This is a genomic window from Actinoalloteichus hoggarensis (genome assembly GCF_002234535.1).
Taxonomy (GTDB): domain Bacteria; phylum Actinomycetota; class Actinomycetes; order Mycobacteriales; family Pseudonocardiaceae; genus Actinoalloteichus_A; species Actinoalloteichus_A hoggarensis.
Genome location: NZ_CP022521.1, coordinates 2,417,867 through 2,648,552, shown reverse-complemented (window position 1 = coordinate 2,648,552; position 230,686 = coordinate 2,417,867). Strand labels below are relative to the sequence as shown.

Sequence of the window (230,686 nt, the reverse complement as noted above, 5' to 3'; positions counted from 1 at the left end):
TGGGCGAGCTGCTCATGGCTGGGGACGTCGTAGGCCAGGTGCAGCGCCGACAACACGGCTCGGACGTCCGAGGTGCTCCACCGTCGTCCTCCCCGGTCCAGCCGGATCACCGTCCGGCGGATGGAGTCGTGATCCCCCGCGCAGACCATGTAGTTGCCCAGTCGTCCGCTCGCGCGGTCCTGTTTGACCTTCAGATCGGGGCCCGCCACGCAGACCAGTCCCGCGACGGCGTCGTCTCGAACACCGTGCGACCGCAGATGCTCGCGCAGCGCGAAGACCAGGCGGGTGACCCGTTCCCCCGGATTCACGTCCTGCTCGGTGGCCAGGCCGGCGTCCATCCCGTCCACCGTCCAGGAGCCGCTCGTCTCGGCGCGAAGCCTGCCGCCGCGATACCAGGGCAGGGACCGGAGCTCGACGACGATGAGCATCGCGGGCGTCAGCAGGACCGCGTGGGCCTCCTGCTGATCGCCGTTCGGCATCGGGACGGGGATCTCGAAGTAGCCCAGGCCGGCCAGGCCGCTGCCCTGGCCCGCCTCGAGGAGCCGTTGCCGAAACCACGAGCCCGCGGTGCTGGACAACTGCTTCGCACGTTGTGTTCCGACGACCTGCATGCCGCCTCCTGTGCGACTGTGCACGACCAACCGGCAACCTAGCGCAGCGAATCCTCCATGCCGAGAGAACGGCGCACACACCACCGAGACGGCAGCATCGGCTCACCCTCGCGGCGCAGCGCGTGATCGACCCGATCGCACGGTGTGGCAGGCGCTGCGCCCGAAGCGGGGATGCCACTGCGCCGATCGAGGCGCCTGATCGGCCGTTCTCCTCCCTGGCGAGGCACCGGACGGCCCGCCGCGTCGACAGTGACTCACCGTTCGTCACCCGCGATCGAGAGCGTCCGCCGCACGACCACGGAACGGGCGCAGCGAGCCGGTCAGCGCGCGTGCGGGCTGTACTCGTAGTACAGCCTGCGCAGCTCCCGTATCGCCCGGACGGCGTGCTGTCCGTCGGCGGCCTGGATGGCCATCACGGACTCGTACTCGTCCTCGGGCAGCTCCAACCGTGCCCACGGTGTGCCGTCGGGGAAGGTGACGTCCAGGATCAGCGCCCACTCCAGACGCCGGGTGCTGATGAAGTTGCGGACGGTGACGCCCTCGGCGTCGACGACCAGCCGAGGACGGGCGAACACCAGCGCGCCACAACCCAGCAGAATGCCGAGACCCGCCATCGCGATCTGATCCGCCAGACGGAAATACACCCCCGTCGGCGTGTCACGCAACAGCACCGCGACCACGCCGAACACGACCATCAGCACCGCCGCGGCGCCGATCGCCACCCAGCGGACCCTGCGCGGGCGGACGACCAGCACCGGTCGCGACTCCGCCGTGGTGATCGACTCGCTCATCCCGCACTCCCATTCGACTCACGGCGTAGCTCCCGCAGCAGCGCGGCCGTGGCCAGCGCCGCGACGGTCGCCTCGCTCCCCTTGTCCTCCGTCGAATCCGGCAGGCCGCACCTGTCCAGGGCCTGCTGTTCGTCGTCGCAGGTCAGCACACCGTTCCCCACCGGGGTCGACTCGTCGAGCGCCACCCTGGTGAGTCCCGCGGTGACCGCGTCGCAGACGTACTCGAAATGCGGTGTCCCGCCGCGGATCACGACGCCCAACGCCACGACCACATCGTGGTCCCGCGCCAACTGCTGGCAGACCACCGGCAGCTCCACCGCGCCCGCGACCCGCACGACCTTCGGAGCCGGACCGCCCGCGTCGATGGAGGCCGCCACCGCCCGCTCGACCATCGTGTCGACGATCTTCGCGTGCCAGCGGGTGGCGGCTATCGCCACCCGCAGCCCCTTCGCCGAAGGAACGTCGATGCTCGGTCGTCCCCGTCCACTCATGACGTCGCTCCCGCTTCACCGCTGTAATCGGTCCGGCCCGCGGTGTCGGCTCGCTTCGCCGACGCGTCGTGGGCGCGTCTGCCCGCCTCACCGAGGTCGCCCAGTTCGTGCCCCATCCGGTCGCGCTTGGTCCGCAGGTACCGCAGATTCTCCGGGTTCGGGCGGATCGGCAGCGCCATGCGACCGGTGACCCGCAGCCCGTAGCCCTCCAGGCCGATCCGCTTCTCCGGGTTGTTGGAGAGCAGTCGCATGGACCGCACGCCGAGATCCACCAGGATCTGTGCTCCGGTGCCGTAGTCCCTGGCGTCGGCGGGGAGTCCGAGCGCCAGGTTCGCGTCGACCGTGTCCGCGCCCGCGTCCTGAAGCTGGTAGGCCTGCAGCTTGTGGATCAGACCGATTCCCCGGCCCTCATGCCCACGCATGTAGAGCACCACTCCGCGCCCCTCCTCGGCGACCGCGGCCAGCGCCGCGTCGAGCTGCGGACCGCAGTCGCAGCGCAGCGAGCCGAAGACGTCGCCCGTGAGGCACTCGGAGTGCACCCTGACCAGGACGTCCTCCCCGTCGCCGATCTCACCGAAGACCAAGGCGATGTGCTCGATGCCGTCCAACATGCTGTCGTACCCGTAGGCACGGAAGCTGCCGTGGGGAGTGGGGATACGAGCCTCGGCGACCCGCTCCACCTGCTTCTCGAACCGGCGCCGGTACGCGACGAGGTCGGCGATGCTGATCAACGCGAGGTCGTGCTCCGCGGCGAACACCTCCAGCTCCTCCCGCCGCGCCATCTCGCCCTCGTCCTTCTGGCTGACGATCTCGCACAGCACGCCTGCCGGATGCAGGCCTGCCATCCTGGCCAGGTCGACGGCGGCCTCGGTGTGCCCCGGCCTGCGAAGCACCCCGCCCTCCTTGGCTCGCAGCGGCACCACATGCCCGGGGCGCAGCAGGTCGGCGGCCGTGGATTCGGGGTCGGCCAGCAGCCGAATGGTGTGACTGCGGTCGGCGGCGGAGATTCCGGTGGTCACGCCGTCCCTGGCGTCCACCGTCACCGCGTACGCGGTACCCCGCCGATCCTGATTGCTGTGGTACATCGGCGGCAGGTCCAACCGCACGCAGTCCTCCTCCGTGAGGGGGACGCACAGGTAGCCCGAGGTGTGTCGCACCATGAAGGCCACCAGCTCCGGGGTGGCCTTCGCCGCGGCGAAGATCAGATCGCCCTCGTTCTCCCGGTCCTCGTCGTCGACGACGACCACCGGTCTCCCTGCGGCGATGTCGGCGATCGCCCGTTCGATCAACGCCAGATCGGGCCCGGACTCCGGATGTTCCTCGCTCATCGCGTCACCTCCGTCGTGACCGGGCTCGGCGACACGGGGCGAGCGGCGTGCGCGGTCAGCTTCTCTACGTACTTGGCCAGCACGTCGACCTCCAGATTGACCCGGCCGCCCGGCGCTCGCCGGCCCAGTGTGGTGAGTTCCAGGGTGGTCGGGATCAGGCTGACCGTGAACGAGTCCGCGTCGACGGCGCTCACGGTCAAAGAGATGCCGTCGACGGCGATCGAGCCCTTCTCCACCACGTAGCGGGCCAGGGCCGAGGGCAGTGCGATCCGCACGAGTTCCCAGTGCTCGGCGGGGCTGCGCTCGAGCACGGTGCCCACGCCGTCGACATGGCCCTGCACGATGTGGCCGCCGAGCCGGGCGCTCACGGCCAGGGCCCGTTCGATGTTGACCACGTCGCCGCGTTCGACGCCGTCGAGGTTGCTGCGGAGCAGTGTCTCCGACATCACGTCGGCGGTGAAGGCGCCGTCGAGCACGTCGACCACGGTCAGGCAGACGCCGTTGACCGCGATCGAGTCGCCGTGTCGGGCGTCGGAGACCGCCGCGGCGGCGGCGACCGTCAGTCGGGCGGCGTCGGGCAGACGAGTCACCTCCCGAACCTCGCCCAGTTCCTCCACGATGCCGGTGAACACTGGTGACCTCCATGACGAGTGAACGACCGTTCGAACGCGCGTCGGCGACGACGTCGAACCAGGTGTGTGCGGCTACTGCACCCGCAGTCGGAGTCTCCCACCGTCGTGGGATCGTCTCCTACCTCGGGTGTGCTGGTCTCCTGCTGGGAGATCATGATCGTCGGGCCCGCCGAGACGTCCGCCGCAGGTCGATCGGGCGGTCCTTCGTCGCGGCCGACCCCGGAGGCTTTCGACAGTCCTGTGTCCGACGTCTCACCGCTCCACTCCTCCGACGCGGGCCTCGATCCGGCGGCGCCCGGGTGTGGCGCCGACCAGCGGGAACAGCCGCAGGCCGGACTCGGGCGGTCGCGAGTACGCCCGTCGCACCGGCCCGGGCACCGCGTCACGCCCACGGTCGGTTCGCGCGAGCCTCAGCCCGCGGTTCGGTGCACGGCGCTCGCGGCCGCGACGGCTCGGGACCGCAGATGCTCCACCGCCTCGCCCGCGTCGACGGCGGAGTACACGGCCGAACCCGCGACGAAGCAGTCGACTCCCGCCTCGGCGGCCGCCTCGATCGTCTGCGCGTTGACACCGCCGTCGATCTCCACGAGAAGCCGCAGGTGGCCGGTGTCGACCAGATGCCGTGCCTGACGCACCTTGGCGAGAGTCTCCGGGATGAAGGACTGTCCGCCGAAGCCCGGCTCCACCGACATCACCAGCAGCGTGTCGTAGTGGCGCAGCACGTCGAGATAAGGCTCCAGCGGGGTGTTCGGCTTGATCGAGAGCCCCGCGCGAGAACCGGCCGCACGCAGGTCCCGAGCGATGCCGAGCAGGTCCGCGGCGGCCTCGGCGTGCACGGTGACGTTATGCGCGCCCGCCTCGGCGTAGCCGACCGCCCAGCGGTCCGGGTCCTCGATCATGAGATGGCAGTCCAGCGGGATGTCGGTGGCCGCTCGGAGTGCCTGCACCACGGGCAGCCCGAGCGTGAGGTTCGGTACGAAGTGGTTGTCCATGACGTCGACGTGAAGCCAGTCCGCGCCGGGGCGACCGTCGGCCGGGCCGACCGAGGCGGCCTCCTCGGCCAGGCGCGCGAAGTCGGCGGACAGGATCGACGGAGCGATCATGGGTCGGCGATCGACGGAGGAGGCCTGCGCCTGCCCCGAGGTCTGGAGCTTCCCTGAGGTCTGAAGCTTTCCTGGGTTCTGGGCTGGCTCTGGTGCGACGGACACGCATCGGAGTCTAAGAGACGGCCGCGGGGTCGCCTGCCGGACACCGGACGGAGGGAGAGGCGAGGAGCGGGCTCGCCGATGCCGCTCGGCACGATCCCGTCGCGATGTGCCCCGGGGACCGACACCGCCGTGTCCGGGCGTCGTGCCTCCGGACGCGCGTCTTCGCCGGATTCCGGAGTGCTCGACACGAGCCCGTCGGACGATCGGCCCGCTCACGGCGTCGACCACGGCGTCTCGGTGTGCCCGCGCCGACGCGACTCCCCGTCGGGCCGTGGGGATCGCCGCCTTCGTGCCCCGAGGTTCGACGCCACCGGCCAGGATCTCGCGATGCGCGGTCTCCGTCGAGCGGCTGCCCGTCAACGGCTCTCGTGAGGTCCACTCGATCGATATCTTGCCGATGTCGAACAACTGTTCGATCATCTGATCATGACTTCATACGGCATCCTCCGCCACGTCGACTCCTGCTCCACGGCGGCGCTCCCGGCGTCCATCGGTGAGCGCTCCTCGCACACACGGTCGCGCCGCGCTGTTCGCCTGCCCCGCCCGGTCGGCACGGCGTTCGGAATCGCGACGCGGACCGGGCCGGACACGGCACGGCGTCTCCTCGCGCTCGTCGTCGGATGCCTCCTCGGCCTCGGGCCGCCGGGCCCCCGAGGCGGGCACGCCGGGCCGGGTGCCGTTCGCAGACGCCGCGCGACGACAGGCGACGAGGCCTCCTCCGTCGCCCGCAGCACACCGCGCGACGACCCTGCCGATGCCCGCCACCCGATGTCCTCGGGGCCCGCGCGGTCGACCGCCCATGCGCCGTCGGTCGCCGCGACACAGCCGCCGCGACGGGCGACCGCCCACAACGGGGCACGACGTGGTGCCCGGACACCGCTGAGCCCGTCGGCACGGCCTACGCCCGCTCCGTCGCACCTCGTCTCGCGTGGGCGTCTCCCTGGCACGAACGGCCCCGCGCCCGGCGCGACGGCCCGGCCACCGGCCGGAACCGGACGCCCCTCAGGCCCACGGCTCGCCGCCCTCTCCGGCCGGGCCGAGGCCGACGCGGAGACGGGCCCGCTCCGCCGGACCGCGACCGGGCGCGACACCGGATGGTGTGCGTCCTTCCCGCCGGACGGGGAACCCGCCGGATCACGTGCCCCGATCGACCTCGGCGGCGAGCGCCGCGATCTGCGAGGGTCCGACGCGACAGCATCCCCCCACCAGTCGAGCGCCCGCCGCGATCCACTCATGGACGTCGTCGGGTCGAAATCGGCCGGGCCCGGTCCAAGCCCCGGCGGAGGGGTCCCACATCTCGCCGCCGTCGGGGTAGACGACCACCGGCTTCCCGCTGCACTCGGCCGCCGACCCCACCACGTCGGCGAGGCCGACCGGACTGGAGCAGTTCACGCCCACCGCGACGACGTCATCGCGGCCTCGCACCATCGCGAACGCCTCGGCGAGGGGCTGCCCGGCCCTCGTCCGCATCCCGGTGGAGCTGAAGGTCAACCAGGCGCGAAGCCCCGATCCGTCGAGTTCGGCGAGCACGGCCGCCGCCTCGTCGACGTCGGGAATGGTCTCGATGGCGAGCAGGTCCGGCTCCGCCTCGGCCAGGATCTCCAGTCGGGGCCGGTGGAAGGCTCGAAGCCGGTCCACCGTCAGGCCGTATCGCCCTCGGTATTCCGACCCGTCGGCCAGGTACGCGCCGTAGGGGCCGATCGACGCGGCGATCAGGAGCCGTCGCCTAGCCATGGCCCCGCGAGCCGCCGGCGGGCCCGGCCGTCGCGCTTCTGCCTGCGTTCCCGCCCCCTCGACCGCCCTCGACGAGGCGCCGGTCCCGTGCCTCCTGGTGTCGGCCGCGCCGAAGGTCGAGTCCGTCCAGGACGGCTCGGGGGGACCGCCGCCTCGGCGGAACCTCTCGGTCGAGAGGGCTTCCCCCTCCGCCGACACCTCGTCACGGGCTCGACGAGCGAGCGCGACGCTGGCGGACAGCAGGCCGACCGCCTCCGATCGATCGACACCAGCCGCCGCCAGGCCGGGCAGGGTCGCCTGGTAGCTGGCCGTGACGGCGATCTCCGCACCGGCCAGGAAATAGGCCCGGTGTGCGGCGACGATCTCCTCGGGAGCGTCTCGCAGGAGGCGTGCCGACCACAGCGCACCCGAGAGGTCGTGTCCTCGGCGTTCCAGCTCGGTGGCGAGCCCGCCGTCCAGCACGACGGGCCTGCCACCACTGATCCGCAGTCTGTCGAGCGGGGGCAGCCCGCCGAGGTCGCCGTCCGTCACCCGTCCCACCGTAGGCGACCGCGACCGTCACCACTCCAAGACGAAGTCTCCCTCGTCGATCACGGCTCCCTCGGCGTCGTAGGCACGGAAGGACGCGGTGTCGCCCTCCCACGCGCTGCCCATCGGGAGACGTGCGCCGTACATGCCCGCCTCGATCACGGCATCCACCTCGGTGTCGTCGGCCAGGACGATCACCAGACGGCTCACGTCCTCGGGGACCACCCCCCAGACGGCCTGGGCCTCGCCGCCCTCGATGAACTCACCCATCACCGGAGTCGTCTCGGTCACGTCTTCCGGGACATGCCTGGTGGCCCACAGACTGCTCGTGGCGCCGGGTGCCGGAGTCGCCGCGTTGAGCCAGCAGAGGCCCATCGCGGCCCTGGTCCTGGCGACGAGCATCCTCGGGATCTCGCCGGATTCCGGATAGACGGAGAAGACCGGACCAGCTCGCCACACCTCAGGGCTCGTGGACGCGGAGTCCTCCAGACACTGGCGCAGCCACTCGTTCTCCGCCACGCCCTGTCCCGGCGCCGTGCCGGCCCATTCCTCGTCCTCGGGGCCGCCCGGTTCCTCGGGGCCGGGATCGGTCGGCTCGTTCTCCCATTCCTCCATCGCATCCGGCCGGTCCTCCACTTCCACCAGAAACGGCGTGATCGGAGGGAGGTCGCCCAGCGAGATCCGCGCATGATCGGGGGCGGGGCCCGTGCGATAGAACTCCGCCGAGGGCAGGTGGTCCTCGGCGAAGGTCCGGTCGCCGTGCCCCTGGGCGAAGAACACCCCGTCTTCGGCCAAGACGTCGACCGAGACGAACCCGCGCCCGTCCGCCACCTCGAAATAGAGACCGTAGGGGAACTCTCCGCCGTACTCCTCCGGTATCCGCCCGAGGATGCTTCCCGTTCCCGTCACCTCGAGACTGGCCACCTCGCGGCCGTCCGTGGGTTCGGCGGCCCACGCCGCAGGATCGCTCACGTGTGCCCACCGTGCGGTCACGTGACAGAAGAAGCGCTGGTCGTCGGCCTCGATCACCAGGACCTGCTCGTCGAACAGGCTCTTGGCGATCGACCACGAGCCAGTATCCGGGAACTGCCCGGCCGCCCCCGCCTCGGCGACGGCCGCACCACACCGATCGATCGGCTCGTCGCCGACGGGTTCGCCAGGCCGGTCCACGTCGGAGGACGGCGCAGGACCGGCCAGGCCGTCCCCATCGCCGACGAGCGCGTTCGTCGTCACCACCGCCGCCATCGCGAGCAGCCCCACCGAGGCCGCGACGAGGACCGGTACCCGGAGGCGGCGTGCGCCCGACTCGGTGGGACGGGGCTCGCCGATGTCTCGGCGCAGCCGAAACCTCATCCGATCACGGATCTCCTGGGGAAGTTCACGACGCGGTGGAAGATCGAATTCGTCGTTCATCGTGTCTCCAGGTCGAAGAGCGTGCGCAGCCGAGAGCGGGCACGGGAGATTCGGGAGCGGACGGAGACCTCGGCGACGCCGAGCGCCTCGGCCGCATCGGTGATCGACAGCTCGCCCAGCAGACAGAGCTGGACAGCCTCTCGTTCCGCCTGCGGCAACCGGTCGACGGCGGCCAGGACGCGCCGCAGCCGATCCTCGCCCGCCAGCTGGTCATCGAAACGCTCAGCGTGGTCGGTGACCGGTTCCCGATCGCCGCCGAGCCGACTCAGTGCCCGGCGCAGTCGGCTGCTGCTACGGAACTCGGTACGGGCGAGGTTGCCTGCGACGGTGAACAGCCACGGCAGGGCGCTCTGTCGGGTCAGGCGCATGTCGCCGCGTCGCCGCCATGCGGTGAGGAAGACCGACGAGGTCAGATCCTCGGCGGTGCTCCAGGATGCGGTCAGTCGATAGGCGTGGTTCCACACTGCCTCGGAATGGCGCTCGAACAACGCACCGAAGGCCGCATGGTCGCCCTCGGCCGCACGCTGCCACAAAGCCGGGTCGGCGAGTGTGGCGTAAGAAGCCTGCTCGTCCGGTAACGGCGCCTCTCCCGCGGCTGCGGACGGCGGGCTCTTCGCCACAGCGGTCTCCTCCGGGTTCAAGTGCAAGGTCACGGTCACTAGTCGCCGAAGACGACACGATGTTGCATGCGGTCGTGGGACTGGGGGCGTGTCGAGGGCCGCTCGCCGTCGGATTCGAGGTGCCTCTCTCGGGCCGAGACTGTTCGACGGCCGGGTGGCGTGCTGCCCGCCGGCGAATCCGATCGGCGGCTCGAGTCCCGGATGCCCGGACCTCAGTGATGCCCTCGTCCCGCATCAGGGCGCTGAGAGGGCGTCCGGCGGCGAGCGCGAGACCGTCGACGAGCACCGTGGCGCCTGCGGGCATCGCGCGGTGTCGAACCGCGGGCGCGGGCGAGCATCACGGCGATCCTGCTGAGGAGGCGAACATCATCGACGGCAGCGGTGATGCCCGACGACGGCCGTGCCGAAGCGGCGCCTGTGGGGGTCCGTTCGCCGCTCGCACCACACCGGGTGCTCGGCGGCCGCCGGCTAGACTCTCGGCGACCAACGACCCGGCGAGTGTCCCCCTGGGACGAGGAGCCTCGTGTCCGTCCAGCCCATCACGTTCTTCGGTGATCCGGTGCTCCGCGCCAGAGCTCGGGAGGTCGTCGACTTCGACAAGGCGCTCCGCGGCCTCGTCCAGGATCTCTGGGACACCATGGAGCAGCAGGGCGGTGCGGGGGTCGCCGCGCCGCAGATCGGCGTGAGCCTTCGCGTCTTCGCCTATCACTGTGCGGGACACGCCGGGCACCTGGTCAATCCCACGGTGCGGCTGCTGGGGCACGATCTCGACGAGGAGCCGGAGGGCTGCCTGTCCGTTCCCGGTATGAGCAGCCCGTGCAGGCGGGCTGATCGTGTCTTGGCGACCGGCTGGAACATGCACGGCGAGAAGATCCAGATTCAGGGCGAGGGGCTGCTGGCACGGTGCCTGCAACACGAGCTGGATCATCTCGACGGTGTCCTCTACATCGATCGACTCTCCTCGGAGAGGGCCGCCCGTGTGATGCGGGACATCCGACAGACTGCCTGGTTCGACGGTGAGGACCTCTCCGCGGAGGAGTCCTCGCCCGCACTGGCACGGAGGTACTGACCGACCATGCGACTCGTCTTCGCGGGCACCCCGGAGCCCGCGCTCCCGGCACTGCGCACCCTGATCGATTCGGCACGCCACGAGATCGTGGCGGTGGTGACCAGACCGGACGCGCCCGCGGGCCGAGGCCGTCGGCTGCTGCGCTCGCCCGTGGCCGCGCTGGCGGAGGAACACGGCATCGAGGTGTTGACGCCGACGAAGGCCGGTGATCCCGAGTTCCTGGAACGACTGACGGAGCTGGAACCGGACTGCGCCCCGGTCGTCGCCTACGGCGCCATGCTGCCGAAGGCCGCCAGGGCCGTCCCCCGGCACGGCTGGATCAACCTGCACTTCTCACTGCTGCCTGCCTGGCGCGGGGCGGCGCCGGTCCAGGCGTCGATCCGCGCGGGTGACGAGATCACCGGGGCGAGCACGTTCCGCATCGTCAAGGAGCTCGACGCGGGGCCGGTGTTCGGCGTGGTCACCGAGCGGATCGGCAGGCGCGACACGGCGGGCGACCTGCTGGGCAGGCTCGCCGAATCGGGAGCGCGGCTGCTGAGCGCGACTCTCGACGGCATCGAGGACGGCACCGTGTCGGCGCAGGAGCAGCCGTCCGACGGCGTCAGTTACGCCGCGAAGATCACCGTGGAGGACGCCCGGCTGGACTTCTCGCAGCCTGCGCTGGCGGTCGACCGTGCCGCCAGGGCGTTGACGCCCGACCCGGGCCCGTGGGCGCTGTTCCGCGGCGAGCGGCTCAAGCTCGGACCGGTGCTTCCGGTGGTGGTCGACGAGCCGCTGCCTCCGGGTCGCATCCTGGTCGAGCGCAAGCGGGTGCTGGTCGGGACGGCGACCGACCCGGTGGCGCTGGGCGATGTACAGGCGCAGGGGAAACGGCGGATGGCGGCGACCGACTGGGCACGAGGCGTACGCATGGACGAAGGCGAGGAGCTGCGATGAGCCCGTCACCCGCGAGAAGAGACCGTCGCGGAGGGCCTTCCGGGCCGCCGCGAGGCAGGCAGGGCCCTCGTCGCCCGCCCACTCAGGACGCCGCCCGGGATGCCGCGTTGGACACCCTCACGGCGGTACGGGAGAAGGACGCCTACGCGAATCTGGTCCTGCCGAGACTGCTGCGGGATCGGCGGCTGACGACCCGAGACGCGGGGCTGGCCACCGAGCTGACCTACGGTGCCTGTCGGGCCTTCGGTCTGTTGGACACGGTGCTCGGCGACTGCAGTGACCGGCCGGTCGACGAGATCGACGGTGTCGTCCTCGATGCCCTGCGGCTGGGGTGCTATCAGCTGCTGCGCACCCGGATTCCGACTCATGCGGCCGTGTCGGCCACGGTGGAGCTGGTTCGTGGTCGAGCGGGCAGCGGCGCGGCGGGCTTCGCCAACGCGGTGCTGCGTCGGGTCTCGGAACGAACCGAGGACGAGTGGGTGGAACTTCTCGCCCCCGACGCGACATCCGATCCGATCGGACATCTGGCGCTGCGTCATGCCCATCCGAGGTGGGTGGCGGAGGCCTTCGCCGCGGCGCTCGGCGATGCCCGCGACGAGCTCGCCGAGGCGCTGGCCGCCGACGACGCGAGACCTGCGGTGCACCTGGTGGCCCGCCCCGGCGAGATCAGCTCGGCTGAGCTCGCCGCCGTCACGGGCGGCGACGAGGCCCCGTATTCACCCTACGGCGTCCGGCTTGAGGCCGGTGCCGGCGATCCAGCGGATCTGGAACCGGTCCGGGAACGACTCGCGGGCGTGCAGGACGAGGGCAGTCAGCTCGCGGCCTTGGCGTTGACCCGGCCGCCGGCCGAGGGTTCGGATCTTCGATGGCTCGATCTGTGTGCCGGACCGGGGGGGAAGGCCGCCCTGCTGGGCGCGTTGGTCAGTCTCGACGGCGGCACGCTGGACGCCGTGGAGCCCGCCGCGCACCGGGCCGACCTGATCCGTTCGCTGGTGCGCGAGCTGCCGGTCACCGTGCACGTCGGCGACGGCCGAGACAGCGGGCTGCCTGCCGGCGGCTTCGATCGCGTTCTGGTCGATGCTCCGTGCACCGGGCTCGGCGCGTTGCGGCGCAGGCCGGAGGCTCGGTGGCGACGCAGGCCGTCGGACGTCGCGGAGTTGGCCCGGTTGCAGGGCGAGCTGCTTCGAGCGGCGTTCGAGCTGGTGCGTCCGGGCGGGGTGGTGGCCTACGTGGTGTGCTCGCCGCACCTGTCCGAGACGGTCGAGGTGGCGCGGCAGGCAGCACGACTTCCGGGCGTGGTTCAGCTCGATGCCAGGCCGTTCTTTCCGGACGTGCCCGCCCTGGGCGACGGACCAGGTGTCCAGCTGTGGCCTCATCGCCATGGCACCGACGCCATGTTCTGTGCGTTGTTCCGGCGGGAGGCCGCCGCGCCGACCGCGTGACGATGACGACGTGTAGTCCGGCGGGAACACGGGTCCAGGTGTGGAGGCCCTCGGTCGGTGCCTCGAAGGCCTCCGTAGGCGCGGGCTCGCCCCCGGTCCTGTCTCCCCGCCCGCGCCGGGCCCTGTGAGGAGGGCACCGTATTCCTCGGCGTCTCGGCTGCCCCGGCACGCTCGAGTCCGCGGAGCGGAGTCGCGCCGGGCGGCCCGGGACAGGACCGGCTCCCCTGCCACCACGCCCGTCCCCGCCGAGGGACCGACGCTCAGACGAGGTCGAGGGGGTCGACTCGGACACGGATGACATCCGGTTCTCTGCGAGCGGTGCGGATGGCCATCGCCTCGGCGACCGAGGCGGCCAGGGCACGTCCCTGGCCGCGGGGGGCCCGCAGCAGCAGCCGTTCTCGCCCAGACGCTCCGTCGGCGTCCACCTCGCGCAGCGGCACCGGTCCGAGCACTTCGGTCCCCTCGGGGAGTCGAAGCAGCCCCTGTACCTGTTCCACGGCCTGTGGGACGGCGTCAAGCACCGCCATCCGTGCCGCGGGTGGAAAGCCCAGTTCTCGTCGGCCCGCGAGTTCGGCGGTCGCGTGCCGGACCGGATCCCACCAGACGAGCGCCTGGACCGGCGGCAGAGCGGACTCGGCCATGACGACGACCCGGCCGCCGTCCTCGGCGGACCGCACCAGGGCGGCGGCCGACAGCCATCGGCGGAGTGCCTCCTCCTCCGCGCGCAGGTCGGGCCTGGTCAGCAGCGCCCAGCCGTCCAGCAGCAACGCGGCGCCGTACCCGCAGGGTGCCAGCGGTTCCGCTCCCGGCGTGCAGACCACGAGCGCGGGCCCTGCCGGGATCGTGTCGAGCACGGCCGCGCCGCCCGAGGTTCGGACGACGACACCGGGGAACGCCCGTCCGAGTTCTTCCGCGGTACGCCCTGCCCCCACGACGACGGCGCGCAGCCTGCGCGACCCGCAGTCCGGACACCGGAAACCCGCCTCGGTGGCCCCGCACCAGCGGCAGGCGGCCGGTCGGGGCTCCCCGTCGGACGAACCCGGCAGCGCCAGCGGACCCGCACAGCGTCGACACCGGGCTCGGGACCGGCACTGCCCGCAGGCCAGCGTCGGAACGTAGCCACGCCGAGGGACCTGGACCAGCACGGGGGCGCCCGCGGACAGCGCGGCTCTCGCCGCCTCGAAGGCGATGCCGGGCAGCCGGGCACTGCGTGCCGCGGGGTCACGTGCCTCCTGCTCGGCGCTGGCCCCGACGGCGACGACTCGCGGGGCGCTTGCACGCACCGCGGCTCTGGTGGCGATGACCTCGTGGGCCCAACGGGTCTCCACCAACAGCTGTGCCTCCGCGGTCCGGGGGAAGCCTGCGACGATCATCCCGGCATCGACGAGCTGGGCCCGCAGGCCCAGCACCTCGCGGGTGTGCGGGTAGGGCGCGTGCGGATCGGAGTGCACGTCGTCACCGTCGTCCCAGACGATGAAGAGACCGGGGTCGGCGACCGGGGCGAAGGCCGACGATCTGGTGCCGACCACGATGCGTGCCGTTCCGCGCCGCACCGCCAGCCAGCGGCGGTAGCGCTTGGCCGGGCCGAGTCCCGCCGACAGCGCGACGACCTGATCCGCTCCGCAGAGCGCCGTGCAGGCGGCGGTCACGCGGACGACGTCTCGCTGGTCGGGCACCACGATGACGGTGCCTCGACCGGTCGCGGCGACCGAGACGGCCGCCTCGGCGAGTCGGAGGGGCCAGTCCTCACCGGGCAGCGGCTGCCAGACGGCTCGTGCGGGCTTCCCGGCGTGCAGTGCGCCGATGAGCTGTTCGCCGTGCTGATACCGCCGCCAGCCCGCGGCGTCGGGGCGCGGGGGCACCTCGGGGGCGGGTGGGCTCTCCTCCTTCTCGACGGCCGCGTGCCGTGGCGGGATGGCGAGCCGGAGGACGTCGGTCAAGGTGCCCGCGTAGCGGTCCGCGACGGCTCTGGCCAGCGTCGCGACCTCGGGGCTGAGCACGGGCTCCGCCGAGATGACCTTGTCGATCCACAGCAGCTTCCCGTCGAAGTCGGACTCCTCGGTTCGATCGAGCAGGTAGCCGTCGACGACCTGTCCCGCGAAGCGCAGGCGGACCCGGACGCCGGGTCGGGCCTGCTCGTCGAGATGAGCGGGTACGCGGTAGTCGAAGGTGTGGTCGAGATGGGCGAGCGGAAGGTTCACGCACACCCTGGCGACCGAGTCGGTCGATGCTCGCTGCCATTCCCCGCGTCGCGGAGTCGTCGACCGTGCCATGGCGTCGGGTCTACCAGACCCGACGGACCATGTCCGTGCTGCCTCACTGATCTTCGTGCCGGTGCCCGTTCCCGGGCCGCCGGGCGACGGTCGCTCCGCGATCGTGGATCGAGCCGTCGGCGACGCACGCCTGCCTCGACACGATGTGCCGATGACGTACGCGGGCACGGCACCGCTGGTCGTTCTCGGCGGCCTCGACGTCGACCAGGCAGCCGGGTCAGGGCGGGTTCGGCCGTGGTATCCGAGCTGTCGGGCGTCGGCGACTCCGACGCGGTGTTGGCAGTACCGGTGCGAGGACCGCCTGCCGGCCGACCGGACTCCGGGTCCCTGCCACGCCCGTATCGCGGACGGCGCCCACCCGGGCAGAGCACATCGTGTGGGGCTTCGCGGCGCCACGATCCGGTTCCGGAACGACGGCGGGATGCCGGGGACGCCTCGCCGAGCCGAGTCTGCGAGCGGTCTCGCCGCGCCGTGCCCGATCGGTCGCGGCCGAGTGCTCGTCGACCGCCATCGACCGTGCCTGCCCGGACAGACCCGGCAAGCCGTAGCCGCCGACCGCGGCGAGGCGGTGTCGTCCGGCGCGCGGAGGCGACCGATCCGGAGACGACGGCAGACGTCGAGCGTCTCGAAGCCGCCCCACTCCTCGCGATGGTCATCGCGAGCGGTGGACCGGCTCGTGTTCGGGCGTATGGCCCGGGGAGGACGAACCTGCCGCGGTGCGTGGCCTTCGACGATGTCGGCGGCGGCTCGAGCGGCGCGGTGTGCCCGCCGACGCATCGATCGAAGTCGAATCGTCGCGTCGACGGGCAGGTGCAAGGTATCGAGGATCGCCCGTCAGCGCGCCGCCGCAGGCACGTGGATCCTCGACGGTGCGGGGTCCGCCGTCGGTCGACGGCGGACGAGATCCGGCACCGCCCTCCCGGCGAGGGTCGCGGAATGACGGATTCCGCCGAGGCACGGTCTCGGCAGCCTGCCGCGCCGCCACGACGGACGTCCGGCGCGGCACACCGTCGTCGAGGGGCGGGGCGGACGACGGGCGCGGGGCGCCGTGTCCCCGCGCCCGCCGCCGTGCCGAGCAGACCCGACGGACGGCCCACGCCCGCGGCGACCGCCTCACCGACGTGATCGCCGGGCCGGAGCCTGTCCGGGAACGGCGACCTGGGTCCGCGCGACGGATTCGGCACCGTGCGGACCTGGTTCAGCTCGCAGCGTGCGATCCCGTGCCCCGTGGCGACGCAGGCCGACCGCCGGGCAGGCCGCCTCGACCGTGGAGACCATCCGCGTCGGCGAGTCGCGGCCCGCACGGTACGACGCGGGATCGCGGCTGACGACGAGGCACTCGTCGTCAGGCCCGCCCCGGCGTGTCTGCCGGTGCCCTCGTTCCGTCGGGATGGACGGTGATCGCCCCGGACGGGCAGACCTCCGCGGCCTCCGTCACGGCGGGCCGCCGCTCCGGACCGGGAGCGGCCGCCAGCAACAGGACCCGACCCTGTTCCTCGTCCTGATCGAACACCTCGGGACAGGTCAGGACGCACATGCCTGCCCCGACGCAACGATCCCTGTCGACCTCGACCCTCATCGACGCCGTCTCCTTACCAGGTCACCGGCAGGCTGTGCACGCCGTAGATGGCCATGTCGGTGCGCAGCGGCACCTCGTGCGGCTCCACCGCGAACCGCAGGTCGGGGAACTCGCGCAGCAGCGTACCGAATCCGACTCGCATCTCCACCCTGGCAAGCTGCTGGCCAAGGCACTGGTGGATGCCGTGTCCGAAGGAGAGATGCCTGGTCGAGCTTCGGGTCACGTCGAGCCGCTCCGGGTCGTCGAACCGTTCGGGGTCGCGGTTGGCCGCCGGGATCGAGAGGATCAACGTCTGCCCCGCGGTGACGGTCTCGCCGCCGAGTTCGACGTCCTCCAACGCGGCGCGCATCGTGCCGAACTGGATGATCGACAGGTAACGCAGCAGCTCCTCGACCGCGCCGTCGATCAACGTCGGATCGGCGCGCAACAGCGCCAGCTGATCCGGGTTGCTCAGCAGCGCCATGGCGCCGAGGCCGAGCATGTTCGCGGTGGTCTCGTGTCCGGCGACCAGCAGCACGAGAGCGATGTTGCGCAGTTCCTGATCGGTGAACTCGGTGTCGCTGATCAGCCCGCCGAGGATGTCGTCGGTCGGGTCGGCGCGCTTGGCGGTGATCAGTTCCGTCAGGAAGCCCTCGATGCTCGCGAACGCGGCGGCGAAGTCCTGCGGGGTCGTGTCCAGAAGCAGCAGGTCACGGGTCGCGCCCTGGAAGACGGCCCGCCGGTCGTAGGGCACGCCGAGCAGCTCGCAGATCACCAGTGAGGGGATCGGGAGGGCGAACGAGGACACCAGGTCCGCGGGAGGCCCCGACGCACGCATCGACTCGGCGTGCGACTCGACGATCTCGATGATCCTCGGCTCCAGCGCGCGCATCCGCCGCACGGTGAACTGCGCGGTCAGTTCGCTGCGGTATCGGGTGTGCTCCGGAGCGTCCATCCGGATGAACGAGCCCGGCTCCGCGGGCGGCGGCTGCGTCTTGCCCAGTGCGTGTTCGAAGGGGACGTGTCGCAGCTCCTGGCGGGCGCTGAACCTCGGGTCCGCCAGTACGGAGCGGATCAAGGTGTAGTCGGTGACCAGCCAGCCCTGATGACCGTCGGGGAAGGCCATCGGGTGCATCGGTCGTTCGCCCCGGAGCCGCATCAGCTCGGCCGGCGGGTCGAAGGGGTGATTCCGTGCCGTGGGCAGGGTCACCGTGGCGGGTAAGGCGGCGTCTTCGGTCATCGAGAACTCCATCTCCGCGGCGACGGAGAGCGGGATCGCCCTCATCGCGTCGCCCGATGATCACACTACTCCATCTTCGCGAATTTCGTGAAGTGTTCGAACTGGATAACATCGGCGGATGAATCCCGACACCCTGCACAACACCGGACCACCGCATACACCGGAAGAGCGCGACCCCGTCAAGGTCGCCCGCCTCTTGGAACGCCTCGCCCTCGGCTTCTCCGCCAGCGGGATTCCCCGAATGGCGGCGCGGGCGTTCGCGGCGATCCTGATCGCCGACGATGGTCGACGCACGGCCGCCGAGCTGGCCGCCATGCTGAACGCGGGAGCACCCGCGATCTCGGGCGCGGTCAAGCACCTCACCGAGAGCCGCATGGTCATCCGCGAACGAGAGCCCGGACAACGCCGGGACCACTATCGGGTCGACGACGACATGTGGGCCGAGCTCCTCACCCGACGCAGCGAATGGCTGCTGACGTGGCAGGAGAACGCGCGAGACGGCATGGCGATCATGGGACCGAGCACTCCCGCCGGACGACGTCTCCGAGAGACACACGAGTTCCTGGAGTTCATTCGCGGCGAGCTGCCGAAACTTCTGCACCGCTGGGCTGAACACCAGGCTGACCTGCGCAAGGCCGAGGCGAGCTGAGGACCGAGCCCGCACCATCCTTGGTCCTTCTCCTGGCGGGCCGGAGACCGCCTCAGGCAGGCACTCCGATCGCTCTGACCTGGTTCTACGGATGGCGCGGGCCTCGGCGAGCACGCGGGGCCGCCGCAGGCAGGGAGCCGGCGGCCGGACCGGAAGGTCTACGGGCTCGGCGTCGCGGAGACTCGTGCCCGACCGATCACCTCGCCATACGACTCCAGACCTCGAACCGCCGTCGAATCCTCGTTCTCCGCGTCGCTACGCGGCCGACTCTCAGGCTTCTCACACACCGTGGCGACGCCGTCCCGGCGTGCCTCGCGACACCGGTACCGGCCAGGGTGTGCGTCACATCGAAGGACACCGCAGCTCGATGACATGTCGAGATCGGCCGACGTCAGCCCGCCGTGGGCCGGCCGCCGACGGGTTCGGCAGGTGACCACAGCTCGGCGCGGTGCTCCGATACGGCCCACGATGCTCGGCAGACGCCGCCGGAGACGACGAACGGCGCCCACCTCGTCGAGATCGAGGCGAGCGCCGTGTCGGCTTCTCGAGATCGCGTCGTGCGATCGAGCTGGAACGTGCTGCTGCGGGACGCCGTCCGGTGGGTCGTCAGGACCCCGCGATGGAGCGCAGGGCCTCAGCCCGGTCGGTGCGCTCCCAGGGCAGGTCGCAGTCGGTCCGACCGAAGTGACCGTAGGCCGACGTCTGCGCGTAGATCGGCCGCAGCAGGTCGAGGTCGCGGATGATGGCGCCGGGCCGCAGGTCGAACACCTCGGCGATCGCCGCCTGGATCTTCAGCGGATCGACCGTCTCGGTGCCGAAGGTCTCGACGAACAGGCCGACCGGCGCCGCCTTGCCGATGGCGTAGGCGACCTGCACCTCCACCCTGGACGCGAGTCCCGCCGCGACCACGTTCTTGGCGACCCACCGCATGGCGTAGGCGGCCGACCGGTCGACCTTGGACGGGTCCTTGCCGGAGAACGCGCCGCCGCCGTGACGGGACATGCCGCCGTAGGTGTCGACGATGATCTTCCGACCGGTCAGGCCCGCATCGCCCATCGGGCCGCCGATGACGAAGCGACCGGTGGGGTTGACCAGGAGCCGGACGTCGGAGACGTCGAGACCGAGGTCGGCGATCTCCGGGTCGACGACCTTGGAGCGGACGTCGACGCCGAGCATGCGGTCCAGGTCGATGTCGGCCGCGTGCTGGGTGGAGACGACGACCGTGTCGAGCCGCACCGGCTGGTCGCCCGCGTACTCGATGGTGACCTGCGTCTTGCCGTCCGGACGCAGGTAGGGCAGTTCGCCGTTCTTCCGCACGGCCGTCAACCGCCGCGACAGGCGGTGGGCCAGGGCGATGGGCAGCGGCATGAGCTCCGGAGTGTCCGAGCAGGCGTAACCGAACATCAGCCCCTGGTCGCCTGCGCCCTGCCGGGCGATCTCGTCCTCCGAGCCCTCGACCCGGCTCTCGTGTGCCGTGTCGACGCCTTGGGCGATGTCGGGTGACTGGGCGCCGATGGCGACGTTGACCCCGCACGAATGGCCGTCGAAGCCCTTCGCGGACGAGTCGTAGCCGATGTCGAGGATGACCTCGCGGACGATCGTCGGGATGTCGGCGTAGGCGTCGGTGGTCACCTCGCCCGCCACGTGCACCTGTCCGGTGGTGACCATCGTCTCGACGGCGACTCTCGAACGCGGATCCCTGCTCAACAGCGCGTCCAGGATGGAATCGCTGATCGCGTCGCAGATCTTGTCGGGGTGTCCCTCCGTCACGGATTCAGAGGTGAACAACCTGCGGGCGTGCTGACTCACGTGACTCTCCATCCGCTTCCGGCCCCGGTTCGCCAGTTCACCGGGCGCTTCGAGTTGCGATCAGCGTATCCATCGGCGTCGTAGGGATTCTCAAGCGTGAAGCAGGGCGGAGACTCCGTCCCACACCATGGACGCGAGTTCCGATTTCGCCGCCCTCGGCAACGTCTGCTCTCGCCCGTCGGCATAGAGGAGCCAGCCCTCGTTGTCCTCGGTCTCGAACGCCCGGCCCTCGCCCACCTCGTTGAGCACCAGGAGGTCACAGCCCTTGCGGCGCAGCTTCTCCCTGCCGTGATGCAGAACATCGCCGCTGACGTCGCCGGTCTCCGCGGCGAAGCCCACGACGACGACACCGGGGCGACGGCCTGCCACCAGCTCGACGAGGATGTCCGGATTGCGGGTCAGCTCGAGCGCGTCGGGGTCCGCGGCGCCCTTCTTCATCTTGTGCTCGGCCCGGTTGACCGGTCGGAAGTCCGCGACCGCGGCGGACATGACGACCACGTCCGACTCGTCGGCGAGCCGCAGCATCTGCGCGCGCAGCTCGGCGGCGCTGCCCACCCGTACGACGTGCACGCCCGCCGGGTCCGGCAGGTCGGCGTTCGCGGCCACCAGGGTCACCTCCGCGCCACGCTGGGCGGCCACCCTCGCCAGGGCGTACCCCTGTCTGCCGGAGGATCGATTGCCCAGGAAGCGCACCGGGTCCAGGGGTTCGCGGGTGCCGCCCGCCGAGATCAGCACGCGGCGACCGTCGAGATCCCGCGGCAGCGCGTCGCGTCGGGCGAGCAGCAGCCGCGCCAGCTCGACGATCTCGGCCGGATCCGGCAGTCTGCCTCGGCCGGTGTCGGCGCCGGTCAGCCTGCCGCTGGCGGGCTCGGCGACCACCACGCCTCGCGCGCGAAGCGTCGCGACGTTGGCCCTGGTGGCGGGATGCTCCCACATCTCGGTGTGCATCGCGGGAACCAGCAGCACCGGGCACCGCGCGGTGAGCAGCGTGTTGGTGAGCAGGTCGTCGGCCAGTCCGTTGGCTGCCTTGGCGATCAGATCGGCCGTGGCGGGCGCCACCACGACCAGGTCGGCGGTCTGCCCCAGTCGGACGTGCGGAACCTCGGGGACGTCGGTGAAGACGTCCGTGTGCACCGGCCGCCCGGAGAGCGCCTCGAAGGTCGCCGAGCCGACGAAGCGCAGAGCCGACGCGGTCGGCACGACCCGAACCAGGTGACCGGACTCGGTGAGGCGCCGCAGCACCTCGCACGCCTTGTAGGCGGCGATGCCGCCGCCCACCCCGAGCACGACCTCGGGCGAACGGGACTCCGCCGCCCGCGAAGACGACGGTGTGGTCACTCGCCCTCGGTGTGCTCGAGCACTCCGGCGTGGATCTCGCGCAGCGCGATCGACAGCGGCTTCTCCCTCGGGCCGGGCTCGACCAGCGGGCCGACGTACTCCAGCAGGCCCTCGCCGAGTTGGGCGTAGTAGTCGTTGATCTGCCGAGCGCGCTTCGCCGCGAAGACCACCAGGGCGTACTTGGAGCTGACCTGCTCCAGCAGATCGTCGATGGGAGGGTTGGTGATGCCCTCCAGAGCGGTGCTCGGCGGCGCGCCCAGCGCGCCCAGTTCGGCAGGGGTGATCACGTGGTTGACTCCTGGGATCTGCTTGACGGACTCGTGGCACCGTTCCGCCGTGCTGCGCGCGGATCGGGCCCGGTCAACAAGGTTAGCAACTGTTCCGCGGCATGTTCGACGTCCTCGTTCACCACGACCACGTCGAACTCGCCCTGAGCGGCGAGTTCGCGTCGCGCGGTCTCCAGCCTCCGCCGTACGACGTCGTCCGGTTCGGTGCCTCGGCCGACGAGTCGGGACACCAGCGCGTCCCAGCTCGGCGGGGCGATGAAGACGGTGAGGGCTTCGGGAAGCGCTTCCCGAAGGCTTCTGGCGCCCTGTAGATCCAGTTCGACCAGAGCCGGACGTCCGAGGGCCAGCCGCTCCTCCACGGGCTTGCGAGGGGTGCCGGATCGGTGCGTGCCGCCGTGGATCTCGGCCCACTCCAGCAGATCGCCGTCGGCGATCGCCTGGTCGAACCGCTCCGCGGCGACGAAGTGGTAGTCCCGGCCGTCGACCTCGCCAGGGCGGGGCGCCCTGGTGGTCATCGAGACGCTGAACCACAGATCGGGGATGAGCTCCCGGAGCCGGGCCACCACACTGCTCTTGCCGACACCGGAGGGGCCGGCCAGTACCACCAGCCGGCCCCTCCTTGATGAATCACTCACTCGCTGCTGAATTCGGCGAGCAGCGCCTTGCGCTGCCGATCACCCAATCCACGCAGACGACGACTGGACGCGATTTCCAAGCGTTCCATGATCTGCTGGGCCCGGACTTTGCCGACTCCCGGAAGCGCTTCCAGCAGTGCGGACACCTTCATCTTGCCCAGGACCTCGTCGGCTTCCGCGTCGGTGAGCACCTGCTTCAAAGTGGTGCCACCGCGCTTCAGGCGCTCTTTCAACTCCGCCCTGGCGCGGCGGGCAGCAGCCGCTTTCTCCAATGCTGCGGCCCGCTGCTCCTCGGTCAGCTGGGGAAGGGCCACGATCTCCTCCGTGGTGTGGGTTCCTCTGGATCGGTGCCGCGACCGTACCGACCGCGTCTGACGCGGCACAACACGGGTCCGGCCTACCCAGGCGATTCTCACCTGGGCGTTCGCCTTCGGTGGCGCGGGCGCACAAGCTACCGCCATGCGTAGAGCGCTCATTACCCAGGGTGCCGATCAAGCCGGAAGCACTCTCGATCGATGGAACCCGATCGCGCGTTAAGATGATCATGATGGACGTACCGAGAACACCGAAGTCGCTGGCCAGACCGATGCGGGCAGGCCGGGGCGTCGTCCTGTCCGCGTCGCGCCGCCCGCGACGCCCCGGGCTCGGTACCCGACCGGACGGCGTGGCGATCGGCGCGAGTCCCGGCCGTCTCCCTCCTTACGAGAATCGGGCCGCCGGGGCTGCCCGGTCACCGGCGACGGTGCTCGAAATCGCTCGGAAGGCCGGGCGCGTCCGGTCGGCACCGCCCCGTCGTCCCGACCACCGGTCGGGCGCCCGCCGCACGACGGAGCCGGAATCGCGCCGTTCCGGGCGAGTCGGCCGGGTCGGACGGACCGGCCTCACTCGGCCCGCCGCCCTCGGGTCGCGGGATGCGGGGGCGACGGTCCCGACGGCCGGCCGGGAGGCACGTCGCGTCGTCACGGAGGCGATGTGCGGACGCCGACGGTCAGCGGCTCGACCGGATCCGAGAACCACCGTGAACCCGACGTCGACCGGGCTTCGATCGGTGCGCCGAGACGGCGCGCGCAGGACGGGCCGGCGCAGGTCGATCGACGCCGGAGCCGACCGACGTCGGGACCGGTCGACGCACGGGCCCGATTCCGGGGCACGCCGACCCCGAGTCGATCGATGAGGTGCCCGCCGACGCGGTGCCTGCCGACGCGGGGACCGACCGCGAGGCGTCGGCCACGGCATCGCGACCGAGGTCGACGGGCTCCATTCACCGGACTCGCCGCCGCGGAACCCGCCACCCCCGACTCGCGAAGCGTCCTGGAACCCTCAGCCGCCGGCCGGGGCCGACGCCAGCTCCGCCCGCAGCCCCCGCACGGCCTGCCGCAGCGCGGCCACGTCCGGGCCGTGCCGCAGGACGTCTCGCGAGCTCGTCGGCAGCACGCCCGGCAGGGCTGGGCCGAACAGCCGACGCAGGTCGGCCACCGTTCCGCCCTGCGCACCGAAACCGGGTGCCAGAACCGGCCCGTTGAGGCCGCTCAGATCGAGCTTGAGGCTCGGCAGGTTGCCCCCGACCACCAGACCCACGTCGCCCAGTCGGGGAGCCCCCACGTTGAGCTGGGCCGCGGCGTCGACCACCCGTTGCGCGACGCTGCGCGTCCCCTTCTCGTCGGACACCAGGGCGTCCTGCACCGACGCACCCTCCGGGTTGGAGGTCCTGGCGAGCACGAACACCCCTCGGCCGGTGGCCCGGGCGATCTCCAGCGCGGGCTCCAGTGAGCCGAAGCCCAGATAGGGCGACAGGGTCACCGCGTCCCCGGCCAGCGGGGAGCCCTCGGTCAGATAGGCCCTGGCGTAGGCGGTCATCGTCGAGCCGATGTCGCCGCGTTTGGCGTCCACCAGCACCAGGGTGCCCGCGGCCCGCGCGTCGGCGATCAACCGCTCCAGGACGGCCACTCCCCCGGAGCCGTGTGCCTCGAAGAGGGCCGACTGCGGCTTCAGCAGGGCGACCTCGCCCGCCAGCGCCGTCACGCAGGTCGCGGCGAAGCTCCGCAGGCCCGCCAGGTCGTCGGACAGTCCCCAGGCGGTGAGCAGCGCCGGGTGCGGGTCCACACCGACGCAGAGCGGGCCTCTGGCCGCCATCGCGGCGCTCAGCCGGTCGCCGAAGGTGGTGATCATTCGCGTCCCTTCCGCAGTGCCGCCTGGAGGTCCTGGAGGCTGCGTACGCCGATGTCGTCACGGATGGAGGCCTCGATGCCCTGCACCGCCGCGGCCGCGCCCTGCACCGTGGTCACGCACGGGATGTCCCTGGCCACGGCGGCCGTGCGGATCTCGTAGCCGTCGACCCGAGGTCCCGGGTTGCCGTAGGGCGTGTTGATCACCAGCTGAACGGTGCCCGCCCTGATCTCGTCGACGATGTTGCCCGGCCCCTCGAAGTGCTTGCGGGCGACCGTGCAGCGGATGCCGTTGCGACGCAGCATCTCCGCCGTCCCCGCGGTCGCCAGCACCTCGAAACCGAGATCGGCGAGTCGTTTCACCGGGAACACCATCGACCGCTTGTCGCGGTTGGCGACCGAGACGAACACCCGTCCCGAGGTCGGCAGCGAACCGTAGGAGGCGGCCTGAGACTTGGCGAAGGCCGGGCCGAACGCGACGTCGATGCCCATCACCTCGCCCGTGGACTTCATCTCCGGGCCGAGAAGCGAGTCGACGCCCTGCCCCTCCGGCGTGCGGAAACGGTGGAAGGGCAGCACCGCCTCCTTCACCGCGACCGGCGCGTCGGCGGGCAGCTCGCCGCCGTCGCCCTCGCGCGGCAGCATGCCCTCCGCACGAAGCTCGGCGATGGTGGCGCCGAGCATGATCCTGGCGGCGGCCTTCGCCAACGGCACACCCGTCGCCTTGGACACGAAGGGCACCGTCCGCGAGGCCCTCGGGTTGGCCTCCAGCACGTAGAGCACGTCGTCCTTGAGCGCGTACTGCACGTTGAGCAGCCCGCGCACCCCGATGCCCTTGGCGATCGCCTCGGTGTGCCTGCGGACCTGCTCCAGATCGGTGCGGCCCAGCGTGATCGGCGGCAGGGTGCAGGAGGAGTCGCCGGAGTGGATGCCCGCCTCCTCGATGTGCTCCATGACACCGCCGAGGTAGACGTCGACGCCGTCGCACAGGGCGTCGACGTCGATCTCGATCGCGTCGTCCAGGAAGCGGTCGACCAGCACCGGGTGCTCCGGCGTCACCTCGGTGGCCCTGGCGATGTAGTCGGCCAGCGTCGTCTCGTCGTACACGATCTCCATGCCCCGGCCGCCCAGGACGAACGACGGCCGCACCAGGACGGGGTAGCCGATCTCCTCGGCCACGCGCCGCGCTCCCTCGAAGGAGGTGGCGGTGCCGTACCTCGGGGCGGGCAGGCCCGCCGCGTCCAGCAGCTCGCCGAAGGCGCCGCGGTCCTCGGCGAGATCGATGGCCTCGGGCGCGGTGCCGACGACCGGCACGCCCGCCTCGGCGAGCCTGCGGGCCAGCCCCAGCGGTGTCTGGCCGCCGAGCTGGACCACGACGCCCACCACGGTGCCGGAGGCCTGCTCCGCGTGCACCACCTCCAGGACGTCCTCGAAGGTGAGCGGTTCGAAGTAGAGCCGGTCGGAGGTGTCGTAGTCGGTGGAGACGGTCTCCGGGTTGCAGTTGACCATCACGGTCTCCATGCCCGCCTCGCGCAGCGCCATCGCCGCGTGCACGCACGAGTAGTCGAACTCGATGCCCTGACCGATCCGGTTCGGCCCGGAGCCCAGGATGATCACCTTGGGCCGGTCGCGCTGCTCGGTGACCTCCGACTCGGCAGCCGGATCGACCTCATAGGCCGAGTAGTGATACGGGGTGCTCGCGGCGAACTCGGCGGCGCAGGTGTCGACGGTCTTGTAGACCGGTCGGACTCCGAGGCGGTGCCGCAGCGCCCGGACACCGTCCTCACCGGCCAGTTCGGGCCGCAGTGCGGCAAGCTGACGATCCGAGAACCCCGCCCGCTTCGCGGAGCGAAGCAGGCCCTCGTCGAGCACCGGAGCGTCGAGCACCTCTCGCCGCAGCTCCACCAGCGCCAGGATCTGATCGATGAACCACGGGTCGACACCGGAGACCTCGTGCACCTGCTCGACCGTGGCGCCCAGCCGCAGCGCCCGCTCGATCGTGTAGAGGCCGCCGTCGTGCGCGGAACGCAGGGCGGCGAGCGTCGACTCCAGGGTGGCCTCCGGCGCGTCCGGCCGGGTCCAGAAGCTCAGGGACTTCGTCTCCATGGAGCGCAGCGCCTTGCCGAGGGCCTCGCTGAAGCTGCGGCCCATCGACATGCCCTCGCCGACGCTCTTCATCGTCGTGGTCAACGTGGGGTCGGCGCCCGGGAACTTCTCGAAGGCGAACCGCGGCACCTTCACCACGACGTAGTCCAGGGTCGGCTCGAAGCTGGCGGGCGTCTCGCCGGTGATGTCGTTGCGGATCTCGTCGAGGGTGTAGCCCACGGCGAGCTTGGCGGCGATCTTGGCGATCGGGAAGCCGGTCGCCTTCGACGCCAGCGCGGAGGACCTCGAGACCCTCGGGTTCATCTCGATGACGACGAGCCTGCCGGTGCGCGGGTTGACCGCGAACTGGATGTTGCAGCCGCCCGTCTCCACGCCGACGGCCCGCAGCACCGCGATGCCCAGGTCACGCAGCTCCTGGTACTCCCGGTCGGTCAGCGTCATCGCGGGCGCGACGGTCACCGAGTCGCCGGTGTGCACGCCCATCGGATCGATGTTCTCGATGGAGCAGACGACCACCACGTTGTCGCGGTGATCGCGCATCAGCTCGAGTTCGTACTCCTTCCACCCGAGCACGCTCTCCTCGATGAGGACCTCGGTGACCGGGCTCTCGGCGAGGCCGGTGGAGGCGAGCCGCTCGAGCTCCTCGGTGGTGTGGGCCATGCCGGAGCCGAGACCGCCCATGGTGAAGCTGGGGCGGATCACCACCGGCAGACCCAGCTCGCCGACCGCCTCACGCACCTCCTCCATGGAACGGCACACCCGGCTGCCGGGCACCTCACCGCCCACCGAGCGGACGATGTCCTTGAAGAGCTGGCGATCCTCACCACGCTGGATCGCGTCGATGTCGGCACCGATCAGTTCGACCCCGTACCGCTCCAGCACCCCGCGTTCATGCAGGGCGACGGCCGTGTTCAACGCCGTCTGACCGCCGAGGGTCGCCAGCAGGGCGTCCGGTCGCTCCGCGGCGATCACCTTCTCGACGAACTCCGGGGTGATCGGCTCGATGTAGGTGGCGTCGGCGAACTCGGGGTCGGTCATGATCGTCGCCGGATTGGAGTTGACGAGGCTGACCCGCAGGCCCTCCTCACGGAGCACCCGACAGGCCTGGGTGCCGGAGTAGTCGAACTCGCAGGCCTGACCGATGACGATCGGCCCGGAGCCGATCACCATCACATGTCCTATGTCAGTCCGTTTCGGCATGAATTCCCTCACTCACCAGGCGACGGAATCCGTCGCGGAAGACTTGAACGCTCTTGGACACGGTGCACGCCCGCGGCGCCCACCGCCGCGGGCCGCGATTCGTCGGCGGGCGACCGCGAACAGCGGCGGCGCACCGAGTCGGCACGGTAGGCCGACGGCACGATCGCGTCGCCGACACCGGGGGACGGCGCCGACGCCTGCCGCGTCGCAGGCTCGACATCGCGGGAAGGGGCCCGACACGCCCCCGGGAGGCACCGTGGAGCGTCCCGGGGGCCCGTGGTCAACGTCTCGACACGGAGACGGAGCGGGTGGACATCAGGTCGACGAAGTCGTCGAACAGGCCGGCGGCGTCATGCGGACCCGCGGCGGCCTCGGGGTGGTACTGCACGCTGAAGGCCGGGGCGTCCACGCACCGCAGCCCCTCCACCGACCCGTCGTTGGGGCAGTGGTGGCTCACCATGGCGGCACCGAAGTCGGTGTCGAACCGGGCGCCGGGCTCCCCCGCCACCGCGAACCCGTGGTTCTGCGCGGTGATGGCCACTCGGCCGGTGACGGCGTCGACGACCGGGATGTTGATGCCTCGGTGCCCGTACGGGAGCTTGTAGGTGCCCAGGCCCAGGGCACGGCCGAGGATCTGGTTGCCGAAGCAGATGCCGAACAGCGGCAGCTCACGTTCCAACGCCGCCCTGGTCAGCGCCACCGGATGGTCCGCGGTGGCCGGGTCGCCCGGGCCGTTGGAGAGGAACATCCCGTCGGGCTCGATCGCGAGGACGTCCTCGAAGGACGAGCTCACCGGGAGGACGTGGACCTCGACGCCGAGCCGGGCCAGCATCCTGGGCGTGTTGGACTTGATGCCCAGGTCGACGGCGGCGACGGTGAACCGCCGCTCTCCGACCGCCGGAACGACGTACGGCGCCGCGGTGCTGACGTCGCCCGCCAGGTCGGCGCCCGTCATCGGCGCGGCCGCCCGAACCCTGGCCAGCAGTTCGTCGTCGGGGGCGAGGCCGGCTCCGGAGAACACGCCCGCCCGCATGGCACCGCGCTCGCGGATGTGTCGGGTGAGCGTGCGCGTGTCGACGTCGGCGATCCCGACGACGCCCTGACTGGCCAGCTCCTCGGCCAGCGTGCGGCGCGACCGCCAGTTGGAGGGCGACCGGCTGGGATCACGCACGACGTAGCCCGCCACCCAGATGCGGCCGGACTCGTCGTCCTCGTCGTTCCAGCCCGTGTTGCCGATCTGCGGCGCCGTCTGCACCACGATCTGCCGGTGGTACGAGGGATCGGTGAGCGTCTCCTGATAGCCGGTCATCCCGGTCGAGAAGACCACCTCACCGAGGCTCTCCCCCAAGCCGCCGTAGGCGCTGCCGACGAAGACGCGCCCGTCCTCCAGCACCAGCTTCGCCGGGGACCGTCCGCTCACCTGCCCGCCTCCGTCCTGTCCGGGGCCTGGGGCGCCGTGTCCGATGCGCCGTCGACCGCCTGCTCGGCTGCCGAGGCCGCGCCCTCGGGCGCCGCCTTCTCACTCAGCCGGGCGACCCACTTCTCGTAGTCGCTCTTGTCGTCCGCACGAAACGAGGTGTCCAGGTCGAAGTCGCCGTGCTGCCAGGTCAGCACGAGCAGACCGCCGCCGGGGACGACCTTGCCCGCGGACTTGCTGTCGATCCTGGCGGACCGCAGGGCGTGGGCGGGCAGCCACAGGGTGGTCGCGCCGTCCCGCTCGATCAGCACGCCCTCGTCGACCAGCCGCAGGGCGCCGGCCGAGCGGTGACCGAAGTCACCCGCGACGATCCGAGCCTGCCAGTTCTCCGCCGAGGTGGTGCCGATGTAGACCCCGGTGAGCGCGGGGAGCACGTCGGGCGCGTCGAGCAGCTCGGGCGCGGGCTGCGGCAGCGCGGGCAGCACGCCCGCCTGGTCGGCGGCCCGTCGGTGCCAACCACGCCACATGCCCCAAGCGCAGAGTGCGAAGAACGCCACAAAGGCCAGTGTCAACAGGAGTCGATCCACCGGAGCACCTTCCCGTCCCGCGCGGTGAAACGCCCGCGCAACATAGTCGCCACCACCCGAGCGGGCAGCCGCATCCCCTCGAAGGGGGTGTTGTCGGCCAGACTGGCCGACTCCGCGCCGCGCACCGTCCAGTGCGCCGCCGGATCGATCAGGACGAGCGAGGCCGGCTCCCCCACGGCGATCGGTCTGCCGTGGTCGGGCAGGCCGACCAGTTCGGCCGGACGCTCGCTCATCACCCTGGCGACGCCGCGCCAGTCCAGCAGCCCGGTGTTCACCATGGTCTCGACCACGACGGACAGCGCGGTCTCCAGACCCAGCATGCCTGGTCGGGCCGCGGCCCACTCACAGTCCTTGTCCTGCGGGGCGTGCGGGGCGTGGTCCGTGGCGACACAGTCGATGACGCCGTCGGCGAGGGCCGCTCGCAGGGCCAGGGTGTCCGCCTCGGTACGCAGCGGCGGATTGACCTTGTTCACCGGATCGTAGGTGGTCAGCCGCTCGTCGGTGAGCAGCAGGTGATGCGGTGTCACCTCGGCGGACACCCGACCGGGACGGCCGCCGGGCGCCTGGGAGGGGAGCGCGGCCAGCGGCCCGGCCGCCCAGCGCAGCACCTCGACGGTGCCCGCCGTGGAGACATGGCACACGTGCAGGCGGCCCCCGGTGCGATGGGCCAGGAGACAGTCGCGCGCCACGATCGACTCCTCGGCAGCCGCGGGCCAGCCCGCGAGACCCAGCAACGCGGCCCGCTCCCCCTCGTGTGCCTGGGCGCCGACGGTCAGTCTGGGCTCCTCGGCATGCTGGGCGATCACCGCGCCAAGGGCCGAGGAGTACTCCAGCGCACGACGCATCAGCAGCGGATCGTCGACGCACACTCCGTCGTCGGAGAACATCCTGACTCGCGCAGCCGAACGGGCCATGCCGCCCAGCTCGGCGAGCCGCTCGCCCGCCAGGCCCACCGTGACGGCGCCGACCGGATGGACGTCGACGAGGCCGACCTCCCGGCCACGCCGCCAGACGTGCTCGACCAGTACCGCGTTGTCGGCCACCGGGTCGGTGTTGGCCATGGCGAACACGGCGGTGTAACCACCGAGGGCGGCCGAGGCCGAACCGGTGTCGATGGTCTCGGCGTCCTCGCGTCCCGGCTCTCGCAGGTGGGTGTGCAGGTCGACGAAGCCAGGCAGCGCGACGAGTCCCGTCGCGTCGACCACCTCGGCCCGCCCCGCGTCGACGGCGGTGTCGAGGGCCGCGATACGACCGTCCGCCACGAGCAGGTCGACGGGCTCGCCCTCTCCGTAAGGCCGCACGCCCCGCAGCAGCACGGACGACGACTCGCTCTCGGTCGAGGTCATCACTCGGCCTCCTCTCCGGCCAGGAGGTGGTACAGAACGGCCATACGCAGGTGAACCCCGTTGCGCACCTGATCGGTGACCAGCGCGCGTTCGGAGTCCGCGACGGTGGAGCCGATCTCCATGCCGCGCAGCATGGGCCCCGGATGCAGCACGGGAGCGTGCTCGGGGAGCAGGTCCAGTCGCCGCTGGTTCAGGCCGTAGCCCACGGCGTACTCACGGGCGGTGGGGAAGAAGCCGCCGTGCATGCGTTCCGCCTGAACACGCAGCATCATCACGGCGTCGACGCCGCCGAGCACGGCGTCGAGGTCGTGGCTGACCTCCACCGGCCACGACCCGACCCCGCTGGGCAGCAGGGTCGGCGGGGCGACCAGCACGACGCGCGCCCCCAGCAGGGTGAGGAGCAGCACGTTCGACCGTGCGACGCGGCTGTGCAGGACGTCGCCCACCACCGCGACGCGCCGACCGGCGAGGTCGCCCAGTCGTTGCCGAAGGGTCTGGGCGTCGAGCAGGGCCTGCGTGGGGTGCTCGTGCGTGCCGTCCCCGGCGTTGACCACCGCCACCCCGGTGTCGGCCAGCCACCGGGCCAGCCGGTGCGCCGCACCGGAGGCGGGGTGCCGGACGACCACGCAGTCCGCACCGGCGGCGGCCAGGGTGAGCGCGGTGTCGCGCAGCGACTCGCCCTTGCCCACCGACGAGGCACCGATGGAGACATTGATCACATCGGCGCTCATCCACTTGCCCGCGATCTCGAAGGAGACCCGGGTGCGGGTGGAGTTCTCGTAGAACACCGTGACGACGGTCCGCCCCCGCAGGGTCGGCAGTTTGCGCACCTGCCTGCCGAGCAGCGTCTGCTCCAGCCGGTCGGCGGTGTCGAGCAGGGCGTTCGCCGCCTGCGCGTCGAGGTCGGCGATGGAGAGCAGGTGTCTCATCGAGTGTCTCCGGCCGCTTCGTCGCCGGAGGGGCCGTCGCCGACCGGGTCCGCCGTGTCCGAGGAGCGCGGGTCCGGGCGACGCAGCAGCACCGCGTCCGCACCGTCGAGTTCGGCGAGTCGGACCGAGACCTCCTCGCTGCGCGCCGTCGGCACGTTCTTGCCCACGTAGTCGGCGCGGATCGGCAGCTCGCGGTGGCCTCGGTCGATGAGGACGGCCAGCTGGACGGCCGCGGGCCTGCCGTGGTCGCGCAGGGCGTCGAGTGCGGCACGCACGGTCCGACCGGAGAACAGGACGTCGTCGACGAGCACCACCAGCGCGTCGTCGAGACCGCCTGCGGGGAGGCTGGTCGGCTCCAACGGGCGGGCCGGCCGACGGCGAAGATCGTCTCGGTAGAGGGTGACGTCCACCGTTCCCGTGGGAATCGTCACACCGGTGAATTCGGCGATCTTGGCACTCAACCGCCTGGCCAGCGGGGCGCCCCGGGTCGGGATGCCCAGCAGGACGACATGCGGGGCGTCGGGCGCGTCCAACGCGGTCTTCTCGATGATCTGATGGGCCATCCTGGCGATGGTGCGTGCGACATCGGCCTCGACGAGCAGCTCACGCTCGCCGGAGCCCGCCGCACCCGCTCGTGCTGAGCGTGGCGCCACGGTCTGGACCTCCTTCCCCGCCTCGCTGGACGGGTCGTTAAAGGACGTCGGGGTCCGAGGGTCTCGGACGGCTCGGACGGTAGCAGTGTGCGATTGTCAATCTTCCGGGTGGTGTCAGAAACTCGCCCGGCTGTAGCAGTCTCACCGGCTTGACCTGGTGACGACGGCAAGCGAACATTACTCTGCGTATTGATCTGGGCATTCCCGCAGACCTGTCTAGAGGCTGACGGGGCGAACGAAACGGAGAACCGCCACATGGGCGACTACGCCAAGGCGCTGGGCGCCAAGCTCCGCGCGATCCGCCAGCAACAAGGGCTGTCGCTGCATGGGGTCGAGCAGAAGTCAGGCGGCCGGTGGAAGGCCGTCGTCGTCGGTTCGTACGAACGCGGCGACCGGGCGGTCACCGTCCAGAAGCTCGCTGAACTGGCCGACTTCTACGGCGTGCCCGTGGCGGAACTGCTTCCGGAGGGCAGGGTGCCGTCCGGTGCGGAGCCCGCCACGAAGATCGTGATCAATCTGGAACGTCTGCAACAGCTGCCAGCGGAGAAGGTCGGTCCGCTGGCTCGCTATGCGGCCACCATCCAGAGCCAACGAGGCGACTACAACGGCAAGGTGCTCTCGATCAGGACCGAAGACCTTCGGTCGCTCGCGATCATCTATGACATGTCGCCGGGGGAGCTCACCGAGCAGCTCATCGACTGGGGGGTCCTTCCTCCTGAGGCGCGACCCGCCAAGGAGGAGTGAGCTGCACGTCCGCTGAAAGGCGTCTCGGGCGCCGTCATGTGCGACATGACGGCGCCCCGAGGCGTCAGCTCGCCGCACGCAGCCGATCGGCGATCTTGGCCAGTCGGTCGAGGATGCCGTTGACGAACCGCGGCGAGTTGTCCGTGGACAACGTCTTCGCCAGTTCCACGGCCTCGTCGATGGCGACCTTGTCGTCCACCTCGTCCGACCACAGCAGCTCGAACAGGCCCAGCCGGAGGACGGCCCGGTCCACCGGGGGCATCCTGGCCAGGGTCCAGCCCTCCGCGTACTCCGAGATCAGCTCGTCGATCCGCTGCCGATGCTCGGTGACCCCCTCGACGAGGGTGACCGTGTACTCGTTGACCGGGGCCAGCTCCGGCACGCCCACCCGCTCGGCGAGCAGGGTGATCGGGTCCACAGAACGGACGTCGGCCTCATAGAGCAGGTCGACCGCGCGCTTGCGGGCTTTGCTGCGCGAACCCATTACGAGTTCACGCGGCCCAGGTAGCGCCCGTCGCGAGTGTCGACCTTGACCTTGTCGCCGCTGTTGAGGAACAGGGGGACGCTGATCTCGGCGCCGGTCTCCAGCTCGGCGGGCTTGGTGCCGCCGGTGGAGCGGTCGCCCTGCAGACCCGGGTCGGTGTGCTTCACGACGAGTTCCACCGAGGCGGGCAGCTCCACGTAGAGCGCGACGCCCTCGTGCACCGCCACGACCACGGTCTGGTTCTCCAGCATGAACTTGGCCGCGTCGCCGACGGTCTCGCCGGGCACCGGAAGCTGCTCGTAGGTCTCGCTGTCCATGAACACGTAATCGCGCCCGTCGAGATAGAGATAGGTCATCTCGCGCTTGTCGACGTTGGCCGTCTCGACCTTCACGCCCGCGTTGAAGGTCTTGTCCACGACCTTGCCGGAGAGCACGTTCTTCAGCGTGGTGCGCACGAAGGCGCCGCCCTTGCCTGGCTTGACGTGCTGGAACGACACGACGGTCCAGAGCTGGCCGTCGAGGTTGAGAACCAGTCCGTTCTTGAGGTCGTTGGTGGTCGCCACTGTGGTGGTCTCTCCTGGTGTCGAGTGGGCCCGAGGAGACGGGCCGGTGCAGGGACGGGCCGCGGCCGCTCTGCGACGGCTGCGGCGGTGCGACGCGAACTACGTCAGACGACCACGAGTTCCTTCGTAGTCAGAGTGAGGAGCTCCGGCTCGCCGTCACGAACGACGAGGGTGTCCTCGATGCGGACGCCACCCCGACCGGACAGGTACACGCCGGGCTCGACGGTGACGGCCATACCGGCGATCAGTCTACCGTCACCTGCCTTGGACAGGCTCGGAGCCTCATGGACCTCCAGGCCGACGCCGTGACCGAGACCATGCAGGAAGTCCTCGCCATGGCCTGCGGCCTCGATGACCTTACGCGCGGCGGCGTCGACCTCACGTACCTCCACGTCGACGGCCAACGCGCCCCGACCCGCCGCCTGCGAGAGCCTGACCAGCTCATACAGCTCCTGCTGCCAGTCGGCAGGCTGGCCGAGCACCATCGTGCGCGTCATGTCCGAGTGATAGCCGTCGACGAGCGCGCCGAAGTCGATCTTGATGAGGTCGCCTGCCCGAAGCGCCTTCTCGGTCGGCCGGTGATGCGGTACGGCGGAGTTCGCGCCGGCGGCGACGATCGTCTCGAACGACGGCCCGGAGGCGCCGTTGTCGCGCATCCGCGCCTCGAGGTCACGTGCCACCTCGATCTCGGTGCGCCCGGCCCGCAGCCCGTCGGCGGCCAGCAGCTCAGCCAATGCCCGGTCGGCCGCGGCGCAGGCCATCCGCAGAGCCTCGACCTCCTCGTCGTCCTTGATCAGCCGCAGCTGTTCCACCAGACCCGGGCTCCGCACCAGGTCGACGCCCTCGGCGGCGCCCGCCAGGACGTCGAGCGCGTCGACGGTCACCTTGTGACTCTCGAAGCCGGTGCGGCGATGCGCTGCGGCCTCGGAGCCCGACCGCGCGGCCAGCGCGGTGGCGGAGGCTCGCTCGATCACGCGCTCCAGGTCGGGAACCTGCGCACCGGCCTGGGTGAGGTAGCGCCCGTCGGTGCAGAACGTGGTGCGCGTCTCGGCGATCGGGGTGTCCTCGGCATGCACCAGCAGCGCGGCGTTGGACCCGGTGAACCCGGTGAGGTAACGGACGTTGAGCAGGTCGGTCACCAGCATCGCGTCCAGGTTCGCGGTGCGGAGCAGGGTACGCAGCGCCTCGCGGCGGCGAGAGTGGGTTTCGGGCATGGCAGGCAGCATAAGAGGCCTCGGGGCCGCAGGACGGCGTCTCGGCTGCCTCGACACTCGAGCGCACGCGGCGACTCGGAGCGATTACGCCGTTCGGCGCAGCGGATCGGCCGCTGAGCGGATGCCCCACCGGCGAGATCGGATCGTAACCTGGTGATGTCTGGGAGCGCTCACAGCCATCGAGATCGGGCCCGTGCACCACCGACGTGACCCGTGCACCACCGACGACGAGGAGAGAGCATGACCAGCAGGACCCTGGTCGGCGCGACACTGAGCGCGCTGTTGACCGCGGCGGCGATCGGCGGCATCGCGCCCTCGGCCGCCGCGCAGCAGGCCGACGACACCTTCTACGTCAACCCGACGACCAATGCCGCGCAGTGGGTGGCGGCGAACCCCGGCGACGGGCGCGCCGCCGTGATCGGCGAGCGCATCGCCTCCGTCCCCCAGGCCCAGTGGTTCACCCAGCACAACCCGGCTGCCGTCACCGCCCAGGTCGACGAGCTCGTCGGCGCGGCCCAGGCCGCGGGGCAGACGCCGATCATGGTCGTCTACAACATCCCCAACCGGGACTGCAGCAATCACAGCGGCGGCGGCGCGCCCGACCACGCCGCCTACCGGGCGTGGGTCGACCGCGTCGCCGAGGGGCTCGACGGCCGCCCCGCGACGATCGTCGTCGAGCCTGACGTGCTGGCGCTGATGGACTCCTGCATGAACGAGGCCGAACAGGCCGAGGTCACCGCGTCGATCCGTCACACGGTCGCCACGCTCACCTCGGGCTCCGCGCAGGCCGACGTCTATCTCGACGCCTCCCACTCGGCATGGCACCCACCCGCCGAGATGGCCGCCCGGCTCACCGCGGCGGGGATCGCCGACGGAGCGGCGGGCATCGCGACGAACGTGTCGAACTACCGCTGGACGGCCGACGAGACGGCCTACGCCAAGGCGGTGCTGGCGGCCACCGGCGTGCCCGGACTCGGCGCGGTGATCGACACCAGCCGTAACGGCAACGGACCGGCGGGCTCGGAGTGGTGCGATCCGGCAGGCCGGGCCATCGGGACGCCGAGCACCACCGACACCGGCGATGCGACCATCGACGCCTTCCTGTGGGTCAAGCTGCCCGGCGAGGCCGACGGCTGCGCGGCACCCGCGGGCCAGTTCGTGCCGCAGCTGGCCTACGACCTCGCGATGGCGGCGGGACCGGCCGGGCACTGACCCGGTGACGGCTTCGCGGCACCACGAGTGCGGGCGGGAGCATGAGCGAGCGGGCGCGAGTGGGCGGGCGCGGATCAACAGGCACGGACTGACGGACACGGTCCCACGGGCACGGACGGCCGGGGGCGGTCGAACCCGCCGGGTGCGGGCGAGCACGGTCCCCGCTGCCGCCGCTCGAACGCCGCCTCGGCTCGCGGCCGCCGCCGCGGCGGCAGGCAGGCGGTAGGCGGTCGTCGTCCGCCGCCGACCCGGCCCTACGTTCGACGGTCCTGGCGGACGAAGCCGTCGCGGACCGTCGGGCTCGGACGGTCGGATCGCGGGGTCCGGGCAGGCGAGGGCCCCGCGATCAGGCCGAGGGTCCGTGTCCCGACGAGCGTCGGAGACAGACGACGGACACGCCCGCCTGCACACCTGCGGGGACCGTCGCGAGGCGGCCTCGCCACGACGCGGCCGCGGCTCCGCCTTCCCCTCCCGGGCCCGACGAGCGGGGCCGGCGGAAGACGACCGGACTCCGCGACGCCCGCCGGGTTCGAGATCGGCATTCGCCGCGGGTTCCGCCGCGGCGCGGCGGTGCTCGGCGGGCGCGGGCGTGGACCGGCATGTCACCGCCGAGGCACATCACCGCACCGCACGTCGCCGTCCCCCACGACGTACGACGTACCGAGCGGCGATCGAGGGCGGACCCCCGGAGATCGCAGCGTGCATGCCGCCCCGACCGACGGCGCAGACCCTGCCGGCGGCGAAGGAACGCTCAGCGCTCAGCTCGTCCGCGTCGTCGACCGCGCCCGATCGGCGCGGTCGCGGAAGCCGCGTTGGGCGCGCTCCGCCGTGCCCCGGCGTGCCTGCCGCTAGGCCTGCTCGCCCCGCGTCGCAGGTCGCGCACGTGGTCGTGGGCCGCCCACTCCTGGGGAGTGATCCGCGTGATCCGAGAGCCGTTCAGCTCCGCGACCTCCTGATCGCCCACCACCCAGAGCCGGTCGCCCGTCACCAGCCCGACCGGCTCGTCCTCGGCCTGCACCGCGGGAAGGCCCGCGGTGAGTTCGGCGACGATCGGCAGCTCCTCCACGGCGGGGACCCGCTCCTCCAGGACGCCGACGGCGAGCCTCTCGGCCACCGAGCGTCGCTCGACGCGGATGCGCTCCCCGCCGAACACCAGATCCATCGTCCGATCCGACGCGGGCACCGCGAAGCCGTTCAACACGCTCGCCGCGCGCCGGGCGTCTCGGCAGCCGTCGGCGTCCACCACGTCGAGGCCGAAATGCGCGATACCGGTCGGCGCGGTGACCTCCGTGGTCGCCCGCAGCACGTCGAAGGGGACCCGACCGCAGGGGTCCGCCCGCGACACCGGAGCGTGCCCGCCGCCCTCCCGGACCAGACCCGGCCCCTCGCGCCAGGGCCCCTCCACGACGAGCCGCTCGTAGGGACTGCCCCGGAACTCGCGGTCCCAGAAGGTCAGGCTGGTCCCCGAGTCGGTCTGATGCGCGATCACGAAGCTCTGCAGGGCGTCCACCCACATCAGATCGGCGCTGAAGGCGTCCACGACCGAGAAGGAACGGGTGTCCTCGGTCGAGGCGGCGGGCACGAAGCCCGCGTCCGTGAGCGTCTGCAGCCCGTCCGTGAACAGCGGGTCCCTCGCCCGCAGCACGAACTGGCCCGCGCCGTTCCACCCCGCCGCCGCACCGGTCGTGTCGGTGAACATCAGGTAGAACCAGTCGTCCAGGTAGACCGCCGCGGGCTGGCCCGCGCCGTAGGTGTTGTCCCGCGTCACGTCGTAGGACGCGCTGACCACCGGTTTGCCGTCACCCAGCCTCGACCACGTGATCCCGTCGGAGCTGTGCGCGACGCCGACGCCGTTGCCGTCGTTGTGGTCGCCCGCCGCACCCGTGTAGTAGAGGTAGTAGGAGTCCTCGACCTTGAGCACGGACGGGTCGCAGGTGTGCATGCCGTCGAAGGCGCCCGGCAGCCCGGTGAAGACGGCCTCGGCGGGCGATCCCGTGGAGGTCGCATAAGGCCCGCCCGGCTCGGCCGCCTCGGCGTAGAGCACGTCGTCGCCGGGCGGGCCGACGCCCGGGAGCTGGCTGCACCACCAGGCTCGATACCGACCGTCGTCGAGCAGCACGGTCGGCCCGTAGTTGTAGGGGGCCCGGTGGTCGCCCGCGAGGACCGGCGTGGGGCTCCCCCTGACTCCGTCGACGGCGAGCCGCACCGGTTCGGCCGACTCGGCGGGCTCCGTCGAGTCGGCGTCCGGGTCGCCGCCGCTGAACCAGCCGTCCGACCGCTCCGCGGCACCGTCCCGATCGGCGCCCTGCGCACCGGTGCAGCCGGCGAGCACCACGAGGGCCAAGAGCAACGTCGAGACGCGCGGTACGACCGAAGCTGCTGCCGAACGCCCGCCGACCGGTGAACCACGCACCGTAGGCTGACCTCCCCGTGAGGGCATCGTGATCGATGCCGTGCAGGCCCGAGAACGGAGCGCCGGGCACCAGACAGTGTAGAGATCAACGACCGAGCGGATGCAGTCGCTCCACCGTCGGAGTGACGCCGCCGGTCGACGGCGGCAGCACCGCGGGAGGCTACCGCGCGGTGCGCCCGGGATCGACCACCAACTCGACCTCGACGCCGTCGGGGTCCTCCAGATAGGCGGCGAGGTGCATCGGGCCGCCCGCGTAGGGATGCACCTCGGGGAACAGCAGCCGCCAGCCCCGCGTCCCGGCCCGCTCGGCGAGACGATGCATCTCCTCGGCGTCCGGCACCCGCAGCGCGAGGTGATTCATTCCGGGGCGGAGACGATCGTGGCCGCCCGGCCGGACGGCGGGCGAGTGCTCGGCGATCAGGTGGGTGCCGCCGTGGCGCCAGCTGATCCCGCGCGACCAGCGCTGGTACTCGACCCAGCCCAGCTCGCCGAGCAGCCAACCCAGGCTGTGCCGCGCACGGTCGAGATCCTCGACCCACACCTCCAGGTGAGCAGGCCCGCGGGCGGCGCCCGGCACACCGCCACCGTGAGGTCGACCCCGTCGGAGAGCCTGCGTCCCACCTCGACGAAGCCCAGCCGTCGGGCCGGCCGCGCGCCCGCGAGGTCGTCCGGCACGCGCAGGGACCACACCGACGGCAGTTCCGGCCGATGGAACGCATGTCGCAGCACCGCCGACGCGGCCTCGGTCGCGATGCCTCGCCCCCGAGGCTCTCCGGCCGGCAGCCACCCGATCTCGGGCAGCCCGTCGGGCAGCGTCGATGAGGGACGCAGGCTGCTGAGCCCCGCCGGTCTGCCCGCAGACGACCCAGTCACCCATTCCCACCGGGGCCGAGCATTCGATCCGTTCTCGCAGCAGCCGGCGCACCGAATCCTCGTCGCCGGAGCTTACCTGCGGTGCCGATCGAAGCTCGGTTCCGGCGAGGAGCGGGGCGAGCATCGTCACGCCCACTCGGACAGCGGAAGCAGCGTCAGCCGCTCGGTGCGCAGTTCGACCATCGCCCGAGCCTCAGCTCGCCGCGTGCTCGGCCAGCCAGCGCAGCGCGAGCGGGTATCCGGAGACGCCGAGGCCGACGATCACGCCGTCCGCCAGCGCCGACAGGTGACTGTGCGCACGGAACGCCTCCCTGCGGTGCACGTTCGAGATGTGCACCTCCACCCACGGCGCGGCCAGTTGAGCACAGGCGTCGCGGACGGCGATGGAGTAGTGCGTCCAGGCCGCCGCGTTGAGCACCACCGGAGTGTTCGCGTCGGCGGCCTCGTGCAGCCAGCCGATCATCTCCCCCTCGTGGTCGGTCTGACGAACGGTCACCTGGAGGCCGAGTTCGGCGCCGGTCCGCTCGCACAGGGCGACGAGCTCGGCGTAGGTGGTGGAGCCGTACACCCCGGGCTCACGAAGGCCGAGCCTGCCGAGGTTGGGGCCGTTGAGGACCAGCACGTTCACAGCAGGATGCTCCCGCCCGACCGCGTCGGCTCCCCGCTGATCGCCGAGTAGGCGGCGGCGAGCAGCGAGGGGTCGGGGCCCTCAAGCCGTCCCGGCCTGCCGATGCCGTCCAAGACCACGAACCGCAGCACCCCCGACCGCGTCTTCTTGTCCCGGCGCATCGTCTCGACCAGCGTGGCGAGCGCGTCCGGGTCATAGCTGACCGGCAGGCTCAACGCGGAGAGCACGTCGCGGTGCCTGGTCACGTCGGCATCGCTGAGCCTGCCCGCCAGCCGGGCCAACTCGGCGGCGAACATCATGCCGACCGAGACCGCCGCGCCGTGGCGCCAGCGGTAGCGCTCGCGACGCTCGACGGCGTGGCCCAGGGTGTGTCCGTAGTTCAGGATCTCCCGGAGACTCGACTCGCGCAGATCGGCCGACACGACGTCGGCCTTCACCTGGATCGCCCTGCGCACCAGCTCGGCCAGGACCGGACCCGCCGGATCGGTTGCGGCGTCGGCGTCCCGCTCGACGAGGTCGAGGATCACCGGATCCGCGATGAAGCCCGCCTTGACGACCTCCGCCATTCCCGCGAGCAGTTCGTTGCGCGGCAGGCTCTCCAGTGTCGCGAGATCCACCAGGACCGCGGCGGGCTCGTGGAAGACCCCGACCAGGTTCTTGCCCGCCTCGGTGTTGATGCCGGTCTTGCCGCCGACGGCCGCGTCGACCATCGCCAGCAGCGTGGACGGCACGTGCACCACCCGGACGCCCCGCATCCACGTCGCGGCGACGAAGCCGGCGAGATCGGTCACCGCACCGCCGCCGACGGACACGACGACCCCGTTGCGGTCCATGCCGATCTTGCCGAGCACCTCCCAGCAGAACCCGGCCACCGCGAGGCTCTTGCCGTCCTCCGCGTCGGGGACCTCCACGCGATGCGCGTCGAGCCCCGCCGCGACGAGTTCGTCCCGCAGCGATTCGGCGGTGGCGGTCAGGGTCGGCTGGTGCACGATCGCCACCGACGACGCGGACCGCAGCGTCTCCACGAGTTCGCCGAGCAGGCCGGTGCCGATCACCACCTCGTAGGGACGCTCGGTGGCGACGCGAATCCGGATCGGATCTGACATTGCGCTCCTCAGCACGTGGTCTCGAACAGCGGGACCCGCGGACGACGCGAACCGAGCCGCACGAACCCGCGGGCCGGGCCGCCTCGCGGCAGGACCCCACGGGGACCCGGGTGCACAGGCTGGTGGTCTCGTCGGGCGTCTGGTGTCCCCGGGCTTCTGGGTGTCCCCGGGCTTCTGGGTGTCCCCGGACTGCGGACCAGCATCCCACCACCGACGACCGTCGGTCTCACCCCGGTCGGCCGGTGACCCGCAGGGTGTTCAACGCCAGCCGGTAGGCGGGGAGACTCGACTCGAAATCCGCCTGGTCGAGCCCGGTGAGCGTGATCACGATCGTGCCCTCCTCGGTCTCGACGGCCAGGGCGCGCTCCGTGCGATTCCATTCGCCCGCCCGCGACAGGGACATCTCGACGGCGGGCCGGCCGTCGACGAGGACCTCGGCGATCTCGGGCCTGCCCTCCACCTCTTCGGCGGCGTAGGCGTCGAGCGCCGCGGCGGCGCCGAGGCCCGGGTCCGCCGGACTGTTCACCCGGATCGAACCGAAGACGCCCGCGTGACGACCGTGAAGCTCGCAGAGCGGAACGAGCCCGTGCAACACCAGCTGGAGGTCGGTGACGTCGGTGACCTCCCAGTCCCGCGCCGCGGTGAGGGTGACCGGCAGCGGACACGGGCTGCCCGTGTCACCGACCTGGACGCCCGCGGCGGCGGTCTCCCCCGGCGACGCGGCACCGCCCGCGGGCGGCAGACTCGGTCCCTCCGTACCCGACGACGGAATCGGACCGTCGAGCTCATCGGTGTCACCGCTCGGGTCGACGGGTGACGGCGGCGAGCCGCTGGTGGGGTCGGTCGGGCCTGCTGAGGCGGTCGGGCCCGCGTCCGCGGGTGATCCGGCCGTGCAGCCCGTGACCAGCGCGGCGCCGAGAAACAGGACGATCAGCAGTGTGGACGGCGTGCCGTCTCGGTGGTTCATGGCGTCTCTTCTCGGTCAGCCCGCCCGACTGGCAGGCGTTGACCAAGTCGACGTATCGCGACCCCGCCGGGTTGTCGCCCTCGCGGACAATCCATCCGGTCGGCAGCACACGCTCGCCTGATCGGGTGACCGAGGCCCCGCCCGTCTGGTCACCCGATCAGGCGGGCGACTAGTCCGTTCGGGCAGCAGAAGCGTCCGATTGTACGGAAGCGTCGACCCGGGTGTCGTCCCCGGCGAGCGCGGCGAGCACAGCCGCCGCCACCTCGCTCGGGCCCTGCCGGTCGGTGGGGATCTCCACCGTGGCCACCTCGCGATACAGGGGCAGCCTCGCGTCCAGCAGGGCTTTGAAGGTCGCCCTCGGATTGAGGCCCGCCAACAGCGGACGCGCGGTGGACAGCCCGGTGCGCCGAACGCCCTCCGCCATCCCCACGTTCAGGAAGACCACCGTGTGGCCGCGCAGCAGTCCCCTGGTGTCGTCGGCGAGCACCGCGCCCCCACCGAGAGCCAGCACCCCGGACCGCTCCGCAAGGCAACGGCGAACCGCGTCCCGCTCCCAGGAGCGAAAGGCCGCCTCGCCCTCGCCCGTGAAGATCTCGGCCACGGTCTGCCCGGCCCGCTGCTCGATGTACTCGTCGACGTCGAGGAAGTCGACGCCGAGCCGCTCCGCCAGCAGGCGCCCGGTGGTGGACTTCCCTGCGCCGGGCGGCCCGACGAGCACGATCGGCCTGGTTCCGCTCATCGCCGCTCCTCCAGTTCCCGCAGATATCCCTCGGCGTTGCGGCGGGTCTCGGCGACGGAGTCGCCCCCGAACTTCTCCAACACCGCGTCCGCCAACACCAGGGCGACGACGGACTCGACCACCACCCCGGCCCGAGGCACCGCGCAGATGTCGGACCGCTGGTGGATGGCCACCGCCGGCTCACCGGTGGACACGTCCATCGTCGCCAGGGCCCGAGGCACCGTCGAGATCGGCTTCATGGCGACCCGCACCCGCAGCGGCTCGCCATTGGTCATGCCGCCTTCCAGGCCGCCCGCCCGATTGCTCCGGCGCCGCACCCAGGTCGGCCCGTCCGCCGGATCGATCTCGTCGTGCGCCGCGCTGCCCCGGCGACGAGCCGTGGTGAAGCCGTCGCCGATCTCCACGCCCTTCATCGCCTGCACACCCATCAACGCGCCGGCGAGCCGAGCGTCCAGGCGGCGGTCCCAGTGCACGTGCGAGCCCAGGCCGGGCGGCAGACCGTAGGCCAACACCTCGATGACCCCGCCGAGGGTGTCGCCGTCCTGCTTGGCGGACTCGACCTCGGCCATCATCGCCTCCCCCGCCGCCTGATCGAAGGACCGCACCGGATGCTCGTCGATCGCGGGCAGGTCATCGGGCAGCGGCACCGGATGCCCCTCGGAGGCCGCGGCTCCGATGGAGACGACGTGACTGATCACCCGGACACCCAGCACCTGGTCCAGGAAGCGGGCCGCCACCGTGCCGAGCACCGTCCGCGCCGCCGTCTCCCGGGCGCTGGCCCGCTCCAGCACGGGGCGGGCCTCGTCGAAGCCGTACTTCTGCATGCCCGCGAGATCCGCGTGCCCGGGCCGCGGCCTCGTCAGCGGCGCGTTACGCGCCATGCCCGCCAGCTCCGCCTCGTCGACCGGGTCGGCAGCCATCACCTGCCGCCACTTCGGCCACTCGGTGTTCCCGATCCGGACCGCGACCGGGCCGCCCTGCGTGATCCCGTGCCGCACGCCCCCGATGACCTCGAGCTCATCGACCTCGAAGGCCATCCTGGGGCTTCTGCCGAAGCCGAGCCTGCGACGCTCCAACTGCGTGGTCATGTCGGCGGTGGTCACCTCGACCCCCGCCACCATTCCCTCCATCACCGCGACCAGCGCGGGCCCGTGCGACTCACCTGCGGTCATCCAACGCAACACGCGCCGAATCCTCCCACGTCGCCGACCGCCGCACCCTGACCGGGCGAGGTCACCGTCCGGGACGGAGACGGCCGGGCCCCGCCGTGTCGCACGCCGCCCCGGGGCGCCATGGGCCCGCCCCACGAGATGTCGCGATGTCTCGGCACCAGCCGGACCGGGCACCAGCCGGACCGGGCACCAGCCGGACCGGGCACCAGCCGGACCGGGCACCAGCCGGACCGGGCACCAGCCGGACCGGGCGCCTGCGGGGACCGGGGGCCTGCCGGAACGGGGGCCTGCCGGAACGGGGGCCTGCAGGCCTGGGCGCCTGCGGAGCGGAGGCCTGCGGAGCGGGGGCCAGCTCCCGCGGGCCTGGGATCCCCACGTCTCTGCATGCCTGCCCTCTCCCCGCGGGCTTGAGCCTGGGCGCTTGGGCGTCCAGGGGGTCAGGTCTGGTGCCGGCGCCCCGGTGGGCGTGCGCGCCTGGCGGGGAGTGTCTGTGTGCGGGGTCGGCCGTCGAGAGGTGCCGGTGAGACCGGCGGGGCGATTGACGTCTCGTGGTGACGGCCGGGTGTCACCGTCACCGGCCTGGAGAACCGCCGGAGCGGGTTAAGGGGATGCGCGGTGTTCGGAGGTGTGGGTGACGGAGCGGCGGTGTGGCCTGGAGTGGTGACGCTGAGTGGAGATCTCGGGGTGTCAGGACGGTCGGGGTGGGTGGCGGGTCACAGATGTTGGCTGCGGTGGGTGAGCGGCGCCTACCTTCGCTGGTGCACGTCACGGTCTGGTCACGACGAAGAGCGACACCCCGCCCCCCTCGATTCACGAGGGATGCGTGCGGGGCGGGCCGATCCCCCGGTCGGCCGCTGGTGGCCCGTGGCCGTATCCCCCGAGACGCATCAGGAAAGGTTCGTTCATGCCCCGTTTCTCCGGGCTGTTCACCACCCCCACCACCAGCATCATCGGCGCCGACGGCGCCGCTCGCGCGGCCCGCCGTGGCCGCGGCGCGGGCAAGGCCGTGCTGGCCTCCGTGTTGACCGGCGCGTTCCTGCTGAGCGGCCAGCCCATGGCGGGCGCCCAGGACGACCCCGGCACCGGTCACGCCGAGCAGACACAGTCCTCCTCGTTGCCCGCGTTCTACGAGAACCCGGCCAGAGGGTTGACCGAGCTGGTCCACGACACCAAGGCCGAGGCCGACCGCGTCGCAGCCGAGCAGGCCGCCGCCGAGGCACCGGACTTCGTCAAGCCCGCCGAGGGCACCTTCACCTCCGGCTTCGGCTCCCGCTGGGGTACCACCCACTACGGCGTCGACATCGCCAACCCCATCGGCACGCCCGTGGTGGCCGCCACCGACGGCACCGTCATCAACGCGGGCCCGGCCACCGGCTTCGGCCAGTGGGTCCGCGTCCAGGCCCCCGACGGCACCATCACCGTCTACGGCCACGTCGACACCTTCACCGCCGAGGTCGGGCAGGAGGTGACCGCAGGCCAGCAGATCGCCACCATCGGCAACCGAGGCCAGTCCACCGGGCCTCACCTTCACTTCGAGGTCGCCGTCAACGGCCAGAAGATCGACCCCCAGCCGTGGCTCGCCGAACGCGGCATCACCCTCCAGTAACACCCGCCCCCGCACGGCACAGGCACACAGCCACCACCCGCCGACGCCCGCTGGCCACCAGCGGGCGTCGACCCATACCCCGCCCGCACTCAGCCCGCCGTATCAGCGAGCACCTCCGAGTGCTGCGCCCCCCGGGCGCCTCGCCATCGGCCGCCGTCCCTGACCGGCGTCTCCGGTCAGGAGGCATCCGCCATCGCGAGCACAGGTGACCAGCCGCCCCACACCGAGGACAGCACAGGTTCGCCGATCACCAGCGACCGGGTCGGCCGATGGGCAGGAGTCCGCCGAGCTGGTCAGGTCTTGGCGGGTACGGGCGCCGCTCCCTTCTCGACGTTCACATCCGCCAGGGATCAATGCGGTCGGTCGATCCCGATGCGTCCACGATCGAATTTCGTCGACACTGAAGTGACGATGGAGTTCGTTCCAAATTACGCAATGCTGCCGGCCCGCTGTGCAGGGCGTCCGCTGACGCCCGATCGGCGCAGGCCGACACGCGGCTTCTCGGCCGGCGCGGGCACGCCTGCGTCCCAACGCACTCCGAGACACCGGTGCCGCGAGGCCGTACCGGTGCCCACGCGAGGTGCCGGTCGCCGACACCGACGTCTGCCGCGCGCCCTCGACATCGCCCAGCGTCCACGACACTCCGCACGTGCCCTCACAGGCTTTCGGCGGCGGCCATCGTGACGGCGACCTCCTCGAGCGCGGCCGGCCCGGAACGTCGTCTCAGCGAGGGGCGACGGCCCTGGCCAGGACACCCACGCCGCTGACCGCACCGCAGGAAGCCGCCCGACGGCTCAGGGGCGGAAGGTGACGAGCAGCCACACTGGAATCACCATCCCCGGCCCGTGCGGAACGGGAGCGGTGCCACCCCGCCGGAACGCGATCACCAGGCCCGCCACGCCCGTGATCAGCGGCGCGAGGATCACCGTCAGCAGCCAGCCGGGCCAGGAGACCGCCGCCGACACCATCCCGACCGTCATCGCCAGCTTGACGTCGCCCGCACCCATGGCCTGCGGACTCAGTAAGTGAACGAAGGCGTAGCAGGCCGTCAGAACGAGACCGCCGAGAAGCGCCCGACCGACCACCGCGCCGTCGCCGGCGGCCCAGGCCGCGAGGACGATCAACGACAACAGCACCGGCGGCGCGCGCAGTGTGAGCAGATCCGGTAGTCGCCTGTGCGCGAGGTCGGCTCCCACGGCGAGCACCGTCAGCAGACCCGTCGCCCAGGACACCGCGAGCCACCACCCCGACAAGGCGCCCGCCGAGGCCCGGAGCGCCGCGATCGTCCACAGCAGACCGACCAGGCCGGCACACCAGTACACCGGCACGGGAGCGGGCGCCCGGATACTCCGCAGAGCTCGGGCGCCCGCCGCGCCCGACGACGCGCCGACGACGGCACCGACGACCGCGAGAGCACCGCCCGCCGACAGAGAAGACCAGGTCCCATCCATGAGGACCAGATTCCCGATCTTGACGCTGGAGCGCATCACTCGGCCAGGTGGCGACACCGACAGAACGGGTGATCACCCTCCGACACCTGTTCGGTGTCACGATCCGCCCCGCTAGCGCGGCTCATCGCGGTCGCGACATCCGGTGAAGCCCGGCCGCCGCGTCGGCGAACTCGGCGACGACACGACAGCCCCCATACACGGATACACGCGGGAGCGGGCGAACCGCGGGTCGGCCTCGACACCCGGCCCGAGTGTCGCTCCGACGGCGGCGGGCTGTTCGGCTCAGCCGCCGGACCAGCTGAAGAGCTCAGCGCCCACCGACACCGTGCCCGCGTCCCGCGCCATGCGCAGCGCCTCGGGCGCGGCGTCGAGCGCGATCACCGGGCACACCGCCGCGAAACCCGCGGCACGCACCGCGGGCGGGCTCCAGTCGACGAGCCGTTGTCCGGCCCGCACCGTCTCGCCCTTGACCACGTGAAGTGCGAAGCCCTCGCCCTTGAGTCGCACGGTGTCGATGCCCAGGTGGACCAGCACCGACACGCCGGTGGGCGAGGTGACCACGAACGCATGCGGATGCAACGCGGCGACGACTCCGTCGACGGGCGCCACCGCCTCCGTCGCCTCGTCGGCGGGTTCCACGGCGATGCCGGGGCCGACGATCGACTGAGCGAACACCGGGTCGCCGACCTCGGTCAACGGCACCACGCGGCCGCTGACGGGGGCGAGCACGGCGACGCTCATCGAAGGTCCTCGATGTCGCTGGCGAGGTTGTCGGCGTCCGGTCCGACGACGATCTGCACGGCGTCGCCCGATCTCAGGACTCCGTGCACCCCGATCCGGCGGAGGGCCTGCTCGTCGACGAGCTCGGGATCGGTCAGTTCGCAGCGGAGCCGGGTGATGCACGGCTCGATCTCGATGACGTTGTCCGTTCCGCCGATGGCGGCCAGAATCGCCGCGGCCTTGTCCTGGCTCACGTCGTCCTCCCTGCTCGTGCTCCGACGAAAGGTCGCCCGGTTCGCGACCAGATCCGCCCTCTGCCGAGACTTCCTCGTGACCTTGCGAATGGTTGACACCCGAGGTCGCGGCGAGCATTCTCCACGACGAGAGTGGTCTGGACCGGACAGTACCAATCCCCGATGTCGACAGGCGAGTACTTCTCGCCTTCGCGCAGTCGGACCGCGACGAGGCGGGAGGGTTCGATGCGGGAGCGTGGCGACTCCGCCGGCCCACCGGACCAGCGACACCGTCTGGCCGCGGGCCCGACGCCCAAGCATGTCCAGCTCGGCGCGATCCTGCGCGATCTGGTGGAGCACGAACTGCCGCCGGACTCGGCCGTGCCGTCCGAACGAGAGCTGGCCCAACGGTTCGGCGTCTCCCGTTTGACGGTCCGCGAGGCGATCGGCCGGCTGGTCGCGGCGGGGCTGCTCACCCGTGTTCGAGGCAGAGGCACCTTCACTGCGAGACCTCGGCTGGACACGCCGCCGCTGCTGTCGTTCACGCAGGAACTCCGCCGGCACGGCATGACGGCGTCCAGCACGCTGCTCACCTGCAGCGAAGAGGTGCCCACGACGAACACGTCGGTCACCCTCGGACTCGAACCGGGCGAACCGGCCTACCGGGTGTGTCGGCTCCGGCTGGCCGACGGGGCGCCCCTGGCGCTGGAGCACGGCTGGTTCAGCCCTCGCCTGGTGCCCGGTCTGCTCGATCACGACCTGACGGGCTCGCTGTACAGCCTGCTCGCCCAGACCTACGGAGTACTGCTCGATCGCGGGCAGCAGACCGTGTGGGCGGCCGAGGCCGACGCCTCGACCGCGCGACTGCTCAAGGTGCGGACATCCAGCCCGCTCCTCGTCTTCCGCCGTGTCTCGGCGGCGGGAGAGCATCCGGTCGAGGACACCACGTCCTGGTACCGGGGCGACAAGTACCAGTTGACGATGTCAGCGGACCAGCCGGGCGCGCCCCGAGGTCCGCACTCCGCGCAAGGAGGAGCACATGAGCGCTGACGCCACCACGGCGGCACGCGGTCGCAACAGCAGAGGTTTCGCGCTGGCCCAACGATTCGGCCGCAGTCTCATGCTGCCGATCGCGGTCCTGCCCGCCGCGGCGTTGCTGTCCCGCCTCGGTTACATCGACGGCTCCGGCGCGGGGCAGGGCGAGCTGATCGCCGCCATCCCCGGTGACTTCTTCGACCGGGCCGCACAGGTCGTCGGACAGGGTGGCGACGCGCTGTTCCAGTACCTGCCGCTGTTGTTCGCGGTAGGTGTGGCGATCGGCATGGCTCGGAAGGCCGACGGCTCCACCGCGCTGTCCGCGGTGGTGGGCTACCTCGTTCTGCACAACGTCCTGTGGGCGATGCTCGGCGAGGAGCTGACCGAGGGCCGCAACTTCAACAACGGCCCCTACGGCGTGCTCGGCGGCATCGTCGCCGGACTGATCGCCGCCTATCTCTGGCAGCGGTATCACCGGATCAAGCTGCCGACCTATCTGGGCTTCTTCGGCGGTCGACGCTTCGTGCCGATGATCACCGCGCTCGTCATGATCGTGGTCGGCATCGTGATGGCGCTGATCTTCACCGGGTTCAACGCGGGACTGACCTGGGTCGGCGACGCCGTGGCCAGCTCGACCGTCATCGGCGCGGGCGTCTACGGCACCTTGAACCGGTTCCTGCTGCCCTTCGGCCTGCACCACATTCTGAACTCGGTCGTCTGGTTCCTCTTCGGCGACTACGACGGCGTCACCGGCGACCTGAACCGCTTCTTCGCAGGCGACCCCGCCGCGGGCACGTTCATGTCCGGCTTCTTCCCCATCTTCATGTTCGCCCTGCCCGCCGCCGCGCTGGCGATCTATCACACGGCACGCCCCGAGAAGAAGAAGCTCGTCGGCGGTCTGGTGTTCGCCGGAGCGCTCGCGTCCTTCCTGACCGGCGTCACCGAGCCGCTGGAGTACGCCTTCATCTTCGTGGCATGGCCGCTGCTGGTGGTCCACGCCGTGCTCACCGGCCTGTCGTTGGCGGTCACCAACGCCCTGGGCGTCCACCACGGCTTCGGTTTCTCGGCGGGCGCCATCGACTACGTGTTGAACTGGGGGCTGGCCACCGCGCCCTGGCTGATCATCCCGATCGGCCTGGTCTTCGCGGCGATCTACTACTTCGTCTTCCGCTGGGTGATCACGAAGTGGAACCTGGCGACGCCGGGCCGGGAGGACGACGAGGACGACCAGGACGGCGGTGCAGCCCGACCGACACCGGCCGAGGCATCGGCGACCGCGGGTACGGCCACCGAGGGCGGGGCGTCCGGCTCGTCGTCGGAGCGGAAGCCGCTCGCAGAGACGAAGGAGTGATCACGAAGATGGCGGAACGACGAGTGACGGTGGCAAGCGTGGTGGGCCTGCACGCCCGTCCCGCGGCCCAGCTGGCCAAGGCCGCCGCCGCCCAGCCGGTGGCGGTGAGCATCAGGAAGGGCGAGGGCACGCCGGTGGCGGCGGCCAGCGTGCTCGGGTTGATGACGCTGGGCGCGATGCACGGCGACGAGGTGGTGCTCTCCGCCGACGGCGAGGGCGCCGAGGCGGTCTTGGAGGAACTCGCCGCGTTAGTGGCGGCGGACTCCGGACACGAGTGAGCGTCGGGCCGCCGGCCTTGTGGTCGGCGGCCCTGCCTTCCTCGAATGGACCGCGCACGGGAGCAGGAGCCTCCTCCCGTCGACACAGGGTGCGCGAAGGCTGCGCTTCACCCATTTCGCGACGAGTCCCGCTCACAACAATTCGAAACCCAAACTTGCCACCTGCCCGACTATTCATTCCCACCTTCCCGCGAGACAGCCCGATCTGCCGATCGCCAGTGATCGCGAAATGGCTGCCAGGAAATGCACTCGGGACGCACCCCGTCTGCGGTCGCGACGGATACTCGTCCTTCGCCGAGCCGCCGCAGGCAGGCGCGCCGAGGACTGCCTGGGTGTGGGACTCGGTGTGGTGTCCTGCGGATTCCAGCAGGGCCCAGGCTCGGGCCAGGTCTCCACCCACCTTCCGAAGCAGAGCCACAGCAGCGTCAAGCTCCGGACTGGTCGAACCCGCCGACGCCTCGATCAACGGCGGAAGCAGCTCACCCAGGACGAGTTCGCGGCAGGCCGCCAACTCACCGGAAGAAACCTCCTCCAACGCGGCCCGCAGAGCGGCGACGACCTCCTCGACGGAGTTCATCCCGGCGCGCCTAAAGCCTGATCATGTACTGCTGGAGCAGCTCACCCGCTTGGCGAGGCCTCTGACCGGCGGCGACGAGGTCATCACCGACCCTGGCCAGACACTCCTGGTCGTGGTGCGCATGCGGGCTGGTGCTGCCGTGCCATTCGGCGGCTGCTGCCGCGCGTGCCTGGACGAGGCGCTGTCCGATCGCGGCGAGCTCCTCGTGTGGGAGTCGATCGAACACCGCCAAGAGCTGTCCTCGGACCTGCTCGATCGACATCGCGCTCCAGAAGAAGACTCAGCGAGCCGCCTGCACCGTACGGACGAAGGCGGCTAACTGGGCGGGGGGTCAGCACCAGCGCCGGGCCGTCGGGGTTCTTCGAGTCGCGGATCGCGGCCCATCTCAGCCCGCCGGCGATCTCGACGCGAGTGCCGTTGTCGGCGCGCTGTGGCTGGACTTCGGCCAGGTCACCGAGCCGGCGATCTCGACGCAGGCACCGTTGTCGGCACTGTGGTCGGACTTTCGCCAGGCTGTCCCGGCGGCGATCTCGACGCAGACGCCGTTATTGGCGCTGCGGCTCGACTTAACCCAACGAGCGGCACTGAGATCCGGGACGAACATGACGACCTCCGAGTCAACCTCCATCGATCATCGTTCCGATGAACTCGACGGACTCTTCCGGTGACAGCGCGACCTGCTGTGCGCTCTCCGCCGCCATGGTATAGGTCCGGACCTGGTCGAAGTCCTGAATGTACATCGCGCCGTCCAGTAGTTCCGCGTAGGCGATCGAGCGCGCCAGCCCGAAATCGAAGATGTAGAACGGACCCGTCGCCGCAGCGTGCGGACCGGCCTCGGGGCACACGACCTGGATCGCGACGTCGGGCAGCTCGGCGATCTTCAGCAGATGGCGGTACTGCTCCTGCCGGACCTCCGGCGTGCCGACGGCAAGCCGCAGAGCCGCTTCACCGATGACCGCACGAAGCCCCAATGGCTCCGGGTCGGTCAATCGACGAGCCCGTGCCAATCGAAAGGAGACGAACCGCTCGTTGTGATCAGCACGGACGAAGCCTGCGGCCTCGGTGAGCGCGTGGGCGTGATCCTCGGTCTGCAACAGGCCGGGGATCACCGTCGGTTCGTAGACGAACTCGCTCGTGGCCAGGCCTTCGAGCCCCATGAAGGTCTTCACCCAGTCCGGCACGACATGCGCCCACGGCGCCCCCAGGCGCGTTCGTCCGACCGACCCGCGAGGGCGCACAGCCGGTCGATGTCGCACTGGGCGACGTCGTAGCACTCCAGCACCTTGGCCACGTCGTCCGGGTCGGCGTTTGAGAGACGTCATCGGGCTCCGCCGAACCGCACCGAGACAACCGGCGGCAGCACGACCGCGTCATTCCAGCGCAGGCGACCGGCCAGCGCAGGCACCATTCCAAGCAGGCGACAGGCCCAGCACGCGACGATCCGACGCCCGGCGACAGGCATCCGGCCCGGCGACGACATCAGTCCAGCAGCAGCGGGACCTCGCCGCCGGTGGCCGCCCGCAGCGCATCACGCATCGCCACGCGCGGCGCGGGCAGCCCGGTGAACTGCTCGACCTGGCCGAAGGCCTGGTGCAGCAGCATGTCCAGGCCGGTGGCGAGCCTGCCGCCCGTCGCGGCGACCGCCTCGGCCAGCGGGGTCGGCCAGGGGTGGTACACGGCGTCCAGCACGTGCGGCGTCGCCGCGAGAACCTCGGCCAGCGCATCCGCCGCGCCGGCGGGCACCGTCGAGACGAGCACGGCGGACTCCCTCACCGCGGCGGCCACCTCGGACTCCGCCAGGCTCACCGTCTTCACCGAGACACCGGCCCGCTCGGCGGCGGCCAGGGTCTCCCCCGCCCGCGCCACCGCCCGCACGGCCAGTCGCACCGAGGTGACGCCGAGATCGGCGAGGGCGACCACGGCCGCCGAGGCGGTGCCGCCCGCGCCCAGCACCAGAGCGGTGTCCCCCGCCGCGGGCCGGTAGGCGGCCGCGACGCGCAGGGCGCCGGTGATGCCCTCGACGTCGGTGCAGTCGGCCCGCCAGCCGCCGCCCGCCAGCGGCACGAGGGTGTTCGCCGCGCCGACCGCCGTGGCCCGGTCGGTGGCCTCGACGGCCGTGGCCAGGGCCGCCCGCTTGCCCGGCATGGTCACCGACAGCCCGGCCCACTCCTCGCCCAGTCCGGCCACCAGCGCCGGGAGCGCCTCGGCGTCACACTCGACGCGGTCGTAACGCCAGTCGGTCAGGCCCAGAGCCGCGTAGGCGGCGCCGTGCAGGACCGGGGAGAGCGAGTGCGCCACCGGGGAGCCGAGGACGGCGGCGCGGCGGACGAGGTCATCGGTCACCGGAGCACCACAAGGCGACGGCCCGCCGCCGATACCAGGCCGATCCTCGTCATCGCCACTCCCTTCGGGACCGTCGGCTCACCAGACACCCCGCTCGACCGCGTCGAGGACGTCCGCGTCGTGTTCCTCAAGGGTGTCGTTGAAGCACGACGTCCCGTCGGTCTCACACTTGACGAAGTACTCCCACGTCTCGTCGACGGGGTTCGCCGCCGCCTCCAGGGCCGGGGTGTGCGGCGACGAGACGGGCGTCGGCGGCAGCCCGGTGTTGAGGTAGGTGTTGTACGGGTTCTCCGTGGCTCGGACGTTCCCGTCGGTGCGAATGCTGCCTGTTCCGGCGAAGTAGTTGACCGTCGAGTCCAGGCGCAGCTCATGGTCGGTCCGCAACCGGTTGTAGAGCACCGTGGCGATCGACGGGAAGTCGGACTGGATGCCCTCCTTCTCGATCAGCGAGGCCACGATGAGGAACTCGTACGGGCTGAAGCCGGAGTCGTCGGAGATCTCCGGCATCCCGGCGGCCTGGAGACGGGTGGACGAGGTGCTCAAGACGCTGTTCAGCAGCTCCTCGGCGCTCCAGCTCGGGTTGATGTGGTAGAGGCCGGGGGCGATCAGACCTTCGAGCCGCCTGCGCTGCTCCGGGGCCGCCGTCACACCCGCGACCGCCCAGTCCGGGATGTTCAGTTCGCCGACATCGGTGTTCTCGGCGGCGGCCCACAACTCGTCGGCCGAGACGCACTGCTGCTCGCCGTCGAGCTCCGCGCAACTCGCCTCGGACAGGATCGTGATGATGCCCTGCGACTGCACGCTCCCGTCGCCCGCCATCGTGTCGTGCAGCAGCATGCCGCCCTGCACCTCGGCCTGGCCGAGCCGGGCGTCCTCGTCGAGGATCTGGTTCAGGGCCGCGGCGCCGGACATCTCGCTGCGCAGCAGATAGAAGCCCGGCTGGATGCCCGTCGAGGCCGGGTTGCCCTCGGCGGCGGTCGTGAAGGCCCTCGGGCTGGCGACGACGCCCTCCTCGGTCATCGTCTGCGCGATCTGCCCCAGGCTGGCACCGTCGGCGACCTCGATGACGACGCTGCCGCTGCCCTCGCCCTCGTAGTCCTCGTAGCCGCCGATGCTCATGATCTCGCGGACGCCGTAGATCGCGCCCGCCGCGACGACCGCCAGCACCACGGCGCCGCCGACCAGCGTGATCAGCCGCTTACGGCGGCGAGCCGCCGGGTCGTCCTTCCCCGCCTGTCCCTTGTCCCGGGACTTGCGGGACCGGCTGTCGCCGGCCTCCTCGTCGAACAGGCCGAGGTCGTCACTCACAGGGCTCCTCCTGGATCCGCCGCTGCTGCGCGGTGCGCGGCCGACCTGGCGTCGAGCCAGGCCTGCAGGATCTCGACGGCTGCCGCCTGGTCCACCACCGCACGCTGCCGTCTGCCGCGAACACCGCGCTCGGAGAGTACTCGGGCGGCGGTGACGGTCGTGAGGCGCTCGTCGGCCAGTCGGACCGGCACGGGGGCGACGCGGGCGGCGACCTTGGCCGCGTAGGCCTCGGCGGTCTGAGCGGCGATGCCGTGCCGGGCGGCCAGTGTCCTCGGCAGTCCTATGACCACTTCGACCACCTCCTGCTCGGCGACGATCCCCGCGAGCTCGTCGACGTCATGATCACCGCGTTCGTCACGGGACAAGGTACCGAGGGGTGTGGCGAGGATCGCGGAGGGATCGCTGATCGCCACCCCGACTCGCACCGAGCCCACGTCCACGCCGATCCGACGGCCCATGCCCGGATCGTCGACGCCGGGCCGGTCGGGACCGTCGCCCCGACCGGCCTTCTGGCGTCGCTTCGGTCGGCTCACCGGCTCGCCGGTACGGCGGCCAGCTCCCGATGGAGCGCGGCGATGGCCTCGGACACGCCGGCGGGATTCGTCCCGCCGCCCTGGGCCATGTCGGGCTTGCCGCCGCCGCGAGCCGCGATGGCGGGTGCGAACGAGGGCACGAGCTTCCCTGCGGCGAGACCTCGTTCCCGGGCGGCGGTGTTGAGCGTGACGAGGAAGGAGACCTTCCCGGCCGCCTCGTCGGCGGAGAACAGTGCGACCACGCCGGGCCGCTCGCCGAGCCTGCCGCGCACGTCCAGGGCCAGCGTCCGCAGGTCACCACCGCTGACGCCCGCGGGCAGGGCGGCGGCGACCACGGCAAGTCCGTCGACGTCGGCGGCGCTGTCGGCGAGACCGCCTGCCGAGGACAGCAGCGCGGCGGCGCGGACCCGCTCCAGCTCCTTCTCCGCGAGGCGGAGGCGTTCCACCAGGCTCTCCACCCGCGCGGGCACCTCCTGGTCGGGAACCTTCAGCATGGCCGCGATGTTCTGCACCAGCGCGCGTTCCGTCGCCAGGTAGCGGAAGGCCTCGATCCCGACATAGGCCTCGATGCGCCGGACGCCGGAGCCGATGGACGACTCGCCCAGCAGGGTGATGGGGCCGATCTGCGACGAGTGCTCGACGTGCGTGCCACCGCACAGCTCACGCGACCAGGCGCCGCCGATCTCGACCACTCGCACGGTCTCGTCGTAGGTCTCGCCGAAGAGGGCGAGCGCGCCCAGCTCCCTGGCGCCCGCCATCGAGGTGTGCAGCACCGACACTCCGAGGTCCCGTCGGACCGCGAGGTTGGAGACCTCCTCGATCTCGCTGCGCGTCTCGGCGGAGAGACCGCCGGGCCAGGCGAAGTCGAGTCGCAGGTAGCCGGGCTTGTTGTACGAGCCGCTCTGAAGGGCGGACGGGCCGAGCACCTCGCGCAGCGCGGCGTGCACCACGTGGGTCCCGGAGTGGCCCTGTCGCGCGCCGATCCGCCATTCGGGATCGACCTTGGCGAGCACGGCCGAGCCCTCGGCCAGCTCGCCCTCCAGCACGCGCACCTGATGCACCCACAGCTTGCGGGACACCTTCTGCACGTCGAGCACCTCGGCCCGCACCGAGTCGCCCAGGATGGACCCCGCATCGCTCTCCTGGCCGCCGGACTCGGCATACAACGGGGTGCGGTCCAGCACCACCTCGACGATGTCGCCCTCGCCGGCGCTGCGGACCCGTGCGCCCTCGGCCACCAGACCGCGGACGACGGACTCGCTCTCCAGCCGTTCGTATCCCACGAACTCGGTGGCCCCCTGGTCCAGCAGGTCCCGGTAGACCGACTTGTCGCCGTGGCCGGTGCGGCGGGAGGCGGCGGCCGACTTCGCGCGGGCGCGCTGCTCGGCCATCAGCGAGCGGAAGCCCTCCTCGTCGACCGACAGGCCCTGCTCGGCCGCCATCTCCAGGGTGAGGTCGATGGGGAAGCCGTAGGTGTCGTGGAGCTGGAAGGCCTTGTCGCCGGGCAGGACGACGGCGCCGCTGTCCCGGGTCGCCGTCGCGGCCAGGTCGAAGATCTTGGAACCGCTGGTGAGGGTGGCGAGGAAGGCGTTCTCCTCGGTGCGCATCACCGACTCGATGCGCTCGTAGTCGGTGGTCAGCTCGGGATAGGCGGGCGACATGACGTCGCGGACCACCGAGGTGAACTCGCCGAGCACCGGCTCCTTGACGCCCAGCAGCCGCGCGGAGCGGACGATGCGGCGCAGCAGCCTGCGCAGGACGTAGCCCCGGGCCTCGTTGCCGGGCGTGACGCCGTCGGCGATCAGCATCACGCCGGAGCGCGCGTGGTCGGCGATGACGCGGAACCGGACGTCGGCGGTCTCGTCGGCGCCGTAGCGCCTGCCGGACAGCTCCTCCGCCTTGGCGATCACCGGCCGGACCAGGTCGGTCTCGTAGACGTTGTCCACGCCCTGGAGCAGATAGGCGACCCGCTCGATGCCCAGCCCGGTGTCGATGTTCTTGGCGGGGAGCTCGCCGAGGATCGGGTAGCCCTCCTTGGCGGGGCCCTCCCCCCGGATGTTCTGCATGAAGACCAGGTTCCAGATCTCCAGGAAGCGGTCCTCGTCCACGATCGGGCCGCCCTCGCGCCCGTGTTCCGGGCCCCGGTCGTAGTAGATCTCCGAGCAGGGACCGCACGGGCCCGGCACGGTCATCGACCAGTAGTTGTCGGCCATCCCCCTGCGCTGGATGCGCTCCTCGGGCAGGCCCGCGATCTCACGCCACAGCGTCTCGGTCTCGTCGTCGTCGTGGTAGACCGTGGCCCAGAGTCGGTCGGGGTCGAACCCGAAGCCGCCGTCGGCCTGGCTGGTGGTGAGCAGACTCCAGGCCTCCTTGATCGCGGTCTCCTTGAAGTAGTCACCGAAGGAGAAGTTGCCCGCCATCTGGAAGAACGTGTTGTGCCGGGAGGTCTTGCCCACCTCGTCGATGTCGCCCGTGCGGACGCACTTCTGAATGCTGGTGGCCCGGGGGTAGGGGGCGGAGGCCTCACCGAGGAAGTACGGCTTGAACGGCACCATGCCCGCGTTGACGAAGAGGAGGTTCGGGTCGTCCAGCAGCAGCGACGCACTCGGGACCACGGTGTGGCCCGCTCGCTCGAAGTGGGACAGGAAGCGCTGGCGGATGTCGTGTGTCTGCACGGTGATCCCTTACTGAATCAAGTCTCGTCCTGCTGAGGCGACCGGCACGGGCACTCGCGAAGACGACGACACGGGTCGGCGACAGGCCGTCTGGCGACGGCACGAACGCGCCGCGAGGGCGTTCGCCTGCGCCTATACCCTGCCACTCGGTCTTCCCAGACGTGTGCGGAGGTCTGCCTCGTCAGGTAGGGCGAGCCTGCCTTCGACGGCAGGCGGCGGGGCTGTCTCGGCGGGAGGCCGCGAGGGGCTCGTGAGGACGAGCGACCGTGAGTCGACTCGACGTCGGTGTCCGCACCCGGCGCGAAGGAGATCCGCCGGGTGGAGATCGGCGGCGAGACGTCGGTCAGCCTCCCGCCCTGCGCGCTCGACCGCGCACGGGCCGAGGCTGGTCTGGGGCAGGGGCCGGGCCGGGGGCGATCTCGCCTCGTCGGTGCAGCGTGCCCGGCGTGGGGCGGATGGTGCGCACCGGCCGGGTGAAGCCGGGTACGCCCTGGCCGGGGACCCAGGAGCGGGCCGGGTCGGCGGGGGCGGTGATGCCGGACCGCATCTCGACGACGTCGGCCAGTTCGCGCTCGCGCTCGTTCATCCCGGCACGCACCTCGGCGCCGAAGGTGCCCAGGGCGCCTGCCAGTTCACGCAGCGCGTCGCCGACGTTGGCGGCGATGCCCACCGGGGTCGCCTGCCGGGCGACCTCGTTCATCCTGCGGCTGACGGCGATCCCCGCCGCGATGCCCGCACCGAACCAGAACAGTCGACTCATCGCCTGTCTCCCCTGACTCGACCCCGACGGCGGCCGCCACGGGGGGACTCGACGTTACCGCGGCCGGAACGTCGGCCGCGCCTGCCTCGCAGGGCCTTGCTCAGACCGTAGGACAGCGCCGCGAGCTTGACGAGCGGCCCTCCGAGGGTCGCGGTGAACAACGAGCTGAGCGCCGAGACGTTGCCGCTGACGGTGCGGGCGTTGGAGGTGATGCCGTCCACCCGCTCCAACTGCGCGTTCACGTGGGTGAGGGTGGTGTTGGCCTCGGTGAACAGCGGCTCCGAGCTCTCATGCGCCTTGCGAATGGCGATGGTGGCCTCGTCCAGCGTTCGACCGAGCTTCAGCAACGGAACCGCCAACAGCAGCACCAGGAGCACGAAAGCACCCGCTGCCACGAGCGCCGCGATCTGGCCTGCCGACACGAACTCCTCCTAGCGGACTGCCGATGATCGGGAGGTCTCGCGATCCCCCGCCGACTCCGGGCAGGGCCGCGTTCCTTGATCGTTCTTCGAACGGCGATCAGGTTACCGGGTGCACGTCGACCTCGCTCGGGCAGGCCGATCGAGTGCTGCGCGTCACTCGGCGGACCGCGCTCACGCCTTCCCCTCCATAATCTCGTTAGCCTAACCTAACCTAACCCAGGGTGGCCTTACGGTCACCAGCAGACGAGAATTGTGAGGTCACGTGACCCAGACCCTGTGGTCCGCCCCTCCCGAATCGCTCGGCCACCCGCCGCCGCTCGCGGCGTGCTCACCAGCCGACATGCTCCGAGTGATCAACCTGATGACCGTCGGATTCCCCGGCGCGGACGGCGGCGACCGGCCGGGCCCCCTGCCCGCCGGGCCGCCCGCCGAGGTCGCCGAGGCCGTCGCCGCCGCGCTGGGACCCGCTCGGCTCGCCGAAGACGGCTTAGGCGCCGCCGGGGCTCTGCGTCTGGTCACGGGAGTCCTCGTCGATCACGGGCTGAACCTGGCTCATCCCGGCGCGCTGGCCCATCTCCAGCCCGCGCCGCTACCGGTGGCCGTCGCCGCCGACGTGTTCGCGTCCCTGGGCAACGCCTCCCTGGACACCTACGACTCGGGACCGTCCGCCGTCGCGGTGGAACGCTGGCTCATCCGACTGCTGGCAGGGCTGGCGGGGCTCACAAGCCGGGCCGACGGGGTTCTGACACCGGGCGGATCGCTGTCCAACCTGATGGCGCTGCTGCTGGCCCGCGACGCGGCGGCGAACCGTCGGGGGATCGACGTCCGACGCTCCGGGGTCGCGAGCCTGCCCGGGCCGGTGGTGTTCTGCTCGGAGCTGGCGCACTTCTCGGTGCACCGGGCCTGCGCCGTCCTCGGCCTCGGCGAGGACGCGGTCCGACCGGTCCCGGTCGACGCTCGCCATAGGCTGCGCCCCGACGTACTCGTCGCCATGCTGCGGGAGCTGCCCGCGGACCAGACGCCGATCGCGGTGGTGGCCACGGCGGGCACCACCGACTTCGGCAGCGTCGACCCGCTGCCCGAACTCGCCGAGATCACCTCCGCCCACGGGCTGTGGCTGCACGTCGACGCCGCATACGGCTTCGGAACACTGTTCTCCGACCGCCTGTCCGATCGGCTTCGCGGCATCGAGCTGGCCGACTCGATCACCGGTGACCTGCATAAACTCGGCTGGCAACCCGCCTCGGCCAGCGTCCTGCTGCTCGCCGACCGCGCCTCCTTCACGCCGCTGCACCGTGAGGTGGCCTACCTCAACCCCGCCGACGACGCCGCCGCCGGGTTCGGCGGCCTGCTCGGCCAGACGCTCCAGACGACTCGTCGGCCCGACGCCGTCAAGATCGCCACGACGCTGCTCGCCCTCGGCCGTGGCGGTCTGGGCGCGATGGTCGAGGACTGTCACGACCTCGCCCGGCACGCGGTGCGACGGATCGAGGATCAGCCGCGACTGCGGCTCGTCGGCGGCGGCACGCTGACCACCGCGGTGTTCCGCTTCCAGACCACGCGGAGCGAGCACGCCGACCGGGTCAACTCCGAGCTCCGCAGGAGGCTCTCCCAGACCGGCGGGAGCCTGCTCGGCCGGACGACGGCCCGCGACGAGGACGGCACGGAGCGGACCTGTCTCAAACTGACGTTCCTCAACCCGCGGACGACCCCGGATCAGGTGAACGAGGTGCTGGCCGAGGTGCTGGCGGCGGGCGCCGCGATCGAGGCGGAGATGGCCGAGGCCGAGATGACCGAGCCCGGGATGATCGAGGAGGCCCGATGACCCCGCCCGATCCCCTGGCGAACGGCGACGCCGCGGCGGCGTCCGCGCACGCCCACCTCGAGGCGCTGCTGCGCTGCTGGCTGCGTGAGACGGGACTGGAGGCGACGGCAGGACCCCTGACCGTGTCGCTGCGTCGGAGCGGACTGGCGCTGGCCACCGAGGTGACGCACCGCTCCCCCACCGACTGGCATCGGTTCGGCGCCGTGCGGCTGATTCGTGCCGACGGCGTCGACGTGGGACCTGTCGACCCCGTGTTGGCGGTGGCCCTGCTCGCCGACGAGGCCGCCCGCCTCGGCTGGGACGACGAGTCGGCGCGGCAGGCGGCGACCTCGGTGCCGCCTGCCGTCGCCGACGAGGTCGCCGACCTCGTCGGGCGGACGGCGGAATCGTTGACGAGGGTGGCGCGCTATCTCGACGTGCGACGGCGGCAGGACGCCGAGGGCGAACACGAGGAGGACGGCTTCCTGGCCGCCGAACAGGCCCTGTTGCTGGGACACCTGCGGCACCCCGCGCCCAAGAGTCGAGACGGGCTCTCGGCCGCCGAGGACGAGCGCTACGCCCCCGAACTGCGGGGCGGCTTCGCGCTGCACTGGTTCGAGGCCGACCCGACGGTCGTCTCCCACGACGCCGCGATCGACGGCCCCGGCATGCTGGGGCGCGACACGCCCGCGCTGTTCGCCGAGCTGTCGGGGCTGGCCGCGGACTCCGACCGAGTACTGCTGCCCGCCCATCCCTGGCAGGCCCGGGACCTCCTGCACCGGCCGAGGATCCAGGCGCTGCTGGCGGCAGGCACGCTGCGGGATCGGGGCGTCGCCGGGCCACGGTGGCGACCGACGTCGAGTCTGCGGACCGTCTATCTCCCCGGCGAGACGGTGATGCTGAAGCTGTCCCTGGGGCTGCGGCTGACGAACTCCCGACGCGAGTTCACCCGTACGGAGCTGTTGCGTGGCCTTGAGGTGCAGCGGCTGCTGGCCTGCGGCCTCGCGGACGCGACCTTCGCGGCGCATCCCGACTTCCGTGTCCTGCGTGATCCCGCCTGGGCCGCGCTCGACGAGCCCGCGAGGGCGGGCGGCCCGGCGGTGTCGGGGCTGGAGGCGGCGGTGCGCGAGTCCCCCGTCGACATCACCGAGTTCCGGTGTCTCGCGGGTCTCGTGGCGCCCCGGCCCGGCCTGGGCAGGTCCATGCTCGGCGAGATCGTCGCCGCCTCGGACGGCCCGAACTCGGCCGCCGCGGCCGAGTGGACGGCCGACTACGTCGACCGGGTCCTCGTGCCGATGCTGCACCTGTACGCGGCCACCGGCATCGGCCTGGAGGGCCACCAGCAGAACACGCTGGTGCGGCTGGACCCGGACGGCAGGGTCGCGGGCGGCGCCTTCCGCGACAACCAGGGCTACTATCTGGCCGCCTCTCGGCTGCCCGACCTGCTCCGTGTCTCCCGGGCGTCGGCGTCCACGCTGGCGGTGGTCGACGACCCCGTCGTGGACGAACGGCTGTCCTACTACCTGCTGCGCAACCAGGCCCTGGCCGTGGTCGGCGCGCTCGGCGTGGACGGGCTGGCCGACGAACGCGAACTGCTGGGCGTGCTGGCCGACCGGCTGCGGGCCGCGCTGCCCGGCCTCGCCGAGGCGGGCCCGGACGGCGACCGGCTGGCGCGTCGATGGCTGGACGCCGACACGCTGCCCTGCAAGGCGAACATGCTGACGAGGCTGAAGGGAATCGACGAGGTGCTTGCCCCGTTGGACAACCAGTCGGTGTACCTCCGGGCGCCCAATCCGCTGGCGGAGTCGCGGCTGGGGGCGAGTCGATGAGCGTCGAGGAGTGCGACGTCCTCGCCGTGGGCGGCGGCCCGTTCAACCTGGGACTGGCCGCGCTGGCCGACCCGCTGCCCGACGTGAGTGTGGTGGTCTGTGAGCAGCTCTCCGAGTCCGACTGGGGTTGGCACCCCGGCGTGCTGTTCGACGACGCGATCCTCCAGGTCGGCTTCCTCGCCGACCTCGTGTCGCTGGTGGACCCCACCCACTCGCTGTCGTTCCTGAACTACCTGCGCGATCGGGATCGGCTGTACCAGTTCTACGTGCGCGAGCGGTTCCACCCGACTCGACTGGAGTATCAGGACTATCTGCGCTGGGCCGCCGCGCGGCTGCCGGTACGCCACGGCCACCGGGTCGAGTCGACGAGCTGGGACGACGCGAAGGCCCGATTCGCGGTGACGGTCAGCGGGCCCGACGGCGGTCGCAGGGAGTTCTCGGCCAGGCATCTGGCGCTCGGCGTGGGCACCGCGCCGTGGCTGCCGCCGAAGCTCGCCGCGCTCGGGCGGGACCGGGTCGTGCACTCCGCCGACTACCTGCGTCGCGTGGCCGACCTCGATCGCGCGGACCGGGTGACGGTGGTGGGCTCCGGTCAGTCCGGAGCCGAGGTGATGCTGGACCTGGTGCGCCGCAATGGGGCGCACGGCCCTCGGCTGAGCTGGCTGACCCGCACCGAGAGCTTCGCGCCGCTGGACTACAGCAGGCTGGTGCTGGAGATGACGACTCCGGACTACGTCCGATACTTCGCCTCGCTGCCGGAGCGGACCCGTGACGCCCTGGTCGCGGGCCAGTGGCGGCATTACAAGGGGATCTCGCAGGAGACGATCGACGACCTGCACGACGCGCTGTACCGGCGGCTCGCCCACGGCGGCACCGACGTCGAGCTGCGCAGCGGCGTCGCGGTGGCGGACGCGGCGCTTCGCGACGGCGGAATCACCCTGGACTGCGTCCATCGGGACACCGGGCAGGGCTTCGAGCACCGGACCGACGTCGTCGTGGCCGCCACCGGTTACCGACACCGGCCGACCGACTTCCTGGCCCCGATCGCCGATCGCCTGGCCCGCGACGACGCGGGGCGGCACCAGATTCGAGAAGATCACTCCATCGAGACCGACCCGTCGATCAGCGGCCGTGTCTTCACGTCCAACGCCGACCTCCATCGACACGGGGTTTCCGCGCCGGACCTGGGGTTCGGCGCGGTGCGCAACGCGGTCGTGCTCAACACGGTGCTGTCGCGCGAGGCCTATCGGCTTCCGGTGCGCACGGCGTTCAGCAGTTTCGGAACACCAGGAGGAGACGGATGACGGCGGTGCCGACACGGGCACAGACCTGGCGGCTGGCCTCGGCCAGGCTGCTGGCCAAGATGATCGGGGAGCTCGCCTTCGAGGATCTGTTACGGCCGGAGCCCTTCGCCGACGGCGAGTGGCTGCTGCGCCTCGCCGACGCCGAGTACTCCTTCCAGGCGGTGCGCGGGGCGTTCGGCGACTGGACGGTGCTGCCGGACTCGATCCGGCATCGGGTGACCGGCGTCCTCGGAGATCGGCTCGGCATGCCCGCCTGGGACCCGGCCCGATTCCTGCTCGACGCCGCGAGCACCATCGGAGTCGCTCCGGAGACGGCGGCGAACTACCTCGCCGAGCTGACCGCCACCCTGACGGCCGACGTCGCCCTCGCCGAGAACGACGTCGAGGTCGCCGCGCTCGCGGAGCTCGGCCACGCCGAACTCGAAGGTCACCTGGTCGGGCATCCCTGGCTGATCGCGAACAAGGGCCGGGTCGGATTCTCCGCAGACGACCAGGCACGCTACGCCCCGGAGGCCCGCAGGCGGCTGTCCCTGCCGTGGCTGGCCGTCCACCGTGGACTCGCCGAGTTCCGGGCCACGCCCGACCTCTCGGAACACGCCGTCCGGGAACACGAACTCGGGGAGGAGACCAGGACGGCGTTCGCCGGGGTGCTGCGCGAACGCGGGGTGAATCCGGACGCGTACGTGTGGCTGCCCGTACATCCGTGGCAGCTCGACCACGTGGTGCGCACGCTGTGGGCCCCCGAGCTGGCCGCCGACCGCATCATCGAACTGGGCACGGCGCCCGATCCGTACCTGCCCACGCAGGCGATCCGCACCATGTCCAACGCGGAACGCTCGGAGCGGTTCCAGGTGAAGCTGCCGCTGCGCATTCTGAACACGGCGGTGTGGCGCGGCATCCCGCCGCACTGCACCTCGGCGGCACCGACCGTGACCCAGTGGCTGCGCGGGCTGTGGGACGGCGACGCGGAACTGGCCGAGACGGGCGCGATCCTGCTCGGCGAGGTCGCCTCCGTGACGATCGAGCATCCGCTGCTGTCCACCCTCGACGGAGCGCCCTACACGTGGCTGGAGACACTGGGCTGCATCTGGCGGGAGTCGGTGGACCCCGCGCTGCGTCCCGGTGAGCGGGCGGTCCCGCTGGCGGCGGTCCTGCACGTCGACGCCACGGGCCGGGGGCTGGTGAGCGAGTACATCGCCCGGTCCGGGCTCGACGCGCAGGGCTGGACGGCCGCGCTGTTCGCCGCGCTGCTGCGACCGCTGCTGCTGGTGCTCTACCGATACGGCATCACCGTCAATCCGCACGGCGAGAACGTGCTGGTGATCCTCGACGAGTCGGGGCGGCCGACCCGGGTGGCCGTCAAGGACCTGATCGACGACGTCAACGTGTCCGTCGAACCGGTCCCCGAACGCGGCCCGGAGCCGGACTCGCATCATCGGGTCCTGCCACGCAAGCCATGGCATGTGCTGCGGCAGTATCTGGTGGACGCGCTGCTGGTCGGCGTGTTCCGACCGTTGGCCCGACTGCTGCGGGAACAGCACGGACTCGCCGAGGAGCGCTTCTGGGGGCGGGTACGCGGGGAGATCGAGGCCTTCCGCGATCAGCACCCCGAACTGGACGCCCGGATGGTGCAGGGCAGCCTGCTCGGTCCCACGTTCGCCCGCTATCCGCTCAACGGCGATCGGCTGGTGCAGACCGGCTACGCGGAGCTGTCCTACCGTCATGCCATCGCGCCGCACGGGGAGCTGCCGAACCCGCTGCACGATGTCGCGGCGGTGTATCCGACGGAGGTCTGAGCGGCGTCGCCGCGGCCGGGTGCGTGGCGCGAGAACCGCAGGCACCCGGCCCGTCCGGGTCGGCTCAGCCGGGCGGTGTGATGGCCCAGTCCGCGTCGCGCAGCACCTCGCCCCACACGGCGTCGGCCTCGTCGACACCGTCCGCGCTCGATCCCGCCTGCCCACCCGGCGACACCACCGCGAGCGGACCATCGGTCCGCACCGGTTCCCCAGGCTCCGGCTCGCCGCCGGTCCGCCGGACGGGCGGGAACAACTCCAGCAGGGACCAGGGGCCGCCGGGCACGTCCGCCGCGAACACGTTGCGGCGCAGCGTGCCGTCGTCGGACCAGCGGTACAGGCTGATCGCGGTGCGCAGGCCGCCCTCGGGACGCAGACCCAGCTCCTCGGTCAACCTGCCCGGCTGGGTGGACACCAGCGCCGCCCGCCGCCAGCCTCGCCGTTCGGCCTCGGCGTGGAGCGCGCCGGGCGAGGCAGGCGAGAACACCGCCACGGCGGCGTCCGACTCGAGGTGGGGCACCAGCGCGTCCAGTCCGTCCGCCCAGCGCGCCGACTCGGGGCACGGCCTGATCCACCCCTCGTCGAAGCGCAGGTGATAGCCCACGAGGACGCGCCTGCTGTCGAACAGGCCTGCCAGTGTCATCGGTTTGCCCGAGGCGGTGGTCAACGGAGTCGCCGACTCCACCGCCGGGCCGGGCGGCAGCGCGCGGCGCGCCGAGCCGAACTCGGCGGCGGCGTCCCAGAGCGCCCGCTCGGCGGCGACCAGCCGGTCACGGGCCTGCCGTGAGCCGTCGACCGCCCCGTCACACGGTTGTTCCATGACGCGAGAGCCTAAGCGGACGAGGGCGTCCGCGTTTCCGGTTTGGTCAGGTCCGCGGGAGCATTTCGCCGCGGTCCCGCCGGGAACGGTGTGCTCAACTCCGGCGGGCCGCCTCGCCGCGGATCACCCGACGCAGCCTCGGCACGCGTTCGGCCAACGCCCGTTCCGCGCCCCGGGACGTCGGCTGATAGTAGTCCCGACCCACCACGGCGTCCGGCGGATACTGCTGCGGAAGGACCCCCTCGGCCACGTTGTGCGGATAGCGGTATCCCGTCGCGTTGCCGAGCTGCCGCGCACCCGAGTAGTGCCCGTCACGCAGATGGGCGGGCACCGGACCCGCCGCGCCGGAACGAACGTCCTGCAAGGCGGCGTCCACCGCCGTGATGACCGCGTTCGACTTCGGCGCGGTGGCCAGGTGGATGGTCGCCTGGGCCAGGACGATGCGGCCCTCCGGCATCCCGATCAGCGCCACCGCCTGCGCCGCGGCGACCGCCACGCCGAGCGCGGTGGGATCGGCCATGCCGACGTCCTCGCTGGCGTGCACCACCAGACGCCGGGCGATGAACCGCGGGTCCTCCCCCGCCTCCACCATCCTGGCCAGATAGTGCAGTGCCGCGTCGACGTCCGAGCCTCGGATGGACTTGATGAACGCGCTGGTCACGTCGAAGTGCTGATCCCCGTCGCGGTCGTAACGGACGGCGGCCTTGTCGACCGTCGCCTCCACCGTCGACAGCTCGATGACCTCGGCGTCGGTGGACTCGGCCGCCTCCGCCGCCGCCTCCAAGGCCGTCAAGGCACGGCGGGCGTCCCCGGAGGCGAGTCGGACCAGATGCTCGGCCGCGTCCTCGGCCAGCCGCAGCCGCCCGCCGAGACCGCGTTCCTCCGCGACCGCGCGGTCGACCAGCGCACGAACCGCCTCGTCGGTGAGCGACTGCAGCTGGAGCACCAGCGACCGGGACAGCAGCGGAGAGACCACCGAGAAGAAGGGGTTCTCGGTGGTGGCGGCCACCAGCAGCACGGTCCGGTCCTCCACCGCGCCGAGCAGGGCGTCCTGCTGGGTCTTGGAGAACCGATGCACCTCGTCGATGAACAGCACGGTGGACTCACCGGAGCGGCCGAGCCGATGCCGCGCCTCCTGGATCACCGCCCGCACCTCCTTGACCCCGGAGGACAACGCGGACAGCGCGACGAATCGGCGGCCGGTCGCCTGGGACACCAGGGTGGCCAACGTCGTCTTCCCGGTGCCGGGCGGCCCGTAGAGCAGTACCGACGCGGGCGCCGCGCCCTCCACCAGCCTGCGCAGCGGGGCACCGGGGCCGAGCAGGTGATCCTGCCCGACGACCTCGTCGAGCGTCCTCGGCCGCATCCGCACCGGCAGCGGAGCGTTGTCCGCCAGTGCGCGCTCCGCGTTGTCGGCCACCTCGGCGCCGAACAGGCCATCGTCGAACAGACCGTCTGCCACGAGGGCGACGCTACCCGGCGGCCACGACACCGGTCGCCGCCGCCACACCCGTCCGCGATCGGTCGGTGGGCGCCGCCACAATACTCGGATGGACTCCGTGGTGTCTCTCGCCGACAAGCTGACCCTGATCGACGAACACTGGTCGCCGCGCATCGTCGCCACGGTGAACGAACAGGAGGTGAAGCTCGTCAAGGTGCTCGGCGAGTTCGTCTGGCACGATCATCCGGACACCGACGAGCTGTTCCTCGTGGTGCGGGGAACCCTGCACATCGACCTGCCGGACGGCAGGCGCACCCTCCGGGCGGGCGAGATGTACGTGGTGCCCAGGACCGTGCGGCACCGCCCGGTGGCCGACGAGGAGTGCCACATCCTGCTGATCGAGTCGGCGGGGACCCTCAACACCGGCGAGCACACCGACAGCGCGCTGACCAGCCCCGCGACCTGGCTCTAGCGGAGTCGCCGATCAGTGGAAGGCCGGGTACAGCGGCAGCCGCTGACCGGAGAGCCCGAAGTGGGCGCGCAGCGCGTCGGCCGTCACGTCGGCGAACTCCGCCAGCGGCTCGGCCACACCGGAGTCCGAGGCCAGCCGCTCCCATTGATCGATGACGTCCAGGTAGCGCAGCATCGGGTCGCCGCCCTCGGTCTCCGAGGACATCGCCGCCATCGAGCGGTCGGAGCCCGACAGCACTCGCCAGGTGGCGATCCACGCCCACACGAGCTGCGCCTGGAACAACCGGGGCAGCAGGATCTCGTCCTGATCCAGCTCGGGCCACACCGAGGTGATCTCCGAACGCCAGGTGGCGAGCATCGCCTCGCCGATCTCCTCGGGGACGCCCAGGGCGCAGGCACACGAGGCGAACGGGACGAGCAGGCTGACCGCGTCCAACGCGATGTCGCGGACGCAACCGGACTCGAAGTCCAGGAAGCGGACGCCGTGGCCGGTGACCACGCTGTTGTCCGGACTGATGTCGCTGGTGCTGAACGCGCGGTACCGGTTCGAGGAGAACAGCCGGGCCGCGTCGTCCACCGCGCTCAGGACCGCGTCGGGCACGGCCTCCTCGTGCAGCGCGCGCAGCAGCACGGGCATCTCGCGGACCGCCTCCGCCGCCTCCTCCGCCACCGGGTGACCGTCGTCCCGCCCGCCGAGCCTGCGGTGCAGCGCGTCGAAGTCGGCCTCGCGTCCCGCGGTGCTGGTGTGCAGCCGCCCCAGCGTGCGGGCCCATGCCAGCAGGGTGTTCTCCGCAGCCCTGGTGTCGTCCGCGCGGAGTACGTCGGCCAGCGTCGAGGCTCGGCCGAAGTCCTCCAGGATCACGAGCCGTTCGGCCGGGTCCTGTCCGACCAGCTCGGGTCCGACCCAGCTCTCCACCGGCAGGGCGGTGAGCAGTTGCAGGCTCGCCGCCTCACGGGCGAAGGCGCCGCCCGCCGGGGCGCCCTCCGCCTGTGGGTAACGCTTGATGACCAGGGTCTTGGGCATCGTGAACGGGGTCTCGGCGACCCGCACGCGGACGACGGCGGCTCGACCGCTGCCGCCCAGATCCTCCGGATCGGCAAGTCTCACCGCGGCGCCGAACCGGCCGGTGAGCACCGTCTCCGCCGCACGAACCGTGTCGAGAAGTTCGTCGGGACTCGTCGTGCTCCCGTCGGACGCCGTTGACCGACTGACAGCTGTCTCAAGGCTCATCTCTTCCGACCCTACCGTGGTTCGCCATCGCGTGATGACCACTGTTCGGCTGAACGATCGAGAAACGTCGGCCCCGTCGCGCCGCGGCCGAGGAGCCGACCGTCAGGGCTGGCGAGCGGCCGGGCGCGCGTCGACTCCCGCCTCCTTGCGCTGGGCGGCGGTGATGGGAGCGGGTGCCTGCGTGAGCGGATCGAAGCCGCCGCCGGACTTCGGGAAGGCGATCACCTCGCGCAGCGACTCGGCACCCGCGAGCAGCATCACGATGCGGTCCCAGCCGAAGGCGATGCCGCCGTGCGGCGGCGGACCGTACTGGAAGGCGTCCAGAAGGAAGCCGAACTTCTCCTGGGCGTCGGCGTCGGAGATGCCCATCACGTTGAAGACCCGCTGCTGCATCTCGGCCTGGTGGATACGGATCGAGCCGCCGCCGATCTCGTTGCCGTTGCAGACGATGTCGTAGGCGTAGGCCAGCGCGTGCTCGGGGTCCTCCTCGAACCGGTCCGCCCATTCGGCCGTCGGCGAGGTGAAGGCGTGGTGCACGGCGGTCCACCGGCCGGAGCCGACCGCCACGTCGGTGGTCTCGTCCGCCGACTCGAACAGCGGCGAGTCCACGACCCAGACGAACGACCATGCGGAGTCGTCGACGAGTCCGCAGCGCCTGCCGATCTCCAGCCGGGCGGCGCCCAGCAGCGCACGGGCGCTCGACGCGGGACCCGCCGCGAAGAACACGCAGTCACCGGGCACGGCGCCCGCCGCGTCGGCCAGGCCCGCGCGCTCGGCCTCGGTGAGGTTCTTCGCCACCGGGCCGCCGAGGGTGCCGTCCGGCTGCACGAGGACGTACGCCAGGCCCTTGTGCCCCCGCTGCCGCGCCCAGTCCTGCCAGGCGTCCAGCTGCCTGCGCGGCTGGTCGGCACCGCCCGGCATCACCACGGCACCCACGTACGGGGCCTGGAAGACGCGGAAGGGCGTCTCGGCGAAGTACTCGGTCAGCTCGGTCAGCTCGAGACCGAAGCGCAGGTCGGGCTTGTCGGTGCCGTACCGCGCCATCGCGTCGCCGTAGGTCATCCGAGGAATGGGCCGGGGGATCTCGTGGCCGGCCAGCTCGCGCCACAGCGCGGTCACCACGTCCTCGCCGAGGGTGATGACGTCCTCCTGCTCGACGAAGCTCATCTCGATGTCGAGCTGCGTGAACTCCGGCTGGCGGTCGGCGCGGAAGTCCTCGTCCCGGTAGCAGCGGGCGATCTGGTAGTAGCGCTCCATGCCGCCGACCATCAGCAGCTGCTTGAAGAGCTGAGGAGACTGCGGCAGCGCATACCAGGAGCCGGGCTGCAGGCGGGCGGGCACCAGGAAGTCGCGGGCGCCCTCGGGGGTCGACCGGGTGAGCGTCGGCGTCTCGATCTCCACGAAGTCCTGCTCGTGCAGGACCGTGCGCGCGATCCTGTTGGCCTCGCTGCGCATGCGCAGGGCCGAGGCGGGGCCGGGCCTGCGCAGGTCGAGGTACCGGTGTCGGAGCCGAGCCTCCTCGCCGACCTCCAGGTGCTCGTCGAGCTGGAAGGGCAGCGGGGCGGACTCGGACAGAACCTCCAGGTCCGTCACGGTCAGCTCGATCGCGCCGGTGGGGATCTCCGGGTTCTCGTTGCCCTCCGGGCGGATCACGACCTCGCCGGTGACGCGGAGGCAGAACTCGGCACGCAGGCGGTGGGCCCGCTCGGCCATCTCGCCCTCGCGGAAGACGACCTGGGCAACTCCGGAGGCGTCCCGGAGATCGATGAAGATCACGCCCCCGTGATCGCGCCGACGCGCCACCCACCCGGCGAGGGTGACTGTCTTGCCGACGTGCTCGGCGCGCAGGGCGCCGGCCTGATGGGTGCGCAACACGGGTCTGATCTCCTTGCCGACCGACGGGGGATGGTCGTCCTGGTCGCACTCGTCACGAGTCACCGGACGGTCACAGGCTAGCCAACCTGGCGGGGGCGAACGCCGGCAGGCTTGATCGAGTGCGCGGGCGGGGGTGCAACGTCTTCCGACGCCCGCGCGATGACGATGTACCCGGCGTTCAAGGGGGTCTCGTGACCGACTCGGTCTGGATTCGGCGACACGGCTGGTGGCTGCCGCCCGCTCCCTTCCGGGAAGACCACGGCTGGCATCTGTGGCCCGCCGGGCAGACGCCGAGCCGGTCGCCGATCCGGCTTCTCGCGCCGGGTTTCGAGTATTACGTGTGCGACGGCGGTCGCTCCGGAGAGCGGCGGGTGCGGTTCCTCACCGAGATCGACGCGGTGTCCCAGACCTTCGCCGTGACCTCGCTGGACGAGGGCTTCCGGCGGCTGGAGGACTTCTTCGGAGGTCAGGGGCGCACGATGTCGTGGTCGGCCTGGTACGAGGACTCCTACGCCACCGAGAAGTTCCGCACGCCCCGGGTCTTCTCCCTCCTGGCCTGGACCTTCTCGGTGCGTCGATCGTTATCGGTCCCGCTGCCCCGAGCACAGCGCTTCGCGCCCAGCGGCTGGCTGCACGTCCCGCGGACCGAGGTGCTGCCTGCCTGACCGTCCGATTCGCCGATCGACGGCTGTCCGCTCGCCTCGCGGGCACGTTCGAAGGGACGGGGCCACCGTGTCCGTCGTCCGGTCGCCGACTTCGTCGCGCGTTCGCCGTGCGCCGGGTCGGGCTCCGGCCTCTCCCTCGTCGAAGGGCGCACGCCGAACCGCCCGTGCGGCTCGGAAGCGCGCCGACGGCGTTCTCGCCTGACGGGCGACGGGCCGAATACAAGGAATCGGTTCCCGACATGAGGGGACGAGGAATTCCCGTCGAATCGACGCACTCATCCGCGCACTTGATCCGCCGAACGGTCTAAATCCGTTCTGGCGACGTGGACGAACACGTCGCGAACCGTCTTGAGTTCTTCGGCCGTCACCGAGCGACCTCGACCGAGTCGCAACACGAGAAGCCGGGAATAGACGTCGGCGGCGTCCACCACCTCGGGCGGGCCCAGCAGGTACACCGGCGCCAGTGAAGCCCACAGCTGTTGTCCGAGCCGGGCGAGCTCCGTTCGCCAGGTGTCGTCGGGCTCGGCGGGATCACCGGAGTAGCAGGCGAGCAGGTAGACGTTGGCGGCGGCGAGGAAGGCCGCGTAGGCGTCCCGCCGCTGGGCCGTCTGCCCTCGTCGGAGCTGTTCGGCGGTACGCCGGTCGGCCTCGCGTTCCAGTTCGCGTCTGCCGTGCTGCGCGGCGAGTCGGAGTTCACGACCCCGGTGCTCGGCCTGCTCGTTCAGCCGGGTCATCGCGTAGGCCGCCTGCTCCCTGGACTGCCGATCGAGTCTGCGCAGCGACCGGCCCACGATGACGAATGCCGCCAGAGCCGCCACGAGGGACACCACGGGCGCGGCGATCCCGACCAACGGCCAGGCGGTGGAGGTCACCATCGCACGTTAGCGCGGCATGGACTCCGATTCCTAGCAACGCGGAGGAAATACTCCACCGCGACTCTCGGTCACATTCCTCGAGAGTCATCATGCCGAACGCGCCACGGCGATACGACGATTCATTCGCGTCGCACGGACCGCATGGCCGTTCCGTCTTCGGATGTCCGCCGAATCGAATCCACCGGCGGAGGTTCACTCGCCCGGTGGTAGCAGGCCGCGCGGCCGGGCAGGCGTTCCCAGGCCCGACGAGTCGCCGCGGACCGCCGTCCTGGACGAGTCGGTCCGATCGGGTCCGGCCGTCCTGGTCGGGTGTGGGCCGCGTCTCGTGTGTCGAGCGATCGTGTCGGCACGCGACCGTTCCCGACGGGCTCGGCGCGCCGCCCTGCCCGTCTCGTCTTGATCGAACGCCGATTCGCCAGACCGGTTCATCGGCGCGAGCGACGTCGGTCGCGCCGACCGGACTCACCCGGCGGCCTCCGAACTCGGGGTCCGTCGGCCCGCGACCGAGCCGATGCCGCCGGGTGTCGGCGTCGGCATGTGCGGCGATCAGGCGTCGGCGGGCACCCGGTTCCGGCCGGCGCGCGTGACGAGCGGAGCCAGGAAGCGGTCGATGCTGAAGGCCCCCGCGCCGTGCACCGCGAGCAGCAGGGCGCCCACGATGATGACGAGGACCAGCTCGAAGCCGCCCTCGGAGACGAAGATCCCGTTGCCGGTGTGCACGAAGAGCCAGGCGCCCGCCATGTTCGCGGCCACCAGCACCCCGACGATCGGCACGGCGAGGCCCACCACCAGGGCGATCCCGCCGCCGAACTCGACGAGGGCCGCGAACCAGGCGGCGAGACCCGGCAGCGGGATGCCCATCCCCTCGAAGGACGCCGCGGTGCCGTCGATTCCCCATTCGGAGAACTTCTGCCAGCCGTGCGCGATCATCACGATGCCGAGCCCCAGCCGGGCGGCGAGGAGCACGAGGTCTCGGAGCAGTGCGAAGGATTTCATGGTCGTCAGGTCTCCCGGTGTCATGAGGAGGTCCGTCTGCCGTGACGGCCGTCGTCGGCGTGGGTCGGCCGGCACCGCGCGAACACGTCCAATATGTTGAAGGTTCAAGCAGCGGCCAAGTTACATGAACTTTCAAGCATTCGCATTCCGCTCGACGGCGCAGTCCGACCACGGGGATGACTGAGCCGTCCGGGTGAGACGAGGTGTTCACGATCGGGTTGCGAGCGGCCACCCGCAGGCGGCCGCCTGGGTACCATCCCGCAGGTGACAGAGGCACGGTGGCTCACCGACGAGCAGCAGCGCGCGTGGCGGAAGCTCGCAGGCGTCATCACGGTGCTGCCCGCCGCGCTCGACGCTCAGCTGCAACGGGACGCCTCGGTCACCCACTTCGGCTACTGGGTGATGGCACTGCTGTCCGAGTCCGCCGGCCGATCGGCACGCATGAGCGATCTGGCCGCCAAGGCCAACGCCTCACCGTCGCGTCTCTCCCACGTGGTCAACAGGCTGGAGAAGAACGGCTGGGTCCGGCGACAGCGCTCACCCGAGGACGGCCGGGGCAGCATCGCGGTCCTGACCGAGGCGGGAATGGCCAAGGTGGCGGCCTCGGCACCCGGCCACGTCGCCGCGGTCCGCGAACTGCTCTTCGACGGACTGGACGACGACCAGGTCCGTCAACTCGACGAGATCTGTGCCGCGCTGCTGCGCCAGATGGGATACCACGCCGAGACCGCCATGCCGATGCGACGAGGGAACTCGCCGAAGGCAGGCTGAGGAGCCGGCTGCCCGCCTTCGGGCCGTGCGGCCCCGGGGACGACGGAGGGCGACGCTGCCCTCCCCCGCCCCCGGTGCTCACCCGACTCGTCGGCCCGTCGGCCCGACCGCCGCAGGCGATCGGTCAGGCCGGACCGGCGCTCAGGTGCAGACGGAGTCGTTCACGGTGAAGGCGGCCGGGACGGGATTGTTCCCGTTGTGCGTGCCCTGGAACCCGAAGGTCACCGAGCCGCCCGGCGGTATGCTTCCGGCACCCTGGGAGGAACGCGCCGTGACCTGTGTCCCGGACTGGGTCACCGAGGCGTTCCAGGCGTTGGTCACCTGTTGGCCCGCGGCGTACGTCCAGCCGAGGCTCCAGCCGGACACCGACTGTGCACCGGTGTTGGTCAGCGACACCTCGGCCACGAAGCCGTTGTTCCACTCGCTCTGCTTGGCGTACTGCACCGAGCACTCGACGACGACCGGCTCCTCCGGCGGCTGCGGCTCCTCCGGCGGCTGGCCGGAGCCGGGGCCGAACTGGACGTCCGAGCAGTTGTAGAACGCCTCGGCGCTGTCCGACCGCTGCCAGATCGAGTAGATGATGTGGCGACCGCTCTTGTTCGCGGGAAGCCTGCCGTTCCAGGTGTACTCGGCCCCGTGCGGACCGCTGCCGTTGATCGGCGGGTTCGTGACCTCGTCGAAGGGCACCGCTTCGAGGTCGGACCAGCGCAGCGGCTGGTTCGGGTTCCAGCCGTCCTTGGTGACGTACTGCGACCAGGTTCCCGGGTGCGGCGCCCAGGCGTTGTACCGGAAGGTGATGTTCGCGCCCGACTGAAGCTGGGTGGTGGGCCAGTCGGAGCGACCGAGCCGGAACCCCGCGAAGGTCGTGCCCGGGCCGCAGAGGTTGCCGTCGGGAATGATCTCCTGGTGCCTGCCGCCCGCGTCGCTGATCAGGTTGCCGAACCAGTTCCACAGCGCGTTCTTGCCGCCCGCTGCCACGGCCGCCGCGCAGGCCGGGTTCTGCGGATTGACGTCGCCGCCCTGGCCGCCCTCCAGCCCGTCGACATAGCAGGCGTAGGTCCGGGTGGCCGGGTAGGTCATGCCCCCGTGTGCCAACGCCGTCTCAGGAGGAGTGGCCACCACCATGGCACCGGCCAGGGCGACCAGCGCGCCCAACAATCCCACCTTGCGTCTTGTCTTCACTGCAATCCTCCTTGATTTCAGTACTGACAACCTCGGGTGACAGGCCGCGCTCCACGTCTCGTCCACGGGCGGCGGCAGGAGTCGTCCTACGCCCGCGCACAGGCGTCGTCGGTGTGGGCGGGGCCGAGGACCTCGACTGCGCCGGTGCGTGGTGACCACGAGTTCCCGACCACTCGCCCTCCGTCAACCTGGGAGCGCTCCCAGATTGACGGAGATCACACTCACTGTCAATATTCGTTGCGCTAGGAGGATCCTGCGGCGTGCTCACGGTCGGGCGGCGGGCCATGACGTGTCGGGGCGGGCGCCGCCACCAGCGCAGACGTGACTCGATGGCATCCGGCGGCCACGCGGCGACAATCGGCCGAGGCTCACTCCCTCCGCCGCCCGATTCCGGATTCATCCCGTCGGCGCCTCGGTGACACCGGCGTACGGACGCCGGATCGGGAGCGCTCCCAAGATCAGCACGCACGGCGGGCGGGTACGCGCTCGTCGGCAGCGAAGCCGCCGGTCCGCCGCGGGCTCCGACGTGCGACGACCCCGCCGTCCCTCCGGACGGGCGGCCCTGGACGGCATGCGGTGACGATCACCAGCGTCAACCCACGATGCCCGCGGGGACGCTCTCGGCGCGTGCGGAGGCGCGCCTCCCATCGAGATCGAACGACCCGCCCCGAGTGCTGAGCGGACGAACACGAAAGGAGCACTCTCCGCCCGCCGATCCACCCACCGACGATGCCCGTGTACCGACTGGGAAGCCCTGCCGGTCGGGCCGGTTGTCGACAGGATCGGCTCAGGTCCGCGCCGAGCGACGCAGTCGCGCCGGATCGAAGATCCGGGACTGCCAGACGAGGAACAGCCCGAGCAGGGGCAGCACGCCCATCGCCTGGCGCAGGTCCACGGCATCGGCGATGATCCCGATCACCGGAGGCATGATCAGGAAGCCCACGCGGGCGAACCACGACACCACCGCGACGGCATGCGCGCTGCGAAGTCCTGGAATGCTGCCCGCGGCGTGGATCGCGGACGGGAACAGCGTCGCGGTGCCCAGCCCGGCCAGCGCGAAGGCCGCGATCAGCAGGGGCGTGGAACCCAGCGGCAGCGCGATCGCCAGCGGAACGGCGATCAGCAGTCCGCCGACCCTGCCGACCCGGAGATGCCCGAATCGATCGGTCATCCGATCGCCGAGCAGTCGGCCCGCCATCATCGCCGACTGGAAGGCCACATAGGCGCCGCCCGCCAGCGCCGCCGGAGCGTGATAGGAGTCCTGCAACAGCACCGCGCCCCACGACGCGGGCGTGTCCTCCACCGCGCAGGCGGCCATCATCACCAGCCCGAGCAGCACGAGCACCCGCCCGATGTGGCCTCGGCTCGTCGCGGCGTCTCCCGTGGTCGACCGACCGTCGGCCGACTCGGCGGCGCGCTCGCTGTCCTCCGCGCCGGGCAGCAGGTGCGGCAGGCACAGCAGGGCCGGGACGGCGACGGCCGCGCCCACGACGAGCAGATGCGGTCCGAGGGGGATGTCGAACCCGGCGGCCGCGCTGCCGACCACGCCGCCCGCGACGGCACCGAGACTCCACACTCCGTGGAAGCTGTTGAGCACCGACCGTCGATAGCGGCGTTGCACCCGCAGCCCGTGCGCGTTCGACGCCGCGTCCATCACCGAGTCGACGGCGCCGAGCGAGAACATCGTGAGGGCGAAGCCCCACCAGGCGCCCGCGAGGGAGGCCGTCGGCACGATGGCGCCGAGCGCGACTCCGCTGAGCACGGCGAGTCTGCCGCTGCCGAGGCGGGCGGCCAGCGGACCCGCCAGCAGCCCGGCGGCCAGCGCTCCCGCGGGCATCGCGGCGATGCCCAGTCCGAGCGCGCTGTTACTCAGCTCCAGGGTGCTCTTGAGCTGCGGCAGCCTCGGGACGATGTTGGCGTAGCCGAAGGCGTTGACGAAGAAGAGCACCGCCACCGCCACTCGCGACCGCCGCAGCGCGGCGACCGTCATCTCCGGCATGTGCTCCCCCGACCCGTCGCCCGATGATCGCCATGGCTCTCGGGCCGAGGCTCGGCCCGAGACGCCGTGACCCGAGACGGCCTCGGGCAGCCGTGACGTTCTACCGCATGTGCCCGGTCCGCGGAAGCCGTTCCGGCCGGCGAGATCCGGCGGCGCGAGACCGCCCCTGCTCCGCGCGGGCGGCGGTGCGGGTCGTCTGGCGAACCCGCCGGTCGGCGTCGTCTGCCGCCGCCCGGCCCGAGGCGGCGCCGCCGCCTCGGCGCTGACCGGGCTCGATCGTCCCGGCGGTGCCCGCGCCGCCTCGGCCTGCCCGCGGCGCGACGACGGCGCGCGGCGCGGGTCGGAGTCCGGGTCCGGGCCGACGAGGGCCGTGGAGCGGGCTGCGGCGCGGCCCACGCGCGGGCGGCCGCGGCGCCTGGCGGCGCGTCCCGCGGGCGGCACGCGGACGGGACGAGAGGTAAATCGCGAGACCGGTCGACGCCGGATGCCTATCCTTGACCCCGTATGAGAACGCCGCCTGCCACCTCTCCCCTCGCCGATCTGTCGGCACGCCTGCCCGACCTGATGCTGCGGGATCGACATCGCCTCGGCCGCCGCCTGGAAGGTCTGCGGCGTGGACGCGACTCCCGAGGCGCCGCTCGCGACACGGCGTTGGCCGCGGTCGCCGCCGAGATCGACTCGGCCGAGCTGCGGGTGGCACGCCGCCGCGCGGCCGTGCCGAAGATCGACTATCCCGCCGAGTTGCCCGTAGGGCAACGCAAGGACGAGATCCTCGCGGCCGTCCGCGATCACCAGGTGGTGATCCTCGCCGGCGAGACCGGGTCGGGCAAGACCACCCAGCTGCCCAAGATCTGCCTCGAACTCGGGCGCGGTGTGCACGGGCTGATCGGTCACACGCAGCCGAGACGGCTGGCGGCCCGCACCGTGGCCGAGCGTGTCGCCGAGGAGCTGCACACCGAGCTGGGCGACGCCGTCGGCTACGCGGTGCGCTTCACCGATCGGGTCGGCGAGGACACGCTGGTGAAGCTGATGACCGACGGCATCCTGCTCGCCGAGATCCAGCGAGACCGGATGCTGCGGCAGTACGACACGATCATCATCGACGAGGCGCACGAACGCAGCCTGAACATCGACTTCCTGCTCGGCTATCTCAAGGATCTGCTACCCCGCAGGCCCGACCTGAAGGTGATCATCACCTCCGCGACGATCGACCCGGAGCGGTTCTCCCGACACTTCGGCGGCGCGCCGATGATCGAGGTGTCCGGGCGGACCTACCCGGTGGAGGTCCGGTACCGGCCGGTGGTCACCGACGAGGTCGAACGCGACCAGGTTCAGGCGATCTGCGACGCGGTGGACGAGCTGGCGGCCGAGGGGCCCGGCGACGTCCTGGTGTTCCTCAGCGGCGAACGGGAGATCCGCGACACCGCGGACGCCCTGGTGAAGCAGGAGCTGCGCAACACCGAGGTGGTGCCGCTCTACGCCCGGCTGTCCGCGCGCGAGCAGCATCGAGTGTTCCAGCCGCACACCGGTCGGCGCATCGTGCTGGCCACCAACGTCGCCGAGACGTCCCTGACCGTGCCGGGCATCAAGTACGTCGTCGACCCCGGGACCGCCCGCATCTCTCGATACAGCCAGCGGACGAAGGTGCAGCGGCTCCCCATCGAGGCGATCTCGCAGGCGTCGGCGAATCAACGGTCCGGTCGTTGCGGCAGACTCTCGGCGGGGGTCTGCATCCGGCTGTACTCGGAGGAGGACTACCTCTCCCGTCCGGAGTTCACCGATCCGGAGATCCTGCGTACCCATCTGGCCTCGGTGATCCTCCAGATGAGCGCCCTGGGCCTCGGCGATGTGGCGGCGTTCCCGTTCGTCGAACCGCCGGACCGGCGCAACATCTCCGACGGCGTGCAGCTCCTCCAGGAGCTCGGCGCGCTCGATCCCGCCGAGACCGACCTGCGCAAGCGGCTGACCCCGCTCGGCCGCAGGCTCGCGCAGCTTCCGGTGGACCCCCGGCTGGGTCGGATGGTGTTGGAGGGTGAGCGCAACGGCTGTCTGCGCGAGGTGATGGTGATCGCCGCCGCCCTGTCCATCCAGGACCCCCGGGAGAGACCGGAGGACAGACAGCAGGCGGCGGCCGAGCAGCATGCCCGGTTCGTCGACAAGAACTCCGACTTCGTGTCGCTGCTGAACCTGTGGGAGTACCTCCAGGAACAGCAGAAGGAGTCGTCGTCCAGCCGGTTCCGCCGGATGTGTCGCACCGAGTTCTTGAACTACCTGCGGGTCCGCGAGTGGCAGGACGTCTACGGCCAGCTTCGACAGGTGGCCAGGACCCTCGGCGCCACGCTCAACGACGTGCCCGCCGATCATGATCGAATCCATCAGGCGCTGTTGGCGGGGCTGCTCTCCCAGGTCGGGCTCAAGGACACCGACAAGAACGAGTACCTGGGCGCCCGCAATGCCAAGTTCGCGATCTTCCCGGGCTCGGCGTTGTTCAAGAAGCCGCCGCGCTGGGTGATGGCGGCCGAGCTGGTCGAGACGTCACGGCTGTGGGGCCGGATCGCGGGCCGCGTCGAGCCGGACTGGATCGAGAAGGCCGCGGGGCACCTGGTCCGGCGTAGCTACAGCGAGCCGCACTGGGAGAAGAAGCAGGCCGCGGTGATGGCGCTCGAGCGCGTGACGCTGTACGGCATCCCGCTGGTGGCGGGCCGCAAGGTGAACTTCGGCCGGATCGATCCGGAGACCTCACGAGATCTCTTCATCCGGCACGCGCTCGTGGAGGGCGACTGGGACACGCGGCACCGCTTCTTCCAGGAGAACCGGGAACTGCTCGCCGAGGTCGAGGACCTCGAGCATCGAGCCCGCCGCCGCGACATCCTCGTCGACGACGAGACGCTGTTCGAGTTCTACGACCAGCGCATCCCGGCCGACGTGGTCTCCGGCAGGCACTTCGACTCCTGGTGGAAGAAGACCAGGCACGACAGCCCGGATCTGCTGACCTTCGACCGGTCGATGCTGGTCAACGAACAGGCGGCGGGGATCGGCGAGGCGGACTACCCGGACAGCTGGCAGCAGGGGGACCTGCGGCTGAGACTCACCTATCAGTTCGAGCCGGGCACCGACGCGGACGGCGTGACCGTGCACATCCCGCTCGCCGTGTTGAACCAGGTGACCGAGGCGGGCTTCGACTGGCAGATCCCGGGGCTGCGCGCCGAGCTGGTGGAGTCGCTGCTGCGGTCGCTGCCCAAGCCGCTGCGCAGGCACGTCGTCCCGGTTCCGGACTGCGCGGCGGCGGTGCTGCGGCGCATGCGGCCCGGTACGGCACCGCTGTTGGACGCCCTGGAGGACGCGCTGCGCAGGCAGGTGGGCGTCGTGGTGCCCCGGGACGCCTGGCAGCTGGACCGGGTGCCCGACCATCTGAAGATCACCTACCGCGTCGTGGACGAGAGACAGCAGGCCCTCGCCGAGGGACGTGACCTGGCCGAGCTGCGTGAGCGGCTGCGTCCCAGGCTGCGCGAGACCCTGTCGGCCTCGGCGCGGGGCGTGGAGAAGTCCGGACTGCGCGACTGGACCATCGGCGATCTGGACAGGACCCATCGCGCGCCGCAGGGGGGCTACCAGGTCACCTCGTACCCGGCGCTGGTCGACGAGGGCGACGAGGTGGCGGTCCGGCTCTTCGACACCGAGGCAGAGCAGCGACAGGCGATGTGGGCGGGCACCCGACGACTGGTCCTGCTCAACGCTCCGACGCCGATCAAGCTGATCCAGGGCAGGCTGAGCAATCAGACGAAGCTCGCGCTCACCCACAATCCGCACGGCGGGGTGGGCGCCCTGCTCGACGACTGCGCCTCGGGTGCCGCCGACCGGCTGATCGCCCGACACGGCGGCCCCGCGTGGTCGCAGGAGGACTTCGCGACGCTGCGCGGCCGGGTGCGGGCGGAGCTTCCGCCGCTCATGACGGAGATCGTGGGAACGGTGGAGCAGGTCCTCACCGAGTGGCGCTCGGTGGAACTGCGGCTCAAGGACGTCGCCCGGCATGCGCCGAAGGACTCGATCGCCGACATCCGCACGCAGCTGGGCGGGCTGGTGTTCCCCGGGTTCGTCACCGCCGTCGGCGCGCAACGGCTGCCTCACCTGGTGCGTTACCTGCGCGGAGTCGCGCGGCGTCTGGAGAAGCTGCCGGAGAACCCGGCCCGCGACGCCGACTGGACCGCCAAGGTCGCCGCCGTCACCGAGGCCTACGAGCGGCGGGCGGCACGGGTGCCCGCGACGGCGCCGCCGAGCAAGGGGCTGCGCCAGGTGCGCTGGGCCATCGAGGAGCTGCGACTCAGCTACTTCGCGCAGACGATCAAGACCGCGTACCCGGTGTCGGACAAGCGGATCATGAAGGCGTTGGAGCAGCTGGACGTCTGAGCGGCGACCGCGCGCCGCGACCGGGACCCGTCCGGGCCGGCCCGAGAGCACGGCGCACCGGGAGCCGGCTGAGGAGGAGGCCGACGACGAGGCGGACACGGCGGGACCGGCGGAGGCGGAATCGGCGCCGTGCATCGTCGCGCGGCCCCTTCGACGTCGGTGCTCGCGGACGCCGCCCCGGGCCGGCGTGAGGAGGTAGCGTCGGGGAGTGCCCGCCCCCGCCGCCGACTCCGTCGAGCAGATCACCCGTTCGCTGGCCCAGACTCGGCTCGCCGACGTCCCGGTGCTGACCGAACGGCTGCTCGCGGCCATCTTCACCGACAACCCGGACTGGACCGACTACCGTCCGGTACCACGCGACGACCTCCGTGACGGCTGCCGTCGCTACCTGGGTCAGGTGCTGCGCGTGCTGTGCGGCGAGGTCGAGTCGGCGGAGGACGACGTGGCCACCGCCATCGGTCGTGACCGGGCGGAACAGGGGGTTCCGCTGGCGGCGATGCTGCGGACGTTCCGCCTCGGCGGCCGGATCGTCTGGGAGGCGCTGGTCGAGCAGGCGCAGATCGACGGGGCCGAGCCGGACGTCATGCTGCGCGTGGCCACCTCGATGTGGACGGTGATCGACGAGCTGTCCTCTCGACTGTCGACCTCCTACCGCGACACCGAGCTGGAGCGGCTCCGCAGCGACGAGCAGCGCCGACACGCACTGGTGGAGGGCCTGCTCAACGGCCAGGCCCGCGACGCCGGGTTCGCCCAGCGGACGGCCAAGGAGCTCGACCTGCCCGTCGGCGGCCGTTATCTCGTGATCGTCGCCGAGGCACGAGCCGACGGGGGCTTCGCACTCCGAGGCCAGAAGCACGCCCTGGAGGCGCTGCATCTTCGCTCGGTGTGGCAGGTACGCGCCGACACCCTCGTCGGCCTGGTCGCGCTGGAGCGACGGGACGAGGCGCTGGCGCTCGACCGGCTCCGGCCGCTGGCCAGGGGCCGGGTCGCCGCCTCGCCGACCGTGGCCGGGCTGGCCGAGCTGGGCACCGGCCATCAGCTCGCGCTGACGACGCTGGGCACCGCCCGACCCGGCGAGACGGGCCTGTTCTCCCTGGCGGAGCGGTTCCCGGAGGCGCTGCTGGTGCAGGCACCGGACTTGGCCCGTCGGTTGACCGACTCTCAGCTCGGGCCTGTGCTGGAGCTGCCGGAACGGGAGCGGGACATGTTGCTGGGCACCCTGGCCTGCTGGCTGGAGGAGGACTGCTCGGCGGCGAACGCCGCCGTGCGGCTGCACTGCCACCGCAACACGGTGCTCAACCGGCTGCAGCGGATCAGCACGTTGATCGGACGGTCGCTGCACGGCCATCGCGCTCACGTCACGCTGTCACTTGCGTTGGCCGCACTGGACCTGCCCGACACGGCCGGCCGCTGAACCGAGCGGCGACCGTCCGACGCGGCGGACGGGCCCGCGCCGGACTGACGGCCGCCACGCCGTCACCAGCACGATCCGGGTCCCGCGAGGCGGGGACCCGGCGCGGCACACCACACGACACGGACGGAGGAATCGGCGATGCGCATCGGCGAACTGGCCAGGCGGACCGGGACCACGGCCCGAGCCCTGCGCTACTACGAGCAGCAGGGCCTGCTGTCCTCGGAGCGTCAGGAGAACGGCTACCGCGATTACGACGCCGACGCCGTGATCCGCGTCCGCAACGTGCGGTATCTGCTGGACATCGGGTTGCGTTCGGAGGACGTCCGGGGCTTCGGGGCCTGCCTGACCGTGGACCTGGTGGGCTCGCCGCCGTGCGACGAGGCGGTGGGCGTGTACGAACGGCGGCTGGACGCCGTGCGGGCCCGGCTGCACCGCTTGCACGACGTGCGGGACAGCCTCAGCGCCCAGATCACCGCGGCCCGGACGGACACGGCTGCACAGCCGTAGTCGGTCGAGGGTCGCGGGGAGCCCACCGGCCCTCGGCGGTCTCGACGGTTCGGCGCCTGCCCGCCTCCGTCCCGCCGAGGACCCGCCGTCGGCGCCCGAAGCGTGCCTGGCGTGGCTCCCGGGCACGGCTTCGACGGCGCATGGCGGGCTGTCACTCCCCCAGCCGTGACGATCCGTCTCGGCCGCCACCGCAGGGCATCACCCGATTGGGCGCACCGCCCAGTTCGGAGCCCTCAGGTCTGGGCGGCCAGGCATGGCGCGAACGTGGTCTCGGTCACGACACTCTCCGTGAGACCCGCCGGGCGTCATGCTGCCCGGACGCGGCAAGGGCAGTACGAAGGAGCACATCGAGGTGCAGGGGTCCGACCGTCGCCATGACGGCCGCGCGACGGAGCGGTCCGCTCCGGGTCCGCGCCCGCCGTCGGACCGCCAGGGCAGGCGGCGAGCAGCGACGACGGACCTAGGCCCTCAGTCAGCGCAGCGCGTGGCGAGGGGTCGTCACGCGCGGACGACAGTCGCTCGCGGAGTGCGGGCGGGGATGACCGCGGAAGCGGCCCCGCCCGACCTCTTGAGAGGAGATCAGTGATGGCAGAGACGACCACCCGCCGGGGGTCGGCCACGCGCGCCAAGGCTCGCGGCAGCCGCGCCCGAGGCAAGGAGGCCTCGGAGGCCGCCGAGCCCGCCGAGCCGTTCGCGGGCGAGTCCCCCGAGGTGCTGCGCGACTATCTGCGTCAGATGACGCTGATCCGCCGCTTCGAGGAGCGCGCGGCGCAGGGCTACACCCAGGCCAAGATCGGCGGCTACTGCCACCTCAACCTGGGCGAGGAGGCCACCGTCGTCGGCCTCATGACGGCGCTGCGGCCGACCGACTACCTCTTCACGAACTACCGTGAGCACGGCTACGCGTTGGGCAAGGGCATCGACGCGGGCCGGGTGATGGCCGAGCTGTACGGCCGCACGACGGGCACGTCCAAGGGCTGGGGCGGGTCGATGCACATGTTCGACGTCGAGTCGCGGCTGCTCGGCGGCTACGGCATCGTCGGCGGTCAGCTCCCCCTGGCCACCGGTGCGGCCCTGGCCGTCGACTACCGGGGCGGCGACGAGGTCGTCATGTGCCAGATGGGCGACGGGACCACCAACATCGGTGCCTTCCACGAGTCGCTGAACATCGCGGCGCTGTGGAACCTGCCGGTGGTGTTCGTGGTCATCAACAACTACCTCGGCATGGGCACGACCGTGGAGAAGTCCTCCGCCGAGCCGGAGCTGTACAAGCGTGCGTCGGCCTACCGGATGCACGGCGAGCGGGTGGACGGCAACGACGTCATCGCGGTGCGCGAGGCGGCGAGCCGGCTCGTGGAGCGGGCCAGGGAGACCGGCGCGCCCGCCCTGCTGGAGGCGGTCAGCCATCGACTCAAGGGCCACTCGGTGGTGGACCCGGCGAAGTACCGCAGCGAGGAGTCCGTCGAGGCGGCTCGGTCGGCCGACCCGGTGGTGCGGTTCCGCGCCCAGTTGATCGAGGCGGGTCTGCTCGACGAGGCGGGCGCCGAGGAGATCGACCGGCAGGCGCAGGCCGAGGCCGATGCCGCGGTGGCGTTCGCCGACGAGAGCCCGCACCCCGACGTCTCGACGCTGTTCGACTACACCTACGCCACTCCGGTGGCGGGCGAGGACCGCCGCCTGCCCGCCGATCCGCTGTTCTGACCGCGAGCGGCTCCCCACCACCGGCATCGATGACCGGCCCGCCTCACCCGGCGGGGCCGGTCACGAGGACATCCCAGGAGAAATCCCTTGGCCGTCATCACCTACCGTCAGGCGCTGCGCGACACGCTGCGCGCGGAGATGCTTCGCGATGAGGACGTGTTCCTCATCGGCGAGGAGATCGGCGTCTTCGAAGGCTCGTACAAGATCACGGCCGGTCTGCTGGCCGAGTTCGGCGAGAAGAGGGTCCGCGACACCCCCATCGCCGAGGAGGGCTTCGTCGGCGCGGCCATCGGCGCGGCGATGCTGGGTCTCCGGCCCGTCGTCGAGCTGATGACCATCAACTTCTCGTTGATCGCCCTGGACCAGATCGTCAACCACGCCGCCAAGATCTACGGCATGTTCGGCGGCCAGAACAGCGTTCCGATGGTCATCCGGATGCCCGGCGGCGGCGGTCAGCAGCTCGGCGCGACGCACTCGCAGAACATCGAGCTGTACTACGCCTTCGTGCCCGGTCTCAAGGTCGTCGCCCCGAGCACCCCGGCCGACGCGCGTGCCCTGATGAAGGCGGCGATCCGCGACGACGACCCGGTGCTGTTCCTGGAGAACCTCGCCCTCTACAACACCAAGGGCGAGGTGCCCGACGAGATCGAGCCCGCCGAGATCGGCAAGGCCGCGGTGACCAGGGAGGGCACCGACATCACGATCATCGGGTACTCCCGGATGGCCGTGGTGGCCGCGCAGGTCGCCGAACAGCTCGCCGAGCAGGGCGTCTCCGCCGAGGTGGTCGATCTGCGCAGCCTGCGACCGCTGGACCGCGAGACGATCGTGGAGTCGGTCCGCAAGACCGGCTGTGCCGTGGTGGCCGAGGACGACTGGCTGACATACGGCATCGGCGCGGAGATCGCCGCGACCATCTCCGACGGTGCCTTCGACTACCTGGACGCGCCCGTGCGTCGCGTCGCCGCCGCCGAGGTGCCGCTGCCCTACGCCAAGCCGCTGGAACGGGCCGCGCTGCCCTCCGCCGAGTCCCTGACCACCGCCGTCCACGAGACACTGGACGCGGTCGGCCGCCGCCGCTGATCGCCAGCCTTCGCCGAGGAAGAACATGACTGAGATTCAGATGCCACGGCTCTCCGACACCATGGAGGAGGGTGTGATCTCCGCCTGGGTGAAACAGGAGGGAGACACGATCAGCCGAGGCGACGTCGTCGCCGAGATCGAGACCGACAAGGCCGTCATGGAGCTGGAGGCCTACGACGACGGCGTGCTGGAGAAGATCCTGGTGCCCGCGGGCGAGCTGGTGCCGATCGGAGCGACGATCGGGCTGCTCGGCGACGGCTCGGGCTCCGCCTCGGCCGCCCCCGCCGCGCCGAGCACCACAGCCCCGGAGGGCACCGGGGCGGCGGAGAGTGCCGCGGCAGCCGAGAGCACCGACCAGACCGAGGCCCCCGCCGACGTCTCCTCCGCCGCACCGCGGGTCGACCAGGCCCCCACCCCGGCGGGCTCCCGTCCGAGGTCCTCCCCGCTGGCCAGGAAGATCGCCAGAGAGGCGGGCATCGACCTGGACACGGTGGCGGGCAGCGGACCGCGCGGCCGTATCGTCCGGGCCGACGTGGACGCGGCCGTCGCCGCCAAGCAGTCCGCCGACGCCGCCGCGCCCGCACAGCAGGCGGAACCGACGGAGACCGCCGCCCCGTCCGCGCCGCGGACCGGGATCGCCGCCGACACCGAGGACGTCGAGGAGATCCCGCTGAGCGGCATCCGGCGGGTGGCGGCCAAGCGGCTGACGGAGAGCAAGCAGCAGGCGCCGCACTTCTACCTCACCAGCGCGGTGGACGTGACCGAGCTGCTCGGCTTCCGCGCCGACCTCACCGCCAAGGTGCAGGCGGCGGGCGGCCCCAAGGTCAGCATCAACGACCTGCTGGTCAAGGCCGTCGCCACGGCGCTGCGCGCCAACCCGACGGTGAACGTCTCCTTCGCGGGCGACAAGATCCTCCAGCACAAGAGGATCCACCTGGGCATCGCGGTGGCCATCGAGTCGGGCCTCGTGGTGCCGGTGCTGCGGGACGCCGACCGCAAGAGCGTGTCCGAGCTGGCGAGCGAGGCCAGGGAGAAGGCGGGCCGCGCCAGGGAGGGCAGGCTCAAGACCGACGAGATGACCGGCGGCACCTTCACGATCTCCAACCTCGGCATGTTCGGCATCGAGGAGTTCGCGGCCGTGATCAACCCGCCGGAGGCCGCGATCCTCGCGGTCGGCGCGGTACGCGACGAGCTGCGGCTGCGTGCGGAGGGCAAGAACAAGGTCGAGGTCCGCAAGATCATGCGGATCACCCTCTCGGCCGATCACCGCGCCGTCGACGGCGCCGTGGGGGCCGTCTTCCTCCAACAGCTCACCGCGCTGCTCGAGGACCCGATCCGCATCATCGCCTGACGGCGTCCCGCCATCGCGACTCGGCGGCCCGCCCTTCCGCTCCCGTGTTCACGGAGAGCGGAAGGGCGGGCCGTCGTCGTCGACGCCCGGCCCGCGCGAGAGGCTGGACCGGCACGACTCGCCCACGATCGCGATCGGCTCGGCCCGACTCGCGCGCGGGACGGCGTGACAGGAAACCGCGGACCGAGCACATCACCGCAGGCCGGCCGCCGCGCGCCGTGCCCTGGCGTCCGTCATGTCCGCGCCGCGGTCGACCCCCTCCGTCGAGGACACCGACCCGCACGACGTCGGTGCGGCCGCCGCGCACACCCGCTCGCCCGCTGCCGGTCGCGCCGCGGCGACCCGGACATGCCACCCGAGGTGCGCGGGCGGAAGCACAACAGGCACCATCGACGCACCATGACGCTCACCGACCGGATTCCCCCGAACCCCGAACCCGACGTGCTCTTCGAGGCCTTCTCCGAGTGGGCCGACGAGCAGGGCCTCGCCCTCTATCCCGCGCAGCAGGAGGCGCTGATCGAGGTCGTCACCGGCTCGCACGTCATCCTCAGCACGCCGACCGGATCCGGGAAGAGCCTGGTCGCCGTCGGTGCGCACTTCACCGCGCTCGCTCGTGGCAGGCGCAGCTTCTACACCGCGCCGCTGAAGGCGCTCGTCTCCGAGAAGTTCTTCGCGCTGTGCGAGACCTTCGGCGCCGCCAACGTCGGCATGCTGACCGGCGACGCCAGCGTCAACGAGACCGCACCGATCATCTGCTGCACGGCGGAGATCCTGGCGAACATCGCGCTGCGCGACGGCGCCGAGGCCGACGTCGGTCAGGTCATCATGGACGAGTTCCACTTCTACTCCGAGCCCGACCGTGGATGGGCCTGGCAGGTTCCGCTGCTGGAACTGACCAGGGCACAGTTCATCCTGATGTCGGCGACGCTGGGCGACGTCACCCGCTTCAAGGAGGACCTCACCCGTCGCACCGGTCTGGACACCGCGGTGGTGCAGTCCGTGGAACGCCCGGTCCCGCTGATCCACTCTTACGTCGTCACCCCGCTGCACGAGACGATCGAGGACCTGCTGCAGACCCACCAGGCGCCGGTGTACATCGTGCACTTCACCCAGGCGGCGGCGGTGGAACGCGCCCAGTCCCTGATGAGCATCAACGTGAGCACCCGAGCGGAGAAGGACTCCATCGCCGAGCTGATCGGCGGCTTCCGCTTCACCGCGGGCTTCGGGAAGGTGCTCTCGCGGCTGGTCCGCCACGGGATCGGCGTGCACCACGCGGGCATGCTGCCCAAGTACCGGCGCCTCGTGGAACGGCTCGCGCAGGCAGGTCTGCTGAAGGTCATCTGCGGCACCGACACGCTGGGCGTCGGCATCAACGTGCCGATCCGCACCGTGCTGTTCACCACGCTGAGCAAGTACGACGGCGTCCGCACCCGCCACCTCAAGGCCAGGGAGTTCCATCAGATCGCGGGGCGGGCGGGCCGAGCCGGGTACGACACCCTGGGCACCGTCATCGTGCAGGCCCCCGACCACGTGGTGGAGAACGAACGTCGCCTGAAGAAGGCGGGCGACGACCCGAAGAAGCGTCGTCGCGTCGTGCGCACCAAGCCGCCGGAGGGCTTCGTCAACTACGGCGAGTCGACCTTCGACCGGCTCGTCGCCGCCGATCCCGAGCCGTTGACCTCCAGCTTCACCGTCAACCACGCGATGCTCCTGAACGTGATCAGCAGGCCGGGCGACGCCTTCCAGGCGATGCGCAGGCTACTGGAGGACAACCACGAGTCCAGGAGGTCGCAGCTGCGGCTGATCCGGCGGGCGATCGCCGTCTACCGGGCGCTGCTGGCCGCGGGCGTCGTCGAGCGGCTGCCCGAGCCGGACGAGGCGGGGCGGATCGTCCGGGTGACCGACGATCTCCAGCTGGACTTCGCGCTGAACCAGCCGCTGTCGCCGTTCGCGCTGGCCGCGATCGACCTGTTGGACCGCGAGTCGCCGACCTACGCCCTCGACGTCCTCTCGATCATCGAATCCACGCTGGACAACCCGCGACAGGTGCTCTCGGCGCAGCTCTTCAAGGCGCGGGGTGAGGCCGTACAGCAGATGAAGGCCGACGGCATCGAGTACGACGAGCGGATGGAGCTGCTCGACTCCGTCACCTACCCGCAGCCGCTGGCCGAACTGCTCGGCGCCGCGTTCGACATGTACCGACGGGGGCACCCGTGGGTCCTCGACCACGAGATCGCGCCCAAGACCGTGGCCAGGGACATGTACGAGCGGGCGATGACCTTCAGCGAGTACGTCAGCTTCTACAGCCTCGCACGGTCGGAGGGGCTTGTGCTGCGCTATCTGGCCGACGCCTACAAGGCCGTCCGGCAGACGGTGCCGGAGGAGGCGAAGACCGAGGAGCTGAACGACCTGATCGAGTGGCTCGGCGAGCTGGTCCGGCAGGTCGACTCCAGTCTGCTCGACGAATGGGAGCAGCTCACCGACCCGAGTCAACCGGTGCGTGCCGAGGTCACGGTCGGGGATCGGCCGCACGGCGTCACCACGAACGTCCGGGCCTTCCGGGTGTTGGTGCGCAACGCGCTGTTCCGTCGGGTCGAGCTGGCGGCGCTGCGGCGCTACGACCTCCTCGGCGAACTCGACGGCGAGTCGGGTTGGGACGCCGAGGCCTGGTCGGAGGCCGTCGAGCCGTACTTCGACGAGCACGACTCGATCGGCACCGGCCCGGATGCGCGCGGCCCTCGGCTGCTCATCATCGAGGAGGACGGCCGTACCTGGCGGGTGCGGCAGATCTTCGACGATCCGGCGGGCGACCACGACTGGGGGATCAGCGCGGAGATCGACCTCGACGAGTCCGACGAGGCGGGCACCGCCGTGCTCACGATCACCGGAGTCGACGGGCAGTAAGCCCACGCGACGCCGCCCCGGCGGGCCGCCCGACCACCGCGGCAGGCCCGCCGCGCGGCCGCCGGAGCAGACCGCCTCCGGGCGGTCCGCTGGACCCCGAGTCACCGCTCCTCGCGTCCCGTCGCCCGCACGACGATCGATCGTTCCACCGTGGTCGAGCGTGCCGACGTGGTGGGCCGGGCCCCGCGGCGGAGTCGAACGTCATCGCCGTACCTCCTCGGCGGCCGGAATGCGATTACGATCTCGCGGAGTCCAAGCCGTCCATCGGGCTCGCGGCCCGGTCCGGAGGAGACCCGAATGCAGGCAGCGCAGGCCGGTCGGTTGACGGACGAGGAGTTGAGCGTGCTGCTCGGCGACGCGGGTCTGGAGACCACCGTGCGAGAACGTCGGCGACTGACCGGCGGGCTGTACAACTCCGTCCACCGATTACGGCTGGCCGACGAGAGTCGTGTGGTCGTCAAGGTCTCCCCGGACCCCACGCTGCCCGCCATGCGCTACGAGAAGCACATCCTGCGCACCGAGGCCCTGTACTTCCGCTTGACGGGCGCCCGGAATGCCCCGGTGCCCGTGGTGCTGCACACCGCGTTCGACCACCCGCGGATCGGCGCGGACGTCCTGCTGACGACGGAGCTGCCCGGCAGCCCGTGGTCGGAGCGGACGGCGATGCTGTCCGAATCCACCCGGAGTCGCACCCGCCGCCGCCTCGCCGAGGTGGTGGCCGGGCTGCACCGCGTCACGGGGGATCGGTTCGGCTACCCCGCTCGTTCTCTCGGCCCGACCGCGACGACCTGGCGGGCCGCCTTCCACACGATGATCGAGGCGGTCCTGGCCGACGCGGAGCGCTTCGACGCGCCGCTGCCGCTGCCTGTCTCGGAGATCCGCGCCGTCGTCCGCGGTGTCCTCGGCGACGACCCGGACAGCCCACAAGCCGCGACAGACGGGCTGCTGGACGCCGTCACGACACCCGTCCTGGTCCATTTCGACCTGTGGGCGGGCAACATCCTCCTCGACGGCCCGGACGCCGCACCGGTGATCGGCGGAGTGATCGACGGCGAGCGGGCCTTCTGGGGCGATCCGGCGGCAGATCTCGTCTCCCTGGCCTTGTTCGAGGACATCGAGCAGGACGAGGAGTTCCTCACGGCCTACCGCGACGCGGGCGGCCTCGTCGTCTTCGACGAGGACACCCGCCTGCGGCAGGCCCTGTATCGCGGTTACCTGTACCTGATCATGCTCGTCGAGACGGTGCCCCGGGGCACCTCCGGCGAGGCCCTCGTCCGACTGCGGCGCAGGCTGGGCGGTCTGCTGATGTCGGACCTGGCGTCGCTGCGCCGGGCCTGACCCTGCTCGGCGCCGACCTGGTCGGTCCGGATCCGGCTCACTCGCCGGCTGGAGCGGGAAGCGGCCCGCACGCACCGAGAACAGCCGCGGCAGCAGCTCGGCGTAGTCGACCTCGAGGCTGTGCGTGGAGTCCTGATCGCCGCCGGGGTCGGCGTGCACACCGACCCCGGCCCGCCTCTCGGAGCGAACCGGTCGAGCACCGTGTCGTGAGCGCCACGAAGTCGCGCAGCGCCCCGCCCGACGGGTCGAGTCTCAGCGAGAGCCCTCCCTCGGCGAGGTCCGGCCGCATGGAGTCCGCGCCCGCGTCGAGGCACCGACGGATGTCGCACTCGGCCTCGTCCACGAGGTCGGCGTGGCCGGAGCCGGACCTGACCTGACCCTGGCCGGATCTGCCCCTGGCCGGACGATGACGTCTGCCGGGCGGTCAGGCTCGGGCGCGCAGCCTGCGCAGCATCCGGGCGTCCTCGAACCCCACCACCCTGGCCGCCGACTCCGCGGTGGCGCCCTGTCCGAGGAGGTACTCGGCCCGTTCCAGCCTGAGCAGCTGCTGGTACCGCAACGGGGTCAGCCCGGTCGCCCGGCGGAAATGCCGGGTCAGCGTCCGCTCCGCGACGCCGACGGCCGCGACGAGATCGGCCAGTCGCAGCGCCTCGGTGAACCGGGAGTCGATCAGGTCCTGCGCCCGGTGCACGACGTCGTCGAGATGGTCCCGATGACGCAGCAGCACGCTGGCCTGCGGATCGCCGCCGTCACGCCGGGCATAGACCACCATCGCCCTGGCCACCCGCGCCGCCTGCGCCGGGCCGTGTGCCGAGGCGACCAGGTGCAGAGCCAGGTCGATGCCGCTGGCGACACCCGCCGAGGTGATCACACGGCCGTCGACGACGTAGAGGACGTCGCGGACCACGGTGGCCCTCGGGTGTCGAAGGGCCAGCTCCTCCTGCACGTCGTGATGCGTGGTGCAGCGCCGCCCGTCGAGCAGGCCCGCCCGGCCGAGGGCGTCCGCACCCGTGCACACGCTCGCCACCGTCCCGCCCGCCGCGTGATGCGCGACGAGTCGGTCCAGCGATTCGACGGTGAAGGGATCGGTGTCACGCAGCGACGGCGCCCGCCACCCCGGGACCATGATCACGTCGTCCCTGGTCTGAGTCGGCCAGGTCGTCGACGGCTGGAGCACGATCCCCTGTGCGGTCGGCACCGACGGCTGTTCGGCGACATGGTGCTGCGTGTAGCCGAGTCCGAGATCGGCTGCCGTGAGGAACACCTGCGACGGACCTGCGAGGTCGAGCAGGTGCACACCCGGCGCGAGGAGGAAGACGACCCTGGTCACGGTCCGGTCACCTCGGGGTCGGATTCGACGACACCACGTCGGCCACCGTGCGCACCGCGGCGAAGCGTCCGGACAGTGCGTAGACGGTGCGCTCGATGACGTCGTCGGTGGACAGCGTCCGAGGATCGGCGAGGATCGCGGCGAGATCGCGGCCCGCCGGTGCGTCGGGGTGCTCGATGGGTGTGGTGGCGGTGGCGTCGACGACGAAGGTCACCGCGAAACCGAGATCCGCGGCGAGCCGGGCCGTCGTCTCACAACACTGTTCGGTGCGCATGCCACAGACTGTCAGCTCCCGGACGCCCGCCGAGGTGAGCAGCTGGTGCAGGTTCGTGGTGGTGAAGGCGTTGTGTGCCGTCTTCCTCAGCAGCGGCTCGCCCTCGGCGGGCGTCAGCCCGGACAACAGCCGGACGTGACCCAGTTCGGGATCGAAGACGGTGCCGGTGCCGGGCTCGATGTGCAGCACCCACACGACGAGGTGGCCTTCCGACCTCGCGTGGTCGACCAGCGTGATGATCTTGTCGACGAGATCCGGATCGGAGACGGCCCGCCAGTTCTCCCGCTGTCGGAAGGACTCCTGGACGTCGATGACGACGAGTGCCTTGGTCATGGGACGATCCTGGCCGGTCGCCGGGGACGAGGGTAGGCATCGACCGGCACGAAACCGGACCGATCCGGTCATCGGCGGCGGCCGCCCGTCCGAGGGGACTCATGGGCCGGACGGCCTGATTCGACGGCGGTGGGCTGTGGCCGGTGCGGCGCGGCTCGTTCCGGCGGGCGGCGGGCGGGTCGACGAGGCAGGCACGCGGGTCGACTCGGCCGGCGACGAAGGACCGCGACGCCCGGAGTCTCCATACGACAGAGCGCGGCCACGACCGCCCGACGGACCTGCGGCGGTGACCCAGCGACAACGGCGCTCCACCCTGGCCCGCCCATCGAGTGATTCGAACGTGCGTTCGAGTGACATCGCGGCCATTGTCGGGGTTCCCGACTAGAATCAGAGACATACCAGGCCTGCTGACCTGGGGTTTCGGTACCGGTCACACGTCGCGCCAGACCTGCGGAGGCCTCGATGCCGTCGATCACGCTACCCACGTTCGTGAGCTACGCCGCCAGCGGCGGAGCCGCCCGCATCACCACGATCCACCAACAGCGCCGGAGGTACGAGAACCCGGAGCCGGCCGCCTACAACTTCTACCGTCGTCCCGCCGACGCGATCCGCGCGGGCCGGGCCGCCTGCCGCGACGAGGTCGCCATGACGTCCATGGTGCAACAGGCCCACGCGCTGCAGCGCCCGCACTACGAGGCCATCGCACGAGGATGGCTCCAGCTCATGGCGGAGTGGCAGCCGCGTCTCGTCGACGTCGGCCGTGCCCGCTGGTCCTCCGGCAGTCTGGACGTCCGGATCAGCCCGCACCTCGGGCTGCTGGACGACGACAACCGGCTCTGGTCGGTCTTCCTGCACTTCAAGGAGGCCGAACTGACCCGAGAAGGCTCCTACGCTCCGCTCCGACTCATGGAGCAGTGCATGGACGAGCTGTTACCCGGCGGCGCTCCCCTGGTGATCGACGTGCGTCGGGCCCGACTGTTCAAGGTGACCAATCGGAATCGGCAGCGGCTCGATGCCTGGCTCACCGGGGAGGCCGCCGCCTTCACCACGCACTGGGCTTCCGCCGCCTGAGCGACGCCGTCGTCGTGCGGCCGGAAACGACGTCCGGACTTCGTAGAACCGAGGAGGCCGCCCTCGAGGACTCCCGAGAACACGACGATCGGTCGCACGACGACCCGGCGTGATCCCGCACGTCGTCCCCGTCCCGGCAGGCACGGCGTTCGGCTCCGGTGTGGGCGTCATCGGGTCCGGTGGCCGGACCGTGGGCGTGCGCCAGGCCCCGGAGCGGGCCCGCCGCATCGACGACGCCCCGGAGAACGACCGTAGACCGTGGACGGCTTGGGCTTGGGCTTGGGCTTGGGCTTGGGCTTGGGCTTGGGCTTGGGCTTGGGCTTGGGCTTGGGCTTGGGCTTGGGCTTGGGCTTGGGCTTGGGCTTGGGCTTGGGCTTCGGCTTCGGCTTCGGCTTCGGCTTCGGCTTCGGCTTCGGCTTCGGCTTCGGCTTCGGAGGGATTATCGACGAGTCGGGCGGGCATCGTCAGGTCGGTGCCGAGCCGGTCGGTCAGGTATGAGCAGGCAGCTCATCCCCGAAGCCGGTACCACTCTCGGGCGTTGGTCGACAGCACACGGCGCCGCTCGGCGACGGACAGCGCGTCGGTGAGCCGATCCGCCAAGGTCAGCACCTCCCCATAGGTGCCTGCCAGCTCGCAGACCGGCCAGTCACTGCCGTAGAGGAGTCGCCGCGGGCCGAAGGTCGACAGCAGCCGATCGGCGTACGGCCGGATGTCGTCGACCGTCCAGTCCGACCACGAGGCCTCGGTGATCAGGCCGGACAGCTTGCACACCACGTTCTCGGCCTCGGCGAGAGCCCCCACCGCCGACGACCACCGGGCCGCGCCCGAGGACGGCGCCCACCCGCCGACCGCCCCGGCCGTCGACCCGTCGTGGCGCGAATGACCGACAGACCCGTCCCCGGGCGGCGGTCCACCCGAACCAGACCACGGCCTGTCACTCCCCTCGACCGGCGGCTCACCGCTCTTCTCGACGGGCGGACCGCCGCTGTTCCCCATGGGCGATCTGCCGCTCTCTCCCATGGGCGCTCTGCCGCTGTGCCCGGTGGCCGGCTTGCCGCTGTGCCCGGTGGGCGGCTTGCCGCTCTCCCCGATGGGCGGCTTGCCGCTCTCCCTGATGGGCGGCTTGCCGCTCTCCCTGATGGGCGGCTTGCCGCTCTCCCTGATGGGCGGCTTGCCGCCGTGGTCCAACACGAACCGCAGCTCGGGGACGGCCCGAACCACCTCGGTGGCGGCGCCGAGCTGATCGGGGCGCACGAGGAGGTCGTAGGCCAGCCCGGCCTCGGCCACCGCGCGCAGTCCGCGACGGACGTCGGGTCTGGACAGCCAGTCCGGGTCCGGTTCGTTCTCCACCTGATGGCGGATGCCCACCAGCCCGGCGCCGCCGGGTCGCGACCGCAGCGCAGCGAGATCCTCGGCGACGGAGTCGGCCGTGAGGTCGAGCCAGCCCACGACCCCGACGACGAGTCCCTCGCTGCGCGCCGCCTCGGCGAGGAACTCCACCGTCTCGGCGCGGTCGCTCACGGTCTGCACGAGCACCGTCGCCGTCACCGCCGTGTTCGCGAGCGCCCCTGCCAGCTCGGCCCGTCCGTACCGCCGCCGGATCGGAGAGAACGCCTCCCCCGCCATCCACGGGTACGCGCGGCGCGTCGGGTCCCAGAGATGGTGATGGGCGTCGACGATGGATTCGATGGTCACCGGCTCACTCCTCGGGTACGGGGACGTCGGCGCGTAGCAAACCGGCCGCCTTCAACTCCGCCCAGCAGCCGGTGGGCACCGGCTCGGCGGCCAGCGCGACGTCGTGCACGATCTCGTCGGGCGATCGCGCTCCCACCAGCACGCCTGCCACGGCCGGGTGCGCCAGCGGCAGTCGCAGTGCCGCCTGCGGCAGCCGCGCGCCGTGTCGTTCGCAGACGTCGGCGATCCGCCGGGCGCGTTCGATCAGCTCCGTCGGCGCGGTCGCGTAGTCGTAGGTCGCGTCCGGGCCGGGTCGATCGGCGGCCAGCAACCCGGAGTTGAACACCCCGCCCACCAGCACCGAGGTGCCTCGTCGGACGCAGGCGGGCAGCAGGCGGTCGAGCGCGCCCTGCTCCAGGACCGTGTATCGGCCTGCCACCAGGACGACGTCCAGATCGCACTCCTCGACCAGACCGGTCAACGCCGAGGCGCTGTTCATCCCCGCGCCGATCGCGCCGACCAGTCCTGCGGCGCGCAGGTCACGCAGAGCCGGATACGCCTCCCGCACCGCCCAGTCCAGGTGGTCGTCGGGGTCGTGCAGCAGGACGACGTCGATCCGGTCCAGGCCCAGCCGGTCCAAGGAGTCCGCCAGGGACCGCCGGACGCCCTCGGCGCTGAAGTCCCAGCGGCGACGGTGGGTGGCCGGGACGTCGAAGCCCTCCTGATCGCGGGAGGCCTCGGCGCCCGCAGGCGCGGGGTCCAGCAGCCTCCCCACCTTCGTCGAGAGCACGTACTCGTCTCGAGGACGATCCCGGAGGGCGGCGCCAAGCCTGCGTTCCGACAGACCGAGTCCGTAATGCGGCGCGGTGTCGAAGGTGCGGATGCCGGCTTCCCAGGCGGCGTCGACCGTCGCCGAGGCCTGATCGTCCGGCAGTGCGGCGAACAGGTTTCCCAGCGCCGCGCAGCCCAGGCCCAGCGGTCCGACGCGGACGTCCCCACGTCCGAGGACGGCACGATCCGTTCGGCCTGCCGAGTCGGCGCGGCCTCCGGGGCCGCTCACGGCAGCTGCCAGACCATCGAGATGCCGTTGTCGCCGCCGGAGTAGTCGTCCGGCACGGCGAGCAGCGGGGCGAGTCGCCGCTGCCATTCGACATTGGCGGGGTCGTCGCGCAGCGCCGCGCGCATCGCCTGGTAGTCCTCGCATTCGACCAGGTGGAACAGCTCCCGACCGTCCCGCCAGATCCGCCAGGAACGGACTCCCGCCGCGCGCAGCGCCGCGTCCAGCTGCGCGGGGATCACCCGGTGCACGTCGTCATAGTCCTGCTCACGCCCCGGCTCCAGCCTGGTGTGCAGCGCGATCGTCTCCATCGGCGGACTCCTCTCAGCAGTCGTGGCCCCGATGTCTGGTCGGCACCGTCCTCGTATCACCGTCGCGCAGCCGCGTGGGAGCCTGCGCCGCTCCTGCTTCTCGACCACCCCGCCGGAACCGAACGCGATCGCGAGACGGCGCCGGTTCCGCCGAGGAGCGGCCGCCCCGCGCCGGCCGCCGGCCGCTGGGCGCGGTGCGCCCGCCGACCGAAACGAGGGACGCACCTCGTGCTGCCTGCCGAACCTTCGGCCACACCACGCAGACGAGCGGGTCTCCCTCACACCCACGGCCACAACGCCGAGCGACCGCGCTCACGGGCGGCCCGTCGATCCGAGCTTCGGCGAGCCCGGCGACGCCCTGGCGGAGCGTCAGCGCGGCGGGGGCGGCAGCCGCAGGCCCTGCATGCCGCCGTCGACGGCCAGCGCCGTCCCCGTGGTCGCACCCGCCGCGGGGCTCGCGAGATAGGCGATCGCGGCGGCGACCTCCTGCGCCGACACGAGCCTGCCGATCGGCTGTCGCCTGCGCAGCGCCTCGCGCTCGACGTCCGGGGCCGCCGCGGCGGCGAGCAGCCGCTGCACCCAGGGCGTGTCCACGGTGCCCGGATTGACACAGTTGACCCGGATTCCCTCCGCTGCATGGTCGGCGGCCATCGCGAGGGTCAGCGACGACACGGCGCCCTTGCTGGCGCTGTACAGCGCTCGGCGGGGCAGCCCCGCCGTCGCGGCGATGGAACAGGTGTTGACGATCGCCGCGGTCGTGGAGCGACGCAGCCATGGCAGAGCGGCCCTGGTCACTCGGACGATGCCGAGCAGGTTCACGTCGAACACCGTGCGCCACTGGTCCAGCTCGCCGTCCTCGATCGTGCCCTGAGCACCGATTCCCGCGTTGTTGACGAGGATGTCGAGGCCGCCGAGCCGCTTCGCCGCCTCGGCGACCGCGGCGGGCACCCCGTCGTCATCGGCGACGTCACACCGAATGCCGATCAGCGGCTCCGTCACACCTGCCGGGTCGAGATCGAGGCAGGCGACCTGCGCGCCCCCGGCGAGCAGCGTCTGCGCGGTGGCGAGCCCGATACCGGATGCGCCGCCGGTCACCAGGGCTCGCAGACCCGTGAGCGAACCGTCGGACGGGGAAGCGGTGGACATGAGCTCCTACCTTTCGTCTACCGGCGAGGTCTCGGCGGTGTCATCCCGATCGGTCGTCCTGCCGGAAGTCTCGACCCGACGGTGCGAGCACGGCAGCCGCCTCGACGACGTGTCAGCACGGCCGCCCCCGGGTCGCCGTTCGTGTGCTCCTCGGCGCCGCCCTCGCAGGTTAGCGGCTGCGCGGTCTCCGGTGAAGGTCGTCATCCCGTTCGCGAGCCACCGGTCCACAAGCGGACATCCGATGTATCGCCGCTGCCCGGCCCGCGGGCGAGGGTTCCGGCCGGTCGGACGGCACGTCTTCGCCGGGCGCGTGTGGACCGCACGACGAGCGTCTCTCCGTGCGTCCGGCGATGTCGTCACGGCATGGGCGGTACCCGGGCCGAGTCACGGCGCCGCCGCGGGCCCCGCCCGCCCGGACGCGCGGAGCGTTCGACGGCCGAGTCGGTCTGGCCGCCCTGGTAGGGCATGGCCACCGAGATAGCCGCCCCCTCGGCCAGGCCGTACTCGAGGACGCCGTGCCCGGGAGACGCCGCGGCGGCGGCCGCCACCGTGCCGCCGAGCCGGCCGCGGAGTCGCGGAGTGCACGGCCCGTCCCGACTCCCTCGATGCTGCTCGACGTCGTCACCGGCCGAGACAGTCGTCCTTTCGGGGGCAGTCGCCTGCCGCTCGACGTCCGCGCCCCGTGACGCGGCCGCGAGTCGCTGCCCGACGGGCCGAGTGGTCGCGAGCCGTGGTCATGCGACGGGTCCACCCGCACACGCGAGCCGGCGACGGCGTGGCCGTGTCGCCGCCTCGAGCACGTCATCCCTGATCGCCGCCGCAGGCCGGGCACCGCCCTCGCCCGCCGCGGGAACTCGTGGCGGGGCGGTCGGCGGCCGGTCCGCTCTCCGTCGTCTCCTTCGTCAGTCCTGGAGGGACGTCGGGCCTCCACCGACCCGGCCGTTCGGGTCATCCCGTGCGGCTCCGCGTATCCCGTGGGATTCCGCGCCGAAGGCCTCGGCCACGGCCGTGCGGAGACGCGGTCGGAAGCCCCGTCGCCGGGGCGTCGCCTGCGCCGAGCCGGTCGAAGAGCGTGGCCCGGAGCCGAGACGACGGCCCCGCCCGGTGACCGAGCACCGTGACGAGGCCGCCGTTTCAGCATCCGACGTCGCACCGCCGCGCCGTCGACTCCGCTCACCGAGGCGGTGTCACCGCTTCGGCGCCGACTCGGCTCCGAAGTAGAAGCCGGGCTGGGTGGACTGCATGTAGCCGGAGGCCTCGCTGGCGAGGCTGGACCGGTAGTCCTTGTCCTGGAGGAACGTCGGGAACCGGTACTCGGTGGGGATCGTGGTGCTGTAGATCCTGATCTCGGACCGGTCGTGCACGTAGAAGACCTCCTCGCGCCAGTCGCCGATCACGTCGCCGTAGCCGAGGACGGAGTACCGCTCGGTGCCGCTGGCCGGGTCGGCCTCGGCCGTCAGCAGGTTCACCAACTCCTCGTTCTCGTAGTCCCACTTGTCGATGTACACGCCGTCCAACGACTCACGCAGCAGGTCGCCGTCCCACCAGATGCCGTAGTTGACGCTGTACGGCCGCGTGCCGATGACGTCGCCCTGGGCGTTGTACAGCTTGTCGGTCGGCGGCTCGATCACCGTGGCACCGGTCGGGTCGGGTCGGCCGGACCAGACCTCGAGCCCGGGCTGGGTCGGGTCGATGTCGGCGGCCGAGCCTCGACCGACGTCGTCCCACTTCTCCCCCTCGATACCCCAGATCAACTCGCCGGTGGCGGCGTCACGCAGGTGGATGGGGTGTTCGTAGTGGCTGTTGACCTCCTGAACGTAGAAGATCTCCAGGCCGGGGCGGGTGGGGTCGATGTCGGTCATGTGCAGCCGGTCGCCGTGACCCTCGCCGGTGATCCACATCGTGGTTCCGTCGTCGTCGATGGCGACGCTGCCGTTGATCAGCTCGTCTCGCCCGTCGCCGTCCACGTCACCGGTGCGGACGTTGTGGAAGCCCATGCCCTCGGCGTAGCGCCCGTTCTCGTCGCGGGGGCGGGTCCAGCTCCAGAGCATCTCCGGCTCGTCACCGTGGAAGTCCCAGGCCTCGGCCTTCATCTGCGCGTAGGTGCCGCGCATGACGATCAGGCTCGGCTTCTCCCCGTCGAGATAGGCGATCGCGAGCTGGTGGCGCTCGGACCGATTGCCCTTCTCGTCGCCCCATTCCCCGGGCTCGCCCCGAGAGATCCAGTCCTCGCGGGCGATGGTCTCACCGGTGGCGCCCTCCAGGATCTCGACGTACTCCGGGCCCTCGTAGACCCGCCAGTTCGAGGCGCCGCGATAATCGGTGCGTCCGTCGCCGTCGAGGTCCTCGTCCACCTCGCTGGACTTGTAGGCGACCTCGGCCTTGCCGTCGCCGTTCAGGTCGGCCACCACATAGGGCGTGTACCAGATGCCGGTACGCAGGTTGACGCCGAGATCGCGGCGCCAGAGGAACTCGCCCTCGTTGGTGTAGCCCTCGAGCTTGTAGGTGTCGGTGGGCGTCTCGCTCCGGGACGGATCGATGTTCTGGTTGCCGCGCTTGATGACGAAGTCCATGTCTCCGTCACCGTCCAGGTCCCCGGTGGCGATGTGCCGCGCGGTCTGGTCGATGTCGTCGGCGAGGTCGAACGCCAGATAGCTCTGGTCCGCGCTGTTCGCGCCGAGTGTGTAGCTCGTGCCTCGATCGTCGGGGGTTCCGTTGCCGACCGGCTTGACCGTGTAGGTGTTCTCCTTGGTCAGGTCGGCGGTCTCGTCGACGAAGTTGGTGCTGTCCCGCAGCGGCGCCCGGTTCAGCTTCGTCTTGCGGCCGTCGGTCTCCCGGAAGACGTGGAAGCCGACGTTCTCGCGGTCGGACTCCAGCAGGCGCCACCCGACGTAGACATTGCCCTCACCCTGATTCAGTGCGACGACTCCGCGGTCGAGCTGGGGCTCGACGCCGTAGGACTGCCGTTCGACCGGGACCCAGTCTGGTTCGTTCTGCGCGGTCGCGACCGTCGTGCCGCCGAGTGTCGCGGCGGCCAGCGCGACCGCCAGCCCGACCGCGGCGGACCGGGCGGTCCGTCTCCCTCGTCTGTCCACACCGTCTCCTCACCATCACGCCCACTCCTCGTCGAGCGGGGCAACACATAGGATGTATGGTCAAGGTTGATCGAGAAAAAGTCCATGTCATCTCAGGGACGCTGGCCGATAGCGGCAATTAATCGGATGTATCAAGTCTGATGGTCGGGAGTAGACCGTTCGGCCGATCAGCCGAGACGATGCCGGTCTCGTCCTGTCCCGCCGAGCCGCCGAGCCGCCGGGGCGCCGTGTCGCCGGATGGGCCGCCGCCGGGGACGACCTCGGTCGACACGGCTCCGGCGGCCCCGCGGCCTGCCGCGACGGCCGGCCCGCCGCCCGTGTCGCCGCGGCGGGCCGCTGCCGTACGCTCCAGCGCACCCCCACCGCACCTCGGAGGAACGACAGGTGTCGCTGACCGACACGGCCATCACCAAGATCCGCGGCATGATCGTCTCCGGTGAACTGCGCCCCGGCGACCGGCTGCCGAGGGAGGCCGATCTGGCCGACCGACTGGGACTGTCGCGCAACTCGCTGCGCGAGGCGGTCCGAGCGCTCTCGCTCATCCGTGTGCTGGACGTCCGTCAGGGCGACGGCACCTACGTGACGAGCCTGGAACCCTCGGTGCTGCTGGAGGCCATGGGCTTCATCGTCGACCTGCACCGCGACGACAGCCTGCTCCAGTTCTTCGAGGTGCGCCGCATCCTCGAGTCCGCGGCGGCCTCACTGGCCGCACAGTCGGCCACCGAGGCGCAGATCGCCGATCTCGCGGCGCTGCTCGACGATCTCGGCGAGCAGCCGTCCGTCGACGAGCTGCTGGCCAACGACCTGGAATTCCATCGGCGGGTCGCGGCGGTCAGCGGCAACGAGGTGCTGGTCTCCTTGATCGAGACGGTGTCCAGCCGCACCCAACGCGCCAGGATCTGGCGCGGGCTGACCGAGAACGGAGCGGTGCGGCGCACGATCGCCGAGCACCGCGCCATCCTGGACGCCATCGGCGCGGGCCGAGCCGATCTGGCGTCCGCCGCGATGACGATGCACGTCGCCGGCGTCGAAAGCTGGCTACGAACGCAGGCTCAGCTCGATGACGGGGACGGCTGAGTCCGGTCGCCGGGCGGGCAGGGTGAGCACCACGGAGCCTTCCGGCCCCGGCGCGACGCGGTGCGGCACGTCGGCGGTCCAGCCGCGCACCTCCGTGAACGGCACCTCCGCCCCGTCGTGCAGGAAGGAGGCGTAGCGCAGTCTGCCCGCCAACCCCTCGATGACGAGTCGCCCCGCGGGCCAGGCGAACAGGTGCACGAACACCCGGTCCCCCGCCTGAGTCATCCGACAGTCCGCCGGCGCGGCCACGGTGCTCGCCCCGGCGCCGTGCACGGAGTCGCCGTGCAGCCGCATCCACTCGCCCACCTCGGCCAGCAGTTCCCTTGCCCGAGGCTCGAACTCCCCCCTGCCGGTGGGCCCGATGTTGAGCAGCAGATTCCCGTTCTTCGCGACGCCGTCGACAAGGAGACGCAACACCTGTCCCGCGTCCAGCCACTGCTGGAACGACGGCGCGTATCCCCATGATCCGTTGAGCGTCCGGCATGCCTCCCACGGCACGCTGTGCTCGCCCGATCGCAGGTCGACGTGCGGCTCCATCTCCTCGGGCGTGCGGAAGTCGGCGCTGCCGGGCAGGTCGAGCCGGTCGTTGAGCAGCACGTCGGGATCCAGCTCGCGGATCATCTCGACCAGCCGAGCCGACTGCCAGTCGTCGCGTCCCTTACCCGGTGCGCCCTCCTCAGGCGGGAACTCGGGGAAGGAGAAGTCGAACCACAGGATGTCGGGCCGATGGTCGGTGATCAGCTCGCGCACCTGTCCGTGCAGGTAGTCGACGTAGCTCGGCAGATCTCCGCCGGGCTCCACACCGCTTCGCCACGCCGGGTGCATCCAGTCGAGCGGGTAGTCCGGGTGGTGCCAGTCGATCAGCGAGTAGTAGAAGCCGACCCGCAGCCCCTCGGCACGGAAGGCGTCGACGAACTCGGCGAGCACGTCTCTGGCCGCAGGGGTGGCGGTGGCCTTGTACTCGGTCAGGGCGGAGTCCCACAGGCAGAAGCCTTCGTGATGCTTGCTGGTGAGCACCGCGTACCGCATCCCGGCGGCCTTGGCGTCGGCGGCCCACTGCCTCGGGTCGTACCGGTCGGCCCGGAACTGCTCGACGTACCGATCGTAGTGCTCGTCGCCGAGACGCTCGCGCAGCTTCACCCATTCGTGTCGAGCCGCCAGCGAGTAGAGGCCCCAGTGCACGAACAACCCGAAGCGGGCCTCGGTGAACCAGTCGGTTCGGGCGGTGGATCGGGAGCTCATTCGTGGTCTCCGTTCTCGGGAACCGGCACAGGTCCGATGACTGAGCTCAGACTGCGGCGTGGAGCAGGATCTGCGGCTTCGGCTCCGGCGCCGACGACCTGGCCGCACAACCCCACGATCACGTTCACGCTAACCATCATCGGTCGGGGGAAACGAGATTCGACGCACCGTATCCACCGGAGCGGCGCGCCGACAACGGCGCTGACCCCCTCCGGCCATCCATCCGACCTCTGGCCGCAGCGCGGGGAGCGAGCGGGCGGGACGCACAGCGAGGACGCAGACGGACGGCGGCGCCGCCACCGTGGTGCGGTGGCGGCGCCGCCGAGGAGCCTGCGAGTCGTGCGGCCGGCGTGAGCGCCGGTCAGGAGAGCTGCTGCTCGGCCCCCGCGATGAACTGCTCGGCACCCTCCTGCACGCTGAGGCGACCGAAGGCGATCTCGTCGTTGATGCGCTGGAAGTCCCGCTTGATGGCGCCCTCACCGGGCGGCGGCGGGGCGGGCGCGGCCACGAGCCGGTCGGCGATGGCCTCCTCGAACTCGTACGCCACGAGCTCGGCGCCCTCCAGGGAGCCGCTGATCGCCGAGCGCACCTCGTCGTTGGCAGGCATTCCCCGAGTCGTGCCCAGGATCTCGCCCGCGTCGGGGTCGTTGATCATGAAGTCGATGAACCTGGCGGCCTCCGCCTGGTGCTCCGAACCGGAGAACACCGAGGCCAGCATGCTGGGCTTGGCGTACTGCCCGAGGTCGTCCCCGTCACTCGGGAAGGGTGCGACGCTGATCTGCTCGCCGAGAGTCTGGGTGTAGGAGGTCAGGCCGCTGTCGTAGCCGAACTCGGAGGCCGCGCGGTTCTTGCCCATCGGGCTGGTGGCGATGGAGCCGTCGGCCCCGGTGCCGATGTCGGCCGGGGTGGACGCGCCGGACTCCCGGAAGCGGTCCGCCAGCTCCCAGTACTCGACGACCTCCTCGACGCCGTAGCCGAGCGTGCCCTCGGCGGTGTAGAGCTCGCCGCCCTGCTGGCCGAGCCACACCTCGAACCAGTCGATGGCCATGCCGAAGTCCGCGGTGCCGAAGACCTGTCCCTCGTCCAAGGCGCTGATGGCGGAGGAGGCCGCCTCGAACTCGTCCCAGGTCCAGCCGTCCTCCGGCGTGACGCCGACCGAGTCGAAGATCTCGGTGTCGTAGAAGAGGATCTGGGTGTTCTGGCTCATCGGGACGCCGAGGAGCTGACCGTCCAGCTGACCGGAGGACAGCAGCTCGGCGGAGATCCCGTCCGTGCTCAGCTCGGTGGCCGCCTCACCGGAGGCCAGGTCGGCGAGCGCTCCTCGGTCGCCGTACTCCCGCAGATAGCGGTAGTCCATCTGGATGACGTCGGGGGCGTTGCGCCCCGCGGTCTCGGTCGCCAGCTTCTGGAAATAGGACTCGAAGGACGAGAAGGAGGCCTCGACGGTGATGTCCGGATTGCGCTCCTCGAACAGCGCGATGGCCTCATTGGTCGCCTGGGCTCGGTCGTCGTTGCCCCAGTATCCGAAGCGCAGGGTCACCTGGTCGCCTTCGCCCGCCGACGAGCCGCAGCCGGCGGCCAGCACGGCGACCACGCCGACGGCCCCAACCAGAGAACGTCTCAACATCGAGTGTTGTCCTTTCTTCCTGCGCCTCGCGGGGAGTCGATCCGAGCTCATGCGCGCCGGGCACGGGGCGTCCTGAGGTGCGTCGCGTCCGCTCCGCCGCACTGTCACGACGAGAGCCGTGCCGTCCTAGTCGATGGCGGTATCAAACCCCCGATGACGTCGCGACGGGGATGATCGGCCTCGTCGAAGGCCCTTTCCGGCCACATCTCCACCCGGACGGCCGATTCGATCGAGGCGCGGGCGAGTTCCGCGCGCCGGTTCACGCCGCCCCCGGAGGTTCGCGACACCACCCTACCGTGATAAGAATACCGGTATAAGTATTGGGCACCGTGATGAGGAGCGGGTCGTGGTCGAGATCAAGAAGGACAGCGAGCTGGCGGCGATGCGCGAGGCGGGGCGGGTTGTCGGCCGCGCCCTCGTCGAGGTACGAGCCGCCGCGAAGATCGGCGTCTCGCTGCGAGAACTGGACGACCTCGCCCACGAGGCGATGAAGGCCGCCGGAGCTCGACCGTCGTTCCTGCACTACCAGCCGGTGTTCGCTCCGACACCCTTCACCGGTGTGCTGTGCACCTCGGTCAACGACGCCGTCGTGCACGGCATCCCCGACGGTTACCGGCTGCGCGACGGCGACCTCCTGAGCATCGACTGCGGCGCCGAGCTGGACGGCTGGCACGGCGACGCCGCGATCAGCATCGTGATCGGCTCGGCCGCCGACGACGATCTCCGACTCATCGACACCACCGCCGCCGCGCTCGAGGCAGGCATCGCCGCCGCCGTGGTCGGCGCGCGCCTCGGTGACGTCTCCCATGCGATCGGCGCCGTCGGCCGGGCCGCGGGCTATGGGATACCCGCGGACTTCGGCGGTCACGGCATCGGACGCGCGCTGCACGAAGGCCCCGCGCTGCCCAACGACGGCAGGGCGGGCCGGGGTGTCACCCTGCGCCACGGACTGGTACTGGCCATCGAGCCGATGTTCACGGCGGGCGGACGCGATGCCTGCCGGACGGACGACGACGGGTGGACCGTGCGCACCGTCGACGGGAGCCGGGCAGCCCATGTCGAGCACACCGTCGCCGTGACCGACGACGGCCCATGCATCCTCACCCTGCCCTGATCGGTGACGGCCCGCCGCAGTCGAGCGGCGTGTCACCGAGTGGCACGACCCCGGCCGGCCGAAGGCACGATCGCCGCGCCCGCCGGCGGGCGGCCGGCACACGGCGCACACGGCGCACCGCTACCCTCGTGACCTTCCAAGGAGTCGTCGACCGTGCGGGCGGACTCGGTCGTCACGGATCGGACGGCCCGCTCGTCGGCCGCCCGGCGGTCCACGGCTCGAACAGGCCCGCCGCCCCGACCCGAACGACGGCGTTCGGGTCGCCGGGAGACGGCGGGCGCGACGCGGCGAAGGAGTTCGATGAGCGAGTCGAAGAACCGCCCCTCGATGCTGGTGTACTCGCGGACGACGGCGTTTCGGCACGAGTCGATCCCGGCCGGGGTGGCCGCGATCAGCGGACTCGGCCGGGACCACGGTTTCGTGGTGACGGCCACCGAGGACCCGGACGTCCTGACCGCCGAGGTGGCCGCGCAGACGGTGGTGGTCTTCCTGAGCACCAGCGGGACGTCGACGGACGCCGCGGGCCGGGCCGAGTTGGAGAAGTGGGTCCGCGCGGGCGGCGGCTTCGTCGGAGTGCACGGGGCGAGCACCTCGGACAAGGACTGGCCGTTCTACCGTGATCTGGTCGGCGCCCGTTTCGTCGACCACCCGGAGATCCAGCGAGTCCCGGCCGAGGTGGAGGATCGGGCGCATCCGTCGACCGCGCACCTCGGCCCGACCTGGGATCGGACCGACGAGTGGTACAACTTCGACGCCAGCCCGCGGCAGGACGTCCGCGTCCTGCTCTCCGTCGACGAGGCACGGTACGAGCCGGGTCCGCAGGCCATGGGGGACCACCCCATCGCCTGGTGCCACGAACCGCACGGCGGCCGGTCCTGGTACACCGCCCTCGGACACTCATCGGAGGCGTACGCCGATCCGGAGTTCCTTGCGCATCTGCTCGGCGGCATCCGCTGGGCTGCCCGGCTCGACGGCTGACGCGAGGCGCCGGGCGTTCCCCTGGGACGGAGGGCGGGACCGCACGTCGACGACGGGAGCGGTGCCAGGATGACCGACGCGCGCACGTGCCGCGGAGGCGCGTCGCCCGTGGGAGGCGCTGCCCGAGGGATGAGCCGCCCGAGGGAGCCGCCGCCCGGTGCCGGACAGGATCGAAGGCCTGGGCGGGCCGAGCGACCAGACGGGTCCGGTCGCGCGACCGGCACGGCGACTCTCCGAGTCTGGCCGCGAGGCCCCACGCCGTGCCGAGCGATCCGGAGATCGACTCGGCCGGAGAGGACGCGGGGCCGTCGCGCTCAGCGCACCACGGCGAGTGGCCTCCGGGCGGGCGAGGGCGAGAACGCCACGGCCAGGCAGTGCGAACAGCGCTGATCGTCGTAGTAGCAGTCGAGGATCTCCACGCCGAAGGCATTGGCGGGGTAGAAAGGCCGATCCGGATCGCACACCGGTCGCACACGGGCCAACCCGTTCCACGTCGCCGACGCGAGATGGGTGTCGCCCTGAGCGACCGAACGAACAAACCAGGCGAGCATGATCTCTCCAGTACGGGAAGACGGTGACGACGCGGCGGGTCGACGCCGTGCCCGTCTGCCGACGAGGACGGCGGTTCGACGACCCTGGTCGAGCCGAGTCGCCTCGGCGCCGTCGTCGACGGCGCGGATCGGGCCGACCCGGAGACGACAGCCACCACATCGTCACCGATAGTCACTTATGATGAACGATGAGTAATATCGCATCGGGGTGCGGCGCGCATGTCGAGTGCGGCAGGCGTCGCCGCCACCCGGCCGGCCGGTCCGCTCTTGCGTTGCGCGGGCCGAGCGTCGTCCCAGACTGCACCCCCATCGAGTGAAGATCGCGCTAGCCTGACGCAGTGAACGACAGGGATGCACCACTGCGCTGGGGAATCGTCTCGACGGGCGCCATCGCCGCGACGGTGGTCGAGGACCTGCATCGGGTGACCGAGATCGAGGTGCTCGCCGTCTCCTCTCGTACGCAGACACGCGCCGAGGAGTTCGCCGCACGACATCGCATTCCGCGTGCCTACGCGGACTACCGCCTGCTGCTGGCCGATCCGGACGTCGACGTCGTCTACATCGCCACGCCGCATGCCGCGCACCACGAGGTGGCGGCGGCCGCGCTCCTCGCCGACAAGCACGTGCTGTGCGAGAAGGCGTTCACCGTGACCGCCGAGCAGGCCCGAGAGCTGGTCGACCTCGCCCGGGAGCGGGGGCGCTTCCTCATGGAGGCCATGTGGACGCGATTCAACCCGCTGATCCGACGGTTACGCGACCTCGTCTCCGACGGGGTCATCGGCGACGTCCGCACGGTCTCCGCCGACTTCGGCTTCGCGGTCCCCTACGACCCGACAGCCCGTCTCTGGGACGCGGCGCAGGGTGGCGGCGCGCTGCTGGATCTCGGCGTCTATCCGGTGTCGTTCGCGCACATGCTGCTCGGCGAGCCCACCGGGATCGAGGTGCACGGTTCGCTGGCACCCAACGGCGTCGACGCCGAGAGCGGCCTGCTGCTGCGCTACCCGGCGGGGGCGCACGCGATGCTGCGGTCGTCGCTGACCGCCTCGCTGCACGCCCGCGCCTGCGTGTCGGGAACCCTCGGCCGCGTCGACCTGACAGATCCGTTCTTCCGGCCCACCGAGATGACGGTGACCGTCCACGGCGCGGAACCGGTGGTCCACCGCCTGGAACTCGACGGCGCCGGATACACCTACCAGCTCCGAGAGGTCTGCCTGCGGGTGCGGGCGGGCGAGGTCGAGAGCCCGCACCAGACCCACGCCGAGACGGTCGCCGTCCTGCGCACCGTGGGTGCCGCGCTGGCCGGGCTCGGCGCCCGGGTGGGCTGAGCCGAGGGCCGTCCCGGGAGCCCTCAGGCCCGGCTGCCCGCCTCGGCGGTGCCAGGCTGGGTCGCACTCCGTCCGGCCGCCTGCCGACCACCCCGCCTGAGCACGACCCGCCGCTGTGTTCGCCGAGGGCGAGACACCGATAAATCCGTTGCGGGGTCCTCGACACCGCGCCTATGTTCGTGGCACACGAGAGAGGAGGTGGTCCAGCGTTGAATACCAGCAGGACTCGTGAGGTGGCTGCCCGCTAGGCCGCCCGATCGGTGTACGAACGCCGACGGCCGACGCGCCGTCCCCCGGCCACACACCGGGGGTGCGCGACGGGACACGGTCGGTGAATACCAGGTAGTCACCCGGCCCTCGGAGTGCCGAGCTCAGTCCGGCTCGGCCCCGCGCCCTCGTAGGCGTGGGAGCCACTCCGGGGGCCGCCTGCCGTCCGGGGCAGAACGACCGACGGCAGCAGGGCCCCTTGTCGATCACGCCGCTCCGCAGAGATCATGGGCGGCGGAACAGGACGACACCGCAACCCAGGCGATCAGGAGCCCCCCCGTGCCCACACCAGCACCCGCCCGCCAGCCCGACCCGGCGCTGCGCTTTCCGCCCTCCTTCGTCTGGGGAGTGGCGACGTCCTCGTATCAGATCGAGGGCGCGGTGGACGAGGACGGCCGGGGCGACTCGATCTGGGACGTGTTCAGCCGCCGTCCCGGCGCGGTGACCCGGGGCGAGAGCGGCGATCCGGCCTGCGATCACTACCATCGCTGGCCGCAGGACGTCGCGCTGCTCGACGATCTCGGCGTGGACGCCTACCGGCTGTCCATCGCATGGCCGCGCATCCAGCCGACCGGTCGGGGACCGGCCAACCGGGCCGGGATCGAGTTCTATCGGCGGCTGCTCGGCGGGGTGCGCGAGCGAGGCATCTCCCCCTTCGTCACGATGTACCACTGGGATCTGCCGCAGGCGCTCGAGGAGACCGGCGGCTGGCGGACGCGGGAGACCGCGCTGCGTTTCGCCGACTACGCGGCGCTCCTGCACGACGAACTCGGCGACCTCGTCGAGAACTGGATCACCCTGAACGAGCCCTATCCGTCGTCGATGGCGGGTTACGCCCAGGGTCGACACGCCCCCGGCGCCAGCGAGGGCGACGGCGCGCTCGCCGCCGCCTACCATCTGCTGCTCGGTCACGGCCTGACGGTGGCGGCGCTGCGCGCGCAGGCCAGACCCGGCGACCGTCTCGGCATCACCCTGAACCGCTCGCCCGTGGTCCCCGTATCGGACTCCCCCGCCGACGCGGCCGCGGCCGCCCGGCTGGACTGTGTGCTCAACCACCAGTTCAGCGACCCGGTGCTGGGGGCGGGGCACCCACCGGAGCTCACCGAGATCTTCGCCGGCGTGTCCGACTTCTCCTTCCGCCGTGCGGAGGACCTCGCGCTGATCGGCGCGCCGTTGGACTTCCTCGGGCTCAACTACTACTACCGGATCCACGTCTCCGACGCCCCGCACGACGAGCCGGAACCCGCGGCACGCACCGCCGACGATCTCGGGTCCGACCGCACGCACCGGCCCGCGGGAGTTCGACGCACCGGGTTGGGCTGGCCGGTCGAGCCCGCGGGCCTGCGTGAGGTGCTGACCGGGCTGCGCGCCCGGCACGGCACCCTGCCGCCGATCTACCTCACCGAGAACGGCTGTGCCTATCCCGATCCCGAGGAGTCGGCCGCGGCCTCGACGGCGGGGGCAGGGGACGCCGAGAGCGCACGGACCGCCGCGCCGCAGGACGTCGAACGGATCGACTTCCTGGCCGAGCATCTCGCCGTCCTGCGGGACGTCATGGCCGAGGGCATCGACGTGCGTGGCTACTTCCTCTGGTCGCTGCTCGACAACTTCGAGTGGGCCCACGGCTACGGTCCCCGCTTCGGCATCGTGCGGGTCGACTACGAGACGCAGGAGCGGACGCCCCGAGCGTCCTTCCACTGGTATAAGGCCCTGCTGGCCGCACAACAGGACTCGGCCGACGACGTCGGTCTCGCGACCGGCGGCTGACCACGGAGCGGCCCGGGCAGGTCGGCGGCGTCATCGGCCGCCATACCTGCGCGGGCCGTGCACCGGCCGCCCGCCGGCCCGGCGCCGAGGGCCCCGCCCGCAGGCCGGTGCTCAGCAGGAGGACGAGATCGCCCCTGCCGAGATCACGACATCACGTTCCCGACCACCGCCGGATTCGTGTTCACCGGACTCGATTTCACCGCGTCGACCCCGCCGGATTCCGGCGCGCCGGGGGCACCGAGTCCACCGGGTCGGCCTCGCCGCATCGGCCTCGGCGACTCGCTGTCAGCGGGTCGCCGTCAGTGACAGCGCCTTGGTTCGCGGCCGTTGACCCGCCGGTCTTGTCCGCTCGGTGTCGCCGTCCGTCTGCCGTCAGACCGACTCGTCGGAGACGCCCGCGTCGCGAAGCCGCCGAACTCCCGACCGGCTCCTCCGCCGCCACTTGTACCGGACCGATCGACGTCTCGCCGCTCGTGCCGAGCGACACATCGTGGGCGACGCCGACGAACTCCTCGCCCGCTTCCGAAATACACGAATAATTCTCGACTATTAACGAGTCCCATTGTGGAGCATTATCGACATCTCGACTATGGTATTTGAGTTGATCGAGGTGTACCGCTGTTTCGTCATTCATTCATTGGAGTGGACATGCCCGTCGGGACCTCTTCCGCACCACTGGTCGATCGTGAACAGCTCGTCCTGAGCAGGATGCCGTTCGCGCTGGCGATCGCCGGCCTCCTCGCCGCGCTGGGCAACTCACTGCTACGGCTCGGCGCGACGCTGGTGATCGACGTCGATCCCGCGCTGCTGCCGCTGCGGCTCATGCCGCCCATCGTCGTCAGCGTGCTGGCCGCGGTCGGTGCGGCGCTCGTCTTGAGCGCACTGCATCGTTGGAACTCCCGGCCCGTGCACACCTTCACGGTCGTCGCCGTCGTCGTCCTCGTGGCGTCGTTCATCCCGCTGGCGGTGATCGGCCTGGTCGACGAGCCGCCCGCCGGTCTGAGCGGGATCGACGTGCCCACGCTGACGGTCCTCGGACTGATGCACGTCGTGGCGTTCGCGACGATCGTCCCCACCCTGATCCGCCTCACGCGACCGACCCCGGCGCCCGACCGACCCGCGTCTGCTGACACGGACGCCGAGACGATCAGCGCCGAGGCCGGGACCACCGAAGCGGGGACCGCCGTCGGCGGCGACACGACCGTGGAGCAGGCGGTCGAACCGAACGATCAGTCCCCAGGCGGACACCGGACGGCGGAGACGACCCCTGCCCGAGACTGAACCGCGGGACGCCCGACACACGCGCCTCGCCTCCGCGTCGACACGGTCGGGTCGTTCCGAGAACGCGCCGGGCGGTCGGTCCCCGTCGATGGTGGCCCGACCGGGGCAGCCCCGTATGAGCACCGCGTCCGTGGGTATCCCCTTGCCCATGACACCGGCCGGGAGGTAGCTCATGTCTCATCGGAACACCGTCGTCCGCGCTGTGCACGATCTGGGGCTGGCCGTCTGGTTCGGCGGCTCGCTGATGGGAGCGGTCGGCCTCACCGGAGCATCGGAGGAGAGTTCCTCCGCCGCCGAGCGCAGCCGGATCGCGGCGGCGGGCTGGCGGAGCTGGAGCCCCGTGAGCGCGGCCGCGATCGGTGCGCATCTGATCGGCGGGCTCGCACTGACCAAGGCCAACCGCGAGCGGATCAGACAGCAGAACGGCGTCGCCGCCGCGAGCATCGCGAAGACGGTGCTGACCGGTGCGGCACTCGCCGCGACCGTCTACGCGCGTCGGCTGGTGCGCACGCTCGACTCGATGACCGATCAGCCGGCACCCGCGCGCGGCGCGGGCGATCACGTCGATCCGGAGCTGATCACCCTGCAACAACGCCTGCGGGCGGTGCAGTGGGCGGTTCCGGTGCTCACCGGCGCCATCGAGGTGCTCAGCGCGCTTCAGGGCGAGCAGCAGCGGTCCTTCCGGCACGAGGCCGACGGCCGTGACTCCGAGAGGCACGCGGGAGGTCGCCGCCGGACGACGGGACGGGCACCGCACCAGCACGAGCGGTCGGAGCACCGTCAGCGGCCGTCGACAGGGCGTCCGCACCCGCGGTCACCCGCCCGCCGGCACCACCATCGGCACGGCCCGAGCGCGGCACACCACCACGGCCGCTTCCACCTGGGTCGGCGCGACCACGGGGGCTGACCACCCGCCGCCCCGCACCGGCACGGCCCCCGTCGCTCCAGCGACGGGGGCCGTCTCGGCCGCGGCGGCGGGCCGCCCGGGATGCGAAGTCGTCCGGGACCCGGCGTGCGGGTCTGGATGGCGTGAGCACCGCCCCGGCGGCGAAGCCGGGGTTCGAGAAGTCGGAACGGAGGCTCAGATCGTCGCCGATCCCACGAGCCGTTCTCGCAGCCCGGCCAGGAAGTCGGCGTCGGAGTGCGCCATCCAGTCGAGATCGAGATCGTGTTCCACCTCGTCACCACGATCGGCCAGCAGGCCGACGGCGGCCTCGACGAGTCTGCGCCCGTCCGCGTCGGAGAGCCCCATCCGGGCCGGGAACGTCGCGCTGTACACCACCAGGTGGTGGGTGGTTCGCTGCGTCCGGTGCATCACCACGGCGTAAGTACCCTCACGCATCTCCCGCGCCTCGATCCACTGTTCCACCGTCATGTCCTCCCCGCGTGGGCGCTCGACATCCTCTCCGTCCTACCCCGTGCGCCCCACCACTACACCGGTCGTACCTCCGGCGGAGGTAGCTCGTTCAGGCGAACATCATGTGAATGTCTCGCACCCGCCGCCGCAGGGAGACGGCACACGGCGACGGCGACTCGGTGATTCCCCGTCTCCCGGTTCCCCGGCTCGCCGCGGCTCCACGGCGACCGAGCGACGGTCCCGACCGGAGCGTCGCCCGACCGGACGACGAAGGTGCGGCCGCCGGATCCGACATCCGATCGACCGCACCCGATACGTGTCCCCGGGGCTCAGTGCCCGTAGGCCTGGCCCCGCGGCGTGTTGCCGGGAGCCGCCCGACCACCGGCGGTGTCACCCGCGGAGGTCCGGCCGCGATGCTCCCGTTCCGACGTCCGCTCATCGGCTCCCGCGGGCAGCATGCCGAGCAGGATCATGCCCAGACCGGTGAGCAGGTGCAGCCAGTTGTCCGCACCGTTGGTCGGGAAGATGTTGGCCGTGCTCGTCTGTCCGACGATCGTCCCGTAGAGGGCCAAGGCCAACAGGACCACGCCTCCGCCGATCAGGAAGGACTTGGCGGCCACTCCGGACCTCGCCATGGACAGCCCGATCACACCGAGCAGAATGTGAATGATGTTGTGCAGGATCGACACCTGGAACACGCCGAACAGCATGGCCTGCGACTCGTAGCCCGCGAACTGCATCAGGCCGTAGTCGGTGGTGATGCCGGGAATGAATCCCAGGATCCCGAGCAACAGGAAGACGGCACCGACGATGCGCGCCGTCGTCTGTATCGCGGGCATGGACGGGCTCGCGACCGAAGCATGAGCTCCGTGAGACTGAACCATCGCCCCTCCTTATGTCCGAAGTTCTCGTGCGTACGGCTACCGGCTACCCGGATCGACCCGCCGATAACCCGATGGAGCGACTCACCGGGCGAAGTGGGCGAATCCGTGCTCGCCGCGTCGGCGACGGGCGGCGAGCGGCGTCGTTTCGGCTGATTCGGCCCGTGGTACTCCCCGGCTGGCATGACGAGCGCTGACCCACGCGACCCACGGGAGAGTGAGCTGACCATGACCGGTCTCGGCGATCCTGGCGGCTTCGACGCTAATCCCTTCGAGGAGTTCCTCGCCCGGTTCTTCGGCTCCACCGACCCTCGCCACGGTGTACGCCGAGTCGACTTCACCCGGCTGATGAGCGAGCAGGCGCGCGCGATGGTCGTCGCGGCCGCTCAGCACACCGCGGATCGAGGCCGCGACGACCTCGACGCCGAACAGCTCCTCTGGGCCGCCACTCGTGCCGACGCGACTCGGGAACTGCTCAGCCGGGCGGGCACCGACCCGGACCAGCTGGCGGCCCGGATCGACGAGCAGACTCCGCCGGGCAGGCATCGGGAGGCTGCACCGATGCTCACGCCCGCCGCGAAACGGGCGCTGCTGGACTCCTTCCAACTCTCCAGGGGGCTCGGGTCGTCCTATATCGGACCGGAGCATCTGCTGCTGGCGCTGGCCGCCAACCCGGAGTCCGGTGCGGGCAGGCTCCTCTCGGCGGCGCGCATCACCCCGGAGGCCCTCCGGTCGGCCGCCGAGGGACGCGCCGACGGGCGCGGCGCGCCGACCGGCTCCTCGGCGTCCACGTCGGCCACCGCCACCGCGACGCCGAGTCCGACGCCGACGCTCGATCAGTTCGGCCAAGACCTCACGGGGCTGGCTCGTCAGGGCAGGCTCGATCCCGTCGTCGGCCGGGCCGACGAGATCGAACAGACCATCGAGGTGCTCTCCCGCCGGACGAAGAACAATCCGGTGCTCATCGGCGAGGCCGGGGTCGGCAAGACCGCGATCGTGGAGGGCCTCGCCCAGCGGATTCACGACGGCGAGGTCCCCGACTCCCTCACCGGGCGGCGCGTCGTGGAACTGAGCCTGGCCGGGCTCGTCGCCGGGACGCGCTTCCGCGGCGACTTCGAGGAGCGGATGCGCAAGGTCATCGAGGAGATCCGCGAGGACGACCGGCTGATCGTCTTCATCGACGAGCTGCACACCATGGTCGGTACGGGCGCGGGATCGGAAGGCGGGATGGACGCGGGGAACATGCTCAAGCCCGCCCTGGCCAGAGGTGAGCTGCACGTCATCGGCGCGACCACCTTGGAGGAGTACCGGCACACCGTGGAGCGGGATGCCGCGTTGGAACGCCGGTTCCAGCCGATCATGGTGTCCGAACCGGACGTGGAGGACGCGGTGACGATCCTGCGCGGCCTCCGTGACAGGTACGAGGCGCACCACCAGGTCCGCTATACCGACGATGCCCTGGTCGCCGCGGTGACGCTCTCCGACCGCTATATGAACGACCGTCATCTGCCGGACAAGGCGATCGACCTGATCGACCAGGCCGGGGCTCGCCGACAACTCCGTCGCAGCACGCCGCCCGGTGACGTGCGCGGGTTGGAGCACCAGCTCGATCAGCTCGCCAGGGACAAGGACGAGGCCGTCTCCCAGGAGCAGTATGAGAAGGCCTCCCAACTGCGAGATCAGATGCGCTCGGTGCAGGAACGCATCACCGAGGCTCGCTCGCCGCAACCCGCCGCCGTCACGGAGGTGGGTGTGGAGGACATCGCCGAGGTCGTCGCCAGGGCGACCGGGGTCCCGGTCAGTCAGCTCACCGAGGAGGAGCGTGACCGGCTGCTGCGACTGGAGGACCGGCTGCACGAGCGCGTGATCGGCCAGACCGAGGCGGTGTCGACCGTGGCGGAGGCGGTACGCCGTTCCCGGTCCGGTCTCGGCGATCCACGCCGGCCGGTGGCGAGCCTGCTGTTCCTCGGGCCGACGGGCGTGGGCAAGACTGAACTGGCCAAGGCCCTCACCGAGGCGATGTACGGCGACGAGGACCGCATGATCCGACTGGACATGAGCGAGTTCCAGGAGCGGCACACGATCAGCAGGCTCGTCGGCGCGCCGCCCGGATACATCGGTTACGGCGAGGCAGGCGAGCTCACGGAGCCGGTGCGGCGCAGGCCCTATTCGCTGGTGCTGCTGGACGAGATCGAGAAGGCCCATCCCGATCTGTTCAACCTGCTGCTGCAGATCCTCGACGACGGGCGGCTGACCGACAGCGAGGGCCGCACCGTCGACTTCCGCAACACGGTGCTGATCATGACGAGCAATCTCGGGTCGGATCTGCTCGGCAAGGCGACCACCCTCGGATTCCGCGGCTCGGGCGGGGAGGACGTCGATCTTCGGCAACGGTTGAACGCCCGGCTGCGGGAGTCGTTCCGTCCCGAACTGATCAATCGGATCGACGAGATCATCATCTTCCGCAGGCTGGAGCCCGCGGAGCTGCGCCAGGTGACGGAACTGCTGCTGGAGGACACTCGGGACCGGCTGGCGGAGATGGACATCACCGTGGAGTTCGCCGACGAGGCGGTGCGGTTGATCTCGGAGCACGGCCACCAGCCGGAGTTCGGCGCCCGGCCGATGCGGCGGACGATCCAGCGCGAGGTCGACAATCCGCTGGCCGGCAGGCTGTTGGACGGATCGCTGCGCGCGGGAGGCCACGTGCGGGTGAGTGTCTCGGGCGATGCCTTGACCTTCGACGTCGGCGAACAGCGCGAGGACACGCCCGGCGATCACGACGGAGAACGTCCGCCTGCCGACCCCGCGTGACCGGACTGTCCGCGGGCACCGAGGGCATGGGCACCGAAGACGCGGGTACCGAGGGCGCACACCGCGAAGACGACGACGGCGAGGGACGCGGACAGCGGGCAGGCGACCGGCGACGACGGCGTCACGCGCGATGTCCGGCCCGACACGGAGACACGACGACCGCTTCCCACCCCGGCCCGCCGTCGCCGGGGCTGTCCGCGAGCTCATCGGGCTCGCCACACCGGACGGCTGACGCCGAGGAGGTGGACGGACGTTGACCACCGTGCTGACGGTGAACGCGGGCTCCAGCAGTCTGCGGGTCCACGTGGTGGACGCGGAGCGCGAGACGGTGTTGGCCGAGCGCGGCGTCACCCATCCGCCCTCGCGGGAGGAGACCCATGCGCTGCTGGACGACCTCCTCGGCGCACAGGACCGCTCGGGAGCCGGTCCCGTCGACGTCGTCGCGCACCGCCTGGTGCACGGCGGCGCGGCGCTGCGGTCGCCCGTCCGCGTCGACGACGGCGTGCTGCGTGCGGCGTGGCAGGCCGCGCCGCTGGCCCCTTCGCATGTCCCGACGGCGCTGCGGCTGCTGGAGTTCACCCGCGACCGCCTGCCGGAGCCGCCTCAGGTGCTGTGCCCGGACACCGCCTTCCACGCCGGTCTGCCCGCCGAGGCGGCGACCTATGCGCTGCCCGCGCGATGGCGCGACCGGTACGGACTGCGCCGCTACGGATTCCACGGCCTGTCCTATCGCTGGGCCGTGCGACAGGCGCGGAGGCTGCTGCCGGGGCGATCGGAGAACCTGCTCCTCGCCCATCTCGGCGGCGGGGCGTCGGTGTGCGCGGTCCGCGGCGGCCGCAGCGTCGACACGTCCATGGGCTTCACCCCGTTGGAGGGGCTCGCGATGACGACACGCAGCGGCAGCGTCGACCCCGGCATGCTGCTGTGGCTGCTCACGAAGGACGAACCGATCTCGCCGGACGACCTCTCCGAGGGCCTGTATCACCGGTCCGGTCTGCTCGGGTTGTCGAACGGCCGGTCGGCCGACACGAGGGATCTGGTACGGGCCGCCGAGGAGGGCGACGAGGCCTCGGCACTCGCGCTGGCCGTGTTCGCGCACCGAGGAGCACGTGAGCTGGCGGCCTGCGCGACGAGCCTGGAACGAGTCGACGCGCTGGTGTTCACAGGCGAGATCGGCTGGGATCAGCCGGAGGTCCGGACGGCGATCTGCGCGAGGCTCGGAGTGCTCGGCCTGCCGGGTCGGCTGGCGGGCAACCGGCGGGACGACGGTGCGATCAGTCCGGCCGACGCCGCCGTCCCCGTCCTCGTGGTGCGGGCCAGGGAGGAGCTGTCGCTGGCATCCGAGGCCGTGGCCGCGCTCGGCGGCTGAGCCGAGGGCGGGTGTCTGGTGCGGGCCGGGTGATCAAGCGCGGCCGGATGCCGGCTGCGGCGCAGGACGTGACCCGGACGGACAGGCAGGGGCAGGACCGACGGCCGGCGACGCCCCGCCTCCGGCACCACGGCTCCGCCGGCGGAGAGTCCTCGCGAGGGCGGCCACGCGCGGCGGCGGAACCGGCCTGGGGGGCAGCACGACGGCGGCCCGACGCGGCGGAGTCGCCTTCGTGCCGTCGCGGATCACCCGGCGGGCATCGTCGGTCTCTCCGTCTTCGAGGGACGTTCCACCGACGACGGCGGGACGATCCGGATGACCGCCTCGGCCGCCTCCCGACGACACGGCGCCCGGCCGCTCAGTCGTCGGGTTCGATGTCGTACACGGCGTAGGCGGCTCGTAGGACGGGCTGCGCGACGTTGCGCACCAGCACGCCGCCGGGAGTGGTGCCGTGTTCGGTGCCGTAGTGGGCGTGGCCGTGCACGGCCAGGGCGCACTCGGCGTCGTCGATCGCCTCGGCCAGGTGGTAGGAGCCGAGGAACGGGTAGATCTCCAAGGGCTCGCCGCGCAGCGTCTCGTTCACGGGCGAGTAGTGCGTCAAGGCGAGCCGCACGTCCACGTCGAGTTCGGCGAGGGCCTGCCGCAGTCGCCGGGCGATCGCCGTGGTGTGATCGATGAACGCCTTCATCTCCGGTTCGCCGAACGCCGTGCCGCACTTCCCGGCGAAGCCGCCGCCGAAACCCTTCACTCCGGCCACTCCGACGCGCCTGCCGTCCACGGTCAGCACCGCCGACTCCCCCTCGAGCACGGTGATGCCGCTCTCGACGAGCAGTGCGGTGACCTCGTCCTGCTGGTCGGAGTGGTAGTCGTGGTTGCCGAGCACCGCGATGACGGGCAGGCCGAGGTCGGCGAACTCGGCGGCGACGGTCCGTGCCTCCTCCGGGGTTCCGTGCCGGGTCAGGTCGCCCGCGAGAAGCAGGAGGTCCGCCTGCCGCCAGGCGTCGACGAGCGCGGGACGCAGCGTGCCCGCGGACTGCGGATCGAGGTGCACGTCGCCCACGGCCGCGACCCGGATCACCGGAGCTCCTCCGTATCCGCCGGCTCGCGTGCCGCCGTCACCCGGATCTGGTTGTGCACGTGCAGTTCCGGCGCCGCCTCCTGTGCGACCCGTGTCAACGACTCGGCGCGGTCCGAGGAGGGCACCGTGCCGTCCAGGTACACCTCGGCGGCACGGACGGTGACGCGAACACCGAGCTCCGAGGTTCGCGGGTCGACGGCGAGCGCCCGACGGATGCGCTCCGCCGCGTACTGGGGTGCCTCCGACGAGGCTCCGGACCGGTTGGCGTCCGAACTCCGGTCTCTCATGGCATCCTCCGCTGGGTCGCGCCGTCGGCCACCGCGAGTCTGTCGAGCAGGAGCAGGAAGGCCTCGGCGTAGGGTGAGTCACGGGTCCGCACTCGGACCTCGGCCCAGTCGATCTGTTCGCGCAGCGCCCGTGCCACGGGCAGTGTCTCGGTGAGATCGCATCGGTGTGGTCCGAGAACCAGCAGCTTGTCGGTGATGAGGTCGGTCGCGGTCACCACCGGGGCCTGGACGGACCCGATGCGCAACGACTCCGCCCGGCACAGCGTCCCTTCCGTGACCGGGTGCTCGTTCGGCCGGTGGATGAGGTCGACCAGGACGTGTCCGTCGTACACCTTGCACAGCCAGTCCTCCGGCGGGTCGACCGCGCGCATTCCGACCTGTACGAGGGCCCACCGTGCGCTCGGCGTCCTCCAGCCGGACGAGCAGGTCGACGTCGTGTTCGGTCGCCGGTCCGCCCCGTGCGTACGCGGCGAGTCCACCGGCCACGGCGAAGGGGATCTCCTGCGCCCGCAGGGTGGTGGCCGCCCGGGTCAGGGTGCGAACGAGCACCTCGACCGGTGGCTCTTCTCCGGTGAGACGGGGTTCGGTGCTCATCGGCGAGGCCTCCGCTCCGGCTCGGCAGCGCGATCAGGCCGCGCTGCGGGGCGACGGCGTCTCGACCTCCTCGTCGGCCTCGACGTCGGTCCGGATGGTCGTCCTGGCTGCCGAGGCGATCGCATCCGAGAGAATCTGCGCGAACTCCGCCGTGACCACCTGGCCACGACGCACAGTCACCTCGATCCCGCCCGATTCGGCGCGACGGACCACCACCGATCCGGGGACGTCATCGGCAACCGTGAAAAGAACAGTCTGCATATGCTGCCTCCCCGCGACCGGAACACCTTCTCGGGTGGAAGCAATCACCCGATGTCGGTTCGGTACCCGTCGACGAACGAGGTGAAACGGGCACCAGGATGCGGCGGCAGGCGTCACTCAGCTGTCGGCGAGCTGCTCACGCAGATGGCGCAGTGTCTTGGCGAGGATCCGGGAGACATGCATCTGCGAGACTCCGACCCGCTCGCTGATCTGAGTCTGTGTCATGTTCCCGAAGAATCGGAGCAACAGAACCGTGCGCTCCCGCTCCGGCAGCGAGGCGAGCAGCGGATGCAACGCCTCCCGGTTCTCCACGACGGCCATCTCCGGATCCTCCTCGCCCAGCGTGCTGCTGAGTGACGGCGAGTCCTCGTCACCGAGGACCTCGTCCAGTGAGGAGGACCGGTAGGCATGACGGACCTCCAGGCCCTCGATGACCTCTTCCCGAGAGATGCCCAGCCTGGTGGCGATCTCCGCCGACGTCGGAGCCCGGCCGAGAGACTGGGAGAGATCCCGCACCACCGCGTTGATCGCCAGATGCAGTTCCTTCAACCGTCTCGGCAGATGGACCGACCAGCTCCGGTCTCGGAAATAGCGACGAACCTCGCCCATGATCGTGGGAACGGCGAAGGCGAGGAAGTCGGTGCCCCGGGCCGGGTCGAAACGATCGACAGCCTGGATCAGCCCGACGTTGGCCACCTGGACGAGGTCGTCCATGGCCACGCCGCGGTTGCTGAAGCGCTGGGCGATGTGCAAAGCGAGCGCCTGGTGCTCGGTGATCAACTTCTCCCGCACCGAGGTGCGACGAGGATCCCCCTCCGAGAGGTCGGTCAGGGTCGCGAAGAGCGGAAGCAAATGCTCGTAGGTGTGATCCCGGCTGCTCACCGGCGAGCGCTGAGTCACGGCATCGCCTCCCTGCGGCACTTGACGAACTCGATCTCCAGCAGTTGCCCGGCACGGTCCGCCGAGGGACGGGCGACGGCGGTCACCTCGGTGGCGAGTGTCGTCAACACCTGCCACCCGAAGGTGTCCCTCCGCAGCATCGCGTCCTCGGGTGCGGCCACCGTGACCGCCACGGTGATCGCGCTCGGCGCGACCTGGAACCGGGCCACGAGTCGTGTTCCGGGTGTGGCAAGGCGCACCAGAGACGAGCATGCCTCGTCCACCGCCAACCGCAAGTCGTCGACGATGTCCAGGTCGAAGTCCGCACGCATCGCGAGCCCCGCGACCACCGTGCGCAGGACGGCGACCCGTTCCGGGTCCGCCGCCACACGCACCTCGATCAGATCCCCGGCGCCGCGCGCGGGCCGCTCGCTCCGACCGGCGTCAGGCTCGACTGTGCTCACACGGTCCTCCTCCACGTCCTGGTGGCAGCCTGCCGCTGCGAGCGCCACGAGCGCGAGAACCCGCAGTGTGCTGCTGCGCGCCGAGGCTACCGATCACCTCGACCCGCGCGACGAGGTCTCCTCCAGGGTTCGCGTGACGCCTCGGCGGGTACCCGCGACGAATGACCCTGCCTTCCGATCCCGAGCCCGATCCGCCGTCGGCGGCGGAACCCGGCGGGGGCGTTCCGCCTGGTGCGACACCTCCGGTCGAGGGAAGCACCACCGAGGGACTCGCCCACCGGGAGACCACCCCGTCCCCGCGCTGGGCCAACATCCTCGTGTTCGTGCTCATGGTGGTGCTGCTGGTGCTGGTCCTCGGCTTCGTCGTCACCCATCTGGTGGCCTTCATCAGAGGAGTCTGACGATCCGGCGCACGGCGCCGGATGTCGCCGAGGCAGGCGGAGCGGAACTCCGCCATGCCGATGCCCGCGCGTGCCCGGTGCGGCGTGCGCCGGGCACCCCTTGCGCCGCCGTGGGCGGGGACGACGTCACCGAGTCGGGGAGAACCCGCGGCGCCCGACACGTGTGAGAAACCGAGACGCGGGTATCCGAGCGGGAGCGCAGTCCAGCGAATGGAGGATCGTCGTGGCGACCATCACGAAGTCGGTCGACGTGCATGTCCCGGTGTCCACGGCCTATGACCAGTGGACCCAGTTCGAGTCGTTCCCCCAGTTCATGAGCGGAGTGGACCGCATCGAGCAGCTCACCCCGACCAAGACGCACTGGAAGACCTCGATCGCGGGGGTGACTCGGGAGTTCGACGCCGAGATCACCGAACAACATCCCGACGAGCGAGTGGCCTGGCGCTCCACGAACGGTCCTGCCCAGAGCGGCGTCGTGACGCTGCACCGCCTGGACGCATCGACGACGCGGATTCATCTCCAGATGGACTACGAGCCCTCGGGCCTCGTCGAGAAGGCGGGCAGCGGGCTGGGCCTGGTGGAGCGCCAGATCCAGGGCGATCTCGAACGGTTCCGCGAGTTCATCGAGGCTCGAGGCCAGGAGACCGGTGCCTGGCGCGGCGACGTCCCCCGCGCTCCGCAGAAGCCCGCGCCGAACGCGACGACCCAGAACGCGACGGCAGGCGACACGGGCTCCACCGAGCCGCCGAAGCCCGGACCGTCCGGACGCCCGAAGCCCGGTCCCCGTCCCGGGCCGCGGCCCGGTCCGCCGAACCCGACGGGCAAGCCCGCGGCACCGGACACGAGCGGTCCGCGCCCCGGCCCACGCTGATCCCTGGACACGCCCGCGAGCGACGACCGGGCACGACCGCCACACCCGCCACACCCCGGAGGCCTCTTTCCCGCGTGACGCGGGAGGGAGGCCTCCGGCATGTCCGCCCGGTCGACTCCGACTCCACACCAGGGACAGTCCGTGGCCGTACCCGCCTCGACCACCGGCAGCAGCGCACACGGGATTCCGATATACGCGTGCCCGCGAACCCGCGAAACCCCTCTTTCGAGTGCTCGACTGAACCGATTCGCCGACCGAGCGCATCGTGTGGCAACGGAATCGAATTCCACTTCACCCCGATCTCAAGGAGATATCGACTCACCCGTTCGCGCGTGTACGGTGACGGAGAGGGAGGCGGCGGGAGCCGGCTGACCGGCCGAAATCGGTCCGGCGCACCCGGACGCAACCCGACAGGAGAACCTCACAGATGTGAAGAATCGGCGTCGCCCGGGCTCGGCGACGACTTCGAGGCCGCGCCTGGGACCACGGAGAAGAGGAATCCATGAACTCATTCGAGAATCGGTCCTTCCCCGTAGTCGACCGGCATTCGGCACCCGCGGCGGGTCGCACGCCCCCGGTCGATTCGGGTCGATACGACCGCGACCGCGCCGAACGCGCACTGGCCCTGTCCGTGGAGCACTCCCCGGACTCGGCGACGGTGATCACGTTGGTCGGCGAGGTCGACATGCTCACCGCACCGCTGCTCGATCAGGCGCTGGGCGAGCAGCTGGAGGACGGCGGCGACCCGCTCGTCGTCGATCTGCGTGAGGTCGACTTCCTCGGCGTCACCGGACTCGCCGTGCTCGCCGACGGCCTGACCACCGCCCGAGCGACCGGGGTGGCCCTCCGGCTGTTGTGCGCGGGACGGCCGGTCCGGCGCGCGCTCGCCGCGACCGGAATGGACGATCCGACGACCGTGTACCACACCCTCACGGACGCACTGACGGTCCCGGTGCCGCGCGGAGCCTCCTGAACGCAAGGAGGCAGACGTCGACGACGCTCGGCGGACGACCTGCCCGCAGGGACGGGGCCTCGATCGCGGACGTCGAGGTCATGCAGGCAGGGCTCAGACACCCTGTCCCACGGCGAGCGGCTCCTCGGGCGTCTCCGCGGCGACCAGTCCGTGGTAGAGCCGCGCGGTGTCTCCCGCGATACGGGCCCAGGAGAATCTCGCCCTCGCCCGGTCGCTGCCCGCCACGCCGAGCGACTGGCGTCGCGACGTGTCCCGGACCAGGCCGCGCAGCGCGGCGGCGAGCGCGCGACCGTCGCGCGGGGGGACGTGCAGCCCCGTCACTCCGTCCACCACCGTGTCGACGGGGCCGCCCGCCGAGGCCACGACGACCGGGATCGCGCAGGCCATCGCCTCCACGGCGGTGGCTCCGGAGGCTTCGTACCATCCCGCGCAGACCACCGCGTCGGCCGAGCGAAGCAGCGCGGGCAGCTGCCGCCGAGGAGTCGGTCCCGCCCAGTGCACCCGGTCGGCAACCCCGAGCTGCTCCGCCACCGCCCGCAGGCGGGCCGCGTCGGCGTCGCGCCGAGCATCGCCGTCCCGCGCCGTGTCCTCGATGATCACGAGTTCGGCCTCAGGGAGCAGCCGCAGCGAGCGGATCACGGTGTCCAGGCCGTGGCGGGGCTCCGGCCCGCCCGTGCAGACGACCCGGAATCTGCTGCCGCGCCGAGCCGCGGGACCGGTGGGGGTGAACCGGTCGACGTCGACGCCGCAGGGCAGCACGGTGACGGAGGACCGGGGCACGCCCATGCGCACGAGTTCGACGGCCTCCGACGTGCACATCGCGGTCACGCGGTCCACCGAGCAGGCGATCGTCCGCTCCAGGCGACGACGCCGCGGTCCGCCCGCTCCCTCGTCCCCTTCGACTCGTCTGACGACCACGCCCAGGTCGTGGAACGTCTGCACCACCGGCAGGGCCAGCCTCCGGGCGGCCAACAGCGCCGCCAGGCCGGACATCCAGGAGTGCGCGTGGACGACGTCGGGCGGCGCCGCGTCCCACGCTGCCGCCAGTTCCCCCGCGAACCGGCCCAGGTGCGGCAGCCGTGCCTCCTCGGCGAGCGGACGGGCGGGGCCCGCGGTCACGGGCACGACGCGCAGGTCCGCCGCCTCGGCGGCCTCGGGGAGGTCCGGAGAATCCCGTCTGGCGTAGATCGTGACGTCGTGATCGACGGCGAGGGCGGCCGACAGCTCCGCCACGTGCACATGCCGCCCGCCGAGGTCGTCCTCATCCGGGTCGGCCAGTGGACCCGCCTCCTCGGAGACCATTGCGATCCTCATCGGGGCTCCTCTCTCGGCTCGCCGTCGTCGAGTCCGCAGGCGATGTCACGTCAGCCAGGCGGTCCGCAGGCGTCGACGTGGCGGCGCCGTACGACGGACTCCTTCTCCGCTGGAGCGGGACGGCCGGGCCGCCGGATGCCGCGATCTCCGGGTCGGCGGTCAGCCTGCGGGCGAGGTGCCGATCACGCGGGCCGGCGTACCTCGACCGTTCCGTTCGAGTCGGTGTCGTCCTGGACATCTTCCGTGCCATCGTCGCGACGGGCATCTTCAGCGACGAGTGCCCCAGCCTGCGTCGCCGGACCATGCGACCCGGTCGGCGCACGGGCGCGCCGATCGACGGTCTCGCGTCGGCCGTCGTCGATCGCGCGCCGCGCGGGCGGGGTACGAACGCGGCCTCCAGGGCCGACCGGCTCGGCTCGGGCGGCGAGACGGAGCCGCCCGAGCGTCGACCGCCCCACCGGGAAGGACGGGAAGCTCAGTCGGCGGACTCTCGGGGGTCGCCTGCCTGGGGACCAGCCCGGCGAGACGGCCGTGTCCGGCCTCGAACGGACGAACAGCGAGGTGGTACGTCGTCCGCCGAGATGGGCGCTCCGGCCGACGGGCGGGCATCACGGTCCGACGTCGGCGGGTCCGACTCCCGCCGGTGGGCGATGCACGGCGACGCGGCCGGGCCACGACGGCCGCGGCCACGCCGGGAGGTCACCGCAGGCGACCGGTCGGACGACGGCCGGGCTCGGGCGACCTCGGGTCGGGCAGCATTCCGTCCGCGATCACCCCCGGCAGCACGAGCCCCAGGGCGATGTCGACGGCGAGGTCGAGATCATCGGCGATGAGCGCGGCCGCGTCGATCTCCGCGGGCAGCGTCGCCGGACTCGGCACCAGGATCGGCGTCGCGCCCGCCGCGAGGGCCGCCTGCACATCGCTGCCGGTGTCACCGATCAGCACCACCTCGGCGACCGGGACGCCGAGCCGCCGGGCCGCCGAGAGCACCATGCCCGGCCTGGGTTTACGGCAGGCACAGCCGACTCCGCCGTGCAGCGGAGGATGCGGGCAGACCTCCCACACGTCCAGACGGCCGAGCTGCGCCTCGACCGCCCGATTCACGGCCCTGACCTGTTCCGGGACGAGCAGACCACGCCCGATGCCGGACTGGTTGGTGATCACGCCGACCGGCACGCCCCTGGCACGAAGCCGTTCGACGGCGCGCCGGGCCGACGGCACCAGCCGCACCTGCCCGGGGTCTCCGTTGTAGGGCACGTCGTCGATGAGCGTGCCGTCACGGTCGAACAACACCGCCGAGACCCGGCCGGTGGGCCGTCCGGTCGCCGCAACACTCGTGGCCTTCATGTCCGGAGGAGTTGCCGAGGCGGCCGGCCACAAACGTGAATCGACCGACTACTACCGACGGTAGCCGCGCTTCACTCCAGCCGGGGGCACACCCCCACCGCATGGGCAAGAGTCGTCACGGGACGTCTCGGCGGGAACGTCACTCGCGGTGTGTAAGAACGGCGAGGGCGGGTACTGCCACTCGACGACCCGGGCCTTTCGACACTCGTGAGGTGATCATGTGGTGACCGTCAAGCCCGCCGAGACCGAGCAGGACTCCATGGCACGCGGCGCGGACGTCCACCTTCGGGTGGCGGCGACGGCGGAGCGCATCGCCCTGGTTCGGGGGCTGGCGGGGGATCTCGCGGCACGCGAGGAGTTCGACATGGACCGGGTCGAGGACTTCCGACTCGCGGTCGAAGAGGCGTGCGCGGTGCTCATCAGGCAGGGCGTGGCGGGCGAGTTCCTGCACTGCCGGTTCCGGCCGTCCGCCGAGGGCATCGAATTGACGATGCGCAGCGCGACGCGCGGTGCCGTCGAACCCGTTCGGGACGGTTTCGGCTGGCATGTCCTGGAGACTCTGAGCGACTCGGTACGACTCGTGTTCGATCCGCCGGACGTCCACTCGGGGCTGGCCACGATGCGGTTGGAGATCGCGGTTCGCCGTCACTCCTGCGGTCAGCGGGCTGAGGCGGACGCGGCGGAGGCTCCGACCGCCGAGATCCCGAGAGCGGAGAAGCCGACGGCGGAGATCGACCTTCGGGAGAGCCTGCCGGGCGACGACGTCGCCTGCACCCCGACGAGGCGGCCCGCCGCCCGGCTGCCGCGCGCGAACCCCGACTTCCTGGAACCCCGGGCGGATGCCGAGTCGCACGGCGCCGAGGACCACGGCGGTGCGGCCGACGACGTCCCGAACCGCGACATGGCCGCACCGGCCGCGGGGACCGCCTCGATGACGTCGACCGTCTCCCGACCGGACAGGCAGGCCGGAACGTCCCTGCGGAACGCGGCGGCCGAGACGTCCGGGAGCGCGCAGTGACGACGCCGCGGCGGGTTCGGAACCTCGTCGTGCTTCGGGCGCTGGGCATCGGCGACCTGCTTGCCTCGGTGCCCGCGCTGCGCGGGCTGCGGGCCGCGTTCCCCGCCCATCGGCTGGTGCTGGCCACCACGCCCAGCCTGGCACCGCTGGCGTATCGGACCGGCGCCGTCGACGAGGTCCTCGGGGCGCACGGGCTCCGGGTGCTCGACTGGCCGGAACGCACCGAGGTGGCGGTGAACCTGCACGACCGGGGGCCCAAGAGCGCCCGGATACTCGACGCGCTCCGGCCGGAGCACCGCATCGGACATCGCGCCCCCGGCTGGGACGGCCCGGAATGGAACCCGGTGGCCGCCGAACGCGACCGGTGGTGCGGGCTGCTGGCCGCCCACGGCATGACCGCCGATCCCCGGGATCTGCGTCTGGTCCGACCGAGAAGATCGGCGGGCCTGCCGAGGGTGGTCGTCGTGCATCCGGGCGCACCGCGGATCAGCAGGCGCTGGCCCGCCGAGCGCTTCGCGAAGGTGGCACGGGGCCTGCACGACGCGGGTCATCGCGTCGTGATCACCGGTTCGACCGCCGAGGTCCCGCTGGCCGTCAAGGTCGCCGAACTGGCCGGGCTGAGCAGACGGCAGGTGCTGGCAGGCCGCACCGACCTCGACTCGCTGGCGGCGTTGATCGCCCGCGCCCGCCTGCTGATCTGCGGTGAGACCGGCGTCGCCCATCTCGGTTTCGCGTTCGGCACTCCGTCGGTGGTGCTCGCGGGCCCGGTTCCCGCGTCGACGTGGGGACCGCCCGAGGGCGGACCCCACGTGATCCTCTCGGTCGACCGGCTACGCCGCGGCGATCCCTATGCCGACACGCCGGACCCGGCGTTGCTGGCCGTAGGCAGCGACTGGGTGGCCGCCTCGGCACGCAAGCTGCTCGCGGGCCTGCCGAGGCGGACCTTCGCCGTCTGACGCCGCTCGCGGCACGCGGCCGTCGCGTCGGCGACGGGTCGATCCGGTTCGGGGATCGCGGGCCGAGGCGTCACGCCGACGTCCGAATCAGCCGCGAGCCCCCGTCCCCCGCGGCTTCGCGCCGTTCCCCGCGCTCGGCGCGACCTCGGCGATGGTGGAGTCGCCCGCCGCTTCCGTGTGCTCCGCCGACACGGCGACGGCCTCGACCGGTTCGGGAGCGTCCTTGACGTAGGTGGCCCGCAGGTGCACCGGCTCGTTCCTCGTCCGATTGGCCTTGGCCCGCAGATTGAGGAACTCGACCACGATGGAGAAGGCGATCGGACCGTAGACGTATCCCTTCGGAATGTGCTGGTCGAAGCCCTCGGCGATGAGACTCGCACCGATGAGCACCAGGAAGGTGAGCGCCAGCATCTTCACCGTCGGATGTCGGCCGACGAAGTCGCTGATGGGCCCGGCGGACACCAGCATGATCACCATGGCGATGACGACGGCGGCGACCATCACGGCCAGCTCGTCCACCATGCCCACGGCGGTGATCACCGAGTCGAGAGAGAAGACGACGTCCAGTACCAGGATCTGGGCGATCACCGAGGCGAAGGACGCGACCTTGCCCGCCTTGGCGTGTTCGTTGCCCTCCAGATGCTCGTGGATCTCATAGGTCGCCTTCGCGAGCAGGAACAGGCCGCCCGTCAACAGGATCAGGTCCCGGCCGGACAAGCCCATGCCGAACACGGTGAACAGATCCTCGGTCAGTCCGATGATCCAGGACAACGACAGGAGCAGCAGCAGTCGGGTGATCAACGCGAGACCCAGTCCCAGCGTTCGCGCCCTGGCCTGCTGTTCCGGCGGCAGCTTGCCGGAGAGAATGGAGATGAATACGACGTTGTCGATGCCGAGCACGATCTCCAGCAGAAGCAGCGTCGCGAAGGCGACCCAGACCTCCGGGCTGGTCAAGAGCTCCATCCTTGTGCCCCTCTTCCAGGAATGACGCGAGTGCCCGACCATCGGGCACTCGCGAAGGGGACGACGATAGCGATCAGCGATGAAAGACGATGTGAACGATCTGGTGGATCGCAGCGGAGTGAATCGGTCGGATCGGCGAGGGTGAACGATCGAGGGGCGTCCCGGCATGGCTTCCGACGAAGCCGGGATGGCAGGCTGAGGACACCGCCGTCGGCACCGTTCGAGGAGACGCACCATGACCAGCGCAGTGATCGTCGACACCGTCCGCACCGCCTCGGGTCGGGGCAAGCCCGGCGGCGCGCTCGCCGAGGTGCACCCGGTGGACCTGCTGGCAGGCGTGCTGCGCTCGTTGCGGACCCGCAACGACCTCGATCCGGCCCTGGTGGACGACGTGATCGGCGGCTGTGTGTCCCAGGTCGGCGAGCAGAGCTTCAACATCACCCGCAAGGCGGTGCTGGCGGCGGGCTTCCCGGAGCACGTGCCCGCGACGACGATCGACCGCCAGTGCGGCTCCAGTCAGCAGGCCGCGCACTTCGCGGCGCAGGGCGTGCTCGCCGGGGCCTACGACGTGGTCATCGCCTGCGGCGTGGAGTCGATGAGCCGGGTCCCGATGTTCTCCTCCATTCAGGACGCCGAGCAGTACGGCGCGGGCATCGCCGACCGCTACCCGGAAGGCCTGGTGCAGCAGGGCATCGCCGCGGAGCTGCTGGCGGCGCGGTGGAAGCTGAGCCGAGACGAGCTCGACGACTTCGCCGCCAGGTCCCATCGGCTGGCGGCGCGGGCCGCGGAGTCCGGCGCGTTCGATCGGGAGATCGTCGGCGTCCCGGTGGCCGACGGCGTGCACGAGCGGGACGAGACGGTGCGCCCGGCGACCACCGCCGAGAGCCTCGCCGGTCTGCGGCCGTGTTTCGTCGACGAGGCGGCGGCGACGCGGTTCCCCGAGATCGACTGGCGGGTCACCCCCGGCAGCTCCTCGCCGTTGACCGACGGCGCGTCCGCGACGCTGATCATGAGCGAGGAGCGGGCCGCCGCGCTGGGTCTGCGCCCCAGAGCTCGATTCCACACGTTCTCGGTGGTCGGCGACGACCCGACGTTGATGCTCTCCGGGGTCCTGCCCGCCACCCGACGAGTGTTGGAGCGGTCCGGGCTCGGCATCGACGATCTCGACGTGTTCGAGGTCAACGAGGCGTTCGCACCGGTCCCCCTGTTGTGGGCCGCCGAGTTCGGCGCGGACCTCGACCGCCTCAATCAGCGCGGCGGCGCCATCGCCCTCGGTCATCCGCTGGGCGCATCGGGAACCAGGCTGCTGACGACCCTGGTCAACACCCTGGAGGACACCGGAGGCCGGTACGGCCTGCAGACGATGTGCGAGGGCGGCGGGATGGCGAACGCCACCGTCATCGAGCGGCTCTGACTCGCTCGTTCGCAGCGGCTCGGGGAGCGGTTCCGCGCCGCCGAGGCCGACGGGCGGAGCAGGTCGTGCCGTCCGACAGGATCGGCGAGACCGGCGGCGGGCCCGCCAGTCCTGCTCGTGTGACCGACACGGCCCCGAGCGGGACGGCCGCCGTCGTGGCGACACGGGCACGCTCGACGTGCCGCCGCTGGTCGATGTCAGGGCGCTGGCCGAGGATGCACCGCATGTGGACTGCGGTGGCCTGCACGGACGGGCGAGGCGGGGAGACGGGCGGCGCGCTGGTGCGGGTGGACCGCGCCGGGACGCCGTTGGAACCGGTTCGAGTGGTGCGGGACCTCGCCGCGGCGGTGGCGGCGGAGGAGGCGGCCGCCGCTCCCCGATGGATCTCCGCCGACGCGGGCAGGCTCGCGAGCCGACTGGCGGGCGACGGCGTCCGGATCCGCCGTTGTCATGATCTGCGCCTCGTCGAGGCCCTCCTGTTGGGCCACGAGGGCCGTGCCGGTGAGCCGGCCGCGCTGCCCGCGAGCCTCGCCCGGCTGCGCGGCCTCCCCGTCCCGGCCGACGCGCCCGCCGCGGAGCCGGGCTCGACGCCCGCGCTGTTCGAGCCCGCCGCGCCCGCGCTGCCTGCCGGCGCCCACGAGATCGACGCGGCCGTGGCGGTGTACGCCGAGCAGCACCGTCGGGCCACGGCGACGAGTCGTCCGGAACGGATCGCGCTGCTGCTGGCGGCCGAGTCCGCGGGCGCGCTGGTCGCCGAGGAGATGGGCAGGCTCGGACTGCCCTGGCGCGCCGACGTCCATCATGACCTGCTGACGAGGCTGCTCGGGCCGCGCCCCGGAGCCGGTGTGATGCCGCGCAGGCTCGGCGAGCTGGCGGCGGCCGTCGGCGCCGCGCTCGGGGTGCGCGGCCTGCACCCCGACTCGCCGCAGGAGGTCGTCCGTGCCTTCGGTCAGGCGGGCATCCGGTTGTCCTCGACCCGATCCTGGGTGTTGCGCGAAGTGGACCATCCGGCCGTGCCGCTGCTGTTGGAGTACAAGGAGCTGTCCCGGATTCACACCGCGCACGGCTGGTCCTGGCTGGCCGAATGGGTGCACGACGGCCGGTTCCGCCCGCAGTACGTGCCCGGCGGGGTCGTGTCCGGTCGATGGGCCAGCCGAGGCGGCGGCGCCCTGCAGATCCCTCGAACCATCCGACAGGCGGTGATCGCCGACGAGGGCTGGACGCTGGTGGTCGCCGACGCCTGCCAGCTGGAGCCCCGGGTACTCGCCGCCATCTCGGCCGACCCGGGCCTGACCGCCGCCAGCCGCGACGCGGACCTCTACCGCACCACCGCCGCCGAGGCGTTCGGCGGCGACCGGGACCGGGCGAAGATCGGCATCCTGGCCGCGCTGTACGGGCAGACCAGCGGGGAGGCGGGCATGCTGGTCGGCGCGCTGCGGCGGCGCTTCCCCGCCGCCGTGGAGTACGTCGAGCACGCCGCCCGACAGGGCGAGGCGGGCGGGCTGGTCCGATCCTTCCTGGGCCGCACCTGCCCGCCGCCCGCGACGGAGGACGACCACCCCGACGAGGGCCGGGAGCCGAGCGACGGCGACGACCAGCGGTCCCTGCGCGCCGGCCGCGCCAGGGGTCGCTTCACCAGGAACTTCGTCGTGCAGGCCAGCGCGGCGGACTGGGCTGCCACGCTGATCGCCGTCCTGCGGACCGCGCTGTTCGAGCGTCGAGACGCCGAACTGGTGTTCTTCCAGCACGACGAGGTCATCGTGCACTGCCGAGACGAGGTGGTCGGCGAGGTGATCCGGCTGATCGATGCCGCCGCGCGGGACGCGGCGCGGCTCGTGTTCGGTGACACGCCGGTCCGCTTTCCGATGGAGACGGCGGCGGTCCGCTGCTACGCGGACGCGAAGTGACGTCGCCCTCGGCCGACGGCGAGGACTCGGCGGCCCGGGGTCGGGCGGGCGGATCGGCGGGCCGTGCCGTTCGACGAGGACGGCAGGGGTCGAACCCGACCGCCGGACGGTGCGGGCGGTGACGAGGCGGGCTCTGCGACGATCGACTCGTGACGTTCCGATCGAGCACTCCGGACCGGCTGCCCGCCGACCTGACCGACTGGATCATGGAGCATCCAGGCCGCCCCTGGCTGCGACTGGCGGTGGACGCGCCCGTGGCCGAGCAGGGCGGCGGGCTGGCCGCGGCGCTCGTCGACGAGCTGGTGCGGCGCGGCAGGCCCGCGCTGCGTGTCGCGACCGCGGACTTCCTGCGCCCGGCCTCGCTACGGCTGGAACACGGCCGTGAGGACGCCGACTCCTATCCGGACTGGCTGGATCGCGGCGCGCTGCGCCGGGAGGTGCTGACGCCGACCGAGGCGGGTGGCACCGGGCGGGTGCTGCCGAGCCGGTGGGACGCCGTCGCCGATCGGGCCACCAGGGCGGAGTACGTCGACCTTCGCCCCGGTGCGGTGCTGATCGTCGACGGCATGTTCCTGCTCGATGGAACGCTCGACTTCGACCTGAGCATCCACCTGGCCGTCTCGTCGCAGGCCATCGCCCGGCTGCTGCCTCCGGAGCTGCACTGGACGTTGCCCGCGCACCGGGACTACGCGGACACGGCCCGGCCGGAGCGGAGCGCGGATTTGATCGTCCGGATGGACCATCCGGACCGGCCTGCCTTCCGGCGCCGCACCGGCTGAGCCCCGCGTGTGCGTGGGCCGTCCGAGTCAGTCCTCCTGGTCGAACGGCGAGGTGAACCGTCGGGTTCCGCCGGGGCTCGCGGGCGGCGGCCCCCCGGCCTGTCCCGGCGGCGGCGCGCCCTGGACTCGGGTGGGCGGCATGGGTGCCGGGCCCGCCTGTGGATCGGGACCGCCGCCGGGCGGACGAACGACGTCGGTCGGCTCCTCACCCGAGGCATCGGCCCGGTCCGGCATGTCACGCTGCGGACCGACGCGGCCCGTCTGCCTGCCCGTCGCGCCTGCCTGCGCCGGACCGACCTGTCCCGCCGCCCCGGCAGGGCCGCCGAATCCGGGTCGCCCGACTCTTCCCGGCGGAACGGAACTCGACCCCGGTGTCGGCGGCGGACCAGTGGGCCTGCCGATGCCGCCCACGCCCGGCGCGGGTGCCGGGCCACCGTGCGCGACGGGTCCGGACTGCGGCCCCGCGGGTCCTCGATCGGTTCTGCCGGGGCCGGGATGTCCTCCCGGGCCTCCCGGGCCGCCGGCGCCGCCCGGCCTGCGGGGCGGCAGCGGCGGCCTGCCCGCCGGGCCGTTCGGCGCGGCGCCCGGACCGCGCTCGGCGGGACCCGGCGGGACGACGGGCGCGGCGGGGCGGGTGGCCTCCTCGGCGGGCCCGCCGCCCGAATCGGGCGTGGCGTCGGTCGGTCGCAGCCGCTCGGTCACGGAGCCGTCGCCTGCCCCGGAACCGTTCAGGAACGAGGTCATCTCGGCGGTGATCGCCGTCAACGTCGGACGGCTCGCCGGATCCGGCCCGAGTGCCGCGATCAGTCGCGGTCGGTGCCTGCTCCGTTCCGGCAGATGCACGACGTCCGCGGCCTGCGCCGCCGCCATCAACGCCGACATCGGGCTGTCCCGGTACCCCCTCGGCGGACTGCCGGTCAGCGCGTAGGCCACCGTCGCGGCGAGCTGCCAGCCGTCGGAGGCGGGCGTCGCGGGCTCTCCCCTGGCGACCTCGGGGGCCAGGAAGTCCGGGGTGCCCACCATCATCCCGGTGGCGGTCAACGTGCTGTCGCCGTCGCTCCTGGCGATGCCGAAGTCGATGAGCTGCGGGGCGCCCGCCTCGTCGATCAGGATGTTGCCCGGCTTGACGTCCCGATGCAGCAGGCCCTTCTCATGGGCGGCGTTCAGAGCCTCCGCCATCGTCCCCCACAGCCTGGCGGCGGCCACGTCGTCCAGGAGACCCGACGCACGCACCACCTCGGACAGCTGATCGCCCGCGATGTACTCCATCACGATCGCCAGCCCGTCCGTGCCGTCGCCGAGATCCTCGAGGATGTCGTAGATCCGCACGCAGTGGGGATGCCGGACCGCGGCCAGGGCACGCGCCTCGCGCAGCATCCGTTCCTCGGTCTCGGCGTCGGGCGCGTGGGCGATCTTCACCGCGACCTGTCGGTTGAGGCTGGTGTCCTCCGCCAGCCACACCTCGCCGAAGCCGCCCTTGCCGAGTCGGCGGATGCGTCGGAACCGGCCGCGCCCCGCGCCGCTGCCGCTCACCGGCACGTGGCCGCCCAACAACGTCGGCACGTCGACACCGGAGGCCGAGTCGGACTCGCCGCGGGCCGACTCGCCCGCCGGGGCCGCACCGCCGAGGAAGAACGGCAGCGGTCCCGGCGTGTCGGCGAGCCTGGGCGGCTGCTCGGCGGCCTGCGGCGTGACCTCCGTGGAGTGCGGCGGCAGGATGGGCTTGGGCTCCTCGGGAGGCCTGCCCGTCCGTGTCGTGGGCGGCGGTCGATGCGCTTCGGCAGCCTGCTGCGACGGCGGCTGTCTGCGGGCCATCGCCTGATACTGCTCGTCCTCCTGCGCGAGCCGACGCGCCTCGCGCAGCTCCTCCGCGTGCTCGGCATCACGCCTGCGCTGATCCTGATGTCGACGATCGCCCTCGTCGGAGTCCGACCGCTCCGACCACTCGATGACCGCGTGCGGCGGCGGGCCGACCGCGAGGAGCACCAGCGCACCGAGGAAGACGGCGGGCAGCAGGCCCACCCAGAGATGGACGACGACCTGGGCGGTGAGCCCGACGGTGAAGAGCGCCAAGAGCGCGAACGGCGCCCACAGCGTCACTCCCGGCCAGATGGGGCCCCGCCTGGCCACGAGCCTGCCCTGCCAGGACACCAGGGCGATCAGCACGATCGGCAGGGCCACCAGCGCGGCGATGTGCAACCAGCGCAACGCCGAGTCGGCTCCGATCGCGTCGCCGACGGTACCCGAGGACAGCAGGTACTCGCCCTGCGTGGTGAACCGACCCACGCAGACGCCCTCGGCCATGTCGAACCGTGCCTCCGGCGCCAACGGGCCGCTCCCCGCCGCGGCGGCGCTGATCACGTCCGAGACGCCCCGGAACATCAGCAGCGGGATGACGAAGGCCGTGCACACGCCGATCAGACCGATCAGCAGCCCGGTTCCGGTGTTGTAGCGGTTGCCGATGCCCTTGCGGAGGATCGCGATGATCAGACTCCCGAAGGAGATGATCAGACCGACCAGGAATCCGGCGCCCGTCACCGTCCACGCCCATTCGCCCGGGCAGAAGTTCGCCCCCACCAGGCGGTGCAGCCAGGACAGGAGTGCCGCCGCGAAACCACCGACGGAGTCCACTGGTGTCGCCCCTTTCCTCACGGTGCCGTCGTCGTCGAGCGAGCACCACGGCCGCGTCCCAGGGCCACCCGCGGCAGGCGGCGAGCCTGCCCGTACACGATAGGCCTGCGGCCGACGCCGCCGTAGATCAACCCCGGCGTCGGCGGTGTGTCGGCAGGCGTCCTCGGTGAGCGGTCACCGAGTGCGCTCGGTGCGCAGCTCGACAGCCGTCCAGGCGCCGAGGAACAGACGAGCACCGTCGGCGAGCGTCCTCGGCGTATGGGCACGGACCGGTTCGCCGTCGCCGAGCACGGTCCCGTTCGTGGAGCCGAGATCGACCAGTTCCCAGCGGTCGGCCGCCGTTCGGGTCAGCCGCGCATGCCGTTGCGAGACTCCCGGGTCGTCGCCGAGATCGACGTCCGGCGGAATCATCGCCGTCCCGCCGCCTCTGCCCAGGAGCACCTCGGACGAGGTGAGGGCCACGCGACGCGGCGGACGGTCGAGCGGCGGCACCAGACTCCGCACGTCGAGACCCTCGCGCGCCGTCACCGCCTCGAACCAGTCCGGGTCGACGGTGATCAGCGCGTGCCAGCGCGGCTCGGCACGGGAGTCGACGTCGTCGGCCGCGCGTGCGAAGGAGTCGCGGCCGCACTCCTCGCAGAATCGACCGCCGCGGGGCGTGCCGCACTCCGGACAGCGGCCCGGCTCGACGACGGGCACGATCGGATCCGGCGAGCCGGGCTGCGACCAGGGCAGGACAGGCGCGGCGGGCACCACGTCACCGCCTCGCCACCACGGCACCGGGGAGACGGGCCGCGCCGCGGTCAGCTCCCGACCGCAGACCTCGCAGTAGTCCACCGCGGGGGTGGTGTGTCCCGCCGGGCAGGTCCGCATCACCGTCCTCCCCGGTCCGTCGGTCGTCGCAGCCCGGCCGTCCGCCCGGAACGGACGTCCAGGGTCATCTCCGCCTCGGCGCTGACCCGGGAACGCAGTCGAACGGTGCCGGTGTGCTCGTCTCGCTCGACCACGGCGGCCAGCAGTCGCGCGGTGTCCTGATTGCCCGCAGCCTCCGCCAGCTCGACGGCGCGGCTCAGGCTGCTGGTGGCCGTGTCCGGGTCGCCGCCCGTTCTGGCCGCCAAGCCCGTCCGAATCGCCTCGACCAGTTCTGACTGGCCGGTGTAATGCCCCACCACCCGGTCGACGAACGTCGCCTGCGCGAGGTCCGAGGTGCCCTCGGCGAGGACGAGCCCGGTCGCGAGCGGGCCCACGTGGTCGAATCGCGGGGCGACGACGCTGATCCGCGCGGCCAACCGCCGGTCGGCCTGTTCGACGGGCTCGATCTCGACTCCGACGTGGTAGGCCCGTGTCTCGGCACCCCATGATCCGATCGGGTAGTCGCCGGTCATCGCGCCCGACGGCACCCGCCGTCCGCTCAGATCGACCACCGTCGGATCGACCTGTTTGAGGAAGCGGAGTCGAGCGGTCCGCGGCGTCCACACTCGGAGGGCGACGTCCGCGGTCTCCTTGCCCATCGCCGCGTCGATCATCGCGCGGAACTCCGCCGCCAGTCGCCCCGGCTCCGCGATGATGTCCACCGTCCCCGACAGGGCCTCGGCGATCCGGCGCAGCTCCGCGACCGCCCAGTCCGTGCCGATGCCTCGGCAGTCGCAGACGAACCGGTCTCGGCAGGCGGCCAGGCACATGTCCAGCGCGGCGGCGTCCTCCCCCTGGTTCACGCCGTCGGTCAGCAGGACGGCGTGCCGCACGCCCGCGGGGGCGCCGCGGAACAGCTCCTCGGCCAACAGCAGCCACCGACTCATCGCGGTGCCGCCCACGGCACGCACTGCACGAATCGCCTTGGCGGCCGCCGTCCGGCTCCTCGGATCGGCCCGCGCGAGTCCTCGATGCGCCGGATACACCATCCTGGCAGCCGAGTCGCCCGCGACGACCGCGAAGCGCACTCCCTCGCGCAGCGCGTCGACGGCGCTCACCGCGGCCTGGCGGGCGGCGGCGATCCTGGTTCTCGGCCAGTTCATCGAAGAGGAGCAGTCGAGGATGACGACCACGGTGGTGTCCTCACCGCCCGCGCGCCCCTCGGCCGTCCCGCCGTCGTCGGCGTTCGAGGCCGCCCCGGCGGTCACCGTGACGATCGCGTCGACGTCGCGCCCGCCGACAGGCAGGAATCTGTTCTGATCGATCGTGATCCGAAAGCTCGGCCCGTTGCCCATCCCGACGACTCCTCTCGCCGCGCCCCTCCGGCGCCGGTGCCGGCGCGCCTGAGACCGTCGACGGCGCCCGAGACCGTCGACGGCGCCGACACGCACCCCGACTCAGACGGTCGTCGCGTCCCGCCCCAGAGGGAACGGCACCAGGGCGACCGTGATGTTGTCGTGACCACCGCCGCGCAGGGCGAGGCTGGTCAGTTCGCGAGCCGCGGCGAAGGGAGCCCCGAGTCCGGCGACCCGGACCGCCGTCTGCGTCGGATCGCCGAGGTAGTGCCACAGGCCGTCGGTGCAGACCAGCACGATGCCCGGCCCGTCCGGTCGGAAGCTGACGACCTCCGCGGGCCTGCCGTCGGAGTCCGCGCCCAACCAGCGGCACAGCGCGGCCGCGCGGCGGTCGCCCCGAACCTGTGCTTCGGTCATCTCACCGGTCGAGACCATCTGTCGGGCCCAGGAGTGGTCCAGTGTCAGACAGGCGGAGCCGCCCGAGGCGACGACCTCGGTCACTCGGTTTCGGTGCGCCTCGGAGCTGATCGCGATGTCCGCTCCCCCGACGACGCCGGGGTTCACCACCGTGGACTCCGGATGGGGCAGCGCCAGCCAGTACGCCCGGCTGTCCCCCACCCAGCCCACGGTGACCTCCGTCGAGGTGACGACCGCCGAGACGAACGTGCAGGACGGCGGATCCCGGTCGGCCGCGTCGGTGTGCAGTCGGGCCACCGACTCGGTCGCGGCGCGGACGGCCCGACGCGTCGCCTCGGCGGGCTCCGAGCCCGCCCGGACGGCCTCCGAGAGCAGCTCCGCCGCCGTGTACGCGGCGACGCGGGAGGCGTCCTCGGCCCGTGACGAGGAGGACACCCCGTCGCAGACGACCACCACGATCGCCTCCGACCCGTCGGGGGCCTGCTGCCTCCGCAGGCCGAAGGCGTCCTCGTTGTGATGGTGGCGCAGTCCCCGGTCGCTGACGCCCGCGACGACGTCGAGGTCGACCTCGACCCGATCGTTCTCGGCGGGCTTGGGCCGGCCGCAACGGGCGCAGTACCCGTCGTCGGTGAACCGACCGTGCCCGCACGAGCCGCAGACCGGCGCCCCGGCCGGTACGGGGGCGAGCTCTTCGGCGGACGCCGCCTCGGCCAGGACCGGGCCCAGGTTCTCGCCGCAGTCCTCGCAGAAGAGGTCGCCGACGATGGTGACGTACTCGCACTTCGGGCACGCCGGGCCGCTCGGCTTCTGACCGGCGACCGAGGTCTGTGATTGCGACATCAGCTACACCAGAGTTCGGGGGCGAAGACTGTTCGCCCGGTCCACCAGGGCGATGCGTTCGGCCCGGTCGTCGACGGCCCTGGCGAGGCTGCGGTAGCCGCGCTCAAGACCGAGTCGCAGGATGTGCTCGTCCAGCTCATAGCCGAACACGCGGCCGGGCGCCTTCGGACGCCCGCCCACCCCGGCGCCGACACCGCGCACCCACTCGTGGGCGGCGCGCAGCACCTCCACCGTCAATCGCGCCCGTCGTTCGGCGTCCAAGCCGAGCGGCTCCAGTCTGCTCGCGGCGTCGAGCAGGTCCTGATGGCCCAGTTCACTCGGGCTCCGGCCCTGCACCCGCGCCAGGATCGCGGCGATCCTGGCCGCGACATGGTGTCTCGAGGTGTCCGGCACCGATTCCAGGACGAGCACGGCGCCCCGAACATCCCCGGTACGCAGTCGGGCCCGTGCCAGGCCGAACGCCGCGCTGACGAAATCGTGGTCGGTACGCCAGACGACGTCATAGCGACGGGCGGCGGCGGCCACGTCGCCTCGGAACTCGTCGGTGACCGCCACGGCGAGCCGGGTCGCCTGTTCTCCGGGGAAACGGTCGTACAGGGCCTCGAAGCGGTTCCTGGCGTCGTTGAGGTCACCGGCGGCCAACGCTCCCAGCGCCAGATACCAGGCGATGCGCCAGTCGTCCGGGTCCTGCCGGGCCAGCTCTTGGAGCACCTGCCATGCGAGCCGCAGCTCGCCCCGGTCGATGTGCGCCCTCGCCAGACGCAGCCGCACCTCGTTCGTCTGCGCGGCGGCCCTCAGCTGCTCCGGGCCGGCATCCTCGGCGCTGAGCAGAAAACCTGCGGCCGGATCGGTCGGATCGACCATCGGGACCGGCAGGGCCATCGCCACCCGGCGTGTCTCCAGCACGGCCGTGCCCGAGACGATCTTCTGGAGATCGTCGACGCCGAAGCTGCGCCGTTCCGGTGTGAACATCGGCGACACACCGGGCACGGGCTTGCGGTCGCGGACCGCGACGACCTCACGCAGCACACCGGTGAGCTGCTCGGCCATCTCGTCGGCCGAGTCGAACCGGCGGTTGGGATCGGTGTGACACGCCCGGCGCAGGAAGCGCAGGAGCGACTCGTGCTCGGCCAGAACCGGCACGTCGGCCGGGTCGGGCAGCTGTTCCTTGAATTCCTTGTTGTAACCGGGGAAGTGGAAGCTGAGGACCGCGAGCAGCCGGCCGACGGTGTAGAGGTCGGAGGAGATCGACGGGCCGATGGTCGCGATCTCCGGCGCCTGATAGCCGATCGTGCCGTACACCGCGCCGTAGTCGTCGTCGACGTGCAGGACGGCGCCCATGTCGATCAACTTGATCTGTTCGGTGGTCTGGATGACGTTGTCCGGCTTGAGGTCGCAGTACAGGAGGCCACGTTCGTGGAGGTAGCCCATGGCGGGCAGGATCTCCAGGACGTAGGCGATGGCCTGATCCAACGGCAGCGCGGCCGTCGGTCCCTCGGTCTTGCGGCGTTCGGTGAGGATGTCCCGCAGCGACTGCCCGCCGACGTACTCCATCACGATGTAGCCGACGGTCTCCGCCGCGCTCGCATCGGCGGGCTGCACGACGTTGAAGATCCGCACCACGTTGGGATGCTCGACCTCGGCCAGCGCCCGCTGCTCGTTCAGCGTCGCCTCGACCGCGTCCGCGTCACCGTCGTTGAGCAGTCCCTTGAGGACGACCCAGCGGTCGTGGACGTTGCGGTCGCGCGCGAGGTAGATCCAGCCGAACCCGCCGTGGGCGATGCAGCCGAGCACCTCGTACTGGCCTGCCAGGACGTCGCCCGGCCCCAGCTTGGGGCTGAACGAGTAGCGCGCCCCGCAGTTCGGGCAGTAGCCGTCGACCCGGCCGGGCCTGCCGCCCCGGCTGCGTCCGACCGGCTTCTGGCAGCTCGCGCAGTACCTCTTGTTCTCGGCCACCTGGGGATCGCTCAGCACGACCGAGGCGGGGTCGCGGGCGGTCACCTGCGGCACCTCGACGAGTCCGCCGCCCAGCCTGCCGCGCCTGCTCGACCGGGTCGATCCCCTTCTCGACCGGGCCGACCCGGTGCGACTGGACGTCGAGTTCGTACCCGTGGGCCGGTCGCCGCGCACCGAGGTGCTCGACGTCGGATCGTTCGAGGACGCCCCGCTCCCCGCGGCGAACGCGGCGCGACCGGGCGGACTGGTCACCACGGTGCGGTCCGGGCCGAGGCCGGATGTCGCGGGCTGCGCGGCGGGCCCGGGCGGGCCCTGCCTGGGCTGCGAGGTCGACCGAGCGGTGGCATGCGGCGGGTGAGGCGGCGGACCGACCGGGAAGGCGGTGGACACCGTCCCCGGCGGCGGCCCCGGCCTGCCCGGCGGGACCGGCACGGGCGTCCGGACGGTCAGCGGCGGGATCGGCGGCGCGCCCCCGGGCCTGCCGTGGGGCGGTCGCGATCCGACCGAGACGGAGGTGCTGCCCGGCGGTGGCGCGGACGGCGGACCACCCGGCAACGGCTGGGCCGGCCGCTGAATCATCGTGGTGCCGTGCGCGGCGGGGTTCACAGGCGGGACGGGGTTCGGGGGCGAGGCGGCGGGAGTCGACTCGTCCGCGCCGGACACCCGGCGGCGGCCCTCCCCGTCGACGCCGCCGAGCCGGGCCGCCACGCGCGAGGGCGACGGCGGCTCGTCGGCGGCGGGGTCGACGAGCCGGTTGACCACCGAATCCGTCCTCGGCTGGTCGCCGATGCTCGGCGGCCCGCCGCACTCCTGACAGCGGCCGTCGACCACCCGGCCGGCGCAACCGGTTCGGGCACATGCGCTCATCGTCGCCCCTCTTTCCCCGCCAGCCCGCGTTGATAGCGGGTGACGGCCCTGGTGGCGGCGGCCAGGTCGCACGGCGCGCGCCACAGCAGTTCATGAGCTTGTCGGTGCAGGTCGAGCAGTTCGGGGTCCTCCAGCAGGCCGAGTCTGCCCGCCTTCGCCTGGAAGGCGTCGAGCCTGCCGCGCAGTTCACGCCGCCGAAGCAGCAGCTCACCCGCCCGATGCAGGGCGTCGGCCGCCTCGGCCGCGGCCTCGGCGCTGCGAACCCGCAGCCAGGCGGCCGACTCCGCCGCCGCGGCGGAACGGCCGGTCCGCCACAGCCGTTCCAACCGGGTGAGGGTGGCACGCAGTTCCGGAGCCGCGGCGGCTCGCGGCGGCAGCGCGGGATCGGCGACCTTGGCCAGCACCTCGGCGCGGACCCGATCGGCCTCGGCCTCGGCCAGCGTGACGTCCTCGATGGCCGCGTGCAGCTCGGCCAGCACCTGTGGCGCGGAGTCCCGCATCCGCGCGATCGTCTCCACTCGGTCGCCGATCCTGTGCAAGGCCGCGAGCAACGGCGCCAAGTGGGCGTCGAGGTCGAGTGGAAGTGCCATGTCGGCGGGCTCCTCGGCCGCCGAGGGAGCCCGCGCGCCCGTCGAACCGACGGCACCGGCCGCGGGCCCTGCCCGGTCGTGGCCTGCCCGGTCGCCGTCGGTCCGAGCGGAGCCCAGCGGGTCGGACACCGCCCGCATTCGTAACCCGGTCAGCGCCGCGGCGAGCTCGCGCAGCTCCCGATCGAGCTCGGAACCCGGCTCGGCTCCGCCGACGGCGCCTGCCCGAATCCGCAGCTCGTCGAGTTCGGTCTGCACCGGGTCCAGACGGGCGGCGACCCGCGTCCAGACCGCCGCCGCCCGAGCGACCGCCGTGCCGACGTCGATGAACGCGGCGTTCATGTCGGCGAGCAGATCGCCGACGCTGACCCGCACGACGCGCTCACGGGGGCCGAGCAGGCCGCGCCGCTCCAACGGAAGCTCCACCCGGGAGAGCTCCACCGAGGGCCCGGTGAGCAGCGCCGCGAGTTCGGCGAGCTCCGCGGGACTCGGGCGTGCTCGGCGTGCTCGCACCGCGTCGGCGGACTCCACGGTCCGGCGCAACAGGTCGAAATGCGTCCACAGCAGGGTGAGCCGCTCCCGGGCCCGTGCCCATTCGGACCGTGAGCCCGGAGCCAGCTCGACGTCGTCGAGGACGCGACGACCTGCGTGGTCCTCCAGTTCCAGCAGCGCCCGCGCCGTGCGTTGCACGCGGTCCCGATGCGTGCCGAGCAGCGCGTCGAGCGCGTCGAGCGAGGGCGCCGCGCCGGACGGGCCGGGAACGCTCATCGCAGCACCTCCGGCACCCTCGTCAGTCCTGGTAGTTCGCGGCGGGCGGCGCGGGCGCGGGACCCAGGTCGGTCAGCCAGGTGTTGTACATCCGCTCCCACGTGCCGTCCTGGCGCATCCGGGCCAACAGCGCGTTGGCGAAGCGGACGAAGTCCTCGTCGTCCTTGTTGAAGGCCATCCCATAGGGCTCGCTGGAGAACCGGTCGCCGACGACGTGGAGCTGCGGGTCCTGTCGCGCCATGCCCGCCAGGATCGTGTCGTCGGTGGAGAAGCCCTCGACCTGCCCCTGTTGCAGCATCACCAGGCAGTCCGCCCAGTCCGCGACGGCCACCGCGACCAGTCCGGCGTCGTGGGCGTCGATCCTGCGCAACGAGGTGGAGCCGCGTGCGGAGCAGACCCGCTCACCCGCGAGGTCGGCGACGTCCTCGTACTCGGAGTCGCGGTGGACGAGGAGCCGTTGTCCCGCCTCGAAGTAGACGGTCGAGAAGCTGACGTTCTCCCAGCGGTCGCAGGTGACGGTCATGGTGCGGACGACGACGTCGACCGTGCCGTCCGCCAGCACCTGTTCGCGCTGCTCGGAGGTCACCGTCACGTAGCGCACCTTGCCCGGCTCGCCGAACAGCGCCTCGGCCAGCTCGTTGACGAGGTCGATGTCGAAGCCGGAGAGCCCCTCGGCCGTCGGATCGCGATAACCCATCAGGTACGTCGTCTGGTCGACGCCCGCGATGAGGAAGCCGCGGTCGACGATCTCCTCCATCGTGGAGCCCGCGGGCATCTGTCCCGGGGTGGGAAGCCCGCCCGAGGGACGCAGGCTGGCCGTCGGGTCGCACGAGGGGTTGTCGGCGGGCGGCGGCTCCAGGCCGCTGGTGACCTCCGCTCCGACCGGCGTCGGACGTTCGACGTCGACGTCGACGTCGGCGGGCACCCCGGGGCCTCCCGCACAGCCTGCCAGGACGAGCACGGCCGTCAGCAGGGCGGCGAGACGACTTCCAGACCTCATCGGTACTCCCTCACGCGCTGCCAGACACCGGCGGCCGCGCCGACCGCCGCCACCACTGCGCAGCCCAGCAGGCCGACGGCGAGGCCGCCGAGCGCGCCGTGCGCGTCCGCCGAGCGCAGGCTCATCGTCGTCCTGACCGCCTCGAGCGCGGTCAGCAGGTTCTCGTCGACCTGGGTGAACGCCTCGCTCGCGGGTCCCATGGCCGTGTCCACGGCCGCTTCGTAGCTGCCTGCCTCGTCCAAGGCCCGCAGCTCTTCATGTAACGACATCCACTGCTGGTTCTGCTCGATCGCGGCGTCGACCGCGGCACGGACCTCCGGATCGACCGCCAGGTCCCGAGCCTGACCGAGCAGCCCGCCCGCGCCGTCCGCACCGCCCAGCGTCTCGGCGGCGTCGGCATGGTCGGTCACGTAGACCTCGCCTGCGGCCCCCTGGGCCACGAGGGTGAGCGTCTCGCCGCTCCTGGCCTGCAGGGCCGCGATACGGGCCTGGGCCAGGACGTCGACCTGTTCGGAGCCCGCGGTGCGGCTCTCGTCGAGCGCGGTCAGCATGGTGAGCTGCGCGATCCCGGTCCAGGCCAAACTCGCGACGACCGCCAGCGTGGCGACGACCAGGCCGATGTTGAAGACCCGGTTGGTGCGCCGGAAGAGGTGTATCTGCACGAACACCAGGGCGGCGAGCAGCAGCACTCCCAGCACGACCTCCACGATCGGCAGCGCGTCGGCGCGGTCCTGATCCTGGATGACGCCCGCCATCTCCGCGTCGTAGAGATCCTCGGCGGCGGGCAGCATGGTCGACTGCATGAGGCCGGAGGCCTCTCGCAGATAGGCGGCGCCGACGGGGAAGCCCTGCCGATGATTGGCCCGCGCCGCCTCGACGAGTCCGGTGTAGACGGGCAGCTGGTTGGAGAGCCGGGCGACCGGCTCGGAGAGCCAGCCCGCCCCGCCCGCGCCGTGGGCGGCGGTGGTCAGCGCGTCGGCCGCGGCGGCGATGTCCTCCTCATAGCGCTGTCGGACGTCGAGGGGTTCGCCGCCGCCGACCAGGAAGGCGCCCGCCACCGTGGCGTCCGCGTCGGACAGCGCGCCGTAGAGGTCCTGGGCGGCGATGCTCAGCGGTTCGCTGCGCTGCACCAGGTCGTCGAGGCCGTTCTCCTTGGCCTGGACGGAGAAGAAGCCGACCACACCGGTGAGCACGCTCAGCAGCACCAGGCCGAGGCCGAGCAGCGCGAGGCGACCCGGCGTGGTGGAGCGCAGGGTACGCAGATCGTCGAGATAGCGCCGTACCGCGCCGCGTTCCCGGGGCGCCGCGGCGGGCTCCGGCTGCCCCGGCGTCTGGGCTCTCCCGGTCCCCGACTGCCCGGGCCGCTGCGGGGACCCCGGCCGGACCCGCGGGCCGCCGGACCGGCCGGGCGGTCGGGGAGCGCTCATGGTCGCCGCTCCCGTCGCCGAGCCGAGGCGGGGACCGGGTGGTCTCGCCGAGAAAGCGACGACGCCCCGGCTCGGGAGCACAGCCCGGTCGGCGTGTCAGGACCCCTCACCGCGTCACACCCTCACGATCCGCATCCGCCCACGTTCCTGTGGATTCGAGCGCGCCGGGACGGGTTTCACGCGATTCCCCGAACCGTCGACGGCGCCCGGCGATTGTTCCCCGTCATGGAGAAGGCGTCACGGCCGCCCTCGCGTTCGGCGACGCCGGGGGCCACGATCAGCGTGGCCCTCCGCCCGCCCGCGTCCGCCTCGTCGAGACGACCCGGGCCGCGCGCTCCAGTGCGAAGATACCGGCCGTTCTTGATCACGACAGGGTTTTGGATCATTTCGTGACGCGGCACGCCGAGCCCGCCGGCCGACCGCGGTGCTCAGCCCAGTCCGGAGGACACCGCCTTCGCCCAGAGTTCGAGGCCTTGATCGATCTGTGCCTCGTCGACGACCAGCGGCGGGATCATCCGCACCACGTTGCCGTGCGGACCACAGGTCAGCAGCAGCAGACCGAGGTCCGCCGCCGTCCGATGCACTCGGTTCGCGATCTCTGGAGCGGGCGAGCCGTCCGGGTTCACGAACTCGGAGGCCACCATCAGCCCCAGCCCGCGCACATCGCCGACGGCCGCGTAATCGGCCGCGATCCGGCGGGAACCGGCCAGCAGCCGCTCGCCGGTCCGAGCCGCGTTCTCGACGAGTCCCTCCTCCAGGATGACGTCCAGGGTCGCCACGGCCGCAGCGCAGGCCACGGCGTTGCCGCCGTAGGTTCCGCCCTGCGAGCCCGGCAGGCCTCGGCTCATCAGCTCGGTGCTCGCGGCGATCGCGGACAGCGGGAAGCCGCTGGCCAGCCCCTTGGCGGTGATCAGGATGTCGGGCTCGACGTCGAAGTGCTGATGTCCCCAGAACTCGCCGGTCCGCCCGAAGCCGGTCTGCACCTCGTCGAACACGAGCAGGATCCCGTGCCGGTCGGCGCGTTCCCGCAGCCCGGCGAGGAACCCGGGCGGGGCGGGGACGTAGCCGCCCTCGCCGAGGACGGGCTCGACGAAGAACGCGGCGATGTCGGCGGCGGGGGCGGCGGTGACGAGGAGATAGTCGAGTTCCCGCAGTGCGAAGTCGACGGCCTCCTTTTCGGACCATCCGTAGCGGTAGGCGTAGGGGAACGGTGCCACGGTGACGCCGGGAACGAGCGGTCCGATGCCTGCGCGGATCTTGGTTCCCGAGGTCGTCAGCGACGCGGCACCGAAGGTTCGACCGTGGAAGGAGCCCTGGAACACCACCACGTTCTGCCTGCCGGTCGACTGGCGGGAGAGACGCAGGGCCGCCTCCACCGCCTCGCTTCCGGAGTTGACGTAGAACAGCGAGTCCAACCCGGCGGGGAGCACCTCGCTCAGCCGTTCGGTCAACGTGAGCAGCGGCTGGTGCATGACGGTGGTGTACTGGCCGTGGATCAGCGTGGCGACCTGCTGCTGCGCGGCCGCGACGACCTTCGGATGGCAGTGTCCCGTGCTCGTGACGCCGATTCCGGCGGTGAAGTCGAGATAGCGCCTACCGTCGTGGTCATAGAGATAGACGCCCTCTCCTCGGGCGACCTGCACCGGAGTTGCCTGCTTGAGCAGTGGCGACAACTGAGCCATGATCACTCCTCGACTGTAGGATTGTCGACAATCTATCGCCCTCATGCAACCATCGACCGTGGTCGCGTGTCCACACCTACCCCGGGAGGGTTTCCGGCATGACCAGCGTCGAGACGGTCCTGAAGAACACTCCGAAGGAACTGTTCATCGGAGGCGGCTGGGTGCCCGCCTCGGGTGGCCGGACCTTCGACGTCGACGATCCGGCCACCGGCGAGGTGCTGTGCTCGGTCGCCGACGCCTCCCCCGCCGACGGCGTCGCCGCGCTGGACGCCGCCGTGGCGGCGCAGCCCGCGTGGGCCGCGCATCCCCCCAGGGAACGCGGCGAGATCCTGCGCCGCGCCTTCGAACTGCTGACCGCGCGCATCGACGACCTCGCCCTGCTGATGACCTCGGAGATGGGCAAACCGCTGGCGGACTCCCGCGCGGAGATCACCTACGCCGCCGAGTTCTTCCGCTGGTTCTCCGAAGAGGCCGTGCGGATCGACGGCGGATACCAGGTCGCGCCGAACGGCACGGGCCGCTTCCTGGTGATGCGCCAGCCGGTCGGCCCCTGTCTGTTCGTCACGCCGTGGAACTTCCCGATGGCGATGGGCACCCGCAAGATCGGACCCGCGATCGCGGCGGGCTGCACCAGCGTGATCAAGCCGGCGCACCAGACGCCGCTGTCGATGCTGGCGCTCGCGGAGATCCTGCGCGAGGCGGGACTTCCCGACGGCGTCCTCAACGTGGTGCCCGCCATGGGGGCAGGCGAACTGATGGAGCCGCTGATCCGTGACGGCCGAGCACGCAAGCTCTCCTTCACCGGCTCGACCGCCGTCGGCCGCAGTCTCATCGAGCAGTCCGCCGAACAGGTCCTGCGTGTGTCGATGGAGCTCGGTGGCAACGCCCCGTTCATCGTCTTCGACGACGCCGACCTGGACAAGGCCGTGGACGGCGCGATGCTGGCCAAGATGCGCAACATGGGCGAGGCCTGCACGGCGGCCAATCGCATCTACGCCCAGGCCGGGATCGCCGAGGAGTTCGGCAGGCGACTCGCCGAGCGCATGGGGTCGCTGCGCGTCGGCCACGGTGTCAAGGAGGGCGTCCAGGTGGGACCGCTGATCGACGCCAAGGCCAGGAAGAAGGTCACCGAGCTGGTCTCGGACGCGGTCGGTCGGGGCGCGACGGTCGTCATCGGCGGCGAGGCTCCCTCCGGCGAGGGCTACGACGGCGGATACTTCTACTCCCCCACCGTGCTCACCGGCGTCCCGACGGACGCGCGGATGGCCACCGAGGAGATCTTCGGCCCGGTCGCCCCGATCAGCGTCTTCCAGACGGAGCAGGAGGCACTGGATCTGGCCAACGACACCGAGTACGGGCTGGTCAGCTACGTGTTCACCACAGACCTGGGGCGCGGCCTGCGGATGTCGGAAGGCCTGGAGACCGGCATGGTCGGCCTCAACCAGGGCATCGTCTCCAACCCGGCGGCGCCCTTCGGCGGAGTGAAGGCCTCTGGCCTCGGACGTGAGGGCGGCAGCACCGGCATCGACGAGTTCCTGGAGACCAAGCTGGTCGCCATCGCGACCTGACGCGGCTCGTCCGCGGCCCGACGCCGGGCGGTTTCGTCGGCGGAACCGCCCGGCGGCCTCGTCCGTCCCGTCGGCGTCGCTCTGGGCACCCCGGACCGCGTCTGTCGCGGGCGGAACGAGACCGGCCTCCAGCGTCGACCGATGGTCTCGCACCCAGTCGCGGGCGGCCGCGACGGACTCGACGACGCCGAGGTCGCGCAGTCGCCGCATCGCAGGATCTCCGGCCTCGGCGGCCGAGACGATCCCCGAGACGCAGGAGTCCTGCCGCCGCAGGACCGTTCTCACGAGCGCGCTCCGGTCGATCGGGCCGTAGGCGTCGCAGAGCAGACGCATCCGGCGTGTCGTCTCGGCCAGATCCATGACGGAAGGTCCCAGACCGAGGTACTGCCAGCACACGTGCGCGAGGTCGTCCATCCGAGCCCCCGGCGCGGCCAGGTCCCAGTCGAGCAGGGCCGCCGGGCGGAGTCCCGCGCCGAGATCGCGATACACCGTGTTCCGGGGCGCGAGATCGTGATGGCAGACGACCTCGGCGCCCCCGGCGGCCGGAGTGCCCGCGGTGAGGTCGTGGAACGTCCGAACGAGCCGAGCGAGCGAGGCGAGACTCCCGTCCGTCACGACCGCGTCCTCGTGCGGCGTGGCCCAGGGGACGTGGCCCTCGATGACGGTCAGCGTCTCGCGACCCCGCTCGTCGAACCCGAGGAATCGCGGGGCGCCCGTCCAGCCCCGTCCTTCCGGATCGCGCGACAGCTCGTGGGCGAACTCGGCATCGGGCCCGGGCCTGCGTACCGTGTCGCCGACGCGGACGACGTCGGTGACGAGACCACCCGGCAGAAGTTCTTCACGCACTCGCACGGTATCCCCGCGCATCTTCCGCGCCTCCCGCCGACGCGAGACGACGACGGTCACGGCGTCGACGACGCCCGGCACGGACGGACGCCCTCGGCCGTGGCCCCGGGCGGGCTCCCTCCGGAGCCGGTCGGCGGGCCTCGACGCCCGACGCGCCGGTGTCCGGCCATGCGGTGGTCGACACCGGGCCGAACACCACGAGCCCGTCGGGCTCGGGCGACACGGGATCAGCGGCGCCGGGCCGTCCGCGTGAGGTCAGCGGTGCCGCGTCAGCCGGTCCACGGCCTCGCTCATGTGCGCCTCCAGGCTGCTCAGCAGCAGTTCCTCGTCGCCCGCCTCGATGGCGTCGACCAGGCCGCGATGCTCGTCGATGGTGTCCCCGGAATGGCGGGTCGTACCCTGTAGGGCCAGCAGGCACATGCGGGTCTCTACCAGCAGCGTCTCGGCCATCCGCTCCAGTCGGGGACTGCCCGACGCCGACACGAGTGTCTGGTGGAAGTAATGGTCGGCGTCGGCGAGCGCGTCGGCGTCCGCCGAGGCGGCGGCCGAGGCCATCAGGGCGTGCGCGTCCCGCAGCCGAGAGACCGCGACGGCCCGATCCCCTTCCATGATTCGTCTGCACGCGGCGCTCTCGATGGCCGACCGGGCCCGATAGATGTCCCGCACGTCATCGTCGTCGAGGTCGATGACGAACAGTCCTCGATGCGGCTCGCTGCGCAACAGGCCCTCCTGCACCAGTCGCTGCATCGCCTCGCGCAGCGGTCCCCGACTCACCCCGAGCCGGTTCGCCAGGTCGATCTCCCCGAGTTGACCACCTGGGGGCAGCTCGCCCCGCGTGATCGCGGTACGCAGCTGTTCCGCGACGATCTCGGCGGTCGATCTCCTGGTCAGCGGCGCCAGGCCGCTACTCGTCGGATGGGTGTCGACGGTCACCATCTGTCACTCCGTTCTCCGGCCGGACAACACGCCCAGGCCTCGGGACGCCGTCCGGCCCACCAGGCGAAGACCCTCCCACACGCTCACCTGATTGGCGGTCAGCACCGGTTTACCCAGTCGCTCCGTGAGATCGTCGAGCAGCATCGCGGTGTGCAGGGCGGTGTCCGGGACGAGCACGGCCTCGGCGGCGGGGTGGTCATGTCCGGCGACGAAGTCGAGCACGTCGGCTCGGGTGAGCGTGCCCACCTCCGCCGCGGTCACGATGCCCCGACTGGCCAGCGACACGACCTCCACGCCGTCGCGCGCCAGGAAGCCCGCGAAGCGGCCCGCGACGTCCGCCGGATAGGTCGCCGCGACCGCGACTCGGCGCAGACCGAGTTCCCGCAGCGCCCGGACGAAGGCGAAGGAGGTGCTGGACGCGGGCACGCCCGCGGCCTCGGCGAGCCGCTCCACCTGGCGCGTCGCGCCGTCCCAGCCGAAGACGAAGCTGCCGCTGGTACAGGCCCACACCACCGCGTCGACCGCGTGATCACGCAGGGCGGCGGCCCCCTCGGCCAACACGTCGTCGCCGCCGATGTCGAGCAGTGCGTCGACGCGATGGGCGTCCTCGCGCATCTCGGTGTGGACCAGCGGCAGTCGCACGCCGTCGCCGATCAGGCCCTCCAGCGTCGGGTAGTCGTCCTCGGCGCTGTAGCCCGGGTACAGAAACCCCACCGTCACGGTCACCCGTGCCTCCGTCCTCGACCCCGTCGGGCCGATTGTCGACAATCCTACCGAATCAGGCCGCAGGGAGGCGCGCCTGTTGGAAGAGACGCTGGTCCACGGCGAGCGACTCCCGATTGAGCAGGCGCAACGCGCCCCACATGGTCACCTGGTTCGCGGTGAGGACCGGTTTGCCCAATGCCCGCTCCAGCAGCGGGATGATGTCGTAGGTGGGCAGGTTCGTGCAGCTCACGAACATCGCGTCCGCATCGGGGCGGTCCGCCGCGCGCACGATCTCCATGACCTCCTGGTAGGACACCTTCCAGATCTGGTTGAGCAGCCCGAGGCCCTGGCAGGACACGGCCTCGATGTCGTACTCGCCGAGGAAGCCGATCAACCGGTCGTTGATCGGCCCGATATACGGGGTGGCGATCGCCACCTTGCCCACGCCGAGCACGCGCAGCGCCTCGACGAGGGCGCCGGAGGTCGTGACGGCGGCGGGTGCCCCGGCCTCCAGCATGATCGTGGTCAGCGCGTGCTCCCCCAGGGAGCCGTTGACGAAGCTGCCCGAGGTGCAGGCGTAGGCCACCACCTTGGGCTCCGGAGTGAGCAGGTCCCGGGTCGCCCCGTGCACCGCCTGCTCGTCACTGATCATGGTCGCCATCTCCACGGTGACCGGCACCGGGACATAGGGAACCCTGGTCATGTGCAGGGTGACCTGATCCGGCACCCAGCGCCACAGCTCACGATCGAGCGCGAAGTCGAACGGTGCGACGATGCCGATCCCGTCGTCCGGGTACGGGCCGTCGACCGTCCCGAGAGTCTCGAGCACCATGGCGCCCTCGGCGTCCCGCGGCCTCTCAGTCCGCGCCCCGACTCACTCCGCGTGCCTGCGGTAGACGAGGCGCTCTCCGACCGCCCCGGACCGCCACACGTCGTGGCATGCCTCGGCCATCTCGTCCAGGCCCTCGACGATGGTGGCGTAGACGTTGCCGGGCACCCAGCCCACGTCGCCGTTGAGCAGCAGGTTGTTGCGCCCGTAGAAGATCGCCAGGTCGATCACGCCGGGGAGCTCGTGGATGTCCTTCTCCTCCTTGAACCGGCGGTCCAGCATCCCACCCGCGAAGTCGAAGTACATGACGTCGCCGGGAATGGGAGTGACGGTCGGGTTCTCCAGGCCGGGCGGCACCTCCGCGAAACGCGGCACCATCGTGTAGACCTCGTTGCGCGCGTACTTCGCGTGATAGACGTCGCCGCCCTGGGGCAGGGCCTGCCAGACGGCCTCGCAGGTCAACGGGGCGTCCTTGTCCAGCAGTTCGGCCACACAGGACACGCCGCGCTTGGTGAGCTCGATCTGGATATGACGAGTCATCGCAGGGACCCTTTCGGCGGTCGGGAGGGGCGCGGTGCCGCTCCGGTCGGTTCTCGCCGGCGTCGTGGTCGCCGAACTCGGCCGGTGTTCTCCGGCCGCCGGATCGACGGCACCCGCGAGCACCATGCGGATTGTTGACAATCCTACGAGAGCTTCCTAGCGTGTCAATGCCCGAGCTGGTAGACCGATGGTCTCTTCGTGACCGCCCCCGAACGACGGAGCCTTGCCGAATGTCGCCACTCGCCCGCCCGGTCGTCGCCGTCCTGCACGACGGCGTCGACGTCCTGCCGCCGTCGACCGAACTCGACGATCTCGCCGAGGTCCGGCCCGCCGTCGCCGACGAGCTGGCGGAGGCGCTCCGCGGCGCCGACGTACTGCTGGCCTGGGACTTCTCCTCCGGAGCCGTCGAGCGTGCCTGGCACGGGGTCGACTCCCTGCGCTGGGTGCACACCGCGAGCGCGGGCGTCGACCGGCTCCTCTTCCCCGCACTGCTGGAGGACCCCGGCATCACGCTCACCAACTCGCGCGGCGTCTTCGACCAGCCGATCGCCGAGTACGTCCTCGGGCTCGTCCTGACCTACGCCAAGGACCTCCACACCACCGTCGACCTGCATCGGGAACGCCGATGGCAGCATCGCGAGACCGAGCGCGTCGCGGGGCGCCGGGCGCTGGTCATCGGGACCGGTCCCATCGGGCGAGCCACCGGCAGGCTGCTGCGGGCCGCGGGCCTGCACGTCGAGGGCGTGGGCCGCCGGGAACGCGCGGACGATCCGGACCTCGGGCGAGTGCACGCCGCCGAGGACCTGCTCACCGCGCTGCCCCACGCCGACTTCGTCGTCTGCGCTGCCCCGCTCACCCCGTCCACCCGAGGCATGATCGACGCCGCCGCCCTGGCCGCGATGCGGCCCGAGGCACGCTTCATCAACGTCGGCCGGGGCGCGCTGGTCGACGAGGAGGCCCTGGTCGAGGCGCTGCGGTCGGGCGAACTCGCCGGAGCGGCCCTCGACGTCGTGGCCTCGGAGCCGCTCGACCCGGATTCTCCGCTGTGGACCCTGCCGGGAGTGATCATCTCGCCGCACATGTCCGGCGACGTCGTGGGCTGGCGCGCCGAACTGCTCGCGCTCTTCCTGGCCAACCTTCGTCGGTACCGCGCGGACGAGGCGTTGGAGAACGTGGTCGACAAGACCAGGGGCTACGTCAGCACCACCTGACCACCGCCCGCCGGGGCGGGCCTGGACCGACGATGTGCGAGGACGAGGAGGCAACGGTGGGCGACGACCTGGCGGAGTCGACGGCAGTGGAGTTGCGGGCCGCCTACGATCGGGGCGAGACGACGCCTCGCGAGGCGGCCGAGGCGGTGCTCGCCAGGATCGACCGGCTCGACGGGGAGGTCAACGCCTTCTGCCTGCTCGACCAGGAGACGACGCTGGCGGCGGCCGACGCGGCCACCGATCGGCTGCGCCGGGGAGCGGTACGGGGTCCGCTCGACGGCATCCCGGTCTCCATCAAGGACGTGCTGCTCACCAAGGGCTGGCCGACCATGCGGGGGTCACGCTCGACCGACGTCTCGCAGCCCTGGGACGCCGACGGACCGTCGGTGGCCCGGCTGCGGGAACAGGGCGCGGTGTTCGTCGGCAAGACCACCACGCCGGAGCTGGCGTGGAAGGGCGTCACCGACGGTCCGCTGACCGGCGTCACCCGCAACCCCTGGGACACCAGTAGGACGGCGGGCGGTTCCAGCGGCGGCGGCGCGGCGGCCGTGGCGCTGGGCATGGCGCCGCTGACGCTGGGCACCGACGGCGGCGGATCGGTGCGCATCCCCGGCAGCTTCTGCGGAGTCTTCGCCCTGAAGCCCACCTACGGCCTGATCTCACACTTCCCGAGCAGCCCGTTCGGCACCCTGGCCCACGTCGGCCCGATGACCAGGACGGTCGCCGACGCCGCGCTGCTGCTCGACGCGGTCGCGGTCCCCGACCCTCGAGACTGGTCGGCCCTGCCCGCTCCGGCGACGCCCTTCACCGAGACCCTCGACGCGGGCGTGCGGGGTCTGCGAATCGCCTTCAGTCCGGATCTCGGCTACGTCGAGGTGGACGAGGAGGTCGCGATGCGGGTCGCGGCGGCGGTCGAGGTGTTCACCGAACTGGGCGCCACCGTCGAGCGGGTCGACCCCGGCTTCGCCGACCCGGTGGAGGAGTTCCACACGCTGTGGTTCGCCGGAGCGGCGAAATCCCTGGAGACGTTGACGGATCGACAGCGCGCGGAGCTCGATCCGGGGCTGCGGGAGATCGCCGAGCAGGGCGCGGGGTACTCGGCGCTGGACTATCTCACCGCCAACGCCGCGCGTGCCGCCCTCGGCGCGTTGATGGGCCGGTTCCACGAGCGCTACGACCTGCTGGTGACCCCCACGATGCCCATCCCCGCGTTCGAGGCCGGTCGGGAGTCGCCCGTCGGGTCGAGCGAGCCGAGGTGGACCAGCTGGACTCGGTTCACCTACCCCTTCAACATGACTCAGCAGCCCGCCGCCACCGTGCCGTGTGGCTTCACCCGTGCCGGACTGCCCGTCGGCATGCAGGTGGTCGGGCCTCGACATGCCGACGCGGCCGTCCTGGCGGCCTGTCGGGCCTTCGAGACGGCACGGCCGTGGCAGGGCCGCCGCCCGGTGATCGCGGGCGGCTGACCCCGCCACGCGGGCTCGCGAGCTCCGTCCGGGACGCCGGTGCAGGCGGACGCCGACTCCGCCTGATCCGGCGGCCGGACCGCGTAGACGGCGACCCCCGGCAGGTCGCCCCGCTTCGGCGCGCGCGACGTCGGGCGGACGCGGCCGTGCGGCCGACGGTCGGCGGGTCCGTCCACCACCGTCCCGTGCCGCTCGCTCTCACCGCCGCTCGGTCTCACCGCCGCTCGGTCTCACCGCCGCCGGGTCTCCCGCCGCACGGGTCTCGGCGGAACCGAGGAGGGCCGAGGAGGGATCTCGTGGTCATGGCCGTGCGCTCGCCCGGCCCCCACCGGACTCGCCGGGTCGGCGGCCCTCGGCGAGCAGTTCCACGAGAGTCCGCATCCCGGCGGCCTCGATGGGGAAGTGCCCGGCGTCCGGCAGCATCACCAGTCGCCGCGGGCCCGCGATCCGGTCGAAGAACGGCAGGCTGATCTCCACCGGGGTCCAGCCGTCCGCGGCCGGATGCGCCAAGACGATCTCGCAGGCGGTGAATCGCTCCGGCTCCACGCTGGGGACCGCGTCCAGGAAACTGCGCACGAAGCCGAGCGGCATCCGGTTGCCGCCGCCTCGGCGATCCCGAAGGACCAGGTCGACCAGCGCCGGGACGTTGCTCATCTTCCGCATGTTCACCAGCAGACGCAGCGGCATCTCGACTCCGGCGAGCGGACCCGCCGCCCACCGCAGCACGGGCCTCGCGACGGCGCCCAGCCACGGGTATCGAGCCGCCTTCCGCCGCACACGGGCGTCGCGCGGGTCCACCAGGCAGGTGACGACGACCCGGTCGGCGAGACCGGTCCGTGCGGCGACCTCGTAGGCGATCATCCCGCTCATGCTGGCGCCGATCAGCGTCAGCGGTCGCGCGTCGTCGCGACGCTCGGCCCGCAGCAGGTCGCAGGCCAGGTCGATCCAGTGCGCAAGGCGCAGCGCGCCACGCCGAGGAGCACGGGTCCGGCCGAAGCCGGGCAGGTCCGGGACGATCAGTTCGACGCCGTGCCCGGCGAGCTGAGCCGCCACCGGCCACATCGCCGCCGCGTTGCCGCCCGCGCCGTGCAACAGCAGCGCACGACGAGGTGCGTCCGATTCGCCCACCCGCTCGATGTGGACGTCCATGTCGCGCCACCGCCACCAGGTGGAGCGACGGGCGGGCAGCGGGCGGGGGCGTAGCTCCTCGGGCAGTAATGCCAGGTAGTCGTCATGCACACCGCTAGTCTTCGACGCGGCGGACGCCCCGACAACTCGCATTGGACAGATCATCGCCGAGCCCCGCAGAACACCCCGTCAACAGCGCTCTCGGGAGACGGTGGCCTTCATCCTGGAGGCCGCTGCTCAGCTTTTCGACCGTGACGGCCTGGCCGCGACGACCAACCACATCGCCGACCGGGCCGGCGTGTCCATCGGAACCGTGTACCAGTACTTCCCGAACAAGCAGGCCCTGCTCTACGCCCTGACCCTGCGCCACATCGATTCGCTCGCCGCCCGTCTGGACGCCGTGTGCGCCGATCTCCGCCGCCGGGAGCCTCCGTTCGTCGACACGATGACCGTGCTCGCGACCGAGATCGCCGCGCTGCATCGTGACCGGCCCCGACTGCACGCGCTGATGCACCAGAACTCTCCGAGGGTCCCGGAGGGCCTCGCGAGGCTGCAGACGCTGACCGAGCGCCTGATCGCCGAGGTGGCCGGGCATCTGCGCCGATGTGACCGGGGAGCCGAGGACGCGACCGTGACGGCCGCGACGCTCGTGCACGCGCTCGACGCCCAGCTGCACCACGTCCTGCTCGAACTGCCCGACGAGGTCGACCAGGTCGACCGCCTGGTCACCCTGGCGCTCGCGATCGCCGATGCCCGACGGCCCGCCTGATCGACCCGGGCGGGCGATCGGATACGGCGTACGACGGCCGGCCCGACGTCGACGGCGACACGTCGACGAGGTTCGCCGTCGACCTCGTGGCGGACAGCGCCGGAGTTCACGGCGTCCGACGACCGCCCGCCGAGTCCGCCTGCGCGGAACGAGACACGCCGACCACGCGGGCCGACGCACGCACGGCGCGGAGGAGGCCGCGGCGCCGAGGACGACAGGCCGCGGCGGGTGGCCACCTCGCCCGCACCGGCCGGGGCCGACCGGCAGGATGCCCGGGAGAGAGCTGTCGGGAGAAGGGCGAGTCGCATGACCCGCGAGCACCACTACGAGGTGACGGTGTCCTGGCGTGGGAACACCGGGACGGGCACGTCCGGGTATCGCTCCTACGAGCGGTCGCACGACCTCGCGTCGGCGGGTCTGCCGATCATCGAGGGCAGCGCCGACCCGGCCTTCGTGGGCGACGCGAGCCGGTGGAACCCCGAACAGCTCCTCCTCGGCGCGCTGTCCCAGTGCCACATGCTGAGTTATCTCGCGCTGTGCTCGCTCGGCCGGGTCGTGGTGGTGGCGTACGAGGACTCCGCACGCGGGCTGCTGCACGAGTCCGCCCGCACTCGGGGGCGGTTCACCGAGGTGATCCTGGCGCCACTGGTCACCGTGGCGAGCGAGTCCATGGTGACCGAGGCGACGGCGTTGCATCGACGGGCACACGAGGTGTGCTTCATCGCCAACTCGGTGAACTTCCCGGTTCGGCACGTGCCGACGATCCGGGTACCCGCCGGGCACGACTGAGCACCCGCGCCCGGGCGTCCGGACAGGCGCGGAACGCGATTCGTGTCGGTCCCGGGCCGCCTGCCCGCCCGGATCACCGGGCGCCTGTCATCGAGGCACCGGCCGCCGTCCGCGTCGGCCCGGGCCGATCGCGTCGAGCCTCGTCGACCCGGGCGGGACGGCGTCAGGGCACCCCGTCGTGCCCACGCCTGCCACGTCCGGCCAGGGCGGACCGGCCCGAACTCGAGCACGCGGCCGCCGACAGGGTCAGCTGGGCTTCAGGCTCGTCATGACGTGCTTGAAGCGGGTGTAGTCGTCGAGGCCGTGCCGCGAGACCCCCGTGCCGTGTCCGGAGTGCCGGAAGCCGTTGTGCGGCATCTCGGCGGCCACGCTGCCGTGGGTGTTGACCCAGACGCTGCCGAAGGACAGGGCGGACGCCACCCTGGCGGCCAGTGCGTTGTCCGCCGTCCAGACGCTGGCGGCCCGGCCGTAGCGCACCCCGTTGGCCAGCAGCAGCGCGTCCTCGACGTCGGTGAAGCGCTGGACGGTGAGAACCGGGCCGAACACCTCGTTCTGCACGACCTCGTCGTCCTGCTCGACGCCCGCGATCACCGTCGGACGAACGAAGTAGCCGCGGCTGCCCGTGGGCCCGCCGGTCGTGAGCACCTCGGCATGGTCGGGCAGCCGCTGGAGGACTCCGTTGACCTGGTCGAACTGGACGGCGTTGTTGAGGGGGCCGTAGTCGGCCGACACGTCCTGGGGCGGCCCGGTGCGCAGCGCCTCCGCCCGCGCCGCGATCTCGGCCAGCAGCTCGTCGTAGACGGCATCGGCGGCCAGCACCCGAGTGGCCGACAGGCAGTCCTGTCCGCCGTTGGCGAAGGCGGCCCGCACCAGCCGAGCCGCCGTGTCGGGCACGTCCACGTCCGCGAACACCACCGCCGGGGCCTTGCCGCCCAGCCGCAGGTGCACCCGCTTCAGATCGCCCGCGGCCGAACCGGCGACCTCCATGCCCGACCGCACCGCACCGGTGAGGGCGATCAGTCGGGGCGTCTCATGCGCCACCATCGCCCGGCCGGTGTCCCGATCCCCGCAGATGACGTTGAAGACACCGGGCGGCAGCACGGCGGCGGCATGTTCGGCGAGCAGCAGGCTCGTGGTCGGCGTCGTCTCGGCGGGCTTGAGCACCACCGCGTTGCCCGCCGCGAGGGCAGGCGCCACCGACGACGCGGCGAACACCAGCGGATGACTGTGCGGCGTGACCTGCGCGCAGACGCCCAACGGCTCGCTGTGCAGCATGGAGGCATGGCCCGCGAGGTATTCGCCGCCCGCCGTCCCGTCCAGCACCCGCGCGGCACCCGCGAAGAAGCGGATCTGATCGACGGCCTGCGGCAGCTCCTCCTCGACGACCTGCCGCACCGGCTTGCCCGTCATCGCGCACTCGGCGAAGACGAAGTCGGCGGCGGCGTCCTCCACCGAGTCGGCAAGCTTCAACAGGGCCCGCTGTCGGTCGGCAGGCGTGGTGCCCGCCCACGTCTCCTGAGCGGACTCGGCCCGACGCAGCGCGCCGTCGACGTCGGCCCAGCGGCTCAGTCCGGCGCTGCCGACCTCCTCCTCCGTGCACGGGTCGACCAGTGGTGTGGTCTCACCGTCCACCGTGTCGACGTACTCGCCGCCGACGAAGTTACGCAGCACCGCCGAACTGTCCACCATCGACTCCGACCGTCGTCTGAGTGCGCCTCGCGCGGGTCGTCACTCCGCCTCGCCCGCCGCCTTGTGCACCGCGTCGACGAGGAGGCCTAGTTCACCGCCCGCGTGCGCGAGCCGTTCGGCCACCACACTGGCATGTCCGGACAGGTCCCCGCCGTAGCCGGTACTGCGCAGCCACTGCGTGATCCCGTCCAAGCCGTCCGCGGCGCCGGTCACGGCGGCGGCCAGGCCGGCCACGATCCGCTCGATGTCGGCGAGGCTGTGCATGGCGTTGGTGTCGGAGAGCTGGTCGCCGAGCTGACGAGCGGCTTCGCCGACTTCCTGAGCGACATCTGCGGGGGGCATCGCGTCGTTCCTATCGACGTCCTTGGCCCCGCGCCGCGGACCGGTGCGCGGGACCGGCTTGTAGCGACCGGACCTGCCCGTCTGTCGATCCCGGTGCGTGGAGGCATCCATGAGTTGCGAGGGTAGTCCCCTTCGGGCACATCGTGTGCAGACTCCCGTGCCCACGACGATCGGCGAGTCGGATCACCGGCGGGTCACTCAATGTGATCTTCGCTGATCAACAATGTTCTTGATCGGTTCGAAGGCGCGGGTGAGGCGGTGGTGACGTGCGACCCGCCACTGTGGTGTGTCGACGCCGACGTCGGCGTCCTTCCCGCGAGGCCGTCGCCGTCGGTCCCGCGTTCCCGTACGGCGCCAGACCGCCCCGTCGGCGAATCGGAGCGCGGTCACCACCTCGCCCACGACCGCGTCCAGGACGGCGGCTCAATCCCCGCCGCGGCCCGCGGCCCCGGCTCGTCGCCCGCGCCCGGTCGAGGTGGCGGCGTCCCCCGCCGATTCGGCACCGGCCGTCGTCCTCGGCCTGGTGGCGGCGCGTGCCTGGATCAGACGACGTCGAAGCTCCTCAGGGCAGCCGTACCGCAGCGCCGACGCCCAGGCCGACTCGACGTCACCCTCCCAGAGCAGGATCTCGATCAACACCGTCCGGTGCCGCCGCTCCCATGACCGCTCGTGGAGCAGCCTCAGCATCCGGTCGCGTTCGACGGCCCAGCAGCCGTGCTCGACCGCCACGGCCCGAAGGCGTCGGTAGGCATCCAGACCGGGTCTCGCCGCGAACGCCTCCCGCCGAAGGCGCAGCGCCTCCTCGAACAGGCCCGCGGATCGGCAGTGCCGCATCGCGAGGTCCAGCAGCGGCTCATCGGCTCCCGTACCTCTGGTGACCGCGAGCCCCCGATCGAGCCAGTCGAGGCATTCGCGGCTCCGCCCCCGCTGATGCAGCAGGACGGCGATGCTGAGGTACTGCCAGCCCGCCGAGAGGTCTCTGGAGAGCTGTAGGACCGTCAGGTCGACACAGCCGAGGTGGTCAGCCAGCTCCTCGGTCATACGCAACACCGCCCGCCGCCTGCGGTCCTGGAACTGGATGCCGCCGTACGGCACGACCGGCAGCCGTGCGCACTCGGCCTCCACCGCGCGGCGATAGGCGGCCAGCCCCGCCTCGCCCAGCGCGTCGGCCCAGTCGGCCAGCGCGGGCTCGCACCGGCCCGGCTGCTCAAGCTGGACGCGGAGCAGCCAGGCGGCCAACGCGGGCCCGGAGCGTGCCCCGTGCCTGCACGCCGCCGCGTGGGCGTCCAGGAGTTCCTGGATCAACGTGAGCTCGACGCGGTCCGGCGCGGTCGACCGCCGCCGCACCGTCAGCAGGGCCGCCTCGCACAGCTCGGCGACCACGGTGTGTTCACCTGCGGCGACGGCGGAGACCACGCGATCACGGTGCGTACGCAGCGGACTCCCGGTCACCGAATCGATTCGCTCAGTCGCCGACACGTGATCATCAAACCGCACCGGCCCGCCGCCGTCAGTCCTGCGGTCGGCCGCCGAGGATCACGATCTCGTCACCGCCGACGAGAGATCGAGGGTCGATCGGCCGGCCGGCGAAGAGGCGTGCCGATCGCCGCGGCGCGGCGGGCCCCTTCACCGGCTCTGCCGCGCTCAGCCTCGTGAGTCACCCTGGCCCGGCTGCGCGGGGCCCGGCCCCGTCCCCGGAGCCTGGGTCCCCGGAACCGGTCCTCCGGGAGCCGGTGCTCCGGGAGCCTGCTCACCCGTGCCCAACGGCGGCCGCGGGGCGGCGCCGGACAGCTTCGGGCCCGCCGAGGGGCCGTCGACGGCACGAGAACCCGGCCGGGGCGAGCCGCCCAGTCCCGACACCGGGCTGGGCACCTCCTTGCGAGCCACCTCCTCGGCGGCCCGCACCGCCTCGGCGACCTTGGGATCGGACGAGGTGTCGAACCAGCTCGCGATCGACTCGTCCTCCTGCTCCGGACGCGACTCCGGGACGTCCTCCGTCGGCGGCTCGTAACGGAAGACGCCGTCATCACCCTTGTCGCCGAGCATCCTGGCGAACCCTTCCAGGGACTTGTTGAAGTCGCTGGGGATCACCCACACCTTGTTCGCGTCGCCCTGTGCCATCTGCGGCAGGGTCTGGAGGTACTGGTAGGCGAGCAGCTCGGGAGTCGGCTTGCCCGCCTTCACCGCGGCGAAGACCTTCTCGATGGCCTTGGCCTGGCCCTGCGCCTGCAGGTAGCGAGCCGCCCGCTCGCCCTGAGCACGCATGATGGCGGCCTGTCGCTCGCCCTCGGCGGCGAGGATCGAGGCCTGCTTGGCGCCCTCGGCCCCGAGGATCTGCGACTGCTTCTGGCCCTCCGCCGTCTTGATCGCCGACTCCCGCTCGCCCTCCGCGGTCAGGATCATGGCGCGCTTCTCCCGGTCGGCACGCATCTGCTTCTCCATCGAGTCCTGAATGGAGGGCGGCGGGTCGATCGCCTTCAGCTCGACCCTGGCGACCCGGATTCCCCACCGGCCCGTCGCCTCGTCCAGGACTCCCCTGAGCTGACCGTTGATCTGATCACGCGAGGTGAGGGTCTGTTCGAGGGTCATGCCGCCGACCACGTTACGCAGCGTGGTGGTGGTCAGCTGCTCGACACCGATGATGTAGTCGGAGATCTCGTAGACGGCCGCGCGCGGGTCCGTGACCTGGAAGTAGACCACCGTGTCGATGGAGACGGTCAGATTGTCCTCGGTGATCACCGGCTGCGGGGGGAAGGAGACCACCTGTTCGCGCAAGTCGATCTTGGCGCGCACTCGGTCGAAGAAGGGCACCAGGAAGTTCAGACCCGGTGCCGCGACGGTGCGAAACCGCCCCAGTCTCTCGATCACGGCCGCGGTCGCCTGCGGGATCACCAGCACGGCCTGTGACACGACCGTGGCGATCAGCAGCACAAGCACTGCCAGCACGATGAAGAGCGTCATCTCTCTTGAAACCTCCAGTGGAGACCCGCCGTCCGGGACGAGCAGGCGGTCTCCTTGTTCACGGGGTGTCCCAGACCACGGCGGTCGCGCCGGAGATCTCCATGACGGTGACGATGCGGCCCTCCTCCAGTACCTGGGTCTCGTCGAGGCTGCGGGCCGACCAGACCTCGCCTGCCAGCTTCACCAGACCGCCGTCCGCGGTCACCTCGGCCACGACCGTGGCCTTCTCGCCGACCAGTGCCTCGGCATTGGTCTTCGCGGTCAGCTCGCCCTTGCGCATCCGCCTGCGCAGGACGGGCCTGGCGAGCACGACGAGCCCCACCGAGGAGAGTCCGAACACGATCACGTCGATCCAGAGCGGCAGACCGATCCCCGCCGAGACGGCGGCGACGAGCGCACCGAGACCGAGCATCAACAGGACCAGGTTTCCGGACAGCACCTCGGCCGCGATGAGCAGTGCTCCCGCGATGACCCAGATAAGGGCTGCCATGGCTCCATGGTGGCAGACGTGACGAGCCCAGGTGTGACGAGAAGCACCACGTGACCGGAGCGTGATCTTGAGGGCAGGTGATCATCGGTCCGCGCGCCGCGTCCCCCGACGACCCCGCGCTCGTCGGACCACAGTGACACGCCGTCCCGTCTCGCCCCGAGAACCGGGCGAGTCCGGCGGACACGAACCACGACCAGACACGTCGCCCGAGCGCCTCCGACCTCGCCACCACGGGACGACACCGGTCACGACGGCAGACGGAGGCGGCAGGCCGTCGGTCTGCGCTCAGTCCGAGCCGGGCACGGTCACGAAGTCGATGAGACGCTCGACCGCCCCGATCAACGGCGTCTCCAGATCGCGATAGCCGCGTACTCCCGCGAGCACTCGCTGCCAGCCCGCGGTCGGCTCGCCCCAGCCCAACGCGGCGCAGACGCCCTTCTTCCACTCCGTGCCCCGAGGAATCGACGGCCAGGCGTCGATTCCCAGCGCCGACGGCCGGACCGCCTCCCACACGTCGACATACGGGTGCCCCGTGACCAGGACGTGCGGCGAGTCGATCGCCGCGACCAGTCGAGACTCCTTGCTGCCCGGCACCAGGTGGTCGACGAGCACGCCCACCCGCCGATGCGGCCGCGGCCCGAAGTCGGCCAGCGCCTCGGCCAGGTCGTCGACGCCCTGCAACGGCTCGACGACGATCCCCTCCACGCGCAGATCGTGCCCCCAGACCCGTTCCAGCAGTTCGGCGTCGTGCACGCCCTCCACCCAGATCCGACTGGCACGCGCCGTCCTGGCTCGCAGTCCTTCGACCCGCACCGAACCCGATGCCGAGCGGGTCCCGGACGACGGCGGCGTCCGGGACGGCACCGTCAAGGTCACGGGCCTGCCCTCCAGGAGGAACCCCGCTGCACGCAGCGGGAAGACCCGCCGGACACCGTGGCGGTCCTCGAGGGTCACGCCGACCCGGTCGCAGTGCACGACCGCACCGCAGAACCCGCCGACGTCCTCGACGACGAGGTCGACCGTCGCGGGCACGGTGGGAACCGGGGCCGCTCGGGCCGCCGCGCCGCGCAGGACGTCGGAGCCGTAGTCGGCGTTGCCGTAACGGGAAGTCACTCGATCGACCCTACGACCGGCGGTGTGCCCGGTCCATCCACCGGGCGTCGTGCGCGGCGAGACGGCGTGCGGGTAACCTCCGTCGGCGTGCCATGCCCAAGTGCGACGATGGTGACCTGGACCTCGGCCTGGCTGCGGGGAGCAGCCGCCGCGGACGACGTGTTGGACGCGCTGCGTGTCTGGGCGCAAGCGCACGAGGTGCGCGCCGCCGATCAGCGGACCGCGACCGTCACCGATCTCCCCGGACCGGATGAGCAGGCGGCAGGCCCGGCGATGCTGCTGGCGACGTTGCGTCGCTCCCCCGCTACCACCGCCCGCCTCGTGCTCCCGGTCGCGGGCGACGTGCGAGGGCTCGGCGGCCCCGGCCGCTTCGCCGAGGACGCCCTGCGTGCGCAGGAGGCGGCGCTCTACCCGGAGGCGGGTCTGGCGCTGGTCCCCGAGGTCGGCCCGGAGGGGCTGATGTGGTGGACCGTGCACACGCTTCCCGAGCTGATGCCCCCGGTCGAGTATCACCCGATCGGTGAGGCCGAACATGGACTCGCCGCGGCGATGCGTCAGGCCGCGACCGCCCTCACCGAACTCGGCGTCGCCCGACGACGTCCCGGCGTACGGGAGGAGATCGCCGAGGCCCTGGCATCACGGCCGATGTCGGACTGGCCGGAGGGCATGCCGCAACGAGCGCTGCGGGTGCTGGAGCGTGCCGCCGAGGTCGCCGCGATCCTGGACGTCGCGGGACGCGACGCGCCGGGCGGGGCGTTGTCGGCGTCCGCCGCCAGGGCCCGCGACGAGGCGCTGCGTCCCATCAAGGCCGCCGTGCGGGCGGCCAGGATGACCGCGGTGGACGATGCCGCCCGTATCCTCAGTGAGCGTGCCGAGAAGCACTGATCGACCTGGTCCGCCGCCATCATCGTGAACGGCCGGGCGATCGGCTGCTCCGGCGACGGGTACGGGCAGGCGCGCACCCCTGTCTCCTGGAGGGATGACGCAGTGTCGGACCAGAGCTCGAATCCGCGACACGGCAAGGCAGCCGACATCGTCGACTGGTCCGACCGTGCCGTCGTGGCGATCAGGGCCACGGACGTCGATCAGCTTCGACGGGTCGTGACCGAGGTCCTCGACGCCGACCGGCTCACCGCGCTGCTCCGCCATTGGACGGACACGATCGTCCGCTTCGCCAAACACGACGAGGACGGCGGTATCAGGGTGCCCGCGCCGCCGAAGCCCGCGCCGAACCGGGAGCTGTGGATGCACGCCGTCGGCGAACTCTTCGATGCCACGCGGGCAGGCGACGAGTCTGCCGCCCAGCGGATCTGCGCGGGCATCACGGCCTGGCCGGGGGCGGATCAGGAGGCGCTCACCGAGACGTTCGCCCGTGTGGTGAGCAGTGCGATCTCGCCGTACGCGGTGCCGTCGCACTACGTCGTGCTCACGCAGTGGCTGTCGACGGGGGCGCGCGGTGAGTACGACGAGCGGCTGATCCGGGACATGGCCCTGGTCATCACCCGAATGTGGTTGGCCGACGGCACACCCGGCGCGACGGCGGCGGGGGCGCTGCTGACCACGCCGGAGCGACTGCGGGAGGCCGTCACACTCCTCGCCCGCACCCTCGGATCCCGGCTGGCGCCCGGTGCCCAGGTGGTGACCAGGGTGATCGGCGTCGACGCCGCCGATCACAGCAGGGATCTCGACGCCGCGACCGAGGATCCGTCGACGGTGGACGACCCGCGCAGGAGGGCGCTGCTCTTCGCGGGCCGCGCCGTCCGCGACATGGCCAACGGCGAGCCGGACCGCGTGACGGCGGACCTGGAGTCGATCGGCGACGACCGGGAGATGCTCGGCATCATCGTGCTCTCGCTGGCCTACATGTTCCGCACCACGATCCTGCGGATGGCTCCAGACATGGGCCCGCCGAGCGAGTGAGTCGGCGCTCGGACCGCGTCGGACGTCCGAGGGCGATCACCCGGAGTTCGCCGCCGCGGCCGGGCCGCTTCGGGCGGTTCTCGGTCGAGGTCCGGCCTGCGTGGACCGACCGGGCCCACGCAGGGCCTGGTTCGTCGTCTCCACTCGGTACCGCGGTAGAACCGGGCGGCGCACCCCTGCCCGTCCGTGATCGCGCCCGGCCGCCGACCGCCCCGCGTCGTCCGTCGTCGACGACCTCCACGATCTCTTCGCCGCGCGGGTGGCCGGAGACGGGGTCGCCAGGGTCCCCCGGGAGACGGCTCGCCGTGGCGCCGCGACGGCGGGCGAGGCGCCGTCGCGCGGGCCGCGGATCCGGGACGCACCCGTCAGGCGTCGACCGTGACAGGCTCCGAACTGACGGGCCTGCGGCCGGGCGCACAGCAGTTCGTCGCGCACCATGCGCCGTTGACCGTGCAGCCCACCGCGGGCAACGCAGAGAGTCGGCGGGCCGGAACTCCCTCGACCAGTTCCCGGATCAGCTCGCCGATCAGCTCCGCGAACCGCGGATCGGTGCCGGGCGCGGCGGCACGGGCGAATCCCATGCCCAGCTCCTCGGCTCGCTCCCTCGCCTCGGCGTCGAGATCCCAGACGACCTCGAGGTGGTCGCTGACGAAACCGATCGGGCAGACCACCACGGCCTGCGTGTTCGCGGAGTAGAGCGTGTCGAGATGGTCCACGATGTCCGGCTCCAGCCACGGCACCTGCGGCGGGCCGGACCGGGACTGCCACACCACGTCGTGCTCGGCGACGCCCAGCTCGGCGGCCACCAGCCGCGCCGCCTCGAAGACCTGCCGGGAGTACAGATGGCCGCCGTCCTCGGCAGGGCCCGCCGCCGCGTCGGCGGCCTCCGGGATGGAGTGGGCGGTGAACACCAGCCGCGCGTGCTCGCGCTGATCGCTCGGCAGTTCGGCGAAGGCACGACGCACCCCGTCGGCGGCGGCGGCCACGAACAACGGGTGATCGAAGAACTGCCGTAGCTTGACGAGTTCGGGCGCGGTCTCCCCCACGGCCTCCCGAGCACGGCGGATGTCCTCGTCGTACTGCCTGCAGGCCGAATAACCGCCGTAGGCGCTGGTCGCGAACACCAGCGCACGCCGGACGCCGTCGCCTGTCATCCGCTCGACGGTGTCCTCCACCATCGGGTGCCAGTTGCGGTTGCCGAAATAGATCGGCAGATCGAGGCCGAGGCGATCCAGTTCGATCCGGAGCCGGTCGATGATGTCCCGGTTCAGCTCGTTGATCGGCGAGATCCCACCGAAGTGGAAGTAGTGCTCGGCCACCTCGTCGAGCCGTTCGGGCGGCACGCCCCGGCCGCGAGTCACGTTCTCCAGGAAGGGACGCACGTCCTCGGGGCCCTCCGGACCGCCGAAGGACAGCAGAAGCACCGCGTCGAAGTCGATGAGCTCGTCGGTCACCGGGCCATTGTCGCCCCGCCGTCCTGCGCGACGAACGGCACCCCCGACGTGGATCACGCGAGTGCTTGCGCGGGCACGGAGGAGGCATGAACGGATAGCGGCTGATCAGACACCGGTTGTTCCCGACGACCGCTCAGCGGGTCCGCGCAGGCCTCGTGCCCCCGCCGGGTCGGCCCGGCCGCCGACGCCCGCCGCGGTGGGCGGCCGCGACGGCGACGGCGTCCTCATCACCCTCGAACCGCCCGGCGTGGACATCGATTCCGATGTGGCTGTGGAGGCCTCCGAGGGCAGGCTGTCGATCAGCGGCAGCGGGCGCGAGGCGCGAGAGACGAAGAAGGACGACCGCATCGCCGAGGAGATCCGCACCGGTGCCTTCCGGCGTGAGTTCACGATTCCGGAGCACGTGACGCCCGATCAGGTCGAGGCGTCCCACGACCGCGGCCTGCTTCAGGTCCGGGTCGGCCGCGGCCGAGATCCACTCGATCGAGATCTTGCCGACATCGAACGAGCGTTCGAAGATGGAGTCATGTCCGATCAGCTGACTCCAGTGCCCGACATCCGGCCGGATACCGGACCGGCAGCCGAGAGTCGCTCGCTCCGGCCGTCGGCCCCGGCGTCGCCGAGGTACGCGCGGTCGGCACCTCGGCGATCGACGTGGCCGATCCGAGACCACGCCCGCCGCGACCCGCCCGACGGCCGAGGCCGCCGGGGTGCCCGAGGTCGCCTCCCGGAGTGCCGACGGCGCCGAGTGAGCGGCGGTCTCAGAAGCCGACCGCGTGAAAACCACCGTCGGCCATCACCATGGAACCGGTGGTCACCGGCAGCCAGTCCGAGAGCACCGCCGCCACCGTCTTCGCGACCGGCGTGGCGTCCTCGACGTCCCAGCCCAGCGGTGCGCGGCCCGACCAGCCCTGCTCCAGGTCGACGAAGCCGGGAATCGACTTGGCGGCCATGGTCCGCACCGGGCCCGCCGAGACGAGGTTGACGCGGATCTGTCGGGGCCCGAGATCCCTGGCCAGGTATCGCGTGGTCGATTCCAACGCGGCCTTGGCCACGCCCATCCAGTTGTAGGCGGGCCAGGCCTGTCGGGCGTCGAAGTCCATGCCCACGACCGACGAGCCCGCCGACAGCAACGGGAGCACGGCGACGGTCAGCGACTTCAGCGAGTACGCCGAGACCTCGACCGCCGTGGACACGTCCTCCCACGGCGCTTCGAGGAAGTCACCGCCGAGGCAGGACGGCGGCCCGTACGCGATCGAGTGGACCACGCCGTCGAGTCCGTCGACGTGCTCGCCGACGCGGTCGGCCAGGGTGTCCAGGTGCTCCTGGTTCGTCACGTCGAGTTCGATCACCGGGGCGGGCCGCGGGAGCCTTCCCGCGATCCGCTGCACGAGGCTCATCCGACCGAAACCGGTGAGCACCACCTGGGCGCCCTGTTCCTGGGCGATCTTCGCGACGTGGAAGCCGATCGAGGCGTCGGTGATGACACCGGTCACGAGCAGCCGTTTGCCTTCGAGCAGTCCGCTCACTTCATTCCTCCTTGATGCCGTACGGGGATGGTCGGGGTGGAGAGGCGGGCGGCCTCGTCGGCGGGCGGGTGTGACGGCCGCTCACGGGGCCGTCGATCCGCGCGGCCTCGGTCCTGCGGCGGCCGACGGTCGCCCGCGGCCGGCCTGGCGCGCAAGGCTCGGTTCGGGGCGCCGCCGTGCCGACACCGGTTCGCCTCGGCGCCGGGGCGCACGGGTAGGTCTCGGGTGCGCGAACGCCGACGGTCACCGGCGACCCGTGACAACGGGGACGGCAGTCGTCCGGGGCGGAGCCGGATGCCTGCCGCTCGGGCGCTCGATCCCGGTACCGGCGACCGGCGACCGCGTCGCCTCCTTCGGCAGCGCGGTCGGGCTTCGGCGGCCGGACTCCGACGACACGGGGGCGGTCACGGCGTCGTGCCCGCCGCGGCCGATCGGCGGCGACAGACTCGGTGGTCGAGTCGTCGGGCCGATCACCGACCGCCCGCGGCGGCTCGTCATCGTCGGAGCCGGTAGGCCGGGCACGCCGGTCTCGCGGCGTCGAGTCTGCGGCTCGGGTCCTCAGTGGCCCATGCCGACGCCGCCGTCGACCGGCAGCACCGCACCGGTGACGTAGGAGGACTCGTCGGACGCCAGCCAGGTGACGGCGGCGGCGATCTCCTCGGGCCTGCCGAAGCGTCGGATGGCTGCCTGGCCGAGGATCTCGGCCTTGCGCTCGTCGGAGACGGTCTCGGTCATCTCCGTCTCGACGAAGCCGGGAGCCACGACGTTGGCCGTGATGTTGCGCGAGCCCAGCTCCCGCGCGATGGACCGTGCCATGCCCACCAACCCGGCCTTGCTGGCCGCGTAGTTCACCTGACCGGGCGACCCGGACAGGCCGGCGACCGAGGAGATGAAGATGATCCGGCCCCACCGCTTACGCAGCATCGCCGAGGCGGCCTGCTTGGCGACCCGGTACGCGCCCGCGAGATTCGTGTCGATCACCCGGTCGAACGTGTCCTCGTTCATGCGCAGCAACAGGGTGTCCGCCGTGATGCCCGCATTGGACACCAGCACCTCGACCGGGCCGTGAGCCTCGGCGATCTCCTTGAAGGCCGCCTCGACCTGGGCCCCGTCGGTGACGTCGCATCGAACGCCGAGCAGCCCGTCCGGGACGGCGGAGCCCCGGTGGGTCACCGCGACCTTGTCGCCCTGCGCGACGAACGCCTGGGCGATCGCCAGTCCGATGCCTCGGTTTCCTCCGGTGACCAGAACCGACCGTGCCAACTAGAGCTCCTCTGTTCCGTGCCGGCGTCTGCTCCGGCGCCGGTGGCAACGCTAGCGGGTGGGTCCCGCGGCCCTACGCACGACCGTCGACCGCAGGAGCGGACCCGATTTGTTCAGAGGGAACGTTGACTGATCAGCAGCGAACTCGCGGCGGCCAGCAACGCCGTGATGGTGCCGAGCACGAACCACGGACGGGAGGCGTCGACCTGCTCGACCTGATAGCCGATCTGTTCGCCGAGGGTGTCGTACACGCGACGCAGTTCCTCGGCGCTGGCCGCCTTGTGGAACTCGCCGCCGGAGATCTCGGCGATCTCCCGCATCGTCACGTCGTCGACGGGCACCGGGATGCGCTCGCCTTCGATCTCGACCTGTCCCAGATCGGTGCCGAAGGAGATCGTGGAGATGGGGATCTCCCGGTCCGCCGCGTCCTGGGCGGCGACGAGTTCGTCCATGCCGACGGTGCTCTTGCCGTCGGTCATCAGGACGATCCGGGCGGGCGGCGGTCCCTCGGCGCCGCCGACGACGTTGCCGAAGGTGTCGATGGCCGCGAGTGAGGCGGTGATGCCCTCTCCGGTGGCGGTGGCCTCCGCGACGGCCAGCCCGTTGATCGACTGCGTGACGGTGTCGCGTTCGGTGGTCGGCGGGACGAGCACGGTGGCCGAGCCCGCGAAGGAGACGAGTCCGATGTTCACCCCGGGAGTCATGTCCGACACGAAGCTCGTCGCGGCGGCCTTGGCCGCGGCCAGTCTGCTCGGGTCGATGTCGGTGGCGTTCATCGACATCGAGACGTCGACGGCCAGCATCACGGTGGCCCGATTCCGGGGCACCCGCTGTTCCGAGGTCGGCCCGGCCATGCCGATCGTCAAGAACACCAGCGACACGCCGAGCAGCACCGGGGCCAGGTGTCTGCGTCGTCGAAGACGGGCGGGCGCGACCTTCTCCAGCAGTTCGAGGTTCGCGAAGCGCAGCGTGTCGCGGCGACGACGGCGCAGGGCGACCAGATAACCGACCACCAGAAGGCCGACGACCACGAGGAGCAGGAACCACCACGGCCCGACGAAGCCGCGCAGCGAGAACGACGGCATCAGGCCACTCCTCCCGACCAGCGGCGCTTGCGAGACACGACGAAGCGGACGATGTCCGCCACCCAGTCGGAATCGGTGCGCAGCGTGAGCTGCGCGCAGTTGGCGCGGCGCAGCCCCATCGCCACCTCCTGTCGGTGGGCATCGGCCGCGGCGGCGAACTCGCGGCGCAGCAGCGGCGTCGTCTCGACCTCGCGTTGACGTCCGGTCTCGGGATCGGCGAGCACGACCGTCCCGACGTCGGGCAGCTCGATGTCTCGGGGGTCGATCACCTCGATGGCGATCAGGTCGTGGCGGAGGGAGAGCGCGCGCAGCGAGCGCTGCCAGTGCAACGGGCCCAGGAAGTCGGAGATCACGACGGCGAGGCCTCGTCGCCGTGGTGGTCGGCGCAGCTCTTCCAGCGCGGTGGCCAGGTCGCCTCGCTCCCCCTCGGCGGCCCGAGGGGTCTGGGCGATGCGGCGGACCAGTCCTCGGGTGTGCGGCAGCCCGCCCCGGGCGGGGATGCGGGTCAGCCGCGAGCCGGTGGACACGACGGCGCCGACCCGATTGCCGCCGCCTCGGGTGAGGTGGGACACCGCGGACACCGCCGCCACGACGAGATCCCGCTTCTCACAGTGGACGGTGCCGAAGTCGAGGCTCGCCGACAGGTCGATCGCCAGCCAGGTCTCCAGCTCCCGATCCGCGACAGTCTCACGCAGGTGCGGCTGGGTGGTGCGTGCCGTGACGGCCCAGTCCATCCGCCGAACGTCGTCGCCCGGCTGGTACAGCCGCGCCTCGCCGGGTTCGCTGCCGGGCCCGGGCACCAGCCCGAGGTGGTTGCCCTGCAAGAGTCCGTCGAGCCTGCCTCGGACGCTGAGCTCCAACATGCGGAGGCCGGCCTCCATCCGGCCACCGCTCAGCGTGGGCGGCGCCCACGCGGGTCTGCGCTCCGAGGGCGAGGGCTCCTCGGCGGTCCGCGGCGTACCGCCGAGCCCGGCGTGGTACTCCCGGGGCGGGCCGGGGGCTGCGGAGTCACCGCTCGACTGCCCGGTCACGGGTGTCCCGGTGCTCCCGCCGGGGCGGGCATGCCGGGTGCTCCGCTCGGCGGCTGTGGTCGTGCCGAGACCTGCGGCAGCGGCACGGTCTGCAGGGCACGGTTGATGATGTGCTCGACCGGCACCCCGTCGGCCAGCGCGTCATAGGACAGCACGAGTCGGTGGCGCAGCACGTCGGAGGCGACGTCCACCACGTCCTGCGGCAGCACATAGTCCCGGCCGCGCAGCAGTGCCAGTGCCCGGGCGGCGGCCACCACTCCCAGCGTCGCTCTCGGTGAGGCGCCGTAGGCGATCCACTCGGCGACGTCGGCGAGCCCGTGGTCTCCCGGCGACCGGGTGGCCACGACCAGCCGGACCACGTAGTCCACGAGCGAGTGGTGCACGAACACCCGCGACGCCACGCCCTGGAGCCGGATCAGCTCCTCGGGCGTGAGCACCTGCTGGACCTCCGGGCGCGACACCCCCATCCGATAGACGATCTCGCGCTCCTCCTCGGGCGAGGGGTACTCGACGAGGATCTTCAACAGGAACCGATCTCGCTGTGCCTCGGGCAGCGGGTAGACGCCTTCGTTCTCGATGGGGTTCTGGGTCGCGAGGACGAGGAACGGGCTGGGCATGGGGAAGGTCGTGCCGCCGATGGAGACGTGTCCCTCCGCCATCACCTCCAGCAACGCGGACTGAACCTTCGCCGGAGCACGGTTGATCTCGTCGGCGAGGACGAAGTTCGCCACCACCGGGCCGAGTTCGACGTCGAAGACCTCCCGGCCCTGCCGGTAGATGCGGGTGCCGAGGATGTCGGCGGGCACCAGGTCGGGGGTGAACTGGATGCGCGAGTACTTACCACCCACGACCTGGGCGATCGTCTCCACGGCGAGGGTCTTGGCGACCCCGGGAACGCCCTCCAGAAGAAGGTGGCCCTTGGCCAGCAGGCCGACCAGCAGCCGCTCCACCAACCGGTCCTGGCCTACGATCACCCGTTTGACCTCGAACACGGTGCGTTCGAGAAGCTGCGCGTCGCGGGCAGGCGTGTGGAGGACCTGACTCCCGACTGTCTGATCGGCGGGCCCGGCATCGGTCACTGTCGACAACCTCCTCGCGGGGGACGGCGTACGCACGCCAGTCTCCGCCATCGTGTCCCGCCTGTGGACGCCAGGGTGCGCCGTGTCCACCCGGCCGACGGAGCAGACCACGCAGACGGTGTGGGTTCGGTGAAGATCACCCGCACGGGTGCACGGAGATCGTCACCGAGGGCGCCTTCCAGTATCGGGGTCGACACGCGCCCGGAGACGCCGTAGGTCGTCCGGCGTGTCGACGTCCCAGGTCTCCTCGGGGCGCGCGATCACCTCCACGATCGTGAGGGCACCCAGCGTCGAGCGCAGCGAGGCGCCTTCGACGCGGGACGGCAGCGCCGCGCGGAGCGCCGCCACGCGCCAGCACGAGATCAGCCATTGCCGTCGGCCCGTCTCGTCGACCAGCACCGCGCCCGCCGCGTCCGGCCTGTCCCGCAGGGCGTGACGAAGCCGGCTCCCCGTGTCGGCGGTGAGCACGGCCTGGTCCCCGGCGTACAACAGCACCTGCCCTGCCGGGCCGTGGCTGCGGCCGTGGGCGTGATCGGGTGCGGTGGCTCGATCTTGTGCGGCTGAGCCGCCCGCCGGGGCCTGACCGTGGACGGCGGCTCGGCCGTGGGCCGGGTCTCGACCGTGCGCGCCGGCTCGACCATGGGTAGCGGCTTCTGCATGGGCGGCGATTCGATCGTGCGACGCGGCTGGAGCCGGAGCCTGATCGTCCGCCGGCGTCGTTCCCTCCGCCGCGGCTGGACCCGCCGGCGGGGTCGAGGCTTGGGCAGGTGCCGCGGGCGGGACCCGGCCGTGGGCCGCGGCTGAACCGTCCGCCGCGGCCAGAGCTTGGCCGTGTGCTGCGGCCGGGACCCGACCGTCCACCGCAGTCGAACCGTCCGCCGGGGTCGAGGCCTGGGCGCCTGCTGCGGCCGGGCTCCGAACGTGCGCCGCGGCTGAACCGTCCGCCGGGGATGGGGCCGGATCACCGCCGGGCGTCGAGACGGAGTCGGCTCGGGCGGCACCGGGCGGCCGGGCCGTGGTCGGGCCGTCCGGCGCGCCGATCGTCGCCGAGACCTCGGCCAGTCGGTCGAGGCCTGCGGCCAGCGCCGCGACCGGGCCGCCCCGATGCGGCTGCTCCCTCGTCCAGTACACCTCGGTCCGTGTCGGAATGACGGGGCCGACGACCACCACCGGCCGCACGCCGCGCAGAGCGGTCAGGACGCGGTCGAGCAGGGTGTGTCCCGCCACCTCCAGCGCGGGTTTGTGCAGGCCGCCGAGCCGACGTCCGCCGCCGCCCGCGAGCACGATCGCCGCGATCGGCGGCTCCCCGACATCCGAGTGCCCGTCGATCTCCGCGGTCATGTGCGAACCCCCGGCTGAGGAACGCGCGGAGCAGGCCGGGGTCGTCGAGGCGGCGACCCGGCGGAACGTCGGGGCCTGGACGAGCGGCCACGGCCTCCCGCACGGCCACGGCGACCGATGATGCCCGCGGAGAGCACCGGCTCGACGAGGCGGGGAGTCGACTCGCCGTCACGCCCGTGGTCGCTGCCGGTGCCGGGCCGGCTTGTCCGAGCCCGGCGGACCGACGTACGAGCCCGGATCGACTCGCCGATCATCGAGCCTTTCATGTGTGTCACGGTATCGAGACTCGGCACGAGCGGCAGCGTCGTGGAGTCGACGTCGCGGAGCCGGCTCGGCAAGCCGGCCCGCCACATGCCACCGCCTGCCTTGATCGACTGCCGCGCACCCGTGCACACGGGCACAGACATCCGGTCCTGCTGCCCGGGGTCGGAGCGGTTCCACAGGCACACGGCGCGTGACGACGGGCGGGCGAAAGGCCGAGGCGGGTGACGGCGGTGTCGTGCCGAGATGCGACCGGGGCCGGGTTCGGCGGCGACGAGCCTTCCGGGCCGCGGCGGTCATCCCGGAGTACGGCGGTCATCGGCGGCGCCGCGGCCATCCTGCGGCGCCGCGGCCGCCTCGGGGTGCGGCGCTGGTGGTGGACGCGGGGTCCGGGGTCGATGATCGGTGATCGGCCAAGCGGTTCGAGCGCGGTGCCGCCTTCAGCCCGCATCGGGCCGGAACCGGACGCGGCGCCGCACCCGGCCGTGCTTCCCGCAGAACTCGGCGCACGGCCCGGCCCGACGGTGGGCAGGCACTCCCGCAGCCGTTCACCGTGCCGTGGACCGACTCCGGCCACCGGCTCAGCTGCCACCGGCTCAGCGGCAACGGGCGGGCGCCGCCGGCGCGGGCGCCGAGTCCGCCGCCGCGCCCGTCTGCTCCGCGCCCGTCTGCTCCGAGCCCACCGCCATGCCTGCGCCCTCGTCCGCGCCCCGCGCCGTGCCTGCCGCCTGGCTGCCCACGTCGGACGGCGGCCGGGCGGCCCGACGGCGGACCATCCCGAGGCCGATGAGCACGACGACCATCCCCGCGACGACACGCAGGCCCGGTTCCTCGCCGAGCACGACCATCCCCAGGACGACGGAGACGACCGGCAGCAGATATCCCACGGCGGCGGTGTTGGTCGCTCCCTCGTCGGCGATCATCCGGTAGGTCAGCGCGAAGGTCACTCCCGTGCAGCACACCCCGAGTACGAGGGCGGCGAGCAGGACCCCGGAGCTCAGGTGGACGGTCGCCACGCCGCCCGCCGGGAGGGTCAGCGCGATCAACCCCGTGGTGAGCAGGAGTTGCGCGGCCGCGAGTGCGACGGCGGGCGTGCCTCTGCCGACGAGGTGACGCCCCATGTACACGAAGCCGACGGCGTAGGAGGCCGCCGCCACGAGGATGGCGAGCGATCCCCAGCTGACGACCCCGCTCTGCTGCCACGGGGCGAACATCAGCAGGACACCGACGAAACCGACCAGCAGTCCCCCCAGTCGGACCGGCCGGAGGTCGCGTTCCGTGCCGAGCACGATGCCGAGCACCAGCGACCACAGCGGCGTCGTGGCGTTGAGGACGCCCGCGACCCCGGAGTCGACGGTCTGCTGTCCGAAGCTGAACATGGCGAACGGCAGGGCGTTGCAGAAGAAGGCGGCCACCAGGAGGTGACGCCAGACCGCACCGCCCCGAGGCAGTCGAAGGCGGGCGACGGCACACCAGACGAGCACGACGGCCGTGCCGAGCACACAGCGAACGAAGGTGACCTGGACCGGCGAGAGCCCCGTCAGCGCCACCGAGATCCACAGGAAGGTCGATCCCCACAGCAGGGCCAGGATGCCCATCCTCGCCATGCCCGCGGGCCCGCCGGTCCTGTCGAACATGATCGTCTCCCTCGTCCGTCGTTCGCCGCCGCGTGTCCGCCGGCCGTCGCCGGGTTCGTTCGCCGCTCCTTCGTGCGTCGCGGTACCGACGATGCGGCCGCCGAATCGACAGGACAAGCGAAAAGACCTGCACTCATCGTTAAGCTGTCCTTCATGCTTGATGTGCGGCGAATGCTGGTCCTGCGTGCGGTGGTCACCAGCGGATCGATGACCGAGGCGGCGACCAACCTCGGCTACACGCCGTCCGCGGTGAGTCAGCAGGTGGCGACCTTGGAGCGCGAGGCGGGCATCCCGCTGCTCGAACGGGTGGGCCGGGGCGTCCGTCCGACCGCGGCGGGCAGGCTGCTCACCGAGCACGCGGCCGTCATCAGCAGGGACCTGGCCGAGGCCGAGTCGGCGTTGGCCGCGCTGCGGACCGGTCGCACGGCGCGGCTGACGGTGCGCTACTTCGCCACGGCGGGTGTCGCGTTGATGCCGCCCGCGCTCGCCCGCCTGCGCCGCGAGCATCCCGGTGTCCGGGTCGATCTCACGCTGGCCGACCCCGAGGACCCGTTGCCCGCCGTCGAGCGCGGCGAGGCCGATCTCGCGGTGATCGTGAGCGGCGGACGTCGTCCCCGAGACGGCGTCCGACTGGTGCCCCTGCACGATGACCCCTATCGCGCGGTGCTGCCGAAGGGACACCCGCTCGCGGCGAGACGAGTGCTCGATCTCGCCGACCTCGCCGACGAGTCCTGGGTCGGGACGGAGCAGGCCGGGCTGTGCCTCGACGTCCTGCTGGACGCCTGCGCGGCCGCGGGCTTCAGCCCGCGTTTCGGGGTGGAGAGCGACGACTACGCCACCGCCCAGGGCTTCATCGCCGCAGGCATGGGTGTCGGTCTGATCCCCCGGCTCGGTCTCGGGAACCGGCATCCGGGGGTCGTCGTGCGCCGAGTCCGCAGACCGGAGCCGATCAGGTCGATCTACGCCGCCGTCCGCGAGACGGCGGCGACCGGGGCCGCCCTGCGCGCCCTGGTCGACGCCCTGCGCGCGGCCACACCCGAGTGATCACCCCGGCGGCCCGATCAGCGGGATGACCGGCCGCGCCGAATCGGCCGCACCACGCCGAGGACACCGGCGGCTTCCCGACCCGACCGACGCGCTGCTCCATGGTGATCTCGGGAACCAGGACGGCGCGGGCGATCTCGGCGGTGCCGCGGCCTCCGAGGCCCGCACCATGTCCGCTCGCGGGCGTGAGCGACGTCCACGGCGCGACCGAGCGCGGCGGCCCGATCCCACCACCGGAGTCCGCCCGGCGACAGGAGTCGAGCCCATGGCCGAGGCGTGACGTCTCGGCCGCGTATCGCGGCACGCGCCGGGCGGCGGGAAGCCCTCGATCCGTCCCGTCCCGGCCAGGCCGGTTCCGTGCCGGTCGCGCCGCGATCGCACCCGCTTCCCGCACACCGCCCGCGGGCCGTGCGGGCCGGGCGGCGCACGTGGGCGAGTCGACGGCGGGGCGGCGCCTCGCCGCGGTGTCGCCGGGTTCCGACCGGACGGCGGACCGGCGGCGGCCGTCAGAACATCCGCACCGCGTACGGGGCGATGCCGCCGTAGCGGACCGGGGTGATGCGCACCTGATTCCCGGAGTACGGCGCCTCCACCATCATTCCGTCGCCGAGGTACAGGGCGACGTGGTGAATCCGGCCGCTCGTCTGCCAGAAGATCATGTCGCCTCGGCGCATCTGGGCCAGCGCGACGCGCTGGCCCGACTCGTACTGGTAGCCGCTGTACTTCGGCAGGTGCACTCCGGCGCCTGCGAAGGCGTACACCATCAGCCCGGAACAGTCGAAGCCGATCTTCTGGTAGTCGCCGTGGGCGTCGGCCACCCCGCCGTCTCGGACTCCCCGGGTCGGGCCGTGTGCGTTGCCGCCGCCCCAGGAGTAGGGCATGCCGAGTTGCGCGACGGCCCGTCCGATCACCGTCTCGACGGCGTGGGACGTGCTGCTCCCGGAGGCGACGGTCGGGCCCGCGGGCTGGCCGGCAGGCACCGACACGGCGGCCGCCACCGCGTCCAGAGCCGCCTGCTGCTCCTGCTGCCACTCCTCATATCGGGTGCGCTGAGCCTCCAGCCCCTCGACCTCCGAACGAGCGGACGCGAGCTCCGCCTCGACGGCGGCTCGCTCGTCCTCGACGGCGGCGATCTCGGTCTGCTGGGCCTGTTCGGCGGTCACCGCCGCGGCGAGGGCGGCGTCGGCGGCGGACTTGGCCTCCCGGGCGGCGACCTGCTCCGACTCGGCGTCAGCGAGCGCTGCTCGGGCGGCCGAGTCCTTGTTGACCTTGTCGGTTCGGGCGCGTTCCAGTTCGTCGAGCAGATCGAGATGGCTCCCGCTGATCGCGTCGAGCATCTGCACCCGCTCCAGCAGTTCGTCCGGGCTCTCCGCGCCGAAGTAGGCGCTCAGCGACCCCACCACGGTGCCCTGCTGGTGACTGGCGGCGGCGAATTCGTCGATCCGCCGTCGCACACGATCGATGTGCTCGGCCGAGGCGTCCGCCTCGATCTGGGCCGTGCCGGCCAGGTCGGCGGCGCGCCGAGCCTCGGTCTCCGCCGTCTCGAGGTCGACCAGCGCCCGATTGGCGTCCTCCATGGCGAGTTCGACCTCAGCGAGCAGTCGGTCTCGCTCCGACGAGACCTCGGCCAGTCTGCTGGTCAGCTCGCCGACCCTGGTCGCCGCGCCCTCGACCTTCGCGTTGCCCTCGTCGATCGCGGCGTCCCCCGGGTCGGCGGGCGGCTCCGCCCAGGAGGTGAGGCCTCCCGTCAGCGACGCCGCCAACAGCATCGCGGTGATCGACAGCGCCCGACGACCGCGCGCGGGCACGTCGAAGCCGATCGCCGTCCGTCGTGGTGTTCCCCGCCGTCTGCCCACCGACGCCCCCTGTCGCGCACGAGTTCCGCGAGTCGATCACTCCGACGACACGTTGCGCCGAATGGAGTAACCGGTCAGAACTGTGCCATCACGCCACTCGGGATGCCATTCACCTCAGCGTTTCCTCCCGCACCTTCAGCCACACGAGCGGTGCAGACTTCACAGAAGGTGACGAAATCATGTCGATCGCCCCCCGTTCGCCCTAACCGACTACTCAGGTCGGTACCGACTGAGAGGATGCACCGCGTGCAGGACTGGCTGCGCCGCAACGCGCCGATCACCACGGCGACAGGAGTGACGATCGCCGTGATCGGCACCTTCCTGCCGTGGCTGCGGTCGGGCTCGGTGTATCGAGACAGCCATCAGACGATCGGAGTGCTCCGCAGACTCCTCGAACCGCCCCCGATCATCGACACGATCCTGGGGGCCTGGCCGCTGCTCATCCCGATCGCGGCGAGTTGCGTCCTGCTGCATCTGATCAGGCTGCGCGTCACCGCCTCGGTGTTCGCGCTGATTTTCTCGCTTCCGATGGGAACGGCGACCATGGTCGCCGTCGTCCAAGGCCTCGACAACACCGCATTGATCGGCATCTCGGGCATCGGCCCGATCACCACCCTCGCGGGCGTGACGCTGACCCTGATCGGCGCGCTCGGCGTGCTGTTCGGCAGCCGTCCGCAGAGGACACGAAACGCAGGAGGCTCGTCGTGACCCACCCCGGCCCCGGTCCTTGGCAGCCGGAGCAGCAGCCGCCGAACGGCCCGGTTCACCCCGGCACGGGCGCGGCGGGCTATCCGTCGCCCGGCCCGCAGCAGCCCTACGGCGGGCAGCAGCCCTACGGTGCGCCGCAGCAGCCCTACGGCGGCCAGCCGCAGCACGGCGGACAGCCCCCTTACGGCGGTCCGCCGCCGCAGGGCCCCTACGGCCAGCTGCCGCCGCAGGGTCCGCCCCCGAAGAAGAAGACGGGTCTGGTCGTCGGCTCGGTCGTCGCCGTGGTGGCTGTCGCAGGCGCCGCGTTCGGCACCTGGTACGCCTTCGGCCGAGGCGAGGTCAACGCCGCGGGCGGGGAGACGCCCACCGATGCGGCGACGCGGCTGCTCACCGCCACCGGGAGCAACGACGTCGTCGGCCTCTTCGACACGCTCGCACCCGCGGAAGCCCGGCTGAGCAGGGACTACCTGGAGGCCACCGTCGGCGAGCTGACGCGGCTGGAGATCTTCGAACCCGGCACCGATCCCTCGTCGATCGAGGGCTGGGGCACCACCTTGGAAGGCCTGGAGTTCGATACGGCCTCCGAGGAGCGCATCAACGAGGACCTCGTGATCACGCAGGCCTCGGCAGGCACGCTCACCATGAACTCGGACCTCGCCGACCTTCCGCTCACCGACAGCTTCGTGGCCGCGGCGTTCCCCGACGGACTTCCGACGGGTGAGAGCGAGCAGATCGACTTCGCCCAGTTGGAGGAGCCGCTGCGCATCGCCACCGTGCAGGTCGACGGCGACTGGTACCCGAGCCTCTTCTACACGATCGCCGACTACGGCCTGCGCGAAGAGGGGATGTCCTGGCCGGACACCTCGGTCGAGGCCGTGGGCGCCGACTCGCCTCAGGCCGCGGTGGAGGAGCTCGTCGCGGCGGCGATGGCCGGTGATGTCGAGCGGGTCATCGCGATGACCCCGCCCGACGAGATGGGCGTCCTGTACGACCTCGGACCGCTGCTGCTGGCGGAGGTCCCCGCAGGCGGCATGGGCGCCGCCGACATCACCGTCACCGATCTCCAGACGAGCACCCGCGAGTCCAACGGCAGCACGATCGTGATGATCGAATCGGTGTCCATCGAGGGCACCCGGCCGGGTGAGCAGGCCACGATCGCCATCAACGGCGACTGCGTCGACATCAGCGTCGAAGGCGGCCAGGTCGACCAGATGTGCATGTCCGAGATCACCGGGCAGCTGCAGGCCGAGCTGGGCGGCGAGCTTCCGCCGGAGGCCATCGCCTTCGTCGAGCGGCTGATGACCAACGTGCTGGACTCCGGCGCCGCGACCGTCGAGGTCGACGGCCGGTGGTACGTCAGCCCGATCCGCACCTTCGGCGAGCTGTTCATGCTGGTGCTGGAGAGCACGGAGCCGGGCGACGTCACGCTCTTGATCGAGTCCGCGAGCTCCACCTACTGATCCGACGGCGCCCCCGCCGCGCCCCGCGGGTCGCGATGTCCGGGCCGGGAACGCATCGTCGTTCCCGGCCCGAGGTCTGTCCAAGGCGGGAACGCGACGGTCGCCGGATGGTCCCGCGAGCCGGGCGGCGCGGGTGAGGGCGCGCTCCCACGAACCGACTCGCGTCGAACCGACGGCGCACCGCCTGTTCCACGGGCGACGCACGCCGCCGTCTCGACCGGCCGACCGGCAGTCGAGTCGGGCCGCGGCCTGCGCGGGGCGTCCGGGGAAACCTCCGACGACGGCCGAGACACAGGTGAGCAGGCCCGTCGCGTTCGGCGAGGGCACGCCGTCCGCGCCGGCGATCGCCTCCTCGGTGATCGTCCGTGATCTCCGTCGCGGCAGGCGGAGATCGACGCCCCGACTTGAATCCGAATACAGGACAAGCGTACTGTTTGGTCTTGCCGCCGTGTCCGCGACGATCGACGGCCTGCTCGACGAGCGGGGCGAGACGAGAGAACCGGACACGCCACCAGAAGAGTCGAGCAGCACGGCCCGTCGTGCTGGGCCAGACTTGACGTCATCCCCGAACTGACGTGCGCCGTCGCGAGATGGAGTTGTTGGACGTGACTGCACCTGCTAGCCAGGACAGCTTCGGCGCCCGCGGCACGCTCTCGGTCGGAGACACCTCGTACGAGGTGTTCCGGCTGAGCGCGGTCGAGGGCGCGGACCGGCTGCCTTACAGCCTGAAGATCCTGTTGGAGAACCTGCTCCGCACCGAGGACGGCGCGAACATCACCGCCGACCACGTCCGCGCGCTGGCCTCCTGGGACCCTTCGTCCGAGCCTGCCACGGAGATCCAGTTCACCCCGGCCAGGGTGATCATGCAGGACTTCACCGGCGTGCCCTGCGTCGTCGACCTCGCCACGATGCGCGAGGCCGTGACGAACCTGGGCGGCGACCCGTCCAAGGTCAACCCGTTGGCGCCCGCCGAGCTGGTCATCGACCACTCCGTCATCGCGGACATCTTCGGCAGGCCCGACGCCTTCGAGCGCAATGTGGACCTGGAGTACGAGCGCAACCGCGAGCGTTACCAGTTCCTGCGCTGGGGTCAGAGCGCGTTCGACGAGTTCAAGGTCGTCCCGCCCGGCACCGGCATCGTGCACCAGGTCAACATCGAGCACCTGGCCCGCGTGGTGATGACCAGGCAGGGCGGCGACGGAGGCACCACCCTCCAGGCCTACCCGGACACCCTCGTGGGCACCGACAGCCACACGACCATGGTCAACGGCATCGGCGTGCTCGGATGGGGCGTCGGCGGCATCGAGGCCGAGGCCGCGATGCTCGGTCAGCCGGTGTCCATGCTGATCCCGCGCGTGGTCGGCTTCAAGCTGCACGGCGAACTGCCCGCAGGCGCGACGGCGACCGACCTGGTGCTGACCATCACGGAGATGTTGCGTGAGCACGGTGTGGTCGGGAAGTTCGTCGAGTTCTACGGGTCCGGCGTCGGCGCCGTCCCGCTGGCGAACCGCGCCACGATCGGCAACATGAGCCCCGAGTTCGGCTCCACCTGTGCGATCTTCCCGGTCGACGCCGAGACGACCAACTATCTCCGGCTCACCGGTCGATCCGAGCAGCAGGTCGCCCTGGTCGAGGCCTACGCCCGCGAGCAGGGCATGTGGCACGACCCCGAGGCCGAGCCCGCCTACTCCGAACGGCTCGAGCTCGACCTCGCCACCGTGGTGCCCTCCATCGCGGGACCCAAGCGTCCGCAGGACCGCATCGACCTGTCCTCGGCGAAGTCGGCGTTCCGCAAGGCGATCACCGACTACGTGACCGCCGACCCGTCGGTCGTGGACGAGGCCTCCGACGAGTCCTTCCCCGCGTCGGACTCGCCCACCTACTCGCGCGACGACGACCACGCGGGCAGGCCGGTGCACTCGGCGGCCAACGGCGCCGCGGGCAGGCCGAGCAGGCCCACTCGCGTCACAGTGGACGGCTCCGAGTTCGAGATCGACCACGGAGCGGTCGCGATCGCCGCGATCACCTCCTGCACCAACACGTCCAACCCGAGCGTGATGATCGGCGCGGCTCTGCTGGCGAAGAAGGCCGTCGAGCGTGGACTGGCGCGCAAGCCGTGGGTGAAGACCACGCTCGCCCCGGGGTCCAAGGTCGTCATGGACTACTACGCGCGATCCGGGCTCCTGCCCTACCTCGAGAAGCTCGGGTTCAACCTCGTGGGTTACGGCTGCACGACCTGCATCGGCAACTCCGGCCCTCTCCAGGACGAGATCTCCGAGGCGATCAACTCCGCCGACCTCGCGGTGGTCTCGGTGCTGTCGGGGAACCGGAACTTCGAGGGTCGGATCAACCCCGACATCAAGATGAACTACCTCGCCAGCCCGCCGCTGGTGGTGGCCTACGCGCTCGCGGGCACCATGGATCTGGACCTGAGCACCGAGCCGCTGGGCACCGACACCGAGGGCAGGCCGGTCTTCCTGACCGACATCTGGCCGGACGCCGCCGAGATCCAGGAGGTCATCGGCTCGGCGATCTCCTCGCAGGGCTTCACCGACGGCTACTCCGACGTCTTCGCGGGCGACGAGCGGTGGCAGTCCCTGCCGACGCCCACCGGCAACGTCTTCGAGTGGGACCCGCAGTCCACCTATGTCCGCAGGCCCCCGTACTTCGACGGGATGACGCCGGAGCCCAGCCCGGTGACCGACATCTCCGGTGCCAGGGTCCTGGCCATGCTCGGCGACTCGGTGACCACCGACCACATCTCGCCCGCCGGGGCGATCAAGGCCGACTCGCCCGCGGGCCGGTACCTCAGCGAGCACGGTGTCGAGCGCCGGGACTTCAACTCCTACGGCTCGCGACGCGGCAACCACGAGGTGATGATCCGAGGCACGTTCGCCAACATCCGGCTGCGCAACCTGCTGCTGGACGCGATCGAGCCCGGCGGCGTGCAGGGCGGCTTCACCCGCGACTTCCTCGCGGGCGGGGAGCAGACCACCATCTACGACGCATCGGTGTCCTACGCCGAGGCGGGCGTGCCGCTGGTGATCCTCGCGGGCAAGGAGTACGGCTCCGGCTCCTCGCGGGACTGGGCGGCCAAGGGCACCAGCCTGCTGGGCGTCCGCGCGGTGATCACCGAGTCGTTCGAGCGCATCCACCGGTCGAATCTGATCGGCATGGGCGTGCTGCCCCTGCAGTTCCCGGCGGGCGAGAGTGCCGCCTCGCTGGGTCTGGACGGCACGGAGACCTTCGACGTCTCCGGGGTGACCGCGCTGAACGACGGCGGCACGCCGCGCACGCTGCGGGTGACGGCCACCCGGGAGGACGGCTCCACCGTCGAGTTCGACGCGGTCCTGCGCATCGACACCCCCGGTGAGGCCGACTACTACCGCAACGGCGGGATCATGCAGTACGTGCTGCGCAAGATGCTGCGCGGCTGAGCGTCTTCCGCTCCCGACAGGCCCGGACCTCGTGGTCCGGGCCTGTCGGCGTCCGGTGGGGTGGTGCGCAGGCAGCCGAGGGGCCTAGCCGCGCCCGACACGCCTGCCGTCGAGGGACGCCGAGCCGACGCGGTGCTCAGCGGCTTCCCGGCCCGCCGCCCCGCGTGTGATCGTCGGACCCGTGACCGCCGGGTCCGTGATCGCCGGGTCCGTGATCGCCGTGGAGCTGCTCCATGAGCGTCACCACCGGCTCCGGCGCCACCACGAAGGGCCGCATCATCCCCATGTCCTCATGCTCCAGCAGATGGCAGTGATACATGTACTGGCCGGTGGAGCCCTCGAACCGCGCCATGATGGTGACCTCCTCCCCTCTGGCCACCCGGATCGTGTCCTTCCAACCCCGTTCGTCGACGAGCAGGTCGCCTGACCGCTCGTACCGGATCGGGGTGAGCGTCCCGCCCCGACTCTCGTCGAAGCCGCCGACCACCACGGGTCTGCCGTCGGCGTCGGGCCTGGTCTCGGTGACCACGTAGTGATCCCGCCTCACGGCCTGGAAGCGCACCAGATGCAGGTGCATCGGGTGAGTCGGCGCCGCGAGGCTCAGCATGTGCCAGTCCTCCCAGTCCTCGTGCCGCACGAACCAGTTCACCGTGTCCTCGAACACGCGGCACAGTCGTCGGTAGGTGACCACCTCGCCGTCACGTCCCTGTATCTGCACGTAGCCGTCGTGCACGGTGACCCCGTCGAACTCCGGGATCCGATCGTGCGCCGGGTCGAGCCGCCGCATCTCCCAGAGCTCTCCGTGACCGGAGGGGCCGTTGGCGAGGATCAGCATGCGTTCTCGCGCGGCGATGTGCGGCCCCGGCAGACGTTCGTACGACGGAGAGATCGTCACGGGCAGCCGGAACCGGTCGACGGCGCGCCGCGTCCCGACCCGGAACTCCATGACCTCGGGGTGGACCGGGGTGCCGTTGGTGTTGTGCAGCCGCACCGTGCGCCCCCACAGCGACCGGAAGTCGACGAGCAGGTCGGCCCGCTCGGCGGGCGCCATGATCAGCCCCTCCGGCGGGATCTCCACCGGTTCGGGCAGCAGGCCGCTGTCGGTGCCGATCTGCCAGACCACGCCCGTGATCGGGGCGCCCTCCTCGTCCTGTAGTCGGAGCCGGTAGGTCCGGGCGTTGGAGGCGTTGAGCACCCGGAGGCGATACCAGGCCGCGTCCACCTCCAGGTGCGGCCAGATCACCCCGTTGACCAGGGTGAAGGGACCGCTGAACGCGCGCTGTGCGACGGTCTTGTGCAGGAGTGCCCCGGTCAGCGACCCGTCCGCCGCGGTGTCGAGATTGCGGTCGGCGATCAGGAGCGGGATCTCCCGATCGCCCGCCGGGAGTCGCAGGGCGTCCTCCTCGTCGTCGCGGATCAGGTAGGTGCCCAGCAGACCCGCGTACACATTCCATCGGGTGATCATCATCGCGTGGTCGTGGTACCAGAGCATCGCGGCGGGCTGCTGGTTCGGGTACTCGCAGAGCTGACTCTCGCCGGGCAGCGCGGCATTGTTGGCCCATCCGTCGCTGCCCGCCGCGACGACCCCGCCGTGCAGGTGCGTCACCGACCAGGGCGGCAGCCGAGTGACCTGTGGAATGGGCGTCCCGCCACCCCGGCCCGGCAGGTCCGAGGGTGAGGGCTCCCCCTCCTCGGGCAGCGGCACGTCGACGGCCGTCACGGGGAAGTCGCCCTCGATCCCGTTGTGCCAGGCCACCAGCACGCGACGACCCCGGCGCACCTCGATGGTCGGGCCGGGGAAGTGGCCGTCGTAGGTCCAGACGGTGGTCGGGGGCAGCTCCGAGTGCAGTCGCACCCGCGCGGCCCGTTTGACGATGGTCGTCAACTCGTCTTCGGCGGGTCGCAGGACCGGCGGGATCGGCATCGGGTCCAGGAACTTCGTCAGTTCCGTCGTCGGGGTGTCGTCGCCGACGGCCGCGGGCAGGCCGACGGGCCGGAGGCCTCCAGCGGCGGGACGGGCCGCAGGCGCCGACGGCAGGTGCGCGGTCGAGCCCCGCGGCGCGGTGTCGGCGCTCGGCGAGGCCGGATCGACGGGCCGCTGTGTCGCCGAGGCGCCGGGGGCCGCGGCCGCGAGCAGTGCTGCCGCGGTGCCCGCGCCGAGGCCCATCAAGCGTCTACGCGATAACGAGGCTCCCCCAGACGAATGATCCATTGTTGCACCGTAAGCACCAGCACTGGAGGTTGGCTCGTGTCGCAGCCGAATGGATACAGAAAACCTTCGTCCGTGCTGTCCCGACCACCGGTCCGGCGTTGAGCAGGCCTGTTGCCCACCGATCCGACCGCAGTGGGTGGCGAGGTCCAGAGTGGATCACGCCGCCCACCCCGATCGTGTGATCACCCAGACGAATGATCGCAACCCGGACGGTGGACGAAAGCCGTCGCCGTCCCGGCGGTCCGGTCCGCTACGAGGCGAGCCGCCGTCCCCGCGCTGCCGCGTCGAGGCCGTGGCCTCCGCCGTGGCCTCCGCCGTGACCGTGCAACTTCTCCATAAGCGTGACCACCGGATCGGGGGCGACCACGAAGGGTCGCATCATCCCCATGTCCTCGTGCTCCAGCAGATGGCAGTGATACATGTAGCGGCCGGTCGAGCCCGTGAAGTGCGCCAGGATGGAGACCAGTTCCGCCGAGCCCACCCGGATGGTGTCCTTCCAGCCTCGCTCGTCGGGAAGCAGCGTCCCGTCCGCCACCCGACGCACCGGCGTCGCCGTGCCGCCCCGTGCCTGGTCGAAGCCGCTGATGTCGAACCGCACGCGGTCGACGGCCTGGAAGCGCACCAGGTGGACGTGGATCGGATGGGTGGGTCCGGTCAGATTCAGGATGTCCCACCGCTCCCAGCTGTCCTGCCGGACGAACCAGTTCACCGTGTCCTCGAACACCCTGGACATCCGGTGATAGGTGACCACCTCTCCGTGGGCGTCCTGCACCTGCACGTAGCCGTCGTGCACCGTGACCCCGTCGAACTCGGGGATGTGGTCGTGCCCCGGGTCCAAGCGGTGCATCTCCCACATCTCGCCGTGCCCGCTCCGCCCGTTGGCCAGTACCAGCAGGCGGCTTCCGTGCTCGGAGCCGTGCTCTCCACGTCCCAGCCGGACGTACGAGCCGGAGACCGTCGTCGGGCGGCGGAAGTCGGAGGTGACTCGACGCCGTCCGACGCGGAACTCCATGATCTCCGGATTGGGCCCCGGGTTGGCCGCCGCGTTCACCAGCCGGAGTCGGCGCCCCGCGAAGACGCTGAAGTCCACGAGCAGATCGACTCGCTCGGCAGGCGCCATCACCAGACCCGAGGCGGGCAGCGGAAGCGGGGCGGGCAGCAGGCCGCTGTCCGTCCCGATCTGCCACGCCGCCCCGTTGATCGGCACTCCACGCTCGTCACGCAGCGACAGCGTGTACGTCCTGGAGTTCGAGGCGTTGAGCACTCGGAACCGGTACCACCGTCGCTCGACGTCGAGATGGGGCCAGATGACCCCGTTCACCAGCGTGAAGGGGCCGCTGAACGCACGTTCGGCGACGGTCTTGTGGACCAGCTCCCCGGTGAGTGCGCCGTGCTCGTCGACGTCGAGGTTGCGATCGCAGATGATCAGCGGCACCTCCTGATCCCCGGAGGGCAGATTCAGCGAGTCCTCCTCCTCGTCACGGAGCAGATACATGCCGAGCAGTCCGGCGTAGACGTTCCATCTCGTGATCATCATGGCGTGATCGTGATACCAGAGGGTCATCGCAGGCTGGTCGTTGCGGTATTCGCACAGCTGTGCCTCCCCCGGCAGGACCCCGTTGTCCGCCCAGCCGTCGTTGCCCGCCGCCGTGACCGCGCCGTGCAGGTGCACGACGGTCCACGGCGGCAGCCCGGTGACCTCGGGGATGGGCTCTCCACCGCTGCGGCCCGGCTCGTCCGAAGGAGACGGCTCCCCCGGCTCCGGCAGCGGGACGTCCACCGCCGTCACCGGGAACGGTCCCTCGATCTCGTTCGTCCACGCCACGCGGACCCGCTGCCCGCGTCGGACGTCGAACGTCGGCCCCGGCAGGTGGCCGTCATAGGTCCAGACACGGGTGGGCGGCAGCTCCGAGTGCAGCCGCACCCAGGTGGCCCGCTGAACCACCGTCACCAGTTCGTCGTCCTTCGGACGCAGCACCGGTGGTATCCGCAGCGGATCGCGGAACCTGGTGAGTTCGGCACGCCCCGCGGAATGTGTTCGGTCGACGACCTCCACGAGATCCGCGAGATCCGCATCGACGTTCGAGGCCAGCTCGACGGTTTCGGACATGTGCTCCCCCAATGACTCACAGTACTTCGATCCGCGAACACGCGGCGGCATCAGCAGCGACGAACCGGTATTCGCGCGAACTCCGTCAGAATGACGACGACAGAACCGCGTGGATTCGGATGGAATCCGTTCCACGCGAACGGCACTGGTTAGGACATCCGCGTGTCCGGTGTCCTTCGGCGTGCTCAGGCCGCCGGAAGCCGATGCCCAGGGCGCAGCGCTAGAGCAGGCCACCGGCATGGACGATCGTCGACGCGGCGACCTCCGCGTCCGCGCGGCACGACGGACCAGCCGTCAGGTCTGCTCGCTCATCGTCATTCCCCCCATTTGTTCTTCTCCCCAGAAAGAACCGTCATCGAGCGTCTCCCCAGACGCACTCGGTTCTCCTGCCGCCACCATAGTACAGATCCGTGGATCGACGGTGCGAATCGTCGAGAACGACGGAGCGGAGGTCGAGGGGTCGATTCCTCGCCGTGCCCGAGCCGTCGGCGCCGACGGCACCGTCAACGGGTGGGCGGGCTTCTCCTCGGCGGTCGTCGCACGGCGGCGCGCGTAGGCGTCCCCCGTCCGGACACCCGCGGCAGCCTCCGGTGATCGACGGCGCCCCGAACGGCCCCGTACGCCGCGAGATCCGCTACTCGACGTGACGAATCCGCCGGCGAACGCCCGGTTTCTCCGCTCGTCATGGTGATCGCGGACAGGCCACGAGCGACTAGGGTTTCCCCGTGGATGAACAGCGTCGAGACGGCACGCGCCCGCCGCCCGTCGGCCGCGGCGCGGCGTCCCGACGCGAGCCGCGGGCACTCACGTTCCGCGAGGACGACGTGGCACGTCCCTGTGCCATCACTACCTGCCCCGAGCCACCCGCCTGCGGCCGATCGCCTCGGAACCGGTATCGGCCGCGCGGGGGCCGCTCGGCGGGACGCCGCCTGGCAGGGGCAGTGGCACACGAGAGACGACGCCGGCGGCCGGGCCGCGCGGGTGTCGACCAGGACTGAGACGACGCCCGGTCGCGGCGTCGGCGGTACAGCGATGACGAAGAGGAGGGTGTCAGAGCGATGAGGCACGTGAAGGCCTGGGTGACGGCTCTCGCCGCCGTTCTGGGGGTGTCGGCGTTAAGCGGCTGCTCGGTCGAGGACGTCGAGGCGTTCCTGTCGAGCCCGTCGGACTCCCCGAGCGCGGCGGAGGGCCCCGCGGCCGAGAGTTCGGCGGCAGCCCGTGAGCGGTTGGACGAGCTGCCGGTGAGCCCGGCCGGTCCGATGGACGGCTATTCGAGGGACCGGTTCCCGCACTGGATCACGATCTCCCCCGGCTGCAACACCCGCGAGGCCGTGCTGTCCCGCGATGGCGAGAACGTCGAGACAGACGACGAGTGCAGGGCCGTCTCGGGAAGCTGGCTCAGTCCGTACGACGGCCAGACCTGGACGGACGCCGCCGATCTCGACATCGACCACATGGTTCCGTTGGCCGAGGCCTGGCGTAGCGGGGCGGCCGACTGGTCCGACGATCGACGGGAGGAGTTCGCCAACGACATGGAGCGGGCGCAGCTCTTCGCCGTGACCAACAGCGTCAACAGGTCGAAGGGCGACCAGGCCCCGGATCAGTGGATGCCGCCGCTGGAAGACTACTGGTGCACGTACTCGGTGCACTGGATCGAGGTCAAGCATCACTACGAGCTCTCCGTCACCGAGGAGGAGAAGGCCACGCTGCAGGAGACGCTCGACGGCTGCTGACGGTCGTCCGGGACCGGGGAGTCCGGCCGACAGCGGTCCGGGAGTCCGATCGTCGATCGGATCACCGAACCGCGGCCCGCACCCCGGCCCGCGACCGCTCGCCCGGTACGGCCTCTTCGACCAGGTGGACGCGCGATCCCACGAGGGCCGGTGCCCCGCTTCTCTACGTGGCATCGAAGCCTCACGACGGCACGAGGTCACTCGGCTCCGACGGCGGAGACGCCGCCCGTCGGTCCACGGCGGCCGAGGCAGGCCGAGACCGGGCGGTCGACCGCGGACGACGTGCGAACAAGCCGTCGGTCGGATGCGCCCCGACGCGAGACGGTGGTGCCGACCGGGCGGCGCCCGCGCCGAACGGCCGCCTAGTCGGTCGACACACACCGGGCCGGGCGCCGCGCGCCCGTTACGACCCGGCGATCTCGGCGATCACCTCGGCGGGGAGCGGCCGGTCGGCGATCTCGGCCGCGATCTCCCGGGCTCGGTCGCGGTATCGGCCGTACGCCAGCACCTCCGTCACGGCGGCGGAGATCTCGGCGGCCGAGTCGACCGTGATCGCGGCTCCCGACGCGGCGGCGCGGGCGGCGTTGACGGGCTGGTCGGCGCCCTGGGGCCAGAGCACCATCGGCAGTCCGTGCGCGAGAGCGCCGACGATCGTGCCGACGCCGCCCGCGCCGACCACCACGTCGGCCTTGTCGAGCAGCTGGGCCAACGGTGTGAAGGGCAGGTACCGGACCCGCGCCGAGTCGGCTCCGGCCCGCGCACCCTCGATGCCGCTCGCGGTGGGATGCCGCAGCGACGAGCCGAGCGTGGCGATCACGTCGGCGCCGGTGCCTGCCACCGCCGCCACGGCGGCCGACAGGGCGTCCGGATCGGAGAAGACCGTGCCCAGAGTGACGAGCACCGTCGGCTCGACCTGCCCGCCGACCTCGGGCAGGTCGAGCGCGACGTCCACCGACCGACGGTGAGCCGCGGGACGCACCGCCCGCACTTCGGTGTCCGGAGACCAGGCCGGATCCTGCAACGATCGCGGACACGGGTCGAGGAGGCTCGTGGCGGCGAGCGGACGGAGGCGCAGCCGGTCGTATCGGGCCGAGGCGGCGCGATCGATCTCGGAGGTGATCACCGCGGGCAGGGCCGGACCGATGCCCGCCTGATGCCAGGCGATGTCGAGCCGAGCCGCGATCATCGGGCCGATGGCGTCGAACGGTTCGGCCACGACCAGGTCCGGCCCCCATTCGACGGCTCGTTCGATGCCGTCCTCGATACCCAGGTCGACACGGGCACCACCGAAGATCTCACCGATGACCGGCGGCGTCGGACGGAACACGTCGGCACCGGTACGGCGGGCCGCCACCTCGGAGAAGACCTCCGGCATCGCCCCCGCACCGAGGTAGTCGACGCCCGGAGGGAGTTCGTCGGCGACCGCCGTCCGGAACGCCGCGCCGGACAGCAGCGCCACGGAGTGGCCCGCGTCGCGGGCTGCCCGCATCAGCGGGATCAGCGGTAGGACATGACCGAAGGCAGGGGTGGCGCTGAACAACAGTCTCCTGGGCATTCTCGAGAGATCTTCCCTTCTGGATCGGCGGCGCCGGGGTCGACGTCGGCGCGATCCGGTTCGGCTGCTCGGCCGCGGATCGCACCGCGGTGTCGCGACCTTCCGCGCGGCGACTTCGAGAGCGGTGGGCCCGGCCGGGTGCGGTCCCGCGCCGCCCGACATCGGCGAGGCCTCGGTGTCGGTCCGCCCGGGCGGGACGGCGGCGGGCCGACGGCGCGGCCGCCCCGCCACACGGCAGCACGCCAGGTGTCGAGACGGGCGGCCGACCGTCGGCCCCGCCGACTCCCGACGAGCCGGGCGAACCCGTGGCCGGGTTCCTCGCGAACAAGACCACCCGGCCATTCCTACCGCGTGACCGGGCCGTTCGACCGCCCTTCGGCGTCGCGCCGATCGATGCTGCCCGAGTGGACGGCAGGTTCGGCCCACTCGGGCAGGAGTGGCCGGGTGCCCGGTCGGCACGATCGGCGGGCGGAGGCGATCAGCGCACGTTCGCCCGACGCGAACCGTCGCCTCCGGCGGCGACGCCACCATCGCGGCGGGGTCCATCCGCCGACGCCGAGCGCGCGGCCGATCGGCGCCGACGGCCGCAGGCCGCGGCGAGAGACGGAGGACCGGCGGAGGGTCTTCGAGAACCCGGCCGAGGCGGCGGGCGTCGCCGCGAGGGACTACTCCGCCTCCGCCAGGCTCACCGCGAACCGGCCCGCCGGGTCGGTCCACTGTCGATGCAGCTGGAATCCCGCCGCGCGCAGTTCCGCCGTGACGCCGTCGGGGCGGAACTTCGCCGACACCTCGGTACGGATCTCCTCGCCTGCCGCGAAGTCGATCGTCAGATCCAACGCCCCGATGCGCACGGTGGAGGGCGCCGAGGCCCGCAGGCGCATCTCGATCCACTCCCGCACCGAATCCCAGTGCGCGACGTGGTCGAAGAGCCGGAGGTCGAAGTCCGCGTCCAGCTCGCGGTTGAGCACCCGCAGCACGTTGCGGTTGAACTCGGCGGTCACCCCCTGCGGATCGTCGTAGGCGGCGATCAGGGTCTCGGTCGACTTCACGAGGTCGGTGCCGAGCAGCAGCCACTCCCCGGGACGCAGCACCGACCGCGCCTCGGTCAGGAAGGCCGCGCGCTCGGCGGGGAGCAGGTTGCCGATCGTCCCCCCGAGGAACGCGATCAATCGTCGATCGCCCTCCGGCAGGGTGTCCAGATGGCGGGTGAAGTCGCCGACGATCCCGTGTACCTCCAGCTCGGGGTAGTCGGCCGCGATCTCCGACGCGGACTCGCGCAACGCGGTGGTCGAGACGTCGAAGGGCACGAAGCGTCGCAGCGCGCCCTGCTTGCCCATGGCGTCGAGGAGCAGGCGGGTCTTCTCCGCCGCGCCGGAGCCCAACTCGATCAGGGTGTCCGCCACCACGATCTCGGCGATGTCCGTCGCCGCGCCCTGCAGGGCGGCGCGCTCGGCGCGCGTCGGGTAGTAGTCCGGCAGCCGGGTGATCTCCTCGAAGAGCGCACTGCCCCGCGCGTCGTACAGCCACATCGAGGAGAGCCTGCGCGGCGCCGAGGTCAGGCCCCCGGCGACCTCGGCACGCAGGTCACCTGCCGAGGCGTCCTCGTCGAGGTGTACGTCGATGTGCGGAATGTTCACGGTCATCCTCTCGATGGCACCGATGTCGGATGGATCGGTGTGATCTCGACCTTGTCGCGGGTGGCGACGAGCAGTCGTGCGTCCGGCACCTCGGCCCAGTCCCCGTCCTCGTCCAGCGGCTCGGAGGCCACCACCAGCCGACCGGGCGCGTGCTGGACGAAGAGCGAATGCGTCCACGTGGTGGCGAACACCGTCTCACCATCGGTCAGCAGCAGGTTCAGTCGCGCCCCCGGGATCAGCTCGCCGACCTCGCCGACCAGGTCGCGTACGGCATCGGCGGGAGGCGATCCCGCGTCGATCCTGGCGCGCAGCAGAGCCCAGAGCAGCGCGGAGTCCGTGGCTCCCTCCGTGAGCAGCGCGGCGGCGGGCAGGTCCGTGACGAGTCCGGCGGCGCAGTCCGGCCAACCCGGCAGCACTCCGTTGTGGCTGAACAGCCACGGCCCGCTCCGGAAGGGCGCGCAGGCCTCCTCGCTGATCGGCATCCCGGTGGTCGCCGAGCGGACGGCGGCCAGGGCGGCAGGCGTCCGCACCACCGTGGCCACCTCGGCGAAGCCGTGGTCGTTCCAGATCGGGCCGGTACGCCGATACCGCAACGGCGGCGCGACCGTCCGTGCCGTCGGTGAGACGACCCTGGCCCCCGGTCGCCGCCCGGCCTCGGCGGCTCCCGGCGCGGCGGGCTCGGCGGCGTCCGGCGGAAACCAGCCGACGCCGAAGCCGTCGACGTTGACGGTGCCGCCCCGGCGCATCATCGTCGGAGCCCAGGACTGGCCGGCCAGCGAGTTGGCGCCGTCGAACATCAGCTCGGCCAGCGATACGGGCGGGCCGAGATATGCCAGGTGGCGGCACACTCAGGTTCGCTCCGCCCGCGTCGCGTCCCTGGCACAGCGGAAGCCGGCGAAGATCTGTCGCCGGATCGGCAGGTCCCAGTTGCGAAACGAGGCGCGCGCCATCGACGGGTCCGTGCCGAAGGAACCGCCGCGCAGCACCTGGTATCCGCCGTCGAGGAACACCTCGGAGTACTCCCGGTACGGGAAGGCCGCGAAGCCGGGATGGCCGGTGAAGGCGGAGGACGTCCACTCCCACACGTCGCCGACGAGCTGGTGCACCCCGGCCGGGGTCGCGCCCAGCGGGTACGCGCCGACGGGCGCCGGGGTCAGGTGCCGCTGGCCGAGGTTGGCATGCCGTTCGGTCGGCGCCGCGTCGCCCCACGGATGACGCCGAGATCGGCCGGTCGCCGGATCGTGTCGCGCGGCCTTCTCCCACTCCGCCTCGGTCGGCAGCCGCCTGCCCACCGAGCGGGCGTAGGCCTGCGCCTCGTGCAGACAGACGTGGACCACCGGCTCGTCGGCGGGCACCGGCTCGGTCACGCCGAAGCGCCGACGCCACCAGGTGCCGTCCGAGTCGCGGGTCCAGAACAGCGGCGCTCGCAGCTCGGCCCGCTGCCGGTGTGCCCAGCCCTCCTCGGTCCACCACTCCCGACGGTCGTAACCGCCCGCGGCGATGAACTCGGCGTAGGCGGCGTTGGTCACCGGGGCGGTGTCGAGATGAAAGGCGTCCACGTGCACGGTGCGCGCGGGGCGTTCGTTGTCCAGCGCCCAGGGTTCGGCGTCGGTGCCCATGGTGAACGGTCCGCCGGGGACGAGCACCTCGCGGGCCGACGGCGGGGCGATCGACGGCGGCGCCGCCGGGGCGTGCAGCACCGGCTCGCCGCGTCGCAGCTGATGGGTGGCCAGCATCGTCTCGTCGTGCTGCTGCTCGTGCTGGATGATCATGCCGAAGGCGAAGCCCTCGTCCACCAGCCGTCTGCCGCGCAGCGGTGTCCGGTCCAGGACGTCCAGGGTCTTCTCCCGGACGCCGCGCACGTATTCGCGTGCCTCGGCGGGGTTCAGCAGGGGCAACGCGGGGCGGTCCGCCCTGGCATGCCGGAAGGCGTCGTACAGCTCGTCGATGTCGCTGCGGAGCGGGACGAGACCACCCACGTCGCGGACGAGCCAGAGCTCCTCCTGGTTTCCGACGTGGGCGAGGTCCCATACCAGCGGCGACATCAGCGGCGAATGCTGGCGGGTCAGCTCGGCGTCGTCGACGCTGTCCGTCAAGGCGAGGCTTCGACGCCGGGTGCGGTCGAGTTCGGCCGCGATGGCGGCCCGAAGGATGTTCTCGTCGGTGGCGGCGGACTCCGTCGTCGTCATGCCTCGTCCTCTCCGAGGTCGAATACCGCTCCGACCGCGCGCCGCTGGGCGGCCTCGACGATCTCGGCGAGCAGGTCGGCGGGCAGATCGAGCCCGCTCAGTGCGGCGCAGCCCAGGTCCAGCAGTCTCGGGACCACTCGCGCCAGATCCTCGTCGGCCAGTCCGTCCCGTGCGGCGGGCACCCAGTGGCGGGCGACCGGCGCGGCCAGCTCGGCGGCGCGAAGCACCGTCTCCGGGCGGTGGAACAACGCGATCAGCAGCAGGGCGGGCACGATCCACCCGCGCCCCGGCTGCGTGTCCAGATACCGCACCTCGAGATATCCGCGCGGACGTACCGGCGGAAACAGGGTGGTGAGGTGATAGTCGAGGTCGTCGAGGCTGGGCGGCGGGTCCAGGGCTCCGGTGATCCAGTCGGCGAAGCGCACGGGGCCCGCGACGTCCCAGAATCCGCCCGCACGACGTACGCAGATCGCCGGGGTGTCCAGCGTCCGCCTGGCCCAGGCACGAGCCGGGTCGGCGTCCGGGCGGCCCGGACGGACCCGGACCGGGTCGGTGGCGAACAGCGATCTCATCCGGGCCGAGGCCCATCGTCCTCGGGCTCCCTCGACCTGCCGGGAGTTGGCGAAGGCGGCGATGAACACCGGTCCCAGCGCGTGGAGCGTGGCCCAGCGCAGCGTCGCGTGCTCGGCCTCCCCCGCGTCGAGACAGACCTGGAGGCCCGCCGTGCTGCACATCATGGTCTTTCCACCGGGCCCGATCCGGTCGAAAGCCCGCTCCATGGCGTCGTAGCGCGGGGTACGCAGCAGTCGGGTGGGGGGACGCCACGGATCGATGCCTCGGTCTCCGAGCCGGAGATCCCGGCCGCCGAGGAGGTCGGTCAGCAGCGCGAGGTCACCGTCGACGATCTCGACGAGGCGACGGGGGCTGCGCTGGGGAAGGGTGGAGATCTCGACCTGGCCGCCCGGTTCGACGGTGATCGTCGAACCGCTGGGCAGCGGGAGACCCGGACTGTCCGGTACCAGTGTGACGGGGGCGTGTGCCCCGAGCGCCGAGGCCAGCTCCCGTGGATCGACGGGGCGGCGCGGGTCGGCGCGGTGGTGCACGGTCCATTCGAGTTCGACGCCCGCCAACGCGGGCGGCCCGTGTTTGAAGCAGACGGAGGCCACGTAGGCTTCCGCCTCCACGCGACTACGAATTCGGGCCGCGTCCACGCTCGCCGACGGCGGACTCTGTGACAGCGTCATCGCGCTCTCCTCGCCTGCTCCGGAATCTCGACGCTACTCCCGCGCCGGGGGCGACGCAGATTCATCGCCCGTCCGTACCAATGGACACCCAAGACGTACGTACGTGTTGGATTTTCCTCGGAAGCACTGCGACGATCTCCGCATGCCGCGCGTCACCCAAGATCACCTCGATGCCCGCCGCCGCCAGATCCTGGACGGCTCGCGGACGTGCTTCACCCGGCACGGGTACGAGGGAGCCACCGTCCGGCGTCTCGAAGAGGCCACCGGCCTGTCGCGGGGCGCCATCTTCCACCATTTCCGGGACAAGGAGTCGTTGTTCCTGGCGCTGGCCGAGGACGACGCCCACCGGATGGCCGAAGTGGTGGCCGAACAGGGCCTGGTGCAGGTGATGCGGGATCTCATCGCGGTGCCCGCGGGCGCCGAGGTGCCCGATCATCCGGCCTACTGGCTCGGGACCCGGCTGGAGGTCTCCCGTCGGCTGCGCACCGACCCCGAGTTCAGGGCCCGCTGGGCGGAGCGGTCTCAGGAGCTGACCTCGGCGACGCGGGCCCGACTGGCACGCCAGCACGCGGCGGGCAAACTGCGCGACGACGTCGAGGTCGACGTGCTCACCGCCTACCTGGAACTGGTCCTGGAGGGCCTGGTGTCCCACCTGGCCAAGGGCCTGTCCGCCGAGGCCATGGGGCCGGTGCTGGACCTGGTGGAGGAATCCGTCCGCAGGCATCGGGCCGCCGAGTGATTCGACGCGAGCCGCCACCGGATCACCGCACGCCGGATCACCGCACGCCGCGCATCAGTCTGCGGATGATCGGCGTGCTGACGGCCAGCAGGACGCCGAGCAGCACGGCCAGCGCGCCGAGGACGCCGAAGTACAGCACCTCGGCGTCCGGCGAGTAGAGCCCGACGACCTGGGCGCCGATGCCGGAGCCCGCCGCGATGGAGAGGAAGAACAGGCCGACCATCTGCGCGGAGAACGCGGCGGGCGCGAGCTTGGTGCTGACCGACAGACCCACCGGCGAGAGCATCAGCTCGCCACAGGTCATCACGACCAGCGCGAGCACGGGCCAGAGCGGGGCGACCTCGGCGCCGGTCCCCGTGGTGCTCGCCACCATCATGACCAGGAACGAGAGTCCGACGAAGACGACGCCGCCCGCGAATTTGCGCGGGGTGCCCGGCTGCCGATCGCCCAACCGGGTCCACAGCGCGGCGAACACGGGGGCGAGCAGGATGATCGTCACCGGATTCACCGACTGGAACCAGCCCGGCGGGATGTCGAAGCCGCCCAGGGACAGGTTCACCCGGGTGTCGGCGAAGGCGGCGATCACCGTGGCCTGCTGCTCGAAGAGCATCCAGAAGACCACGCTGGTGAGGAAGAGCGGGATGAACGCGAGCACGCGATCCCGCTCGACGCGGGTGATGCGACTGCGCAGGATCACCGTGAAGTAGACGATCGGGAGCAGCACCGAGACCAGACTCAGCACGTTGACGAGCCCGGTCATGGTGAAACGCCCGGTGAGCAGGATCACCAGCACGACGAGGAGTGCCAGCGCGGCGGGCGGTCCCACCCGGAGCAGCAGTCCGCGCCGATCGGCGGGCGAGATCGGGTTGGTCGGCCGCCGTCCCTCCTCGCCGAGATGCCGTCTGCCCAGCACGTACTGCAGCAGCCCGATCGCCATGCCGATGGCGGCCAGCCCGAAGCCCAGGTGGAAGTCGACCCGCTCGGCCGCCAGCGACGTGAGCAGCGGAGCGAGGAAGCTGCCCAGGTTGATGCCCATGTAGAAGATCGAGAACCCGGCGTCGCGCCGTTCGTCGGCCGGCCCGTAGAGGGTTCCGACGATCGCGGAGACGTTGGACTTCAGCAGGCCGGTGCCGACGATGATCAGGCTCAGGCCGAGCCCGACGCCCTCGAGGCCCGGGACCAGGGCGAGCACGATGTGGCCGAGCATGATGACGATGCCGCCGTAGAGGACGGACCGCTGGGTGCCCAGGAGGCGGTCCGCCACCCAGGCTCCGACGACGCTCGCCATGTAGACGGCGGATCCGTAGGCCGCCACCAGCGCCAACGCGGTGGTCTGGTCGACGCCGAGGCCGCCCTCGGTGACCGATCGGTACAGGTAGAAGGCGAGGATCGCCCGCATCCCATAGTAGGAGAACCGCTCCCACATCTCGGTGAAGAAGAGCGTCGCGAGACCGCGAGGGTGGCCGAAGAAGCCCCGCTGCTCCGGCTCGATGGGTCCGTTCCGGGTCACGCCGCCCCTCCGCCCCTCGACCACCACCCGCCACAATCGAGGTCCGACATTACGCCGAACGGCGGCTTGCGCCGGGAGGACACACGCGATCGCGAACCACGCCGCTCGGGTCTTTAGCCCACTTGCCCGCCCATGACTAGGCCGTTCGGCGCTGCGTCCGACCGCCCAAGCCCTACAATGAGCCTTCCGATTCCCGACGAACCTCGACGTGCCGCGTGCCGACACCTCGGGCGCGAACGGCGGGAACGTCGGCCTAGGTGAAAAAGGAGTGAAGACTTCCGTGCAGAAGGCGGAGTCACCCGGCAGCAGTAGCGAGCCGGGCGAAGATCCCGGCTGCCATATCGTCCCGTGTGCCCCGCAAGGGTGCGCCCGGTGAACGAGATTCTGATCAACATCCTGCTGTTGTCCACGGTCGCCCTGCTCACCGCAGGCACCTTCATCTGCGTCGCCGCCGAGTTCGCGCTCACGTCGCTGGAGCGGAGCACCATCGACGCCCATGTCGCCGAGGTCGGCGACAAACGGGCGAAGCTGGTCCAGCAGGCGCACAAGACCCTGTCGTTCCAGCTTTCAGGCGCTCAACTCGGCATCACCCTCACCACGGTCACCACCGGTTTCCTCGCGCAGCCCGCGATCGGCGATCTCATCGATCCGCTGCTGAGCGGTCTGGGGCTCCCCTCGTCGGTCGCGACGGGCGCCTCCGTCGCACTGGCGCTGATCATGGCCACCTCCCTCTCGATGCTCTTCGGCGAGCTGGTGCCCAAGAACCTGGCCATCGCCAGGCCGTTGGAGACCGCTCGGGCGGTGACCGGCATCTACTCGTGGTTCACCCGCATCTTCCGCTGGGTGATCAACGTCGCCAACAACGGAGCGAACGCACTGGTCCGCAGGCTCGGCGTCGAGCCCGCGGACGAGTTGCGCTCGGCACGCTCCCCCGAAGAGCTGGGCTCCATGGTCCGCTCCAGCGCCGAGCAGGGCACCATGGACGCGGGCACCGCCAGTCTGCTGGACCGGTCGTTGCGATTCGGCGACCGCACGGCGGGCGAGCTGATGACGCCGAGGGTGCGCATCGCCGCGCTCACGGCCGAGTCGACGGCGGTGGACCTGTTGGAGATCGCTCACCGGACCGGCTTCTCCCGATTCCCGGTTCACGGCGGCGACCTCGACGACGTGCGCGGCGTGGTGCACGTCAAGCAGGCGTTCACCCTGCCGTCCGCCGCGCGAGCGGCGACGCTCGTCTCCTCGCTGGCCAGGCCCGTGCCGAGCGTGCCCGACTCTCTCGAAGGCGACGCGCTCCTCGATCGGCTGCGGGGCTCCGGGCTTCAGCTCGCGCTCGTGGTCGACGAGTACGGCGGAACGGCCGGACTGGTCAGCTTCGAGGACGTCATCGAGGAGATCATCGGCGACGTGCGCGACGAGCACGATCGGCGGGAGATCTCCCCTATCCGCCCGATGGGCGAGCAGACGTGGGTGGCCTCCGGGCTGCTTCGGGACGACGAGCTCGCCGAGGCCACCGGTCTGCAGATCCCGGAGGGCGACTACGACACGCTCGCCGGCTTCGTGCTCGATCGCCTCGGTCGGATTCCCGACGTCGCCGACGAGGTGCGGCTGGACGGCTGGCTGCTGACCGTGCTGCGGATGGATCGCAGGCGGATCGCCGAGCTCCGTGTCGCCAGGGTCGCCGAGGCAGGCGACTCCGAGGACGTCGGCGAGGACCGGACGGCCGTGCGCGCCGACGTCGCGCATGCCACGGCGGACGACGGTGAGAGGGGTGTCCGATGAGTGACGGAACAGCCGTGCTCGTCGCGGTGCTGCTGCTGGTGTTGAACTTCTTCTTCGTGGGTGCCGAGTTCGCCCTGCTGTCCTCCCGCCGCGACCGGCTGGAGAGCCTGGCCGAACAGGGACACAAGCGGGCGAAGACGGTGATGAAGGCGGGCAAGGAGATCTCGCTGATGCTGGCGGGGGCTCAGCTGGGCATCACCATGTGCACCGTGGGTCTGGGTGCGCTCGGCGAGCCTGCCGTGGCTCATCAGCTGGAACGGGTGCTCGACCCCCTCGGCGTGCCCGAGGTGCTGCTGCATCCGATCGCCTTCGTGATCGCGTTGTCATTGATCAACCTTCTGCACATCATGCTGGGTGAGATGGTGCCGAAGAACCTCGCGATCGCGGCTCCCGAGAAGATGGCGATGTGGCTGGTCCCCGCGCACGTGGGCTTCGTGCGGATCACCCGGCCCTTGATCGGGACGTTCAACATCGCGGCGAACGGAATCCTGCGCTTGATGAAGGTCGAGCCGAAGGATGAACTCGCCTCCGCCTACACCGCGCAGGAGATGACGAGCCTGTTCGCGGAGTCCCGGCGGGAGGGCCTCCTGGAGGACTCCGAGCACCGGAGGCTGACCAAGACGCTGTCCTCGGCCGAGCGGACCGTGGGCGACGTCCTGGTCCCGGTGGCGGAACTGACCACCATTCCGGAGCACCCGAGCGTCGGCGACGTGGAGCAGGCGGTCACCAGCACCGGGTTCTCTCGGTTCCCGGTGCAGGCCCGCGATGGTCGACTGGTCGGATACCTGCACGTCAAGGACGTGCTGGAGCAGGCCGACGCCGATCGTGCAGCGCCGGTGACCTCGGGCCGCGTCCGCAGCCTTCCCGAGCTGCCCGCGAACCTGCGGTTGGGCGAGGCGTTGACGGCGCTGCGGCGGACGCACAGCCATCTGGCGGCGGCGGTGAGCCCCGAGGGCGAGGTGCTGGGCGTCGTGGCGTTGGAGGACCTGGTGGAGGAGTACGTCGGCACCGTGCGCGACGGCACTCACGTCCGGGCGGTTCCGCGCCCGGCGAACTGACCGCCCAGGCTCTCGGAGCACGACAGGTGAGGGGGTGCCCGGTATCCGGGCGCCCCCTCACCGCATCTGGTCGCGATGCGTCGCGGTACCCGGTCCCGCCGGGGACCGGCCGCCGCCGCGAGGGCGTGGCTGACACGCCGGAGAGCGGGAACACCGCCCGTAAGGATCTTGACCGGAATCCTTCACCTGTTAGCGTAGCTTTCGGCCAAGTGGGACGGGTCCCCGCTCCGACCTGTCCGTTCTCGTTACTTAGCGAAGACAAGTTTCGCTCTTCTGCGTGAAAGGGAGCCGGATGGCTCGACATCGTGACTCGGGAGTCAGACTCCGTCGAGTGGCCGGATGGCCCCTCGCGGTCATCGCGGTTCTCCTGATCTCGACACTCGGATACGTCGGCTGGTCCTCCCTGGGTGCGATGGTCGACCGGCGTGCCGACGCCGAGGCGGCGAGCTGTCCGCAGGGCGACCACACCCTGCGGATCGCCGCCGAGGACGCGATGGCCGCCCCGCTCATCGAGTCGGCGCAGGAATGGAGCGCGACGCGGCCTGTCGTGCAGGACCACTGCATCCGCGTCGAGGTGACCACGCATCGCTCCGCCGACGTGCTCGCCGGGCTCATCGGGGAATGGGACGAGACGGAGAACGGCCCTCGCCCCGACGCCTGGGTGCCCGATTCACTGCGCTGGGTCCAACGGCTCTCCGAACAGCGCGGCGAGCTGATCGGCTCCCAGCCGCTCGTGCTGGCCACGAGTCCCGTCCTGCTCGGGATGTCCGAGTCGGCCGCCCATGCCGTGCGACTGCACGGCGGAGTGAGCTGGTCGGAGATCCCCTCGCTGGTCGCCGAGCCCGCGGGATGGAGCCGCTTCGAGCAGGCCGACTGGGGCCGCTTCCTGCTGGTGCTGCCCGACCCGGCGACGAACCCCGCGAGCGGGCTGGCCCTGGAAGGGCTGCTGGCGCCCGCCGACGCCACCGGGCCGATGACCTCGGAGGCGCTCGCGGAGCAGGGCGCGCAGGACACGCTGGGCAGTCTGTGGAGCAACGAGCCGCTCGAGGTCCCCGCGACCACCAGGGAGGCGCTGACCACGCTGGGGCGGACGTCCGATCCCGGTCTCGAGGGTTTCCATGCCGTACCGGTCACCGAGGTCGACCTCTACCGTCGCAACCTGGGGCTGGACGGCGACCCGGCCCCCAAGACCCCGATCGCGGGCTACATGCCCGGCGGTGCCAACCCGCGCGTCGAATATCCCCTGGTCGCGATCAACGGCGGTGAGCGGGACACCACCATGAGCAGGGCGACCCAGCAGTTCGGCGAGTTCCTGCGGCACCGCGACCAGCAGCGCGGCCTCGCCGAGGCAGGCTTCCGCGTGACGGCGGTGATGTACTACCCGAACCCGGCGCCCGGAATCCGCTGGAGCACGCCGGACACGAACCTGACCTCGGCTGACGGTCCCACCAGCCGAGAACTCGTCGAGTCCTGGCACGGCCAGGCCGAGCGCTGACCCGCCGCGCCCGACCGAGGCAGTACCGGACGCCGTCGCGCGTCGCGGGCCGCACCGCCGCAGGCACGGCCCGCCGTCGCGCCTGCGACTCCCCTCCGGTCCCGTACGCCCGCGGCCGCTCACGCCGAGGGCATCGAGCAGCGGGCTCGAACCATCGCCGTCTCGCGCCGACATCACGGCTGAGACACCGCCGCTCCGCACGTCGCGTGCACCGCATCGCCGCCGCCGGTCCGATCCGGTCGATCCGCAGCGACGCCTATCCCGCGTCCTCGGTCTTGCCTTGATCGTTGCTCAGCCACTTCTCCGGCCGCATCCGCACCAGGATCGTCCGCTCGTTCAGCGCGGCGTCCACGTAGCCTGCCACCTCATCGGCGGGCAGATACCGCCGCGCGATCGCGTCGGCCTGCTCACGGGTGGGCATCTCGTCGTTGGCCACGAGCGGACCTTCGGCCGTCACGTACTTGTACGGCGCGGTCTCGGTCTGGACGGCCAGACTGAACCGGCCCGCCGCGCGAATGGCCTTGTCCTTCACCGAGCCGCGCTCCATCCAGATCAGGACCTCGCCCCCTGGCTCGTAGGAGTACCAGACGGGGACCGCCAGCGGGGCACGACCGTCCCTGCCCACCGCGAGCACCCCGACGTGAACTCCGGCCAGGAAGGCCTCGCGCTCCTCGATGGTCATGACGAACGACATGTGTCGTCTCCTTTCCCACACCCCAGTCGACACGCTCCGTGCCGTGCACAGATCAACTTCAAGGCGGAGACGGACTATTCCCGATTCATCCCGACCGTAGCGAGAACGACCGTTCACATGGCGGGACCGGTCCGCCTCCGACCAGACGATCGGCGGCCGCCACGCGGGCCGGTCCCGTCCTCGGCACCGGTTGGCAGGTCAGACCGCGAGAGCCGCCTCGTCAGGGCCGCAGGACGTCCGTGCCGAGGAAGGGCACCAGCGCCTCCGGCACACGCACCGAGCCGTCCGCCTGCTGATTCTGCTCCAGGATCGCCACCATGGTCCGCCCCACGGCCAGGCCGGAGCCGTTCAGCGTGGCCGCCAGCCCTCGCCTGCCGTCCTTGGTCCTCGTGCGGATGCCCGCGCGGCGAGACTGGAAGACTCCGCAGTCCGACACGCTGGAGATCTCGCGATACCGATCCTGGCTCGGCAGCCACACCTCGATGTCGTAGGTGAACTGCGCCGAGAAGCCGATGTCACCCGCGGGCAGCGCGACCACCCGGTAGGCGAGTCCGAGTCGGCGCAGGCACTCCTCGGCGTGGGAGAGCATCAGCCGAAGCTGCGCGTCCGACTCCTCCGGCTCGCAGAAGCGCACCAGCTCGACCTTGGAGAACTGGTGCATCCGGATGAGGCCTCGGGTGTCCCGACCGTAGGAGCCCGCCTCCGACCGGAAGCACGGGGTCTGCGCCGTGTAGGCGAACGGCAGCTCCTCGGTGGCGAGGATCTCGTCGGCGTGCAGATTGAGCAGGGGGACCTCGGCGGTCGGCACCAGGAAGAGCTCCCGATCGGCGACCCCGGTGGCGAAGAGGTCGTCCTGGAACTTCGGCAGCTGTCCGCTGCCGGTCAGGGCGGCCCGATTGGCCAGCGCGGGCAGGCCGAACTCGGTGTAGCCCTGCTCCTCGGTGTGCAGCGTGAGGAAGAAGTTCGCCAGCGCGCGCTCCAGCCGAGCGCCCACGCCCTTGAGCACCACGAAACGCGGGCCCGCCAGCTTGGTCGCCCTCGGGAAGTCGAAGATGCCGAGTCGCTCGCCGACGTCGACGTGATCGGCGGGCTCGAAGTCGAAGCTCGGCCGCTCGCCCCAGGTGCTGATCAGCTCGGCGAACTCGTCGGTGGCGCCGTCGGGCAGACGGTCGTCCGGCAGGTTGGGGATGCCCAGCATCAGCTCGGTCAGCTCGGCGTCGAGACGCTGGTGCTCCTCCTCGGCCTCGGCGATGCTGCCCTTGAGCCCTTTGGCGTGCTCCCGCAGCGCGGTGATGTCCTCGCCGCGCTTAGCCGCCTGGCCGACCGAGGCGGCGACCTTCTTCGACTCGGCGCGGGCCTCGTCGGCGCGTTGAATGGCGGAGTTCCGGGCGGAGAGAAGCGTCTCCAGTCGCGTCAGGTCAAGCTGGTAGCCACGTCGTGCGAGCTTGCGCACGGCATCGGTGGCCGGATCGAGCAGAACGCGCGGGTCGTGCATCTCTTCAAAGCTCCATCGCCGGATTCGAGTCACCGCCGCCGCGGCCGCCCCTGGGTCGGACGCCGCCGAGCACACGGTGCTGTGATCCTGACAGCCTAACCGGCGCCGACGCGCCTGCTTTCGCCCCCGGCACCGGATCTCGCCCGCCGCCGCGAGCGCCGGTCCCCGCCGTCGGCACCGGCGCCACGCGTCGGCTCGTGATGCGGCTGTCGCGTCTCGCGGCTGTGGGGCCGCTACGGGGAGAAACCGGTCATCGACGCCTCGACACACCGAGTCCGCGAGCATGAGCCGCCGCGCGGCGGGCCGGACCAGGTTCGCCGCGGACGGTGGGCACCAGACGACGCGGGCGGCATGCGCCCGGCCGGCCGTCGATCCGGTCCCGCCCCGCTCGGCGACCCGGCGCTCCGACTCCCGGCCCGGCGGCTCCCCTCCTCGACGGTCTCGGCCCGACGATCCGAGCCACCCGACGACCCGAGCCGCTCCCACGGCCCGAGCGCCGGGCGGCCCGGCCGCTCAGCCCTGGTAGGCCTCCAGCGGCGGGCAGGAGCACACCAGGTTGCGATCGCCTCGAGCGCCGTCGATCCGCCGCACGGGCGGCCAGATCTTGGGGCTCGCGTGCCCCGCCGGATACACCGCCGTCTCGCGGTCGTAGGGGTGCGGCCACTCGCCGGTCAGGCATTCCGCCGTGTGCGGGGCGTTGCGCAGCGGGTTGTCCTCGGCGGGCCACTCCCCGGAGCCGACTCGGTCGATCTCGGCACGGATGGCGATCATCGCGTCGCAGAAGCGGTCCAGCTCCGCGAGGTTCTCGCTCTCGGTCGGCTCGACCATCAGCGTGCCGGGCACCGGGAAGGACATCGTCGGAGCGTGCAGTCCGTAGTCGGCGAGTCGCTTGGCCACGTCGTCGACCGTGACACCGGTGGCCTTGGTGAGGCCGCGCAGATCCAGGATGCACTCGTGGGCGACGAAGCCGCCCTGGCCGGTGTAGAGGACCGGGTAGTACTCGGCCAGCCGCCGCGCCACGTAGTTCGCCGCGGCGACGGCGGTCAGCGTGGCCTGCCGGAGTCCGGCCGCGCCCATCATCCGCACGTATGCCCAGGAGATGGGCAGGATCGCCGCGCTGCCCCACGGCGCCGCGCTCACCGGCCCGACGACCGCCGCCGCCGGCCCGGCCGAGGGGGCGAGCGGATGGCCGGGCAGGAAGCGCGCGAGATGCTCCCGCACCCCGACGGGGCCGACGCCGGGGCCGCCGCCGCCATGTGGGATGCAGAAGGTCTTGTGCAGATTGAGGTGGGAGACGTCGGCGCCGAATCGGCCCGGCCGGGCCAGTCCGATCAGCGCGTTGAGATTCGCCCCGTCCACGTACACCTGACCGCCTGCGTCGTGCACCAGCGCGCACACCTCACGCACCGTGTCCTCGTACACGCCGTGGGTGGACGGGTAGGTGATCATGATGGCGGCCAGATCGTCGCGGTGCTCCGCCACCAGCGCCCGCAGGCTGTCCAGGTCGACGTTGCCCGCGTCGTCACAGGCGACGACGACCACCCGCATGCCCGCCATCACCGCGCTCGCGGCGTTGGTGCCGTGCGCGCTGGCCGGGATCAGACACACGTCGCGCCGAGCCTCGCCCCGGTCGAGGTGGTAGGCGCGGATGGCCAGCAGGCCCGCGAACTCGCCCTGGCTGCCCGCGTTGGGCTGCATGCTGACCGCGTCGTATCCGGTGATCTCGGCCAGCCAGCGCTCCAGGTCGCCGACGATCGACAGCAGGCCCGCCGCGTCCTCCGCCGGCGCGAAGGGGTGCAGCTCGGCGAACTCCGGCCAGGTGATGGGCTCCATCTCGGCCGTGGCGTTCAGCTTCATGGTGCAGGAGCCCAGCGGGATCATGCTGCGGTCCAGCGCGACGTCCTTGTCGGACAGCGATCGGAGGTACCGCAGCAGCGCCGTCTCCGAGCGGTGCCGATGAAAGACCGGGTGGGTGAGGAGGTCCTCGGTCCGACGCAGCCCTTCCGGCAGCGCGTCGGGCGTCGCCGCGTCCAGCTCGGCCACCGAGATCGCGTCGGGGTCCACGCCGAAGGCCCGCCACACCGCGTCGAGATGTGCCGTCGTCGTCGTCTCCGAGCAGGAGACGCCCACCTGGTCGGCGTCGACGCGCCGCAGGTTCACCCCGAGATCGCGGGCGGCGGCGATCACCTGGTCCGCCCGGCCGGGAACGCGCACGCACAGCGTGTCGAAGAAGGCGTCGTGGACGAGGTCACGGCCGCCGCCACGCAGGCCCGCGGCGAGCACCGCCGCCATCCGATGAGCCCGTTCGGCGATCCGCCGCAGCCCCTCCGGGCCGTGGTAGACGGCGTACATCCCCGACACCACGGCGGGCAGCACCTGGGCCGTGCAGATGTTGCTGGTGGCCTTCTCGCGGCGGATGTGCTGCTCTCGGGTCTGCAGGGCCAGCCGGTAGGCGGGCGCGCCGTCGCTGTCGACGCTCACACCGACCAGCCTGCCCGGCAGCTGCCGTTCCAGGCCCTTGCGGACCACCAGGTAGCCGGCGTGCGGTCCGCCCAGACACGGTGGGAAGCCGAATCGCTGCGCGGTGCCGACCACCGCGTCGGCGCCGAGGGAACCCGGCGAACGCAGCAGCACCAGGCTGAGCAGATCGGCGGCCACCACGGTCATGGCTCCCCGGCGATGTGCCTCGGCGATCACGGACTCCTGGTCGCCGACGTGCCCGGAGGCACCGGGATAGGACAGCAGGAGGCCGAAGAGATCGCCGTCGGGCAGGGCGCCGGAGCTGAGATCGGCCTCGACGATCTCGATGCCCAGCGGCTCGGCCCTGGTCCGCAGGACGGCGAGGGTCTGCGGCAGGGTGTCGGCGTCGACCACGAAACGCGACGAGCGGGACCTGCCTGCCCGGCGGATCAGGGTCATCGCCTCGGCCGCCGAGGTCGCCTCGTCGAGCATCGAGGCGTTCGCCACCGGAAGCCCGGCCAGGTCGGAGACCATGGTCTGGAAGTTCAGCAGCGCTTCGAGCCTGCCCTGCGAGATCTCCGGCTGGTACGGCGTGTAGGCGGTGTACCAGGCCGGGCTCTCCAGCACGTTGCGGCGGATCACGGGCGGCGTCACGGTGCCGTGATAGCCGAGCCCGATCATCTGGGTGTACACCCGGTTCAACGAAGCACGGTCTCTCAGTTCACGGAGCGCGACGGTCTCGCCGGCGGCCGCCGGCAGCGCCGAGGAGGCCGCCTCGTCGCGGATGGCCGAGGGGACGGCGCGGTCGGCCAGGTCCTCCAGCGAGTCGACGCCGACGACCGCCAGCATCCTGGCCAGCTCGTCGGATCGGGGTCCGATGTGCCGCTCGGTGAAGGGCGTGCCCTGTTCGAGGGCGGTCAGGGGGGCACCGGCGCGGGCGCGGGGCGGGTGTGCGGAGATCGTCATGGCCGAACCTCGGGACTCGGGGGCGATGGCCTCCCACCGCGAACGGTGCGAGGTGGTGTCCGTCCTCCCCCTCTGTCCTCACCCGAGGCGGGTCCTCTGCCGAGGACCACGGGCGCCTGAGAGCTTCGTCCGACTCGGCCTGCGCCGGACTTGCACCGTCGGCGGGGCAGCACGGCCGGGTCCGGCCGCAGCGACCGTGTCCCGCCTCGCATACCCGCTTTCCAGAGGCGTCTGTCCCGTGCGGTCCCTGCTGCCTGAGAGGTTCCGGGGAGGAGTTGCTCCTTCGGCGCCGAACCACCCGTACGGGTGATGCGGACTCTCCCGCACGAGCTTCGGGTCACGCTGGGGAATCAGTCGAGACCCCCGGGACGCGACCCTGACGACTACGTGCAGAGGCTACCCCGCCGGACCGTGCCGAACCCAGAGCTCAGCCGGTGCGCCGGTCCCGGCGCCGCCTGGCGAGCTCGTCCTCGTCCGACTCGAAGGTCATCACGCCGTCGGCCCGTTCGGCGGGAAACTCATGAATGGTCCCGCTGATCTCCCGCATCGCGCCGCTCACCGCGATACCGAAGACGCCCTGGCCGCCCTGCAACAGGTCGACCACCTCTTCCGGGGAGGTGCACTCGTAGACGGTGGTCCCGTCGCTGAACAACGTGATCCTCGCCAGGTCCGGCACCCCCCGACGCCGCAGATGCTCGACCGCGACCCGGATGTTCTGCAAGGAGACCCCGGTGTCGAGCAGTCGCTTGACCACCTTCAACACCAGGATGTCCTTGAAGGAGTACAGCCGTTGGGTCCCGGAGCCGTGGGCGCTGCGGATGGACGGGCCGACGAGGCCGGTTCGCGCCCAGTAGTCGAGCTGCCGGTACGTGATGCCCGCGATCTGACAGGCCGCCGCCCCGCGATAGCCGACCAGTTCGTCCGGCAGCGAGACGTCGGGAAACAACTCGCCCTGTTCACCGGAGGTCGACCGGACCGGCGAATCCTCAGTCACGCCTGCCTCCTCTCGTGCGGCCGTCACAGGCCGACGACGATGCGCCTCATGATCGCCTGCGCGTCCCGAGACCGCCATGATGACCTGGAGTGGTGCTCCAGGTGACATCCGTCTGACCACGACCGTAAGACCGAGGTGAGGCCAGGTCAACGCGACGCGCGGGGCCGCCGGCCGACGCGCGACGCGCTGCCGCGGCCGATCGGGGGGAGCCGGCGTGCCCACCAGGCTCGGCGCGGACGGCATCCGAGCGACACGGCGCCCACGACCGCGACGTCGCACCCGATCGCCCGCATGCTGCTCGCCCCGGCGGGCGGTGTTCGACAGAGCCGCTGCCGACGCGGATCGCCCGCCGAGCACGACGGCCTGCGCGGCGCGAGCATGGTATAGGCGGGACGACGCCCTGCGTGCCACACGGGTCGACGAGGCGGCCCGTACGGGCCGAGGCGGGCGGGGCCGGCGGTGTGGAGCCGTCGGGAGGCGGTCGGACGACGTCCGGGCCCGCTCAGGTGTCCGCGCCTCGGAAGTCCTCGGGAGAGACCGAGTCGAGGAATTCGCGGAACTTCTCGACCTCGTCCTCCTGCTCGTCCGGGATGATCAGACCTGCCTCGGCGAGCACCGACTCGTCGGCATGGATCGGCACCCCGATGCGCAGCGCCAGCGCCACCGAGTCACTCGGCCGCGCCGAGACCCGGACGTCACCGTCGAACACCAGCTCGGCGAAGAAGGTGCCCTCCTGCAGATCGGTGATCCGCACCTGTTCCAGGTCCCTGCCGAGGGCGCCGATGACGTCCTTGAGGAGGTCGTGTGTCAGGGGCCGTGGCGGCCGGACGCCCTGCTGCTCCAGCGCGATGGCCGTGGCCTCGACCGATCCGATCCAGATCGGCAGGTACCGCTCGCCTTCGGTCTCACGCAGTAGCAGAATGGGTTGGTTTGCGGGCAGTTCCACCCGTACGCCCACGACGCGCATCTCACTGCTCATCGGGTCTTGCCTCCTCCCGCGAACCACACCACGACGTCACACCATCGAGGATCGCCTGCCGTCGTCTTCGACGCTACCCGCGATGAGCGCAATACGCTTCTCATTCTCGGCGAACGCGGAGCGGACCGATAGCGGCCCACGACCGAGTTCATCGTCCGATCACATCACGCAATCCGGTCTTGACCAGGAGTGCGTGCAGCCTGACCGACAGGGCCGCCAGCTCACGCAGCATCTCCTCGGCCCGCGCGCCCGCGTCGGGATCGCGCTGCCGAGCGATCGGCGTCACCGCCTGGTCGAGCAGGTCGACCTGTCGGTCCGCCGAACTGCGCAGGGCGCGGAGATGGCGGGGTTCGATGCCGAAGGCAGTGACCGCGCGAACCGTGCGTGCGATCTCCACCGCGTCCGGATCGTAGAACCCCGCCTGGCCGGGCCGGACGAGCCCGTACTGCTCCATCTCCGTGAGCAGAGCCGGAGTGATGCCCGCGGCCGCCAGCATCTCCTCCCTGGTCAACCGCATCTCGCCACCACTCGCGAAGTCCGAGGCTCTCGGCAGTCCATGACCCGCGACGCCCTTGGGCGTGGGCCCCGCCTCCGGCAGGGCCAGCTCGACACCTCGGTCGGCAGCCACCAGCTGTTCCTTGATCACTTTGAGCGGCAGGTAGTGGTCCCGCTGCGCACTGAGGACGAACCGGAGTCTGTCGACGTCCCGTTCGCTGAACTGTCGGTAACCGGCCTGGGTACGTGCCGGGCGGACGAGGCCCTCGGATTCGAGGAATCGAATCTTCGAGATGGTCACCTCAGGGAAGTCGGCACGAAGCTGCGAGAGCACCATGCCGATGCTGAGCGCACCGCGCTCGGACCGCCCGGCCGCGGTCACCGTGGTTCCTGACCCCCGGACACGCCGGACAGGAACACCAGTCGGAACTTGCCGATCTGCACCTCGTCGCCGCTGGCGAGCACCGCCGTGTCCACCGGTTCGCGATTGACGTAGGTGCCGTTCAGGCTGCCCACGTCGACGACGACGAACTCGCCGCCTTCGCGGCGGAACTCCGCGTGTCGCCGCGACACCGTGACGTCATCGAGGAAGATGTCGCTGTCCGGGTGCCTGCCCGCGCTGGTCGTCTCCCGGTCGAGCAGGAACCGGGAGCCCGCGTTGGGTCCCCGCTTGACGACGAGCAGTGCCGACCCGGAGGGAAGCGCGTCGATGCCGGAGACCGCGGGCTCCGGTGCGGCGTGCTCGGGGTTCTCGACCTCACTGAGGAAGTCGGCCCGGAAGACGGAGGTCTGTTCCGGGGACCGCTCCGGCGGAACGCCGGGCCCGTCGTTCGTGCTCACCTGAGCTCTCCTCCTGCTGAATAAACGATGCCAAGCTCGTCTCAAACTACCTTGCCGATCAGAGCGCACGTGGCCCGACTCCCGAGATCAGGTTGTTCACCATGGACGTCCGCCGTCGGTCGACGGCGGCTGAAGCACCCCGTCGCCGTCGCTCGACGGCGGCAGGAGGACAGACCGCCGTCACTCCTGGCCGGCGATCAGCTCGCTGTACCCGTCGGCGTCGAGAAGCTCCTCGAACGCCTTCGGGTCGGCGAGTCGTACCTCGATCATCCACCCTGCCCCGTACGGGTCGGAGTTGACCAGCTCCGGGCTCTCCTCCAGCTCCTCGTTCCTCGACACCACCTCGCCGGTCACCGGCGCGAAGACGTCGGAGACGCTCTTGGTGGACTCGACCTCGCCGATGGTCTCCCCCTGCGAGATGTTGTCTCCCACCTGGGGAAGCTGGACGAAGACCACGTCGCCGAGCTGCTGCTGCGCATAGTCGGTGATGCCGATGCGCACTGTGTCCTGGTCGCCCGACGCGAGCCACTCATGGTCCTGGGTGAAGCGCAGCTCCTGAGGAACCGACGACATCCTGCCTCCGATCGAAACTCTCCTCCGGCGTGACCGTCCACTGTGTGCGGACGGTGACGCGCCAGGGACTACTTCCGCCACTCCGCGGCGCGACCGCGGCATCACTGCCCCGCCTTCCGAGTGTCCGCCCCATCCTGCCAAGTCCGCCGCACGACCACACACGGCCGTCCCCGAAAATGATGCCGGACGAGATCGCTCCCGATCCCGCAGGCGGCCCGACGTGGCGACGCCCGCCGGTCTCTCAGGCCGCCGCGGCACCCGGTGTGGCGCCGCGCAGACGTCGGACGGCACCGCCGAACTGAATGAGATAGAGCGCGCCGGACCAGAGGTAGAGCAGGCAGCCCCAGGCGGTGAACGCCAGGCCGAAGGGACTCGCGATCGCGGCGAAGGCGGAGTCGCCCTCGGCGAGCAGCAGGAGCGGGAAGGCGTAGAGCAGGGTGAAGGTGGCCGCCTTGCCCAGGTAGTGCACCTGAGGCGGCCCGAAGCCGTGATGCCGGAGCATCAGCAGCGCGGCGACCAGGACGATCTCCCTGGCGACCAGGACGGCGACCAGCCACCAGGGGACGATCCCTCTGATCATGAAGGCGATGAGCGTCGACAGGATGTAGAGCCGGTCCACGGAGGGATCGAGCAGCGCCCCGAGGGCGCTCGACTGATCGAGCCAACGGGCGATCTTGCCGTCCAGCCAGTCGGTGATCCCGCTGAACACCAGGACCAGCAGCGCGAGCATGTCGTACTGCGGGCCGAGCAGCAGCCACAGGAACAGCGGCACGCCCACCAGCCTCAGCAGGCTGAGCAGGTTGGGCACGGTGAACAGCCGGTCGTTGCGGATCGCGTTCCAGATGCCGTCGCCGAACTCGGGGCCGAGGAACGCCTCTGCCCCGCTGCGCCTGGCGATGCCGGTATCGCCGCCCACTACGCCTCCCCTGCGTCACCTGGACGACGGCAGGCGCATCCCTCTCACCGGACCCGCCCGACCCACCGCCAAGGCTCCTAGCCTGTCACACCGGTCCGAGGGCGGGCGTGCGTGGTGCCCCTACGACCAGGTACGACTCCACCCGCGCTGGGCGAGCTCGGCACTGGTCAGCACGACGGGACGTCCTCGGTCGTCCACGCCGACCCAGCGGGCCTGTCCCGGCCCGCCTTCCAGGACGTAGGCATGTCCACGACTCCAGACCACGCTGCACGGCACCGTGGGCAGGATCGTGCTGGACGGCGTGCTGATCGAACGGGCATCGGATTCCGTCGCCGTATCAGCGGTCATAGCGGTGGCACCTCCATCGGGGATGAACGACACGTCGTTGTGCCGGCGATCCCGGTTCTTCGATTGTGGACCGTCTCGCTCGTGTTCGGCTGGGAGACGCCCCGGCCTTAGCCCACCGGACCGGTTCAGTCGTCCACCGACCAGGTGGTGCGGCCGGACGGGTCGGCCGGGCCGAAGTCCCGTTCGCCGTTCACCGTGCACGAGGGACCAGTCGTCCGTCCGCCTCCCGACGCGGGCCCGATACGTCGAGAACACCGCCGCCCGCCCCGGCCGCGGGCAGGCCGGCATCTCGTGGTCGAACACGTGTCCCTCCGCACAGACGGAACGGCTCGCGCGTACCCCGAGGTGAGACGGGGGCACTTCGGGTTTAGCGTTAGGGCTGATCCACTGCGTTCCTTCGTCCACAGACCAATGCGAGGTGGCTACTCGTGACGTACACCCTTCCGGACCTGCCCTACGACTACGGTGCACTCGAGCCGCACATCTCCGGCAAGATCATGGAGCTGCACCACAGCAAGCACCACGCGACCTATGTCAAGGGCGCCAACGACGCGCTGGACCAGGCGGCGGAGGCTCGGGAGAAGAACCAGCTCGGCACCGTCAACCTGCTGCAGAAGAACCTCGCGTTCAATCTCGCGGGCCATGTGAACCACTCGGTGTTCTGGCCGAACCTCTCGCCGGAGGGCGGCGACAAGCCGGACGGCGAGCTGGCCGCCGCGATCGACGAGACCTTCGGCTCCTTCGACGCCTTCCGCGCGCACTTCACCGCCAACGCGCTGGGCATCCAGGGCTCCGGCTGGTCGATCCTGGCCTGGGACGCCCTTGGTCAGCGGCTGCTGCTCGAGCAGCTCTACGACCACCAGGGCAACCTGGCGGCAGGCAGCTACCCGCTGCTGATGCTGGACATGTGGGAGCACGCCTTCTACCTGCAGTACCAGAACGTGAAGGCCGACTACGTCAAGGCGTTCTGGAACATCGTCAACTGGGCGGACGTCACCGAGCGCTTCCAGACCGCACGGGGCGTCAAGATCGGCTGACGCTGTCCGCGGCCGTCTCCTCGGCCGTGGAGCCGCACACACTCGAGTGCCTCGTCGCCGCTCTCACCAGAGCGGAGACGGGGCATTTCGGCGTCGGTGGGGAACGACTCGACGAGGACGCAGGGCCGACGCCGGACGATCAGCACGGTCGCATGGGCCGTGTTTGACTCGGGCGGGCACGCGGTCGCGCCGCGTCCGAGCATCAGGAGGCCCCGACATGAGACTCGGCCTGCAGATCAACCACTCCGCCTGGCCCGACGGCCCCCGCAGGCCGGGCGCCGAGCTGGCCGCCGTCGCCCGCACCGCCGAGGCGGCCGGTTTCCACTCGATCGCGGTGATGGACCACTTCTTCCAGTACAGGGAGCCGGGCCCGTCGGAGGGCTCGATGCCGGAGGCGTACACGACCCTCGGCCTCCTCGCCGCCCAGACCTCGCGAGTGCGGCTCCTGGCCCTGGTCACGGGAGCGACCTACCGCCCGCCCGCGGTGCTGATCAAGGCGGTCACCGCGCTGGACGTGCTCTCGGGCGGGCGAGCCGAGCTGGGCATCGGCGCGGGCTGGCACCAGGAGGAGGCGGACGGGCTCGGTCTGCCCTTCCCGCCGCGGGCCCGGCGGTTCGAACACCTGGAGGAGACCCTGCGGATCGCCGAACACATGTGGTCCGCGGAGGAGTCGCCGTTCCTCGGCACGCACTTCCGGCTGAGCAGACCGCTGAGATCGCCGCGGCCGCCGTCCCGACCGCATCCGCCCGTCATGGTCGGCGGCGCGGGCGAACGCGAGACGCTGCGCCTGGTCGCCCGGTACGCCCAGGCCTGCAACCTCGCTCCCGGGCCGAAGCTGGCCCACGAGCTCGCCGTCCTTCGCGCCCACTGTGAACGGGAGGGCCGCGACTACGATTCCATCGAGAAGACGCTGGTCCTCCCCCTCGACATCGGCCCTCGAGGTGAGAACGTCGACGCGCTGCTCACCACCATGGGCGAGGCGGCGGGGCTGGGGATCACCCGGGTGATCGGCACGGTGCCCGACGTCCGCTCGATCGCCCCGCTGGAGCTCATCGGGGCCCGTCTCATCCCGGCCGCCGCCCGGCTCTGAGGACGAGCGGGAGGCAGGGCGTGGTCTCCCACGCCGCACCACTCGACAGACCGTTCCACCCGACACGCCGCTCGAACCGACCGACCGCACGAACCGCCGAACAGACGACGGTCAGCCGGGCCTCCTCCATCCGCCGGGCACCGCGGACCGGCCGGCCGGCCGCCGTCCCACGGGCACCGCGGGACGACGGAGGACCGCCGCGGGCTCAGCCGTCCGCGCCCGCAGGTCGATCGGCCGCGGCCCGCGTCACGAGTTCGGGGATCAGCGGGGACGAGACGAAGGCACGCGAGACGAGCCTCAGGAAGGCCGCCTCACTGCGCAGCTCCGGCTCGATCTCCGTGCGTTCCACGGGCTCCGCCGTCTGCTCGCCGTCACGGGCCGGGCTGCCGTGGCGTAAGGCCTCGATCGCCGCCGCCAGCCCCACCGCCTCCACCGTCGCCGCCAGCTCGTCGCCATCGAGACCGGCCGCCCTGGCGCGCTCCTCGGCCAGCGCCTCGACCGCCGGGTCCCGATGGGGGCGCAGGACGAGCGCTCCGTCACGGATCTCGATGACCCGGCGATACAGTCGCATCCCGACGTCCCGACGGGCGTAGCTCCCCGTCACGGCCTGCGGCGAGGTCAAGGCGATCTCGGGCACCGCCGTGTACAGGGCCGTCCACAGGGGTCGGAGCTCACGGTGGACGCGGTACTCCCGTGGCCACCGCACAACACGCACGGCCGCGGGGGCGATGACCGGCAGCGAGATTCCCAACAGCATCACCAGCACCGAGATGGCGGGCATCCCGACGCCCATGGTGCAGCCGAAGTTCTCGAAGGGATGGAGGCAGAACTCCGAGACGTCGTCCGGTCCGTTGAGCGTCTGCCGGATCGTGCTGACCAGCTTCTCCGCGATGTAGGACAGGCCGAGGAGACAGCCGAGGGCGAGCAGCCGCAGGCCGACCCGCAGCGGGCCTCGGGTGGCCGAGGAGTACCGCAGCGTCATCCGGCCGAGGTCGATGAGCACCGCGCCGAGGTAGGCGGAGTAGACCAGGACGTACCCGGCCAGCGTCGGCTGTTCGGCGTAGTACTCGGAGAACAGGCCCCGGCTCTCGGGGATGTCGGCGAGGAAGAACAGCACCCACATCGCCGACACGGAGACGCCGTAGGTGATCAGGTGGCGTGGCAGACGCGCTCGCGCCTGCGCGGGCGGGTACGCGAGATAGAGGACCAGGGCCAACGCCGCCAGCGCGGCCGTCAGGGTGGCGGTGTTGGACAGCAGCCTGCCCAGGTTCGGGTAGAGCCTGCCCTCGATCTCCTGCACCGCGGGGGCGAGGACGAAGAAGGCGAAGCCGAGGGCGCCGAGCAGGGCCGCCAGGGCCCAGCGGCCCGGGTTGGCGCGATCGCCCGCGGAACGTAACGCCCGGTACGCGCGGTATCCGGCGGCCAGGAAGGTCAGCGCCGAGACGCTGAGGAAGAGCAGCGTGACCATGCGGATCGGTCTCCTTGCCGAGCTGGCTGAACGGCGGATGAGCCTGTCGGGCCTCTCGACGTCCGGTGTTCGCTCAGCCGCCGAACACGTCGCGAAACCGGTCGGCGATCTGGGCGGCCTGCGGAGAGCCGGGGTCGTCGACCGTCTCCCCGCTTCGATGGCGCGCACGCTCGAGGATCAGCGACGCGATCATCTCAGCTTCTTGCTCCTCGAGTTCCGAGTAGGAGGTGCGGCCCATCATCCGCACCGCCACGGCCGGGTCGACGTCCGGCGCCAGCCTGCGCAGGAAGTCGCGGTCGAGCAGTTGTCCGCCGCGGTGTGCGGAGATCATGTGACCGACCTCGTGCAGGACGATGTGCCATACGTGCAGCGGAGTCGTCCTGGCATGAGCGATCACATCGGCGTCGCCGAGGTCGAGCCACAGTCCGCAGGCGCGGCCCGCGACGTGCTCGCTCGGATGCAACAGGATCGGGCGGCCGCGATGCTCGGCGAGCCGGTCCAGGAACACTCGAAGCTCGAACGGGCGAGGGATGCCCGCCTCCTCGTCCAGTCTGCGCACGCGGTCCTGGCAACGCCGCCGCAGTTCCTGATAGCGCATCGAGGTCATCGCCTCCCTGATCAGCGGCGGTGCCCAGCCGCGAGCCAGGCGAAGACACACGGGAGGGATGGTCTGCACCCTGTCGAGGTCATACCCGATTTTGTCACGCCCGCCCGTCATCTGTCGGCAGCCGTCAGGCATCGGGCGAGGAGGAGCTCTGGCCGGGGGCTCCGCCGGATCGGTATCCCCGAATCTGGCTGATCTCGGCGACGATGCGGGCCACCGACCGCCGGGCGTCGTCGTCCAGCTCCATGGTCCGCAGGGCGACGTCCCGAACGTCGGCGTCGCGCAGCGCGGTGATCAGGTCGAGCTGCGCGTCGACACGGGCGGCGTGGGCGTCGTCGAAGAAGTAGGCGGGCGGCACACCGAAGAAGTTCGCCAGCGCCTCCAGATGCCGTTTGGTCGGGTTGTCCGAGCGTCCCTTGCGCAGCGCCCAGATGTAGCTCTGGGAGATGTTGACGCCCTGCTCCCTGATGGCCGCGGCAACGTGTTCATTGCTGTATTCGGCCTGGCCCGCGACGCGAACCTTGCTGAACAGGTAGTTCAGCTTGTCGGCCAGGCTCCGTTCACCCTGTGTGTCCGACACCGCCACGCTGACCACTCCCCAGTCCGGTCTCCACTCACGAAAAACACGAATGGAGCAACATCTTCACCCCGGTTGAAAAAATCTCTGTCTCAACCCTAGACTTCCACTGACGGCGGCTCAACTGACCTGAAGATCGAGCCAAGTCAACTTCCACTGGAGTGGAGGTCCACGCGCCAGCCTGGGGATGCCGGGGGCGGCAGGGTGGGTCACCGCCCGGATGTCGGGGAGGGGCGTCCGGGCGGTGATCGACTTCCCGCCACCGGCCTGGGCGGGTCGGCCGCTCCCACGGCACGCGACGAATCGATCTCACGCCCCGCGGCGCCCGTGCCGACACCGCCGCCGAAGCTCCGGCGAGCGCCGAGCCGCGAGGCAGCCGAGTCGTCGACGCGCAGCCGGTACCTTCCCGTCCTCTCCCCCGCCGCGCCATGACCCGTGCCTCGTCGCCGTCCCCCGTCACCACGCGGCCGAGGGCGCCGACGTCTGCTCCTCTCGTCCGCGTCCGCGCTCGGGGCGGCGCATCCGGTCGCGCCTGCGAGCCCGAGCGGGATCGACCGGACGGCCGTGTGGCGCGGCGACACGCGGCCGTGCGGCCGATCAGCGGAACGGACCGGCCCCGAGACGCCGACGTCTCCGGTGGCGCGCTCGTCCGCTCTCGCAGTTCGGGGGAGATTCGTCCGCCGTCAGACCCGTGTGATCGACGTCGTGGTGGGCGAAACCACCGGTACCGGCGAGGCAGGCAGATCGGGGGCGCGCACCCGGTCCGCCGTTGTCCGGCCGACGGGCCGACCGTGTCCGCCCCGCCGCGGACGGACGCGGTTCAGCCCTGAGGGCCGAACCGGAGCGGGTCGAACATGGCGATCGGGTGGCGGGTGGTCCCCCTCGCGACGAGGTCGGCCACGATCTCGCCGACCACGGGCACGAACTTGAACCCGTGCCCGGAGAAGCCGCAGGCCAACGTGACCCGGTCATGACGCGGATGGGGACCGATCACGAAGTGCTCGTCGGGCGTCGTGGTGTACATGCAGGTCTTCGCCCGTGCCAGCGGTCCGGGCAGCGTCGGGACCCGCGTCGACAGGAACCGCCGCAGCTCCTCCTCCTCGCCCTCGGCCACCCGCCGATCGATCGTGTCCGGCGTGCAGGCATTGTCCCCGCTTCGGAAGAAGGCCGCCTTCACCGTGCCGTCGGACTCCGCGTGCATCGGAAAGGCGTACGCCTGCCGCCGCCCGGCGTCCTCCCAGATGAAGATGGGATGCCGCTGCTCGGCGAACGACGCGGGGCCGGCGGTCGGCCGGAACCAGAACTGCACCATCCGCTCGACCACCAGCGGAAGTCCCAGCCGCGCCAGCAGATCGGGTGCCCAGGCGCCCGGACAGATCACCAGGCGTTCCGCCCGGTGGACGCCGTCGTCGGCGTGCACCGTCACGCCCGCGCTGTCGGCCGTCCACGAGTCCACCCGCACACCGTGCCGCAGCTCGGCGCCGTGCCGACGGGCCATGGTCAGGTTCGCCGTCACCGACTGCTCGGGCGAGACGAAGCCCGCCGCCGCCTCGTAGAGCGCGACGTCGGAGTCGGCGGGGGTCATGGTGGGGAATCGGCGACGGATCTCGGCGGCGTCGAGCAGCTCGTGGTCGAGTCCGTGTGCCTCGGCGCTCCGCAGGCTCCCCGCGACCGCGAGGCTGTCGGCGGGCCCGACCATCAGGCCGCCCGTGCGATGCCGGATCTCCAGGCCCGACTCGGCCTCCAGCTCGTCCCACAGCTCGTAGGCACGCAGCAGCAGCGGCACGTAGTCCGCACCCTCGAAGTAGGCCTGCCGGATGATCCGCGAGCCTCCGTGGCTGGAGCCCTGGTCGTGCACGGCGGGAAACCGGTCCAGGCCCAGCACCCGCAGGCCCTCGGCGGCGAGTCGGTGAACGGCGGCGCCGCCCATGCCGCCGAGACCGATGACGATGACGTCGTGGGAGGACATGGCGACTCACCTCGTTGGTCGGTCCGGCCGTGCGGGCGGCGTGCCGGTGCTCGGCGACGTTCGGCGGCGCACGGCCCGATTCGGACTCTGCCCGGCTCCCGCGTCCGCTGTCCAGTCCTTTCCCGTCACACGAGTCCGCCGCCGGGCCCGGCGTCCGCGCGGTCGAGGGCACCGGCCGCGGACGACGGGAAGACGCGGCTCAGTGCCCCCTGGCGATCCACGCGGGCAGCGCGGGCGCCTCGGCGCCGATGGTGGTGCGGTCTCCGTGCCCGGTGTGGACGACCGTCTCCGCGGGCAGGGTCAGCAGCCGATCCCGGATCGACGCGATGATCGTCGGGAAGTCGGAGAACGACCGGCCGGTGGCACCGGGGCCGCCCTCGAACAGCGTGTCGCCGGTGAAGACGGCCGACAGCGCCGGTGCGTACAGGCTGACCGAGCCCCAGGTGTGGCCCGGTGTGGCCAGCACGTGCAGTTCGGTGCCCGCGACCGTGAGCACCTGTCCGTCGGTCAGGTCGCCGCCGGGCGCGACACCGGGGTGGGTCTGATCCCAGAGTTCGCGGTCGGCGGGATGGAGCAGCACGGGGGCGTCCAGCGCGGCGCCCAGCGCCACGGAGCCGTTGACGTGGTCGTTGTGCCCGTGGGTGCACACCACGGCCGTCACGCGACGCCCCGCCACCGCACGCTCGACGGCCGCCGGGTCGTGTGACGGATCCACCACCACGATCTCGGCGTCGTCCCCGATGAGCCAGACGTTGTTGTCGACGTCGAAGTCCTGGCCGTCGAGGCTGAAGACTCCGGAGGTGACGACGTGTTCGATCCGCGCGGTCATCAGAGCACCACCACCGAGCGGAGCACGTCACCCTGGTGCATCCGGGCGAAGGCGTCCTCGACGTCCTCCAAGCCTATCTTCTCGGTGACGAAGGCCGCCAGGTCGAGTCGGCCCTGGAGGTAGAGGTCGACCAGCATCGGGAAGTCGCGGCTGGGCAGGCAGTCGCCATACCAGGAGGACTTGACCGCGCCGCCCCGCGAGAACACGTCCAGCAGCGGCAGCTCCAGCGTCATCTCGGGGGTGGGCACCCCGACCAGGACGACCTTCCCCGCGAGGTCGCGGGCGTAGAACGCCTGGGTGAAGGTCTGCGGGACGCCGACCGCGTCGATCACGACGTCCGCGCCGTTGCCGCCGGTCAGCTCCTTGACGGCGGCCACCACGTCGACCTGGTCGGCCCGCACGGTGTCGGTCGCGCCCAGGCCTGTCGCCCACTCCAGCTTCTTCGGGTCCAGGTCCACGGCGATGATCCTGGCGGCGCCCGCGAGGCGCGCACCCGCCACCGCGGCCGCGCCCACGCCGCCGCAGCCGATGACCGCGACCGAGTCGCCACGGCCGACCTCGCCGGTGTTGATCGCCGCGCCGAGGCCCGCCATGACGCCGCAGCCGAGGAGCCCGGCGACCGCCGCTTCGGCCCTGGGGTCGACCTTGGTGCACTGGCCCTGGTGGACCAGGGTCTTGTCGGCGAACGCGCCGATGCCCAACGCGGGCGACAGCGGGGTGCCGTCGGTCAGCGTCATCCGCTGTGTGGCGTTGTGCGTCGCGAAGCAGTACCAGGGTCGGCCTCGGCTGCATGCACGGCACCGCCCGCAGACCGCACGCCAGTTCAACACCACGTAATCCCCGACGGCGACGTCCTCGACGCCCTCGCCGACGGCCTCCACGGTGCCCGCCGCCTCGTGGCCGAGGAGGAACGGGAACTCGTCGTTGATGCCGCCCTGGCGGTAGTGCAGGTCCGTGTGGCACACGCCGCAGGCGGCGATGTCCACCACCACCTCGCCCGGTCCGGGATCGGGGATCACGATCGTCTCGACGGTGACCGGCGCGTCGCGCGTGGCGGCCACGACCGCTCTGACCTGCTGCGGCATCCGAACTCCTCTGGTCGGCCCGATGCCCGGCTGCCTCGGTGGCGCCGGGGCGAAGGATCACGGTAGAGCACCACCGGCCGTCGATCCACCGCCACGCGGGGAGTCCGCCCGGTACGACGGGAACGAGTGGCGGGACGAGGCGTCCACCGGCTCGTTCGGGTGTGCACGATCGTCGGCGCGGGAGGCGGCGCCCACGACCCGGCCTGCCGGGCGGGCGGGGCGTGCCGGTGCGGCGCCGCCCCGCCCGTCGGTGGACGAGAGATCAGCCGGACACCTGTGCGCGGCGGGCACGCGCCGCCGACACCATGGCCCGCAGGGCGGGCTCGACCTCCGCGTAGCCCCTGGTCTTCAGGCCGCAGTCGGGGTTCACCCACAGTCGGTCGCCGGGTACCGCCGCCAAGGCGGCCCCGATCAGCCGGGTCACCTCCGCCTCGTCCGGCACCCGCGGCGAATGGATGTCGTAGACGCCGGGTCCCACGCCTCGGCGGTACCCGATCTTGTGCAGATCGTCCAACACCTCCATTCGGGAACGCGCCGCCTCGATCGTGGTCACGTCCGCGTCGAGGGCGTCGATGGCGTCGATGACGTCGCCGAACTCCGAGTAGCACAGGTGGGTGTGGATCTGTGTGCTGTCGGCGGCGCCGGAGGTCGCCAGTCGAAACGAGTCGACTGCCCAGGCGAGGTAGTCGGCACGGTCGGCCTCCCGCAGCGGCAGCAGTTCCCGGAGCGCGGGTTCGTCCACCTGCACGATGCGCAGCCCGGCCCGTTCGAGATCATGGATCTCGTCGCGGAGCGCCAGCGCCACCTGGCGTGCCGTGTCGCCGAGCGGCTGGTCGTCTCGGACGAACGACCAGGCCAGGATCGTGACCGGCCCGGTGAGCATCCCCTTGACCGGCCGTTCGGTCAGTGACTGCGCGTAGGAGCTCCACTCGACGGTCATCGGGGCGGGCCTGCTGACATCGCCGTGGATGATCGGCGGCCGGACGCAGCGAGAGCCGTAGGACTGCACCCAGCCGTGCTCGGTGGACAGAAAGCCTTCCAGGTTCTCGGCGAAGTACTGCACCATGTCGTTGCGCTCCGGCTCGCCGTGGACGAGCACGTCGAGTCCGATGTCCTCCTGGAGCGCGATGACGTCGGCGATCTCCGCGCGCATCCGCCGCCGGTACTCGGCCTCGTCGATCCGGCCTGCCCGCCGGTCCGCCCTCGCCCGGCGCACCCCGCCGGTCTGGGGGAACGATCCGATGGTCGTCGTGGCCAGCGGGGGAAGTCCGAGCCGCTCGGCCTGGCCGCGCGCCCGGACGTCGTAATCGGCGCGCCTGCCGTGCTCGGGGCGCAGGGATTCGAGCCGGGCCCGGACCCGCTGGTCGCGGGTCGCCGCGCCGTCTCGTGCCCGGAGCACCCGCCGGGAGTCCTCGAGTGCGGGGGCCGCCTCGTCGGCGCCGCCCAGCGCCTTGGCCAGCAGGACCACCTCGTCGACCTTCTGTCGTGCGAAGGCCAGCCGAGAGCGTAGCGCCGGGTCCAGTCCCGTCTCGG

Annotated in this window: 195 protein-coding genes, 3 pseudogenes and 1 riboswitch (2 of these 199 cut by a window edge); of the genes and pseudogenes, 66 read left to right on the top strand and 132 right to left on the bottom strand. The window is 71.5% G+C overall.

What is annotated here, in order from left to right:
* The 9 genes from AHOG_RS11675 to AHOG_RS11635 all read right to left on the bottom strand — a co-directional run.
* Window positions 1–611: the 5' portion of a hypothetical protein gene (locus tag AHOG_RS11675; RefSeq protein WP_093941380.1), read on the bottom strand. The gene continues 496 nt to the left of window position 1, outside the view; only the first 611 of its 1,107 coding nucleotides appear in the window; its start codon is at window positions 609–611; its stop codon lies beyond the left edge, outside the window.
* Between the two features lie 320 nt (window positions 612–931).
* The gene (locus AHOG_RS11670; protein WP_093941379.1) at window positions 932–1,402 is read right to left on the bottom strand and encodes a PH domain-containing protein; all 471 of its coding nucleotides are present in this window, start codon (window positions 1,400–1,402) and stop codon (window positions 932–934) included.
* Window positions 1,399–1,893 carry a 6,7-dimethyl-8-ribityllumazine synthase gene (gene ribH, locus AHOG_RS11665; protein WP_093941378.1) on the bottom strand — a complete coding sequence of 165 codons (495 nt, stop codon included), beginning with the start codon at window positions 1,891–1,893 and terminating at the stop codon, window positions 1,399–1,401. Before ribH ends, AHOG_RS11670 begins: the two co-directional genes overlap by 4 nt.
* On the bottom strand, window positions 1,890–3,221 hold the full coding sequence (locus AHOG_RS11660; RefSeq protein WP_093941377.1) for a bifunctional 3,4-dihydroxy-2-butanone-4-phosphate synthase/GTP cyclohydrolase II: 1,332 nt from the start codon (window positions 3,219–3,221) through the stop codon (window positions 1,890–1,892). The genes ribH and AHOG_RS11660 overlap by 4 nt, the downstream gene beginning before the upstream one ends.
* On the bottom strand, window positions 3,218–3,853 hold the full coding sequence (locus AHOG_RS11655; protein ID WP_093941376.1) for a riboflavin synthase: 636 nt from the start codon (window positions 3,851–3,853) through the stop codon (window positions 3,218–3,220). Before AHOG_RS11655 ends, AHOG_RS11660 begins: the two co-directional genes overlap by 4 nt.
* 410 nt (window positions 3,854–4,263) lie before the next feature.
* Complete coding sequence (rpe, locus tag AHOG_RS11650) at window positions 4,264–4,956, bottom strand: ribulose-phosphate 3-epimerase (RefSeq protein ID WP_093941375.1); 693 nt, start codon at window positions 4,954–4,956, stop codon at window positions 4,264–4,266.
* 1,239 nt (window positions 4,957–6,195) lie between these two features.
* Complete coding sequence (gene mmuM, locus AHOG_RS11645; RefSeq protein ID WP_245856971.1) at window positions 6,196–7,284, bottom strand: homocysteine S-methyltransferase; 1,089 nt, start codon at window positions 7,282–7,284, stop codon at window positions 6,196–6,198.
* A 69-nt stretch (window positions 7,285–7,353) separates the two neighbouring features.
* Entirely contained in the window at window positions 7,354–8,736 is a 1,383-nt protein-coding gene (locus AHOG_RS11640; RefSeq protein ID WP_093941373.1) for a hypothetical protein, read from the bottom strand.
* Window positions 8,733–9,269 (bottom strand): RNA polymerase sigma factor, encoded by a 537-nt coding sequence (locus tag AHOG_RS11635; protein WP_245856969.1) that lies wholly within the window; start codon window positions 9,267–9,269, stop codon window positions 8,733–8,735. The genes AHOG_RS11640 and AHOG_RS11635 overlap by 4 nt, the downstream gene beginning before the upstream one ends.
* 610 nt (window positions 9,270–9,879) lie before the next feature.
* Here AHOG_RS11635 and def point away from each other — a divergent pair.
* The 3 genes from def to AHOG_RS11620 are packed head-to-tail and all read left to right on the top strand — an operon-like array spanning window position 9,880 to window position 12,803.
* The gene (def, locus tag AHOG_RS11630) at window positions 9,880–10,425 is read left to right on the top strand and encodes a peptide deformylase (RefSeq protein ID WP_093941372.1); all 546 of its coding nucleotides are present in this window, start codon (window positions 9,880–9,882) and stop codon (window positions 10,423–10,425) included.
* A 6-nt stretch (window positions 10,426–10,431) separates the two neighbouring features.
* Window positions 10,432–11,361 carry a methionyl-tRNA formyltransferase gene (gene fmt / locus AHOG_RS11625; RefSeq protein ID WP_093941371.1) on the top strand — a complete coding sequence of 310 codons (930 nt, stop codon included), beginning with the start codon at window positions 10,432–10,434 and terminating at the stop codon, window positions 11,359–11,361.
* Window positions 11,358–12,803 (top strand): RsmB/NOP family class I SAM-dependent RNA methyltransferase, encoded by a 1,446-nt coding sequence (locus tag AHOG_RS11620; RefSeq protein WP_093941370.1) that lies wholly within the window; start codon window positions 11,358–11,360, stop codon window positions 12,801–12,803. Before fmt ends, AHOG_RS11620 begins: the two co-directional genes overlap by 4 nt.
* A 260-nt stretch (window positions 12,804–13,063) precedes the next feature.
* Here AHOG_RS11620 and AHOG_RS11615 read toward each other — a convergent pair whose 3' ends face one another.
* The 3 genes from AHOG_RS11615 to AHOG_RS11600 form a co-directional block, all read right to left on the bottom strand.
* Window positions 13,064–15,076: a primosomal protein N' gene (locus AHOG_RS11615; protein ID WP_093941369.1), complete on the bottom strand. Its 2,013-nt coding sequence runs from the start codon at window positions 15,074–15,076 to the stop codon at window positions 13,064–13,066.
* 1,345 nt (window positions 15,077–16,421) lie between these two features.
* Window positions 16,422–16,655, bottom strand: a complete 234-nt coding sequence (locus tag AHOG_RS11605) for a ferredoxin (protein ID WP_093941367.1) — start codon at window positions 16,653–16,655, stop codon at window positions 16,422–16,424.
* A gap of 13 nt (window positions 16,656–16,668) precedes the next feature.
* Window positions 16,669–17,874: a cytochrome P450 gene (locus AHOG_RS11600; RefSeq protein WP_093944375.1), complete on the bottom strand. Its 1,206-nt coding sequence runs from the start codon at window positions 17,872–17,874 to the stop codon at window positions 16,669–16,671.
* A 118-nt stretch (window positions 17,875–17,992) separates the two neighbouring features.
* Between AHOG_RS11600 and AHOG_RS11595 the strand changes: the two genes are divergently transcribed.
* Complete coding sequence (locus tag AHOG_RS11595) at window positions 17,993–18,523, top strand: GbsR/MarR family transcriptional regulator (protein WP_157736770.1); 531 nt, start codon at window positions 17,993–17,995, stop codon at window positions 18,521–18,523.
* 606 nt (window positions 18,524–19,129) lie between these two features.
* Here AHOG_RS11595 and metK read toward each other — a convergent pair.
* From metK to pyrR, 12 genes are all read right to left on the bottom strand, one after another.
* On the bottom strand, window positions 19,130–20,344 hold the full coding sequence (gene metK, locus AHOG_RS11590) for a methionine adenosyltransferase (RefSeq protein ID WP_184450835.1): 1,215 nt from the start codon (window positions 20,342–20,344) through the stop codon (window positions 19,130–19,132).
* 78 nt (window positions 20,345–20,422) lie between these two features.
* On the bottom strand, window positions 20,423–21,670 hold the full coding sequence (coaBC, locus tag AHOG_RS11585) for a bifunctional phosphopantothenoylcysteine decarboxylase/phosphopantothenate--cysteine ligase CoaBC (protein WP_093941366.1): 1,248 nt from the start codon (window positions 21,668–21,670) through the stop codon (window positions 20,423–20,425).
* Entirely contained in the window at window positions 21,667–21,957 is a 291-nt protein-coding gene (rpoZ, locus tag AHOG_RS11580; protein WP_075740370.1) for a DNA-directed RNA polymerase subunit omega, read from the bottom strand. Before rpoZ ends, coaBC begins: the two co-directional genes overlap by 4 nt.
* Window positions 21,954–22,604, bottom strand: a complete 651-nt coding sequence (gene gmk, locus AHOG_RS11575) for a guanylate kinase (protein ID WP_211290635.1) — start codon at window positions 22,602–22,604, stop codon at window positions 21,954–21,956. The genes rpoZ and gmk overlap by 4 nt, the downstream gene beginning before the upstream one ends.
* Window positions 22,589–22,906, bottom strand: a complete 318-nt coding sequence (gene mihF, locus AHOG_RS11570; protein WP_069848754.1) for an integration host factor, actinobacterial type — start codon at window positions 22,904–22,906, stop codon at window positions 22,589–22,591. Before mihF ends, gmk begins: the two co-directional genes overlap by 16 nt.
* Window positions 22,907–23,912: 1,006 nt before the next feature.
* Complete coding sequence (pyrF, locus tag AHOG_RS11560; RefSeq protein WP_093941363.1) at window positions 23,913–24,761, bottom strand: orotidine-5'-phosphate decarboxylase; 849 nt, start codon at window positions 24,759–24,761, stop codon at window positions 23,913–23,915.
* Window positions 24,758–28,063 (bottom strand): carbamoyl-phosphate synthase large subunit, encoded by a 3,306-nt coding sequence (gene carB / locus AHOG_RS11555; protein ID WP_093941362.1) that lies wholly within the window; start codon window positions 28,061–28,063, stop codon window positions 24,758–24,760. Before carB ends, pyrF begins: the two co-directional genes overlap by 4 nt.
* A 280-nt stretch (window positions 28,064–28,343) precedes the next feature.
* A complete protein-coding gene (carA, locus tag AHOG_RS11550) occupies window positions 28,344–29,483 on the bottom strand; it encodes a glutamine-hydrolyzing carbamoyl-phosphate synthase small subunit (protein ID WP_093941361.1) in 1,140 nt (379 codons plus the stop codon).
* Entirely contained in the window at window positions 29,480–30,067 is a 588-nt protein-coding gene (locus AHOG_RS11545) for a PH-like domain-containing protein (RefSeq protein ID WP_221438362.1), read from the bottom strand. Before AHOG_RS11545 ends, carA begins: the two co-directional genes overlap by 4 nt.
* Complete coding sequence (locus AHOG_RS11540; protein ID WP_093941360.1) at window positions 30,049–31,413, bottom strand: dihydroorotase; 1,365 nt, start codon at window positions 31,411–31,413, stop codon at window positions 30,049–30,051. The genes AHOG_RS11545 and AHOG_RS11540 overlap by 19 nt, the downstream gene beginning before the upstream one ends.
* Window positions 31,413–32,342, bottom strand: coding sequence for an aspartate carbamoyltransferase catalytic subunit (locus AHOG_RS11535; RefSeq protein WP_093941359.1), 930 nt, complete (start codon window positions 32,340–32,342; stop codon window positions 31,413–31,415). The genes AHOG_RS11540 and AHOG_RS11535 overlap by 1 nt, the downstream gene beginning before the upstream one ends.
* Window positions 32,339–32,995 (bottom strand): bifunctional pyr operon transcriptional regulator/uracil phosphoribosyltransferase PyrR, encoded by a 657-nt coding sequence (gene pyrR, locus AHOG_RS11530; protein WP_093941358.1) that lies wholly within the window; start codon window positions 32,993–32,995, stop codon window positions 32,339–32,341. Before pyrR ends, AHOG_RS11535 begins: the two co-directional genes overlap by 4 nt.
* Before the next feature lie 255 nt (window positions 32,996–33,250).
* On the opposite strand from pyrR, the gene bldD reads away from it, so the two are divergent.
* Window positions 33,251–33,739, top strand: coding sequence for a transcriptional regulator BldD (gene bldD / locus AHOG_RS11525; protein WP_069848742.1), 489 nt, complete (start codon window positions 33,251–33,253; stop codon window positions 33,737–33,739).
* A gap of 64 nt (window positions 33,740–33,803) precedes the next feature.
* Here the strand turns inward: bldD and nusB are convergent, their stop codons facing one another.
* The 3 genes from nusB to AHOG_RS11510 all read right to left on the bottom strand — a co-directional run bounded on the left by nusB (window position 33,804) and on the right by AHOG_RS11510 (window position 36,000).
* Window positions 33,804–34,223 carry a transcription antitermination factor NusB gene (gene nusB / locus AHOG_RS11520; RefSeq protein WP_093941357.1) on the bottom strand — a complete coding sequence of 140 codons (420 nt, stop codon included), beginning with the start codon at window positions 34,221–34,223 and terminating at the stop codon, window positions 33,804–33,806.
* On the bottom strand, window positions 34,223–34,786 hold the full coding sequence (gene efp / locus AHOG_RS11515) for an elongation factor P (protein ID WP_093941356.1): 564 nt from the start codon (window positions 34,784–34,786) through the stop codon (window positions 34,223–34,225). The genes nusB and efp overlap by 1 nt, the downstream gene beginning before the upstream one ends.
* A gap of 104 nt (window positions 34,787–34,890) precedes the next feature.
* Window positions 34,891–36,000, bottom strand: a complete 1,110-nt coding sequence (locus AHOG_RS11510; RefSeq protein ID WP_093944371.1) for a M24 family metallopeptidase — start codon at window positions 35,998–36,000, stop codon at window positions 34,891–34,893.
* Between the two features lie 240 nt (window positions 36,001–36,240).
* On the opposite strand from AHOG_RS11510, the gene AHOG_RS11505 reads away from it, so the two are divergent.
* Window positions 36,241–37,212 carry a glycoside hydrolase family 6 protein gene (locus AHOG_RS11505; RefSeq protein ID WP_093941355.1) on the top strand — a complete coding sequence of 324 codons (972 nt, stop codon included), beginning with the start codon at window positions 36,241–36,243 and terminating at the stop codon, window positions 37,210–37,212.
* Window positions 37,213–37,963: 751 nt separating this feature from the next.
* Here AHOG_RS11505 and AHOG_RS11500 read toward each other — a convergent pair.
* The 8 genes and pseudogenes from AHOG_RS11500 to aroC form a co-directional block, all read right to left on the bottom strand.
* Window positions 37,964–39,652: a glycoside hydrolase family protein gene (locus AHOG_RS11500; RefSeq protein ID WP_376700028.1), complete on the bottom strand. Its 1,689-nt coding sequence runs from the start codon at window positions 39,650–39,652 to the stop codon at window positions 37,964–37,966.
* 133 nt (window positions 39,653–39,785) lie between these two features.
* The gene (locus AHOG_RS29325) at window positions 39,786–40,202 is read right to left on the bottom strand and encodes a VOC family protein (protein ID WP_157736769.1); all 417 of its coding nucleotides are present in this window, start codon (window positions 40,200–40,202) and stop codon (window positions 39,786–39,788) included.
* 59 nt (window positions 40,203–40,261) lie between these two features.
* Window positions 40,262–40,555, bottom strand: a pseudogene (locus AHOG_RS30485) (GNAT family N-acetyltransferase); the annotation flags it as partial.
* 136 nt (window positions 40,556–40,691) lie between these two features.
* Complete coding sequence (gene aroQ, locus AHOG_RS11485) at window positions 40,692–41,126, bottom strand: type II 3-dehydroquinate dehydratase (RefSeq protein WP_093941353.1); 435 nt, start codon at window positions 41,124–41,126, stop codon at window positions 40,692–40,694.
* Window positions 41,123–42,232, bottom strand: a complete 1,110-nt coding sequence (aroB, locus tag AHOG_RS11480) for a 3-dehydroquinate synthase (RefSeq protein WP_093941352.1) — start codon at window positions 42,230–42,232, stop codon at window positions 41,123–41,125. The genes aroQ and aroB overlap by 4 nt, the downstream gene beginning before the upstream one ends.
* Window positions 42,233–42,458: 226 nt before the next feature.
* Window positions 42,459–43,199: a lipoprotein gene (locus tag AHOG_RS11475; RefSeq protein WP_093941351.1), complete on the bottom strand. Its 741-nt coding sequence runs from the start codon at window positions 43,197–43,199 to the stop codon at window positions 42,459–42,461.
* A gap of 169 nt (window positions 43,200–43,368) precedes the next feature.
* Window positions 43,369–43,938, bottom strand: coding sequence for a shikimate kinase (locus AHOG_RS11470; RefSeq protein ID WP_093941350.1), 570 nt, complete (start codon window positions 43,936–43,938; stop codon window positions 43,369–43,371).
* On the bottom strand, window positions 43,935–45,122 hold the full coding sequence (gene aroC, locus AHOG_RS11465; protein ID WP_093941349.1) for a chorismate synthase: 1,188 nt from the start codon (window positions 45,120–45,122) through the stop codon (window positions 43,935–43,937). Before aroC ends, AHOG_RS11470 begins: the two co-directional genes overlap by 4 nt.
* 892 nt (window positions 45,123–46,014) lie before the next feature.
* Between aroC and AHOG_RS11460 the strand changes: the two genes are divergently transcribed.
* A complete protein-coding gene (locus AHOG_RS11460) occupies window positions 46,015–46,716 on the top strand; it encodes a M23 family metallopeptidase (protein ID WP_093941348.1) in 702 nt (233 codons plus the stop codon).
* A 794-nt stretch (window positions 46,717–47,510) separates the two neighbouring features.
* Here AHOG_RS11460 and AHOG_RS11455 read toward each other — a convergent pair.
* The 3 genes from AHOG_RS11455 to AHOG_RS11445 all read right to left on the bottom strand — a co-directional run bounded on the left by AHOG_RS11455 (window position 47,511) and on the right by AHOG_RS11445 (window position 49,141).
* Window positions 47,511–48,167, bottom strand: a complete 657-nt coding sequence (locus tag AHOG_RS11455; protein WP_157736768.1) for a prepilin peptidase — start codon at window positions 48,165–48,167, stop codon at window positions 47,511–47,513.
* Between the two features lie 282 nt (window positions 48,168–48,449).
* Window positions 48,450–48,908, bottom strand: coding sequence for a PTS sugar transporter subunit IIA (locus AHOG_RS11450; protein ID WP_093941346.1), 459 nt, complete (start codon window positions 48,906–48,908; stop codon window positions 48,450–48,452).
* A complete protein-coding gene (locus tag AHOG_RS11445; protein ID WP_093944370.1) occupies window positions 48,905–49,141 on the bottom strand; it encodes a PTS sugar transporter subunit IIB in 237 nt (78 codons plus the stop codon). Before AHOG_RS11445 ends, AHOG_RS11450 begins: the two co-directional genes overlap by 4 nt.
* A 225-nt stretch (window positions 49,142–49,366) precedes the next feature.
* Here AHOG_RS11445 and AHOG_RS11440 point away from each other — a divergent pair, with 225 nt between their 5' ends.
* The 4 genes from AHOG_RS11440 (at window position 49,367) to AHOG_RS28460 (ending at window position 52,382) form a co-directional block, all read left to right on the top strand.
* The gene (locus tag AHOG_RS11440) at window positions 49,367–50,170 is read left to right on the top strand and encodes a GntR family transcriptional regulator (RefSeq protein ID WP_093941345.1); all 804 of its coding nucleotides are present in this window, start codon (window positions 49,367–49,369) and stop codon (window positions 50,168–50,170) included.
* Window positions 50,160–51,506 carry a PTS transporter subunit EIIC gene (locus tag AHOG_RS11435; protein WP_093941344.1) on the top strand — a complete coding sequence of 449 codons (1,347 nt, stop codon included), beginning with the start codon at window positions 50,160–50,162 and terminating at the stop codon, window positions 51,504–51,506. The genes AHOG_RS11440 and AHOG_RS11435 overlap by 11 nt, the downstream gene beginning before the upstream one ends.
* Window positions 51,507–51,514: 8 nt before the next feature.
* Window positions 51,515–51,784: an HPr family phosphocarrier protein gene (locus AHOG_RS11430; protein ID WP_093944369.1), complete on the top strand. Its 270-nt coding sequence runs from the start codon at window positions 51,515–51,517 to the stop codon at window positions 51,782–51,784.
* Window positions 51,785–52,013: 229 nt separating this feature from the next.
* Window positions 52,014–52,382, top strand: coding sequence for a hypothetical protein (locus tag AHOG_RS28460; RefSeq protein WP_157736767.1), 369 nt, complete (start codon window positions 52,014–52,016; stop codon window positions 52,380–52,382).
* On the opposite strand, the gene AHOG_RS30235 is transcribed toward AHOG_RS28460, so the two are convergent.
* The 9 genes from AHOG_RS30235 to AHOG_RS11385 form a co-directional block, all read right to left on the bottom strand.
* On the bottom strand, window positions 52,372–52,623 hold the full coding sequence (locus AHOG_RS30235; protein WP_260403790.1) for a hypothetical protein: 252 nt from the start codon (window positions 52,621–52,623) through the stop codon (window positions 52,372–52,374). The genes AHOG_RS28460 and AHOG_RS30235 overlap by 11 nt on opposite strands.
* Before the next feature lie 123 nt (window positions 52,624–52,746).
* Window positions 52,747–52,989 (bottom strand): DUF397 domain-containing protein, encoded by a 243-nt coding sequence (locus AHOG_RS29885; protein WP_245856700.1) that lies wholly within the window; start codon window positions 52,987–52,989, stop codon window positions 52,747–52,749.
* A complete protein-coding gene (locus tag AHOG_RS11415; RefSeq protein ID WP_245856699.1) occupies window positions 52,979–53,542 on the bottom strand; it encodes a DUF5753 domain-containing protein in 564 nt (187 codons plus the stop codon). The genes AHOG_RS29885 and AHOG_RS11415 overlap by 11 nt, the downstream gene beginning before the upstream one ends.
* A 298-nt stretch (window positions 53,543–53,840) precedes the next feature.
* Window positions 53,841–54,704 (bottom strand): shikimate dehydrogenase, encoded by an 864-nt coding sequence (locus tag AHOG_RS11410; RefSeq protein WP_093941342.1) that lies wholly within the window; start codon window positions 54,702–54,704, stop codon window positions 53,841–53,843.
* Between the two features lie 78 nt (window positions 54,705–54,782).
* A complete protein-coding gene (gene mltG, locus AHOG_RS11405; protein ID WP_093941341.1) occupies window positions 54,783–56,012 on the bottom strand; it encodes an endolytic transglycosylase MltG in 1,230 nt (409 codons plus the stop codon).
* Complete coding sequence (gene ruvX, locus AHOG_RS11400; protein ID WP_221438428.1) at window positions 56,009–56,470, bottom strand: Holliday junction resolvase RuvX; 462 nt, start codon at window positions 56,468–56,470, stop codon at window positions 56,009–56,011. The genes mltG and ruvX overlap by 4 nt, the downstream gene beginning before the upstream one ends.
* Window positions 56,471–56,541: 71 nt before the next feature.
* Entirely contained in the window at window positions 56,542–59,220 is a 2,679-nt protein-coding gene (alaS, locus tag AHOG_RS11395) for an alanine--tRNA ligase (RefSeq protein ID WP_093941339.1), read from the bottom strand.
* Between the two features lie 343 nt (window positions 59,221–59,563).
* Window positions 59,564–59,980 (bottom strand): hypothetical protein, encoded by a 417-nt coding sequence (locus AHOG_RS30480; RefSeq protein ID WP_184450839.1) that lies wholly within the window; start codon window positions 59,978–59,980, stop codon window positions 59,564–59,566.
* Window positions 59,977–60,402, bottom strand: coding sequence for a DUF948 domain-containing protein (locus AHOG_RS11385; RefSeq protein ID WP_245856698.1), 426 nt, complete (start codon window positions 60,400–60,402; stop codon window positions 59,977–59,979). The genes AHOG_RS30480 and AHOG_RS11385 overlap by 4 nt, the downstream gene beginning before the upstream one ends.
* A 262-nt stretch (window positions 60,403–60,664) precedes the next feature.
* On the opposite strand from AHOG_RS11385, the gene AHOG_RS11380 reads away from it, so the two are divergent.
* The 4 genes from AHOG_RS11380 to AHOG_RS11365 are packed head-to-tail and all read left to right on the top strand — an operon-like array spanning window position 60,665 to window position 67,135.
* Window positions 60,665–62,227: a pyridoxal phosphate-dependent decarboxylase family protein gene (locus AHOG_RS11380; RefSeq protein ID WP_245856697.1), complete on the top strand. Its 1,563-nt coding sequence runs from the start codon at window positions 60,665–60,667 to the stop codon at window positions 62,225–62,227.
* Window positions 62,224–64,035, top strand: a complete 1,812-nt coding sequence (locus AHOG_RS11375) for an IucA/IucC family protein (protein WP_093941337.1) — start codon at window positions 62,224–62,226, stop codon at window positions 64,033–64,035. The genes AHOG_RS11380 and AHOG_RS11375 overlap by 4 nt, the downstream gene beginning before the upstream one ends.
* Window positions 64,032–65,339: a lysine N(6)-hydroxylase/L-ornithine N(5)-oxygenase family protein gene (locus AHOG_RS11370; protein WP_093941336.1), complete on the top strand. Its 1,308-nt coding sequence runs from the start codon at window positions 64,032–64,034 to the stop codon at window positions 65,337–65,339. The genes AHOG_RS11375 and AHOG_RS11370 overlap by 4 nt, the downstream gene beginning before the upstream one ends.
* Window positions 65,336–67,135: an IucA/IucC family protein gene (locus tag AHOG_RS11365; RefSeq protein WP_093941335.1), complete on the top strand. Its 1,800-nt coding sequence runs from the start codon at window positions 65,336–65,338 to the stop codon at window positions 67,133–67,135. Before AHOG_RS11370 ends, AHOG_RS11365 begins: the two co-directional genes overlap by 4 nt.
* Window positions 67,136–67,199: 64 nt before the next feature.
* Here AHOG_RS11365 and AHOG_RS11360 read toward each other — a convergent pair whose 3' ends face one another.
* Together AHOG_RS11360 and AHOG_RS11355 are read right to left on the bottom strand one after the other, a co-directional pair.
* The gene (locus tag AHOG_RS11360; protein WP_093941334.1) at window positions 67,200–67,952 is read right to left on the bottom strand and encodes a DUF899 family protein; all 753 of its coding nucleotides are present in this window, start codon (window positions 67,950–67,952) and stop codon (window positions 67,200–67,202) included.
* Window positions 67,953–68,046: 94 nt separating this feature from the next.
* Entirely contained in the window at window positions 68,047–69,414 is a 1,368-nt protein-coding gene (locus AHOG_RS11355) for a replication-associated recombination protein A (protein ID WP_093941333.1), read from the bottom strand.
* An 88-nt stretch (window positions 69,415–69,502) separates the two neighbouring features.
* Here AHOG_RS11355 and AHOG_RS11350 point away from each other — a divergent pair, with 88 nt between their 5' ends.
* The gene (locus tag AHOG_RS11350; protein WP_093941332.1) at window positions 69,503–69,865 is read left to right on the top strand and encodes a cupin domain-containing protein; all 363 of its coding nucleotides are present in this window, start codon (window positions 69,503–69,505) and stop codon (window positions 69,863–69,865) included.
* A 12-nt stretch (window positions 69,866–69,877) separates the two neighbouring features.
* Here AHOG_RS11350 and AHOG_RS11345 read toward each other — a convergent pair whose 3' ends face one another.
* Entirely contained in the window at window positions 69,878–71,095 is a 1,218-nt protein-coding gene (locus tag AHOG_RS11345; protein ID WP_157736766.1) for a hypothetical protein, read from the bottom strand.
* Between the two features lie 102 nt (window positions 71,096–71,197).
* On the bottom strand, window positions 71,198–72,970 hold the full coding sequence (gene aspS, locus AHOG_RS11340; protein WP_093944366.1) for an aspartate--tRNA ligase: 1,773 nt from the start codon (window positions 72,968–72,970) through the stop codon (window positions 71,198–71,200).
* Between the two features lie 191 nt (window positions 72,971–73,161).
* Here aspS and AHOG_RS11335 point away from each other — a divergent pair, with 191 nt between their 5' ends.
* Window positions 73,162–73,635 carry a hypothetical protein gene (locus tag AHOG_RS11335; RefSeq protein ID WP_093941331.1) on the top strand — a complete coding sequence of 158 codons (474 nt, stop codon included), beginning with the start codon at window positions 73,162–73,164 and terminating at the stop codon, window positions 73,633–73,635.
* A gap of 275 nt (window positions 73,636–73,910) precedes the next feature.
* Here the strand turns inward: AHOG_RS11335 and AHOG_RS11330 are convergent, their stop codons facing one another.
* Window positions 73,911–74,510 (bottom strand): hypothetical protein, encoded by a 600-nt coding sequence (locus tag AHOG_RS11330; protein ID WP_093941330.1) that lies wholly within the window; start codon window positions 74,508–74,510, stop codon window positions 73,911–73,913.
* Window positions 74,511–75,056: 546 nt separating this feature from the next.
* Window positions 75,057–75,530 (bottom strand): DoxX family protein, encoded by a 474-nt coding sequence (locus AHOG_RS11325; RefSeq protein ID WP_245856696.1) that lies wholly within the window; start codon window positions 75,528–75,530, stop codon window positions 75,057–75,059.
* 240 nt (window positions 75,531–75,770) lie between these two features.
* Here AHOG_RS11325 and AHOG_RS11320 point away from each other — a divergent pair, with 240 nt between their 5' ends.
* On the top strand, window positions 75,771–76,277 hold the full coding sequence (locus tag AHOG_RS11320) for a MarR family winged helix-turn-helix transcriptional regulator (RefSeq protein ID WP_211290578.1): 507 nt from the start codon (window positions 75,771–75,773) through the stop codon (window positions 76,275–76,277).
* A 141-nt stretch (window positions 76,278–76,418) separates the two neighbouring features.
* On the opposite strand, the gene AHOG_RS11315 is transcribed toward AHOG_RS11320, so the two are convergent.
* Window positions 76,419–77,459, bottom strand: a complete 1,041-nt coding sequence (locus AHOG_RS11315; protein ID WP_245856695.1) for a lytic polysaccharide monooxygenase auxiliary activity family 9 protein — start codon at window positions 77,457–77,459, stop codon at window positions 76,419–76,421.
* Between the two features lie 787 nt (window positions 77,460–78,246).
* Complete coding sequence (locus tag AHOG_RS11310; protein ID WP_093941328.1) at window positions 78,247–79,458, bottom strand: MFS transporter; 1,212 nt, start codon at window positions 79,456–79,458, stop codon at window positions 78,247–78,249.
* A gap of 504 nt (window positions 79,459–79,962) precedes the next feature.
* Here AHOG_RS11310 and hrpA point away from each other — a divergent pair.
* From hrpA to AHOG_RS11265, 8 genes are all read left to right on the top strand, one after another.
* Window positions 79,963–83,865: an ATP-dependent RNA helicase HrpA gene (hrpA, locus tag AHOG_RS11305; protein WP_093941327.1), complete on the top strand. Its 3,903-nt coding sequence runs from the start codon at window positions 79,963–79,965 to the stop codon at window positions 83,863–83,865.
* Between the two features lie 208 nt (window positions 83,866–84,073).
* Window positions 84,074–85,279, top strand: coding sequence for a PucR family transcriptional regulator (locus AHOG_RS11300; protein ID WP_093941326.1), 1,206 nt, complete (start codon window positions 84,074–84,076; stop codon window positions 85,277–85,279).
* Window positions 85,280–85,417: 138 nt separating this feature from the next.
* A complete protein-coding gene (locus AHOG_RS11295) occupies window positions 85,418–85,786 on the top strand; it encodes a MerR family transcriptional regulator (RefSeq protein ID WP_093941325.1) in 369 nt (122 codons plus the stop codon).
* 585 nt (window positions 85,787–86,371) lie between these two features.
* Window positions 86,372–87,487 carry a pyruvate dehydrogenase (acetyl-transferring) E1 component subunit alpha gene (gene pdhA, locus AHOG_RS11290; RefSeq protein ID WP_093941324.1) on the top strand — a complete coding sequence of 372 codons (1,116 nt, stop codon included), beginning with the start codon at window positions 86,372–86,374 and terminating at the stop codon, window positions 87,485–87,487.
* A gap of 87 nt (window positions 87,488–87,574) precedes the next feature.
* The gene (locus tag AHOG_RS11285; protein WP_093941323.1) at window positions 87,575–88,567 is read left to right on the top strand and encodes an alpha-ketoacid dehydrogenase subunit beta; all 993 of its coding nucleotides are present in this window, start codon (window positions 87,575–87,577) and stop codon (window positions 88,565–88,567) included.
* A 25-nt stretch (window positions 88,568–88,592) separates the two neighbouring features.
* Entirely contained in the window at window positions 88,593–89,918 is a 1,326-nt protein-coding gene (locus AHOG_RS11280; RefSeq protein WP_184450844.1) for a pyruvate dehydrogenase complex dihydrolipoamide acetyltransferase, read from the top strand.
* A gap of 399 nt (window positions 89,919–90,317) precedes the next feature.
* On the top strand, window positions 90,318–92,822 hold the full coding sequence (locus AHOG_RS11270) for a DEAD/DEAH box helicase (protein ID WP_093941321.1): 2,505 nt from the start codon (window positions 90,318–90,320) through the stop codon (window positions 92,820–92,822).
* 297 nt (window positions 92,823–93,119) lie between these two features.
* Complete coding sequence (locus AHOG_RS11265; protein ID WP_093941320.1) at window positions 93,120–94,160, top strand: phosphotransferase family protein; 1,041 nt, start codon at window positions 93,120–93,122, stop codon at window positions 94,158–94,160.
* Window positions 94,161–94,584: 424 nt separating this feature from the next.
* On the opposite strand, the gene AHOG_RS11260 is transcribed toward AHOG_RS11265, so the two are convergent.
* Together AHOG_RS11260 and AHOG_RS11255 are read right to left on the bottom strand one after the other, a co-directional pair.
* Window positions 94,585–95,490, bottom strand: coding sequence for a GlxA family transcriptional regulator (locus AHOG_RS11260; RefSeq protein ID WP_093941319.1), 906 nt, complete (start codon window positions 95,488–95,490; stop codon window positions 94,585–94,587).
* Window positions 95,491–95,497: 7 nt separating this feature from the next.
* Window positions 95,498–96,097 (bottom strand): isochorismatase family protein, encoded by a 600-nt coding sequence (locus AHOG_RS11255; RefSeq protein ID WP_093941318.1) that lies wholly within the window; start codon window positions 96,095–96,097, stop codon window positions 95,498–95,500.
* A 462-nt stretch (window positions 96,098–96,559) separates the two neighbouring features.
* Here AHOG_RS11255 and AHOG_RS11250 point away from each other — a divergent pair, with 462 nt between their 5' ends.
* Window positions 96,560–97,168 carry a hypothetical protein gene (locus tag AHOG_RS11250; protein WP_093941317.1) on the top strand — a complete coding sequence of 203 codons (609 nt, stop codon included), beginning with the start codon at window positions 96,560–96,562 and terminating at the stop codon, window positions 97,166–97,168.
* A gap of 258 nt (window positions 97,169–97,426) precedes the next feature.
* Window positions 97,427–97,666 carry a hypothetical protein gene (locus tag AHOG_RS29315; RefSeq protein ID WP_211290577.1) on the top strand — a complete coding sequence of 80 codons (240 nt, stop codon included), beginning with the start codon at window positions 97,427–97,429 and terminating at the stop codon, window positions 97,664–97,666.
* Window positions 97,667–97,675: 9 nt separating this feature from the next.
* Here the strand turns inward: AHOG_RS29315 and AHOG_RS11240 are convergent, their stop codons facing one another.
* From AHOG_RS11240 to AHOG_RS11210, 6 genes and pseudogenes are all read right to left on the bottom strand, one after another.
* Window positions 97,676–98,164 carry an amidohydrolase family protein gene (locus tag AHOG_RS11240; RefSeq protein WP_245856965.1) on the bottom strand — a complete coding sequence of 163 codons (489 nt, stop codon included), beginning with the start codon at window positions 98,162–98,164 and terminating at the stop codon, window positions 97,676–97,678.
* Between the two features lie 165 nt (window positions 98,165–98,329).
* Window positions 98,330–98,848: pseudogene (locus AHOG_RS11235) on the bottom strand (amidohydrolase family protein); the annotation flags it as partial.
* A gap of 19 nt (window positions 98,849–98,867) precedes the next feature.
* Window positions 98,868–99,818, bottom strand: a complete 951-nt coding sequence (locus AHOG_RS11230; RefSeq protein ID WP_245856963.1) for an aldo/keto reductase — start codon at window positions 99,816–99,818, stop codon at window positions 98,868–98,870.
* Between the two features lie 80 nt (window positions 99,819–99,898).
* Window positions 99,899–100,210, bottom strand: a complete 312-nt coding sequence (locus AHOG_RS11225) for an L-rhamnose mutarotase (protein WP_093941315.1) — start codon at window positions 100,208–100,210, stop codon at window positions 99,899–99,901.
* A 369-nt stretch (window positions 100,211–100,579) separates the two neighbouring features.
* Window positions 100,580–101,356, bottom strand: coding sequence for an SDR family NAD(P)-dependent oxidoreductase (locus tag AHOG_RS11220; protein ID WP_093941314.1), 777 nt, complete (start codon window positions 101,354–101,356; stop codon window positions 100,580–100,582).
* A gap of 1,187 nt (window positions 101,357–102,543) precedes the next feature.
* Window positions 102,544–104,451, bottom strand: a complete 1,908-nt coding sequence (locus AHOG_RS11210) for a rhamnogalacturonan lyase family protein (protein ID WP_093941312.1) — start codon at window positions 104,449–104,451, stop codon at window positions 102,544–102,546.
* 384 nt (window positions 104,452–104,835) lie between these two features.
* Here AHOG_RS11210 and AHOG_RS11205 point away from each other — a divergent pair, with 384 nt between their 5' ends.
* Window positions 104,836–105,528, top strand: a complete 693-nt coding sequence (locus AHOG_RS11205) for a FadR/GntR family transcriptional regulator (RefSeq protein ID WP_093941311.1) — start codon at window positions 104,836–104,838, stop codon at window positions 105,526–105,528.
* Here AHOG_RS11205 and AHOG_RS11200 read toward each other — a convergent pair.
* Window positions 105,490–106,770, bottom strand: coding sequence for an alpha-L-fucosidase (locus AHOG_RS11200; RefSeq protein WP_093941310.1), 1,281 nt, complete (start codon window positions 106,768–106,770; stop codon window positions 105,490–105,492). The genes AHOG_RS11205 and AHOG_RS11200 overlap by 39 nt on opposite strands.
* A gap of 361 nt (window positions 106,771–107,131) precedes the next feature.
* Window positions 107,132–108,397 (bottom strand): ABC transporter substrate-binding protein, encoded by a 1,266-nt coding sequence (locus AHOG_RS11195; RefSeq protein ID WP_093941309.1) that lies wholly within the window; start codon window positions 108,395–108,397, stop codon window positions 107,132–107,134.
* 346 nt (window positions 108,398–108,743) lie between these two features.
* On the opposite strand from AHOG_RS11195, the gene map reads away from it, so the two are divergent.
* Both map and AHOG_RS11180 read left to right on the top strand, forming a co-directional pair.
* Window positions 108,744–109,511, top strand: a complete 768-nt coding sequence (gene map / locus AHOG_RS11190) for a type I methionyl aminopeptidase (RefSeq protein ID WP_093941308.1) — start codon at window positions 108,744–108,746, stop codon at window positions 109,509–109,511.
* Between the two features lie 300 nt (window positions 109,512–109,811).
* Complete coding sequence (locus AHOG_RS11180) at window positions 109,812–110,489, top strand: ThuA domain-containing protein (RefSeq protein WP_093941306.1); 678 nt, start codon at window positions 109,812–109,814, stop codon at window positions 110,487–110,489.
* A gap of 314 nt (window positions 110,490–110,803) precedes the next feature.
* Here AHOG_RS11180 and AHOG_RS11175 read toward each other — a convergent pair whose 3' ends face one another.
* The gene (locus AHOG_RS11175; RefSeq protein WP_093941305.1) at window positions 110,804–111,040 is read right to left on the bottom strand and encodes a hypothetical protein; all 237 of its coding nucleotides are present in this window, start codon (window positions 111,038–111,040) and stop codon (window positions 110,804–110,806) included.
* A 338-nt stretch (window positions 111,041–111,378) separates the two neighbouring features.
* Here AHOG_RS11175 and AHOG_RS11170 point away from each other — a divergent pair, with 338 nt between their 5' ends.
* The 4 genes from AHOG_RS11170 to AHOG_RS11155 all read left to right on the top strand — a co-directional run bounded on the left by AHOG_RS11170 (window position 111,379) and on the right by AHOG_RS11155 (window position 116,587).
* Window positions 111,379–112,365, top strand: a complete 987-nt coding sequence (locus AHOG_RS11170) for a Gfo/Idh/MocA family protein (protein ID WP_093941304.1) — start codon at window positions 111,379–111,381, stop codon at window positions 112,363–112,365.
* Between the two features lie 546 nt (window positions 112,366–112,911).
* Window positions 112,912–114,399, top strand: a complete 1,488-nt coding sequence (locus AHOG_RS11165; protein WP_245856694.1) for a GH1 family beta-glucosidase — start codon at window positions 112,912–112,914, stop codon at window positions 114,397–114,399.
* A 648-nt stretch (window positions 114,400–115,047) separates the two neighbouring features.
* Window positions 115,048–115,680 carry a DUF6069 family protein gene (locus AHOG_RS11160; RefSeq protein ID WP_157736765.1) on the top strand — a complete coding sequence of 211 codons (633 nt, stop codon included), beginning with the start codon at window positions 115,048–115,050 and terminating at the stop codon, window positions 115,678–115,680.
* A gap of 172 nt (window positions 115,681–115,852) precedes the next feature.
* Window positions 115,853–116,587, top strand: coding sequence for a hypothetical protein (locus tag AHOG_RS11155; protein ID WP_184450847.1), 735 nt, complete (start codon window positions 115,853–115,855; stop codon window positions 116,585–116,587).
* 174 nt (window positions 116,588–116,761) lie between these two features.
* Here the strand turns inward: AHOG_RS11155 and AHOG_RS11150 are convergent, their stop codons facing one another.
* The gene (locus tag AHOG_RS11150; protein ID WP_093941302.1) at window positions 116,762–117,055 is read right to left on the bottom strand and encodes a hypothetical protein; all 294 of its coding nucleotides are present in this window, start codon (window positions 117,053–117,055) and stop codon (window positions 116,762–116,764) included.
* A gap of 311 nt (window positions 117,056–117,366) precedes the next feature.
* Window positions 117,367–117,921, bottom strand: a complete 555-nt coding sequence (locus AHOG_RS11145; RefSeq protein ID WP_093941301.1) for a DUF4383 domain-containing protein — start codon at window positions 117,919–117,921, stop codon at window positions 117,367–117,369.
* A 225-nt stretch (window positions 117,922–118,146) separates the two neighbouring features.
* Between AHOG_RS11145 and AHOG_RS11140 the strand changes: the two genes are divergently transcribed.
* Both AHOG_RS11140 and AHOG_RS11130 read left to right on the top strand, forming a co-directional pair.
* Entirely contained in the window at window positions 118,147–120,729 is a 2,583-nt protein-coding gene (locus AHOG_RS11140; RefSeq protein WP_093941300.1) for an ATP-dependent Clp protease ATP-binding subunit, read from the top strand.
* 262 nt (window positions 120,730–120,991) lie between these two features.
* Window positions 120,992–122,098 (top strand): acetate/propionate family kinase, encoded by a 1,107-nt coding sequence (locus AHOG_RS11130; protein ID WP_311770133.1) that lies wholly within the window; start codon window positions 120,992–120,994, stop codon window positions 122,096–122,098.
* A 358-nt stretch (window positions 122,099–122,456) separates the two neighbouring features.
* Here the strand turns inward: AHOG_RS11130 and AHOG_RS11125 are convergent, their stop codons facing one another.
* The 6 genes from AHOG_RS11125 to AHOG_RS11100 all read right to left on the bottom strand — a co-directional run bounded on the left by AHOG_RS11125 (window position 122,457) and on the right by AHOG_RS11100 (window position 125,661).
* The gene (locus AHOG_RS11125) at window positions 122,457–123,176 is read right to left on the bottom strand and encodes a metallophosphoesterase family protein (protein WP_093941297.1); all 720 of its coding nucleotides are present in this window, start codon (window positions 123,174–123,176) and stop codon (window positions 122,457–122,459) included.
* Window positions 123,173–123,463, bottom strand: coding sequence for a BON domain-containing protein (locus AHOG_RS11120; protein WP_093941296.1), 291 nt, complete (start codon window positions 123,461–123,463; stop codon window positions 123,173–123,175). Before AHOG_RS11120 ends, AHOG_RS11125 begins: the two co-directional genes overlap by 4 nt.
* Window positions 123,460–123,834, bottom strand: a complete 375-nt coding sequence (locus AHOG_RS30325) for a hypothetical protein (RefSeq protein ID WP_311770130.1) — start codon at window positions 123,832–123,834, stop codon at window positions 123,460–123,462. The genes AHOG_RS11120 and AHOG_RS30325 overlap by 4 nt, the downstream gene beginning before the upstream one ends.
* A gap of 256 nt (window positions 123,835–124,090) precedes the next feature.
* The gene (locus tag AHOG_RS11110) at window positions 124,091–124,318 is read right to left on the bottom strand and encodes a hypothetical protein (protein ID WP_157736764.1); all 228 of its coding nucleotides are present in this window, start codon (window positions 124,316–124,318) and stop codon (window positions 124,091–124,093) included.
* A 117-nt stretch (window positions 124,319–124,435) separates the two neighbouring features.
* Window positions 124,436–125,218 carry a SigB/SigF/SigG family RNA polymerase sigma factor gene (locus AHOG_RS11105; RefSeq protein ID WP_093944360.1) on the bottom strand — a complete coding sequence of 261 codons (783 nt, stop codon included), beginning with the start codon at window positions 125,216–125,218 and terminating at the stop codon, window positions 124,436–124,438.
* Complete coding sequence (locus tag AHOG_RS11100; RefSeq protein ID WP_245856693.1) at window positions 125,215–125,661, bottom strand: ATP-binding protein; 447 nt, start codon at window positions 125,659–125,661, stop codon at window positions 125,215–125,217. Before AHOG_RS11100 ends, AHOG_RS11105 begins: the two co-directional genes overlap by 4 nt.
* A 161-nt stretch (window positions 125,662–125,822) precedes the next feature.
* On the opposite strand from AHOG_RS11100, the gene AHOG_RS11095 reads away from it, so the two are divergent.
* The 3 genes from AHOG_RS11095 (at window position 125,823) to AHOG_RS11085 (ending at window position 127,906) form a co-directional block, all read left to right on the top strand.
* Entirely contained in the window at window positions 125,823–126,062 is a 240-nt protein-coding gene (locus AHOG_RS11095; RefSeq protein ID WP_093941294.1) for a DUF6480 family protein, read from the top strand.
* A 223-nt stretch (window positions 126,063–126,285) separates the two neighbouring features.
* A complete protein-coding gene (locus AHOG_RS11090; protein ID WP_093941293.1) occupies window positions 126,286–126,933 on the top strand; it encodes an SRPBCC family protein in 648 nt (215 codons plus the stop codon).
* Between the two features lie 502 nt (window positions 126,934–127,435).
* Window positions 127,436–127,906: an STAS domain-containing protein gene (locus AHOG_RS11085; RefSeq protein WP_093941292.1), complete on the top strand. Its 471-nt coding sequence runs from the start codon at window positions 127,436–127,438 to the stop codon at window positions 127,904–127,906.
* 93 nt (window positions 127,907–127,999) lie between these two features.
* Here the strand turns inward: AHOG_RS11085 and AHOG_RS11080 are convergent, their stop codons facing one another.
* Together AHOG_RS11080 and AHOG_RS11075 are read right to left on the bottom strand one after the other, a co-directional pair.
* Window positions 128,000–129,220, bottom strand: coding sequence for a glycosyltransferase (locus AHOG_RS11080; RefSeq protein WP_093941291.1), 1,221 nt, complete (start codon window positions 129,218–129,220; stop codon window positions 128,000–128,002).
* Window positions 129,221–129,919: 699 nt separating this feature from the next.
* On the bottom strand, window positions 129,920–130,567 hold the full coding sequence (locus AHOG_RS11075; protein ID WP_093941290.1) for a D-glycero-alpha-D-manno-heptose-1,7-bisphosphate 7-phosphatase: 648 nt from the start codon (window positions 130,565–130,567) through the stop codon (window positions 129,920–129,922).
* Between the two features lie 223 nt (window positions 130,568–130,790).
* Here AHOG_RS11075 and AHOG_RS11070 point away from each other — a divergent pair, with 223 nt between their 5' ends.
* Window positions 130,791–131,585: an ATP-binding protein gene (locus AHOG_RS11070; RefSeq protein ID WP_157736763.1), complete on the top strand. Its 795-nt coding sequence runs from the start codon at window positions 130,791–130,793 to the stop codon at window positions 131,583–131,585.
* Window positions 131,582–132,541: a glycosyltransferase family 9 protein gene (locus tag AHOG_RS11065; RefSeq protein WP_093941288.1), complete on the top strand. Its 960-nt coding sequence runs from the start codon at window positions 131,582–131,584 to the stop codon at window positions 132,539–132,541. The genes AHOG_RS11070 and AHOG_RS11065 overlap by 4 nt, the downstream gene beginning before the upstream one ends.
* Before the next feature lie 87 nt (window positions 132,542–132,628).
* Here AHOG_RS11065 and AHOG_RS11060 read toward each other — a convergent pair whose 3' ends face one another.
* Entirely contained in the window at window positions 132,629–133,504 is an 876-nt protein-coding gene (locus AHOG_RS11060) for a TerC family protein (RefSeq protein WP_093941287.1), read from the bottom strand.
* A gap of 235 nt (window positions 133,505–133,739) precedes the next feature.
* Here AHOG_RS11060 and AHOG_RS11055 point away from each other — a divergent pair, with 235 nt between their 5' ends.
* From AHOG_RS11055 to AHOG_RS11045, 3 genes are all read left to right on the top strand, one after another.
* Window positions 133,740–134,918, top strand: coding sequence for a thiolase family protein (locus tag AHOG_RS11055; protein ID WP_093941286.1), 1,179 nt, complete (start codon window positions 133,740–133,742; stop codon window positions 134,916–134,918).
* A 224-nt stretch (window positions 134,919–135,142) separates the two neighbouring features.
* Window positions 135,143–136,825 carry a bifunctional 3'-5' exonuclease/DNA polymerase gene (locus tag AHOG_RS11050; protein ID WP_211290576.1) on the top strand — a complete coding sequence of 561 codons (1,683 nt, stop codon included), beginning with the start codon at window positions 135,143–135,145 and terminating at the stop codon, window positions 136,823–136,825.
* 149 nt (window positions 136,826–136,974) lie between these two features.
* Window positions 136,975–137,604: a nucleoside/nucleotide kinase family protein gene (locus AHOG_RS11045; RefSeq protein WP_211290575.1), complete on the top strand. Its 630-nt coding sequence runs from the start codon at window positions 136,975–136,977 to the stop codon at window positions 137,602–137,604.
* A 27-nt stretch (window positions 137,605–137,631) separates the two neighbouring features.
* On the opposite strand, the gene AHOG_RS11040 is transcribed toward AHOG_RS11045, so the two are convergent.
* The 5 genes from AHOG_RS11040 to AHOG_RS11020 all read right to left on the bottom strand — a co-directional run bounded on the left by AHOG_RS11040 (window position 137,632) and on the right by AHOG_RS11020 (window position 146,087).
* Window positions 137,632–140,235 (bottom strand): serine/threonine-protein kinase, encoded by a 2,604-nt coding sequence (locus tag AHOG_RS11040; protein WP_245856692.1) that lies wholly within the window; start codon window positions 140,233–140,235, stop codon window positions 137,632–137,634.
* Between the two features lie 174 nt (window positions 140,236–140,409).
* Entirely contained in the window at window positions 140,410–141,108 is a 699-nt protein-coding gene (locus AHOG_RS11035; protein ID WP_093941285.1) for an FHA domain-containing protein, read from the bottom strand.
* On the bottom strand, window positions 141,108–142,442 hold the full coding sequence (locus tag AHOG_RS11030; RefSeq protein WP_093941284.1) for a VWA domain-containing protein: 1,335 nt from the start codon (window positions 142,440–142,442) through the stop codon (window positions 141,108–141,110). Before AHOG_RS11030 ends, AHOG_RS11035 begins: the two co-directional genes overlap by 1 nt.
* 102 nt (window positions 142,443–142,544) lie before the next feature.
* Entirely contained in the window at window positions 142,545–143,699 is a 1,155-nt protein-coding gene (locus AHOG_RS11025; RefSeq protein ID WP_093941283.1) for a PP2C family protein-serine/threonine phosphatase, read from the bottom strand.
* A 3-nt stretch (window positions 143,700–143,702) separates the two neighbouring features.
* Window positions 143,703–146,087, bottom strand: a complete 2,385-nt coding sequence (locus tag AHOG_RS11020; RefSeq protein ID WP_376700031.1) for a serine/threonine-protein kinase — start codon at window positions 146,085–146,087, stop codon at window positions 143,703–143,705.
* Here AHOG_RS11020 and AHOG_RS29865 point away from each other — a divergent pair.
* Window positions 146,038–146,229, top strand: coding sequence for a hypothetical protein (locus AHOG_RS29865; RefSeq protein ID WP_245857127.1), 192 nt, complete (start codon window positions 146,038–146,040; stop codon window positions 146,227–146,229). The genes AHOG_RS11020 and AHOG_RS29865 overlap by 50 nt on opposite strands.
* Window positions 146,230–146,518: 289 nt before the next feature.
* On the opposite strand, the gene AHOG_RS11015 is transcribed toward AHOG_RS29865, so the two are convergent.
* From AHOG_RS11015 to AHOG_RS10995, 5 genes are all read right to left on the bottom strand, one after another.
* Window positions 146,519–147,877, bottom strand: coding sequence for a hypothetical protein (locus AHOG_RS11015; protein ID WP_093941281.1), 1,359 nt, complete (start codon window positions 147,875–147,877; stop codon window positions 146,519–146,521).
* A gap of 22 nt (window positions 147,878–147,899) precedes the next feature.
* On the bottom strand, window positions 147,900–148,877 hold the full coding sequence (locus AHOG_RS11010; RefSeq protein WP_093941280.1) for a glutamate ABC transporter substrate-binding protein: 978 nt from the start codon (window positions 148,875–148,877) through the stop codon (window positions 147,900–147,902).
* Window positions 148,874–150,304, bottom strand: coding sequence for a hypothetical protein (locus AHOG_RS11005; RefSeq protein ID WP_093941279.1), 1,431 nt, complete (start codon window positions 150,302–150,304; stop codon window positions 148,874–148,876). The genes AHOG_RS11010 and AHOG_RS11005 overlap by 4 nt, the downstream gene beginning before the upstream one ends.
* Before the next feature lie 176 nt (window positions 150,305–150,480).
* Window positions 150,481–150,690 carry a hypothetical protein gene (locus AHOG_RS11000; RefSeq protein WP_157736762.1) on the bottom strand — a complete coding sequence of 70 codons (210 nt, stop codon included), beginning with the start codon at window positions 150,688–150,690 and terminating at the stop codon, window positions 150,481–150,483.
* 42 nt (window positions 150,691–150,732) lie between these two features.
* A complete protein-coding gene (locus AHOG_RS10995) occupies window positions 150,733–151,986 on the bottom strand; it encodes an aspartate aminotransferase family protein (protein WP_093944355.1) in 1,254 nt (417 codons plus the stop codon).
* 98 nt (window positions 151,987–152,084) lie between these two features.
* Between AHOG_RS10995 and AHOG_RS10990 the strand changes: the two genes are divergently transcribed.
* Window positions 152,085–153,554, top strand: a complete 1,470-nt coding sequence (locus AHOG_RS10990) for an NAD-dependent succinate-semialdehyde dehydrogenase (RefSeq protein WP_093941277.1) — start codon at window positions 152,085–152,087, stop codon at window positions 153,552–153,554.
* Between the two features lie 1,101 nt (window positions 153,555–154,655).
* Here the strand turns inward: AHOG_RS10990 and AHOG_RS10980 are convergent.
* From AHOG_RS10980 to AHOG_RS10965, 4 genes are read right to left on the bottom strand one after another with little or no spacing between them, the layout of a single operon-like run.
* Window positions 154,656–155,336: a GntR family transcriptional regulator gene (locus AHOG_RS10980; protein ID WP_093941276.1), complete on the bottom strand. Its 681-nt coding sequence runs from the start codon at window positions 155,334–155,336 to the stop codon at window positions 154,656–154,658.
* A 3-nt stretch (window positions 155,337–155,339) separates the two neighbouring features.
* Complete coding sequence (locus AHOG_RS10975) at window positions 155,340–156,062, bottom strand: maleate cis-trans isomerase family protein (RefSeq protein ID WP_093941275.1); 723 nt, start codon at window positions 156,060–156,062, stop codon at window positions 155,340–155,342.
* Between the two features lie 52 nt (window positions 156,063–156,114).
* On the bottom strand, window positions 156,115–156,873 hold the full coding sequence (locus tag AHOG_RS10970) for a maleate cis-trans isomerase family protein (RefSeq protein WP_093941274.1): 759 nt from the start codon (window positions 156,871–156,873) through the stop codon (window positions 156,115–156,117).
* Between the two features lie 42 nt (window positions 156,874–156,915).
* Window positions 156,916–157,410, bottom strand: a complete 495-nt coding sequence (locus tag AHOG_RS10965) for a DUF3830 family protein (protein ID WP_093944354.1) — start codon at window positions 157,408–157,410, stop codon at window positions 156,916–156,918.
* 230 nt (window positions 157,411–157,640) lie between these two features.
* On the opposite strand from AHOG_RS10965, the gene AHOG_RS10960 reads away from it, so the two are divergent.
* Window positions 157,641–158,621, top strand: coding sequence for a D-2-hydroxyacid dehydrogenase (locus tag AHOG_RS10960; RefSeq protein ID WP_093941273.1), 981 nt, complete (start codon window positions 157,641–157,643; stop codon window positions 158,619–158,621).
* Window positions 158,622–158,653: 32 nt separating this feature from the next.
* The gene (locus tag AHOG_RS10955; RefSeq protein WP_093941272.1) at window positions 158,654–160,087 is read left to right on the top strand and encodes an amidase; all 1,434 of its coding nucleotides are present in this window, start codon (window positions 158,654–158,656) and stop codon (window positions 160,085–160,087) included.
* A gap of 300 nt (window positions 160,088–160,387) precedes the next feature.
* Here AHOG_RS10955 and AHOG_RS10950 read toward each other — a convergent pair whose 3' ends face one another.
* Window positions 160,388–161,326: an alpha/beta hydrolase gene (locus AHOG_RS10950; RefSeq protein WP_093941271.1), complete on the bottom strand. Its 939-nt coding sequence runs from the start codon at window positions 161,324–161,326 to the stop codon at window positions 160,388–160,390.
* Window positions 161,327–161,426: 100 nt separating this feature from the next.
* Here AHOG_RS10950 and AHOG_RS10945 point away from each other — a divergent pair, with 100 nt between their 5' ends.
* Complete coding sequence (locus AHOG_RS10945) at window positions 161,427–161,984, top strand: TetR/AcrR family transcriptional regulator (RefSeq protein WP_245856690.1); 558 nt, start codon at window positions 161,427–161,429, stop codon at window positions 161,982–161,984.
* 306 nt (window positions 161,985–162,290) lie between these two features.
* Window positions 162,291–162,773, top strand: coding sequence for an OsmC family protein (locus tag AHOG_RS10940; RefSeq protein WP_093941269.1), 483 nt, complete (start codon window positions 162,291–162,293; stop codon window positions 162,771–162,773).
* 246 nt (window positions 162,774–163,019) lie between these two features.
* On the opposite strand, the gene AHOG_RS10935 is transcribed toward AHOG_RS10940, so the two are convergent.
* The 6 genes from AHOG_RS10935 to AHOG_RS10910 form a co-directional block, all read right to left on the bottom strand.
* A complete protein-coding gene (locus AHOG_RS10935; protein ID WP_093941268.1) occupies window positions 163,020–164,462 on the bottom strand; it encodes an aldehyde dehydrogenase family protein in 1,443 nt (480 codons plus the stop codon).
* Window positions 164,463–164,501: 39 nt separating this feature from the next.
* Window positions 164,502–164,804, bottom strand: a complete 303-nt coding sequence (locus AHOG_RS10930; protein ID WP_157434128.1) for a hypothetical protein — start codon at window positions 164,802–164,804, stop codon at window positions 164,502–164,504.
* A 423-nt stretch (window positions 164,805–165,227) separates the two neighbouring features.
* The gene (locus AHOG_RS10925) at window positions 165,228–166,256 is read right to left on the bottom strand and encodes a hypothetical protein (RefSeq protein WP_157736761.1); all 1,029 of its coding nucleotides are present in this window, start codon (window positions 166,254–166,256) and stop codon (window positions 165,228–165,230) included.
* 192 nt (window positions 166,257–166,448) lie between these two features.
* Entirely contained in the window at window positions 166,449–167,765 is a 1,317-nt protein-coding gene (locus tag AHOG_RS10920) for an SPFH domain-containing protein (RefSeq protein WP_093941265.1), read from the bottom strand.
* Window positions 167,766–167,823: 58 nt separating this feature from the next.
* Window positions 167,824–168,255, bottom strand: coding sequence for an NfeD family protein (locus tag AHOG_RS10915; RefSeq protein WP_093941264.1), 432 nt, complete (start codon window positions 168,253–168,255; stop codon window positions 167,824–167,826).
* A gap of 285 nt (window positions 168,256–168,540) precedes the next feature.
* Window positions 168,541–169,368 (bottom strand): DUF3097 domain-containing protein, encoded by an 828-nt coding sequence (locus tag AHOG_RS10910; protein ID WP_093941263.1) that lies wholly within the window; start codon window positions 169,366–169,368, stop codon window positions 168,541–168,543.
* Window positions 169,369–169,476: 108 nt separating this feature from the next.
* On the opposite strand from AHOG_RS10910, the gene AHOG_RS10905 reads away from it, so the two are divergent.
* Together AHOG_RS10905 and AHOG_RS10900 are read left to right on the top strand one after the other, a co-directional pair.
* Entirely contained in the window at window positions 169,477–170,253 is a 777-nt protein-coding gene (locus AHOG_RS10905; protein WP_184450882.1) for a hypothetical protein, read from the top strand.
* Between the two features lie 102 nt (window positions 170,254–170,355).
* Complete coding sequence (locus AHOG_RS10900) at window positions 170,356–171,288, top strand: hypothetical protein (RefSeq protein WP_157736760.1); 933 nt, start codon at window positions 170,356–170,358, stop codon at window positions 171,286–171,288.
* A gap of 365 nt (window positions 171,289–171,653) precedes the next feature.
* On the opposite strand, the gene AHOG_RS10895 is transcribed toward AHOG_RS10900, so the two are convergent.
* A complete protein-coding gene (locus AHOG_RS10895; RefSeq protein WP_093944352.1) occupies window positions 171,654–172,727 on the bottom strand; it encodes a ferrochelatase in 1,074 nt (357 codons plus the stop codon).
* Between AHOG_RS10895 and AHOG_RS30475 the strand changes: the two are divergent.
* Window positions 172,726–173,202 (top strand): annotated as a pseudogene (locus AHOG_RS30475) (Hsp20/alpha crystallin family protein); the annotation flags it as partial. The gene AHOG_RS10895 and the pseudogene AHOG_RS30475 overlap by 2 nt on opposite strands.
* A gap of 301 nt (window positions 173,203–173,503) precedes the next feature.
* Here the strand turns inward: AHOG_RS30475 and fabI are convergent.
* The 7 genes from fabI to AHOG_RS10850 all read right to left on the bottom strand — a co-directional run bounded on the left by fabI (window position 173,504) and on the right by AHOG_RS10850 (window position 181,968).
* Entirely contained in the window at window positions 173,504–174,271 is a 768-nt protein-coding gene (gene fabI / locus AHOG_RS10885; RefSeq protein WP_093941261.1) for an enoyl-ACP reductase FabI, read from the bottom strand.
* Window positions 174,272–174,829: 558 nt separating this feature from the next.
* Entirely contained in the window at window positions 174,830–175,534 is a 705-nt protein-coding gene (gene fabG / locus AHOG_RS10875; protein WP_093941259.1) for a 3-oxoacyl-ACP reductase FabG, read from the bottom strand.
* A 113-nt stretch (window positions 175,535–175,647) separates the two neighbouring features.
* A complete protein-coding gene (locus tag AHOG_RS10870) occupies window positions 175,648–176,619 on the bottom strand; it encodes a VWA domain-containing protein (RefSeq protein ID WP_093941258.1) in 972 nt (323 codons plus the stop codon).
* Window positions 176,619–177,500 carry a DUF58 domain-containing protein gene (locus AHOG_RS10865; protein ID WP_093941257.1) on the bottom strand — a complete coding sequence of 294 codons (882 nt, stop codon included), beginning with the start codon at window positions 177,498–177,500 and terminating at the stop codon, window positions 176,619–176,621. Before AHOG_RS10865 ends, AHOG_RS10870 begins: the two co-directional genes overlap by 1 nt.
* Before the next feature lie 146 nt (window positions 177,501–177,646).
* Window positions 177,647–178,729 (bottom strand): AAA family ATPase, encoded by a 1,083-nt coding sequence (locus tag AHOG_RS10860; protein ID WP_245856689.1) that lies wholly within the window; start codon window positions 178,727–178,729, stop codon window positions 177,647–177,649.
* A 162-nt stretch (window positions 178,730–178,891) separates the two neighbouring features.
* Window positions 178,892–180,070 carry an NTP transferase domain-containing protein gene (locus AHOG_RS10855; protein WP_093941255.1) on the bottom strand — a complete coding sequence of 393 codons (1,179 nt, stop codon included), beginning with the start codon at window positions 180,068–180,070 and terminating at the stop codon, window positions 178,892–178,894.
* 857 nt (window positions 180,071–180,927) lie between these two features.
* On the bottom strand, window positions 180,928–181,968 hold the full coding sequence (locus tag AHOG_RS10850; protein ID WP_211290573.1) for a DMT family transporter: 1,041 nt from the start codon (window positions 181,966–181,968) through the stop codon (window positions 180,928–180,930).
* Window positions 181,969–182,121: 153 nt separating this feature from the next.
* Here AHOG_RS10850 and AHOG_RS10845 point away from each other — a divergent pair, with 153 nt between their 5' ends.
* Window positions 182,122–183,012, top strand: a complete 891-nt coding sequence (locus AHOG_RS10845; RefSeq protein ID WP_093941254.1) for a LysR family transcriptional regulator — start codon at window positions 182,122–182,124, stop codon at window positions 183,010–183,012.
* A 506-nt stretch (window positions 183,013–183,518) separates the two neighbouring features.
* Here the strand turns inward: AHOG_RS10845 and AHOG_RS10835 are convergent.
* Window positions 183,519–184,868, bottom strand: a complete 1,350-nt coding sequence (locus AHOG_RS10835) for an NlpC/P60 family protein (protein ID WP_245856688.1) — start codon at window positions 184,866–184,868, stop codon at window positions 183,519–183,521.
* Between the two features lie 237 nt (window positions 184,869–185,105).
* On the opposite strand from AHOG_RS10835, the gene AHOG_RS10830 reads away from it, so the two are divergent.
* From AHOG_RS10830 to acnA, 3 genes are all read left to right on the top strand, one after another.
* A complete protein-coding gene (locus tag AHOG_RS10830) occupies window positions 185,106–185,576 on the top strand; it encodes a hypothetical protein (protein WP_093941252.1) in 471 nt (156 codons plus the stop codon).
* Window positions 185,573–187,036 (top strand): hypothetical protein, encoded by a 1,464-nt coding sequence (locus AHOG_RS10825; protein ID WP_093941251.1) that lies wholly within the window; start codon window positions 185,573–185,575, stop codon window positions 187,034–187,036. Before AHOG_RS10830 ends, AHOG_RS10825 begins: the two co-directional genes overlap by 4 nt.
* A gap of 605 nt (window positions 187,037–187,641) precedes the next feature.
* Window positions 187,642–190,473, top strand: coding sequence for an aconitate hydratase AcnA (gene acnA, locus AHOG_RS10820; RefSeq protein ID WP_093944349.1), 2,832 nt, complete (start codon window positions 187,642–187,644; stop codon window positions 190,471–190,473).
* A gap of 136 nt (window positions 190,474–190,609) precedes the next feature.
* Here the strand turns inward: acnA and AHOG_RS10815 are convergent, their stop codons facing one another.
* Window positions 190,610–192,685: a multicopper oxidase family protein gene (locus AHOG_RS10815; protein ID WP_093941250.1), complete on the bottom strand. Its 2,076-nt coding sequence runs from the start codon at window positions 192,683–192,685 to the stop codon at window positions 190,610–190,612.
* 250 nt (window positions 192,686–192,935) lie between these two features.
* On the bottom strand, window positions 192,936–194,795 hold the full coding sequence (locus AHOG_RS10810) for a multicopper oxidase family protein (protein WP_093941249.1): 1,860 nt from the start codon (window positions 194,793–194,795) through the stop codon (window positions 192,936–192,938).
* Window positions 194,796–195,216: 421 nt separating this feature from the next.
* Between AHOG_RS10810 and AHOG_RS30230 the strand changes: the two genes are divergently transcribed.
* Window positions 195,217–195,351 (top strand): hypothetical protein, encoded by a 135-nt coding sequence (locus AHOG_RS30230; RefSeq protein ID WP_260403791.1) that lies wholly within the window; start codon window positions 195,217–195,219, stop codon window positions 195,349–195,351.
* A 502-nt stretch (window positions 195,352–195,853) separates the two neighbouring features.
* On the top strand, window positions 195,854–196,528 hold the full coding sequence (locus AHOG_RS10805) for an HNH endonuclease family protein (RefSeq protein WP_093941248.1): 675 nt from the start codon (window positions 195,854–195,856) through the stop codon (window positions 196,526–196,528).
* A gap of 403 nt (window positions 196,529–196,931) precedes the next feature.
* Here the strand turns inward: AHOG_RS10805 and AHOG_RS10800 are convergent, their stop codons facing one another.
* The 5 genes from AHOG_RS10800 to AHOG_RS10780 form a co-directional block, all read right to left on the bottom strand.
* Entirely contained in the window at window positions 196,932–198,083 is a 1,152-nt protein-coding gene (locus AHOG_RS10800) for a glycosyltransferase (RefSeq protein WP_245856687.1), read from the bottom strand.
* Between the two features lie 665 nt (window positions 198,084–198,748).
* Window positions 198,749–199,726 carry an L-histidine N(alpha)-methyltransferase gene (egtD, locus tag AHOG_RS10795; RefSeq protein WP_211290572.1) on the bottom strand — a complete coding sequence of 326 codons (978 nt, stop codon included), beginning with the start codon at window positions 199,724–199,726 and terminating at the stop codon, window positions 198,749–198,751.
* Complete coding sequence (locus tag AHOG_RS10790) at window positions 199,723–200,568, bottom strand: class II glutamine amidotransferase (RefSeq protein WP_093941247.1); 846 nt, start codon at window positions 200,566–200,568, stop codon at window positions 199,723–199,725. Before AHOG_RS10790 ends, egtD begins: the two co-directional genes overlap by 4 nt.
* A complete protein-coding gene (egtB, locus tag AHOG_RS10785; RefSeq protein WP_093941246.1) occupies window positions 200,569–201,909 on the bottom strand; it encodes an ergothioneine biosynthesis protein EgtB in 1,341 nt (446 codons plus the stop codon).
* Complete coding sequence (locus AHOG_RS10780; protein WP_093941245.1) at window positions 201,906–203,153, bottom strand: glutamate-cysteine ligase family protein; 1,248 nt, start codon at window positions 203,151–203,153, stop codon at window positions 201,906–201,908. The genes egtB and AHOG_RS10780 overlap by 4 nt, the downstream gene beginning before the upstream one ends.
* A gap of 142 nt (window positions 203,154–203,295) precedes the next feature.
* Here AHOG_RS10780 and AHOG_RS10775 point away from each other — a divergent pair, with 142 nt between their 5' ends.
* Window positions 203,296–203,892: a TetR/AcrR family transcriptional regulator gene (locus tag AHOG_RS10775; RefSeq protein ID WP_093941244.1), complete on the top strand. Its 597-nt coding sequence runs from the start codon at window positions 203,296–203,298 to the stop codon at window positions 203,890–203,892.
* Window positions 203,893–203,929: 37 nt separating this feature from the next.
* On the opposite strand, the gene AHOG_RS10770 is transcribed toward AHOG_RS10775, so the two are convergent.
* On the bottom strand, window positions 203,930–205,402 hold the full coding sequence (locus AHOG_RS10770) for a peptide MFS transporter (protein ID WP_093944346.1): 1,473 nt from the start codon (window positions 205,400–205,402) through the stop codon (window positions 203,930–203,932).
* Window positions 205,403–205,774: 372 nt separating this feature from the next.
* Here AHOG_RS10770 and AHOG_RS10765 point away from each other — a divergent pair, with 372 nt between their 5' ends.
* The 3 genes from AHOG_RS10765 (at window position 205,775) to AHOG_RS10755 (ending at window position 209,734) form a co-directional block, all read left to right on the top strand.
* Window positions 205,775–207,181: a hemolysin family protein gene (locus tag AHOG_RS10765; RefSeq protein WP_093941243.1), complete on the top strand. Its 1,407-nt coding sequence runs from the start codon at window positions 205,775–205,777 to the stop codon at window positions 207,179–207,181.
* A complete protein-coding gene (locus AHOG_RS10760; RefSeq protein ID WP_093941242.1) occupies window positions 207,178–208,239 on the top strand; it encodes a hemolysin family protein in 1,062 nt (353 codons plus the stop codon). Before AHOG_RS10765 ends, AHOG_RS10760 begins: the two co-directional genes overlap by 4 nt.
* A gap of 331 nt (window positions 208,240–208,570) precedes the next feature.
* Window positions 208,571–209,734 (top strand): substrate-binding domain-containing protein, encoded by a 1,164-nt coding sequence (locus AHOG_RS10755; RefSeq protein ID WP_157736759.1) that lies wholly within the window; start codon window positions 208,571–208,573, stop codon window positions 209,732–209,734.
* Window positions 209,735–209,990: 256 nt separating this feature from the next.
* Here AHOG_RS10755 and AHOG_RS10750 read toward each other — a convergent pair whose 3' ends face one another.
* The 10 genes from AHOG_RS10750 to AHOG_RS10705 form a co-directional block, all read right to left on the bottom strand.
* Complete coding sequence (locus tag AHOG_RS10750) at window positions 209,991–210,428, bottom strand: pyridoxamine 5'-phosphate oxidase family protein (RefSeq protein ID WP_093941240.1); 438 nt, start codon at window positions 210,426–210,428, stop codon at window positions 209,991–209,993.
* 220 nt (window positions 210,429–210,648) lie between these two features.
* On the bottom strand, window positions 210,649–211,923 hold the full coding sequence (gene serS / locus AHOG_RS10745) for a serine--tRNA ligase (RefSeq protein WP_093941239.1): 1,275 nt from the start codon (window positions 211,921–211,923) through the stop codon (window positions 210,649–210,651).
* 513 nt (window positions 211,924–212,436) lie between these two features.
* Entirely contained in the window at window positions 212,437–215,349 is a 2,913-nt protein-coding gene (gene gcvP, locus AHOG_RS10740; RefSeq protein WP_093941238.1) for an aminomethyl-transferring glycine dehydrogenase, read from the bottom strand.
* 231 nt (window positions 215,350–215,580) lie between these two features.
* A riboswitch (glycine riboswitch) is annotated at window positions 215,581–215,683 on the bottom strand.
* Between the two features lie 93 nt (window positions 215,684–215,776).
* Entirely contained in the window at window positions 215,777–216,343 is a 567-nt protein-coding gene (locus tag AHOG_RS10735; RefSeq protein ID WP_169725843.1) for a MerR family transcriptional regulator, read from the bottom strand.
* Between the two features lie 502 nt (window positions 216,344–216,845).
* Window positions 216,846–217,322 (bottom strand): bifunctional nuclease family protein, encoded by a 477-nt coding sequence (locus AHOG_RS10730; RefSeq protein WP_093941236.1) that lies wholly within the window; start codon window positions 217,320–217,322, stop codon window positions 216,846–216,848.
* Between the two features lie 148 nt (window positions 217,323–217,470).
* On the bottom strand, window positions 217,471–218,199 hold the full coding sequence (ftsR, locus tag AHOG_RS10725) for a transcriptional regulator FtsR (RefSeq protein WP_169725842.1): 729 nt from the start codon (window positions 218,197–218,199) through the stop codon (window positions 217,471–217,473).
* Window positions 218,196–218,657 (bottom strand): glycogen accumulation regulator GarA, encoded by a 462-nt coding sequence (garA, locus tag AHOG_RS10720; protein WP_075740241.1) that lies wholly within the window; start codon window positions 218,655–218,657, stop codon window positions 218,196–218,198. The genes ftsR and garA overlap by 4 nt, the downstream gene beginning before the upstream one ends.
* 180 nt (window positions 218,658–218,837) lie before the next feature.
* Entirely contained in the window at window positions 218,838–219,230 is a 393-nt protein-coding gene (gene gcvH, locus AHOG_RS10715; RefSeq protein WP_093941235.1) for a glycine cleavage system protein GcvH, read from the bottom strand.
* A 241-nt stretch (window positions 219,231–219,471) separates the two neighbouring features.
* Window positions 219,472–220,074, bottom strand: coding sequence for a cardiolipin synthase ClsA (clsA, locus tag AHOG_RS10710; RefSeq protein WP_093944344.1), 603 nt, complete (start codon window positions 220,072–220,074; stop codon window positions 219,472–219,474).
* 192 nt (window positions 220,075–220,266) lie between these two features.
* Window positions 220,267–220,494 carry a hypothetical protein gene (locus AHOG_RS10705; protein ID WP_093941234.1) on the bottom strand — a complete coding sequence of 76 codons (228 nt, stop codon included), beginning with the start codon at window positions 220,492–220,494 and terminating at the stop codon, window positions 220,267–220,269.
* A 428-nt stretch (window positions 220,495–220,922) separates the two neighbouring features.
* Here AHOG_RS10705 and AHOG_RS10700 point away from each other — a divergent pair, with 428 nt between their 5' ends.
* Together AHOG_RS10700 and AHOG_RS10695 are read left to right on the top strand one after the other, a co-directional pair.
* Complete coding sequence (locus AHOG_RS10700) at window positions 220,923–221,531, top strand: superoxide dismutase (protein WP_093941233.1); 609 nt, start codon at window positions 220,923–220,925, stop codon at window positions 221,529–221,531.
* A gap of 217 nt (window positions 221,532–221,748) precedes the next feature.
* Window positions 221,749–222,621, top strand: coding sequence for a TIGR03560 family F420-dependent LLM class oxidoreductase (locus AHOG_RS10695; protein WP_093941232.1), 873 nt, complete (start codon window positions 221,749–221,751; stop codon window positions 222,619–222,621).
* Window positions 222,622–222,826: 205 nt separating this feature from the next.
* On the opposite strand, the gene AHOG_RS10690 is transcribed toward AHOG_RS10695, so the two are convergent.
* The 7 genes from AHOG_RS10690 to metE form a co-directional block, all read right to left on the bottom strand.
* Window positions 222,827–224,089, bottom strand: a complete 1,263-nt coding sequence (locus AHOG_RS10690) for an MAB_1171c family putative transporter (protein WP_093941231.1) — start codon at window positions 224,087–224,089, stop codon at window positions 222,827–222,829.
* A gap of 73 nt (window positions 224,090–224,162) precedes the next feature.
* The gene (locus tag AHOG_RS10685) at window positions 224,163–224,828 is read right to left on the bottom strand and encodes a hypothetical protein (RefSeq protein ID WP_169725841.1); all 666 of its coding nucleotides are present in this window, start codon (window positions 224,826–224,828) and stop codon (window positions 224,163–224,165) included.
* Window positions 224,821–225,279, bottom strand: coding sequence for a helix-turn-helix domain-containing protein (locus AHOG_RS10680; RefSeq protein ID WP_245856686.1), 459 nt, complete (start codon window positions 225,277–225,279; stop codon window positions 224,821–224,823). The genes AHOG_RS10685 and AHOG_RS10680 overlap by 8 nt, the downstream gene beginning before the upstream one ends.
* Window positions 225,280–226,090: 811 nt before the next feature.
* The gene (gene solA, locus AHOG_RS10675; protein WP_093941229.1) at window positions 226,091–227,239 is read right to left on the bottom strand and encodes an N-methyl-L-tryptophan oxidase; all 1,149 of its coding nucleotides are present in this window, start codon (window positions 227,237–227,239) and stop codon (window positions 226,091–226,093) included.
* A gap of 199 nt (window positions 227,240–227,438) precedes the next feature.
* Entirely contained in the window at window positions 227,439–228,068 is a 630-nt protein-coding gene (locus tag AHOG_RS10670; protein ID WP_093941228.1) for an MBL fold metallo-hydrolase, read from the bottom strand.
* Entirely contained in the window at window positions 228,068–229,153 is a 1,086-nt protein-coding gene (locus tag AHOG_RS10665; RefSeq protein ID WP_093941227.1) for an S-(hydroxymethyl)mycothiol dehydrogenase, read from the bottom strand. The genes AHOG_RS10670 and AHOG_RS10665 overlap by 1 nt, the downstream gene beginning before the upstream one ends.
* Before the next feature lie 262 nt (window positions 229,154–229,415).
* Window positions 229,416–230,686, bottom strand: partial view of a 5-methyltetrahydropteroyltriglutamate--homocysteine S-methyltransferase gene (metE, locus tag AHOG_RS10660; protein WP_093941226.1) — the 3' portion only. It continues 1,030 nt past the right edge of the window; 1,271 of the gene's 2,301 nt are visible here — the last part of the coding sequence; its start codon lies beyond the right edge, outside the window; its stop codon occupies window positions 229,416–229,418.

Excerpts from the sequence above, each read along its gene's own strand:
- AHOG_RS11605 (WP_093941367.1), bottom strand. The coding sequence starts at position 16,655 with ATGAGGGTCGAGGTCGACAGGGATCGTTGCGTCGGGGCAGGCATGTGC.
- AHOG_RS11140 (WP_093941300.1), top strand. The coding sequence starts at position 118,147 with ATGACCGGTCTCGGCGATCCTGGCGGCTTCGACGCTAATCCCTTCGAG.
- AHOG_RS11075 (WP_093941290.1), bottom strand. The coding sequence starts at position 130,567 with ATGAAGGCCACGAGTGTTGCGGCGACCGGACGGCCCACCGGCCGGGTC.
- AHOG_RS11325 (WP_245856696.1), bottom strand. The coding sequence starts at position 75,530 with ATGACACCGGGAGACCTGACGACCATGAAATCCTTCGCACTGCTCCGA.
- bldD (WP_069848742.1), top strand. The coding sequence starts at position 33,251 with ATGGGCGACTACGCCAAGGCGCTGGGCGCCAAGCTCCGCGCGATCCGC.
- AHOG_RS11615 (WP_093941369.1), bottom strand. The coding sequence starts at position 15,076 with ATGGCACGGTCGACGACTCCGCGACGCGGGGAATGGCAGCGAGCATCG.
- AHOG_RS11155 (WP_184450847.1), top strand. The coding sequence starts at position 115,853 with ATGTCTCATCGGAACACCGTCGTCCGCGCTGTGCACGATCTGGGGCTG.
- AHOG_RS10845 (WP_093941254.1), top strand. The coding sequence starts at position 182,122 with ATGCTTGATGTGCGGCGAATGCTGGTCCTGCGTGCGGTGGTCACCAGC.
- AHOG_RS10965 (WP_093944354.1), bottom strand. The coding sequence starts at position 157,410 with ATGACTCGTCATATCCAGATCGAGCTCACCAAGCGCGGCGTGTCCTGT.
- AHOG_RS11180 (WP_093941306.1), top strand. The coding sequence starts at position 109,812 with ATGAGCGAGTCGAAGAACCGCCCCTCGATGCTGGTGTACTCGCGGACG.
- AHOG_RS30235 (WP_260403790.1), bottom strand. The coding sequence starts at position 52,623 with ATGTCGATCGAGCAGGTCCGAGGACAGCTCTTGGCGGTGTTCGATCGA.
- AHOG_RS10750 (WP_093941240.1), bottom strand. The coding sequence starts at position 210,428 with ATGTCGTTCGTCATGACCATCGAGGAGCGCGAGGCCTTCCTGGCCGGA.
- AHOG_RS10980 (WP_093941276.1), bottom strand. The coding sequence starts at position 155,336 with ATGGTGACCGTCGACACCCATCCGACGAGTAGCGGCCTGGCGCCGCTG.
- AHOG_RS10955 (WP_093941272.1), top strand. The coding sequence starts at position 158,654 with ATGTGCGAGGACGAGGAGGCAACGGTGGGCGACGACCTGGCGGAGTCG.
- AHOG_RS11055 (WP_093941286.1), top strand. The coding sequence starts at position 133,740 with ATGACCAGCGCAGTGATCGTCGACACCGTCCGCACCGCCTCGGGTCGG.
- AHOG_RS11310 (WP_093941328.1), bottom strand. The coding sequence starts at position 79,458 with ATGCCGGAGATGACGGTCGCCGCGCTGCGGCGGTCGCGAGTGGCGGTG.
- AHOG_RS11500 (WP_376700028.1), bottom strand. The coding sequence starts at position 39,652 with ATGCCCTCACGGGGAGGTCAGCCTACGGTGCGTGGTTCACCGGTCGGC.
- AHOG_RS11600 (WP_093944375.1), bottom strand. The coding sequence starts at position 17,874 with ATGACCGAAGACGCCGCCTTACCCGCCACGGTGACCCTGCCCACGGCA.
- AHOG_RS11250 (WP_093941317.1), top strand. The coding sequence starts at position 96,560 with ATGCCGTCGATCACGCTACCCACGTTCGTGAGCTACGCCGCCAGCGGC.
- AHOG_RS28460 (WP_157736767.1), top strand. The coding sequence starts at position 52,014 with ATGGCTGCCAGGAAATGCACTCGGGACGCACCCCGTCTGCGGTCGCGA.
- AHOG_RS10775 (WP_093941244.1), top strand. The coding sequence starts at position 203,296 with ATGCCGCGCGTCACCCAAGATCACCTCGATGCCCGCCGCCGCCAGATC.
- pdhA (WP_093941324.1), top strand. The coding sequence starts at position 86,372 with ATGGCAGAGACGACCACCCGCCGGGGGTCGGCCACGCGCGCCAAGGCT.
- solA (WP_093941229.1), bottom strand. The coding sequence starts at position 227,239 with ATGTCCTCCCACGACGTCATCGTCATCGGTCTCGGCGGCATGGGCGGC.
- AHOG_RS11640 (WP_093941373.1), bottom strand. The coding sequence starts at position 8,736 with ATGAACGACGAATTCGATCTTCCACCGCGTCGTGAACTTCCCCAGGAG.
- AHOG_RS30325 (WP_311770130.1), bottom strand. The coding sequence starts at position 123,834 with ATGCGCGCGGTCGACCCGCCGGAGGACTGGCTGTGCAAGGTGTACGAC.
- rpe (WP_093941375.1), bottom strand. The coding sequence starts at position 4,956 with ATGATCGCTCCGTCGATCCTGTCCGCCGACTTCGCGCGCCTGGCCGAG.
- ribH (WP_093941378.1), bottom strand. The coding sequence starts at position 1,893 with ATGAGTGGACGGGGACGACCGAGCATCGACGTTCCTTCGGCGAAGGGG.
- AHOG_RS11015 (WP_093941281.1), bottom strand. The coding sequence starts at position 147,877 with ATGAGCGTTCCCGGCCCGTCCGGCGCGGCGCCCTCGCTCGACGCGCTC.
- AHOG_RS10830 (WP_093941252.1), top strand. The coding sequence starts at position 185,106 with ATGCACCGCGTGCAGGACTGGCTGCGCCGCAACGCGCCGATCACCACG.
- carB (WP_093941362.1), bottom strand. The coding sequence starts at position 28,063 with ATGCCGAAACGGACTGACATAGGACATGTGATGGTGATCGGCTCCGGG.
- AHOG_RS11475 (WP_093941351.1), bottom strand. The coding sequence starts at position 43,199 with ATGAACCACCGAGACGGCACGCCGTCCACACTGCTGATCGTCCTGTTT.
- AHOG_RS11110 (WP_157736764.1), bottom strand. The coding sequence starts at position 124,318 with ATGCAGACTGTTCTTTTCACGGTTGCCGATGACGTCCCCGGATCGGTG.
- AHOG_RS11535 (WP_093941359.1), bottom strand. The coding sequence starts at position 32,342 with ATGAGACACCTGCTCTCCATCGCCGACCTCGACGCGCAGGCGGCGAAC.
- AHOG_RS11595 (WP_157736770.1), top strand. The coding sequence starts at position 17,993 with ATGAATCCCGACACCCTGCACAACACCGGACCACCGCATACACCGGAA.
- AHOG_RS10670 (WP_093941228.1), bottom strand. The coding sequence starts at position 228,068 with ATGACCGCGCGGATCGAACACGTCGTCACCTCCGGAGTCTTCAGCCTC.
- nusB (WP_093941357.1), bottom strand. The coding sequence starts at position 34,223 with ATGGGTTCGCGCAGCAAAGCCCGCAAGCGCGCGGTCGACCTGCTCTAT.
- egtD (WP_211290572.1), bottom strand. The coding sequence starts at position 199,726 with ATGACCGTGAACATTCCGCACATCGACGTACACCTCGACGAGGACGCC.
- AHOG_RS10870 (WP_093941258.1), bottom strand. The coding sequence starts at position 176,619 with ATGCCGTCGTTCTCGCTGCGCGGCTTCGTCGGGCCGTGGTGGTTCCTG.
- AHOG_RS11225 (WP_093941315.1), bottom strand. The coding sequence starts at position 100,210 with ATGGAGACGATCGCGCTGCACACCAGGCTGGAGCCGGGGCGTGAGCAG.
- AHOG_RS10990 (WP_093941277.1), top strand. The coding sequence starts at position 152,085 with ATGACCAGCGTCGAGACGGTCCTGAAGAACACTCCGAAGGAACTGTTC.
- aroB (WP_093941352.1), bottom strand. The coding sequence starts at position 42,232 with ATGTCAGATCCGATCCGGATTCGCGTCGCCACCGAGCGTCCCTACGAG.
- AHOG_RS11200 (WP_093941310.1), bottom strand. The coding sequence starts at position 106,770 with ATGAGCTCCCGATCCACCGCCCGAACCGACTGGTTCACCGAGGCCCGC.
- AHOG_RS10780 (WP_093941245.1), bottom strand. The coding sequence starts at position 203,153 with ATGACGCTGTCACAGAGTCCGCCGTCGGCGAGCGTGGACGCGGCCCGA.
- AHOG_RS10855 (WP_093941255.1), bottom strand. The coding sequence starts at position 180,070 with ATGACCGCGGAGATCGACGGGCACTCGGATGTCGGGGAGCCGCCGATC.
- AHOG_RS30480 (WP_184450839.1), bottom strand. The coding sequence starts at position 59,980 with ATGAGTCGACTGTTCTGGTTCGGTGCGGGCATCGCGGCGGGGATCGCC.
- AHOG_RS11660 (WP_093941377.1), bottom strand. The coding sequence starts at position 3,221 with ATGAGCGAGGAACATCCGGAGTCCGGGCCCGATCTGGCGTTGATCGAA.
- AHOG_RS11620 (WP_093941370.1), top strand. The coding sequence starts at position 11,358 with ATGAGCCCGTCACCCGCGAGAAGAGACCGTCGCGGAGGGCCTTCCGGG.
- ruvX (WP_221438428.1), bottom strand. The coding sequence starts at position 56,470 with ATGGGCCGTCGGATCGGCGTGGACGTGGGCTCGGTGCGAGTCGGGGTG.
- AHOG_RS10690 (WP_093941231.1), bottom strand. The coding sequence starts at position 224,089 with ATGGTCACGCTGCTCTTCCTCAGCGTCTCGGCGCTGACCTTCCTGGCC.
- AHOG_RS11150 (WP_093941302.1), bottom strand. The coding sequence starts at position 117,055 with ATGACGGTGGAACAGTGGATCGAGGCGCGGGAGATGCGTGAGGGTACT.
- AHOG_RS11255 (WP_093941318.1), bottom strand. The coding sequence starts at position 96,097 with ATGACCAAGGCACTCGTCGTCATCGACGTCCAGGAGTCCTTCCGACAG.
- AHOG_RS11145 (WP_093941301.1), bottom strand. The coding sequence starts at position 117,921 with ATGGTTCAGTCTCACGGAGCTCATGCTTCGGTCGCGAGCCCGTCCATG.
- AHOG_RS11220 (WP_093941314.1), bottom strand. The coding sequence starts at position 101,356 with ATGTCCACCGCTTCCCCGTCCGACGGTTCGCTCACGGGTCTGCGAGCC.
- AHOG_RS11270 (WP_093941321.1), top strand. The coding sequence starts at position 90,318 with ATGACGCTCACCGACCGGATTCCCCCGAACCCCGAACCCGACGTGCTC.
- AHOG_RS11295 (WP_093941325.1), top strand. The coding sequence starts at position 85,418 with ATGCGCATCGGCGAACTGGCCAGGCGGACCGGGACCACGGCCCGAGCC.
- AHOG_RS11670 (WP_093941379.1), bottom strand. The coding sequence starts at position 1,402 with ATGAGCGAGTCGATCACCACGGCGGAGTCGCGACCGGTGCTGGTCGTC.
- AHOG_RS11370 (WP_093941336.1), top strand. The coding sequence starts at position 64,032 with ATGAGCGTCGAGGAGTGCGACGTCCTCGCCGTGGGCGGCGGCCCGTTC.
- pyrF (WP_093941363.1), bottom strand. The coding sequence starts at position 24,761 with ATGATCACCACCTTCGGCGACCGGCTGAGCGCCGCGATGGCGGCCAGA.
- AHOG_RS11085 (WP_093941292.1), top strand. The coding sequence starts at position 127,436 with ATGAACTCATTCGAGAATCGGTCCTTCCCCGTAGTCGACCGGCATTCG.
- AHOG_RS11510 (WP_093944371.1), bottom strand. The coding sequence starts at position 36,000 with ATGCCCGAAACCCACTCTCGCCGCCGCGAGGCGCTGCGTACCCTGCTC.
- AHOG_RS11365 (WP_093941335.1), top strand. The coding sequence starts at position 65,336 with ATGACGGCGGTGCCGACACGGGCACAGACCTGGCGGCTGGCCTCGGCC.
- AHOG_RS10930 (WP_157434128.1), bottom strand. The coding sequence starts at position 164,804 with ATGCCCCCCGCAGATGTCGCTCAGGAAGTCGGCGAAGCCGCTCGTCAG.
- AHOG_RS11345 (WP_157736766.1), bottom strand. The coding sequence starts at position 71,095 with ATGAGCCTTGAGACAGCTGTCAGTCGGTCAACGGCGTCCGACGGGAGC.
- AHOG_RS10730 (WP_093941236.1), bottom strand. The coding sequence starts at position 217,322 with ATGAGCAGTGAGATGCGCGTCGTGGGCGTACGGGTGGAACTGCCCGCA.
- AHOG_RS10920 (WP_093941265.1), bottom strand. The coding sequence starts at position 167,765 with ATGACGCTCTTCATCGTGCTGGCAGTGCTTGTGCTGCTGATCGCCACG.
- AHOG_RS11030 (WP_093941284.1), bottom strand. The coding sequence starts at position 142,442 with ATGGGCAACGGGCCGAGCTTTCGGATCACGATCGATCAGAACAGATTC.
- AHOG_RS10915 (WP_093941264.1), bottom strand. The coding sequence starts at position 168,255 with ATGGCAGCCCTTATCTGGGTCATCGCGGGAGCACTGCTCATCGCGGCC.
- AHOG_RS10665 (WP_093941227.1), bottom strand. The coding sequence starts at position 229,153 with ATGCCGCAGCAGGTCAGAGCGGTCGTGGCCGCCACGCGCGACGCGCCG.
- AHOG_RS11440 (WP_093941345.1), top strand. The coding sequence starts at position 49,367 with ATGCGGGAGCGTGGCGACTCCGCCGGCCCACCGGACCAGCGACACCGT.
- AHOG_RS11080 (WP_093941291.1), bottom strand. The coding sequence starts at position 129,220 with ATGAGGATCGCAATGGTCTCCGAGGAGGCGGGTCCACTGGCCGACCCG.
- AHOG_RS10940 (WP_093941269.1), top strand. The coding sequence starts at position 162,291 with ATGACCCGCGAGCACCACTACGAGGTGACGGTGTCCTGGCGTGGGAAC.
- AHOG_RS11470 (WP_093941350.1), bottom strand. The coding sequence starts at position 43,938 with ATGAGCGGAACCAGGCCGATCGTGCTCGTCGGGCCGCCCGGCGCAGGG.
- AHOG_RS10970 (WP_093941274.1), bottom strand. The coding sequence starts at position 156,873 with ATGGTGCTCGAGACTCTCGGGACGGTCGACGGCCCGTACCCGGACGAC.
- hrpA (WP_093941327.1), top strand. The coding sequence starts at position 79,963 with ATGAGAACGCCGCCTGCCACCTCTCCCCTCGCCGATCTGTCGGCACGC.
- AHOG_RS11330 (WP_093941330.1), bottom strand. The coding sequence starts at position 74,510 with ATGGTGACCTCCACCGCCTGGCCGTTGGTCGGGATCGCCGCGCCCGTG.
- AHOG_RS10905 (WP_184450882.1), top strand. The coding sequence starts at position 169,477 with ATGGTGACCTGGACCTCGGCCTGGCTGCGGGGAGCAGCCGCCGCGGAC.
- AHOG_RS10705 (WP_093941234.1), bottom strand. The coding sequence starts at position 220,494 with ATGACCGCTGATACGGCGACGGAATCCGATGCCCGTTCGATCAGCACG.
- AHOG_RS11120 (WP_093941296.1), bottom strand. The coding sequence starts at position 123,463 with ATGAGAGACCGGAGTTCGGACGCCAACCGGTCCGGAGCCTCGTCGGAG.
- AHOG_RS10810 (WP_093941249.1), bottom strand. The coding sequence starts at position 194,795 with ATGTCCGAAACCGTCGAGCTGGCCTCGAACGTCGATGCGGATCTCGCG.
- AHOG_RS10760 (WP_093941242.1), top strand. The coding sequence starts at position 207,178 with ATGAGTGACGGAACAGCCGTGCTCGTCGCGGTGCTGCTGCTGGTGTTG.
- AHOG_RS10815 (WP_093941250.1), bottom strand. The coding sequence starts at position 192,685 with ATGGATCATTCGTCTGGGGGAGCCTCGTTATCGCGTAGACGCTTGATG.
- AHOG_RS11195 (WP_093941309.1), bottom strand. The coding sequence starts at position 108,397 with ATGTTGAGACGTTCTCTGGTTGGGGCCGTCGGCGTGGTCGCCGTGCTG.
- AHOG_RS11505 (WP_093941355.1), top strand. The coding sequence starts at position 36,241 with ATGACCAGCAGGACCCTGGTCGGCGCGACACTGAGCGCGCTGTTGACC.
- AHOG_RS11455 (WP_157736768.1), bottom strand. The coding sequence starts at position 48,167 with ATGGATGGGACCTGGTCTTCTCTGTCGGCGGGCGGTGCTCTCGCGGTC.
- AHOG_RS11025 (WP_093941283.1), bottom strand. The coding sequence starts at position 143,699 with ATGTCGCAATCACAGACCTCGGTCGCCGGTCAGAAGCCGAGCGGCCCG.
- AHOG_RS10960 (WP_093941273.1), top strand. The coding sequence starts at position 157,641 with ATGTCGCCACTCGCCCGCCCGGTCGTCGCCGTCCTGCACGACGGCGTC.
- AHOG_RS10865 (WP_093941257.1), bottom strand. The coding sequence starts at position 177,500 with ATGGAGGCCGGCCTCCGCATGTTGGAGCTCAGCGTCCGAGGCAGGCTC.
- AHOG_RS11000 (WP_157736762.1), bottom strand. The coding sequence starts at position 150,690 with ATGATCCAAAACCCTGTCGTGATCAAGAACGGCCGGTATCTTCGCACT.
- AHOG_RS11280 (WP_184450844.1), top strand. The coding sequence starts at position 88,593 with ATGACTGAGATTCAGATGCCACGGCTCTCCGACACCATGGAGGAGGGT.
- metK (WP_184450835.1), bottom strand. The coding sequence starts at position 20,344 with ATGGAGAGTCACGTGAGTCAGCACGCCCGCAGGTTGTTCACCTCTGAA.
- AHOG_RS29885 (WP_245856700.1), bottom strand. The coding sequence starts at position 52,989 with ATGGAGGTTGACTCGGAGGTCGTCATGTTCGTCCCGGATCTCAGTGCC.
- AHOG_RS11450 (WP_093941346.1), bottom strand. The coding sequence starts at position 48,908 with ATGAGCGTCGCCGTGCTCGCCCCCGTCAGCGGCCGCGTGGTGCCGTTG.
- AHOG_RS11010 (WP_093941280.1), bottom strand. The coding sequence starts at position 148,877 with ATGAGGTCTGGAAGTCGTCTCGCCGCCCTGCTGACGGCCGTGCTCGTC.
- AHOG_RS10685 (WP_169725841.1), bottom strand. The coding sequence starts at position 224,828 with ATGCCTGACGGCTGCCGACAGATGACGGGCGGGCGTGACAAAATCGGG.
- AHOG_RS10935 (WP_093941268.1), bottom strand. The coding sequence starts at position 164,462 with ATGGTGGACAGTTCGGCGGTGCTGCGTAACTTCGTCGGCGGCGAGTAC.
- AHOG_RS11435 (WP_093941344.1), top strand. The coding sequence starts at position 50,160 with ATGAGCGCTGACGCCACCACGGCGGCACGCGGTCGCAACAGCAGAGGT.
- egtB (WP_093941246.1), bottom strand. The coding sequence starts at position 201,909 with ATGACGACGACGGAGTCCGCCGCCACCGACGAGAACATCCTTCGGGCC.
- AHOG_RS11360 (WP_093941334.1), bottom strand. The coding sequence starts at position 67,952 with ATGGAACAACCGTGTGACGGGGCGGTCGACGGCTCACGGCAGGCCCGT.
- AHOG_RS11540 (WP_093941360.1), bottom strand. The coding sequence starts at position 31,413 with ATGACCTCGACCGAGAGCGAGTCGTCGTCCGTGCTGCTGCGGGGCGTG.
- AHOG_RS11265 (WP_093941320.1), top strand. The coding sequence starts at position 93,120 with ATGCAGGCAGCGCAGGCCGGTCGGTTGACGGACGAGGAGTTGAGCGTG.
- AHOG_RS10805 (WP_093941248.1), top strand. The coding sequence starts at position 195,854 with ATGAGGCACGTGAAGGCCTGGGTGACGGCTCTCGCCGCCGTTCTGGGG.
- AHOG_RS11035 (WP_093941285.1), bottom strand. The coding sequence starts at position 141,108 with ATGCGGACCTGCCCGGCGGGACACACCACCCCCGCGGTGGACTACTGC.
- AHOG_RS11005 (WP_093941279.1), bottom strand. The coding sequence starts at position 150,304 with ATGAGCGCTCCCCGACCGCCCGGCCGGTCCGGCGGCCCGCGGGTCCGG.
- AHOG_RS11050 (WP_211290576.1), top strand. The coding sequence starts at position 135,143 with ATGTGGACTGCGGTGGCCTGCACGGACGGGCGAGGCGGGGAGACGGGC.
- AHOG_RS11160 (WP_157736765.1), top strand. The coding sequence starts at position 115,048 with ATGCCCGTCGGGACCTCTTCCGCACCACTGGTCGATCGTGAACAGCTC.
- AHOG_RS11175 (WP_093941305.1), bottom strand. The coding sequence starts at position 111,040 with ATGCTCGCCTGGTTTGTTCGTTCGGTCGCTCAGGGCGACACCCATCTC.
- AHOG_RS11095 (WP_093941294.1), top strand. The coding sequence starts at position 125,823 with ATGACCCTGCCTTCCGATCCCGAGCCCGATCCGCCGTCGGCGGCGGAA.
- AHOG_RS11375 (WP_093941337.1), top strand. The coding sequence starts at position 62,224 with ATGACCCCGCCCGATCCCCTGGCGAACGGCGACGCCGCGGCGGCGTCC.
- AHOG_RS11350 (WP_093941332.1), top strand. The coding sequence starts at position 69,503 with ATGGACTCCGTGGTGTCTCTCGCCGACAAGCTGACCCTGATCGACGAA.
- gcvH (WP_093941235.1), bottom strand. The coding sequence starts at position 219,230 with ATGTCGTCGGTTCCTCAGGAGCTGCGCTTCACCCAGGACCATGAGTGG.
- AHOG_RS11460 (WP_093941348.1), top strand. The coding sequence starts at position 46,015 with ATGCCCCGTTTCTCCGGGCTGTTCACCACCCCCACCACCAGCATCATC.
- serS (WP_093941239.1), bottom strand. The coding sequence starts at position 211,923 with ATGCACGACCCGCGCGTTCTGCTCGATCCGGCCACCGATGCCGTGCGC.
- AHOG_RS11240 (WP_245856965.1), bottom strand. The coding sequence starts at position 98,164 with ATGGGGAACAGCGGCGGTCCGCCCGTCGAGAAGAGCGGTGAGCCGCCG.
- AHOG_RS10800 (WP_245856687.1), bottom strand. The coding sequence starts at position 198,083 with ATGCCCAGGAGACTGTTGTTCAGCGCCACCCCTGCCTTCGGTCATGTC.
- fmt (WP_093941371.1), top strand. The coding sequence starts at position 10,432 with ATGCGACTCGTCTTCGCGGGCACCCCGGAGCCCGCGCTCCCGGCACTG.
- gcvP (WP_093941238.1), bottom strand. The coding sequence starts at position 215,349 with ATGACGATCTCCGCACACCCGCCCCGCGCCCGCGCCGGTGCCCCCCTG.
- AHOG_RS11430 (WP_093944369.1), top strand. The coding sequence starts at position 51,515 with ATGGCGGAACGACGAGTGACGGTGGCAAGCGTGGTGGGCCTGCACGCC.
- AHOG_RS10695 (WP_093941232.1), top strand. The coding sequence starts at position 221,749 with ATGAGACTCGGCCTGCAGATCAACCACTCCGCCTGGCCCGACGGCCCC.
- AHOG_RS11060 (WP_093941287.1), bottom strand. The coding sequence starts at position 133,504 with ATGGAGCTCTTGACCAGCCCGGAGGTCTGGGTCGCCTTCGCGACGCTG.
- AHOG_RS10850 (WP_211290573.1), bottom strand. The coding sequence starts at position 181,968 with ATGTTCGACAGGACCGGCGGGCCCGCGGGCATGGCGAGGATGGGCATC.
- AHOG_RS10995 (WP_093944355.1), bottom strand. The coding sequence starts at position 151,986 with ATGGCTCAGTTGTCGCCACTGCTCAAGCAGGCAACTCCGGTGCAGGTC.